Here is a 230,686-nt window from a genome sequence, read left to right on the forward strand (position 1 = left end):
ATTTTTCATCCATGTAATTCTTTTCTTTCTCCAGTCTCTATATAGAATATAAGCTCTATTATATTTGTTACATGATCAGCAATACGTTCTAAATAACGAGAGATCATTATTAATTGGATAATTTGTTGGGTAAGTATAGGATTTTTATAAATTTCACCTAACAATTCATCTGATGTTTCCTGATACTTTTGATTTACAAGGTTGTAGTATGTTGATAATCTTTCTAGTTTGTTTAAATCTGGCTTAGAATATGTTCTTATTGTCTCTCTTGTCATCTGCTCAACGAAAGAGGCTAAGGATATAATATCGGAAATAGGTAATTCAAAGGAATATTCAAGGAGACTTGAAACATATTTAGCAATATCAACAGAGTAATCACCAATTCTTTCTAAATCTTTTACAATTTTCATTGTAGAGGTTATAATTCTTAAATCTTTTGACACAGGTTGGTAATTAGATAGTATACTAATACATTGATTTTCTATGTCCCAGTTATAGTCATCTACCAATTTATCTTTTTCAATTACTTCTTGGGCTAATTTTAGATCTCTTCTTCTTATTGAATCAATAGTTTGATGGAGCATTTTCTCTACAATGCTCCCCATACGTATAAGTTTTTCTCTTAAGATTTCTATTTCTTTTGTTATGGTAGTCTTTTCCAAATTGAATTTCCTCTTTTAAAAAATTTATTGGTTTTTGATAGAGTAATTATATATTCATAGTTGATGGGATTCAATTAATGTTATTTTAAAATCTTCATGGTATAATTTATCTCATGAGTGTATGTGTTATATGTGGGAAAAGAAAAGGTAAAAGAAAATGTCCAGCTCTTAGCGCCTTTATATGTACTGAGTGCTGTGGCACAAAGCGTATAAAGGAGATAAATTGTACTCAAGATTGTATCTATTTAAAGGAAGCTCAAATACACACTATAGAGAGGGTTGAAGAAAAACCTGCTGATTTTACAAGACTCCAATGGGATTTATTTTTATTCTTAGAAGAGTTGGTGTATAAATTTTTATTAGAATTTCCTTCTTTTACTGATGAAGAGTTTTTAGAGGTTTTGAGTTTACTTGAGAAGGAATATCAAACCCGTAAAAAAAATTTATATCTTCCTAATCTTTACCCTAAATCTTCCCGCGGGACAAAGCTAAAGAGTATTTTACAAGAGGAATTAGCGAAATTAGAGAAGAGAGAAAATGAATTTGGTCTTCCCATATTTACCGTTGATGATTTTTTGAAGGTGATATCATTTGAGAGAGAAAGAATAGAAAAGTATATGAAAGAGAATAAAAATGTGGGAAACAATCTCTTTTTGCAAATATTGAAAAGTGAGGTAGAATTTATGGCTATGCAAAACACGAAAAAGAGATAAATTATGAGCAAAATTAGGGATATTAATCAATGGAAAAATGGAGAAAGAAAGGTTTATTGGGCAAAACAGTTTATGCCTGTAGTAAATCTTCTTGAAAAAAACTATTCTTCTACTCAAATTTTTAAAAATACTACTATCGGGATGTGTATTCATTTAGAGGCAAAAACTGCACGACTTGCTCTTTCTTTTAAAAATTGTGGAGCAAAGGTAGTATGTGCTGGAAGTAATCCTTTATCTACTCAAGATGATGTGGTAGCTTATCTGGTAAAAGAAGGAGTAGAAGTTTTTGCTTGGAGAGGAGAAACAGAAGAAGATTATATAAATAATCTGAGGGAAGTGTTAAATAAAGAACCTGATCTTTTAATTGATGATGGCTTTGATCTTACAACCCTTTTGTATAAGGAATTTTCACGTTTAAAAAGTAAAATATTAGGTGTGGGAGAAGAAACTACGACAGGTGTTATAAGAGCAAAGGCCCTTGAAAAAGAAAAGGGATTATTTTTTCCAATAGTAGCAGTAAATGATGCAAGGACAAAATTTTTATTTGATAATAGGTTTGGTACTGGTGAATCTGCTTTGTCTTCCTTTATGAGAAACACCAATTTGTTAGTTGCAGGAAAAATTTTCGTAATATCAGGATATGGATGGGTTGGAAAGGGTATAGCTCATAAAATCCAAGGATTAAAAGGAAGAGTTATTATAACTGAAGTTGATCCTATTAAGGCATTAGAAGCATATATGGAAGGTTTTGAAGTTATGCCAATTTCAAAGGCTGTAAAGTTAGGAGATGTGTTTATAACAGCAACGGGGAATTGTAAGGTGATAACTAAGGAGCACTTTTTGAATATGAAAGATGGAGCCATATTGGCTAATGCAGGACATTTTAATGTGGAGATAGATATGAAATCTTTAGAAGAATTAGCAATTAATAAAAAAGAGGTAAGAGAAAATATACATGAATATGTCCTTCCTAATAATAAGAGGCTTTATGTTATAGCAGAAGGAAGGCTTTTGAATTTAGCAGGGGGTGATGGTCACCCTGTCGAAATAATGGATCTTTCTTTTGGAGTTCAGTTTTTGGTGATGAAATGGTTGCTTGAGCATGGAAGAAATTTACCTAAGAGAGTGCTTCAAGTTCCTCGAGAAATAGAGGAAGAAGTTGCAGAATTAAAGCTCAAAAGCCTAAATATAGAAATTGATACTCTTACAGAAGAGCAGATTCGCTATCTTCAAAGTTGGAATTAGTTTTGATTTTTAAATTTTTTTTAGGGGAGGTTTTTAAAATGTTAGGTTTAATCATCTTAGGTATATTAATATTTTTGGCTCTGTTTGTTATAGTCATATATAACCGATTAGTAGTTTTGAGAAATAGGGTGGAGAATGCATGGGCTCAAATTGATGTACAACTAAAGAGAAGATATGACCTAATTCCAAACTTAGTAGAAGTGGTTAAAGGTTATGCATCTCATGAAAAAGAAATATTTGATAAAATTGCTCTTTATAGAGCGCAAATGATGAGTGCGAAGACCCCAGGAGAAATAGCTCAAGCAGATCAAGGACTTACTTCTACTTTAAAAACCCTTTTTGCCATAGTTGAGAATTATCCAGATTTAAAGGCAAATCAAAATTTTCTTATGTTGCAGGAAGAATTGAGTGGAATTGAAGAAAAAATTGCTTATGCAAGACAATTTTATAATGACATTGTTATGATTTATAATCAATCTTTGCAGGTTTTTCCAAATTCTGTAATCGCAAATATTTTTGGATTTAAGCCTAAAGAATATTTTGAAGTGGAAAATCCAGAGGAAAGAAAAGCTGTTAAAGTTAGCTTTTAATTTATGAAGAATACTTATACTTTTTATGAAGCTATAGAACAAAATAAGAGAAAAACATGGTTAATATTATTTCTTATATCTATTCTTCTTTTCTTTGTATGTTATTCTATAATCTATTTTTTCAATTTAGGAGAAATAGCTATATTCATAGCTTTGTTAATTACTTTAACAGTAAACTACTATGCGTATAAAAATAGTGATAAATTAATTCTATCTATAAGTGATGCATATGAGCCAAAAAAGGATGAATATCCTTATCTTATAAATATTGTGGAAGGTTTGAGCATAGCTGCAGGTATTCCTACACCTAAAATTTATGTAATAAATGATCCATCACCCAATGCTTTCGCTGCAGGAAAAGACCCAAAAAATAGTGCAATTGCTGTAACTACTGGCCTTTTAGAGAAGATGAATAGATTGGAGCTTGAGGGAGTAGTTGCTCATGAGATATCACATATAAAAAATTATGATGTAAGACTTCAAACTATAGCGGTTGTATTGGTAGGTTTAATTGTAATTCTTGGAGATAGTTTAAAAAGATCATTTTATTATGGATCTTTCTTTTCAGGAAAAAGAAAAACTAAAGACCAAGACTTTTTAGGTATTATATCTTTGATTGTTGCCTTAGTGGCTCCCTTAGTAGCAACAATTTTAAGATTTGCCTTGTCAAGACAGAGAGAGTATATGGCAGATGCTACTGCAGCTATGCTTACAAGATATCCTGAAGGTCTTGCCTCTGCACTGGAAAAGATAGCTAAGGATCCAAATCCTGTAAGGAGAGCGAATAATATCACTGCTCCTTTATATATTGCTGATCCCCTCAAAAAATATAATATAAATAATCTTTTTAGTACTCATCCGCCTATAGAAGAAAGAATAAAAAGATTGAGGATGATGGGAGAAAGATGGAAACTTATGGGGGTGAAATAAATGGATGTTTTTGAGGCTATAAATAAGAGAAGAAGTATAAGAGATTATTTAGATAAGGATATAGAGGAGGAAAAACTTCTAAGAATAATGGAGGCGGCAAGACATGCTCCTTCAGCAAGAAATAGGCAGGAATGGAGATTTATTATTGTGAGAGATAAAAATTTGAAGGAAAGATTGGTTAAAGAAGCTTCTCCTCATCAGCCTTTTATGTTAAAGGCTTCCATAATTATAGTGGCTTATGTTTTAGATAAGGATTATGTAATGAGGTGTGGAATACCTGCTCATTATATAGATGTTGCTATAGCTTTAACTCATATACATCTTCAAGCAGTAGAAGAAGGACTTGGAACTTGTTGGATAGGATCTTTTTATCAAGATAAAGTTAAAGAAGTATTAAATCTTCCTAAGGAAGCAGAGGTAATACAACTTATGACCTTAGGGTATCCAGCTGAAGATCCCCCAAAAAAACCAAGACTCCCGTTAGATGAAATAATACAGGTTTATTAGAAGAATATAAATTTTTTCTTTTTTATAAGCTTTATTAAGGAATCAAGCTTTTCTTCCATGGCTTTTTCACCTAAGACTATAATATCGGAAGCTTTATCAAAATCAAAAGTTCCAAAATTTTGTACCTCAGGGATGATAACTAAATCTGCATTTTTGAGATTCTGATTTTCTAATTCATAATTCATAATATCTATGGTCTGCATAAGGACCTCAAATAAGGATGGGTTTAATAATGGATTTAACCTCTGTTGAAATTCCTTAAGGAGCTTTATCTGAGACATTTTATATGTGATTTTTTCTGTTATATTGCTGGGTTGATAGGGGATATCTATCTGAATTTCTTTTTTAGGTTTCCAATTTGTTCTCTTATGCAAACTAACTCCTATGATGATATCTGGTTTATATATCTCTCTCAATTCTTTAACTGGAACAGGGGAAAGTACACCCCCATCTATTAGGAGTTTATCTTTCCAAGGATAAGGTTGAAATATCACAGGAATGGATATACTTGCTCTAATAGCTTCTGATACTTTTCCCTCATTTATAATTACTTTTTCTCCAGTAATAAGATCTACTGCTAAAGATATAAATGGTATTTTTAGGTTCGAAAATAATGTGCCTTCTAATATATTATCTAAATACTCTAATATTTTTTCACCTTTTATAATTCCTTGGAGAGATTTTGAAAAATCAAAAAGTTTATAAAATTCTTCTTTATTTTTTCCTATTTCTAAGGCTAGTTTCTCTAAATCTTTTGCAGAATATCCTTTTGCATATAATCCACCTATTAAAGCTCCTGCACTACTCCCACTTATATAAGAGACTTCTATTCCTTCCCTCTCCAGTACTTTTAATACTCCAATGTGGGAAAGACCTTTTGCTCCTCCGCTACCTAATGCAAGTCCTATCTTCTTCTTTTTCATGTTTATATTATATAACATTGCAACTGAATATATATCACTAGTTTTATATACCTTACTACTGTATATCAATAATTATTATCTTTAAAAACCTAAATGAATTGAGAAAATTTTAACAAATTAGTTTACCCCTATAGGTATGATTAAAAAAAATTTAAGATTATATCATATTTTATCTTTGTTGACAATGATATTAAAAATGTGTTTAAATTAAACCTGAAAATATTTTGAGGAGAGAGAAATGAATCTTAAGAAGGTAAAAGAAATATTAAAAGCTGAAGTTCTATGTTTAGAAGAGAAACTTGAAAATGAGGTTTTGTATGTAGGTGCAACAGATTTAATGAGTGATGCTCTTTGTCTCTTAGAGGCAAATTCGCTTCTCCTTACAGGTCTTGTTACGTTACAGGTTATAAGAACTGCTGAGATTTTAGATTTGGCTGGAGTCGTGTTTGTTAGAGGTAAAATACCCTATCAAGATGTAATAGAAGTAGCAAAGAAATCTGGTATTCCTCTTCTTACAACAAAATACCCTATGTATGAGGCATGTGGAAAATTATATGTAGCTGGGTTTCAAGGAAAGAAGGTTGATTTTGATATTTGAAGATACCTAAGGAATATTTAGAAAAAATAAAAGTAAAAGATATAATGAACACAGATATAGTAAGGTTAAAACCTTACCAAGATATGCGTTCAATTCAAGAAATTATGAGAATCAAAAGAATTGATGCAATTCCTATTGTAGATGATATAGATAGGCTTGTAGGTTTAGTCACTGTAGAGAATGTAATTGTGGCACTTGTTAATGGCGATTTAAACTCACCGTGTGGAAAGTATATGGTAAGAGATCCAAAATGTTTGTCTCCAGATAATACTTTGTATGAAGCTTTGATTAGATTCCGACAATTTAGGTATGGAAGATTTCCTGTAATAGATAATGAAAAAAAGGTTTTAGGAATGTTAAGTACTAAGGATGTAGTTTTGAATTTGGTAGATGTGGAAGATATAGAAGGAACTATTACTCAGGAGCCCAAAGAGGAAAATATATTAACTTTGGAGTTTCCTGTGTTAGGGGGAGATTTTGCTCTTGCTGGTATGGCGTCCAGTAATATAAAAAAAGCTTTGCAACAACTTGGAATAAGTGTAGATATACTTAGAAGGGTTGCGGTCGTCACTTATGAGGCTGAGATGAACATAGTTATTCACGCCTACAGGGGAGTTTTAAGAGTAAAAGTTACACCAGAGTATATTGAAATAATTGCTGAGGATGAAGGTCCAGGAATTCCTGATATAGAGCTTGCTATGCAACCAGGTTATTCAACAGCACCAGATAATATTAGGGAAATGGGATTTGGGGCAGGTATGGGACTTCCAAATATTAAGAATTCATCAGATGAATTAAAGATTGAGTCCGAAGTGGGAAAGGGTACAAAGGTGTACTCGAAAATATATTTAAAGAGGGAAAGACAATGAGTGAGAAATATATTCATTCAGTGGCTATTAATTTGCAGAGGTGTAAGGGGTGTATTCATTGTATAAGGCATTGCCCTACTGAAGCTATGAGGGTTCGTAATGGAAAATCCCTCATTCTTCCATATAGATGTATCGATTGTGGGGAATGCATTAGAGTTTGCCCATATCATGCACCTTTTGGATTTACTCACACCTATGATAGTATATCTTATTTAGATAATTTAGTTGTAGTAATATCTCCCGAGATATATTCCCAATTTACAACTAATTATTCTCCTTTTGAGATTCAAAGAGCAATTAAAAAGGTAACTAATGCGGTAGAAGTTTGGGATACTACCTGTGGTTTATTCCTTTTACAAGAAGCTCTTATGGACTATATTAATAGTTCTCGCAATCTTCCACTTATATCCACTTACTGTCCTGCTGTTGTAGAGTTAATACAAGTACGTTTTCCTACTTTGATTTCTAACTTATCACCCTTTAAAACACCTGTTGAGATAGCGGGGAGTATAATAAAAAAGTTATGGAAGAAGGAAGAAAGAGGAATACTTCATCTTGCTTATATTACTTCTTGTCCTGCCTTTGCTACATATTTAAAACAAAATAAGGAAGAAGGTTTTGAATTTGTTATAGGCATTGATAATATTTACTTAAAAATAAAAAAGGAACTTAAAGATGACAATAGAGAGGTAGAAGCAATAGATGGTGGGTTTTATGCAAAGGGAATTTTATCAGGAGCTCTTGGGGGAGAGGGAATGGTATTCAACGAAGAAGAAGTAATAAGTGTGGGAGGTATAGAAAAGGTAGCCAGAGTTCTTGAAGATTTAGAAAGAAATAAACTTCAGGATGTGAAGTTTTTGGAGCTTAGGGCTTGTGAGGAAGGTTGTGTTGGAGGGGTATTAAATCCTGAGAACTATTATCTTGCCAAGAAAAGAATTTTAGCCTTATACAAAAAACTTGATAAAGATTTTATAAAAAAATCTCTTTGTGAGGATATAAATCTATCAGAAGTATTAAGAACTTCTCCTATTTTACCAAGACCTATTTGGAAATTAGATGAAGATATAAATAGGGCTTTAAGAAAGATGGAGGATATGAGAAAAATAATGGAAATGCTTCCTGGACTTGATTGTGGTTCATGTGGATCTCCTACTTGCGCTGCTTTAGCAGAAGATATAGTGAGAGGAGATGCTCAAATCTATGATTGTATATTTCTTCTTAAGGAAAAGTTATGGAAAATGGCAAAAGAGATGGAAGAATTATCCAGAAGATCCTCTTCGGTTGTCTTAAAACGGAGGGAAGAAAAAGATGAAACTGAGTGAAATTGTTAGAAATTTGGAGTTAAATGTTATTTATATGGATGAGGATTATGAAATTAGGGGTGGAATTGTAAGTGATTTGCTTTCTTTTGTTATGGCTCATGCTCCCGAAGATTCGGTATGGGTTACTATTCAGACTCATGTAAATACTATAGCAGTTGCAGTACTTACTGGAATTAAAAGTATAATTTTTGTTTCAGGTCAAAATCCTGATGAAGAGACTATTAAAAAGGCAAAAGAAGAAAAAATTGCTTTATTAATTACTAAAGATAATGCCTTTAATGTGGTAGGTAAACTTTATAGTTTAGGAATAAAAGGAGTAGATAGGCTTCAATGAAGGCAAGAGAGATTGTAGAGTTGATTAATGGGAAGGTATTGGCAGGAGAAAATTTGTTAGATGAGGTAGATATTAAAAAGGCTTTTGCTGCAGATCTTATGAGTGATGTGTTAGCTATGGTAACTTCTAATGAAAAAGATGTGGTACTTATTACGGGGATCACAAATTCACAAATTGTTCGCACTGCTGAGATTCTTGATATACCAATGATAATTGTCTGCAGAGGAAAAGTAGTTCCTAAGGAAGTTGTTGAACTTTCTAAAGAAAAAGGAATTATTCTTATAAGTACTGATAAAATAGTTTTTGAGGTTAGTGGAATTCTATATAATAAAGGTATTGTGCCTACCTCTATTAATGATTCATAGTGAGGAGGAATTTTTTATTTGGCATGGGTAGGGATAGATTTGCATATACATTCGGTTCTTTCTCCTTGTGGAGATTGGAGTATGAGTCCTAAAAACATTATAGAGAGAGTAAAGAAAATGAATATAGGAGTTATAGCGATAACCGATCATCATATGGTAGAAAATTATCCTGCTATCTCTTTCTGGGGAGATAGAATGGGTGTTTTAGTAATACCAGGTATGGAAATTCAAACCAGTGAAGAAGTGCATATATTGGCTTTATTTGAAGATTATGATACAGCTTTAAAATTTCAAAAAGATATTTTTAACTATTTACCAGATACTAAAAATAGAGAAGAAATTTTTGGAGTACAAGTAGTGGTTAATGAGAATGATGAGGTAGAAAGAATAGAGGAAAGGTTATTAAATACCTCTATATCACTTAGGGTTACAGACACAGTTAAAAAAATAAAAGAATATGGCGGGATAATAATATTAGCCCATGTGGATAGGCCTTCCTTTAGTATAATATCAAATTTGGGTTTTATTCCGAAGGATTTATTTTTTGATTTTATAGAATTGTCTAACAAGATAAGCTATACTAAATTTATTAGCGAGCACCCAGAACTGAAAGATAAGAAATTTTTAATTTCTTCTGATGCTCACTATTTAGAGGATATAAAAGAACCAAAAACTTTTATATATTTAGAAGAATTTTCTAAAAAAGCAGTTTTTAAAAGCTTGAAAGAAAAAAATGTAAAAATACAGGAAATGGAGGTATAGAAATGGCAGTAGAATTAAAGTTTTCCGAATATGCTCAGAAAGAGGTAGAAAAGATTCTAGACCGTTTTGCAAACTCAAGGGGATCTTTGATTATGATCCTTCACGCAGTTCAGGAAAAGTTTGGATATCTACCTCGTGAAGCTTTAGAACTGATTTCTGAAAGATTAAAAGTACCATTAAGTGAGATTTACGGTGTAGTAACATTTTATTCCTTTTTCCGACTTGAGCCTCAAGGCAAGCATGTAATAAGACTTTGTATGGGAACGGCTTGTTATGTTAAAGGAGCTGAGGACTTACTCAGAACTCTTGAGCAGATGGGACTTAAAGAAGGTAAAGTAACAGAGGATGGGTTCTTTTCTTTGGATCTTGTAAGGTGTATTGGAGCTTGTAGTATGGCACCAGCTCTCATGATAGACGATGATGTTTATGGAAAACTTACTCCTGATAAGTTGAGAAAATTAATTGAAAACTTTAGAAAAGAACATCAATGAAAGAATTATCTCTTCATATTTTGGATCTTGTACAAAATTCTATAGAAGCTAATGCAAAAAATATTTACTTGGAGATTAGAAAAGATCTCCAAAGGGGAATTTTGTATATAATTATAAAAGATGATGGAAAAGGTATGCCAAAAGAAATATTAGAAGAGATTAAAAATCCATTTTTTACAAGTAGAACTACAAGGAAAGTTGGTCTTGGTATTCCTCTATTTTACGAGTTGATTAAAAATTGTGGGGGAGAGGTAAAGATTAACTCTGAGGTAGGAAAAGGCACAGAGATTTATGCAGAAGTTCCTTTTTTATGTGTAGATTTACCTCCTATGGGAAATCTTTCTGGGACTATATGGGGCTTGATAGCTACAAATCCAGATATAGATTTTGAGATTAAGATAGTTAAAAATGGTGATGAGATCAATATTTCTACAAAGGAAATAAAGGAGTCTATTAGAATACCTATTAATTCTCCAGAAGTAATTTCTTTTTTAAAAGAATTTTTAAATGAAAATTTGGGAGGTTGGTAAAATGAAAAAATTAACTTTAGAGGATCTTAAGAAGATTAAAGAAAAGACTCAAGCAGAACTTGAGATGAGGAGTCCTGAAGGTAAGGATAAGATAGTAGTACATATGGGGACATGTGGAATAGCAGCTGGCGCAAGGGAGACATTATTGGCTATTTTGGATGAGATAGAAAAAAGAGGTTTAAAAAATGTGGTTGTAACTCAGGCAGGATGTATTGGACTTTGTGAGTATGAGCCATTAATATCTGTTCAAAAGTTAGGAGGACATAAGGTTCTTTATAAACATGTAACCCCTGAAAAGGCAAGAAAGATAATTGCTCAACATGTGGTTAATGGTCAGGTTGTATCTGAGGATGTTCTTTCTACTGAATAAAGAATAAAACAATATAAGGAGGTTTAAAAATGCCAGAGAGAGCACATATTCTTTTATGTGCAGGTGCAGCATGCATTTCTGCAGGTGAAGAAACTTTCAAATTAGCCCTTGAAAGGGAATTAAAAGAAGCAGGTATTTACGATGAAGTAAAAATTATTGAAACTGGATGTTTTGGTACTTGTGATTTAGGGCCAGTTATGGCCATATATCCAGAGGGGACTTTTTATGTTAAATTAAAGCCACAGGATGCAAAAGAGATTGTATATGAACACCTTATTAAGGGTAGGATTGTGGAGAGGCTTCTTGTAAAAGAACCGGAGCAAAAACAATTTATACCAACCATTAACGATCTTCCATTTTTTAAAAATCAAGTAAGAATTGCTTTAAGAAATGTAGGGTTTATTGATCCTCTAAATATTGAGGAATATATTGCAAGAGATGGTTATTCTGCTATTGCAAAAGTTCTTACTCAAATGTCTCCAGAAGATGTAATTTCTGAAGTTAAAAAATCTGGTCTTCGTGGAAGGGGAGGAGCGGGTTTTCCTACTGGATTAAAATGGGAGCTTGGTAGAAAAGCTTCTGGATCGGAAAAGTATGTAGTTTGTAATGCAGATGAAGGGGATCCTGGAGCTTTTATGGATAGAAGTATTATGGAAGGTGATCCTCACTCTGTTATTGAAGGTATGTTAATTGGAGGTTATGCTATTGGAGCTAAGAAAGGATTTGTCTATATAAGAGCTGAATATCCTTTAGCTATTAAAAGACTTACTGCAGCTTTAGAACAAGCAAGAAATTATGGCCTTTTAGGAGACAATATATTGGGTACTGATTTTTCCTTTGATATTGAGATTAGAATTGGAGCAGGAGCTTTTGTTTGTGGAGAGGAGACAGCATTAATTGCATCTATAGAAGGTAAAAGAGGTATGCCAAGACCCCGTCCGCCTTTTCCAGTAAATTCTGGATTATGGGGAAAACCTACTGTGATAAATAATGTAGAAACGTGGGCTAATATTCCACCAATAATTATTAATGGTGCTGATTGGTTTGCAAGTTATGGAACAGAGAAGAGTAAAGGGACTAAGGTTTTTGCTTTAGCTGGGAAAATAAATATGACAGGACTTATAGAAGTACCTATGGGTATAACTTTGAGAGAGGTAGTTTACAATATTGGTGGTGGAATACCTAATGGAAAGAAGTTTAAAGCTGTCCAGATAGGAGGTCCAGCTGGGGGTTGTATACCAGCGGAATACTTAGATACACCTATAGATTATGAATCAATAACTGCCCTTGGAACCATCATGGGATCTGGTGGACTTATCGTTATGGATGAAGATAACTGTATGGTAGATGTTGCTAAATTTTTCTTGTCTTTTACGCAAGACGAATCTTGTGGAAAGTGTGTACCATGCAGAGTAGGTACTAAGAGAATGTTGGAAATTTTAGATAAAATAACAAAAGGTGAAGGGACGGAAGAGGATTTATTAGAGCTTGAACAATTGGCTTATACTGTGAGAAATACATCACTTTGTGGTCTTGGGAAAGGAGCTCCTAATCCTGTTTTAACAACATTAAAATACTTCAAGGATGAATACCTTGCCCATATTAGGGATAAAAAATGTCCTGCAAAAGTTTGTACTGCCTTGATTCATTATGAGGTAATAAGGGAAGAGTGTAGGAAATGTTCTATATGTTTTAGAAATTGTCCTGTAGGGGCGATCTATAAAGACGAAGATGGAACATATGTTATTGATCAGAGTAAATGTACTAAGTGTGGAATATGTTTCCAGGTATGTCCATTTAAAGCTATTAGAAAAGAATAATAGGGAGGAGTTTTACTCCTCCCTATAGTGAGAAAAGGGACAACTCTTAAAAGAAGAGTTTTATAAGGAAATATTATAAATTTTTTATGGTATCTTTATTTTTTTATTGACTAAAAAGAAAAACGTTTTTATAATCAAAGATAAAACTCCATAGGAAAGGTGAGGTGGAAAAAAGTGCTTTTAGGTATTGATGTGGGTACTTCTGGAACTAAAGCTTTGCTTATTGATGAGGAAGGAAAAGTATTAGGAAGTTCAACTTTTGAGTATCCTCTATATACTCCTTTTCCTTCTTGGTCTGAACAAGATCCAGAGGATTGGTGGAAGGCAACAAAGGATGCAATTATTAGTTTAATAAATAAAACTGGCGTATCACCAAAAGAGATAAAAGGTATAGGATTATCTGGGCAAATGCATGGTTCTGTTTTTCTTGACTCAAAAGGTAATGTAATTAGAAGAGCTATTCTTTGGAACGACCAAAGGACAGCTAAGCAATGCGACGAGATTGTAGAAAGGGTAGGAGGGGTTAAAAAACTTCTTGAACTTACTTTAAATCTTGCTCTTACAGGATTTACAGCCCCCAAAATCCTTTGGCTTAGAGAGAACGAGCAAGAGAATTATTCTAAGGTTGCTAAAGTATTATTACCAAAGGATTATGTAAGATTCAGATTAACAGGGGAGTATGCATCAGAAGTTTCTGATGCTTCTGGTACTTTGCTTTTTGATGTAAAAAAGAGAACTTGGTCTAAAGAGATGTTAAATCTTCTTGATATTCCAGAGGATTGGATGCCAAAAGTATATGAATCTCCTGAGATTACAGGAACCTTACTTCCAAAAGTTGCTGAAGAAATCGGTCTACCTGCAGGGATTCCTGTTGTAGGTGGTGGAGGTGACAATGCAGCGCAAGCAGTAGGTAGTGGGATTGTAAAAAGTGGGGTCTTATTTGTAAGTTTAGGAACTTCAGGAGTAATTTTTGCTCATCTGGATACTCCAGAAGGAGATCCTGAGGGAAGACTTCATACTTTTTGTCATGCAGTTCCCGGAAAGTGGCATACTATGGGAGTTATGTTATCAGCTGGTGGATCCTTTAGATGGTTTAGAGACTCTTTTGGGGAGATAGAAACAGAGCTTTCTAAATGGACAGGAAAAGATCCTTATGAGTTTTTAACCATGGAAGCTGGTAATGTTCCAGCTGGATCAGAGGGATTAATCTTTTTACCATATCTTACTGGTGAGAGAACTCCTCATGCCGATCCTATGGCAAAAGGGATTTTTGTGGGAATTAGTTTGAGGCATAATAAGCCTTACTTTGTAAGATCAGTGTTAGAAGGAGTGGCTTTTGGTTTAAGAGATTCTTTGGAACTTATGAAAGCTCTTGGAATAAATATGAGAGAAATAAGAGCTATAGCTGGAGGTGCAAGAAGTCCTCTTTGGAGACAAATTTTAGCTGATGTATTTAATACTCCTATCACTACTATAAATGTAACAGAAGGTGCCGCCTATGGCGCTGCTCTACTTGCGGGAGTTGGTGTTGGAGTTTACAAGAGTGTAGAGGATGCTTGTGATAAAGTAGTAAAAGTAGTAAGTAGAGAAGAACCAGATCAAGAAAGAGCAAAACTATATGAAGAATTATATGGTCTTTACAGAGAATTGTATCCTATAATGAAGGAATATTATAGAAAATTACATAATTTTATAGAGAGATATTACTCTAATAAGAAGTAATTTTTTAAACATACGTTTATAATAAAATAATATTGAGGGGAACTAAAATGTTCCCCTCTTTTTATTGCAATTTTAAGAAAAATGTATTACTTTTATTTAATATAAACTTTTTGTTGTAATATTAATTAACTTGTGATATTATTTTTTTGCTTATTTTCAACAAAAAAGTAAGAAGGAGGATAGGAAAGATGAGAAACATTGTAGTTGAAAAATTAAATTCATTACCAGTAGAAGAACATGGAGTAGAACTAGTTGAAAGAAAAGGTGTAGGACATCCTGACTCTATATGTGATGCAATCATGGACCAGATATCTGTAAATCTTTCCCAGGAGTATATAAGAAGGGTGGGAAATGTATTACACCATAATATTGATAAAAGTTTATTAGTAGCTGGAGAGGTTGAAAGAAGGCTTGGCATTGGTGGAGAAGTGAAAAAACCAATGCTTTTAGTAATAGGAGACAGAGCGACTTTTGAAGTTGATGGTATTAGAATTCCTGTAGAAGAGATAGCAATAGAAACTGCTAAAGAATGGTTTAGAAAAAACTTGAGATTTGTTGACCCTGATAAACATGTAATATATCAAGTGGAGCTTTATCCTGGCTCTCCAGAGCTTACTGATATTTTCAGAAGAAGAAAAGGTCTTCTTCCAGCTAACGATACTTCAGCTGCTGTAGGATATGCACCTTTAACATCCACTGAAAAAATAGTTTTAGAACTTGAAAGATATCTTAACTCCCCAGAATTTAAGAAAATTCATCCCGAAGTAGGAGAAGACATAAAAATAATGGCGTTTCGTCAAAAAAGAAATTTGCAAATTACTATAGCTATGCCTTTCATCGATAGATATGTTAATAGTGTGCAAGATTATTTTGAGAAAAAGGAAGTAATTAGAGGAATAGTTGAAAAGTTTGTACAAGAGAGAGCTCAAAATTTTGATCAGATAACAATAGATATTAACACATTGGATGATCCTGAAAGAGGCATGGATGGAATGTATATAAGTGTTCTTGGAACTTCTGCTGAAGATGCTGACTCGGGACAAGTGGGAAGAGGAAATAGAGTAAATGGTGTTATTGCACTAAATCGCCCTATGGGAACGGAGGCAGCTGCAGGTAAAAATCCTGTAAGCCATGTAGGAAAAATATACAATATTTTGACTCATAAAATAGCAAATGAAATTTATCAGAATGTTCCTGGTATAAAAGAGGTATATGTATGGCTTTGCAGTCAAATTGGAAGGCCAATTGATCAACCAAAAATTGCTACTGCTCAACTTATTTTAGAAAATGGTGTATCAATTTATGATATATCAAAATCAGTAGAAAACATTATTGATAATGAGCTTGCTAATATCGAAAAATTCTGCAATGAATTAGCAGAAGGGAAGTATTCTGTATGGTAAAAAAAGTCCCGCATTGGGCAGATATAGCAGCATCTGAAATAATTAAGTTAAAAGGTAATAAAAATGTGGTAGCAACTGGTATTACTCCCTCAGGTCCCATCCATCTTGGGAACCTGAGGGAGATTTTAACTGGTGATGCCCTTTCAAGAGCTTTAAGGGATCAAGGTTCAGAAGTAGATTTTATTTATATAGCTGATACATTTGACCCTTTAAGAAAAGTATATCCTTTCTTACCAGAATCTTATGCTGAACATGTAGGAAAGCCCATATCTGAAATTCCTGATCCTGAAGGATGTCATGAGAATTATGCAGAACACTTTTTAGAACCATTTTTAGAAGCAATAAAAGTATTAGGTATTGAACCAAAAGTAATAAAGGCTCACGAAAGTTATAAAAAGGGCTTGTATACTGAGATTATTGACTTAACTTTGGAAAATAATCAAAAAATAAAAGAGATTCTTAATGAAATAGCAGGGAGAAATTTAGAGAAAGATTTTGTTCCTCTCCTTCCAAAATGTGAAAAATGTGGAAGGTTAGCTACTACAAAAATAATTTCCTATGATACTAAAAAACATCAAGTGGAATATCAATGTAAATGCGGTCATCAAGGAGTATCAGATTATAGCAAAGGAGAAGCAAAACTTCCTTGGCGACTTGATTGGCCGGGTAGATGGAAGATTTTTGGAGTTACAGTAGAACCTTTTGGGAAAGATCATGCTACTACAGGTGGTTCTTATGATACAGGAAAGGTCATTACGAAAGAGATATTTGGATATGAGCCTCCTTATCCCTTTGTATATGAATGGATATATCTGAAAGGGAAAGGAGCTATGTCAAGCTCAAAAGGGATAGCTATTTCTATTAATGAAATATTAGAAATCCTCCCCCCTTCATGGGTAAGATATCTCATATTGAGATATAAACCAGATAAGCATATAGATTTTGATCCAGTAAATGGATATATTCTTTTAGCAGAGGATTATGAAAGATTGGAGAGAATTTATTACCGATTAGAAGGTACGGAAGAAGAGTGGGCTGAAATTGCGAGACTTTATGAACTTTCACAGGTAAGAGAGATTCCAAAAGAGATAGGGCCACAAGTACCACTCAGGCATATAATTACATTAACTCAAATATCCTTGGGAAATAATGAACTTCTAAAAGAGATGCTTATAAGAAGCGGTTATGAAAGTGAGCTTAGTAAGTTTGATGAGATATTAAAAAGGATTGAATATGTAAAAAATTGGCTTGAAAAATTTGCACCATCTCAGGTGAAATTTAAATTACAGGAAAAGACACCTGAAATAGTTAAAACCTTTCTTCCTAAGGAAAAGGAATTTTTAAGAATTTTGGCTAATAAAATAAAGGAAAAAGATTGGCAAGGTAATGAACTCCAAAACTTTATATATAACTTAGCGCAAGAACATGGAATAGAAGGAAAAAGAGCTTTTCAGCTTATATATCTTTCTTTTCTCAATCAAACATCAGGGCCAAGAGCTGGTTACTTCTTAATATCTTTGCCGAAAGATTTTGTTGTAAGTAGACTATTGGAAGCAGGAAGTTAGATTTTTAAAAAAGTCCATTAAAAAAAATTACTATAATTTTTTCAAACGGCAGAATGTTTTAATTATTAGGTCTTTTATCACTAATAGGTAAAGATAATTATCTTATATCTTCTTCATTTACAGAGTAGTGGGCATGTCTAACTATATTTTTTGCTACTTTAACGAGTATGTATCTTGCTCCATATAACTTTCTACTTTTCATTGAGGTTTTTCATAGTATTGACAGTCATCATTTAAAATTCCATTTTAATTCATCCTTTGTTTCAACAAAATCTGGATTATGTGCAATATAAACTAAAAGTATACTTGAGTTGAAAAATTCAACAAGTTTGAGAACAATATCTAATCCCTAAGTAATTTTACCTCCTACCTTTAAAAAGTAAAAGTTTGTAAAAAACTATATGGGCAAGTAATACTTCTATTGAATAAAACTTGCGCGTTTCAATGGGAAAAATATAAAACTTTCCACCAAGCAACAAAAAATATTTCTGGAAGATATGAAGATATTATATAAGAATCTTGTAACGGGAGGTGCTGGAGAATTAGTTACAACATTGTGATTTTTACAGGAGTAGTTCAAGGAAACACTATTATAAGGAATATAATGATATTGAGAATATAAGGGGATAGAAGTAATCTCTTATCCCCTTTTTATTTTAGTCCTCTGCTTCCTGGTTTTAATAAGGGAATTCCTGCCTTACAGAGGGGGCATTCTTCAGGTTTATAGGTATCAAGTTTTAATTGAATTAAAGAATAAAGAGGTTTGTCAAAAATATTCTTTCCTCCACTTCTGTCTACAATACAGGCAAAAGAAACTACCTCTCCTCCATTTTCTTTAATTAAATTTGCTACCTCTAACGCAGAACCACCTGTAGTAACTACATCTTCACAGATTAAGACTTTTTCTCCTGGTTTGATACTGAAGCCTCTTCTTAGTGTCATTTTACCTTCTTCTCTTTCTGCAAATATTCCTCTTACGTTTAACGCCCTTGCAAGCTCATAGGCAATTATAATTCCACCGAGAGCAGGACCAACTACTACATCAATCTTTAAGTACTCAGGTATTTTTTCTGCTATTTCTTTTGCGATCTTTTCTGATAAATCAGGATATTGGAGTATGAGGGCACATTGGAGATAATTTGGACTATGGAGACCTGAGGATAATAAAAAATGGCCTTCTAAAAAAGCTCCTTTTGCTTTAAATACATTAAGCCAATCCATATATGAATTTCCTTTCTCTTTTAATTTATTTTAACTATGTTAAAGATACTACACATAATTTATTTAGGTCAAGTGATTTTAGATATGTTTATTTAGGGTAAGTACAAATGTTGTATAGACATACTGCAAGATGTTGTGCTCAAATAGAATATAAAAAAATATGATTTTTTCTCCTTCTAAAGGTCAATTGCTTTTAATTTTTGAAAATTTACTAAATTTGAGTTATAATTTATTTTAAATATATAAATTTTAAATACTTTTTTAGATATTAATGGCATGACGAAAGTGAGGAGGGGTTTTTCTTCTTTAGAAATTTTGATTGTTATAAGTATCTTATTTATTTTAGTTTCTTTAGCATTACCTCTATATTTTAATACCATAGAAGAAGCGAAGAGAGATACCCAGCATAATAATATGCAATTGATAACTAAAGAAATTGAGATTTTTGCTATAAAATATGGAAGATATCCAAATCTCAACGAATTACAAGATCTTTTATCTAAATTTTTCGAATATCCTATTAGTCCTTATAATGATAAGCATTACACCTTTACATCAGATATAACTTATTTCAGAAATGCTTTTAAGAATGATAATTTTAAAAATGCCCACATAATTTTTTATGCTTATGAAGAAAAAGCATATACAATCTTTTACTATCCTCCCAAGTTCTATGTAGGTAATAAAGGAACAAAGAAATTTCATTATCCTTGGTGTTGGACTCTTCCTTCTCCTCAAAATCAAACTTTTTTAAAAACTCGAAATGAAGCTGTAGAGAATGGATATTCGCCTTGTGGAAATTGCTTACCTTAATTTACTTTTACTTTAATCTTTATATGTTTTTCTACAATGCGGACAGAGAATATTTTTCTTATAGATTGATGTTATAATACTTAAAAAAGGAGGGTTTAATAATGAAAATTATTTGGGATAAACCAATAGATGTTAGTTTACTTATAAATGAAAATATGGTTTTTTGGCCTAATGATCCTAAATTTCAAAGGGAATGGGTATCAAAAATATCGGAAGGAAGAAATGCAAATTTATCAAAGATAGTTATGGGTTCTCATACAGGTACTCATATTGATACACCTTATCATTTTCTTGAGGATGGGAAGACTCTTGATAGGATTGATATATATAAATTTTTGGGTTTAGCTAAAGTTTTTTTAATAAAAAATGAAGAGAAAATAATGTTAGATGACATCGTTTCTTTGCCTATTGCAGAAGGTGATATAATCCTTTTTAAAACTAAGAATTCATATCTGTTGAGAGAAAATAAATTTCATGATAATTATGTAGGATTATCTATTGAATCAGCTAAATATTTAGCAAGCAAAAGAATAAAGACGGTGGGAATCGATTATCTATCAATTGGACCAAGAGGAGATGAAGGGAGAGAGGTACATAGGACTCTTTTGAGGGAAGAAATAGGAATAATAGAAGGTTTAAACCTATTAAATGTGAGGGAAGGTCTATATTTTATTGTTTCTCTTCCTTTAAAGATTGAAGGAGGAGAAGGATCACCTGTAAGAGCCGTATTATTTCCTGTAGAAGTATAAAAGGTTTGAAAATGAAAGTAGCAATAGTTCATGATTGGATAGTTAATATAGGAGGGGCTGAAAAAGTATTAAAAGCCATCTTAGAGATTTTCCCTAATGCAGATATTTTTACCTTAGTGTATTCTGAGGAAACCTTGAAAAAACTGAATATAAAAAATAAGGTTTATGCTTCTTTTATAAAATATATGCCATTTGGCGAGAAAAAGTACTCTTTTTATCTTCCACTAATGCCTTTAGCTATAGAGCAATTGGATCTTGGCAAATATGAGTTAGTGATTTCCAGTAGCCATTGTGTGGCAAAAGGAGTAATAACTAAATCGCATCAGACACATGTTTGTTATTGCCATACTCCTATGAGATATATCTGGGATCTTTATTTTCCATATTTGAGAGATCATAAGGTAGATACTGGTATAAAGGGTTTGTTTGTTAAAGTAATTTTCCATTATTTAAGGATGTGGGATGTTTTAAGTTCAAATAGAGTGGATTATTATATTGCAAATTCAAAAAATGTGGCAAAGAGAATAAGGAAAATATATAAAAGAGAGTCCAAAGTTATATATCCTCCCGTAGATATTGATAAATTTACTCCTTCTAAAGATAAGGATGATTATTTTTTGGTTCTGTCACGTTTAGTTCCCTATAAGAAGGTAGATTTAGTGGTGGAAGTATTTAATGAGATAAAGTTACCTCTTGTTGTTATTGGGGATGGAGAGGAAATGTCAAAAATAAAAAAAATTGCTAAAGAAAATATTAGAATTTTAGGTTGGCAAGAAGATCATATTGTTAGGGATTATTTATCCAAAGCTCAAGCCTTAATTTTCCCAGCAGAAGAAGATTTTGGTATTGTTCCTGTCGAGTCTCAAGCAAGTGGAACTCCTGTAATTGCTTATGGAAAAGGAGGAGCTTTAGAGACTGTGATAGAGGGGGAAACTGGTATCTTTTTCTATGAGCAGAATGTGGAGTCTTTAAAGAAAGCTATTTTTAGGTTTATAAATGAAAGAGATAATTTCAAAACTGAAAATATAGTTAAAAATGCATATAGATTTTCAAAAGATAGATTTTTAAAAGAATTTAAAGAGTTTTTGGATGAGATATTAAATAATGCTTAATTTTTGTGATAAAATATTTACCGTTATGAGAAGATTCTGTTATAAGAAATTATTCGTATATTTTCTTATCATATTACTTCTTAGTACCCCCATTTTGGGGTGGGGAGGTAAAACTCATCAAAAGATAGCAAAGGAAGCATTTTATGCTTTGCCAAAGGAGTATCAAAAGAAACTATCACCATATTTTGATGAAATAATAGATGGAAGTACAGCCCCAGATAGAATTTATAGGGATTTTGATAGCCACATTTATCATGTATATGGAAGTAAAGGAAAAGGTTCTGAAAAGGTAAGAGAAAAATATTTAGAAATTATTAGATTAATTCAAGATAAAAAACCTTGGCGACTTATAGCTTTTCAACTGGGAGTTTTATCTCATTATATTGCTGATTTGAATCAACCTCTTCATACAGCAACAAGCAAAACAGAGAATCTCTTTCACAGTAAATATGAGAAAGATGCAGAAGTAATTGAACCTAAAAGACCAAAGTCTTTAAAATATATCTCTTACCCTATGAGTTATATTATAGAAAGAGCAAAAATTGCGTCTAAATATTATAGTGATATTGAAAGAGCTTATTTAAGAGGAAAAGGTTTCTCGGATGTTTCAAAAATTACCCAAAGGCAAATAGATGAAGCAACTTTTGATGTGGCAAGCTATTTTTATAGTGCTCTTGAGAGAGGTACAAGAGGAACTTCATTTATAGATCTTGTCAATGATCTTATAGATTATATAAAGGGTATTTTTTTCAGATTAAAAAGGGAGGTTACTAAATGAGAATAGCGATCATTGGGGGTACAGGTGTATATGATCCTGCCTTTTTGGAAAGTCCTCAAGAGATTATAATTTCTACCCCTTATGGGGATACCAAGATATTAAAGGGTATATATCAAGGAGAGGAAGTAGCTTTTTTAGCAAGACATGGAGCAGGTCATTCAGTTCCACCTCATAGGATAAATTACAAGGCTAACATGTGGGCTCTAAAAAGTCTTGGGGTAGAAAGGATTCTTTCAACTACTGCTGTGGGGAGTCTGAAGATGGATCTTATGCCAGGGGATCTTGTAATACTTGATCAATTTATTGATTTTACAAAGAAAAGAGATTATACATTTTTTAATGGAGATGATGGGAAAGTCTTTCATATAGATTTTACACAACCATATTGTCCAGAATTGAGAGAGATTTTATTTAAAACAGCAAAAGAATTAGGATTGAGAATCCATTATTATGGTACCTATATTTGCACAGAGGGACCTCGTTTTGAAACCCCAGCGGAGATAAAAATGTTTTCTTATTTTGGTGATGTAGTTGGGATGACCAATGTTCCTGAGGTTATATTAGCGAGGGAGCTTGAGATGTGTTATGCTTCGGTCTCCTTAGTAACTAATTATGCTGCAGGTATATCTCCCTCTCCTTTGACTCATCAGGAGGTTTTGGATGTTATGTCTGAGAATATAGAGAAAGTAAGAAAATTATTTGCAAGAGCGATACCTAAGATTCCTAAGGAAAGAAAATGTATATGTAAAGATGCATTAAAGGAGTATAAGGAGAAGGGGATATTATGAATATTATAGAGTGGAAAAATAATGTCCTATATATTCTTGACCAATCTAAACTCCCATTTAAAGAAGATTATATTTTGTGTTTTAAATATCAACAAGTGATTGATGCTATTAAGAAAATGAGAATAAGAGGAGCACCTGCTATTGGGGTTGCTACTGCTTATGGAATTGCTCTTGCTGCAATCAAGTACACAGGTTCCAATATTGTGGATTATTTAAATGAGGTAATGAGTGAATTTGCCATCTCTCGTCCAACTGCTGTAAATTTGTTTTTTGCTATAAATAGAATGGCAAATGTTTTAAATAATAATAAGAATTTATCACCTTCTGATATTAAGATCCTTCTTCTTGAAGAGGCTAAAAGAATAGAGAATGAGGAAAGAGAGAAATCCGAAGCTATATCTAATTATGGTGCTGAAATATTACCTGAAAAGGCAAGAATACTGACACATTGTAATACTGGAAGCTTGGCTACCATAGGTCCTGGGACTGCTCTTGGAGTTATTAAAGAGGCTTGGAAATGGGGAAAGTTAGAGCATGTATATTTTACTGAGACTCGTCCCCTTTTACAGGGAGCAAGACTTACTGGATGGGAACTTTATAAAGAGAAAATTCCTTCTACTTTAATTACTGATAATACGGTGGGTTATGTCATGTCTAAGGGTCTTGTAAATATTGTAATCGTAGGGGCTGATAGAATTACTTTAAGAGGAGATACAGCAAATAAAATTGGTACATACATGATAGCTATTCTTGCCAATTATCATAATATTCCCTTTTATATAGCTGCACCTTTTTCATCATTTGATCTTAGCATTGAAAATGGATCTGATATTCCTATAGAAGAAAGAGATTCTGAAGAAGTCCTTACGTGTATGGGTAAGAAAATTACCTCGGATGAGATAAAGGCTCTAAATCCTGCCTTTGATATAACACCTGCCGAACTTATTACAGGGATAATAACTGATAAGGGTGTTATTTATCCTCCCTTTAAAGAGAAAATTTTAAAAATAAAGGAGGAAATATTCAAATGAGAATTCTTATAGAGAATGTGGATATTCTTCAAGAAGATAGAGTAATATCAAATCAGAATATATTAATAGAAGAAGATAAGATTATGGAAATTTCTGATAAAAAAGATTTTGAAAATATTGATTATAAAATTGATGGGAAAAATAAAATTGCTATGCCAGGACTTGTAAATACACATACTCATCTTGCTATGACTCTTTTTAGGGGTTATGCAGATGATTTACCATTGAAAGAGTGGTTAGAGGAAAAAATATGGCCACAAGAGGCTAAACTTCAAGCTGATGATGTATATTGGGGAAGTTTGTTAGGACTTTGTGAGATGATAAAGTCTGGTACCATTGCTTTTGCAGATATGTATTTTTTTATGGATGAAGTTGCAAAAGCAGTTTCTGAGAGTGGAATAAAAGCCTCTCTTTCAGTCGGAATGATAGGTATTGCTGGGGATGAGGATGAGATTCTAAATAGAGGAGTAGAATTTGCAAGAAATTGGCATAATAAAGAGAATGGAAGGATAAAAGTAATGCTTGCACCTCATGCTCCTTATACCTGTCCACCTTCTTTTTTGGAAAAAGTAATAAATAAAGCTGTTGAGTTAAATGTTGGTATTCATACTCATCTTTCGGAGACAGTATTAGAAGTAGAGAATATTAAAAATATATATGGTTTAACTCCTGTCCGTTTGATGAATAGAATAGGTCTTTTTAATGTGCCAGTTCTTGCTGCTCATTGTGTTTTTGTAGATGATGAAGAGATAGAGATTCTTTCCCAAAAAGGTGTAGGTGTTGCTCATAACCCACAGAGTAATCTTAAACTTGCTTCTGGAATTGCTCCTGTGAAAAGAATGTTGGAGAAAAAAGTTAAGGTAGGTCTTGGTACTGATGGCCCCGCTAGTAATAATAATCTGGATATGTGGGAGGAAATAAGGCTTGTTGCAATATTACATAAAGGATATGAAAGAGACCCAGTAGCAATCCCAGCTAAGGATGCAATAACTATGGCTACAAAAAGTGGTATGGAGATTTTAGGCTGGCATGATTCTGGGGTAATAAAGGAAGGATATAAGGCAGATTTAATCCTTGTAGATATTAACAAACCACATTTTTATCCTCGTCATAATTTCTTATCTCATCTTGTATATTCTGCTGGGGCTTTTGATGTAGATACTGTTATTGTTGATGGTAGAATTTTAATGGAGAAGAGAGAATTGAAAACTCTTGATGAAGAGAAGATTATATATGAGGCTGAGAAAAGAGCTTTTGATTTAATTAAAAAAAATTAGGAGGATGAAGCTATGGCAGCTTCCTGGGTTTACATTGAAGATATTCCTAAGATACAAGAGGGAGAAATTGAAATAAGAGGGTGGTTATTTAATAAAAGATCAAGTGGTAAGGTTGTTTTTCTTATTATTAGAGATGGTACAGGTTATATACAAGGTGTAGCAACTTTGGATAATTTTAATCAAGAAGAGCTTGATTTTTTTGAGAAAATTCCAATTGAGTCATCCATAATTGTGATTGGAGATTTGAAAAAAGAACCAAGGGCTCCTGGTGGTTATGAGTTGATGTTGAAAAAAGTAAATGTGGTTTCCTATTCTGAAGAATATCCAATACAGAAGAAAGATCATTCTATAGATTTTCTTCTTGAAAGAAGACATTTGTGGATTAGATCAAGGAGGCAAAATGCTATTTTAAGAATAAGAAGTGAAGTAGTTAAAGCTATAAGAGATTTTCTTGATAGCAAGGGGTTTGTTTTAGTTGATGCCCCTATATTGACACCCTCCGCTTGTGAAGGAACAACCACATTATTTTCTCTTGATTATTTTGATCTTGGAAAAGCCTATCTTTCACAAAGTGGACAACTTTACATGGAAGCTGCATGCATGGCACTTGGTAAAGTTTATTGTTTTGGTCCAGCATTTAGAGCAGAAAAATCAAAGACAAGACGTCATCTTACAGAATTCTGGATGGTTGAACCAGAGATGGCGTATTGGGATTGGCAAGATAATATGAAATTACAAGAAGACTTGGTTAGTTATATAGTTCAGAGAGTTTTGGAAAAAAGAAAAAGAGAGCTTGAAATATTAGAGAGAGACACAAAACCTCTTGAAAATGTAGTACCACCTTTTCCAAGAATTACTTATAGAGAGGCTATAGAAATTCTTAAAAATAATGGTTTAAATGTGGAATATGGAGATGACTTTGGTGGTGATGAGGAGACAATAATTTCAAATCAATTTGATAAACCAGTATTTATTCATCATTATCCTGCTAAGATAAAACCATTTTATATGCAACCAGATCCATATAATCCCGATGAAGTTTTAAATAATGACCTTTTAGCTCCTGAAGGATACGGAGAAATTATTGGTGGAAGTCAGAGAATACATGATCTAAAATTATTAGAAGAGAAAATTAAAGAATATAATTTACCAAAGGGAGCTTTTGAATGGTATATAGATTTGAGGAGATATGGAAGTGTGCCTCATTCAGGTTTTGGACTTGGTATAGAAAGAACAGTAGCATGGATATGCGGTTTAAAACATGTAAGAGAAGCAATTCCATTCCCGAGGATGATATATAGAATTTATCCTTAGTTTGAAAATATACGGAGTTGACATTAAGCTAAAAATTTAGTTATACTTTTCAATACTTAGAACAGGGATGTTCTTTAGAGAATGTCCCTGTTTTTTTATAAATATACTTTAGGGAGGTGAAGAAATGAAGCGTTTTACAAAACTTTTCCTAATCTCTATGGTTTCAATTTTTCTTTTGGTAATACCCTTACAAGCAGCAGGAACAATAAGAATAGGAGCTATATTCCCAATTACTGGTCCATTGGCTACTTTTGGTACATCCTGCGCAAATGGAGCAAAAATGGCCATTGAAGAGGTTAATTTAAGAGGAGGAGTATTAGGAAGTAAGATTGAACTTCTAATTGAAGATGACCAGTACAAACCAGAAGAGGCAGCAAACGCTGCTAAAAAGCTTATTGAGAGAGATAAGGTTGTGGCTCTTATAGCAGAAGTAACAAGCTCTGTTACTTTAGTAGTAGCTCCTATTGCTCAACAATCTAAAATAGTACTTCTGACACCAACCGCAACAAATCCAAAAGTAACACAAGTAGGAGATTATATCTTTAGAGCATGCTTTATAGATGATTTCCAAGGGGAAGTAATGGCAAATTTTGTTTATAAAAATTTAAAATTAAAGACTGCAGCCATACTTACCGCTGTGACAAGTGACTATAGTAAAGGACTTGCCCAATTCTTTAAACAGAAATTTACCGCTCTTGGTGGTAAGATAGTGGCTGAAGAGTCATATTCTGAGGGAGACTCTGATTTTAGAGCTCAACTGACTAAAATCAAATCAGCAAAACCAGATTTTGTATATGTACCAGGATATTATGCCGATGTAGGGCCTATCCTTCTTCAAGCAAGAGAGCTTGGAATAACTGTTCCATTTGGTGGCGGAGATGGTTGGGATTCTCCTGTACTTCTTCAAACAGCAGGAAAAGCTGCTGAAGGATGTTTCTTCAGCAACCACTATAGTCCTGATTCAAAGGAAGTTGTAGTTCAAACCTTTGTAAAGAATTATCAAAAGAAGTATGGAACAACACCAGATGCTTTAGCTGCTCTTGCTTATGATGCAGCCAAACTATTGGTAGATGCTATTAAGAGAGCTGGTAGTACAGATTCTTCAAAGATAAGAGATGCTCTTGCAGCCACAAAGGGATTCAGAGGAGTGACAGGAGTAATAACTTTTGATGCAAATAGAAATCCAGTAAAAAGTGCAGTTATAATTGAGATTAAAGATGGAAAACAAGTTTATAGGACTACAGTGAAGCCATAACAAGTTTTTAATATAAGGGAGGTAGATTTATCTACCTCCCTTCTTGTATAATATAAAGGTTTTATCTTTAAAATGGAGCGTGGATAGATGGTTGATATATTACAGCAAATAATAAATGGAATATCCTTAGGTAGTATATACGCCTTAATTGCTTTAGGCTATACCATGGTATATGGTATATTAAGACTTATTAATTTTGCTCATGGAGACATATTTATGGTAGGAGCATTTATAGGTTATTTTGCTTTAGGTTCTTGGAATTTACCTTTTGCTTTAGGGCTTGTTGTAGCAATGATCGGTGCAAGTGTCATAGGTATGCTTATAGAAAGATTTGCTTATAGACCCTTAAGAATAGCTCCAAGGATCTCATTATTGATAACAGCTATAGGTGTTTCGTTTCTTTTAGAGAATTTGATGGTACTTATAGTAGGTGCGTCACCCCGATCTTTTCCCCAAAGTATTCCTGTAGATATATACAATATAGGTGGTCTTATTTTGACTAATCGTCAAATTATAATTTTATTAATATCTATTCTTCTTATGATACTCCTCCAATTTATTGTTATGAGAACAAAGATAGGGAAAGCAATGAGGGCTGTTTCTCAAGATAAAGAGATGGCGTTGATGCTTGGGATTAATATTGATAGTGTTATATCATTTACTTTTGCTCTTGGATCTGCTTTAGCAGCTGCAGGTGGCGTACTTGTAGGGCTATATTTTAATAAAATAGAACCTTATATGGGAGTTATGCCAGGTTTAAAAGCTTTTGTGGCAGCTGTTTTAGGGGGTATTGGAATAATACCAGGAGCTATGCTTGGTGGGTTTATTTTAGGTATTGCGGAAGTTTTAGTTTCTGCCTTTATATCATCTACTGTTAGAGATGCTGTTGCTTTTATAATTCTTATAATAATTCTTTTAGTTAGACCTTCAGGACTTTTAGGAAAATATATGAGGGAAAAGGTGTGATGAGAAGAAATCTTTTGACCTTATCAACTTTAATATTAATATTATTTCTTTCTGTATTAAGTAAGAATTTGGATCCTTATATATATCAAATTTTAGTATTTTTTGGGATAAATTCTATTCTTGCAGTAAGTTTAAATTTGATAAATGGTTTTACAGGACAATTCTCAATTGGGCATGCAGGGTTTATGGCAGCAGGAGGATATTTTAGTGCAGCCCTAAGTATCTATCAGGGAGAGAAACTATTAAATATGTTAAGTTTTCTTCCAAGAGATTTGGCTCAAGGTGTTATATTTTTAGCTTTTCTTATTATTGGAGGTTTGTTTGCTGCCCTGTTAGGACTAATGATAGGTATTCCTACTTTAAGACTTAAAGGGGATTATCTTGCCATAGCCACTTTAGGTTTTGGTGAAATCATCAGGGTTGCAATTTTAAATTTAGATGTGGTAGGAGGACCAAGAGGTTTTCCTGGTATACCAAAGCTAACCGATATAACTTGGGTTGCTCTTTGGGCTTTTATAGCTGTTGTGGTTATATACAGGGTCATAAATTCTTCTCATGGTAGGGCAATAATATCTATAAGAGAAGATGAAACTGCTTCTGAAAGCATGGGAATAAATACTACTTATTATAAAGTACTTGCCTTTTCTATAGGTGCCTTTTTTGCTGGAATCGCAGGAGGACTTTTTGCCCATTACTTAATGATGTTACATCCTAGTAGTTTTACTTTTATGAGATCTGTGGAAATATTACTCATGATTGTACTTGGAGGACTTGGAAGTATAACGGGATCTATTTTTGGAGCCTTTGTTTTAACTGTTCTTCCAGAGGTATTAAGGGGTTTTGCACACTTAAGATTAATTATTTATTCTTTAACTCTGATAATAATGATGCTTGTAAGACCTTCAGGACTTATGGGTAATAGAGAGATTTCCTTTTACAGATTATATAAATTCTTGAGAAGGAAAGGGATAGGCTAATGGCTATCTTAGAAGTGAAAAATCTATCTTGTGCCTTTGGGGGACTGATGGCAGTTTCAGATCTTTCTTTTGAAGTAGAAAAAAATGAGATTTTAGGAATAATTGGTCCTAATGGGGCTGGAAAAACGACTGTTTTTAATCTAATGACTGGTTTTTATCTACCTATTAAAGGAAGTATTATATTTAATGGAAAAAATTTATTAGGTATGAAACCCTATCAAATAACAAAGCTTGGAATAGCAAGAACATTTCAAAATCCAAGGTTATTTAAAAAACTAACAGTTTTAGAAAATGTGATGATAGCTATGCACAAAGTTTATAATGCATCCTTGTTTGATACATTAATTTCTAATCGTAAGTATATTCAACAAGAAAGTATTCAGAGGGACAAGGCTGAAGAATACTTAGATTTCTTCGGACTTTACAAAAGAAAAGATGAAATTGCAGAAAATCTTCCTTATGGAGAGCAGAGGAAACTTGAAATAGCAAGAGCAATGGCCACCGAGCCTTCCCTTTTACTTTTAGATGAACCTGCAGCTGGTATGAATCTAAATGAGTCTCTTGAGCTTGTAAATTTGATATCTACTATAAGAGAGAGATTCAATCTTACCATCTTACTTATTGAACATCATATGGAAGTAGTTATGAATATATGTGAGAGAATAATTGTATTGGATTTTGGTATGAAAATTGCAGAAGGAAAACCTGAAGAAGTTAAAAATAACCCAAGAGTTATTGAGGCATATTTGGGTAAGGAGGTAAAAGGTGTTATCCATTAAAGATCTGCATGTTTATTATGGTGGTATAAAAGCCTTACAAGGTATAAATCTTGATGTTAAAGAAGGAGAAGTAGTTGCTCTTATTGGAGCCAATGGTGCAGGTAAAACAACTACCCTTCGTTCTATATTTAGATTAACTCCAATAGTAAAAGGTGATATTTATTTTTACGAAATAAACCTTACCAAATTACCATCATATAAGATTGCTTCCCTTGGAATTGCACATGTTCCTGAGGGGAGAAGAGTATTTCCTAACATGACTGTAAAAGAGAATTTAGAAATGGGTGCTTATCTTGTTAAAGATAAAAAGGTAGTAGAAAAAAATTTAGAATTTGTGTATAATCTTTTTCCTCGTCTTAGAGAAAGACAAAAACAATTAGCTGGAACATTAAGTGGTGGAGAGCAACAAATGCTTGCCATAGGTAGAGCTTTAATGTCTAATGCGAGACTTCTTTTACTTGATGAGCCTTCTATGGGACTTGCTCCCTTACTTGTTCAAGAGATTTTTTCTGTATTAAAAAAGATAAATGAAGAAAAAATAACTCTCCTTCTTGTAGAACAAAATGCCAATATGGCTTTTTCCATTGCCCATAGGGTATATGTTATGGAAACAGGAAAAATTGTCCTTTCAGGTCCGACAGAGGAGATTGCTAATAATGAGGCCGTTAAGAAGGCCTACTTAGGAGGTTGATTTATTATGCTTGTTAGAATGCGAATGACCAAAAATCCTATAAGTGTATCTCCTGATACGTCTATTTTGGAAGCATGGAAGATAATGCAAGAATCCCAAGTAAGAAGATTACTTGTTATGGAAAAAGGAAAGCTTGTAGGTATTGTAACGGAAAGAGATTTAAGGTCTGTATCACCATCTCAAGCTACATCTTTAAGTATTTTTGAAATCAATTATCTTTTAGAAAAATTAAAAGTAAAAGATGCAATGACTTCCAATCCTATAACAGTAGATGCAGATGCTCCTATTGAGGAGGCTGCTTTAATCATGAGAGATAATAAGATAAGTGCTTTACCTGTTATAGAAAATGGAGAAGTTATTGGAATAATAACAGAAAGTGATATTTTTAAGGCTTTTATAGAGATGCTTGGAGATGGTAAAAAAGGTTTGAGATATACATTAAGAATAAAAAATACTCCTGGAGAAATAGCAAAAATTGTAAATCTTATTGCTGAAAAGGGAATAAATATTATGAGTATGGCTACCTTTCCAAGTGATTCTGAGGATTATGGTTTTTTAGTGCTCAGACTAGAGACAGAAGATCTTGCTTTGGTGAATGAGATATTTAGAAAGAATAATATTCCTGTTGAACATATAAGAAAAATTTAAAAAAAATATTAACATCTTTTGTAAATCTTGTGAAACATTCCTTGCTATAGTATAATTACGTGGATAAATTTCAAGGTAGAAAAGGAGGTAGCTATGAAAGTACTTGTTTTAAACTGTGGAAGTTCATCAGTGAAGTATCAGATTTTTGATATGAAGGATGAGAGTGTATTAGCAAAGGGGCTTGCTGAAAGGATAGGCCTTGATGGTTCAAGGATTGTATATCAAAGAGGCTTAGAATCTAAAAAAATTTATGAGGTACCTTTACCCACTCATAAGAAAGCAATAGAAGAGATATTTAAGTTGTTGGTAGATAAAAACGATGGAATATTGAGTTCTCTTAATGATATTGATGCTGTAGGACATAGGGTTGTACATGGTGGAGAAAGCTTTTTTGAGGCTACCTTAGTGACCCCAGAAACTTATAAGAAATTAAAGGAATGTGAAAATTTGGCTCCTCTTCATAATCCCTATAATATACAAGGTGTTGAAGCCTGTATGTCTTTAATACCAGAAGCCCCACAAGTTTTAGTATTTGATACTGCCTTTCATCAAACCATGCCAAAAGAAGCATACATTTATGCCCTTCCTTATGAATGGTATGAGAAATACAAGATTAGAAGATATGGTTTTCATGGTACTTCCCATTATTATGTCTCAAGAAGAGTTGCTCAATTAACTGGAAAACCATTGGAAGAATTAAAAATTATTTCTTGCCATCTTGGAAATGGAGCAAGTATTACAGCCATTAAAAATGGTAAATCAATAGATACTAGTATGGGATATACACCGTTAGAAGGACTGGTTATGGGGACAAGATGTGGTGATATTGATCCTGCGATCCCACTTATTATGATGGAAAAGGAAAATTTATCTCCAAAAGAAATGGATAACATTCTTAATAAGAAAAGTGGTATTTTAGGTATTTCCGGAGTAAGTAGTGATTTTAGAGATGTAGGAGAAGCTGCTGAAAAAGGTAATGAAAGAGCCTTGTTGGCTTTAAAGGTTTTTGCTTATAGAATTAAAAAATATATTGGTGCCTATTACGCTATATTAGGTGGACTCGATGTTTTGATATTCACTGCTGGTGTTGGTGAAAGAGGACCATTAGAGAGAAGTTTAATATGTGAGGGTTTAGAACATCTTGGTGTAAAGATTGATCCAGAGAAAAATAAAGTAAAAGGTGAAGAATTAAAGATAAGTACTCCCGATTCAAAGGTTGAGGTATGGGTAATACCAACTAATGAAGAGTTAATGATTGCAAGAGAAACAGTTAAAATTGTAGGGAATAAATAAAAAGAAGGTGATATTGTGGAAATTTATCTTGCTGATTTACATTCTGAGGTAGGAAAGGAGTTTATTTACGAGGAAGATTTTATTCCTCATTACGAAGATTTGCTTTTTTTAGAACCTGTTCATATAAGATTAAAGCTTATAAATTTAGGTAAAGAAGTATTAGTAAAAGGTAATATTAAGACAAAATTAAGTCTTGTATGCAGTAGATGTTTGAAAGATTTTCCTTATAATTTGGAAGCTAAGATTCAGGAAATATATTTATGGGATATTCCTATACAAAGAAACATAAGCCCTGGAGATATTATTGAGTTAAAAGATGAAGATTTTAAATTTGTACTTGAAAAAGAGAGTCTCTTTCTAGATCCTCTTCTTGAGGATAGTATAAGATTAAATATACCTGTAAAACCACTCTGCCGTCCCGATTGTAAAGGATTATGTCCTGTATGTGGGAAGGACCTTAATTTAGGTGAGTGTGAATGTTCAAAAGAAAGTAAGTTTGATCCAAGATGGGAGCCACTTAAAAAGTTTTTAGATAAAAAGGGAGGGAAATAGCAATGGGTCTTCCTAAGAAAAAACTATCTACTACAAGAAGAGATCGTAGATGGGTGAGGTATAAACTAAGTGGTGTTGCGTTAGTAGAATGTTCTCACTGTCATAAAATGATAAGACCTCATAGAATATGTCCATTTTGCGGTTATTATGAGGGTAGGGAAGTATTAAAGGTAAAGGAAGAGAAAGAAGAATAATATAAGGAGATTTAAAATGGGTGTAGGGATAATAGGGATTGGGACGGTAGTTCCCCCAAAAGTTTTAACGAATTATGATTTGGAGAAGATGGTAGATACTTCTGATGAATGGATTACTACACGTACAGGAATAAAAGAGAGACATATAGCTGATAGTAATGTAAATCCATCAGATCTTGGAGCAGAAGCTGCACTAAAAGCCTTGAAAATGGCTAAAGTAGAACCTGAGGAAATAGATCTTATTATTGTTACATCTGCTTCTTTAGAAATGATTTTTCCGTCTATGGCTGCAGTTATACAAAATAAAATTGGGGCAAAAAATGCAGGTGGTTTTGATTTACTTAGTGCTTGTACTGGTTTTGTATCTTCTTTAATTACAGGCGCCCAATTTATTAGATCAGGAGATGTTAAAACAGTTTTAGTTATAGGAACAGAAGTTCTTTCAAGATTTGTTGATTGGGAAGATAGAAATACTTGCGTTCTTTTTGGAGATGGTGCAGGAGCTGTTGTATTAAGAGAAGTAGGTGATGGTTATGGTTTACTCTCTTGGGATCTTAAATTAGATGGATCGGGAGCTGATTTGTTAGCAATTCCTGGAGGATGTGCAAAGAATCCATGTTCTGAAGAGGTATTAAAGAATAAGCTTCATTATATTAAAATGAATGGAAGAGAAGTTTTTAAATTTTCAGTAAAAGTTTTAGGTGAAACAACAGAAGAATCTCTAAAAAAGGCAGGACTAACCCCTGCTGATTTAGATTGGCTTATTCCACACCAAGCAAATATCAGGATTATTGAAACAGGAGCAGAGAGATTGGGTATTCCTATTGACAAAGTCGCTATTAACATACATAAATATGGTAATACTTCTACAGCTTCCATACCACTTGCTCTTGAAGAGCTTGTTTTAGAAGGTAAGATAAAAGACGGAGATATTTTGGCTTTAGTTGGTTTTGGAGCTGGACTTTCTTGGGGCTCTGCTGTATTAAGATGGAAGAATATTGAAAGTTAAAATGAAGTGTGAGGGGTTTAACCTATGAAGATATGTTTTGTCTTTCCAGGACAGGGATCTCAGTATGTGGGTATGTTTAGCCCATTTTTAGAGAAGTCTGAATATGAGTATTACTTTCAAGTTATGGAAGAGATTTTAGGTAAGGATTTTATTGATAAGGTTCAAAATGGTCCAGAAGAGGTTTTAAAGGATACGAGAATATCTCAACCAGCTATTTTTTCTGTAAGTGCTATGTTATCAGATTTTTTGAAAAAAGAAGGTTTTTGGGCAGAATATGGAATAGGGCATAGCTTGGGAGAATATTCTGCTTTTTATTATGCAGAGGTTTATAATTTTGAGGATGGTCTGAATCTAATTAAAAAGAGATCTGAAGTAATGAGTGAAGTGGCAGAAAAGGTTAAAGGTGGAATGTGGGCTATTCTTGGTGGAGATTTGGAGGAGATAGAAAATAGCGTAAAAGAATCTCAAAAAGAGGGTTTGAATATCTTTATTGCTAACTATAATTCTCCTGGACAAATTGTTCTTTCTGGAGAAAAAGAAGCTTTTGATTTATGGTATCAAAAGATGAAAGATAAGATAAAAAGGGTCGTACCTTTATCTGTTAGTGGTCCTTTTCATTCTCCTTTAATGAAAGAAGCTGAAGAGATTTTTAAGGATTATTTAAGTAATTTTAATTTTAAAAAACCCAAATATAATGTGCTTAGTAGTACTACATGTGATTTTGTAGAAAATAATGTTAAGGATATACTTATAAAACAATTTACAGGGTCAGTAAGATGGGTTGAAGCAATAAATAATATATATAACTTAGGAATAGATTGTTTTGTAGAGGTTGGTCCGGGAAAGGTGCTTCAAGGATTGATAAAAAAAATAATTCCAGAGGTCAAAGTTATAGGAATAGAAAAATCAGAAGATTTAGAAACTTTAAGGGGGGAACTGGGATGTTAAAGGATAAAGTTGCAGTTGTAACTGGTGGGGGTAGAGGGATTGGTAGAGCTATAGTTCTTGCTCTTGGAAGAGAGGGAATTAAAGTCCTCATCAATTATAGAGGTAAAAAAGAATCAGCATTGGAAACCTTAGAGGAATTGAAAAAGTTAGGTGGGGAGGGAGAAATTTATCAGGCTGACGTAAGTGTAGAGGAAGAAGTTGAAAAGATGTTCAATTTTGTTATTGAAAAATGGGGAAAATTGGATATATTAGTCAATAATGCAGGAATTACTAAAGATAATCTTCTAATAAGAATGAAAAGTGAAGAATGGGATCAAGTAATAAATACGAATTTAAGAGGTGTATTTCTTTGTACAAAATCTGCATTAAAGATTATGTTGAAACAAAGAAGTGGTAGAATTATTAATATTTCATCAGTGGTAGGACTGAAGGGTAATATTGGACAAGCTAATTATGCCTCAGCTAAGGCTGGTATTATAGGCTTTACAAAGGCTGTAGCAAGAGAGGTAGCATCAAGGGGTATTACAGTAAATGCAATTGCTCCTGGCTTTATAAAAACTGAAATGACAGATGTTCTTTCTGAAGAAATGAAAAAGAAAGTTTTAGATGAAATTCCCTTAGGCAGATTTGGAGATCCTGAAGATGTGGCAAATGCTGTAAAATTTTTGGTTTCAGACGAGGCTTCCTATATTACAGGAATAGTTCTTAATGTAGACGGAGGATTAGCAATCTAAAAAGGTGATATATAATTTCTCAAGAGGAAGGAGGTGAACTGTAAAATGGATGAGGCTACCATCTTTGAAAAAGTCAAAAAAATAATTGTAGATCAACTTAGAGTAGATGAGAATCTTGTTACTATGGATTCAAATATTCAAGAGGACTTAGGTGCGGATTCTTTGGATGCTGTAGAACTAATCATGGCATTAGAAGAAGAGTTTGGTATTGATGTTCAAGATGAGGAGGCAGAAAAATTTAAAACTGTAGGAGATGTGGTAAGGTATATTGAGAAAAGATTATAAGTATGGTAGAAAGGGTACTGGAAAAATCCAGTACCCTCATTTTTATTAAGGGGGTTTTGTGGATGAGACGAAGGGTTGTAGTAACTGGAATAGGTGTAATCTCACCTCTTGGGGTTGGTAAAGATAAGTTTTGGGAAGGAATTATAAATGGGAAATCTGGAATATCCTACATAACTAAATTTCCTGTAGATGATTTTCCAACAAAAATTGCAGGAGAAGTTAAAGATTTTAACCCAGAAGATTTTATAGATAGAAAGGAAGCTAGAAGATTAGATAGATTTTCTCAATTTGCTGTTGCTGCTACAAAACTTGCTATAGAGGATGCTAATTGGAATCCTACAGAAGAAGAAAAAGAAAATACTGCTGTGATTGTTACATCTGGAATAGGTGGTTTTGAAACTTTAGAAAATCAATTTAGAGTTTTATTTGAAAAGGGTGTAAATAGGGTAAGTCCTTTTTTAATACCTATGGTAATTATAAATATAGCTTCAGGTAACGTTTCTATTTTTTTTGGTTTCAGAGGTCCTAATTATTCTCCTGTTTCAGCTTGTGCATCTTCAGCCCATGCAATTGGTATAGGATACCGCTTAGTATCCTTTGGTGAGGCAGATTTTGCTATTGTTGGGGGATCAGAAGCCTCGATAACTCCTATGGGAATAGCTGGTTTTTGTGCTTTACAAGCTCTTTCTACTCAGAATGATCCTCCTGAGAAAGCAAGTAGACCTTTTGACGCTAAAAGGGATGGTTTTGTGATGGGAGAAGGTGCAGGAATATTAATACTTGAAGAAATGGAGCATGCTTTAAAAAGAGGAGCAAGAATTTATGCAGAAATAGTGGGTTTTGGGGCATCCGATGACGCGTATCATATAACAGCACCAGATCCAGAAGGATATGGGGCTGTTCTTTCTATGAAACGTGCAATAAAAGATGCTCAAATAGATCCAAGGGAAATAAATTATATAAATGCTCATGGTACTTCAACTAAATTGAATGATAAAATAGAAACATTAGCGATTAAAAAAGTCTTTGGGGATTATGCTTACAATATTCCAGTAAGTTCTACAAAATCTATGATTGGACATTTACTTGGTGCTGCTGGTGCTGTAGAATCTGTGGCTACAGTGTTGTCTATATACAACGGTATATTACATCCCACTATAAATTATGAGGAAAAAGATCCAGAATGTGATTTGGATTATGTACCTAACATAAGTAGAAAATGGAAAGTAAAATATGCCTTAAAGAATTCTTTCGGTTTTGGCGGACAAAATGCATCATTAATTTTTAAAAAATTTGAAGAATGAAAAAAGTTAAAATAGATATAGATAAAATCAGTCAAGAGATAGGTAAAAATATTGGAGTTTCATTCGATAATAAAAAGCTACTTATAGAAGCTCTTATTCATCCATCTTTTAAGCATGAAAATCCCGAATTTAAAATAGATAATCAAAGATTAGAATTTTTGGGTGATGCAGTATTAAATATGGTTATCACTGATCTTCTTTTTGATTATTATAAGCATGCAACAGAGGGTGTATTAACTCAGATGAGAATCTTTCTTGTAAAAGAAGAGATGTTATATAAAAAAGCAAAAGCTTTAGAATTAGATAGATTAATATTTTTAGGTACAGGAGAAGAAAAACAGGGAGGAAGAAATAAGCCATCAGTATTGTGTGATCTTTTTGAGGCCTTCATTGGAGCAATATATTTGGATAAAGGATATGATTTTGTAAAAGATTTTATTTGGAGAATTTTTGAGGAAGATATAAAAAATATAAATTTAGAAGTAGATTGGAAAAACCTATTAAGATCAATACTTCTTAAAGAAGGAAAAGAGCCTCAATATAGAGTAGTAAAAGAGGAAGGTCCAGAACATAATAAAACTTTTTATGTAGAACTTTGGGTAGATAGAGAAAAGTGGTCTGAAGGTACAGGTAAGAGTAAAAGGGAAGCAGAAATTATGGCTGCAAAAGAGGGGTTGAAGAAAATTAGAAATGATATATCTTAAAAGATTAGAACTTCACAATTTTAAATCTTTTATAGGATCAACCAAAATACCATTTTCTCAAAATTTTACTGTTATTACTGGCCCTAATGGTAGTGGTAAGAGTAATATTTTAGATGCTATAAGGTGGGTCTTAGGAGAGCAGAGAGTTAAAACCTTGAGGGCAGAAAAAGTAGACGAGGTAATTTTTGGGGGAAATAAATTTCATCCTCCCTCAAATTTTGCAGAGGTTGATTTGTGTTTGCAGTTAGATGATGAGGAAATAGAAATTTCAAGAAAAATATATAGGGAGGAAGAAAGCAATTACTATATTAATAATAAACTGGTCAGACTAAAAGATATTCAGATGTTTTTTTTAAATCTTGGTCTTGGTAGATATAGCTTTGCTTTTTTGAATCAGGGGGAGATAGATAATTTAGTAGTAAAAGAAAATGAAAGGTTAAGAGAAATCATTGAAAGTATAGCTGGAATATCCGGTTATCATGAGAAGGTAAAGGATATTTTGTTAAAGTTGGAAGTAGTTGAAAATGAATGGAATAAACTTGAAGAGAAAAGAAAAGAGATGGAAGCCAATTTAGATATTTTAAAAGAAGAAGCTAGGGTGGCCCAAAAATATGAAGAGATAAATAAAAAAATTGCTGACGTTCGGGAGTCTCTTAAATATTGTTTACGGCAAAAAGCCTTAAAAAATCTTGAAAAATATAAGAAGGAATTTGAGAATATAGATTTAAGGTTAAAAGAGCTTGAGAATGTTATAGATTCTATCATATTGAATAAGGAAGAGCTTCAAAGAGAAAAAGAAAATATAGATAAGATTTTGAAAGATAAAAAAGCATATTTGGAGAGTTTAGATAATGAACTTCAAAAATTGAGTATCGAAAAAAGTAGAAATGAAGAAAAGAGAAATCTTCTAACTGAAAGGTTGAAAAGTATAAGGGAAGAAAGGACTGATTTAGAAAAAGAGCTTTATCTTGTAGGAACACAAAGGAATGATATTGAGAAAAAATTAGAAAGTATTAATAGTGAAAATTATGATGAAATTTTTGATATTTTGAAAGATAGAGAAATTGCTTTACAAGAGAAAATTATAGAAAAAAGTAGGTTGGAACAAAAAATTAAGGAATTTTCTGAATTTTCTTTTTCCCATGAAGATGTAGAGATTATAGATAATAAAATTGAGAAAATTGATATAGTTATTAGAAATTGGGAAAAAAGATTATTTAATCTTAAAAATTATAGAGAGAGCTTGGAAAAAGATTATATTGAAAAAAATAAGATATTTAGAAAAAAAGAAGAAACTTTTGAGAAAAATATTGTGGAGATAAACAAATTAAAAAATCTTATAGGTGAATTAAAGGAAAGTTTAGTAGAAAATTATCCCCGTGGTGTAAGAGAAATTATCCATTACAAAAGAGAGAAAATACATGACATTTTTAAGAACATTATAGAGATACCCTTTGAGTATTTAGAGGCTTTATATAATCTTTTAGGAAATACTATATATGACATAATTGTGAATGATGAAAAAACAGCAAAAGAATTAATTAACTTTTTAAAAGAAAAAAGAGTTGGATGGGCTACTTTTAGACCATTAACCTTAAATAGATATGAAAAAATTAAAGATCTTCCTGAAAAGCTGAAAAATGTGGCGGTTAGAGCAATTGATATTGTGAAATATGATTGTCAATATGATAATTTAGTTAAAAATATTTTAGGTAATGTTATTATTTTTAATAATTTTGATTCTGCTGTTGAGAATAAAGACATTCTTAATGATGGATGGAGAATTGTTACACTTCAAGGGGAAGTATTCTTACCATCAGGAACCATAAGTGGTGGAATAAGATTCAATATTGAGGCTACACTTTTATCAGAAAAGTCTATTGTAGAAAATGAGGAAAAGATAAGAGATCTTATTGAAAGCAACCAATTTTTAAAAAGGGATTTAGATATATTGAGAAATGAAATTGATAAAATGAAAGATATAAGAGTAAAATTAGAGCCAATAATTATTAAACTTGAAAATCTAATTAAGAAGAAAAGAGAAGAAAAACAAAATCTATTGGAAAGAAGAAGAAAGTTAGAAATATACGAAAGAGAAGGACTTTTTTTAGAGGATAGATTAAAAGCTATCATAGATGAAATCAATAGTTTACAAAGGGATATAAAAATATGGAGAGATAAGTATGAAAATTGTAAGATCCAAAAAATAGCTTTAGAAAAAGAGCTTAATCTTTTACAGGAAAGATATAGTTATCTTGAAAAAAGGATGAAAAACATAGACCAAGAAATAATGAAAATTGACGATGATTTATCCAATTTAAGTAAAAACATTAATTATTTAGAAAATAGAATAAAGGAGCTATTAGAAGAAAAGAGAAGATTACTTGAAGAAAATAATGAGTTTTTTGAAAAACAGAGTCTTCTTACGACTCGTATTAAAGAATTAGAGAAGAAATGGCAAGAAAACAGAGAAGAAGAGATCGTTCTTTTGGAAAAAAAGAAAGATTTATTAAATCGTATAAGAGAGTTAGAAGTAGACATAGAGAATAATTACCAGGAGGATTGGGAATTAAAAATAGATCTTCCCGAGGAAAAACTAAGGATTTTGGAGAAAGATCTTGTTAAAGAGTTGGAAAAGTTAGGCCCTGTAAACTTTTTGGCAAAAACAAAATTGGAGGAAGGAGAGAAAAAATATAAAGAACTTATTATACAGATAGATGATGTGTATGGATCTATTAATTCTTTGAGAAAGATAATTAGGGAAACGAGGGAAGAGGCCGAAAAAAGATTTGTGGGTTGTTTCTTACAATTTAAGGATTTAGTAAATAAAAATTGGCAACTTTTTTTTCCTAATTCAAATCTTGAAATTTTCTTAGATAATGAAAGTGATCCATTGACCTCTGATATAAAACTTAGAATTTCATCTCAGAAGAAAAGTTGGAGAAATATTATTATGCTTTCTGGAGGAGAAAAAAGTTTGGTGGGTATATCTATTTTGCTTTCTGCGGTAGAACTTGCTCATATTAATTTTTGCTTTTGGGATGAAATTGATTCTGCTCTAGATAATCAAAATGCCATGATTTTAGGTAGGAAAATAAAGGAATTAAGTAAAGAGAATCAATTTATTCTTATATCTCATAATCCTGTTTTGATGCAATATGCTGATATAATATATGGTGTGACTTTAAATGATAAGGGTTCTTCGCAAGTATTTTTTTGGAAATTAGAAGAGGAGGTTGCAAATTGAGCTTTTGGAATAGGCTACCTAAATTACAAAAATTTGCAGAGAAATTACAGAACATTTTTAGCTTTTCTAAGATTGATGATGATCTTTTGGATGAATTGGAAATGGAACTTATTCAAAGTGATTTAGGTTTAGAATTAACAAATCAGTTAATTAATGAAGTTAAAAAGCAAAAAATCACATCCACTTCTGAACTTATAGAATTTATGTTTAATTTCTTTTTGAGTATTTTTAGTGGGATAAATTCTCAGCTTAATATTATTCCAGAAAAGATAAATGTTTTTATATATTTAGGTGTAAATGGTACAGGAAAAACAAGTGCAGTTGGTAAGATGGCCTATTACCTAAAAAATATGGGCTATTCTCCAATAATAGCTGCAGGAGATACTTTTAGGGCAGCAGCTATTGATCAAATTAAGCTTTGGGGAGAGAGGGTAGGAGTAGATGTTATAGCTCAAAAAGAAGGAGCGGACCCAGCATCGGTTGTTTATAATGCTATAGAAGCTGCTAAAGCAAGAAATAAAAATGTTTTATTGGTAGATACTGCTGGAAGAATGCACACAAAGAGTAATCTCTTAGAAGAGTTGAAGAAGATCGAAAGAGTTGTTGAAAAAACTTTAGGATATAAAGCTTCTGAAAATCTTATTGTGGTAGACGCTACCTTAGGTCAAAATGTTATAAAACAGGTAGAGACTTTTAGAAATGCTGTTGATCTTACCGGAGTAATATTAACTAAATTAGATGGTACTGCAAAAGGAGGTGTAATTTTTAATATTGTAAAGACCTTTAGAATACCTGTAAAGTTTGTAAGTATAGGTGAGGATAAAGATGATTTTGAACCCTTTGATCCTAAAGAATTTGTAGAATCTTTCTTACCGAGGGTAGAAGTATGATAAGAAAAGCAAAAATACAAGACGTACCTGAAATTCATAAACTAATTAATGAATATGCTGAAAAAGGTCTTCTTCTTCCGAGATCTTTAAGTGATCTTTATGAAAATATTAGGGATTTTTACATATTAGAGATAGAAAAAAAAATTATAGGTACTTGTGCTTTACATATTATTTGGGAAGACCTTGGAGAAGTGAGGTCAGTTATTGTTAAAAAAGAATACGAAGGAAGGGGTTATGGAAGAAAACTTGTATTTACTTGTCTAAATGAAGCAAAATTTCTTGGTTTAAAGAGAGTACTTGCCCTTACATATATTCCAGAGTATTTTAAAAAGTTGGGTTTTGTAGAGGTTGATAAAAGAACATTACCCTTTAAGGTTTGGAGTGATTGTGTTAGATGTCCGAAATTTCCAGACTGTGGTGAATTTGCCTTAATATATTATTTATGAAATACTGGATTATACTTATTCTTTTTTTAATAGATAGAATAACTAAAGAAATGGCCAATAGGCATTTTTTTGATGGAGTAAAATTGGATTTTGTAATTAGCTTTAATCTTGTGCATAATTATGGTGCTGCTTTAGGAATATATATTCCGAGATTCTTTCTTATATTTTTTAGTTTTTTAGCCCTTATAGTGCTCTTGATACTATATAAGAAATTTAGTTTTTTGGGTATAGCATTTATATTAGGAGGACTTTTAGGAAATTTGTATGATAGAGTTTTTTATGGTTATGTGATAGACTTTATTCATATGAAAAATTTTTTTGTTTTCAATTTGGCTGATGTTTTTATTACTTTGGGAGGATTTTTTCTATTTCTAAAACTAATAAAATAAAAGAAGGAGGTAGAGAGATAAAATGTACCCTAAATTGTTTACAATCCCCCAATTCCAATTTTTTAAGTATAAAATTGGACCTATTGTAATTTATTCATGGGGCACTTTAGTAGCTTTAGGCTTCCTTATAGGAATTCTATTAGCAATGAGATGGGCAAAAAGAGAGGATATTGATCCAGACCATGTATTGAATGTATCAGTATGGAGTATTATTTCAGGAATCTTAGGAGCGAGAATTGTTTATGTAATAAAATATTGGAATGCATATAAAGGTAATCTCATTTCAATATTGCAACTTTGGGATGGTGGATTAATATTCTTTGGTGGATTTTTTGCAGCAACAATTGTGGTATTGATTTATCTTTGGAGACACAAAATCTCTTATTGGAAGTTTTTAGATGTTATTACTCCAAGTATTGCTATAGGTAGTGCAATTGGAAGAATTGGCTGTTTTTTAAATGGTTGTTGTTATGGATATGAAACCCCATTACTTTGGGGAGTAAAATTCCCAAATATATATGGATATAGACATGCTACCGAACTTTATTATACAATTGCTTTCCTAATTGTTTTTGTATATTTACTAAGAGTTAAGAATAGAAAGACTTTTGATGGGGAGGTAGCTACTAATTTCTTTGTATATTATTCATTAGCTTTCTTCATTGTAGAAATATTTAGAGACAATCCAAGAAACTTTTTATACTTAACAGGATCCCAGACAGTATCTTTATTGCTTATTGCTTTTGGTATTTATGCTTATAGTAGGAGAAAGGCAGGATTACCACTTTTACCTCAAAGTTGCCCATTATATAGAAAAATTTCAGCTGAACCCAAAGTAAAAAAGAATAAGAGGTAATTAAATACTTCTTAAGGCAGATTTTATGAAGCTGTCAATAAGGTCTGGAAATTCTATTCCAAAAGCTTTGGCAGATTCGGGATATAAGCTTGTTTCTGTCATACCTGGAATAGTATTTACTTCTAAAACGTATATATTTTGTGTATCTTCTTCTACAATCATGTCAACTCTTGAAAGATGTCTACAACCAAGAGCTTGGTGAGCTAAAACACCAAGCTCTTGGGCTTTTTTGTAAGTTTCTTCAGAAAGTCTTGCGGGAATTATATGTTCACTTAATCCTGGGGTATATTTAGTTTGATAATCGTAAAAACCTGTTTTGGGAATAATTTCTATTAAAGGAAGGCAAATTGTATTATCTATGTCATAAATACTTGCTGTTATTTCTTTTCCTCTTATAAACTCTTCTATTAGAATATATTGATCAAATCTAAAGGCATATTCAAGGGCTTTTATTAATTCATCTTTATCATTTGCTATAGATAATCCTATTGTGGAACCTTGGTTTGAGGGCTTAACTATCCAGGGTTTCTTTAGTTTCTTTATGTTTTCAAGAATTTTTTCTAAATCTTTTGTTTCCATATCTTTTTTTGAAATTTCAATCCATTTAGGAGTAGGTATTTTATGATATAGAAATATTTTTTTAGCCATAACTTTATTTAAAGCTAATGCACTGGCAAGGACACCAGAGCCTACATAAGGTATACCAAGAAGCTCTAAGAGTCCCTGAATAGTTCCGTCTTCACCATATAAACCATGAGCAGAAATTATAGCCACATCAATTTTTTCCCTTTTTATATTTTCAACAATATTTTCATCAATAGGTATTTCACAATATTCATAACCCTTAATCTTCAAGGCAGAAATAATATTTTGGGCAGTTTTCATGGCAATTTCTTTTTCTGTAGATTTAACACCTATTAAAACTCCTATCTTCATTTTTCCACCTCTTAAAAGTATTATATATTTATAGATTTTACCCTTAAGAAGCTTTTTTTAAAAGAGATTCTCGTGATATTATTAATTATTATGAGAAATTTAGAAGATATTATTCAAGATTTAAAGAGAGAGGAAGATAAAGAAAAGGTAAGAGAAATTTATAAGGTGTTCCAAAGAGTGGGGCAAAAAGGAGGTATAAATCCAACAGGTTTTTTGTCTCTTACAGAACAATATTTATTTCAAAAAATCAGTTTTCTTTTTCAAAATACGTTATATACAAGGCTTGAAGGTGGTATAAGTGGAGCTGAAAGGAAAAGAGGTTTTATCTCTGATAAAATAGAATTGATAGAATATTTGGATTTAAATAAATATTTTGCAGGAATAAATCTGATTTCTTATGAAAAAATAAATTCTAATTTTATATTGGAATTTTTAAAAGAAAAGGGCATTTCATTAGATAAAATTGGGGATATATGGCTAACCCATGATGGTTGGAAAATTATCTTCGCTAATGAAATTAGAGATGATATAGAAGAAGTTTTTAATGACACTAATTTTGAATTTAAAATATTAAGCTTTTATGAATTACAAAGTTATACAAAGCCATCTAAAATATTACGTACTACAGAAGCATCTAGGCGGGTGGATGCTATAGGGAGCTTTGCACTTGGAATATCAAGAAGTAAAATGCAAACTTATATTAAAGGTGGTGGGGTAGAGGTCAATGGAAGGAAGATTCAGGATTCTTTTTATGAATTAAATATAGGAGATATAGTAACTGTTCATAATCTTGGTAGTTTTAGAGTTCTTGATATAAAGGTAACGTCAAGGGGTAAATTTCACATTGAAATTGAGAGAATGATTAAAAAGTGAAAATAAGAATATAGTAGGAAAATTATGTCAACCAATTTTCCTACCTTAATATTAAATTTTGACCATGTTTATACAAATCAGAATCAGCTTCTTTCTATAGGAAAGTTAATTTCTTTTAATAATATTTCCCAGGTCAAATATCTGTGTTCCTATGAGAAATTAGAAGAATTTAAAAAATTAATTCCTTTTGATTATAAAGGAATTAAATTTTTAGGAAAAAGTGATTTTCACTATTTAACCTATCTTTTTATAAGGAATATAAAATTACCTTTTGAGTTAGTAGTTATTGATCATCATTTGGATTTTATGGAAACCTTTGAGGGATATATAAGTTGTGGATCCTGGATAAGAGACGCAGTAAGATTACCCTTTATTGAAAAAGTGGTAGTGGTGACTGATAATGAAAACATTTCTTTTAAAGATAATTTATTCAGAAAATTGAAAATAATTAAAAATGATTTTGATATTTTAAAAAAATACATAAATTTTCCTGTCTATATAAGTATTGACAAAGATATACTTGATAAAAAATATATCTTTACAAATTGGGAACAAGGAATGATAGATTTAGATTCATTTTTTGATATTTTGAATATCCTTTCTCAATACAAGGTATTAGGTGTTGATGTCTGTGGTGAACCTGATTTTAATCTAATAGAAATAAAAAGAAGCGAAAAAATTAATCTAATGATACATGATATTTTTAAAATGTATATTCAAGAAAAAGTTACAGCATAATTGTTTTAGACCTAACAAATAATGTGGCTAAGAAAAGATTTATTAGAGGAAATGATATTTTTGAAGAAAATTACTGAAGCCATAAGAAATAATAATAAGGATAAAGACTCACATAAAAATTATTTATAAAATTTTTAAATCTTATAATCTTCCTAAGTGCTTTGGAAAAGATATTGATTAATGCAGCTTTTATTAAAACAAAAATAGTTATTAATAGATATAAATTATAAAAGGGGAACTTTTATATATTTTACGAAAACCACCTTAGAGTGGATCCTGAGAAGATGATAAGTTACGTATTCAAAGTATGAATATTCTTTAGTGAATTTAGGACTTGCCTTGCATTATATATACAAAATAGACGTATGGCTTCGAGAGAATACTATGATGAAAGAGAAGATATGATTTTAAGTTTAAAAATATCAGAAGAAGCAATAAATCATGATTAAGCCATACAAAAGATCCTGAAATAATTATATACAATGCTTGCTATTACTTTTCTTTGGTCTCAAAAGCGGTATTAAAGACAAAACCCTTCTGAAAGAGTTACTTGGAATGTAAGAAAAATATAGAGAAGAATACTCACATAGGATTATTCCTTTAATAATCAAAGTTATAGTGTTAACTATTATTTTTTCTCTTTTTTAAAAGACATCTTTTTTCCTTATTGAGACTATTACTGTTTTAAACATTGCAAAATTAAGAATAAAGAATCTGAAGAAAATTTCAATTTATATGGAATAGAGAAAGGTAGTTACAAATCTGAGGAATACAAATTTGAAGATAATAAGTATATATGGGGTTAAGGCAGAGAAAGCCTATGAGGGTGAAGTAAAGATAGTGAAAGAGATTATAGAGGGAAGTATAGAGCTAAAAGGAAAATATTTTATAGGAGAAAAACTATATGATTTTATAGGATTAACAAAGGAGATATAGAAAATAGGAATTAAGCCAGTTATAGAAGTTAAAAAGACATTCAGGTTTCTTTTAATTTGGCTTTTTGACGCAGCTTATTACAAGTTTTTTTATTTATATAGGAATTTTAAAAACATTTGCAAAAATATATTGATAAAAGTAATAGAAAATTAAAATGTGTTCTTGCTGAAGAACTTGGACACTACTTTACTGGTTCAACATACAATAACAAGAAGCAAGAAAATTATAGAGAAAAGATTGAGATTTCAAGAAAAGAATATAGAGCAAAAAAATGGCAAGTATTTTATCTTATCCCTGAAGAAAAATTTTTAGAGGCAGTAAGAAGGGGAATAACAGAAATTTGGGAACTTGCAGAATATTTTAATGTGGAAGAAGAAGTGATAAAATTTTATATAAAACTTACAAGGGTGAGAGAATTATTAAAGGGGGGATATTAAATGAATAAAAAATTAATTTTCCTTATCCTAATACTCTTTATTCTTCAATTAACCCTTGCCCAAAGCTTGGGATTTAAAGAAACAAAATTATTTACATTGAAAATGAAGAAAAAGGGATTGAAGGGCATGTTTATGAAAATGGTTCATGGTATTTGATTACTGAAAAAGAAGATGAACAGTCTCTAATAATAAATGGAAAAAGAGAAGGTTGGTTTGATAAAGTATATAATGTAACTTTTACAGATGATGGGAAAAGATTTGCATATATTGCAGGAAATGGCGGTAAGTGGGATGAAGGAATTTGGTATTATGGTGAGAAATGGTTTGTAGTTGTTGATGGGAAAAAGAGTAAACCTTATGATCAAGTTTATCATCTTTATTATCCAAAAGAAAAAGATACATTTTTAGTCTTAGCAATAGATGGTAAAGATATCTTATTAGTAGAATATACGAATAATAAATAAGAAGAAACATTACAAAAGTTTAAAAGATGTCAAAAAATAATTTTTAATTTAAACTTTGTTAAGGAGGGGGGTAAAAAATTTTTTAATACAAAAATGATGAGTCAGGCGAACTAAAATAAAAAAAGGAGGTGAATTTGACTCTCTAAAATAGAAACGGGTTTTAGAGGATATCTCCCAATTCTTGACAAATTCTCACTTATTAATATATTATATTTAAAAGTAAAAATTGGGGAGTCGTCTAGCTGGTAGGACGCCTGACTCTGGATCAGGTAGGGATGGTTCGAATCCATCCTCCCCAGCCATAAAATATAAAGTGGCCCTATCGTCTAGTGGACCAGGACGTTGGGTTCTCAACCCAAAAACCGGGGTTCGAATCCCCGTAGGGCCACCAAAAATGAAGATAAAAATTTAAGTAAAAGTTTTTTTATATCATAGTTTTAATCTAATTACTTATAATTTTTACTCCGAGTGCCTTTTAAGGATATGATCTTATTTCTAATTCTATTACTTGAGAATACAGCCATCTATCAATTGTATTTCTATTTTCTGAGAAATATTTTCTCAGAAGATTATTAAAAAATTAATTAAAAAAATATTAATATAGAAATGATGAAATTTGTTAACATATTTTAAAAGTAGGAGGGCTTTATGTAAGATTAATGGAAAAAATAGGTATTGGCGAGTTATTGGTGTATATAATAGCATTCTTTTAAAACCAGCAGAGATTATAAGGTAAGTAAGAGGCTTTACAAACCAGAAAGGCTTATAGAGGAGGTTTTAGAAGGGATAAAGTCTTTACTAAATATATTTTATAGTATAGTTCTGTAGTTAAGGATGAACTTATCGAGGTAAAAAAAAGATTATAGAAGGATACTCTAAATAAAACAAAAGCCCCCAAGAGAATCTTGGGGGCTTTTGTTTTCAATTAGTACTCAGGTGGTGGAGGTGGAGTTTGCTTTTCTTTTTCTGGTTTCTCAGCCACAAGACCTTCTGTAGTGAGTACTAATGCAGCTATACTTGCAGCATTTTGTAATGCAGATCTTGTTACTTTGCAAGGATCTACAATTCCAGCTTCAAACATATTTACAAATCTATCTTTTGCAGCATCATATCCCATTGGCCCATCCATCTCTTTGACTTTTTCTGCAATAATAGATCCTTCTTTACCAGCATTGGTAGCAATGAGCTTTAATGGTACATCAAGGGATCTTCTTACAATTTCTAATCCAATCCTTTCATCTTCATTTTCTACTTTTACATTATCAAGAACTTTAATAGTTCTTACAAGAGCCACACCACCGCCAGGTACGATTCCTTCTTCTACTGCAGCTCTTGTAGCAGATAAAGCATCTTCAATTCTATGTTTTTTCTCTTTAAGCTCTACCTCAGTAGCTGCTCCTACTTTAATTACAGCAACTCCACCAGCAAGTTTTGCAAGTCTTTCTTGTAATTTTTCTCTATCAAATTCAGAATCAGTCTCTTCTAATTGTTTCTTAATTTGAGCTATTCTTGCCTCAATATCTTTTCTGTTTCCTTTTCCTCCAATAATGGTAGTCTTGTCTTTATTGGCTCTTACTTTTTCTGCTCTTCCAAGCATATTTAATGTTACATTCTCAAGTTTTATTCCTGTTTCTTCAGAGATGAACTCTCCACCAGTTAAGATAGCGATATCTTGTAACATTGCTTTTCTTCTATCTCCAAATCCAGGAGCTTTTACAGCTAAGGATTGGAGAACGCCACGTAATTTATTGACTACAAGAGTAGCTAATGCTTCACCTTCTACATCCTCTGCAATTATTACTAATGGCTTTCCAGTTTGAACAACTTTCTCAAGTATTGGAAGAATATCACTTACTGCACTTATTTTTCTATCAGTTATGAGTATGTATGGTTCTTCTAATACTGCTTCCATTCTTTCAGGATCTGTAATCATATATGCAGAAAGGTAACCTCTATCAAATTGCATTCCCTCAACAAGTTCTAAGGTAGTTGTAATACCTTGAGATTCTTCTACAGTTATTACTCCGTCTTTTCCAACTTTATCCATTGCTTCAGCAATTAATTTTCCAATTTCTTCATCGTTATTAGCAGAAATGGCTGCAACATGGGCTATATCATCTTTTGTTTCTACAGGTTTTGCAATCTTTTTAAGTTCTTCTACTACTGCCTCTACTGCCTTTTCTATTCCTCTTCTTACATACATGGGGTTAGCTCCAGCTACTACATGCTTCATTCCTTCATGTACTAATGCTTGAGCAAGTACTGTAGCTGTGGTTGTACCGTCACCTGCTACATCATTAGTTTTGGAAGCTACTTCTTTTACAAGTTGAGCACCCATGTTTTCAAATGGATCCTCAAGGTCTATTTCTTTAGCAATGGTTACACCATCGTTAGTGATAACAGGTGCTCCAAATTTCTTTTCAAGTACTACGTTTCTTCCTTTAGGTCCTAAAGTAATTTTTACAGTATCTGCTACGATATCAAGTCCTCTTATAAGTGCTGTTCTTGCTTGCATGTCAAGGCTAACTAATTTGGCTGCCATATTCTCTCCCTCCTTTTTTAAATTTTTTTACTCTTCAATTACAGCTAAGATATCTCTCTCACTAAGGATGAGATATTCTTCACCTTCAATTTTTACTTCAGTACCAGCATATTTTGCAAAAATAACTCTATCTCCCTCTTTGATTTCTAATGGGACTTTTTGCCCATTATCAAGGATTCTGCCAGTACCTACTGCTATTACTTTTCCTTGCTGGGGTTTTTCTTTTGCAGTGTCAGGAAGAACAATACCTCCTTTTGTTTTTTCTTCTTGCTCAATAACCTTGACCACTACACGATCACCAATAGGACGCAATTTCACAAGTCTCGACCTCCTTTCATAATTTTATTAGCAATCTAAGTAGATGAGTGCTAAAACCAAAATAAATATATATTAACTTTAAATATCTATTCAACAGAAAAATACGCAAAAAAATGGCAAATATATGTCAAAAATTCTTATTTTTCTATAATTTTTTTATTTTTTTCTTTGTTTTTTATGATTTCTTTATATAATTCTTCCAATTTCTTTGCGCTTTCCATTATCGAAAACTGAGTAGCCTTCTTAATTGCATTGTTTTTCATATTATGTAGAAGTGATTCGTTATTAAGTAGATATAGAACTTTTTGATAGAAATCATTGTAATCTTCTTGCGCTAATAAACCCTCTTTACCATTTTCTACTAAGCTTATTGTGCCTGGGGCTTCTACTGCTACTACAGCACATCCTCCTGCCATAGCTTCTAAGGTAACTAAACCTTGGGTTTCTGTGGTGGATGCAAAAACAAATATATGGGCTATTTTATAATAATAAATTAGCTCTTCTCTTGGATGCCATCCTAAGAAAATAACCTTGTCTTTTATATCTAATTTTTCTGTAAGATTTTCCAGATTTTTTCTTTCTTCTCCATCACCAACAATTAAAAACACAATATCATCTCTTTCTTTTAATAATTTTGAAAGAGCTTGAATTAAAAATTCAAGATTTTTCTCTTTAGCAAGTCTTCCAGCATAAAGTAATATCTTTTTGTCTTTCCATGGAAATTTGTCTAAAAAATCTTTAGAAATAGGTTTTTCCCATAAAGAAAAATCTATACCTGTAGGTATGACTTCTATTCTTGTTTTTACACCAAAATTGATTATCATATCTTTAATTTCTTTTGTGGGAGCAATTACAAGATCTACTTGATTAGAGTATTTTACGCTTTCTTTTATGGCAATTTTGGAGGTTATGGTTTGGGGTATTAAGGGAATATAATGCACATATTTATGGTATTGAGTATGATGGGTAAAAACAATTGGTTTATTATACTTTTTAGCAAGTTTAAGAGCAGTTTTTCCTATTACAAACGGATGATGTGAATGGACAATATCAAAATCTTGTTTTCTAAAGTAATCTTCTACTAAGAAAGGGAAATATAGGGGTAACGGTTGAGGAGTTATAAATCTTAATGCAATAGACGGAAATCTTATTATATGTTTTTCATTGTCTTCTTTGTATTTAGGGAACCATGGTGGATATTTGGGAGCAAATACATGAACTTCATGACCAAGCTTCTCCAAAGCTTCTCTATAGCTTTCTACAGCTATGGCAGCTCCTCCTGTATTTGGTAAATAGTTATTTGTAAAGAATGCTATTTTCATGACAGATTTAATATTTCTTTATATACTTTTACAGTTTCATCGGCAACTCTTTCTATATTGTATTTCTCAGCAATTTTCAAGGCTTTTTTAGAGTATTCTTCTCTTAAGTTTTTGTTTTCGGCAAGAAGTTTTATATTTTCTTCAAATGTTTCTTCTGTACCTGATACATAATTGGGGGATAAAGGTTCTTTGTATTCTTTTAAATCTCTTAAAAGTAGAGGTAAGCCTACAGCTGATGCTTCAAGGACAGCAATACTAAAGTTTTCTTGTCTTGATGGGAAAAAGAAAATATCAGCCATGTTATAAAATTTGTTGAGTTCATCGTGAGGACATGGACCTGATAAGATTAGATTTTCTGGAGGATTTTTAATAATTTTCTTTATTTCAGAATATCCTCCACTTAAGAATGAGAAAGGAATACCGCCAACCCAAACAAATTTGTATTGAGGCAATCTTTCAGCCATTTTTGCAAAAGTATCAAAACCTTTTCTTTTTATCATGTGACCTACACTTAAAAGTACAATGTCATCGTCTTTTATATTAAATTCTTCTCTTGTCTTTCTTCTTAAATTTTCATCTTTCTTAAATAAACTTAAATCCACACCATTTGGTATAAAAACAATCTTAGTTTTTACTCCCATTTCCTTTAATTTTTCTACTTCTAACGGGGAGACAGCAATAACTACATCTGCCTGATTATAAAAGAGAAGAAGATATTGAGAAAAAAGACCTTTCCATTTTTCAGCTAATAAAGCACTACCTAACATGGTATCTGCTATTACATGAGCTGTAAATACAATTTTACTTTTGTTTTCTTTCTTTACGTATTTGAAGAAGACATCTCCAAAGGAATGGAAATGAAGGATATCGTAAGGTCCATCTTTGACAAGACCATTATAATAGACTTCTATATCATTTCTTTTTTTAAGAGCTTCATATAACATCTTACAAGCAGTTTGATCTCCACCACCTTTTGTTCTTGCAGAAGGTATACCTGGCTTAAATATTATGTTTACCTTTATTTTTGTATTCATCATTGAATAATCACCTCTTTTTTATATTTTTTCCTATTCTCAATTTTTGATCCCAAGGACATATATGAAGTCAAATGCACCTGCTAATAACGTGACATAATGGGTAAATGTTCGCCATAATATTATATAAATTCCCAAGATATACTTGGGTACAAAGGGGGCAAAGGCGAGGGAAAGAAGAATTTCAATGACTCCACTTCCTCCTGGTGTGGGAACATAGAACATTAAGAAAAAGATTGGAATTTGTACTAAAACTACGGAGATTATATTAACTTTCAAATGGAAACTCATCATAAGAACTGGTGCTATTAAAAAATAGGTAAACCAAGAAAGAAGATTGAAGAAGAAAAAGCCGAACATAGTAAGTTTTTTATCTTTTATGAAGAGCCAAAGAGTGCTATGAAAATCTTTTACAGTATTATTGACAACTCTTAATATTTTATAAGGATGTATTTTCGATAGGAAGGGCAGTTTCCTTAACTTGAGAAGAATATAAGCAATAAATCTTATAATAGGTCTTGGTTTGTACAGTGCAAATATAAAACCTAAAACAATTAAGAAAAAGAGTAAGGCGCTATATTGAACTAATCTTTTAATTATTTGCTGAGGAAAAAGATAAGAATAAAAATATATTACAATAGGTGAAGAAATAGCAAAAGTTAGAGAATTAATAACATATCTGAAAAGACTTAATGCTGTTGCTTGTCCAACTTTAATATTTTTCTTTGAAAGAAGGTATATTTCTAAGGGTTCGCCACCTGCTGATGTAGGGGTTATGCTTGATGCAAAATAATAAGCAAGGTGTATTTGTAAGGCCTCTATTAATTTTATATTTACCCCTTCCAAACCTTTTATAAGAATTTTGTATCTAATTGCTGCAAATATCCAGCTTAAAAAATTAAGGAGAAGAATATATAAGACATAATTCCATTTAAGAGTAAGTAGAGCATTCCAAGTTCTTGAATCTGTAGTAAAAAATAAGATAATTACAAAAATAATTGCACTTATTACTATGGAAAATTTTAACCCTGATTTGAGGGTACGGTTCAAATTATTCATTAACTACCTCCTAAGGGTAGATCTGGAATAGCTGATAAAGAAAGATCATTTACATATCCATTTTTATATAGGTGGTACCCTGCGGAAGCAACCATGGCTGCATTATCGGTACACAATTCTTTAGGGGGTAAATAGAGTTTTATCTTTTCCTCCACAGAGATTTTTTTGAACCTTTCTTGTAAATAACTATTTGCTATCACACCACCAGAAAGTACTAATGTATTAATTTTAAATTTTTTTACAGCAATTAGTGCTCTTTCTATTAATTCTTCCACTACTCTTTTCTGAAAAGAGGCAGCTATATCTGCTACTGGAATTTCTTTCCCTTCATTTTTTAAATCCCTTACAAGATACAATATAGCTGTTTTTAATCCGCTAAAGCTTATATCTAAATCTCTATCGCATTTTACCTTAGGGAGATTGAAAACTGGGTTTCCATTCTTTGCTACTTTTTCTATTTCTGGACCACCAGGATAACTTAATCCTAATATTCTTGCCACTTTATCAAAAGCTTCTCCAGCAGCATCATCCAAAGTTTGTCCTAATAATTTATACTTTCTTATTCCTTCCACTAAAAGATATTCTGTGTGTCCTCCTGATATTATAAGAGATATAAAGGGAAATGTAGGGGGATCTTCTCTTAAGAAGTTGGCAAAAATATGTCCCTCAAGATGATTTACTCCAACAATTGGTTTTTCCAATGCTAAGGATAAGGTTTTTCCTACCATTATTCCTACCCATAATGATCCAATTAGACCAGGACCATGGGTAACTGCTATTAAATCTATGTCTTTAAAACTTAAATTTGCTTTTTCTAAGGCCACATCAATAAGTTTATTTATAACCTCTACATGGAGCCTTGATGCAACTTCTGGGACTACACCCCCGTATATTTTATGAATGTCTATTTGTGATGAAACTATGTTGCTTAAAATCTTAGTTCCGTCCTCTACTAATGCTATACTTGTCTCATCACAAGAAGTTTCAATACCAATTGTTATCATTAGTTTCCCCTTAAAGAAAGAACTTTTTTACCATTACTAAGGCATCTTCTCCATCTTTATAATACCATTTTCTAACACCTATTTTTTGAAAGCCCTTTTTATAATATAGATTTTGGGCAATAGTATTGGATACTCTAACTTCTAAGATTATATTTCTAACTTGATTTTTAAGACAATAATCTATAACAAAATCCATTAATCTATCTCCGATTTTTCTTCCTCTATAATCAGGATGTACTGCTATTGTGGTTATTTGGGCTTCTTGAAATATAAGCCAAAGCCCTACAAAGCCGACAATTTTTTCGTTGTGTACAGCCACAAAATATCTTGCAATTTTATTAGATGTTAATTCTTTTTCAAAGCTCTCTCTACTCCAAGGATTAGAGAAAGATAACTTATTTATTTCATCAACAGAATCTATGTCTTCAAATTTCATTGGTCTTATTTCTATATTTATTTCAGTTTTTTGATTCTGTTCTTTCATGTCTTCTCTCCCAGTTAATTTCTGCACTTGATTTTTGTCTATAATCAGGAAGTAGAGTTGAATAGTCTTTAACATACCCATTTTGATATTTTTTCAATGTAATGTATATGAGGGTTTCTCCTCTGATTGAGTTTATAAATTCTGGGGTTAATATTATATTTTTAGGAAGTAATAATTTTAGATCTTCAGGTGTATCTCCAGTTACTATTGTATGATTGTCTTTACTAAATCTATTTAGCAGGCTTAGAAATGTATCGTATGGATAAACATCTTCAGGATAGATAGGATCTTCATCCACATAAAAACCTGCATGTATCTCTCCCTTTCTTGCAGACAAAATTGGTACTTTTAATCCTTTAAAAGCAATCTGAGAGGCTAAGGCTTCTAAATATGATATTCCAACAGTTGGTTTCTTATAGATTTGAGCTAAAGTTTTTATAGTAACTACTCCTATTCTTAGACCTGTAAATGATCCTGGTCCTGTGATTACGCTAAAAATATCCACATCTTTTAAATTCCATTTTGATTTTTTTAGAAGCTCTTGTAAATTACTCGTTAATGTCTCACCATATGTTCTGGAATTAGTAGAATAAAAAAGCTCATAAATTTCTCCGTCTTTCCACAAAACAATATTGCTCTTATTGGATGCTGTATTTATGCTTAAAATAAACATTCTTTAAGCTCCTCTATGAGATTTTTATATCTTTCTCCTTTAGGTTTAAATATTATTTTTCTTTCGTTATTACTCATATGAAGAAATTCAATTTCAAGTCTTTTATCAGGTAAGTAATTCAAAATTCTATCAGCCCATTCTATGGCAATAATGTAGTCATCCTTAAGATAATCTTCAAAACCAATATTAAAAAGTTCTATTTCAGGATTGTTTAGACGATATACATCTATATGAAGGAATGGATATTTACCTTTATATTCCTTTATTATCAGAAAAGAAGGAGAATTTATTGGATTTTTAATATCAAGGCCTTCAGCTAATCCTTTAACAAAGGTGGTTTTTCCACTTCCTAAATCTCCTATTAATGCTAAAATATCTCTTGGTTTTAACTTTTCTCCAATAGTTTTTCCGATTTTATATGTATGTTCTGAAGATTTACTTACTATTTCCATCTATAATTCCCAAGGATCTTTTACTATAATTATGTCGTTTCTTTCGGGTCCTGTTCCTATTATTTCGATTTTTGTATCTAATTCCTTTTCAATCATTTCTAAATATTTAATAGTATTTTGAGGTAATTTTGAGATATCTAATATTCCCAATAGATTTTCTTTCCATCCTGGTATCTCTTCAAAAATAGGTTCACAATCTTTTAATACATTTAAAGAAGAAGGAAATTCATCAATTAATTTTCCTTTATATCTGTATCCTACTACAATCTTCAATTTCTCAAGACCGCTCAATACGTCTAATTTAGTAATAGCAATGCTTGTAAAGTTATTTATTCTTTTTGCATATCGTAATGCTACAAGATCCAACCAACCTACACGGCGAGGTCTTCTAGTTACTGTACCATATTCTTGTCCTTTCTCTCTTATATATTCTGCTATAGAGTCGTGAATTTCACTTGGAAATGGTCCTTCTCCAACTCGTGATGTATATCCCTTTATTACACCTATTATTTTTTTAATTTTTTGAGGACCTATTCCAGCTCCTACGCATACTCCTCCTGCTATGGTAAATGAAGAGGTAACATAAGGATATGTACCATAATAAATATCAAGAAGAGTGCCTTGTGCAGCTTCAAATAATACCTTTTTTCCTGAATCAATCAGATCATTTATAAGCTTAGAGGTATCTGTAATTATTACACCTTTTTGTGATAATTTTTCTATAGCTTCTATTTGGGAATTATAAATTTCCTCTATTTTATATCCAAGAGATTCTTCAGATAATATTTTCGATTTAAAGTCATATATTTGAGTTATTCTTTCTCTAAAGTATTCTTTATCGAGTAGATCTCCTATTCTTAGACTATCTCTTGCAATGTAATCACTGTAAGCTGGTCCTATACCTCTTGCGGTTGTACCTATTTTGGATTTTTCTCTTTTTTCTTCAAAAAATTTATCCAATATAGGATGGTATGGCAAAACTAAAGGAGATCTATCACTAATGTAAAGATTTTTTATCTTTATACCGTTTTTCTCTAATTCTTCAATCTCTTCTACTAAAGCCGGTAGATTGACAATTACTCCTGTGGCAATTATATTAATTACCTTTTCGGAAACTATACCGGATGGGAGAAGTCTAAATTTAAAGGTTTTATTTTTAACTATCACTGTATGGCCAGCGTTATTTCCTCCATTGAATCTTACAACTGCATCAGCATTTTGTGAAATAATATCTATAATTTTTCCTTTTCCCTCATCTCCCCATTGAGATCCTATTACAACAATGGTATTAAATTCTTTATTCATCTTCTTCTCCTCCTAACATAATTTTCAATTCCTTCCTTATCTCTTCTTCTGTTTTAAACGTTCTCGCTACATTAGTACGTATGGCCGCTTTAGCAACCTCTTCCGCTACTTTTGGAACTACTCTTTTGTCAAGCGGGGAGGGTATTAAGTAGTCTTCTCTTGGTTCCTCGATTAAGGATGCAATGGCAAAAGAAGCAGAGAGTTTCATTTCTTGATTTATTTCTCTTGCTCTGACAAGTAAGGCTCCTCTAAATACACCTGGAAAAGCGAGGAGATTATTTATTTGGTTAGGATAATCAGATCTTCCAGTACCTATTATCCTTACACCCACTTTTTGGGCAACTTCAGGCATTATTTCTGGAACAGGATTGGCCATGGCAAAAATAATAGGGTCTTTTTTCATCAATTTTATATACTCTGGAGATAAAAGATTTGCCTGAGAAACACCAATGAACACGTGAGCATCTTTTAGGGCATCTTTTAATTCTCCCTTTTCTTTTTCAGGATTAATTATTGATGCTATTTTTTCTTTTTCAGGATTCATACCATCTTTTCTTCCTGGATATATGATACCATGACGATCAACTAATCTAATATTTTTTGCACCTTCAGAAATAAGAAATTTTGCTATAGCTATTCCTGCAGCTCCCGCCCCTAATATCACTATTTTTATTTCATTCAGTTTTAAATTCTTTAGTTTTAAGGCATTTATGAGAGCTGCGTAAGTTACTATTGCAGTACCATGTTGGTCATCATGAAATACAGGTATATCTAATAGTTCAATGAGTTTTTCTTCAATATAAAAACAGTTTGGTGCTGATATATCTTCAAGGTTAATCCCTCCAAATATAGGAGATATATTATAAACAATTTCTATTATTTTTTCTGGGTCTTGTGTATTTAAGCATATAGGAAAAGCATCTATATTGGCAAACTTCTTAAATAATATTGCCTTCCCTTCCATTACGGGTATAGCTCCTAAAGGACCGATGTTTCCAAGACCTAAAACTGCAGAACCATCGCTAACAACTGCTACGGTATTTGCTTTTATAGTGAAGTCATAAACTAAATCAGATTTTTTATGGATAGCTTGAGATACTCCTGCAACCCCAGGCGTATAAGCCAAAGAAAGATCGGTTTTATTCTCTAATGGTACTTTAGGCTTTATCTCCAATTTACCTTTTTTCTCTTTATGAAGCTCAATAGCTTTTTCATAGAAATTCATTTAATTCTCTCCTTCAGGTAGGACTACTTTAATATGTACTTCTTCTAATTGTTTTGGATCAACTTCTGAGGGAGCTCCTGTTAAAAGACAAGTCCCACTTTGAGTCTTTGGAAAAGCAATCACATCTCTTAAAGATGGGGAATTAGTAAGAATAGCAACTATTCTATCTATCCCTAACGCTATACCTCCATGGGGTGGAGCTCCATATTCAAAGGCTTCTAAAAGAAATCCAAATTTTTTCTTTGCATCTTCAGGAGAAATATTTAATATATTAAATATTTTTTCTTGAATTTCTCTTTGATGAATTCTTATACTTCCACTCCCTAATTCAGTACCATTTAATACTAAATCATAACACTGAGCTCTAACCTTCAATGGATTGGTGTCTAATAAGGGAAGATCTTCCTCTTTGGGAGAAGTAAATGGATGATGTTCAGCTACAATTCTTTTTTCTTCTTCATCATATTCGAAAAGAGGGAAGTCTGTAACCCAAAGGAAAAAAAGTCCTTCTTTTTTAGGAATATTAAATATTTGGGTAAGCTCTAATCTCACGATTCCAAGGATTTTTACTACCTCTTTCCACTCACCTGCAATGCTAAAAAAGGAATCTCCAGGTTTTAAATTTAATGTTTCAATGATTTTAGCCTTATCTTCGTCACTTAGATATTTGTTAATGGAAGATTTTAATTCACCATCCGCATAAGAGAACCACATTATTCCTTTACCTTTTAATTCTTTTACTTTGTTCTCTATGATGCTCCAATCTCTCCTTGTTGGTATTATTCCTCTCAACATTATTCCTTTTACCACACCATTGTTTGCGATAGTATTTTTTATAAACTCTAAGGAGAAATTTGAAAAAAGATCTGTTACGTCAGTTATTTTTAGATCGTATCTTAAGTCGGGTTTATCACTTCCATATGTGTTCATAGCTTCATCATAAGTTAATCTGATAAAGGGGATTTGGATTTCCATATCTAAAGTCTCTCTAAGAGTTATTTTAAATAACTCTTCTATAATATTAAATACATCTTCTTGATCTATAAAAGACATTTCCATATCGAGCTGGGTAAACTCAGGTTGTCTATCAGCTCTTAAATCCTCATCTCTAAAGCATCTCGCTATTTGAAAATATTTATCAAATCCTGATACCATAAGAATTTGTTTAAATAATTGAGGGGATTGGGGGAGAGCATAGAATTTTCCAGGCTGAAGTCGACTTGGTATTAAAAAATCACGTGCTCCTTCGGGAGTACTTACAATTAAATATGGGGTTTCGATTTCTATAAAACCTTTTTTAGATAAGAAATTTCTTATGGAAAGAATAAATTTATGCCTAAAGGTTATATTATATTGCATTTTTTCTCTTCTTAGATCTAAATACCTATATTTTAATCTAACTGTTTCATCAATCTCCTTATTGCTCCATAGGTTAAAGGGAAGGGGTTTAGCTGTATTTTCTACTTTTATTTTTCTTACTTCGATTTCAATTTCTCCTGTTGGTATTTTAAGATTTTCCATTCCTTCAGGTCTTTTTCTAACTTTGCCCTCTACTGTTATTACCCATTCATTACCTAAATTATCTGCAATGTCATAGCTTTCCTGAGAAATAGATGGATCAAATACTAATTGAATAATTCCACCTCTATCTCTAAGATCTACAAAGATAAGTCCACCATGATGCCTAATTCTATGTACCCATCCACTTAAAATTACTGTTTCACCTATATTTTTTGAGTTTATTTCTCCACAATAATAGTTCCTTTTCAAAATCTTTCCCACCTTTCCCTTGTGTGAAATTCTTTGTAATTATAGCATAGTCTCAATGTCTTCTAAGATAGTATTGAAGTTTAAATCTGTATATTTTTCTTCTCCTGTTTTAAAATTCTTTATCTTAAGTTTATTTTTTTCGATTTCTTCAGTTAAGAATATTACAATAAAACTCCCTAATTTATCTGCCCATTTTAATTGAGTTCTTAAATTTTCTTGGGGAGAACCTATATCAACTCTATATTTTGTTCTTAATATGTTCGCAAGTTTTATGCCTGTCTCCACATAATCTTCAGAAAGGGTAATAAATATAAGAGGGATATAAGGTAGAGATATATGGTTTTGCTGTTTTAAAAGAATAATAAGTCTTTCTATACCAAGAGCAAAACCAAGGCCAGGGATGGATGGACCACCGTAAGTTTCTACTAAATTATCATACCTTCCTCCCCCGACTACTGCATTCTGAGATCCAAGAGTTGTGGTGGTAATCTCAAATACGGTTCTTGTATAATAATCAAGTCCTCTTACCAGCTTTGGGTTTAATTTATATTTGATATTATCTAAACTTAAATATTTCTGTACTTTTTCAAAGTGAATTTTACATTCATCGCAAAGATAATCAATGGGTTGTGGAGCCTGATCTTTTAAAGCAATAAGTTTTTCATCTTTTGAGTCAAGTAATCTTAATGGATTTCTTTCTAATCTTTCTTTATCTATGGGGGAAAGTTGGTCTTCGTATTTTCTGAAATAGCTTATAAGAGCTTCTCTATAATTTGGTCTACATTTTATGCAACCTAACGAATTTATTTCCACTTCTAAATTTTCTAACTTAAGGTTTTTCAAAAGATCTACTGCTAATTTTATTACCTCAAAATCTATATATGGATCTTTTCTTCCTAAAACCTCTATTCCTAATTGATGAAATTGTCTATATCTTCCTGCTTGAGGTCTTTCGTATCTAAACATAGGACCAATGTAATATACTTTCCATACAGGTTTCTGATTATATATTTTGTTTGTGAGAAAGGCTCTTATAACTCCTGGAGTACCTTCTGGCCTTAGTGTGAGAGAACGCCCCTTTTTATCTGTAAAGGTATACATTTCTTTCATTACAATATCTGTAGTTTCGCCAGTGCCTTTTCTAAAAAGTTCTGTGTATTCAAATATGGGAGTCCTTATTTCTTCATAGTTATAAGATTCAAAAAGTTTTCTGGCTGTGTTTTCTACAAGTTGCCAATATGGGATATCTTCAGGAAGTATATCTTGTACTCCACGGGGAAGTTCCATGTTCATTCTTTAGCCCTCCTTGGTTTTTTAAGATCTTCGGTATCAATTATAATAGTTACTGGACCATCATTTATTAATTCAACTTCCATGTAAGCTTGAAATTCTCCTTCTTGTACTTTATCTATATGTGTTTTTATATATTCTATAAATTTTTTGTAGAGAAAATAGGCTTTTTCTTTTTCTGCAGCCCTTGTAAAATCGGGTCTTCTTCCTCTTCTACAATCAGCATATAAGGTAAATTGAGAGACTACAAGGATTTCTCCATTTATTTCTTTAATGCTTAAGTTCATTTTTCCCTCTTTATCTGAGAAAATTCTTAAGTTAATGATTTTGTCTGCTAACATTATAATATCTTCTTCTGTATCTTCTTGAGCTATTCCCAAGAGAATTAGAAGTCCTTGAGAAATTTTACCTATTACTTCTCCTTTTACTCTTACCTCTGCTCTCTTTACTCTTTGTATGACTGTTCTCATTTATATTCTCACAGCTCTTCTAACTGAAATGACATCAGATAATTTTTTTATCTCTTCCATAAGATAATTGAAGGTTAAAGGATTGTCAATCTCTACAACTACTTTTATTCTTGCTATGCCATCTTTTCCAACCTTTGTTCCTAAGTCCAATATATTTATTCTTGCCTGTGAGATTCTCTCTATTAGATCTTTCAATAAGCCTACTCTATCTATAGCATCTATCTCGATACCTGTTTTATATTTTCCTCCACCTTTGAGTTTTTGCCATTCAATAGTAATAACTCTTTCTGGGTATCTATTTTTAAGGTGTAAAAGATTAGGACAATCTTTTCTATGTACCACTATGCCCCTTCCTTTTGATACATAACCAATAACTTGGTCTCCTGGTATAGGGTTACAACATTCTGCAATTCTGATCATAATATTATCTAATCCAGATATTTCGAGACCTTCTACTAATTTGTTTTTTTCAGTTTCCCCCAAAGTCACGATAATTTCTTTTTTAAGCTCCTTCTTAAACCTCTCAATAAATTGTTGAGGGGTTATTTCTCCAGTACCTATGCTAAGTAAGAAAGACTCTATTTCTTTGAAACCATGTTCATTCAAGAAATTCTTACCAATGGAAGATTCTAACAAATCATTTATAGAAATCTCATCTTTATTTAACACTTCTTTTAGCCAATCTTCATTTTTCTTTATTTCATTCTCGATAGTTTCTTTGGCTTTTTGAAGTGTTTCTTCTCTTGCTAATTTTTTAAAGTATTGCTTTATCTTATTTTTAGCTTGACTTGTTCTTACAATATTAAGCCAGTCCCTACTTGGTTTTCCCTCTTCTTTACTTGTTATGATTTCGACAATATCTCCATTTTGAAGAACATAATTTAAAGGAACTATTTTACCGTTTACTTTAGCTCCTTTACATCTATGGCCCACTTCAGTATGTATAGCATAGGCAAAATCTAAAGGAGTTGATCCTTGAGGTAGAGCAATAATATCTCCTTTAGGAGTAAAAACATAGATCTCTCTTTCAAAAAGATCACTTCTTATAGAATCTAAGAATTCTTGATCATCCATCAATTCTTTTTGCCATTCAAGTAGTTGTCTTAACCATGATAATTTTTCTTCAAAAGAATCGGGCTTCTTTATCTCTTCTTTATAAAGCCAATGTGCAGCAACTCCGTATTCTGCTATTCTATGCATTTCCCATGTTCTAATCTGTACTTCAAGGGGTTTTCCATCCATAGCAATCACTGTAGTATGAAGTGATTGGTAGTTATTAGATTTTTTATTGGCAATATAATCTTTGAATCTTCCAGGAACTGGTCTCCATAAATTATGGGTAATTCCTAATACTTCATAACATTCTATCTCATTATTTACTATAATTCTTACTCCTAATAAATCATACATTTCTTCTATTTCAATTCCTCTACGAATCATTTTTTGATAAATGCTATAAAGGTGTTTTGCTCTTCCAGTGACTTCTGCCTCTATGTTAGCTTTTTTAAGTTCTTCTTTAATTATTTCAATGGCTTTCTCAATAAATTCTTCTCTCTTTTTTCTAGTTTCAGCTACTTTATTGGCTACGTAATGATATTTATCTGGTTCTAAATATCTAAAAGCTAAATCTTCTAATCTCCACTTTATGTCCCAAACACCTAATCTATGAGCAAGGGGTGCATAGATTTCTAAGGTTTCTTTTGCTATTCTTTTTCTTTTTTCTTCATCATGATATTGAAGAGTTTGCATATTATGTAATCTATCTGCAAGCTTGACTATTATTACTCTTATGTCTTTCGCCATAGCTATAAACATTTTTCTCAAATTTTGAGCTTTATAAGCTTCTGTGGGGTAAAAACTTAATCTTTCTAATTTTGTAATAGCATCTACCAAGGAAAGAACATCTTTTCCAAATTCTTTTTCCAATTCTAAAGGGGTGATATTTGTGTCTTCTAAAACATCGTGAAGCAAACCTGCTATTACTACAGTTTCATCCATTCCAAGATTCATGAGTATTTTGGCAACCTCAACAGGATGAGTTATGTATGGTTCTCCAGATTTTCTAAATTGATTTTTATGAGCCTTTTGTGCAAAGAGGAAGGCTTTCTTCAGGTTTTCTGAAGAATATTTATTATTTGATGCTTGTAATAATTCCTGAAGTAAGCCTTCCTCATCTTTCATAATTTTATTAATTATACTATGAAAATGTTAAAGAATAAAGATTAATCCTATAGCTGAAAGTATTCCTAAAAATCCTCCAAAAAGAAAAGGGGCAGATGGACCAAAATAACTCCATAAAAGACCTGCTAAAAAGGAGGCTGGGAATAATCCTATACCCACTAAGGTGGCGTGAAGACCAATTACCGTAGCCCTTAAATCTGGTGGTGCGAGATCTGCAATAAGGGCTTTTTCAACTCCTTCTGTAAAGGATATATAAAGTCCATAAAGTCCAAAAAGTAGCCATAAATAGGAAAATTTAGATACAAATCCAAAGCCTAAATATACTAAACCATAGAATAAATATCCTATGATCAAGATTTTTTGGCGTCCTATTTTATCTGATAAAGCGCCCGCAGGAAATGAAAATAATGTATAAACTAAGTTGTATAAAAGATAAAGATAAAGTGCATCAAGCATTGATGCACCTAAATTCTTTGATCTTAAAAATAGAAACTGGTTAGAGGAATTTCCGAGCGTAAATATAAAAGTAAATATTAGAAAAGCTTTCAATCTTTTATCCAGATCCTTCCATTTTATTTTTAAAGTTAATTTAGATGTTGAATTATGTTTCATGGTTTCTTTTGCAAGGAATAATATTAAGACACCAAGAAAGGCTGGGATTATGCTTATTAGTATTATCTTTTTAAAGGTAGGTATGTAAAGAGATAAATTAGAAGATGTTTCTTTGATTCCCAAAGAACTTATTATCCATATGGATATTAGAACCCCAAAAAAAGCCCCAAGAGTATCCATTGCTCTATGAAGTCCAAATGCTTTTCCTCGATTTTCTATAGAAGATTCCGCAATAAGTGCGTCTCGAGGAGCGGTCCTTATTCCTTTGCCAAATCTGTCAAGGAGTCTACCAATAAAAACTCCAATCCATGAACCTGCAAGATATAAAAAGATTTTACCAAAGGCTGAAAGAGCGTATCCTGCTATTGCAACGGGTTTTCTTTTTCTAATTTTATCTGAAATATAACCTGAATAAACTTTTAAAAGAGATGCTATACTTTCTGCAAAACCTTCTACTATTCCTAATATGGCAGGTCCAGCACCTAAGGCAAGAAGATAGAAAGATATTAAAGGATAGAACATTTCTGTGCTTATATCTGTAAGAAAGCTTGCTATACCAGTAATTATCACATTCCACATTTATTTTTTCACCTCCTTGTAAATAGTTTAGACATATATTATACTACTTTTTTACAGTGTATATTTATTTAGTGTATAATATGGAGGTGCTATAAATTGGATTTAAAGAGTAAAATAGAAATACTCTTATTGACTTTTGGAGCTATATTTTTAGCAGAGCTTGGTGATAAAACTCAACTTGCTGTTTTGAGTCTTTCTGTAAAAACAAAACAGCCTTTTTGGGTTTTTTTAGGTGCAGCTTTAGCTTTGTCTTTAATTTCTTTTTTAGGGGCTTATCTTGGTGGTTTATTGACAAGATATATTCCTAAGAGTATATTTGAAAAAGTTGTTGGTATATTATTTATTTTAATAGGAATTTTTACAGTGATAAAAAATTAAAGAAAAAAATCAGAAATAAGAAAAAGAAAGTAAAATAAACCCAAAAGTGAAACATATTTCCTAAATTTTTTAGGAATTTCTTTTTCTTTTTATATTTAAAATATAACCTCTCTATAGTATAATATAGTTTTGTCTAATTACAAAATAGGGAAAAGGAGATGAGGTATGAGGAAAAAGGATTATAATATTACTGTTTTTTGGGATGATGATAGACCTATTTTTCAAAATATTCCTGATCTTCTTAAAATTCAATATGACTCATTTAATTGGTTTTTAAAAGATGGTTTAAGAGAGGTTTTAAACGAAATTAGTCCTATTGAATCAACAAGACAGGGACTTTCTTTGGTATTTGTTACAACAGAAGATGGCATCAAAATCGATCCACCCCAAAAATCTCCTGATGAATGTTTAGAGAAGGGTCTTACTTATGAATCTTCCATATATGTTAGAGCAAGGCTTTACTTTAAGGATGAGAACAAAAACATAAAAGATATTAAAGAACAAATGGTATTTTTGGGAAATATTCCCCAAATGACAGAAAGAGCTACTTTTATTGTAAATGGGACAGAAAAAGTCATAGTAAACCAAATAACAAGATCTCCAGGTGTATTCTTCCAAGAAGAAGGACACAGTATTATAGCAACCCTTATTCCTACGAGAGGTGGATGGATAGAATTCGAACTTGATGGCAATGGAATGATTTTTATTCATCCCAATGGTATTAAAAAATTTCCAGTATCTCTTATCCTTAGGGCTTTGGGATATGAGCTTGATTTCTTTTCACAATATTTAGGAAAAGATGAATTAAGTTATCTTGAAACTACTTTTTCAAGAGATAACGTAAGTGATAGAACTCAGGCAATATTCGAAGCATGTAGTAGATTGAGACCAGGAGATGTTCCAAGCAAAGAGGACGAAGCCTTAAGAGTAATTAAGCAACAATTTTTTGATGTAAGAAAATATAATTTAGGAAAAGTTGGAAGATATAAACTTAATCAGAGGTTAGGTCTAAATATCCCTTTAGATAATTATGCTTTAACTGAAGAAGACTTTGTAGAAATTATCAAAAGAATCACTATGGTTAAAACAGGAAAGGACGATGTGGATGATATTGATCACTTAGGAAATAGGAGGATAAGATCTGTAGGAGAGCTTTTACAAGTTCAATTTAGGGCTGGACTCGCAAGAGTAGAGAAATTAATAAGGGAAAAAATGGCTTTAACTGATCCAGAACAAGCAAGTCCAATAAACTTAGTAAGTACGAGGCCATTGATGGCGGCAGTGAGGGAATTCTTCAATAGAAATCCATTATCCCAATTTATGGATCAAACAAATCCACTTTCAGAACTAGCCCATAAGAGAAGGATAAGTGCATTAGGACCTGGAGGATTAACTCGTGAAAGAGCTACCTTTGAAGTAAGAGATATACATCCATCTCATTATGGTAGAGTATGCCCTATTGAAACCCCAGAAGGTCCAAATGCAGGTTTGATAAACTATCTTTCTACGTTAGCGATAGTAGATGATTATGGTTTTATTAGAACACCATATTATAAGGTAAAAGATGGAAAAATAACTAACGAAATAGTATATCTTTCTGCTACTGACGAGGAGAAATATACCATTGCTTCTTTTGATGTTCATCTCAATGAGGATAAAGAAATAGTTGATGAATTAGTACACGCAAGAAGAAAGGGTAAATTTATTCTCTGTTCTCCTAAGGAAGTGGATTTTATTGGGATTTCTCCATATCAAACAGTGAGTATTTCTACGGCTTTAATACCTTTCCTTGAACACGATGATGCTAACCGTGCTCTTATGGGGGCTAACATGCAAAGGCAAGCTGTCCCCTTAATAAATACAGAGCCACCACTTGTTGGTACTGGTATAGAAGAGACAGTAGCAAGAAATACTGGAGTAATGGTGATCTCAGATGTGGATGGAGTGGTAAAAAGAGTAACTTCATCGGAAATAGTTATAGAGACAGATGATAAAAAGGAGAAAAAATATAACTTAATAAAGTATAGAAGAACAAATCAGGGAACTTGTTGGAATCAAAAACCAATTGTTGAAGTTGGCCAAAGAATTAGAAAGGGAGATATTCTTGCAGATGGTCCATCTACATCCAAAGGTAGACTTGCTCTTGGAAGAAATGTCCTTGTGGCCTTTATGCCTTGGGGTGGTTATAACTATGAGGACGCTATTATTATTAGCGAAAGATTAGTAAAAGAAGATATCTTTACATCTATCCATATTGAGGAATACGAGATAAAGGCAAGAGACACAAAATTGGGCCCTGAGGAAATTACAAGAGATATTCCTAATATAAGTGAAGATGCTATAAGGTACTTAGATAAGGATGGAATAATAATGATAGGTGCAGAAGTTGGTCCTAATGATATATTAGTTGGAAAAGTTACTCCAAAGGGAGAGACCGAGCTAACTCCAGAAGAAAGGTTACTCAGAGCAATTTTTGGAGAAAAATCAAGGGAGATAAAAGATACTTCTTTGAGAATGCCTCATGGTGAATGGGGTAAAGTAATAGATGTTAAGGTTCTTACAAGAGAAAATGATGATGAATTACCTCCAGGAGTAAATAAGATAGTTAAAGTAAGAGTTGCTCAAATTAGAAAGATTTCTGTAGGGGACAAATTGGCTGGAAGACATGGTAATAAAGGTGTAATTGCTACTATATTACCAGAAGAGGATATGCCTTTCTTAGAGGATGGTACTCCTGTAGATATAATATTAAATCCTTTAGGAGTACCTTCTAGAATGAATGTAGGACAGATTCTTGAAACTCATTTAGGATGGGCTGCTAATGAACTCGGTATTTATGCTATAGTACCACCCTTTGATGAGGTATTAGGAGAAAATAGATCTGCAAATCTTGTTAAGGAGATGTTAAGAAAAGCAGGTCTTCCAGAGGATGGACGTGTAACTCTTTATGATGGAAGAACAGGAGAACCTTTTGATCAAAAAATTACCGTGGGTTATATGTATATAATGAAGCTCATACATCTTGCTGATGATAAGATTCATGCAAGATCTGTTGGGCCTTATTCTCTTGTAACTCAACAACCATTAGGTGGTAGAGCTCAATTTGGAGGTCAAAGATTTGGAGAAATGGAAGTTTGGGCATTAGAGGCTTATGGAGCTGCCCATACTTTAGAGGAAATGTTAACCTATAAATCTGATGATGTGACTGGAAGAACTGAAGCTTATTCTGCTATTGTATCTGGAAATCTTATAAAAGAACCGGGTATTCCTGAATCCTTTAAGGTTCTTGTAAGGGAATTACAAGGATTAGGCATAAAAGTCTCAGCCTATATTGGTAACAAATTAGTAAATCTTTATAAGCTTGAGAATGAATCTTAAGGAAGGGGAGGATTAAACCTTGAGAATTAAAGATTTTGATAAATTAGTTTTTGGATTAGCTTCTCCAGAAGATATATTGAATTGGTCTTATGGAGAAGTTAAAAAGCCTGAAACAATAAATTATAGAACTTTTAAGCCTGAAAGGGATGGCCTTTTTTGTGAGAAAATATTTGGACCAGTCAAGGATTATGAGTGCCATTGTGGTAAATATAAAGGGCAAAGATATGAAGGTATAACTTGTGATAGATGTGGAGTTACGGTTACAAAAAGTGATGTTAGAAGAGAGAGAATGGGGCATATAAAATTGGCGGTACCTGTAGTTCATATATGGTATTTTAAAAATGTACCTAACTATATAGGATTACTTTTAAATATAAGCAGTAAGCAATTGGAAGAAGTTATTTATTACCATTCATATATAGTTTTATCTCCAGGAGATACACCATTACAAAAGATGCAGATTCTTACAGAGGAAGAATATGAAAAAGCTCTGAGCGAATTTGGTAATAGCTTTAAAGTAGGAATGGGTGCTGAAGCCATCAAAAAACTTCTTAAAGAAATAGATCTTGAGGAACTTTCTTATGATTTAAGAAAACAGATAAATGAATTACAAGGACAAAAAAAAGCAAAACTTATTAAAAGATTAGAGATTGTGGAAAGTTTTAGATTATCTGGAAATAAACCTGAGTGGATGATATTAGAGGTATTACCAGTCATACCACCAGATTTAAGACCTATGGTTCAACTTGAGGGAGGAAAATTTGCTACTTCAGATTTAAATGATCTTTATAGAAGAGTGATAAATAGAAATAACAGACTTGCAAAGCTTTTAGAAATAAATGCTCCCGAAATAATTGTAAGAAATGAAAAAAGAATGTTACAAGAAGCGGTAGATGCGCTTATAGATAATGGAAGAAGAGGAAAACCTGTTACTAATGCTAGTGGAAGACCTCTTAGATCCTTATCTGATATTTTAGAGGGTAAACAAGGTAGATTTAGGCAAAATTTATTGGGTAAGAGAGTTGATTTTTCGGGAAGAGCTGTTATTGTGGTAGGACCAGAATTGAAGTTACATCAATGCGGATTGCCTAAAAAAATGGCTTTGGAGCTTTTCAAACCATTTGTAATAAATAAATTAATAGAACATGGTTTTGCTACAAATGTTAAGAATGCAAGGAAAAAAATTGAAAGAGAAACTTCTGAAGTATGGGATGTACTAGATGAAATAATCAAAGAAAAACTTGTTCTTTTAAACAGAGCACCTACTTTACATAGGGTAAGTATTCAAGCATTTGAGCCTAAATTAATAGATGGAAATGCTATTCAGCTCCATCCTTTGGTATGTCCACCATATAACGCAGATTTTGATGGAGATCAAATGGCTGTTCATGTGCCTCTTTCCTTAGAGGCTCAAGCTGAAGCTCGTCTCCTTATGCTTTCTTCTAATAACCTTATTTCTCCAGCTCATGGAAAACCATTAACATTACCAACTCAGGATATAGTTATTGGACTTTATTATCTTACCTTAATGGTACCAGGAAGAGAAGTTGAAAATATAAGATTCTCAAGTCCTGAAGAAGTATTACTTGCTTTAGATGAAAGAAAAGTTGATTTACATTCTAAAGTGTATGTTTATAGAAAAAGCATGGAAGAAGTGTATGGAGTGGAATTTCCTGTTGAAAAAGTTTATATTGAGACTACCCCAGGTAGATTGATTTTAAATGAGGTTTTACCTGATAAATTAAGATATTATAATGGGGTTTTAACAAGAAAAGAAATCAGGAAAATTGTTGAAAAGTGCTTTAGTGAGTATGGTTGGGGAAGGACTGCAGAATTTTTGGATGAACTCAAGAAATTAGGCTTTATGTATGCTACAAAAGCTGGAGTTAGCTTCTCAATTGTGGATATAGAAATACCAAAAGAAGCAAAGGAAAAGGTTATTAAAAAGGCTGAAGAGGAGGCTTTAAACTTACAAAAAGCAGTAGAAAGTGGTCTTTATTCTGAAGAAGAAAGATATCATAGGGCTATTGAAATATGGACTAAAGCAACCGAAGAAGTAAAAGATATAATGCTTGCTAATTTTGATATGCTTAATTCAGTATTTATGATGGCCTTTTCGGGTGCAAGAGGTAATGTGGATCAAGTAAGACAACTTGCAGCAATGCGCGGATTAATGTCTGATCCTTCAGGTAGAATTATGGATATACCAATTAAGTCAAATTTCTATGAAGGACTTACTATGTCAGAGCATTTTATATCATCTTATGGTGCTCGTAAGGGAGTAGTAGATACAGCTTTGAGAACGTCAGATTCTGGATATTTAACAAGAAGATTAGTGGATGTTGCTCAAAGTCTTGTAATAAAAGAAGAAGATTGTGGAACAAATGATGGAATATATGTGGAACCATTAGAAGATGAAGGAAAGATTGTATTAACGCTCAAGGATAGAATTATAGGAAGATTTGTAGCGGAGGATGTCTATACAGATACAGGTGAGCTAATTGTAAGAAGAAATGAATATATAGATGTAGAAAAGGCTAAAAAAATAGAGGCTGCAGGTATAAAAAGAATTAAAATAAGATCTCCTATGACATGTAAAAGTGAAAAAGGTATCTGTCAAAAATGCTACGGTGAAGATTTAGCTATGCATAGAATAGTTAATATAGGTGAGTCTGTAGGTGTTATTGCTGCTCAGTCTATTGGAGAACCTGGTACACAGCTTACTATGAGAACTTTCCATACTGGTGGAGTAGCATTAACCTCTATAAGCCATCAAAATATTCAAGTTAGAGTAACTGGAAATGTAAAATTTGAAAATATTAAATTTAGAGAAAGATTTGAAGTGCTTGGAAAGAAAGAAAAAGTAGTGGTAAGTCCTAAGGCAAAAATAATAATTGAAGGTGTAAATGAAAAAGAAGAAATTTTATTACCGCCTGGTACTGTTTTGTCTGCATACGAAGGGGAAGTTGTAACCAAGGGGATGAGTTTGGGATATATAGAACCTAACTTAAGATATATCATGTCACCATATAATGGTAAGGTATTAAGTGTAAGGAAAGAAAATGGGGAAAATAGAAGATTTACATTTGTAGGGATTAAATATGATCGGGATAGAGGAAAAATTGATTATATATATAACGAAGAATCTCATTATTGGGTCTATACTTTAATAATTAGAGGCGATGATGGAAAAGAATATAATGTACCTTTGCCAGAAGGTGCTGGTTTTCTATTTAGGATAGGTGAGAGAATTGAGGCTGGAGAAACTATAGCTGAATATAGTAGAGAAACTGTCAAAATACAAGCATGTAAAGATGGTGAAGTGGTAGAGATTAATGAAGGTAATGGAGAGATTATAGATAATATTGTTGCAACAGGAGAGGCTTATATTATTATAAAAACATCAGATGGTGAAGAAATTTATAGGATTCCACGAGGGTTGAAGATACATGTAAAAGTTGGTTCAAAAGTTGAATTTGGCACAATCCTTGCTTACTTCCCATCCTATCAGCAGAGAACTGCAAAAACTGAAGATATTGTTCAAGGTCTTCCTCGTGTTGAAGAACTTTTTGAGGCACGAAAACCAAAAGGAAAATCAATTATAGCTGGTAAGAGTGGTCTTGTAAAGATTGTAAGAACGAAATCAGGAGAAAAAATTGTTATAGAAGGAGAAGATGGAAAGGATGAACACATTTTACCACCTAATGCTCAATTATTAGTAAAAGAGGGTGATTATGTAACAGTTGGACAAGAATTAACTAAGGGTTATAGAAACCCAGCAGATATTTTAGCTAATGAAGGACTTGCTGCCTTACAAAGATATATTGTGGATGAGGTACAAAAGGTATACACAAAACAAGGAGCAGAAATAAATGATAAACATATAGAAGTAATTGTGAGACAAATGACTAATAGGGTGAGAATAGAAGATCCAGGAGATAGTAACTTTTTGGTTGGTCAGTTAGTTAATAGAGTTACTTTTGAAAAGATCAGGCAGAAACTTGAAGAAGAAGGAAAAGTACCACCTATCGCAAAAGATGTTGTACTAGGTATAACAAAAGCAGCTCTTACAACTGATAGTGTTATTTCTGCAGCATCTTTCCAAGAAACAACAAGAGTTCTTGCAGAAGCAGCAGTAAAAGGTAAAGAGGATCCTTTGGAGGGATTAAAAGAAAATGTTATTATAGGTAGATTAATTCCAGCAGGTACAGGACTATTTAAGAGAATTATTCCTGCAAAATCTCAAGCTCAAAAAGCTGAAGTCTTAGAAAATGGAGGTGAACCAGAAGAAATCTCTTGACAAAATTAAGTATATAATGATAAACTTTTTCGCTTGCTTTTAGGGGCATACTTTTATAGTTGTTAATAAAAATTTCAAAAAGATATAGAGTAGGAGGTGTAATTTTGCCTACCATAAATCAATTAGTAAAAAAAGGAAGGAAGCCAAAAGAGAGAAAAAGTAAATCTCCAGCCCTTATGGGTAATCCCCAGAAAAGGGGAGTATGTATTCGTGTTACTACAATGACTCCCAAAAAGCCTAACTCTGCTTTAAGAAAGGTAGCAAGAGTAAGGCTTACTAATGGAGTTGAAGTGTGGGCATACATTCCTGGTATTGGCCATAATCTTCAAGAACACTCTGTAGTTCTTGTAAGAGGAGGACGTGTTAAGGATCTCCCAGGTGTACGATATCACATTATACGTGGTGCCTTAGATGCTGCTGGCGTTGAAGGCAGAAAACAAGGAAGATCAAAATATGGAACTAAGCGTCCAAAAGAGGGAGGTAAGAAATAATGCCTCGTAGAGGACCTGCTACTCCAAGAGATATTCCGCCTGATCCTGTTTATAATAGTGTACTTGTACAAAAGTTGATAAATAAGGTTATGTTGGATGGTAAAAAAAGTACTGCTGAAAAAATTGTATATGGAGCAATGGAAATAATTAGAGATAAAACAAAGCAAGATCCTTTAACTGTTTTAGAAAAAGCAGTACAAAATTTGACTCCACTTCTTGAAGTAAGACCAAGGAGAGTAGGAGGAGCTACTTATCAAGTACCTATAGAAGTTCCTCCACGAAGAGGCCTTTCTCTTGCTTTAAGGTGGCTTGTAAGAGCTGCAAGAGAAAGAAAGGGTATGCCTATGAGAGAGAGGCTCGCAGCTGAGATTTTAGATGCTCTCAATAATACAGGAGGGGCTATTAAGAAGAGAGAAGAAATGCATAGAATGGCAGAAGCTAATAAAGCTTTTGCTCATTATAGATGGTAATTAAAAAGGAGGAAGATAAAAGTGCCTAGATGTCCACTGGATAAATTAAGAAATATAGGAATAGCAGCTCATATAGATGCAGGTAAGACTACACTTACTGAGAGAATACTGTTTTATACAGGAAGAACTCATAAATTAGGCGAAGTACATGAAGGAACTGCTACTATGGACTGGATGGAGCAAGAAAGGGAAAGAGGAATAACCATAACAGCTGCTACTACAACTTGTCGCTGGAAGGATCATGTTATCAATATAATTGATACACCAGGACACGTAGACTTTACTGTTGAAGTTGAAAGATCAATGAGGGTTTTGGATGGCCTTATTGCTGTTTTCTGTGGGGTTGCTGGTGTACAACCTCAATCTGAAACTGTATGGAGACAGGCTACTAAATATAATGTGCCAAGAATCATATTTGTAAATAAGATGGATAGGGTGGGTGCTAACTTTTTCAGGGTTGTAGAAATGATTGAAGATAGATTAGGAGTCAATGTGGTGCCTGTTCAAATACCTATTGGTAGCGAGGACAATTTTAAGGGTGTTATAGATCTTTTAGAGAGAAAAGCAATTGTTTATTATGATGATCTTGGTATTAAGTGGGAAATTACAGAAATACCTGAAGAGTTAAAGGAACAAGCAGAAGAATACAGACATAAACTTGTTGAAAAAATTGTAGAGCTCGATGACGAGCTCTTAGAAAAATATTTAGAGGGAGAGGATATTCCTGTATCAGAACTAAAAAGGGTGTTAAGAAGAGCAACTATTGAGGGAATATTATATCCAGCATTGTGTGGATCTGCTTTTAAAAATAAGGGGGTTCAGCCCTTGCTTGATGCTGTTATTGACTACTTACCTTCTCCATTGGATTTGCCACCTGTTAAAGGTATAAATCCTATAACTGGAGAAGAAGAGATAAGAATAGTGAGCGAAGATGAATCTTTTGTTGCTCTTGCTTTTAAGGTTATGACTGATCCTTATGTAGGGAGGTTAACTTATTTTAGAGTATACTCAGGTAAATTAGAGAAAGGAAGCTACGTTTATAATTCTACGAAAGGTAAAAAAGAAAGAATTGGAAGGCTCCTTCAAATGCATGCAAATCATAGAGAAGATATTGATGTAGTATATGTGGGAGATATAGCTGCTGTAGTAGGCTTAAAATATACAACCACTGGAGATACTTTATGTGATGAGAATAGACCTATAATTCTGGAAGGAATGTCATTTCCAGAACCTGTTATTTCTGTTGCAATTGAACCTAAGAGTACTGAGGAACAAGATAAACTTAGTCTTGCTTTACAAAGACTTGCAGAAGAGGATCCTACTTTTAGGGTAACTTATGATGAAGAAACAGGTCAAACTCTTATTCATGGTATGGGAGAGTTACATTTGGAGATTATTGTTGATCGTTTGAAGAGAGAATTTAAGGTTAATGCTAATGTGGGTAAACCTCAGGTCTCCTATAGAGAAACTATAAGAAAACCAGTAAAGATAGAAGGAAAATACATTAGGCAGACTGGTGGTAGAGGTCAATATGGGCATGTATGGTTTGATTTGGAGCCTTTACCAAGAGGAAGCGGACTTGAATTTGTTAATAAGATAGTGGGGGGTGTTATACCACAGCAATTCATTCCTGCTGTTGAAGCAGGCGTGAGAGAGGCTGCAGATAGAGGTGTATTAGCAGGGTATCCCGTTACTGATATAAGAGTTACTCTTTTTGATGGGTCTTATCATGAAGTAGATTCTTCAGATATGGCATTTAAGATAGCAGCCTCACAGGCCTTTAAAGATGGTGTTTTAAAGGGTGATCCAGTTCTTCTTGAACCAATAATGAAGTTAGAAATAATTGTTCCTGAAGAATATATGGGTGATGTTATAGGAGATCTTAATAGCAGAAGAGGAAGAATAGAAAAAATTGAATTTATAAATAATTCAAGAGTTATAAAAGCCCTTGTTCCTCTTGCTGAGATCTTTGGCTACGCTACAACTCTCCGTTCGTTAACTCAGGGAAGAGGAATATTCTCAATGGAATTCTCTCATTATGAAGAAATGCCATTAAATATTCAGGAAAAAATCTTATCTTCAAATTTTAAAAAATAATGAATAGGAGGAGATAAAGGATGGCGAAGGAGAAATTTGTAAGGACGAAGCCACATGTAAACATAGGTACGATAGGTCACGTAGACCATGGTAAGACGACATTAACGTCGGCCATAACGATGGTATTAGCGGCGGAAGGGTTAGCGAAGCCATTGAAGTATGAAGACATAGATAAAGCGCCTGAGGAGAGGGCGAGAGGAGTGACGATAAACTTATATCATGCGGAATATGAGACACCAAACAGGCATTATGCGCACATAGATGCGCCGGGGCATGCTGACTATATAAAGAACATGATAACAGGGGCTGCACAGATGGATGGAGCGATCTTAGTAGTATCAGCGGCGGATGGGCCAATGCCGCAGACGAGGGAGCACATACTATTAGCGAGGCAAGTAAACGTGCCATACATAGTAGTATTTTTAAACAAGATAGACATGGTAGATGATCCAGAGATTGTGGACTTAGTTGAGATGGAAGTAAGGGACTTATTAACGAAGTATGGATATCCAGGGGATGAAGTACCAGTAATAAGGGGGTCAGCATTAAAAGCCGTAGAGGTAATGGGTCAGAATCCGAACACGAAGAGAGGGGAGGACAAGTGGGTAGATGCGATATGGGAATTAATGGATGCGGTAGACAGTTACATACCATTACCTGAGAGAGATGTAGACAAGCCATTTTTAATGCCAATAGAGGACATATTTAGCATAACTGGTAGAGGGACAGTAGTTACGGGGAGAGTAGAGAGAGGAAGAGTGAAGGTAGGGGATGAAGTAGAGATAGTAGGGTTAACAGATGAGATAAAGAAGAGTGTAGTAACAGGGGTAGAGATGTTCAGGAAGCAATTAGATGAAGCGATAGCTGGAGACAACATAGGGATATTATTAAGAGGGATAGACAAAGATGAAGTAGAGAGGGGACAAGTAGTAGCGGCGCCAGGGAGTATAAAGCCACATACGCATTTCAAGGCGCAAGTATACGTATTAAAGAAGGAAGAAGGGGGAAGGCACACGCCATTTTTCAGTGGATACAAGCCACAATTTTATTTCAGAACTACAGATGTAACAGGTGAGATAAGATTACCAGAGGGAGTACAGATGGTGATGCCAGGGGACAATATAGAGATGGAGATAAAGTTAATAAAGCCTGTAGCATTAGAGGAAGGTTTAAGATTTGCAATCAGAGAAGGTGGAAAGACTGTTGGTGCAGGTGTCGTAACTAAAATTATTGAATAATGGGGGCGATCAGTAGACATGAGTAGTTATTCAGATAGACAAAAAATAAGAATTAAATTAAAAGCATTTGATCACAGAGTTCTTGATCAATCAACTAAAAAGATTATAGAAACAGTAAGAGGAACTGGGGCTAAGATTTCTGGCCCTATTCCTCTTCCTACAAAGGTTACAAGATATTGGGTATTACGTTCTCCACACGTGAATAAAAACTCTGGAGAACATTTTGAAATAAGGATTCATAAAAGACTAATTGATATAGAAAATCCAACAGCAAAAACAGTGGAAGCTCTTATGAATTTAGAGCTTCCAGCTGGTGTTGAAGTTGAAATTAAAACATAGAGAGGGGTAAAGACTATGGCTGCTCCTACAACAAAAGCTATATTAGGTAGAAAAGTTGGAATGACCCAGATTTTTGGTGAAAATGGCGAGATTATACCAGTAACAGTAATAAAGAGTGGACCTTGCCTTATATTAAATGTGAGAACTAAAGAAAAAGATGGATATAATGCTATTCAATTAGGGTTTGAAAGGTGTAAGGAGAGTAAACTAAATAAGCCATTGTTAGGTATATTTAAAAAATTGGGATTTCCACCCTTTAAAGTTATAAAGGAGGTAAGAGTAGTTAATACTTCAGATTTTGTTCCTGGTCAAGAGATAAAAGTAGAAATATTTCAAGAAGGAGAATTGGTTGACGTAACTGGTAAGAGTAAAGGGCATGGATATACTGGACATATCAAATTGTGGAATTTTGCACGTGGTAGAATGTCTCATGGTTCTAAATTTCATAGAAGAAGAGCATCAATTGGTGCTGGTGGAGTTCAGCATGTAATGAAAGGTCAGAAAATGGCAGGAAGATGGGGCAATGAAACTATCACTGTTCAAAATCTAAAGATTGTAAAGGTAGATAAAGAAAAAGATTTAATTTTGGTTAAAGGTGCTGTTCCTGGTCCTGTAGGTAATTTATTAATTATCAGAAAGGCTGTTAAGGATATAAAGTAATAGGAAGGGGATAGAAAAATGATTCAAGTACCTGTATATAACCAAAAAGCAGAAAAGATTGGAGAGATTGAGTTAAAAGATGAATTATTTGGAATAGAGAAAAGACCTGACCTTTTCTACACATGTGTGGTCATGCATTTAGCTAATGGTAGACAGGGTACTCATTCTACCAAGAGGAGAGGAGAGGTAAATAGAAGTGGTAGAAAGGTTTGGCCTCAAAAAGGTACAGGTCACGCAAGACAGGGTGATAGAAAAGCTACTCATTGGGTAGGTGGAGGTAGACCTTTTGGTCCAAAACCTCGTGATTATTCTTATAAGATTCCTAAGAAGGTGAGAAGACTTGCAATAAGATCTGCATTATCTACTAAGCTTAAGGAAAATAACCTTTATATTTTGGATAAAATTGAATTATCACAACCCAAAACAAAAGAGTTGGTAAATATATTAAATAATTTTGGATTAAAAGAAGCAAAAGTACTTATAGGTATACCTCAAAAAGATGAAACATTAAAAAGAGCTGCTATGAATTTAGAGAATGTAAAAACGATGGTAGCATCTTGTCTTAATGTATATGATTTATTAAAATATGATTATTTGGTATTGACTGTTGATGCTATACCTGTAATAGAGGAGGCATTTTTGAAATGAGAGATCCATACACTGTTATTATAAAGCCTGTTCTTACTGAAAAAAGTTTAAATTTGGCTAAAGAAGGTAAGTATGTTTTTGAAGTGGCTAAGGATACAAATAAAATAGAAGTTGGAAAAGCAGTTGAGGAAATTTTTAAGGTAAAGGTTAAAAAGGTGGCTATAATAAATGAAAAACCAAAAAGACGTAGATTGGGTCTTTCTCAGGGATTTACTTCAACAAGAAAGAAAGCCATAGTAACTTTAGAACCAGGTTATAAAATAGAGCTTATTAGTGGAGTATAGGAGGTAGAAAAGAATGGGACTTAAAAAGTTTAAACCTATTACACCTGGATTAAGACATTTAATATTGCCTGATTTTTCAGAGATTACTAAAGAAGAACCTGAAAAATCTCTGCTAAAACCACTTAAGAAAAGTGGTGGAAGGAATAATTTTGGCCATGTTACTACAAGATTTAGAGGTGGCGGTCATAAGAGACTTTATAGAATAATTGATTTCAGGAGAGATAAAGATGGAATACCAGCTAAAGTAGCAAGTATAGAGTATGATCCAAATAGAACTGCCAGGATAGCGTTATTATATTATGCTGATGGAGAGAAAAGATACATTATAGCACCAGAAGGTTTAAAAGTTGGAGATATTATTATGTCTGGCGAAAATGTTGATATTAAAGTAGGGAATAATCTTCCTTTAAAGAATATTCCTGATGGAACATTGATTCATAATTTGGAGTTATATCCTGGAAGAGGCGGTCAACTTGTAAGGGCTGCTGGAACAGCTGCTCAAATCTTAGGTAAAGAAGGAAAATGGGCATACGTAAGGCTCCCATCGGGCGAAATAAGGTTGTTTGATTTAAATTGTAGAGCAACTATCGGTCAGGTAAGTAATGTGGATAATCAGAACATATCCTTAGGAAAAGCAGGGAGAAGCAGATGGCTTGGTAGAAGACCTCATGTAAGAGGTTCTGCTATGAATGCTGTAGATCATCCTCACGGAGGTGGTGAGGGTAAGGCACCTATAGGTCATCCAGGACCTCTTACTCCTTGGGGTAAACCAACTCTTGGGTACAAGACAAGGAAAAAGAGAAAGCCTTCTGATCGTTTCATAATTCAAAGAGCAAACGACAAAAAAGAAATGAAGTAAAGGGGAGGAGCTCATGGGTCGTTCATTAAAAAAGGGTCCATATGTAGATCCAAAACTTCTTAAAAAGATAAGAGAGTTAAATGAGAAAGGCGAAAAAAGAATTATTAAGACTTGGTCTAGGAGATCTGTTATTGTTCCAGAAATGGTAGGACATACTATTGCTGTATATAATGGAAGAAAGCATATTCCAGTGTATATTACAGAGAATATGATAGGGCACAGATTGGGAGAATTTGCTCCTACAAGAACATTTACAGGTCACAGAATACCTACTGCTCGTATTACAGCGATTAAGTAGGGAGGTTGAATTTAGATGATTGAAGTAAAGGCTGAAAGCAAATATATTAGAATATCTCCTTACAAGGCAAGAAGGGTTATTGATCTTGTAAGGGGTAAAATGGTTAGTGAGGCTGAGGCTATTTTAGAAAACCTTCCTCATAAAGCTGCACATTTTATACTAAAATGTTTGAGATCTGCTAAAGCAAATGCTGAACACAATTATGGACTTAGGGCTGAAAGATTATATGTATCAAAGGCTTTTGTAAATGAGGGTCCACGTTGGAAGAGGTTAAATCCACGTGCAAGAGGAAGGGCAGATATTATACAAATTAGAAATAGTCATATAGTAATCTATTTAAAAGAGAAGGAGGAAGAATAATATGGGGCAGAAGACACACCCTTATGGTTTTAGATTAGGTATAACAAAAGATTGGAAAAGTCATTGGTATGCTGAAAAATCTGATTATTCCTCCTTAATACATGAAGATTGGGCTATAAGAAATTATATTAAAAAGAACTACTACCAAGCAGGAATATCACGTGTTGAGATTGAGAGAAAAGCTATAAATAGAGTTGATATAACAATTCATACTGCAAGGCCTGGTGTACTCATTGGAAGAGGTGGAAGTGAAATTGAAAATATAAGGAAAAATCTTGTTAAATTAACTAATAAAAATGTTTTTGTTAATGTGATAGAAGTAAAAAATCCAGAACTTGATGCCCAACTTGTAGCTGAGAATATAGCAATGCAAATAGAAAAAAGAATAAGTTATAAGAGAGCAATGAAACAAGCAATAAATAGAGCTTTAAGGGCTGGAGCAAAGGGTATAAAAGTAATGTGTAGTGGAAGACTTAATGGTGCAGAAATTGCAAGATCAGAGTGGTTTAGAGAAGGCCGTATTCCTTTGCAGACTTTAACTGCTGATATTGATTATGGTTTTGCGGAGGCTTTCACTATATCAGGAGTAATAGGAGTAAAAGTTTGGATATATAAAGGAGATATTCCTGAACTTCATAAAGAACCTATTCGAGAGTTACCGGAAAAGGCTACACCTCAAAAGGTTATAGATGAAGATATGTATGAGAAAGATGAGGTGAATTACGATGTTGATGCCTAAAAGAGTTAAACATAGAAAACAACATCGTGGAAGATTAAAGGGAGTAGCTACGCGTGGTAATAGGGTAGTATTTGGTGATTATGGTATACAAGCTTTAGCTCCAGCATGGATAACGAGTGAACAAATAGAGGCTGTAAGAAGAACTCTTACAAGACATGCTGGGAAAAATGGAAGAATATGGATTAGGATTTTTCCAGACAAATCTGTAACAGCAAGGCCTGCAGAAAGTAGAATGGGTGGAGGCAAAGGTGATGTTAAAGGATGGGTAGCAGTAGTAAAGCCAGGTACAATACTTTTTGAAATTGGAGGAATCCCTAAGGAAGAAGCCATGGAAGCAGTAAGAATAGCTGGAAGTAAATTACCTATTAAGACAAGATTTGTAACAAGAGAATTGGGTGGTGATTAATATATGGGGAGAAGAGCTATGGAGTTAAGAGAAAAAACCAATGAAGAGTTAATGGAAGAATTAAAGAAATTGAGATCAGAGCTTTTTAATCTCCGAGTACAACAATCAACAGGTGGGTTAACTAATCCTCATAGATTGAAGGAAATAAGAAAAGATATTGCTCGAATTCTTACTATTCTGAGAGAGCGTGAACTTAAAAAATCTTAATTTAAGGAGAGAGATTAAATGAGTGGCAAGAGAAAAGAAATGATAGGAAAAGTTGTAAGTGCAAAAATGCAAAAAACTATTGTTGTTTTAGTAGAACAGACTTATACTCATCCATTATATAAGAAAACAGTAACAAGAAGGAAAAAGTATAAGGCTCATGATGAGCTTCAAGAAGCTCGTGAAGGTGATATTGTATTAATAAGGGAAACAAGACCACTATCAAAAGAAAAAAGATGGAGATTAGTAAAGATCTTGAAAAAAGCAGAATTAATACCTACCTTATCTGGGGAAAACGTGGAAGAGAATATTACTAATGACAGTATAAGGGAAGGTGATTTAAATGATAATGCCTCAAACTAGATTGGTAGTAGCAGACAATAGTGGAGCTAAAGAGATAATGTGCTTTAGAATTTTAGGAAAAAAGAGAGTAGCTCAGGTTGGAGATATTATAGTGGCCAGCGTAAAAGATGCTGTTCCAAGAGCTAATATCAAGAAGGGTGATGTAGTATATGCTGTGGTTATTAGAACAAGAAGAACTATAAGAAGGAAAGATGGATCTTATGTAAGGTTTGATGACAATGCGGCAGTAATAATTGATAAGGATGGTAATCCAAGAGGGACAAGAGTGTTTGGACCAGTAGCCAGAGAATTAAGGGAAAAGAATTTTATGAAAATTATCTCTTTAGCAACAGAAGTCATATAGAGGTGAAGAGAGATGGATATTAAAAAGGGTGATTTAGTTCTCGTAATATCAGGAAAAGATAAAGGAAAAAAAGGAAAGGTTATCTCTGTTCTTCCTGCTGAAGAGAAAATAGTTGTCGAAGGAGTTAATATTGTAAAAAAACATGTACGTCCTTCTGCTAAAATGAGGCAAGGTGGAATAGTTGAGAAACCGGCACCTTTATATAGGTGTAAAGTTATGCTTATATGTCCTCGTTGTAACCAACCTACGAGGATAAAGCATACATTTTTAGATGATGGAAAAAAAGTAAGAGTTTGCTCTAAATGTAAAGAGATTATTGATCGTGTTTAATAAGGGAGGAAGGTAATAATGGAAGTTTTAAAGCAAAAATATATTCAAGAAGTAATTCCTGCAATGATGAAGAAGTTCGGATATAAGAATCCAATGGCTGTACCTAAAATTGAAAAGATTGTAGTAAATATTGGAGTAAGTGAAGCAGTACAAAATCCAGGAGCAATTGAAGCTGCAGCTCGAGATCTCAGCATCATTACAGGGCAAAAACCCATAGTACGAAAAGCCCGTAAATCTATAGCAAACTTTCACTTAAGGAAAGGTATGCCTATAGGATTAAAGGTAACTTTAAGAGGAGAAAGAATGTATGCCTTCTTATACAAATTGATAAATCTTGCTTTGCCAAGAGTGAGAGATTTTTCAGGTGTTTCACCTAATTCTTTTGATGGTAGAGGTAATTACTCCTTAGGTCTTAAAGAACAATTAGTTTTTCCTGAAATAGAATATGACAAGATAGATAGAATAAGAGGGATGGATATTACCATTGTGACAACAGCAGAAACAGACGAAGAAGCTAAGGAGCTTCTTTCTCTTCTTGGAATGCCATTTAAAAAATAATTTGAAAAGCGAGGGAGGAAATTGTGGCTAAGAAATCGCAAATTGTAAAATGGCTTAAACCTAAGAAGTATAAGGTCAGAGAATATAATAGGTGTAGAATATGTGGAAGACCAAGAGGATATATAAGAAAGTTTGGTCTTTGCCGTTTATGTTTTAGGGAATTAGCTTTAAAAGGCGAATTACCAGGTGTTAGGAAAGCAAGTTGGTAAGGAGGGTTGCTATGAACGTAACAGATCCTATTGCTGATATGTTAGTTAGAATTAAAAATGCAAATATGAGACGACATCCTACTGTTGATATTCCTCATTCAAGAATTAAGGAAAAGCTTGCAGAAATTTTGCTTAAGGAAGGATATATAGCAAAATATGAGGTAATAGGAGAGATCCCACAAAAATATATTAGGATTTATCTAAAATATAAGGGAAAAACTCCCGTAATTCAGGAATTGAAAAGAGTGAGTAAACCCGGTAGGAGATATTATGTTAAGAGAGAAGAAATTCCAAGGGTTCTTGGAGGTTTGGGAATTGCTATCTTATCTACCTCTAAAGGAATTATGACAGATAAAGAGGCAAGACTTTTAGGGGTCGGTGGAGAGCTTATTTGTATGGTATGGTAGAAAAGGAGGAATAAAATATGTCACGAATAGGAAGAAAACCTATACCAATACCACAAAATGTACAAGTAGAAATAAGTGATGGAAATTTGGTAAAGGTAAAAGGTCCTTTAGGAGAGCTAGAAAGAACTTTCCATCCTCTTGTATCTGTAAAGAAAGTAGATGGCCAAATAGTAGTGGAGAGAGCTAATGACGAAAAATTTACTAAAGCCTTACATGGTTTAACAAGAGCTTTAATAAATAATATGGTAATAGGAGTAACACAAGGATTTGAGAAAAGATTGGAATTGCAGGGCACAGGATATAGAGCAAGAGTACAAGGTAATAAACTTGTGTTAGAATTGGGTTTTTCTCATCCCGTAGAGCTTGATATTCCTACAGGGCTTACAGTAACAGTACAAGATAATACTAAAATAAGTGTAAAGGGTATTGATAAAGAACTAGTGGGGCAGTTTGCAGCTATAATTAGAAGAATTAGACCTGCAGATCCATATAAAGGAAAAGGTGTAAGATACGAAGGCGAAAAGATTAGACAAAAAGCTGGTAAGGCTGGTAAGAAGTAGGAGGTTTGACATTATGATTATAAAAAGATCAAGAAAGGAACTTAGAAAAGTAAGGCATTTAAGAATAAGAAAAAAGATTTATGGAACTCCTGAAAGACCGAGATTAGCTGTTTTTAAAAGCTTGAGATATATATATGCTCAGATAATTGATGATACGAAAGGTCATACTTTAGTATCGGCTTCTTCCTTGGAAAAGGAATTGAGATCACAGTTAAAATCTACTAAAAATATAGAAGCTGCAAAATTAGTTGGTGAAGTGATAGCAAAAAGAGCTTTAGAAAAGGGAATTAAAAAAGTAGTTTTTGATAGAGGTGGATTTTTATATCATGGTAAAGTCAAGGCTCTTGCTGATAGTGCAAGGGCAGCTGGCCTTGAATTCTAAAAAAGGAGGGAACTTCTTTGAAAGAGTTAGAACCTGTCTTTAAAGAAAGAGTTATAGAGATAAGAAGAGTAGCTAAAGTGGTTGCTGGTGGTAAAAATTTGCGTTTTAGAGCCTTAGTTGTAGTGGGTGATGAGCAGGGTACTGTTGGGGTAGGTATAGCAAAAGCTGCTGAAGTGCCAGATGCTATTAGAAAAGCTGTAAGAAGGGCTAAGAAGAATGCGGTGAAGATATCAATAAGCAAAGGTACCATTCCGCATGAAGTATATGGAAAATTAGGAGCATCTAAAATACTTTTAAAGCCTGCTGCACCTGGAACAGGTGTTATAGCTGGTGGAGCTGCGAGAGCAGTCTTAGAGCTTGCAGGAATTAAAAATGTTTTGGCTAAAGCTTTGGGTTCTACTACAGCCATAAACCTTGCTCAAGCTACTTTTGAAGCTCTTAAAAAACTTAGATCTATTCCTGAAGTAGCTGAAATGAGAGATAAAAAGATAAGGGAGATAATAGATGTAAAACATAAGGAGGAGAATACCCAAAATAGGGAGGGAGAAAATTGAAATTATTTGAATTAAAGCCTAAATTAGGATCTCGTAAAAAACCTAAAAGATGGGGATGTGGATATGCTGCTTCTGGTAAATATGCAGGTAGAGGTATGAGTGGTCAGAACTCAAGAACTGGAGATGGCGTACGACCTGGTTTTGAGGGTGGTCAAACCCCATTAACTAGAAGATTACCCAAAATGGATGGTATTCCAAATCCTCCCCGCAGAAAATTTACTGTAATAAATCTTTCAGTTTTAGAGGAAAAGTTTAACGCAAATGAGATTGTTGATCCTAATATACTTTTGGAGAAAAAAATAGTAAAAGAAATTGGAAATGGTGTAAAAATTCTTGGCAATGGTGAATTAACTAAACCTCTTCTTGTAAAAGCTCATGCCTTTAGTGAAAAAGCCCGACAGAAGATAGAAAGTGTGGGCGGAAAAGCTGAGGTGATTGAATAGTGTTTGATACTTTAGCTAGGGCTTTTAGAGTACCAGATTTAAGGAAAAAGATACTTTTTACTCTTTTTATTTTTGCGGTATATAGATTAGGTGCTCATATACCTGTGCCTGGAGTAGATAGGGTTGCTCTATCAAATCTTTTTAAAGGCCAAGGGGCTTTAGGATTTTTAGATTTATTTACAGGAGGAGCGCTATCAAGATTTTCTATATTTTCTATGGGTATTATACCTTTTATTAATGCTTCCATCATGATGGAACTTTTAACTGCCGTATTTCCATCATTAGCTGAGTTAAAGAAGGAAGAAGATGGAAGGAAAAAGCTCACAAGATATGCTAGAAATCTTTCAGTTTTATTAGCAGCCATTGAAGCTTTTGGATTAACTATTTTTATGCATAATTATAAAGTTATTCCAAGTCTTACCCCATTATATGTGATAAGCAGTGTAATAACATTAACAGCGGGAAGTACTTTTATAATGTGGCTTGGTGAGCAGATTTCTCAATATGGAATAGGAAATGGTGTATCCTTAATCATATTAACATCTATAGTTGCAAGATTTCCAACTGATTTGGCAAGAACTTTTGCTTTGCTAAGTAGAGGAGAAATTGGAATTTTAAATGTAATTGCCTTCTTTGCTCTTTTAATATTAATTATTATAGGTGTGGTTTGGGAAGAGAGTGCAGAGAGAAGAATTCCTGTACAATATTCTCGTAGAATTGTAGGAAGAAGAGTTTATGGGGGGCAAAGTACCTATCTTCCTTTAAAATTAAATCAAGCTGGTGTGATACCAATCATTTTTGCAATTACAATTCTTATGGTTCCACAGAGTTTTATTCCGTTTGTAAAAATTGGTTGGCTAAAGAGTATCTTGAATATTTTTTCTCCAAGTTCCATTTTCTATCCTATTATTTATTTTTTACTTGTTCTTGGATTTACTTACTTTTATTCATCCATAGTATTTGATCCTGCAGATTTAGCTGAGAATTTTAAGAAATATGGTGGATTTATTCCAGGAGTAAGACCAGGAAAACCAACAGAGGAATATTTATCGAAAACTTTAAATAGATTAAACTTTTTTGGTGGTGTATTCTTAGGATTGATTGCTTTGTTGCCTACTTTTATTGAAAGAATTACTGGTGTTACAGAATTTCAACTTGGTGGAACAAGTATATTAATTATGGTTGGTGTGATATTAGAGACTATAAAGACTCTTGAAGCTCAAATGATAATGAAAAGTTATGAGGGGTTTTTAAAATGATGAAAGCAATTATATTTTTAGGTCCTCCAGGGGCTGGAAAAGGTACACATGCGAAAGAAATTAGTTATATCTTAAACATCCCCCATATTTCTACAGGGGATATATTTAGGGAAGCGATTAAGAATCAAACTGAACTTGGAATGAGGGTTAAAGAATTTCTTGATTCTGGTAAATTGGTGCCTGATGAACTTGTGTGGGAAGTAGTGAAAGATCGTTTAGATACAGAAGATTGCAAGGATGGTTTTATATTAGATGGTTTTCCCAGGACCATTTTGCAGGCAGAATTATTAGATAAATATTTAAATGAAAGGAATGCAGATTTAAAAGTTATATATTTGGATGCAAGTGATGATTTAGTAATAAAAAGACTTTCATCAAGAAGAGTTTGCAAAAATTGTGGAGCAATATATAATATAATTTCTATGCCTCCTAAAAAGGAGGGAATATGTGATATTTGTGGAGGAGAGTTATATCAACGAAGTGATGACTATCCCGAGGTTATTAAGAAAAGATTAGAAACTTATTATAAAGAGACCCAACCTCTTATTGATTATTATAAAAACAGAGGAGTAATGTATACAATAATTGCTGAAAAAGATAGAGAAGAAGTTTTGCAGGAGATATTAAAGGTGGTAAAAGATGGTAATTGAGTTAAAAACAAAAGATGAAATAGCAATTATGAGAGAAGGAGGAAGAATATTATCAAAAATTTTTAACGGGATAGAAAGAGTCCTAAAAAGTGGAATAACAACTTATGGTTTGGCAAGAAGAGCAGAAGAATTTATGAATAACTATAATGTTAAACCAGCTTTTAAAGGTTATAGGGGTTATCCTGAGGTAATATGTGTTTCAATAAATGAAGAAATAGTGCATGGAATTCCAAGCACAAAGAAACTAATAGAAGATGGAGATATTGTAAGTGTAGATATTGGTATAGAATATAAAGGATTCTTTTTAGATGCTGCAAAAACATATGCTATAGGAGATGTTTCTCCTTTAGCTCTAAAACTTATAAGAGTTACTGAAGAGGCTCTTTGGCGAGGAATAGAGAAGGCTAAAGTTGGGGCAAAACTTTCAGATATATCATGGGCAATTCAAGAATATGTTGAGAAGAATGGATTTAATGTTATAAGAGATTTTGTTGGGCATGGTATAGGAAGGAGATTGCACGAGCCCCCAAATGTTCTTAATTATGGACCTCCAGGAATGGGACCTGTATTACAAGAGGGGTTAGTTATTGCTATAGAACCAATGGTTGTTACAGGAAGTTATGAGGTTAAAATTTTGAATAATGGTTGGACAGCTGTTACAGTAGATGGTGGACTTTCTGCTCATTTTGAACATACAGTAGCAATTACTGAAAATGGTCCTCAGGTATTGACCATAGATTAGGGAGGGCCTATGACAAAAAAGGATAGAGAAGTTATTGAAGTTGTAGGAACGGTAAAAGAGGCATTGCCAAATGCTACATTTAAGGTACAATTAGATAATGGTCTTGAAATAATGGCTTATATATCTGGAAAAATGAGGATGAATTTTATAAGAGTAATGCCAGGTGATCGAGTAAAAGTAGAGCTTTCGATATATGATCTTACTAAAGGAAGAATAACATATAGATTCGTAAATAAGGAGGGTAATAAGGATGAAGGTTAGAGCTTCGGTGAAGAAAATATGTGAAAAATGTAAGATTGTAAAGAGAGGCGGGAGAGTTTTTGTTATCTGCGAAAATCCAAGACATAAACAGAAGCAAGGATAGGAGGTGTTTTATTTAAAATGGCACGTATTGCAGGAGTAGATTTACCAAACAATAAAAAAATAGAGATTGCTCTAACATATATATATGGAATAGGAAGAACTACAAGCAAAAAGATTTTACAAGCTACTGGTGTTGATCCTAATAAGAGAGTAAAAGATTTAACTGAAGAAGAAATAAGCAAATTAAGAGAGGAAATCGAAAATAATTATAAAGTAGAAGGTGATTTAAGGCAAGAGATAGCCTCTAATATAAGGCGTCTTATAGAAATAGGATGTTATCGTGGTATTAGACATAAGAGAGGATTACCTGTAAGAGGTCAAAGAACTCGTTGTAACGCACGTACAAGAAAAGGTCCAAGAAAAACTGTAGGTGCTAAGAGAAAGGAAAAATAATTTTTAGCTTTAAATAAAACTGATAAAATTTGTTAAAACAGGAGGGAAACTAAGTAAATGGCTAAAAAGAAGAGAACAAGAGGTCCTCGTAAAGAGAAAAAGATTGTTCCTGTAGGAGTTGCGCATATAAACTCAACATTTAATAATACAATTGTTACCATTACAGATCCTGAAGGAAACGTTCTTACCTGGGGTAGTGGTGGCACAGCTGGTTTTAAAGGTACAAAGAAAGGCACTCCTTTTGCTGCTCAACTTGCAGCTGAAATGGCAGCTAAAAAGGCTATTTCAGAGTATGGAATGAAGAAAGTAGATGTATTAGTTAAAGGTCCAGGACCTGGACGGGAGACTGCTATAAGAGCCTTGCAAGCTGCAGGCCTTGAGATCTCTCTTATAAAGGATGTTACACCAATACCTCATAACGGGTGTCGTCCACCCCGTAGAAGAAGAGTGTAAAATTTAAGGGAGGAGAGAAAATGGCAAGATATACAGGACCAGATTGTCGTTTGTGTAGAAGAGAAGGAATGAAATTATTTTTAAAGGGTACAAAATGTTTTTCTGAAAAATGTCCCTTTGATAGAAGATCTTATGCTCCAGGACAGCATGGCAGAGCTCAGAGAAAACTAACAGAATATGGATTGAGATTAAGAGAAAAACAAAGAGCTAAAAGAATATATGGTGTATTAGAGAGGCAGTTTAGAAGATATTTTGAGATAGCTTCTAAAGGAAGAGGGGTTACAGGTGAACGTCTTTTACAATTATTAGAAACAAGACTTGATAATGTGGTTTACAGACTTGGATGGGCACTTTCTCGTGATCAGGCAAGACAAATAGTTTCTCATGGTAAGATTGCTGTTAATGGAAGAAGAGTAAATATACCATCTTTTAATGTAAAACCAGGAGATATAATAGAACTTTTAGATAAAGATTTACTTCCAGTTCAAGAAGCTCTTTCTGTATTGGGAGGTAGGTCTGTTCCTCCTTGGTTAGAATTGGATAAAGATAATTTTAAAGGTAGAGTTTTGAGACTTCCTGCCAGAAATGAAATAGATACACCAGTACAAGAACAACTTATTGTAGAGTTCTACTCTAGATAGTTTTTGTGGCAGGATAAGGGAGGTAGATAATTTGCTAATAGAAGAAAATGTAAGGGTTATTATTGAAAAGAAAACTGATGATTATTGTCGTTTCATAGTAGAACCCTTAGAGAGGGGTTATGGTTGGACTATTGGAAATGCTTTGAGGAGAATACTTTTATCATCTATCGAGGGTGCAGCAGTTGTTTCTGTAAAGATTGAAGGAGTGAAACATGAGTTAGAAGTGCTTCCAGGTCTTAAAGAAGAGATTCTTGAAGTATTAATGAATTTGAAAAAGATGGTAGTAAAGATAGAAGATAATAATTCCCATATACTCCATCTTGATGTTATGGGTCCAAGAGTAATAAAGGCAGGAGATTTTGTAGTACCTGCTAATGTTAAAATAATAAATCCTGATTTACAAATTGCAACCTTAGTCGATAAAGTACCATTTAGAATGGAAGTAGAAGTTAAAAAAGGAAAGGGTTATGTTACTGCTGAAGAAAATAAAGAGCCTAACCAACCTATTGGAGTTTTAGTTTTAGATTCTATTTTTTCTCCTGTAAAGAAAGTTGGTTATGAGGTAGAAAAGACGAGGGTAGGTAGAAGGACAGATTTGGATAGACTTGTTTTAGATATATGGACTAACGGATCTATAACTCCAGAAGAAGCTTTTAGAGAAGCATCGAGAATTCTTATGGAATATTTTAAACTTTTAGCAGAGAAAGACTTTCAAATTTCTTATGAAGAAGTAACTGAGGAAATTACAACTTTAGAAGAAGAGAGCAAGAAGGGATTAACTCTTGAGGATTTAGGTCTTTCAACTCGCGCATATAATTCCTTAAGACATGCTGGTATACATACTATTGAGGATTTACTTACAAAAACAAGAGAAGATCTAATGAAGATTAAAAACTTTGGTTTAAAGTCTCTCCAAGAATTGGAGGAAAAGCTTAGAGAAAGAGGCTTGAGTTTAAGGGATACTGAAAACCCTGATTTAGAGAAAGGAGAGGACTTAGAATGAGACATCGAAAGGCATATAGAAAATTAAGTAAGCCAACACCTCAAAGAAAGGCTCTCTTAAAAGCTCTTTTAATTTCTTTATTTAAAAACGGAAAGATAGTTACAACTTTACCAAGAGCAAAAGAGGTAAGTAGATTAGCTGAGAAGCTTCTTACTATAGCCAAGGATGACTCTGTGCATCATAGAAGGTTAGTTTATGCATGGTTACAAGATAGAGAACTTGTAAGAAAGGTTTTTGTAGAAATAGCTCCAAAATATAAAGATAGAAATGGTGGATATACAAGAGTATTAAAAGCTGGTTTTAGAAGAGGGGATGCAGCAGAAGAGGCGGTAATTGAACTTGTATAATGATTCAATTGAGAAATGTTTCTTATGTCTATCATGAAGGTACGATTCAGGAGAAGGTAGCTCTAAAAGATATTAATATAGAGATACCTTCTCCTTCTTTTTTAGCTGTTATTGGGGCTAATGGTTCAGGTAAGTCAACTTTTGCAAGGCTTTTGAATGGCCTTTTAATTCCTACATATGGTGACGTGATCGTTGATGGTTTAAATTCTAAAAACTTTGAAAATTTGTGGGAAATAAGAAAAAGGGTAGGATTAGTTTTTCAAAACCCGGATAATCAAATAGTAGGAATGACTGTTGAGGAAGATGTAGCTTTTGGTTGTGAAAATCTTGGTTTGCCTCCCAAGGAGATTGAAGAAAGAATTGCTTTTGCTTTAAAATCTGTCGGGATGGAAGAATATAGAAAATATCCTCCTCATCTTCTTTCTGGTGGACAAAAACAAAGAATAGCAATAGCTGGAATATTGGCCATGTTACCTAAATATATAGTTTTAGATGAACCTACAACTATGTTGGACCCAAAAGGTAGAAAAGAGATAATGGAGGTTATAAAAAAATTATATAAAGAAGAGAAAACTTCTATTATACTTATTACTCATCATATGGAAGAGGTTGTATGGGCGGATAGAATAGCAGTCTTTAATAAAGGAGAGATAGTTTTAGAAGGTTCTCCAAAGGAGATATTTATGGAAGACGAAAAGTTAGAAAAATGGGGACTTTCTGTACCATTAGTTACAAAACTCTCTAAATGTTTAGTCGAAAGAGGTTTTGAAATACCTCATCCCATTCTTACCATTGAGGAACTTTCTGTATGGCTTTGATAAGCCTTAAGAATGTACAATACATATATTTAGAAAAGACCCCCTTAGAACGAGAAGCAATTAAAGATATTTCTCTGGATATAAGGGAAGGGGAAAGTATAGGAATAATAGGGAAAACAGGATCTGGTAAATCAACTTTGATTCAGTTGATTTCAGGTCTTCTTTATCCTACTCAAGGAGAAATTTTTATAAAAGACAGAGATATTAGAAAATGGAATTCTAAAGAACTTTGTAAGATTATAGGGATTGTTTTTCAATATCCAGAACATCAGTTTTTTGCTGAGACAGTTTTTGAAGAGGTAGCATTTGGTCCAAGGAATATAGGGATATCAGATAAAAAGTTAGAAAATTGTGTAAGAGAAGCCCTTATTACAGTTGGATTGCCATATGAAGAGATTAAAGATAGATCTCCATTTAATCTCTCTGGTGGAGAAAAAAGAAGATTGGCTATTGCAAGTATTCTTGCTATGAATCCAGAGGTACTTATATTGGATGAGCCTACTGCAAACATAGATCCTAAAGGTAAGATCGAAATAATGAACTATATTAATAGGTGGATACAAAGTAAAAATAAAACCTTAATCTTGGTTTCTCATGATTTGGATGAGATAATAAAAACCGTTAAGAGGATAATAGTTTTAAAAGAAGGAAAAATTATTTTTGATGGTCCTATTGAAAAATTGTTTTTAAATTACGAAAAAGTTGAAGAAGCAGAGTTGGAGCTTCCGGAAATTCTTAAATTAAGAAAGGTATTAGAAGATAAAGGCTATCCTTTAGAAGGAGCCTTTACTGTGCATGAAATTGTAGAGAGAATTGTAGCTTTTAAGGAGCATATTTCGATATGGAAATCTTAAAGACATTTCCGTTGGGACAATACATTCCGGGAAATTCTTTACTTCATGGAATTAGTGCTAAAGCTAAGATTATAGTATCTTTTTGGTTGATAATTATTATTTTCCTTCTTAAACTGAATTTCTATTCTTATTTACTTTTCTTTCTCTTAGTTTTACTTGGAATACTGTTATCTTCTTTATCAATAAACTATTTTATTAGAAGTCTAAAACCAGTTTATTTTTTGATATTATTCACGTTTGTAATTCATTTTTTCTTTGGAGAGGAAGGTGGAAAAGTATATTTTAGATATGGAATTATTCATATTACTGACAATGGTATCAAAATGGCTTTATTTATGTCTTTAAGACTCATATACTTAGTATTGATAACTTCCCTTCTTACTCTTACCACTTCAGTATTAGAGTTAGCCCAAGCTATTGAGGATCTATTAAAGCCATTAAATTTTGTTAAATTTCCTGTACATGAATTTTCCATGATGATGACTATAGCAATAAGATTTGTTCCTACTCTTTTAGAGGAAACAGATAAGATTATTAAAGCCCAGAAGGCGAGAGGAGCGGAATTTGGAAAAGGAAATTTAATATCTCAAGCCAAAAGTTTACTGCCTATAATTATTCCTTTATTTATAAATGCCTTTAGAAGAGCAAATGAGCTGGCTGAAGCTATGGAAGCTCGTTGTTATAGAGGAGCAAAGGGAAGAACAAGATATAGAATATCTCATTGGACTATAAAGGATTTAGTATTCTTGACTATTGGTATTTTATATCCAATTTTATTGCTGGTATTTTTTAGTTGATATGCCAAACTGGAAATTGGAGATATCTTATTTAGGAAGAGATTTTTATGGCTTTCAAAGATTAAAAGGTAAAAGAACAGTTCAAGGGGAGATGGAGAAAATATTGAGTTATATATTTAATGAGGAAATAAAAATTGTTGGAGCTGGAAGAACTGATGCTGGTGTCCATGCATTGGGACAGGTAATTAGTTTTAAATCTCAAAGAGAATGGGAGGAAGAAAAAATTAAATCTGTTTTGAATAAGTTACTTCCTACGGACATTGTAGTGAAAAAGGTTGAAAAGGTTGAAGACAATTTCCATGCAAGGTTTTCTGCTAAAAGAAGGTGGTATATGTATTTCATATATAATCATTCAGAGAAAAATATTTTTTTAAATGACTTTTCTTGGTGGATAAAAGGGCCTCTTGATAGGAATCTACTAATGAGAGCAGCATTTATTATAAAAGGTAAACATGATTTTGTGAATTTTGCAGTTAAAGAATCAGAAAAAAATACTATTATTGAAATTTTTGAATCATTTTGGTGTTTTAAAAAAAACTATCTTTTTTATTTCATATGTGCCCCCTACTTTCTAAGAAAAATGGTAAGGTTTTTGGTAGGTAGTATGGTAGAGATATCCTTAGGTAGAAAAAGTTTAGAGGATTTTGAGAGTTATTTAATAGAGGAATATAAAGATAGATTTTCAGCTCCTGCTCCCTCTAATGGTTTATATTTATATAAAATAGATTATTGACATATTTTACAAATTTATATTAAAATGCAACGGGAAAGGAGGAATATTTAAAAATGAAAACTTTTATGGCAAAAAAAGAAGAGGTAAAAAGAGAATGGTATGTGGTTGATGCTAAAGGAAAAGTTCTTGGAAGGCTTGCTTCAGAGATAGCTAAAATATTAAGGGGTAAGCATAAACCTATTTTTACACCTCATGTGGATACAGGGGATTTTGTGATTGTGATTAATGCTAAGGATGTAGTTCTTACAGGAGAAAAAGAAAATCAAAAAATCTATTTCTTTCATTCAGGATATCCAGGAGGGCATAGATTAATTCCTGCTAAGGAATTAAAAGCTAAGAAGCCAGAGATGTTAATATATCTGGCTGTTAAGGGAATGTTACCTAAGGGTCCATTAGGAAGAAAAATGTTAAAGAAATTAAAGATTTATCCTGGACCTGATCATCCACATCAAGCACAAAAGCCAAAAGAACTGAATATATAAAACGGGAGGGATAAATGTTGGAGTTTGCAAATCAGGAAGTAAAAGTAATTCATGAGGTAGGTGGCAGAAAGACAGCAAGAGCAAAGGTTTGGCTTAGATTTCCAGGAGAAGGTAAAATAATAGTTAATGATAAACCAATGGAAGAGTATTTTGGAGGGAGAATTTTTTTCCATAAAGTGGTACAAAAGCCTTTGGAACTTACTGGTATGAAAGATCAAGTGGATGTTTTAGCTCAAACGATTGGTGGAGGAGTTAGTGCTCAAGCTCAAGCTCTTGCTCATGGAATATCTAAGGCTCTTGTTGCCTTAAAAGCTGATTGGAGAACTCTTCTTAAGAAAGAGGGACTTTTAAAGAGAGATCCAAGAGAAAAAGAAAGAAAAAAGTATGGTTTAAAGAGAGCACGAAGAGCACCTCAATACTCAAAACGTTAATGTGGAAGAATTTATATGGATATTGGTTATCATATAGTCTCTTTGGCAAGGAAAGCTATTGAGACATACCTCAGGGAGGGGAGAGTAATTTCTCCTCCCTCGGATTTACCTCATGAACTTCTTAGAAGGAGATCAGGTGTATTTGTGTCTTTACATAAAAGACAAAATGGAGAGCTTAGAGGATGCATTGGTACTATTTTACCTACTACTCCCAATATAGCTGAGGAAATTATAAGGAATGCTATAAGTGCAGCTACTGAAGATCCTCGATTTCCTCCTGTGTCCTTAGATGAGTTAGATAATATAGAAATTTCTGTAGATATTCTTTCCCCTTTGGAAGAAGTTCAAAATATTACAGAACTTGATCCCAAAAGATATGGTATTGTAGTTCAGAAAGGATGGAGAAAAGGGGTATTACTTCCTGATTTAGAAGGTGTGGATACAGTGGAAGAACAGCTAAATATCGCTCTTGCTAAGGCTGGAATATATCCCGATGAGGATTTTAAAATATATAGGTTTTCTGTTCAAAGATTTAAGGAATGATTAATGAGAGAGGCTCTATTTTACCAAAAATTAGATCAAAAGAAAGTTCACTGTCTTTTATGTCCTCATAAATGTATAATTTATCCTAATAAAAGAGGAATATGTGGTGTTAGAGAAAATAGAGAAGGTACTCTTGTAACTCTTATATACGGAAAAGTAAGTTCTATTGCTTTAGATCCTATTGAAAAAAAACCTCTATACCATTTTTATCCAGGAAATTCGATTCTTTCTGTGGGCACAGCAGGTTGTAATTTTCAGTGTCCTTTTTGCCAAAACTGGAGTATTTCTCAAGTTTTACCAGAGGAAATTTACTTAGAAGAGATTTCTCCAGAAACTCTTGTTAATATTGCTTTGAAAAATAAATCCATAGGAATAGCTTATACATATAATGAGCCTTTTATATGGTACGAATTTGTTTTTGACGTTTCTAAACTCGCGAGAGAATATAACTTAAAAAATGTTTTTGTGACTAATGGATTTGTTGAGGAAGAACCTTTTTTAGAGATTGCTCCATTCATAGATGCTATGAATATAGATATTAAGTCAATTAATCCTGATTTTTATCGAAAACTTTGTAAAGGAGACTTAGAAAAGGTAAAAAGAATTATACTTTTGGCTTTTGAAAAAGAGATTCACATTGAGTTAACAAATTTAATTATAACAAATTATAATGATAAGAAGGAAGAAATAATCGGATTAATTGAATGGGTAGCGGAAATTAGTAAGGATATTCCTTTACATTTTACTAGATATTTTCCAGCATATAAATTTATAGAGCCTCCCACTCCTCTTGAAATAATTAATTTTGCATATGAAGAAGGAAGAAAAAGATTAAATTATGTATATACTGGAAATGTAAGGGATGTTAGGGGTAGTACTACATATTGTCCTTCTTGTGGTAGTGAATTAATTGTAAGAGAAGGATATTTTATAAGAAAAAATCTTTTACGACACAATAATAAATGTCCTTATTGTGGTTATGGACTTCCTATATATGTAGGGGGTAATTTGTCATGAAATTTTTTAAAAATAAAAGAATAAGAAATTTTTTAATTTTTTCATTTCTTTTATTATGTTTTATTGGTTATAGTTATTACGATTGGTTAAAAGACTCTCCATGGAGAGAGAAATGGAGAAATATAGAAAAATATATAGGGAAAGAAATAACCCTAAAAGGTGAGGCTACAAACCCTTATGGTATATGGGGAAGTATATATTCTGCCTATTCTCTTACTTTTGAAAACTTTCAGATTACTGTATTAAGTACTACTGGAATTCCTGCTGAAGGTGAAAAATTAATTGTAACTGGTGAGGTAAGAAAGAATTTTGAAGTGGTTGGTTTTTGGCAAGGTAAAGAGGTAAATGAAAAATATGATATTGTTATTTTGGAAAAGGAGAGGAGTGAAATTAAGTGAGAGAACTTTTTGGTACTGATGGCATTAGAGGTATTGTTAATAAAGCTTTAACTCCTGAGCTCGCGTATAAATTAGCTAGAGCTCTTTTAGGTTATTTTGAGAATTCTCGAGGCAAGAAGGTTATTATTGCTCAAGACACGAGAAGATCTTGTGATATGATAAAAAGTGCTTTGTCAGCAGGACTTACTTCAGGTGGTATAGATGTATTAGATGCTGGAATATTGCCAACATCATCTGTATCTTATTTAGTTAAAACTAATCCAGATATTTTATTGGGTATTGTAATTTCAGCCTCCCATAATCCTGTTAAATATAACGGTATAAAAATTTTTGCTAATGATGGATTTAAGTTACCTGATGAAGTAGAGGAAAAGATTGAAGAATACATGAAAGGAACTGATAATTATTACAGGGCAGACCCTTATGAAATAGGAAGAATATTTCAATTTAATGAAGGAAAAGAAATATATAAAAATTATCTTAAACAAGTAGTGAATGAAGACTTCACTGGTTTTAAAATTATGTTGGATTGTGCTAATGGATCTGCATCTAATGTGGCACCTGAAATTTATAGAGAATTAGGGGCAGAAGTGTATGCTTATAATATTGAATATAATGGTCTTAATATAAATGAAAATTGTGGGGCAGTATATCCAGAGATAGGTAAAGCTCTTTTTATAGAAAGTAAGGCTGATATAGGATTTACATATGATGGAGATGCGGATAGAGTTATAGTATTCTTTAAAGATCAAATTATCGATGGAGATAAAATTTTGGGTATTCTTGCAGAATATTTTAAAAGGCAAGGAATCCTAAGAAATAACAAAGTAGTTGGTACAATTATGACCAATTATGGGCTTGAGATGTATTTAGATAAAAAAGGTATAAAACTTATTAGGGCAAATGTTGGTGATAGGTATGTACTTGAGACTATACTAAAACATGATTTAAATTTAGGTGGAGAAACTTCTGGCCATATAATTCTTTTTGATTATTTACCTACAGGAGATGGAATTCTCACATCTCTTTTTTTAGTAAAAATTTTTAAGCATATGAAAGATGATTTTGTAAGAATGTTGGAAGAAATAAAACTTTTATCTCAAGTACATGATAAGATAAATATAAGTGGAATAAAACTTACAGAAGATGATGAGAAAAGAATAATGGATATTGCTAAGGAGGTGATAAAGGATAATAGTATAAGAATTATTATAAGAAGATCTGGCACAGAACCAGTTTTAAGAATCACATTAGAAGGAGATGTCCCTAAAAAGGAATTAGATTGTTTTCTAAAAGATATTAAAGAGAAAATTTTAAGTTATTTGAGTATCTAAGCGCCAGGACTTGCCTTTTAGGCAAGTTGACGAGGTGGAGGTTAATCGAGGTTTTCGGCGGATGCCTCCAGGCAGTAGCTACCTGCCTTAAGGGGACTCACAAAACTGGTGGGTGACTACCAGGACAAAAGGTCCCTAAGTAGCTATAGGGACATTCTCCTTCTCCCAGAAAAATTTAAGGAGGAGGAGAAAGATGTGTGGTATTTTTGGATATACAGGAAGTAATAATTCTTTGCCTTATATAATATCGGGTCTCGAGAAATTAGAGTATAGAGGTTATGATTCAGCTGGTATTGCTTATATAAAAAATGGAGAGATAGAAATTAAAAAAGTGGTAGGAAAAGTACAAGACCTTAAGAATAGTTTAGATTTTTCTACTATTTCAAATATTGGTATTGGTCATACAAGATGGGCTACTCATGGTGGTATTACTTACGAAAATGCACATCCTCATGTGGATTGTTTAAAAAATATTGCCTTAGTACATAATGGAATAATTGAAAACTACAAAGAGGTAAAAAAGTTTTTAGAGAATAAAAGTCATAAATTCTTAAGTCAAACAGATACTGAAGTTTCAGTTCATCTTTTAGAGTATCTTTTAGAAGAAGAAAAACTTAGCTTAGAGGAGGCTATTGAAGAAATCTTCAGAAGACTTGAAGGATCCTTTGCTTTTTTAGTTATGGATAAGAGAAGAAATAGAGAACTTTTTGCTATAAGAAGGCAAAGTCCACTGATTATAGGATATGGAAAAGGAGAGAATTTTATAGCTTCTGATATTCCTGCTTTAGGTATGTATACAGATACTTTTTATTTTTTAAAAGATAATGAATTTGCTAAGGTTTCTCCCGAAAAAGTAGAGATATTCCATGTGACAGGTGATAAGAGTAAATTAATTACAATTAATCCAATAAAAATACCCCAAGATAATATAAGGGCTGAGAAAGATGGTTACCCTCATTTTATGCTTAAAGAGATATTTGAACAACCTTCTGTTGCAAGAAGAATTATTTCTAATTTAGAAAGGTACGATAATGTTTTTGAAATTAAAGAGTTAAAGGAGAGTAATATTGAATGGGATAAAGTTCAACATACTTTCATAATTGCTTGTGGTACATCATATCATGCAGGCTATTTTGCAAAATTTCTATGGGAATCAGAGCTTCCTTTTTCTGTAGATATAGAACTCGCATCACAGATCTATTACAGATCGCTAAAGGTTCCTCAAAATACTCTTTTTATTGCTATAAGTCAGTCTGGTGAGACAGCAGATGTGATTACAGCAGTTAAAAATTTGAAAGAGAAAGGTTTTAAAGTTTTATCTTTAGTGAATAATACCCAAAGTACTATTGCAAGGGAAAGCGATTATGTAATAGGGCTTAAAGCTGGAGTTGAGATTGGGGTAGCGGCTACAAAAACTTTTATAGCTCAATTAATATGGTTAGGTCTATTAAAAGATTATATAAAAGCTAAAGTTTTAAAAGAAAATATTAATTTAGATAATTGGAATTTACTGCCCACTTATTTAGAAAACTATTTAGATAGTGTAAAGAATCTTGTAAAAAATATTTCGGATAAATATTATTTGAAAAGAAATTTTCTATATCTTGCTCGTGGTAAAAATTATCCATTAGCCTTGGAAGGTGCATTAAAGCTTAAAGAGATATCTTATATACATGCTGAGGCGGTTCCTGCAGGAGAAATGAAGCATGGTCCTATTGCCCTTTTAGATTCTGATACTCCTGTTTTTGGTTTGGTATATAAAGATGAGACCTATTCTAAAATGGTAAATAATTTAGAAGAAGCAAAGGCACGTAAAGCTCCAATTATAGCTATAGGTAATGAAAAGGATGAAAAATTATTAAATTTGGTAGACGATTTGATTCCTATGCCTAATATTGATCCTTTTTATTACCCATATTTAGCTGCTGTTGTTTTACAGCTTTTTGCCTATTATATGGCTAATAATTTAGGTAGAGAAATAGATCAGCCAAGAAATTTAGCAAAATCAGTTACGGTAGAATAGATAATATGGAGAACGTGATTATTGAGGTAGGTTTGGATATTGTTGAGATAGAAAGAATAAAGAAATTATGTGAAAAATATAAAAGATTTAAAGAAAGGATATATTCTTTAAGAGAGTTAGAGCAATTAAGTGGGAAAAAAGATTTATATCCCTCTTTGGCTGCGCGTTTTGCAGCCAAAGAGGCCTTTATAAAAGCCATTGGTGTGAGATATTCAGGTTGGGATTGGAAAGATGTGGAAATTCTTTACGGAATAAGTGGAAAGCCTGAGATTAATCTTAGGAATAAAGCTCTTGAATTTGCTCTTCAAAAAGGAGTTAAAGATATAAAGGTGAGTATTTCTCATACTCATAAATATGCAGTTGCAGTAGTTTTAATAACTATAAAAGGGGATAAATAATGAAAGAAAGTCCTCTAGAAAAATTGAGGGATAAATTAGAAGAGTTGAAGAAGATTTCTGGAAGACTTATAGTACCTGATTTTAAAGAAAGTGAGTCATATATTGAAAAATTTTTGACATTAAGACAAGAAGTAGAGGAATTGCTTATTGATCTGAAAAAATTAAATGTTACAATTGATCCAGAGCTTTCTCGATTGAGTGAAATAGATGGCGAATTAAAGAAGAATATAAATTCTTTGTATAAGATAATGAGAAAGAGTAATAGACTAAAGGACAAATCTAATCTTTATCCTAAAGAGTATTGGTGGTGGCACATAGTTGAAATAGTGGATGAAAAAAGGAGAAGAAAATTAAAAAGAATTTTTTTAGGAAGTGTTGTTGTTATTATGACTATCGGGCTAATTATTTTTATAGCTTTAAATTACAAGACACCTGCTGAAGAGATCTTAGAGACTATTGACCAAAGTTATAAGTTTATGGCAGCTAAAAAATATAGAGAGGCTGAAAAATTATTGAAAGAAAAAATCAAAAAATATAAAGACAAAGAGGAGTTATACATAGTTTTAGGTATTATTCAAGAAGAAGAAGGAAAAATAAAAGAAGCTGAAGAAACCTTTAAAAAGGGGCTTTTTATAAGTGGTGAGGAAAATAGGTTTTATTTACAGAGAGCATTAGAGTATAAAAGATTACGTAAATTTGATAAAGCTAAAAAAGACATCAAGGAAGTACTTAAAAGGAATAAAGATAATTCAAATGCTTTGTATATTTTAGCTACTATTTACGAAGAAGAAGACAATATCATTGATGCCATAAAAACTTATAAGATTATTGAAGAATTAGGTGATAAAGCTGATCCGCAGATTTTAGTTATGACGAAAGTTAGACTTTCAGTGCTACTTCAGAAAGTAACCTTACCACAAAAATAGGGTTGTAATTGAAATTTGTTTGGTTTTGTGGTATATTCAATTTAGAAAGCCCTGCTGTGTGCGTGGTGTATGCTGTGGTCCTGGCTCAACACCTTGTTTCAGGAGGCTGATCTCCTGACTTGGGATTGCGGCTCTTAAAGAGCTACATAACCAAGCAGGGTAGGCCTCAAAATTGTGGAACGGGGCACAAGGACTTCGGCATCACGGCACAGCGGGGCTTTTAATAATTGTTTAAAAAAATTCTTTCATTAGAGGGGTTGTAGAAATGAGAATAAGCCAACAAATAAGAGAGAAATTTACACAATATTTCGTTAGAAATGGCCATTTACATTTACCCAGTGCATCTTTAGTTCCTGCAGATGATCCCACATTACTTTTTACCACTGCTGGGATGGTTCCTTTTAAACCATATTTTTTAGGGCAAGGTATACCCCCTAAAAGGCGTATTACCACAATTCAAAAATGTTTTCGAACTACAGACATAGAAAAGGTCGGCCTTACCCCAAGGCACTTAACTTTTTTAGAGATGCTTGGTAATTTTTCTTTTGGTGATTATTTTAAGAAGGAAGCGATTGGTTTTGCTTATGAATTCTTGACGAAAGAATTAGAGATTCCTTTATCAAGAATTTGGATTTCTGTATACGAGGAAGATGATGAGGCTTTTGAAATTTGGAATAAAATTATGGGAATTCCAAAAGAAAGAATAGTAAGATTAGGAAAAGTGGATAATTTCTGGGGTCCTCCAGGACCCACGGGACCTTGTGGTCCATGTTCTGAGATATATTATGATTTTGGTCCCAAATCTAAGGAGGAAGAAAATTGCAAGCCAGGTGATCCTTGCGATCGTTTTATGGAGATATGGAATTTAGTATTTATGGCTTACTATATGGATGAAGAGGGAAAACTTTCTCCTTTACCTCAGAAAAATATAGATACAGGAATGGGGCTTGAGAGAATAGTAACAGTTGTTGAGAATGTTAGTAATGTTTTTGAAACAGATCTTTTTCAACCAATTATTCAAAAGGTAAAAGAAATTATTAAGGATTCTGATTTGGTTACAGAAAGAATGGTTTCAGATCATATTAGAGCTATAACTTTTCTTATGAGTGATGGTGTGGTTCCTACTAATGAGGGAAGAGGCTATGTTTTGAGAAGGTTAATAAGAAGAGCATTAAGAAGAGCTTATAAGTTAGGAGTGAAAGAGCCTTTTCTTTACAAAATTGTGCCTACTGTTGTAGAAGTAATGGAAGATGCTTATCCTGAATTGGAAGAAAAATCTGACTATATTATGAAAGTACTTATCAAAGAAGAGGAGCAATTTATAAGAACCTTAGAGCAAGGTCTTAATCTTTTGGAGGATTATTTTAGAAAATCTACAAGTAAAGTTGTTAATAGTGAATTTGCTTTCAAACTTTATGATACTTATGGTTTTCCTATTGAATTGACGCAGGAAATTGCAGAAGAGGTAGGATTTAAAGTTGATATTGAAGGATTTAATAAAGAAATGGAGAAACAAAGAGAGAAAGCAAGATTATCTACTCAAGAAAAACTTGAAAGTACATTCATATCATTATCCGATGATGAGGTATATCAATTAAGGGAGATTCCTAACACTGAATTTGTAGGATATGATACTCTTTCTTCTGAAAGCAACGTTCTTTTTTTCTTAGGAAATAAACATAATAAAGAAATAAAAGAAGAGGAAGAAGTATACTTTGTATTAGATAAAACACCATTTTATCCAGAAAGTGGAGGTCAAGTTGCAGATACTGGCAAGGTATTTAATGATAATGTGGAGGTAATAGTTTCTGATGTAAGAAAACTTGGAGATAAATTTATTCTTCATAAAGGAAAAGTAGTTAAAGGAATCTTTAAGGAAGGGATGAAGGTTAAGGCAGAAGTAGATAAAGAAAGAAGATATCATACTATGAGACATCATACTGCCACCCATTTATTACATTCAGCTCTTAGGAAGATTTTAGGTAATCATATTATGCAATCTGGATCTTTAGTTTCTCCAGAATTTTTAAGATTTGATTTTACTCACCATTCTCCTATAATAGATGAGGAATTGAGACTTATTGAGAGAGAGATAAATAAAAATATTTTATCAAATTTTAAAGTTGATAAATTCTGGACTACATTAGATGAAGCAAGAAAAATGGGAGCAATAGCTTTATTTACTGAAAAGTATCAGAAGGATGTTAGGGTCATTAAAATTGAGGATGTTAGTATGGAGCTTTGTGGTGGTACTCATGTAGATTATACGGGAGAGATAGGAAGTTTTTACATTTTCAGAGAAGAAGGAATTGGGAGTGGAATAAGAAGGATATTTGCAGTATGTGGAATTAAAGCTTGGGAATATCAGAAAGAAAAGGAAAGTATTCTTAAAAAGTCTATGGATTTATTAGGTGCAAATAATATGGAAGAAATACCTTTAAGAATTGAAAGATTAATTTCAGAGTTAAAAGAAAAAGATAAAAAGATAGAAAATCTAGAGGAAGAAATAATTAAAAAAGAATCCTCTAATTTACTAAATAAAATTGAGATGATTAGGGATATAGCTATACTTTGTGAAATTGTTGACATGGATAATGAGGCTATAAAAAGATTGGGAGATTATTTAAAGAGTAAAAAAGAAAATCTTGTTATAGTTTTTCTAAAAGAGATTGATGGACGTTTTACAGGTACAGTTATGATAAGTCCTAAGTTAGTAGATAGAAATATTCTTGCTAAAGATATAGTAAGAGTAATAACAGAAGAGTTTAAAGGAAGAGGTGGAGGAAGGGATACATTAGCACAGTTTAATATTCCTAAAATAGATATCACAAGAATTAAGGAATATTTGAAGGATTATTTTAAAAACAAATGAGTAGATATCTTGGAATAGATTGGGGAGAAAAATATATAGGTTTTGCTATTTCTGATCCGTTAGGGGTTATAGCTCAAGGATTAGATGTTATAGAGTTTAAAAACGAAAAATCCTTTTTCGACTATCTCAAAGGTATACTTCAAAGATATGATATTGAAGGGATAGTGATTGGCTATCCGATAAGCTTAAGAGGACATGAGAATGAGAAAACAGAAAAAATAAAAGAATTATCTAAGAAAATAGAAGAAAAATTTAAAATCAAAACCTATTTAGTAGATGAAAGATTCACTACTATGGAGGTAGAGAGGGTTTTAATAGAGGCTAATGTTAAAAGAAAGGATAGAAAGATTATTAAGAATAAGCAGTCAGCAATAATTATACTACAAAAGTTTTTGTCATCCATACAACTTGACATCGAAGAACAAGAAAAGGTATAATTTTGCATTGTAAGGGCGCGTAGCTCAGTGGGAGAGCACTATCTTGACGCGGTAGGGGTCGGTGGTTCAATCCCACCCGCGCCCACCATAAGAGAAAAGGCGAAGAAGAGGAAAGTAATCTATTTCAGATATACAGAGAGGAAGACGAGAAGCTGGAAGTCTTCCATATCTGAAATAGATGAAAACCACCTTGGAGCTTCCTGTTGAAATTCCATTAATGGAAAAGTAAGCAGTGACGGGTGATTCCGTTAAAGATCAAGAGTGGATCTTTTTTAGATCCATTAAGGTGGAACCACGGGAGCTCTCGTCCTTTAATGGGACGAGAGCTTTTTTATTTGTAGAATAAATAGTGAAAAATTAAACGGGAGGTCGGAATATTATGAGTTGGAAAATGGTATATAAAAATAAAAGTTGGGAGAAAAAAGGCAGTTTGCTGGATGCATTAAGGGAAGAAGGTTTAGAAGATATAATATTAGGAGCAAGGATTAATGGTATTTTAACTGATCTGAAGATAATTCCTCCTTTTGGTAGTGTAGTGGAAATTGTGGATTGGGATGATGCTGAGGGGAAAAGTATTTATTGGCATACTTCTTCTCATATTTTGGCTCATGCAGTAAAAGAATTGTTTCCAGAGGTTAAATTAGGAATTGGACCTGCTATAGAAGATGGGTTTTATTATGATTTTTATAAAGACACTCCTTTTACTCAGGAGGATTTAGAAAAAATAGAAGAAAGAATGAAGGAGATAATAAAGAAGGATATACCTATAGAAAGAATAGAGTTAACAAGGGATGAAGCAAGAAAATTATTAGAAGAATTAGAAGAGAATTTTAAATTAGAGCTTCTTGAGGAAATACCAGAAGGAGAAAAAATATCTTTTTATAGACAAGGTAATTTTATAGATCTTTGTAAGGGTCCTCATTTACCTTCTACGGGAAAAGTAAAAGCTATAAAGTTATTAAGTACTTCTGGTGCTTATTGGAAAGGAAATGAAAATAATCCTATGTTGCAACGAATTTATGGTATATCTTTTCCTTCTGAGAAAGAATTAAATGATTACCTAAAAGAAAGGGAGGAAGCATTAAAGAGGGATCATAGAAAAGTAGGAAGAGAACTTGGGATATTTAATACCTTTGAAGAAGCTGGTCCAGGCTTAATTTTTTATCCACCAAAAGGAGCTTTATTAAGACTGATTATTGAAGAATTTGAAAGAAAAGAACATTTAAAAAGAGGTTACTTACCAGTTATTACTCCCCATTTAATGCAAGCTGATTTGTGGAAAATATCAGGTCATTGGGATAATTATAGAGAAAATATGTTTTTTTTACAAGTAGACGAAAAAGATTATGCTGTAAAACCTATGAATTGTCCAGGACATGTTCTTATATATAGGTCTACTGTAAGAAGTTATAGGGATTTACCTCTTAGATTTTTTGAAATGGGAACTGTTTATAGATATGAAAGATCAGGAGTATTATATGGACTTGAGAGAGCCAGAGGTTTTACTCAGGATGATGCACATATTTTCTGTACAGAAGAACAATTGGAAGATGAGATTAAAAGAGTATTAGATTTTGTATTTTTTATGTTAAAAAGTTTTGGCTTAAATGAATATGAAATTACTCTTTCTACGAGACCCGAAAAATATATTGGATCTGATGAAATATGGGAAAAAGCAACAATAGCTCTTAAAAATGCTTTAGAGAGTGTAGGGGTTAGTTATCAAGTTGCTGAAGGTGAAGGTGCTTTTTATGGTCCTAAGATTGATTTAAAGTTAAGGGGGTTACTTGGAAAAAGATGGCAAGGTCCTACAATTCAAGTGGATTTTAATTTGCCAGAAAGATTTGATTTAACCTATGATGCTTCTGATGGAACAAAGAAAAGACCTGTTATGATACATAGAGCAATATTAGGTTCCTATGAAAGATTTATAGGTATTCTTATAGAACAATATGGTGGAAGATTTCCTTTATGGCTTGCACCTGTTCAAATTGCTATTCTTCCTATATCAGAAAAGCATGAAGATTATGCCTTAGAGATTGCTAAGATTTTAAAAGAAAATGACTTTAGGGTAGAAGTTGATTTAGATCAAGCCAAGTTGAATTATAAGCTTAGAAAGGCTATAAATAATAAAATACCCTATATCTTTATAGTAGGGGATAAGGAAAAGGCAGAAAGGAAGGTAAGTGTAAGGACCCATAATCAAGATTTAGGGGTTTTTGAACTTAATGTCATTATTAACAAGCTTTCAGACGAGATAAATACCAAAAAAAGCCTTATAGGAGGATAAATAAATGTTATTTAAGATTCTTTTTACTATCTGGTTTTTTTTGCTGGGGAGTGCTGTCGGTAGTTTCTTAAATGTTTTGATATATAGACTTCCTCGAAAAGAATCTATTTTATTTCCTTCTTCTCGTTGTCCTTCTTGTAATCATAAATTAGCACCGAAGGACCTTGTACCTATTTTCAGTTATATATTTCTTAAAGGGAAATGTAGATACTGTAGAGCAAAGATTTCTATAAGATATCCCTTGGTTGAGACCCTTACTGCAATATTTTTTGCCCTATCTTTTTGGGTATATGGATGGTCTTTTCACTGTTTTAAAATATTAATACTTTTCTCATTCCTTTTGCCAATCTTTTTTATAGATATCGAACATATGTTGATTCCTGACGTTTTATCTTTTGCTGGTTTAGGAATAGGTTTTTTTCTCTCTTTATTAGAAGGTAAGATTTACCAAAGCATTTTAGGAAGCATTGTTTTTGGGGGAATATTACTTTTAATATATTTAGGTGCTCTTTTAATATTAAAAGAAGAAGGCATGGGACAGGGAGATATAAAGTTGGGATTTTTTTTGGGAAGTTTTCTTGGATTAAAACTATCCTTATTAGCTTTATTTTTGAGTTACATTTTAGGAGGTGTTATATCCGTCTTTATTTTGCTATTTAAAAATAAAGACTTAAAAACTGCTATACCTTTTGGTCCTTTTCTAATCTCGGGATCATTTATATCTTTATTTTGGGGAGAGTCTATAATAAGTCTTTATATTTCTTTTTTTATTAAATGACAAATTTAAACGGATATACACTGATAGAACTTTTAATAACTGTTATTATTATTGGAATTTTATCCTATATTTCTTTCCATGTTACAATTGCAAGCTTAGATAGAGCTAATCTGAATAGTTGTGCTATATTAATATTAAAAGAGCTTGTAGAACTTAGAGATAGTGCATATTCTTGTGATGAGGGTACTCCAAACATTTTATTTTTCTTTCCTTCTATAGACAAGATTGTTTTAAAATGTTATGATAAAAAAAGTAATTTTTATAAAATTACGAAAATAATTGATCTGAGAGAAGAAAATATAGATCTTGTTTCTTCAGTTTTTGGAGTAAATGAGTATGTTTACTTTAATAGGCTGGGAATTCCTTCTTCAGGGGGAACTGTTGTAATAAGGTATAAAAATATGAGAAAATATGTAGTAGTAACTCCTGCTACAGGGAGGATATATATAAGTGATAAAATGCCAGAAGATTAGTAAATATAGTGGTTTTAGTGTATTAGAGGCATTGATAGCTGGAGCGGTACTTTTAATAGCAATCGTAGGAATTTTACAAATGTATTTTGTAACTTTTTATAATGCTCCGAAGGTAGAGAACCTTATTAATGCTAACTATATCCTTTCAAAAGAGGCAGAGTTAATTTTTTCAAAAAGTTATACTATTTTAGATAGCTATATAACTTCTAATTATCCTAAGGTTGTAAAGGATAAAAACATGGTATATACTATTACATGTACAATAGATAATACTCTTACATGGGGAAGATTCATAAGATTAGAAGCATCTTGGATTGAAGGTAAAGAAAATAAAGAATTTAGAATTGAATTTTTTAGGGCTAAATTATGAAAAAGGGCTTTACTTTAATTGAACTTTTAATTGGTGTTTCCATATCCCTTATAATAGTTGCTCTTGTGGTGAGTTTCTTAACCACAGGTTCCTTAGGATATCAGTTTATAAATAAAAAGATACAATATCAAAGAAATGCAAGATTAGTGGCAGAGAGACTTATTAGGGAAGTTAAAAAAGCATCTATTATTGATAGTACTTCAGATGGTGGTAATTTAATATTTAGTTATACTTATTATGACTTTAGTACTAATCCTATTTCGTCTACATTATCTACTATAAGATATTATATAGATAATAATGGTATTCTCAGAAGACAAGTAAAACAGGGGAACTTATGGGTAGGTAATAATCCCCTAACAGAAAGTGATTTCAAGGTTATACCTCCTATATTTTTTTATTATGATGATTCTGGGAATATTGTTTCTCCAAGGAATGCTCAAATTGTTCAAGTGGTACTTAAATTTGACGGAAATAAAGATAATGTTGTTGATTATACCTTGACTTTTTCAATATTTCTCCCTATAAAAAACACTTATTACTTAAAATAGGGGGAAGAAAAAAATGTTTTCTAATAATAAAGAAAAGGGACAATTAGTGATATTAATGAGTATCGTTATCTTTATATTTGTATTGGGGTTAATTATTGTTCAACTTATACCCTCAGAAAATGTTATTACAAGAAGGACTCTTGAGAGTAATCAAGCCTTTTATTTAGCTCAATCAGGTCTTCAACAGGCTTTTTATATAATAAATTCTAACCCAGATTTAGCATTTTTGACCCTTACTTTAAGAAGAATAGACAACAGTAGTAATCTATTATCCTATACAATGACTTATACTAACGGAGATTTATTTAAATTTAGCTATAATATAGGTTCTATATCTGTTGGTGAATATAATGTTACTGTTTCATATACCTTTTCAAAATTAAATTCAGGAGGAGTTTTAATCGATTATCCCATATATAAGATAAGATGTGAAGGCTATGTACCATCCATAGATAATTATAGGGTTATTAGGAAACTTGAAGTATATGGGAATAATACTGAAATAACTCTTGATCCATTTAAATTTGCAGTCTTTGCAGGAACTTCTGTTAATTTTTCTGGAAAAGCTGCAGTTATTGAAGGAGAGAGATTGCCTGATGGGACTTTTGATACTGCAATATATTCTAATGGTCCTGTAGATTTAAGTAATCCTCCACTTATAAATGGTTCTTATTCTCCTGTATTAGGAATAGACGTTATTGCAAATGATAATTCCCTTTCTATGCCAACCTTAAATGAGGATTATCTTAAAGGGGTAGCTATGTCACAAGGTCTTTACAGATCTGGGGGAATAGTAGATTTAAAGAATTTAGTTGATTATGCAAAGAGTAATCCTAATTGGTACAATTCTGCCACTAATACTTGGTTGACATGGACGTTGGTGATATATATAGATGGTAATGCTAGGATGGCTGGGAATGTTGAGTTTCAAGGGATGGTTATTGTAAAAGGAGATGTAAAGATTACAGGTACTGGGAATAAAATAAGGGGGATATTATATGCAGCAAAAGTTGACTCTGTTACAGATGATCTTTCTATATTTGGAGATCCTATTATAGAAGGTACCAGTATAGGTGAGGCTGTAAGAATTGGAGGTAATAGTACTATAAAACACAATAGAAGTTATATCGAAAATATCATGCAATCTCATGGCATAACAAATGTAGTAAAAGCTACAAAGACAAAATTAAAGATTCTTTCATGGAATGAATTTTAAAAGAGTTGTCTATTTATATCTTTTGTATTAAAATAAAATCTTATTCAGGGAGAGGTTGAAAGGAAGGGAAAGATGGGGATTTTTAATTTATTTTCTTCAGAAGAGCCTATTTTGAGTATTGAATTAGGAAATCCTGTAAGATTAGTATATGGGGGGAGGAGAAAAGATAAGAAGATTGTAATTAAAAATGCAGTTTCTTTTCTTTTTTCACCTGACATTTTTCAAGGGGGTCAATCCTTAGATATTTCCAAAATAGTAGAAACTCTCAAAAAGGACTTAAAAGTATTGAAAGTAAAGAACCCAAAAACATATATAGCTATACCATCTTTAAATGTGGTGGTAAGATTTTTTAATTTTACTTATATGCCAGAAGAAGAACTTAGAGAGGCCATAAAATGGGAGCTTGATAGGTATATTCCATTTTCTGAGGAAGATATAGTGTACGATTTAGAGATTATTGATGTAATAGAGAGGGAAGGAAGTAAAGAATGTAAAGTAATGCTGGTTGCAGTACCAAAAGAAGTCATAAATCCATATTTGGAGATAGTAAAATCCTTAGGGCTAAATTTAGAGGTAGTAGATATAAGTATTTTTTCGGCTGTAAGATCAGTAGTATTTAATAGAAAAGAGCTTCCTAAGGGTAATACCTTGTTCTTGTATACTCACGATAATATTGCAGAATTTGTTGTGCTAAAGGATAATCAACCCATATTTTTTAGAAGCACTATTATGGAAGAATGGAATCCACATGAAGAAGGAGTAGATGAGCTTACAAAGTCTTTTATTTTGGAAGATTTTGTAAGAAAAATTCAAGAATCTATTAATTTTTTCTTTCTACAGTTTCCAGAGGAACATATAGATCAAGCTATAGTTATGGGAAGCAATGCTAAAAATAAAGATTTTGTGGATCTTTTAGAGGCTCTCTTAAATGTACCATCAGAAGTAGCCCCATTGACTCTTAGCTCTGACGTAATAGTAAATGCAAAAAAGCAAGATAAATCATTTTTAGAAGATCTTTCTTCTTGGGTAGTACCTATAGGACTATTTTTCTGGGGAAGGATGTAGGAATATGTTTAAGATTAACCTTTTACCGAAGGAAGCTAAGAAAAAAGAGGCAATAAGAATTCCCTTTTTAGGTATTCTTATTACTGTGATTGGGATATTACTTCTATTTGGAGAGATTGTTCTTTATTTTAATCTTTCATCTGAAGTTAATAATTTAAGAAACGAAAATACTTCTCTTGAAGCCCAAATAAATGATCTTAAAATAAGAATAAAAGAATTACAAAAATTGCAAGACATAAAAAAACAATATGAAGAAAAGATAAATTTATTAAATGAGATTTCTTCTAAAGAGATATCTTGGGTTGATATTTTTGAGACTATAAATGGAATTACTCCTAAAAATCTTTGGATTAAAAGTTTTAGCTTAGATTCTTCAGATAATGTAAATATCGAGGGATTTGCTGTAAGCTACAAAGATATAGCAATTTTTTTAGATCAATTAGAAAAAACCAATCTTATGGATAAAATTACCTTGGGTTTTGCTCAGAAGGTTGGACAGCCTCCAGTTATTGCTATTAATTTTAGGATAGCTGCTCAGTATAAGAGGGGTGAAAGATGAAACCAAATATAAATATATGGATAATTATAGGTATTTTTTTATTTGTTATTGTTGTTGGATTTTACTTTCTTGTATATAAATCTTTAGAGAATGAAAAAAACACATTAGTGGAAAGCATTGATAATAATCGTCAGATGCTTCTTAAGTATCAGCTGAATTACAAAAAGAGCTTAGAAGAGTGGGAGAAATTTAAAGAATCTTTGCAGAAATTTGCTGAATTACAACAGAAGTTACCTACAAAAGAAGATCTTCCTCATCTTTTAGCTTTTGTAGAGACTATATGTAAAGAATCAAAGCTTTCTGTAAATAGTTTTAAGCCAATTCAAGTACAAGAACAACCTCAGCCTACCTCACAAGAGGGGAAAAAAGAGGCTCCAAAACCTCTTTATGAAGAAAGAAATTATAGTGTGGACTTACAAGGTGGTTATGGTGGATTTCTCTTATTTTTAGCTAAGCTAAAGACAGCACCTCGTATTATTCTTTTAAAGGATTTAAAAATTGATCCTGTAGATACAACTGCTAAAGAACTAAAATTTTCCTTCATATTGTCTACATTTATAATTAAATAGGTGGGGAAATATGGATATTAAAAGTATATTTAATGATCCAAAACAAAGATTAATAGTCCTTATAAGTCTTTTTATTATTGTAGGTGCGATTGGAGGATACTATATTGTGGCAAATTATGTATTAACTCCCCAAGAGGAACCTGTTATAACAACACCTAAGGCAAAAACTACAACAGGTACTTATACTTTTGCTGAAATATTAGAAACTCTTACTGAACAAATAGGAGTAGTCTTTACTTATTCAAATGTTGCTTTAGGAAGAAGTAATCCTTTTTTACCTGTTATTGACTTAAATCCAAAACCACAGCCTAAGATATCGTCTTTACCTCAAGCAACTACGAGAATTTCTATAGTACCACAGTCTTCTTCTGTTACTAAAACTTGGTATAGCAATTTTAAGCTTACAGGAATAATAAGAAGTTGGGATAAAAGTTATGCGATTATAGAAGAAGGTGATAGGGGCTATATCATAAGAGAAGGAGAATTGTTTAGGGGGGATATATACCTGGAAAAGATCTTGGAAAATTCGGTAATTTTAAGGAAAGGAAAAGAAACAACTACTATTAAACTGGGAGGTGAATAGTTTGTCTCACATAAGAAAATTAATTTCTTTGATTCTGTTTATAAACTTTTTGTTAATTGGGGGGATATTTGCTCAAAATAGTTTAAAAAGTTTAGTGGGAATTCAAGTAGAAGATGGTAGTGGTGGTACCATAAATATAAATATTTATTTTTCAACTACTTCGGTACCAAAATATGATATTAAACAATCTGCCTCAAAAATTGTGGTAACTTTTTATGATACTCAGATAAAAACTGTATCAAAAAATGTTGAAATAAATAAAGGATTTTTGACTAATTTAGAACTCTCTCAAAATAAAAATAATACTATACTTGTAATAAATTTTATAGGATCCTTACCTAAGTATTCAGTTACTTCTACTTCTGGAATTTTAAAAATTACACTAAGTCCTTCAGGTGCTTATTCCAAAGAAGAAACTTCATCTATTAAACAGATTTCTTCAATAGAAAATACTCTTTTGAATATAAAGATTGATAAGAATTATAAGCCCAATCTTATAGTGTTAGAGTTTTCTAATAAAGCCCCAGATTTTAAAAGCTCGCTCCTTAAAAATCCTTTAAGATTTGTTATTGATTTAAATGATACGATAAACAAACTTGGCTCTAAGGTTATACCTGTAAATTCCAGTCCTATTATTTCAATTAGAACTTCTCAATTTAGTACTAAACCGTTTGTTACAAGGATAGTAATTGACTTGAAGACTTCTTTTCCTGCAATATCTGCAAAATCAGCTGATAATAAAATATATATAGGGACAGAAGATGTTTTAGCCAAAGTTGTTCCAACAACCACAAAGATTGTGAGTCAGAAGACTATAGAAGCACCAGAAAAGGAAGAGACTCCAAAGATAACTGAGATAAAAACTAGAGAAGTACAAGAAGAACAAAAAGTAGAAACCAAATTGGAACATCCTAAGCCTGTAGAGGTAAAAGATAAATTCCAGCAAAAGATTTCAGTTTCTTTTGATAGGGCTGAAATAAGAGATGTTTTAAAGGCAATGGGGCAGTTGGCGGGACTTAATATAATAACGGATATTGGTGTCCAAGGAAGAATAAGTGTCTATTTAAAAGATATTCCATTTAGAGATGCTTTTTACGCCTTACTTGCATCATCGGATCTTGGATATGTGGAACAAGGAGAAGTAATTATTGTAGCGAACCTTGATAAGCTTCAAAAAATTGAAAGTAGAGATTTAGTTACAAAGGTATATCAACTTAGATATTTTGAAAGCCAAAAGGCTAAGGAAATTCTATCCAAAACATCTAAAACTGCAATTTTTGATTCTGATGATACGAGAAATTGGCTAATAGTTTCAGCTCCATCAACAGAATTTCCGAAGATAGAGAATGCCATCAAAATTTTAGATATACCATCTGAAAAAGTTGCCGAGACAAAGGGAGTAGGTAAGGTTCAAGTTGAAAGGTTTGAAGATACATATCTTGTTTCTCTTAATGCGAAGGGAGAAGATATTAAAGATATTCTTCAAGAAATAGCACAAAAAACGGGTAGGAATATAATATTTTCAAAAGATATTTCTGGAGGTTTATATCTTACCTTAAACAAAGTTTCCTTAGATAGAGCTATAGATCTTATTATTAGAAGTTTAGGATACACATATGAGATAAGAGAAGGAGGTTTTATAATAGTAAGTGTACCTAAGGGTGAAGCTCCTTCAATACCTATTTTAGAGATAAAAGAACTTGTTAAGATAGATAAAATTAGTGATGTTTATTATGTTACCGCAGATCTTAGAAAATCTGATATAAGAGATATACTCCAAGAGATAGCAAAGAAAACAGAGTTTAATTTTGTAATAGATCCAAAGATTTCAGGAAGTGTAGATCTATTTGTAAATAAAGTACCACTGGATGAAGTTCTTACTATTTTACAAAGGCTTGCCAATTTTGATATGGAAAAAGTAGGGAAGACCTATTATGTTAAACCTAAGGAAATACAAACAGCCCCTACAGTGGTTCAGCCTATATTAACTAAATTATATGTTCTTAAATATATTGATTTACAAGATATTTTGAGAGTAGGAGGGGCATTAGTAAAGAACATAAGCTTAAGTTATGATAGTAAGACGAGGTTATTAATAGCCCAAGGAAAGGAAGAGGACTTGAAGGTACTTGATGATCTAATAAGCAGGATAGATGTAGAGAGGAAAGGGGAAGAGGTAGTAGTAGCGAAGGAGTTATTAAGTGTAGAGAAAGAAGAAGGGAAGATATATGTAAGCTGTGATTTGAAGAAGGCAGATATAAGGGAAGTATTAAGGGAGCTTGGTAAGAAAGCAGATATTAACTTTGTGATAGATCCAAAGGTAGTAGGAGAAGTAGATCTCTATCTAAACAGGGTAGAGTTATCGGAGGTATTGAACATACTCCAGAAGGCAGCGAAGATAAGCATAACGAGGGATGATAAAGTGACCTATGTGAAGATGCAAGAGGAGAAGGTAGCGGTACCAGTAGAGACAGCGAAGACGAAGATATATGTATTGAAATATATAGACATATCAGACATAGAGAGAGTAGGAGGGGCATTAGTAAAGAACATAAGCTTAAGTTATGATAGTAAGACGAGGTTATTAATAGCCCAAGGAAAGGAAGAGGACTTGAAGGTACTTGATGATCTAATAAGCAGGATAGATGTGGAGAGGAAAGGGGAAGAGGTAGTAGTAGCGAAGGAGTTATTAAGTGTAGAGAAAGAAGAAGGGAAGATATATGTAAGCTGTGATTTGAAGAAGGCAGATATAAGGGAAGTATTAAGGGAGCTTGGTAAGAAAGCAGATATTAACTTTGTGATAGATCCAAAGGTAGTAGGAGAAGTAGATCTCTATCTAAACAGGGTAGAGTTATCGGAGGTATTGAACATACTCCAGAAGGCAGCGAAGATAAGCATAACGAGGGATGATAAAGTGACCTATGTGAAGATGCAAGAGGAGAAGGTAGCGGTACCAGTAGAGACAGCGAAGACGAAGATATATGTATTGAAATATATAGACATATCAGACATAGAGAGAGTAGGAGGGGCATTAGTAAAGAACATAAGCTTAAGTTATGATAGTAAGACGAGGTTATTAATAGCCCAAGGAAAGGAAGAGGACTTGAAGGTACTTGATGATCTAATAAGCAGGATAGATGTGGAGAGGAAAGGGGAAGAGGTAGTAGTAGCGAAGGAGTTATTAAGTGTAGAGAAAGAAGAAGGGAAGATATATGTAAGCTGTGATTTGAAGAAGGCAGATATAAGGGAAGTATTAAGGGAGCTTGGTAAGAAAGCAGATATTAACTTTGTGATAGATCCAAAGGTAGTAGGAGAAGTAGATCTCTATCTAAACAGGGTAGAGTTATCGGAGGTATTGAACATACTCCAGAAGGCAGCGAAGATAAGCATAACGAGGGATGATAAAGTGACCTATGTGAAGATGCAAGAGGAGAAGGTAGCGGTACCAGTAGAGACAGCGAAGACGAAGATATATGTATTGAAATATATAGACATATCAGACATAGAGAGAGTAGGAGGGGCATTAGTAAAGAACATAAGCTTAAGTTATGATAGTAAGACGAGGTTATTAATAGCCCAAGGAAAGGAAGAGGACTTGAAGGTACTTGATGATCTAATAAGCAGGATAGATGTGGAGAGGAAAGGGGAAGAGGTAGTAGTAGCGAAGGAGTTATTAAGTGTAGAGAAAGAAGAAGGGAAGATATATGTAAGCTGTGATTTGAAGAAGGCAGATATAAGGGAAGTATTAAGGGAGCTTGGTAAGAAAGCAGATATTAACTTTGTGATAGATCCAAAGGTAGTAGGAGAAGTAGATCTCTATCTAAACAGGGTAGAGTTACAAGATACTATTGATATATTGAGTAGAATAGGAAATATAACCTTTGAAAAAGTGGGTGTTGTGACATATGTTAGACCTTATGTGCCACCAGTTATAACAGCTAAAGAGGGAGTACAAACTATTACAAAAGAGTATAAGCTAAAATATATATCCTTAGATACATTAAAATCTGTAGTTTCAGGTCTTGCCAAAGATGTATCCTTCTATTATGATCAAACCTCAGGATTTTTGTTGGTTCAAGGTCCTGTAGACCAAGTTACAGCTGTGGAAAATATGATAGCAAAACTTGATAAGCCAACCCCACAAGTAAAAGTAGATGTTCAAATAGTAGAGGTATCAAGAGAAAATGTAAAGGATATAGGTATAGCGTGGGGTACACAAAATATAGGTACAGGTATTAAAATAGAAGCTAATGTTGGTTGGCAAGATCTGAAGTTAAGTATTATAAATCCTGAAAGTGTGCTTGCTACTATAAAGGCCTTAGAGACCCAAAATAAAGCTAAAATACTTGCTCAACCAAGTATGACAACTATAAGTGGTAAAGCTACAAGAATTATGATAGGTGATAGGGTACCATTGGTATCTTATGATGCTCAAGGTAATAGATCAATTACATATATAGATGTGGGAATAATACTTGATGTAACACCTACTATAAATCCTGATGGTACTATTACTGCAAATATTAAGCCTCAGGTTAGCACAATAAGTGGTTATGCAGGAAAGGATGGAGATGTACCTATAATATCGACCAGAGAAGCTCAAACCATAGTTAACTTGAAGAATGGTGAAACTCTTGCCTTAGGTGGTTTGTTAAGACAAGAAGAAATTGAAAGTATGTCTAAGGTACCACTCTTAGGAGATATCCCAATTCTTGGAGAACTCTTTAAAGCAAGGAAGACTCAAAATGTTCAGAAGGAGCTTATTATACTTATAACTCCTAAGACAATAGAATAAGATAAAAATGAGGATAAATATTTTATGAATACAAGACTTAGAGAAATACAAAATAAACTAAATAAAGAAAAAATAGATGGGATTGTTATTAGTAGTATAGTGAATATTAGATACCTTACAGGATTTACGGGCTCAACAGCTGAACTTGTGCTTCTGAAGGAGGGGGGTTACATATTAGTTGATTCAAGGTATTGGGAACAAGTACACCAGGAAGTTGATATGGTGGAGCCTGTTCTTATTAATGGTGATGTGAATTTATTCTCCTTCTTAAAGGATCTTTCAAAAAAAGAAGATTTTAAGAGAATAGCTTTTGAGGGACAATCATTCAATTATTTTAAGTATAAAAAATTGATTGAAAGTTTATTGAATATTGAGTTGATTCCAGTAGAAAATTGGGTAGAGGAGATGAGAATGGTTAAGGATGATAATGAAATAGAGAAAATAAAAACAGCTTTAAAAATTGCAGAAGAGGCTTTTGAAGAAGTATTAGAAATTATAAAGCCAGGTATATCTGAAAGAGATTTAGCAATAGAATTAGAGTATCAAATGGCAAAAAAAGGTAGTGAGAAAATAGCTTTTGATACAATTGTGGCATCAGGACCAAGAGCTGCACTTCCTCATGGAAAGGCGAGCAATAAAAAGATATATGGAAATGAGTTTATTGTATTTGATTTTGGGGCTGTTTATAAGGGATATCATTCGGATATTACAAGAACCGTGTATATCGGAAACCCAACTGAAGAAGAACTATTAATATACAATATTGTTCTTGAAGCACAGAAAAGGGCAGAAGAAGTAATAGAAGAAGGTATAGAAAGTAGTTTTGTAGATAAAGTTTCTCGTGATATAATTCAAGAAAATGGTTATGGAAATTATTTTGGTCATGGCCTTGGGCATGGTATAGGACTTGAAATACATGAATTACCAAGGTTATCCCCAAAAGGAAATTGGGTTCTAAAGAAAAATATGGTAGTTACTGTTGAACCTGGTATTTATATTCCTGGAAGGTTTGGGGTAAGAATTGAAGATATGGTAGTTGTTGAAGAGGAAAAGGCAACTATATTAAATAGTTTTACTAACGAACTTATAATAATATAGGGAAAGGGAGGTAATAAAAAAGATGATTTCAGTAAATGATTTTTATCCTGGTCTTACTATTGAATTAGATGGAGAAATATATATAGTACTTGAATACCAACATGTACATATGGCTCAGGGTCAGGCAACAGTCAAAGTAAAATTAAAGAACTTGAAAACAGGAAATGTATTGAGAAAAACATTTAAATCAGATGAATATGTTCCTCAAGCTTTTATTAATAAAAGAGAAGCAGAATTTCTTTACAAACAAGGAGATGAGTATTATTTTATTGATCATGAAACCTATGAACAACATATGCTCACTGAGGAGCAATTAGGAGATGCAATTAAATACTTAAAAGAAGGAACTATCGTTAGTGTGCTTTTTTATGAAGGAAATCCTATTGGTATAGAGCTTCCTACTACAGTTGTTTTAGAGGTTATAGAAACTGATCCAGGTCTTAGAGGAGATACAGTTTCGGGTGGATCAAAACCTGCAAAATTAGAAACGGGATTAGTAATACAGGTCCCTTTATTTATACAAATTGGAGATAAAGTTGTAGTGGATACTCGTTATGCAAAATATGTTGAAAGAGCATAGATTTTAATAATGAGTTTTAATAAAAAGGAGTATTACTATGAAAGAATGGTCTTTAGAAGAGTTAAAAGAGTTAATATGTCTATTTAACAAGAGTAATCTTTCAGAATTGATAATAGAAAATGGAGAAAATAAATTGATTTTAAGAAGAGGTGATCATGTTGTTTCTATTTCATCACCTCAGGTAGAATCTCAAGTTGAAAAATTACAAGCCATAAAAGAGGTTGCTGAGGAAGGTGTATATATTACTGCTCCTTTGGTTGGAGTTTTTTATCGTTCCCCCGCTCCAGGCGCCCCTCCTTTTGTTGAAGAAGGTGATTTGGTAGAGCCAGGACAAACAGTATGTATAATTGAAGCCATGAAATTAATGAATGAGATAAAGAGTCATGTAAGAGGAAGAGTTAAAAAAATATTAGTTGAAAATGGTCAGGCAGTGGAATTTGGACAAAAACTTTTTCTAATAGATACAGAGAGCAATGTTTAAGAAAGTTCTTATTGCAAATAGAGGCGAAATTGCTGTTAGAGTTATAAGGGCTTGTAAAGAATTAGGCATTAAAACAGTAGCTGTATATTCTGAAGCAGATAAAGAATCTCTTCATGTATATATGGCAGATGAGGCAATCTGTATAGGCCCACCTCCTGCCTCACAAAGCTACTTAAATATTCCAAACATTATTAGTGCCGCTTTAATATCAAATGCTGATGCTATCCATCCAGGATATGGTTTTTTAGCAGAATCATCAAGATTTGCTGAAATTTGTCAAGACCACGGTATAGTGTTTATAGGTCCTAAAAAGGAAGTTATTGAAAGTTTAGGGGACAAGGCCAGAGCCAAAAAAATAATGAAAGAAGCAGGTGTTCCTTTGTTACCTGGGTCTGAAGGACTTGTTGAGGATGAAAAACAAGCAGTAAAAATTGCTAAAGAGATAGGTTTTCCTGTTCTTATAAAGGCTACTGCTGGTGGTGGCGGTAAAGGAATGAGGATTTCATACAGTCCTGAGGAATTGGTAAAAAATATAAGACTTGCTAAATTGGAAGCTGAGAAAAATTTTGGAAATCCTGGCGTGTACATTGAAAAGTTTATAGAAGAACCAAGACATGTGGAGATACAGATAATGGGAGATGCTTATGGTAATATTGTTTCTCTTGGTGAAAGAGATTGTACTATTCAAAGAAGATATCAAAAATTAATTGAGGAATCTCCTTCCCCAGTGGTAGATAGAAGATTGAGAGAGGCTATGAGTAGAGCTGCAATTCGAGGGGCGTATAAGGTTGGGTATGTGGGTCCTGGAACCTTTGAATTTCTTTTGGACAAAGATGGGAGATTTTATTTTATGGAAGTAAATACGAGAATTCAGGTAGAACATACTGTAACAGAAATGGTAACTGGTATTGATCTTGTAAAATGGCAAATACTAATTGCAGCTGGAGAGAAATTAGATTTTAAAGAAGTAACATTAAGAGGACATGCTATAGAGTGTAGAATTAATGCTGAGGATCCTGATAATAATTTTGCTCCATCTGCTGGAAAAATAGATAAATATATACCTCCAGGAGGCCCTTTTGTAAGAATTGATACTCATCTTTATGAAGGTTATGAAATGGTACCTTTTTATGATTCTTTACTGGCAAAGATTATAACTTGGGGAAAAGATAGAAATGAGGCTATAATAAGGATGAAAAGGGCTTTGGAGGAATTTGTTTTGAGAGGAATTAAAACGACAATCCCTCTTCATTTAAAAGTACTAAATAACAGTTCATTTATAAAAGGAGACTATTCTACTAACTTTTTATCAAGAAGGGTGTTAGTAGAGGATTAATTTTTGATAAAATAGAGAGTGGTGATAAGCTATGAAAGAAGAACTTTCATATGGAACGGTAAATATATCAAAAGGGGTTATCTCTGTAATAGCGGGTATTGCTGCTCAAGAGGTAGAAGGTGTCGCTCAAGTAGGAGAGCCTTCTTCTTCATTTATGAAACTTGTATCGGGTATACCTCTTGGAAGGGGCATAAAAATTGATCTATATGAAAAAGATGTATACATAATGATACCTATTTATGTAAAACAAAATGTTTTTTTTCCTGAAGTTGCAAGAGAAGTTCAATCCCATGTTAAGGAAGTGATAGAAAGTATGACAGGATTAAATGTAAGGGAAGTGAATGTTATTATAAAAGGAGTATTGATAGGTAAAAAAGATAAGGAGGAGAAGAAATGAAACTTAATAGATATGAAATTATTATTTACTCTATAATTTTGTTAATTTTCTCTTTTATTGATCTTATTTTAATCCTTGGACTTTTTAAATGGGAATTAGCATTAAGTATAATAAATTGGGCTAAGGGACCTGGTTTTTTGTTTTCTGCTATTTTGTTTATAATTCTTTTTGTTCTTGCTTTTTCATCAAGTTTTGCTTTAATTATAAATAGAGAGAAAACTTCTGTTGTTATAGGAAATAGAACAGGTTTAGGTGATGTAATGATTTCTGTTAATGGTATTAAAAGTTCTATCAGAGAGATAGCTGGATATTTTTCAGAAATTCAAGATATAAGACCTGAGATTGAAATTATAAAAGATAAAATATATATTACTTTGAGGATAAAAATTCCTGCTAGTGCAGATATAACAAGAATTGTTAATGAGATGCAACAAAGATTAAAAGTTTATTTTGAAAGTGTTTTACCTTTGAACTTAGAAAAAATAAACGTAATAATTGATGATGTGGTTCCTTCAAAAAGGGGTAAGTAGATGAATCTTGAAAGGATAAAAAATTATAAATATAGATTTATTTTCTCATTAGTATTTTTAATATTAGGAATCCTTATTCTTACTATTGGTTTTTGGAGAACCTTATTTCTAATCATTATGTTACTTTTAGGGTATTTAATTGGTAATATAATTGATAAGAATCTATTGTTTCTTTTTATAGAAAAAATTAAAGAGATATTTATGATAGGAAGGTAAAAATGAGCAAAGAAAGAACAAGATGTAGAGAAAAGGTTTTGATGTATTTATTCCAGCAAGAATTGGGTCAAAATGTTGAGGTAGATTTTGATGATTTTTCACTACAAGCTCAAGCTTTTGCTCACAAACTCTATGAAAGTACTCTTTATTTTAGAAATGTTGCTGATGCTATTATAAGTAAATTTAGTAAGAATTGGAGATTAGATAGAATAGGAGGCTTGGAGAGAAACATTTTAAGAATGGCAATAGCTGAAATGTTTGCTTTTGAAGATATTCCACCTGGTGTTACTGTTAATGAAGCTGTTGAGTTGGCTAAAAAATATGTCAGTCCAGAAGCTGGTAGATTTGTTAATGGTATTTTAAGGAATATAGTTAGGAATTGGGATGAGATTTTAAAAATTAGAGAGGAATATTTAAATGTTGTTAGAGAGAATTAATTCTCCGAATGATTTAAAATCTCTATCTGTAGAAGAGCTAAGGAATTTAGCTGAAGAAATTAGGAGAGTAATTATTAATACAGTAGAGAATAATGGTGGTCATTTAGCATCTAATTTAGGAACTGTTGAATTAACTTTAGCTCTTCATTATGTTTTTGATACACCAAAGGATAAGATAATTTGGGATGTAGGGCATCAGGCATATACTCATAAATTAGTAACTGGAAGAGCCAAAGATTTTCATACATTGAGACAATATGGTGGAATCAGTGGATATATTGCTCCTTGGGAAAGTGAATATGACCATTTTGCTGTAGGACATGCTGGTACATCCTTATCTGCTGCCTTAGGATTCGCTAAAGCAAGGGATATTAAAGGGAAAAAATATAAAGTTGTAGCAGTGATAGGTGATGGTGCCTTGACTTCTGGAATGGCATGGGAGGCATTGAACCAAATTGGCTTCTTAAATACAGATCTTATTGTTATATTAAATGATAATGAACATTCTATTTCACCGAATGTAGGAGCTTTGGCAGTTTATTTGGCTAAATTAAGGAAACATCCTCTTTATAGATTTTTTAAGCAGACAACCCAGAATTTTTTGAAGAATTTACCTTTAGGAAAGACCTTATTATCCTTGGATCTAAAATTGGAGAGAAGTTTAAAGAGTCTCCTTTTGGAAAATCCCATATTTGAAGATTTAGGTTTTAAGTATTTTGGCCCCTTTGATGGACATGATATACCCCTTTTAATTTCTGTATTTAAGGGTATAAAAGATAATCTATCTTGTCCAGTTTTGATACATGTCACAACAAAAAAAGGAATTGGCCATAAAGATGCAGAAGCTGTACCTTCCAAGTTCCATAGTGTGGGATCAAGGAAAGAACGCGAAAAAAAGGTACCTACCTACACAGAGATTTTTGGTAAGACATTGGTAGAATTAGGGGAAAAATATGAAAAGATTGTAGCCATTACAGCTGCAATGCCAGATGGTACTGGACTTTCCTATTTTGCAGAAAGATTTCCAGAAAGATTTTTTGATGTTGGAATAGCAGAACAGCATGCAGTGACCTTTGCAGCAGGACTTGCTATGAATGGATTAAAACCTGTAGTTGCTATATATTCTACTTTTCTCCAGAGATCCTTTGACCAGATCATTCACGATGTTTGTTTACAGAAGCTTCCTGTAGTATTTGTATTAGATAGGGCTGGCCTTGTTAGTGATGATGGACCTACTCATCAAGGAATTTTTGATCTCTCTTATTTGAGGCTTATCCCCAATATAGTTGTTTCTTCTCCAAAGGATGAATCTGAACTTAGAGATTTATTATATACAGCAGTTAATTATCCTGGTCCATTTGCAATAAGATATCCCAAAGGAAAAGGATACGGAGTAAAACTTCCTTCTAATCCTAGTAAGATTGAGATAGGTAAAGCTGAGATATTAGAAGAAGGTGAGGATGTTCTTTTTTTGGCTATAGGTTCCATGGTCTATACTGCTTTGGAAGCCCATAATATTTTGAAGGAGAAGGGAATATATGCTAAAGTAGTCAATTTAAGATTTTTAAAACCTTTAGATATTCCATTGCTTGAAGAATTATTCTCTAAGTTTAAATATATCTTTACATTAGAGGAAAACATTGTAACAGGAGGACTTTTTGGTGCAATTTCTGAATTTGTTTCTAAGTTTCATTTTAACGTAAATGTATATCCCATAGCACTTCCAGAAAAATTCATAGAGCATGGAAATGTGGAAATCTTAAAAGAAATATACGGTTTAAAAGAATATCATGTGGTAAAAGAAGTAATAAGGGTTCTTGATAAAACAAGGGTGGAAGGTTGAAAGAAAAAACTCCTAAGGAAAGACTCGATACTCTATTAGTTAAGAAAGGATTTTTTGAAAGTAGAGAAAAAGCTAAGTCTGCTATTATTGCTGGACTGGTTAAAGTAGACGGCAAGGTAGCAGATAAACCTGATATAAAATTTTCACCTTTTGTTTCCATTGAAATTCAACAATCTCTTCCCTATGTTAGTAAGGGTGGATTTAAGCTAAAAAAGGCTTTAAATGAATTTAAGATAAATGTTACAGGATTTATAGCTATTGATGTAGGTGCAAGTACTGGTGGGTTTACTGACTGTTTATTACAAGAAGGTGTAAAGAAAATTTATGCTGTTGATGTGGGAAAGGGCGTTTTACACGAAAAATTAAGAAAGGATACAAGAGTAGTAGTAATGGAAGGGATAAATGCGAGATATTTAAAAGAAGGTGATATTCCCGATAAGGTTGATATTATAACTATAGATATATCCTTTATATCAATATTAAAGATTTTTCCTGTTATAAAATCTTTTTTAAAAGAAGAAGGAATGGTTATTTCATTGATAAAACCTCAATTTGAAGCATCACCAAAGGATGTTAATAAGGGGGGTATAGTAAAGAATATTGACGTCCATTTAAAAGTAATAGAAAATATTAAAAATAATTTAAAAGATCTTGGATTTTATTTAAAAAATATTACGTATTTTTATAGCAAGGAAGGAAAAGGAAATATAGAATATCCAACATTGTTTGTTTTGCAAGAAAAGGATGAGTTGTCTATGGATAAGATAAAAGAGATAGTAAGGGAGGCTTTTACAAATTGGAAATTACTTTCCAAAAAATAGGTATATTTTACAACCCTAAAAAAAGAGATGCGAAAAAGGGAATAGAAATAATAAAAGAGTGGGCAATAAAGAAGAATTATAAGGTTTTAATAGATGATACTGATGTGGATTTGGGAATAGCAATTGGTGGGGATGGTACTGTTTTGTATGCCTTACAGAGGTTGGCATCTAAGGGTATACCTATAGCAGGAATAAATACGGGTAGACTTGGATTCTTAACTACTGTTGAGTTTAAAGATATAGGTAAATTTTTATTTTCTTTAGATGAAAAGAAGTATTTCATAGAACAGCATCCTGTAATCAAATTAAAAATTGATGATAATATTTATTATGCCTTTAATGAGGTTGTATTTTTGAAATCTGAGAATACTCCATTGATATCTTTAAATCTATTAATAAATGGGGCTTTGTTAAATACACAACCTGCAGATGGAGTAATTATTGCTACCTCTGCTGGTTCTACAGCTTATGCTTTATCTGCTGGTGGTCCTATAATTTTTCCTGATCTTGAAGCTTTTGAATTTTTGCCCATATGTGCCCATTCTCTTATATCTAAACCTGTTGTTTTTCCAATTAATTCGGAAATTCAGATCAGTTTTTCAAAAAGGTCATTACAAGTGCAAGTTTGGGTTGATGGTAAAAAAGTAGATCTTGTTGGAAATAGACAAAAAGTTATTATAACTAAAGCGGAATTTTATGGAAAACTTATTTTCCTTCCAGGTTGGGATTTTATTAATAGATTAAAAAAGAAATTACATTGGAGGTAGATAAGAAATGCTTTTTGCTCTTAGAGTTAAGGATTTTGCAATAATAGATGAGCTAACTCTGGATTTTCATGATGGTTTAAACGTAATCACTGGAGAAACAGGTGCTGGTAAATCTCTGCTTGTGGATGCTTTAGCCTTTTTGCTTGGAGAAAGAGCATCAACAGACATTATTAGAACAGGAAGTAATAGAAGTTTAGTAGAAGCTATGTTTGCTATGAATGAAGAAGCAGAAAGACTATTGGATGAATGGGAGATTCCAAAAGAGAAGGATGGAACATTACTTGTATCAAGAGAATTAAATAAAAATGGAAGAAGTAAATGTAGGGTAAATGGTGAACTTGTTACAGTAGGAATGTTAGAGCGTTTACTCTCGAATATTCTTGAAATACATGGACAACACGAACATCAGAAAATTCTTCATAAGGATTTTCAGTTGGAAGTATTCGATCTCTTAGGTGGAGATTCATTGATAAAACAAAAAGGAAAGGTTAAAGAATTGTTTTCTAGATTAAAAGGTCTTTATTCCGAAAGGGAAGAAATTTATGCAAAGGAAAAAGAGAGACAGCAAAGAATAGATCTTTTATCTTTTCAGATAGAAGAAATTGAAAAGGCAAATTTGAGAATAGGAGAAGAGGGGGAACTATTAGAGCAACGGCAAAAGCTACAAAATTTTGAAAAAATAAGATATGGAATTGAGGATGCTATAAAATATCTGTATGAAAATAACGAAGGATATTCTGCTTTTGAATTAATTGGAGAAGGATTAAATAGTATAAAAGCTCTTTCTTCTATAGATGAAAATATTTCTGGAATATTAGAACTATTGGAAAATGCTAAATTATATCTTAGTGAAGCAGTTGATAATTTAATGAGATATAAAGATAATTTAGAGATAGATCCTAATGATCTTGAATATATAGAAGAAAGACTTTATAGAATCTCTCAATTAAAAAGGAAATATGGTAAAAATATTGAGGAAATCTTAGATTATAAAGAAAAAGCTAAAGAAGAACTTAACACTTTATCTAATATGGAAGCCCATTTAGAGAACATAGAAAAGGAGATAAAGGAATTAGAGGAAAAGCTATTATACGAAAGTGAAGTTCTTTCTCAAATGAGGAAAGAGATTGTTGATAATTTTGTAAGAAAGGTAGAAAATGAGTTAAAGGATTTAGGAATGGAACATGCAAGATTTTCGGTTGATTTTCAAGAACCAACAGGAGGATTTATATTTATTAATGGGGTAAAAGTGGGAGAAAAAGGAAGAGAAGTTGTAGAGTTTATGCTTTCTCCAAATCCTGGAGAGGCTTTTAAACCCTTGAGACATATAGCATCTGGAGGAGAACTCTCAAGAATAATGCTTGCCTTAAAAACTATACTTAACGAAGTGGATAATACACCTGTTTTGGTATTTGATGAAATAGACACAGGTATTGGAGGGGAAACGGCTTATCTACTTGCTCAAAAATTATGGAATATATCTAAGAAGAGACAAGTTTTCTGTGTGACACATTTACCTCAGATAGCAGCGTGGGCTGATTATCATTTCCATGTGGAGAAGAAGATTATAAATGATCAAACAAGAATAAGGGTTTCTATGTTAGAGGATAAAATCAGAGTGATGGAAATATCAAGAATGTTAGGAGGTAGTATAGTTTCTGAAGTAAGTCAACAGCATGCTAAAGAGCTTTTAGTAAAAGCGTCAGAACTTAAAAATAGAGAAAAATTGAGAGAAATAGGAGGTGGGATGAAAGTTGAATGAGAAAGTAATAAATGAAAGGGAAATTTATAAAGGAAGAATAATTACAGTAAAAGAGTACGATGTAGTACTTGAAAATGGAAAATTAGCTAAGAGGGAAGTAGTACATCATCCGGGTGCAGTAGCTATATTACCAATAGCAAGGGATGGATCTGTATTTTTTGTAGAGCAATATCGACTTCCAGCTAAAAAAGTCTTATTAGAAATTCCAGCCGGAAAACTTGATTTTGGAGAAGAACCAATAAATTGTGCTAAAAGAGAACTGGAAGAAGAAATAGGGTATATTCCAAAAAATTTAAAGTTAATTCATGTTTTTTACCCATCACCTGGAATAAGTGATGAGGTGTTATATCTATATGAAGCTACAGATCTTGAGAAGACAAATACAAATCCTGATGATGATGAGTTTTTAAAAATAATTTCTTTAACAGCAGATGAGATAATAAAAGCTTTAGAAAGTGGTAAGTTTGAGGATTCTAAAACCTTAATTGCTATTTATTATTTCTTAAGATCAAAGAAGATATAAGACAACAAGGAGGCTTAAGAGAGATATGATTATAGGTGTTCCTAAGGAGATTAAACCTGAAGAAAATCGTGTTGCTATTGTTCCTGGTGGAGTACAAACATTGGTCAAAAAAGGACATAAAGTACATATTGAAAAAGGTGCAGGATTAGGAAGTGGTTTTACAGATGAAGAATATGAAAAGGCAGGAGCAATAATATTAGAAAAACATGAGGATGTGTTTTATGAGGCAGAATTAATTTTAAAAGTAAAAGAACCCTTACCTGAAGAGTACTCTCTTCTTTCTGAAGGAAAAATTTTATTTACTTACTTGCATTTAGCAGCATCTGAAGAACTTACAAAAAATCTTATTAAAAGTAAAGCAATATGCATTGCTTATGAAACTGTACAAACAGAGGATGGTTTTTTACCACTTCTTGCTCCTATGAGTGAGATAGCAGGAAGAATGGCTCCCCAAGAAGGTGCTAAATATTTAGAGAAACCTTTTGGTGGAAGAGGAATTTTATTAGGTGGAGTTCCAGGAGTTCCTTCTGCCAATGTGGTTATAATAGGTGCAGGAACTGTTGGTTTTAACTCTGCAAGAATAGCTTATGGAATGGGTGCATCTGTAACTTTATTGGATATAAATCCAAGAAAATTAAGATTTGTAGACGATTATTTCCAAGGAAAGGTGAATACGATGATAGCTGATGAATACAATATTAGGATGGCTGTAGAATACGCAGATCTACTTATTGGAGCAGTATTAGTACCAGGGGCAAAAGCCCCCAAAATAATTACGAGGGATCTTTTAAAGAGAATGAAAACAGGTGCTGTTATTGTTGATGTAGCTATTGATCAAGGTGGCTGTGCTGAGACATCACGACCAACAACCCATTTAAATCCTATTTATGAGGAGGAAGGAGTAATACATTATAGTGTGGCTAATATGCCTGGAGCTGTTCCAAGAACAGCAACAAGAGCTTTAACTCTAAATACTCTTCCTTATGTAATTGAGATTGCTGATAAAGGTTGGGAAAGAGCTGTGAAAGAGAACAAAAGTCTTGCCAAAGGTGTAAATATAGTAAAAGGGGAAATTACTTGTGAGGCAGTTGCTAACGCTTTTAACCTGCCTTACACTCCTTTAGAAAACGTACTAAGTTAATGAGTTAATGTATAAAAAACCCCTGGTTTTTCCAGGGGTTTTTTAAGTTTTGTTTTTAAGTTCAAGAATAATTTTTTCTATATCATGTTTTTGAAAAATATATTTCTTACCACAAAACTCACATTTCACTTCTATGTCTTCTTTTCTTTTTTGTAGTTCTTCTAATTCCTTTAATCCTAAAGCTATGAGAGTATTCTCAGCTCTTTCTCGACTACACCTACATGCATATTTCAATTCTTCTCTATTAAACATGTCGAAATCAAATCCTTCAAATATTTTATTAATTATATCTTCTGGATTTAGTCCATTTAATATCATTTGACTTGGTGGTTTTAATCTATTAATATTTTCTTCTAACTTACTTACAATATCTTCCTCTGAATCTGGTAATATCTGTACAATATAACCTCCAGCCGCAATTACTTTTCCTTCTTTATTGACATAAACCCCTGCAGCAACAGCTGATGGTTGTTGCTCAGAGGAAGCAAAATAATAAGCTAAGTCTTTTGCTATTCCTCCAGAAACAAGTGGTGTCATTCCTTGATATGGCTTTTTAAGTCCAAAATCTCTTATGACACTTAGTACTCCTTCTTTTCCTATTGCAGAAGCTACATCAAGCTTTCCTTCTGGGGTAGGTGGCAAATCTATGTAAGGTTTTTTAATATACCCTCTTACATTTCCATTAGCATCAGCATCAGCAAAAACATTTCCTAAGGGGCCATTCCCTACAATTTGCAAACTAATTCTTTCATCTTTTTTCTTAAGCATTTTCCCCATAATAGCTGTTAGGGTAAGAGTTCTTCCTAAAACTGCTATTGCAGTAGGAGAGGCATTATGTATAATCCTGGCCTGTTCTACCAGTTCTGTTGTTTTAGCAACATAAGCAATAATTTTTTTGTCTTTAGAGATTCCTCTTATTAGGTAATCCATAATTTTTCACCTCCACTTCATATATTATACTTGACTTTTATGAATATCTATTCTTATACTTTTAAAAATTTCAAAAAGGAGGAAAATTTATGCGAAAACTATGGTTAATATTATTCCTATTAATATTTGTTTTAAGTTTACCAACATTTGGAGCTTCTGCTTTAGAGAGGATTAAGAAAGCAGGTATTCTTAAAGTTGGTAGTGATGTGGCTTATGCACCTTTCGAGTTTATGGAAGGTGATAAGCCTGTAGGTTTTGATATAGATATAGCTAATGAAATTGCAAAAGCCTTAGGAGTGAGATTACAAGTTATAAATACTTCTTTTGATGGAATAATAGCTGCATTAAAAGCGAAGAAGTTTGATATGATTATTTCTGCAATGACAATTACAGAGGAAAGAAAAAAAGAAATATCCTTTTCTATCCCTTATTATGATTCAGGACAAATTATAGTTGTAAGGAGTGATAATAAAGATATAAGAAGTGAGAAGGATTTAAAGGGTAAAATAGTTGGAGTACAGTTAGGTACTACAGGAGAAATAAGTGCTAAAAAGTTAAAGGATCAGGTAGGGATTAAAGAGATAAGGAGCTATGAAACAATTCCAGAAGCATTTATGGATCTTGAACTTGGAAGACTTGACGCAGTTATAAATGATCTTCCTGTATCCCTTTATTATTCAAAGAATAACCCAAAGTTAAAATGTGTAGGAAAACCCTTTACTAAGGAACAGTATGGTATTGCTGTGAGGAAAGAAGATACTGATCTTTTGAAGAAAATAAACGAAATTTTAGTTAATTTAAAGAAAACTGGTAAATATAAAGAAATATATAAAAAGTGGTTTGGTACAGAGCCAATAGAGTAGAGGTGATATTTTGGATTTTAATATAAATATCTTCATAGAAAGTATCCCATATCTATTGAGAGGCGCATTAGTGACTTTGCGCCTCTCGATTATATCTGTAGGTATTGGTGTAGTTTTGGGGTTATTTATTGGGCTTGCAAGAATTTCAAAAAAATATATTTTTAGGATACCAGCCACATTATATGTAGAAGTTATAAGGGGTACACCCTTATTAATGCAACTTCTTATCATATATTATGCTTTACCGTCCTTTGGTATAAATTTAGGAGCTATTACTGCTGCTATTGTCGGTCTATCGATTAATAGTGCTGCATATACAGGAGAAATTTTTAGAGGGGGAATTCAATCTATAGAGAAAGGACAAATGGAAGCTGCGAGATCCTTAGGTATGTCCTATTTTCAAGCCATGAGATATGTAATTTTGCCGCAAGCTTTTAAAAGAATTCTTCCTCCTTTGACGAATGAATTTGTTTCTATGTTAAAGGAAAGTTCATTAGCTTCTACTTTAGCTGTTACTGAGCTTTTAAGGGCTGGTAGAGAGATAGTTGCTTGGAAAGCAAATGTTTTTAGTCCCTTTTTAGGAGTTACGCTTATTTATCTTCTTATGACTTTACCTTTAACCCGTTTATCAATGTGGATGGAAAAGAGGTTGAAAAAAGGTGATTAAAGTTGTAAATCTTCATAAGAAATTTAAAAATCTTCATGTATTAAAGGGCGTAAATCTCGAAGTAAAAAAAGGAGAAGTTTTAGTTATTATTGGTCCAAGTGGAGGAGGTAAAAGCACACTTTTAAGATGTATAAATAGGTTGGAAGAACCTACCGAAGGAGAAATATATATAGATGGAGTAAAAATCACGGATCCTAAGGTAGATATAAATAAAATAAGACAAAGAGTAGGTATGGTTTTTCAATTATTTAATTTGTTCCCTCATCTTACAGCTCTTGAAAATATAACTTTAGCTCCAATAAAAGTTAAAAAGATAGATCCTAAAATAGCTAAAGAGAAGGCATATGAACTCTTGAAAAGAGTAGGGCTTCAGGATAAAGCTAATAGTTATCCATCTCAACTTTCTGGGGGGCAACAGCAAAGAATAGCAATTGCTAGAGCATTAGCCATGGAACCAGAAGTAATGCTTTTTGATGAACCAACTTCTGCTATAGATCCTGAAATGACAAAAGAGGTTTTAGATGTAATAAGGGAACTTGCTTATGGTGGCATGACTATGATGATTGCTACTCATGAAATGGGTTTTGCTAGGGATGTGGCTCATCGAGTTATATTTTTAGATCAAGGACAGATAGTAGAAGAAGGTAATCCTAAGGAATTTTTTGAAAACCCTAAGGAGGAGAGAACCATTGAATTTCTAAGTAAAATCCTTTCTGTTTGACAAAATACGCTTTTTTTGGTAAATTATCCTTTAACTAAAAAGCTCAAAGGGGAGAAAATAGTGGAAAGAGGGGTGAATTATTTTCTTTGATTTCCTCATCGACAAGATTATTAGGACTTATTGGATACCCATTAGGGCATTCTATATCTTTTTATATACACAATGCCTCTTTTCAGGCATCAGGTATTGATGCTATTTACTTAAATATACCCATTTTACCCGAGAATTTTAACCAAGCATTTTTAGGATTAAAGTATTTACCTATTTGGGGACTTAATGTAACTGTACCTTTCAAAGAGAAGGTTATAGAATTCTTAGATGATCTTTCACCCACATCCAAAATGCTAGGGGCAGTGAATACTATCTATAGAGATAAAAGAAATTGTTGGTTGGGTGATAATACAGATTTACCAGGTTTTTTATATACATTAAGGGAATTAAATCTTCCTCAGGACATAATTTATTTAGTATTAGGAGCAGGAGGAGCATGTAGAGCAGTTTTATATGCATTAGTTGAGTATGGAGTAAGGGAGATTTTTTTAACAAATAGAACTTATGAAAGGGCAGAAAAATTAGCAGAAGAAATATGGAATAATAAGGGTATTGCTATTAAATTATTACCTTGGGAAGAGAAGGAGAAAGTTAAAGATAAATTTGTACTTATAAATACTACATCATTAGGACTTGATAGTAAGAGTAATCCTTGGGATTCATCTTTAGATAAGGCTGTTTTTGTTTATGATCTTATATATAACCCACCTTTGACGCCTCTTTTGATGATGGCAAAAGAAAATAATATTCCTTATAAAAATGGTCTTGATATGCTCATATATCAGGCGGCATTTTCTTGGGAGAGATGGTTTGGATTTATGGGACCTGTGAATATTATGAGGGAGGAGGCAGAAAAAATAATATGCGCTTCTTAACAGCTGGTGAGTCTCACGGAAAGGGTTTATTAGTAATAATAGAAGGAGTTCCTGCAGGGATTAAGATAAACAAAGAAGATATAGATAAGGAGCTTCATAGAAGGCAAAAAGGATATGGAAGAGGAAAGAGGATGGAAATCGAAAAAGATATGGTGGAAATCATTTCAGGAATAAGAGGTGGATATACCTTAGGGTCACCTATAGGGTTTTTAATAAAGAATAAGGACTGGGAAAATTGGAAAAATGTTATGGATCCTGAAGAAATTTACGATTATGTTCCTGTAACAAAACCAAGGGCAGGCCATGCCGATTTTGCTGGAGTTGTAAAGTATCATTTTGATGATATAAGGAATATTTTAGAAAGGGCAAGTGCAAGGGAAACATCTGCAAGGGTTGCAGTAGGAGCTGTAGCTAAATGTATATTGAGAGAATTTGATATAGATATAATAAGTTTTGTTGAAGGGATAGGTAATATTGAAAGTAGATTTGATATTAATAACTTTTCTTGGGATTATATTAAAAATAAAGTAGAAAACTCAGAGCTTAGAATGATTGACGATGAATTAGAAGAACAAGCAAGAAAGTTAATAGATGAAGCAAAGGAAACGGGAGATACTCTTGGTGGAAGATTTATTTTACTTGCAAAAAATGTCCCTATTGGGATAGGAAGTCATGTTCATTGGGATAGAAGACTTGATGCATTGTTGGCATATGCAGTTATGAGCATTCCCTCAGTGAAGGGAGTAGAAATTGGAGAGGCCTTTTTATCAAGTAGAGAAAAGGGTTCTAGAGTTCATGATGAATTTATTAATGAAAGTACAAAGTTGAGAAAAACAAATTATGCAGGGGGAATAGAAGGTGGTATGTCAAACGGAGAAATAATAATGATTAGAGCTGCAGTAAAACCAATACCAACTTTGAGAAAACCATTAAAAACTTTTGATATAAAAGAAAAGAGGATAACGGAAGGATACTATGAAAGAAGTGATGTTTGTGTAGTTACATCTGCAGGAGTTGTAGGTGAAGCAATGATGGCTTGGATAATTGCAGATGAACTCCTTAAGAAATTTTCTGGAGATCATATAGAGGAGATTAAATTGTCTTATGAAAATTATAAAAATTATGTATATAAGAGGTTGGGATGGAAGAGTTAAGGATTTATTTGCCAGATAAAAGAGAATATCCAATATATATTGGTGATGATATATTAAAGGAAAAGATTAATGAATTAATTTTGCCATACTCCTCATATTTTGTTATATCTCATAAATTTTTAATTAATTATTACAAAAATGATTTCGTAAATATAAAGGAAGATTCATATATATTTGTTCCTGAAGGAGAAAAAAGTAAATCCTTTAAAGAAGTAATTAGAATTGTTAGAAATATGGCTAATTTAGGTGCTGACAGAAAGAGTGTTTTATTAGCTTTTGGTGGTGGTGTTATTGGGGATTTAACAGGATTTGTATCTTCCATTTATATGAGAGGTATTGATTATATACAAATACCTACTACTTTACTTGCACAAGTTGACAGCTCCATAGGAGGGAAGACAGGGATAAATATACCAGAAGGAAAGAATTTAGTGGGTACCTTCTATCATCCAAGAGCTGTTGTTATTGATGTTAAAACCTTAGAAACCCTTCCACAAAGGGAATATATAAGTGGTATAGCAGAGATTGTTAAATATGGATTAGTTATGGATTATGAGCTTTTTGAATATTTGGAGAGAAATTATTTAGATATTAAAAATCGAAATAAAGAAAAATTAATATGGATTATAAAGAAAAGTCTTGAATGTAAAAAATACGTGGTTGAAAGGGACGAAAAAGAATCATCTTTAAGAATGATCTTAAACTTTGGACATACATTTGGCCATGCAATTGAGGCAAAAAGTAAATATAAAAAGTATTTGCATGGAGAAGCAGTAGCTATTGGTATGATATTAGCAACCCAGTTGGCGTATAAACTGAAGATGTGTGATTTCTCAGTGTATGAAAGGTTAAAAAGACTTTTATTAAATTTTGGGTTTGTAGTGAATAACCCCTATAAATTTGAAGAACTTATTCCATTTATACAGCGAGATAAGAAAGCTTTCAAAGGCAAATTAAGATTTATATTACCTGAAAAGATCGGAGAGGTAAAGATCATAGATTATTTAAAAGAAGAAGATATACTAAGGGTTATGAAAGAGGGTGATAGTTATGGAATCTGAGTTTTATGAGTTTAAGAACTTATCTTTTTTATATTAAATTATAATCTTGTTAAAGGAGGAAAGGTAATAAAATGATAATTGTATTAAAAGCAGAAGCTTCTGATGAAGATATCCAAAGAGTTGTTGAAAAATTAAAAGAATTTAATTATGGTGCCCACATTTCAAGAGGTGAAAATAGAGTTGTTATTGGTGCGATAGGGGAGAAGAGAATGGAAGAGAAAATTTTGATAATGGAACAGATAAGTTCATTACCATTTGTTGAGCAGGTAATTCCTATATTATCTCCATATAAATTAGTGACAAGAGAATTTAATCCTTCAGGAACAAAAATAAGAATTTCTCCTGATGTGGAAATAGGAAATGATCAAATAGTAATTATGGCAGGTCCTTGTGCCGTGGAAAGCAAAGAACAGCTATTTGAGATTGCAGAATTTGTAAAAGGTGTAGGAGCTAAGGTTTTAAGAGGAGGTGCTTTTAAGCCTCGCACATCTCCTTATAGTTTCCAGGGTCTTGGAATAGAAGGATTAAAGCTACTTTATGAAGCAAAGCAAAAATATGGATTGCCAGTAATAACAGAAGTAATGGATCCAAGAGATTTAGAAATAGTAGCAGAGTACGCAGATATAATTCAGATAGGTGCTAGAAATATGCAGAATTTTACCTTACTTAAAGAAGTGGGTAAATTAAGAAAACCTGTTCTATTAAAAAGAGGTATTTCTGCTACTTTAGAAGAATTTCTTTTTGCAGCTGAATATATAATGGTAGGTGGAAATTCGGAGGTTATCTTATGCGAGAGAGGAATTAGAACCTTTTCGGATTATTCAAGAAATACTTTAGATTTAACTATTGTGCCAGCTTTAAAGTATAAAACCCATCTTCCTGTATTTGTAGATCCAAGTCATGGGACTGGAAACTTTAGATATGTTCCAAGTATGGCAAAGGCAGCTATAGCTGCAGGAGCTGATGGATTAATAATTGAAGTTCATCCGCATCCAGAAAGAGCTCTTTCAGACGGTCCTCAATCTTTAACCTTCTCTGATTTCAGAAGACTTATGGATGAATTAAAAAGCATAGCTAATGCTATAGGTAGAAGATTATGAAGATAGGAATAATAGGATTAGGATTAATTGGTACATCTATAGCAATGGCAATTAAAAAAGAAAATAGAGATATAGAGATATGGGGAATTGATACAAATCGTGATACATTAAATTTTCTGAAGGATAAAGACATTTTTAGCCATATCTCTATCGATATATCTGAAATTGAAAAAGAAATATATAATACGGATATAATATTTATATCAGTATATCCTTCAGGGGTTAGGGATGTGCTTTTAGAGCTTAAGAATTATATACCAGAAAGAAGTATCATAAGTGATACCAGTAGTACTAAGGGAAAAATTATGACTTTTGTAAATAATGATAAATTATTATGTAAAGTTTTTATAGGGGGACATCCCTTAGCAGGAAGAGAGATTTCAGGAGCATATGGGGCTATTTCTGATTTATTCAAGGGCAAGATTTATTTTCTTTCCCCTGCTAAGGGGGTAGAAAAAGATAAAATAGAGACTTTGATGAATTTTATCGAAAATATAGGAGCCTTACCAGTTTTGATTGATCCATATGAACATGATAGGATTCTTGCATACTCAAGTCATTTACCACAGATTGTTGCTTATTTGTTGGCTTATACGTCAATAAGAAATTCAACTAATTTTTTTGGAACAGGATTTAAGGATACAACAAGAATAGCAAAGAGTGATACTAAACTTTGGATGGATATTATAAAGGAAAACTATGATGAAATATTGAATGTATTTTGTGAGTTTAAAAATAATATAGATTTTTTTATTAACTATTTAAGGGATAAAAATTTCGAAAAAATAGAAGAAATATTTAGAAGAGCAAGAGAAAAAAGAATGAAAATTGAGGGGTAAAATATGAAAAAAATTGTTATTAAGAAGAGTGTATCTTTAAGAGGAGAGATTTTAGTACCAGGAGATAAATCTATTTCCCATAGAGCTTTAATTTTTTCTGCTCTATCAGAGGGAGAAGCTAAGATAGAAAATTTTTTGTTTTCTCAAGATTGTCTTTCCACATTGAATTGTTTGAAAAGCTTAGGAGTAAACATAGAGATTATTGGAAAAGTAATAAAAGTGAAAGGAGTAGGAATTAAAGGTTTTAAAGAGCCAGAGGATGTTTTAGATGCAGGTAATTCTGGAACTACAATTAGGCTTCTTACGGGACTTTTGAGCAGTATACCAAACATGTTTTCAGTTATAACAGGGGATAATTCTCTAAGAAGGAGACCGATGAGAAGAGTTATAGATCCATTGGTAAATATGGGTGCAATGATCTGGGGAAGAAATGATAACAATAATCCCCCATTAGCTATAAAAGGTAACCAACTTAAAGGTTTCAAACATATATTAAAAGTAGCAAGTGCTCAGGTCAAATCAGCTCTTCTTATAGCTGGTTTATTGGCTGAAGGTGAGACATGGGTTACTGAACCTGCATTATCAAGAGATCATACAGAAAGAATATTTGAATATTTAGGATTACCATTGGAAAGAGACGGTTTGACACTAAAGACTCACAAAATAGAGGGTTATGAGGCAAAGGATTTTTATATTCCAGGGGACATATCTTCTGCTGCATTTTTGATTGGAGCAGGGCTAATCTCTGAAGGATCGAGTATAGTTATTAAACGTGTAGGATTAAATCAAACGCGGATAGGTATGTTGGAGGTATTAAAAAAATCAGGAGCAAAAATTGAAATATTAAAGGAATGGGAGGCTGGAAAAGAACCTGTTGGTGATATCAAAGTGGAATTTTCAGAGATAGAACCAATAGAAGTTATGGGGGACATTGTACCAAGGCTTATTGATGAAGTCCCGATTTTGGCTATTATTGCAACACAGGCAAAAGGTAAAAGTGTTTTTAAGGATGTGGAAGAACTGAAGGTGAAAGAATCTGATAGAATAAAAGCTATAGTTAATGGAATAAATAAAATGGGGGGTAAGGCAGAAGAAATTGATGGAGGATTTGTAGTATATGGTCCTTCTAAACTTATAGGATCGGAGATTTATACTTTTAATGATCATAGAATTGCCATGGCATTTGCTATTGCGGGTTTAGTAGCAGAAGGAGAAACGATAGTAGAAAGTGAAAGTATTAGTATTTCTTTTCCTAATTTTGTTGAGGTTGTTTCTCAGTTAGGGGGTAATGTTATTGAGTTATCAGCCTAAGTGGGTAGTTGATGATGTAAAATTTTTGGTGAAAGCAATTCTTTCTTTAAAAAATGAAGAAGAAGTATTAAGATTCCTTGAAGATATATGTACTATTAATGAAATTCAAGAGTTATCTCAAAGGCTTAAAGTCGCAAAAATGCTTTATGAGGGAAAATCTTATGAAGAGATCGAAAAAGAGACAGGAGCAAGCTCTGCTACTATTAGTAGAGTGAAAAAATTTCTATATTATGGAGCAGATGGTTACAAAACTATATTAGATAGATTGATAAAAAAAGAAGGGTAGGATTTAATCCTACCCTTCTTTATATAACCAGCATTTCACACAATGATCTTTTGCAATATTAATTTCCTTTGGTTCTTCCTTCTTACATATTTCCATGACAAAAGAACATCTTGGATGAAAACGACAGCCCTCTGGTGGATTTATAAGATTTGGAGGTTCTCCAGGTGGTGCTTCTCTTAGTTTAAACCTATTTGTGGGATCTGGATCTGGTATAGCTGAAAGAAGGGCTTTTGTATATGGATGTAAAGGATTATTTAGTAATTCGTCAGTTTTCGCTCTTTCTACTAAGTTTCCAGCATACATAATGAAAATCCAATCTGAGAATGATCTTACAGTAGCAAGATCATGAGTTATATAAATTAAACTCATATTATGGTTCCTTTGTATGTCTCTTAGAAGATCTAAAATCTCAATTCTTACAGATGCGTCTAACATAGATACAGGCTCATCAGCTATTATTAGCTTAGGTTTCATAATTAGAGCTCTTGCAATAACAACTCTTTGCATTTGTCCACCGGAAAGCATGTGGGGATACTTATTTATAAAATCCGAAACTGGTGTTAATTTTACTTCTTCCAGTGCCTTTATAATCATTTCTTTTCTTGATTCTGGTGTTCCTATCTTATTAATAATTAAAGGCTCTTCTAAGATTCTATAAACAGTAAAATGGGGAGCTAATGCTCCAAAAGGATCTTGTTGTACAAATCCTGTTTCTCTTCTGTACCAATTTAGTTCCTTAAAAGGTAAATTTGTAATATCTTTATCCTCAAAGAAAATTTTACCATCAGTAGGTTCATAAAGCCTCAGAATTGTTCTTCCAAGAGTAGTTTTTCCAGATCCACTTTCTCCTACTAAAGATATGGTTTCTCCTTTCTTTAACTCAAAGTTTACCCCATCTACAGCTTTTACGTATAGAGGCTGTGATATTATTGTTTTCCTGATTTCAAACCAAACCTTTAAATTTTCAACTCTAAGTAAGATTTCATTATTATTCATGGCTCTCACCTATATAACATTTAGCATAATGTTCTTCACCTTTTTTAAACATGGGAGGTTCCTTTTCTCTGCATATATCCATAACATATTGGCATCTTGGATGAAATCTACATCCTTTTGGTGGAGATATAAGACTTGGTGGAGATCCTGGAATAGACTTTAACTTTTTTATTGTCTTTAAAGTTGGTACACTGTTTAGAAGCATCATGGTATAACCATGGGCTGGTAAATTATAAAAGTTCTCAGAAGGGCTTAATTCTACAATTTCACCAGCATACATTACTGCTACTTTATCTGCCAGTTCACTTGTAGTTGCTATATCGTGGGTTATAAAAATATATGTAAGGTTGAGTTCTTTTTTCAAAATTTTTAATAAGTTTAAAATGTTGGCTTGCGTAATAACATCTAAAGCGGATGTTGGTTCATCTAATAGCACTATCTTAGGATGTGTAACTAATGCCATTGCAATAACAACTCTTTGTTTCATACCCCCAGATAATTCAAAAGGATATCTTTCTGCGAAGGATTCAGAAATACCTACGAAACTTAGCATCTCTTTTGCTCTATTAAAGGCTGAATTCTTATCCATTCCCATATGTACTATTAATGGTTCTGCAACTTGATAGATGACTTTTAATACTGGGTTAAGAGAGTTCATGGCTCCTTGAAAAACCATAGAGATTTTACTCCATAGTACGTTTTTACGGAAAATATCTTCTTTTAAAGATAAAATATCTTCACCATCAAGATATATTTTTCCACTTGCTTTTTCCAGATTTCTTGGAAAAAGTCTTAGGATACCTCTTGCAAGAGAACTCTTTCCACAACCTGATTCTCCAACAATAGCTAAAGTTTCCCCCTCTTTTAATTCAAAACTTACATTTCTTACTGCCTCTAAACTTCCTTTTTGAGTTTTATAAGATACTGAAAAATTATCAAGCTTAAGTACTACATCTGCCATTTTCTTCACTCCTATATCTCTTTTAGTCTTGGATTTACTATCTTATCAATTACAAATCCAAGCAATGCAAAGGAAATAGCCATAAGAATGATTATGATGGATGGTTCTATTACCCAATAGTAGAATCCTTTATATAAGGCTCCATTTTGAAATGCCTCTTCAATAATTCTTCCAAGAGTTGGTTCTGTTGGATCTAATACTCCAAATAAGGATAAGATAGCCTCTAAAAATATATATGAAGGTATACTTATTATTAAACCAGGAATTACAGGTGGTAGGATTTTAGGAATAATATATAAAAACACTATTCTCATGTTACTTGCCCCATAAGTTCTTGCAGCTTCTATATATGGTAAGGTTTTGACTTGTAATACCATAGCTCTTTGTGTTTTTATACCTGACCCAAAAAGACTTAATATTATTAATACAACGAGTAGTTTCCATATGGTTAATTTATAGAATAAAGAAATCATGATCATGAGGGGTAGAAATGGAAGAAGCATATATATTTCTGTAAGTCTTTGAATTAGGTTATCCACAATACCACCATACCAACCACTTATTGTTGCAAGAATTAGATGAATAATAGTAATACTTAAAGAAGCACCTAAACCGAAGGCAAGGTCTATAGGCATCCCCCACAATATTCCTAATTCTAAGGGTCTTCTTAAGTGGTCAGTTCCAGCTATACCATAGACCTTTCCATATATTATAGGTTCTATCTCAATGGTATCTGATTTATCTGAAAATTGCACTTCAATTATAAAAGAATAGGATCCCTTGGCAATAGATTGGTTCTCATTAGGTTCAATAAAAAGTCCTTTCATTGTAGTTACAGGAAAAGGAGGATAATATCCCAACTTGTCTTGAATATATTTAGTTAAATTTTCTTCAATAGATGATTCATTTGCTAAATAAAAAGTATCTGTTTCTGATCTTTGTTGTTTTTCTAAAAGAAAAATTTTATCTCCTTTTGAATTTATCCAATAAAATCTTAAAATTGGTGGGGTGTCTTTATAACTGCTTTTAAGGAATATATTAAATTCACTGGGAAAATCATCATAAAAATAAGAAAAACTATACTCGTATTTAAGAATCTTAGGATTATCTGATATAGTCTCAATCTTAGGTTCTTTAAGATTTATGTTTTTGGGAAGATTTTTCCTTGTAAATAAAGCCCACCAGGAGGGTATTGCATTTCTCGGATATTTAAGCCATACCTGACTATCATTCCATAAAGTCTTAACCTCATTATAAGGCATGCTCAAATATGCATACATAGAGAGTACAATTAATATAAAAAATATAATTAGGGAAAATAAACCAGCCTTACTCTTAATAACTTCTTTTATTATTCCTTTTAAACTATAAGATGATGTAAATTCCATATTATCCATACTTTTCACCTCATATTCTAACTCTTGGATCAATTAGAGCATAAATAAAGTCTAAGAGTAAAACAGTAGCTCCTAAAAGGTATGCATATATTACAGTTATTCCTACTATCACTGGAGCATCAAAAGATCCTATAGCTCGAGAAAGAACCATACCTAATCCTGGCCAGTTAAAAATACTTTCTGTAACTATTGCTCCCATCCATGAAGATATAAGGGCTAAAGCAAAAGAGGTCACTATAGGTGGAAGGGCAGGCTTTAATATATATTTTCTTTCAATAACTTTATCAGGAAGTCCTTTAGCCTTAGCAACTTCTACATAATCTTCTGTGGAATATATGAGGAAAAAGTTTCTTTGGCTGTATGTTCCCAAGAAAAGATAACTTAAAAGCCATGAAAAAACAGGAAGAATCATATGCTTTAAAACACTTAATACTTTTCCTAAAATATCGTTGGGGGGTGGAAAATCCATAAATCCACCTGGGGGTAATATATGAAGCCATGAATAGAAAATCATTATAAGAAAAATTCCATAAAACCATCCTGGAATGGTAGAAAGGGGTGACAAATATACTATTAATTTATCAAAAAAGGAACCATATTTTCTTGAAAGTTTTAGACCAAGATATAAAGTTACTAAAAATTCTAAAAGGGTAATAGTTGTAAAAAGTAATACAGATAAAGGAATTCTCTCTAAGATAATGTTTTTTACAAGCATTGATCCACTATCACTGGTCATGGTAGTAGCAGTACCCAGGTCCAAGAGTAATGCTCTCTTCAAATGATAGATACTTCTTATTAAAAAGGGTTGGTCAAGGCCTCTTCTTTTTAATTCATTTCTTACTCTACTTTCAATGATCTTTTGTTTCTGTTCATCAGTATATCCTCGTACTGTGGGATCATTTCTTAAATTCATTGCGACATTCATTCTTATTTCATCTTCAACAATTTTATCTACATATCCACCTGCATTTGCTATTACTATTGTTAAATAAATAGCGATAGCAACGGTAATAAAAATTGCTACTGCTCTTTTAAGAAAATATAGAAGTACTTTTTTAAGCTCTTTTATCTTCATCAACCTCCTTTTTATAAAAGTTCAAAAAAAAAAACCCAGGGGATTTTTTCCCCTGGGTTTATATTATACTATATTTTACTTCAAAAATTTAGTATTCTTTAAGAGAACTGTATGGGCAACAGTATCTGCTTTTTCAAGATAGTATGGACCATTACTTACCCAGAAATGTTTAAATCTATTATACCAGTTAGCAAGAGCGTTATATCTTTCTTTGATCTCTCCTTCTTTTACATATTTTCCTACGAAATTCTTAAATGGTAGGTAGTTATCTTTTTGTGATTTATCAAGCATTTCTTTAAGTACTCCTAAGCTTGGTCCGCCAATGTAGTTCATCCATTCTACCTTTTGGGACTCAGCTTTATCAGCAGAGAAGGCAAGTTTACCTTCTTCTTCTGCTCTTATTCCAATTGCAAGGGCATGCCATGGGAATAATACAGAGGTAGTTGGCCAGAGAGCTGTCAATTCTGCATCGAGTTCAGCATAGTTAGTATAGTATTCGATGATAAGTGGATTTTCTTTTACAATTTTCCAAGCCACAAAACTTTCTCTCCATGAATTGAAGTAGTCCACAAAACTTTCATCGTAAAGTTTGCTATCTTTACTTGCTCTTTCAAAGCCTACAATAAAGTCTACTAAATAATCTGCAATACTTTGAACTGTTCCGTCATGATATTTATCCTTACCAATAACATCTCCATAGTTAATTACTACTTTTACTTTAGCTTCTTTTACACCAGCTTCTTTTACAGTAACCATAGTTTGTTTCTTTACATCCCAACCATACCATGCATCATCTGGGACAGTAACAATCTTAACTTTCTTAAATTTCAACCAGCTTTCTGAGCCTTTATTGGGGAATGTAGGAACATCGGCTGTAACAGTAAGATCTGCACTCTTGATTCCAAAGAGTATAGGAAGACCTGTATATGGATGGTAGATCCAGTTTCTTCCAAAAGTTGCTTCCCAGAAAATAGTATCATAAACCCAGTTAGATCCAGCTATTGGGTTCCATGGGTCAATTATTACTTCAGCCATTCCTGCTTTAACACTTCCGCCTTCTTTTCCAACAATCCTCAATGTGTATGGCCATGCTCTTGATGAATTTCCACCTGCGTAATCTACTGCAATATCAATATTCTTTCTTCTTGCCCATGCAGCCTTTTGGTCTATCAAAAAGACTCTTACTGAATCTTTCAAGCAAAGTTCTAAGGCTTTTCTCATTAAGTAGTTTCTTTCAGCTATAGATTTAAAGGTTCTTTGAGCAAGTTTGTTGGCTATATCTCTAAATTCTTTATCTGGTTTATAAGCTCTCCAAAGTGGAGAATAGGACATTTCAGAATCTGGTGTATAGAAGAATCTGAAGTTATCTGCCATATCTCTTGAAAGGACAGTTGTTATCCAGCCGCCTGTATAGACATCCCATTGGCCATCTTCAGGATTGCCTCTTACCCAGAGTGGAGATGCTTCTCTTGATGTTTTATACATTCTCTCTACTGTAAATCCTAATTTTTCAAGCTGTGTTGATACATAATCTCCTATTTGTTTTCTTCTATCCTCAGTTCTGATGATAAATTTTATTACTACAGGATTTCCTTTATAGTACCATTTTCCACCTTTTAATTCTGCTCCCATCTTTCTCATTTCTTCATCAATGATCTTTTTGCCTTTTGCAAAATCATATTTATAGAGTTTCTCCAAACCTGCTATAGTGTCTTTATATCTTTCATATTCTGGAAAACCTTTATTGAGAGGTAAAAGCTTTACTTCTGCAAGTCCTCCCATGATTTCATCCACTATATATTGTCTATCTACTACTATGTTCATTGCTTCTCTAATTCTCTTATTACTAAATGGATTTAATCTTTCCATCTTTATAGGTTGGTCCTACTGGGTTAAAGGTAAGTTCATAATAAAGTCCAAAAGATGTTCCATAGGTTAAATTTGGATCTTCTTTGACTCTCTTGAAAAGTTGTGGGTCACTTATTTCGTTGAAATATATGTCAATATCTCCTTTGGACATCATTTCTACAGCCTTTGCCATATCCTTTTCAGGAATGAAGGCTACTTGGTCAAGCCATCCATTTGGATTCACATTAACGGTTTGTGCTTGAGAAGATAAGAGGAATAGGCCTAAAAGAAATACTACTAATAAAAGAACCCTAATACCTCTCTTTGGCATCTTAACACCTCCCGATGAAGATAATTTTAATTCTTATAATAATAAGAAAATAAATTATTGTCAACCAAAATAATTATTTTAATTGATTCTTGACAAAATTTAAAAAAGAATTTATTCTCTATTAAGAAATGAGTTGATTTTATACTTGGGAAGGCGGGTGTAGCTCAGAGGTAGAGCATCGGCTTCCCAAGCCGAGGGTCGCGGGTTCAAATCCCGTCGCCCGCTCCAAAAATTGTTTAGAATTTGTGGCGGCATCGCCAAGCGGCTAAGGCAGGAGATTGCAAATCTCCCATTCCCCGGTTCGAGTCCGGGTGCCGCCTCCAATTTGAAAAATCTTGGTGGGGCTGTAGCGCAGAGGGAGCGCGCTTCCATGGCACGGAAGAGGTCGGGGGTTCAAGTCCCCCCAGCTCCACCAATTTTTATTGATATTCTTTCAGAAGAGAAAATATGTTTATAAAAAAACTCTTTCCACTTTTTATCATGATTCTATTTGGACTTCTTACCATATCTGAAGGTAAGAATGATGATGTATTATTAAAGATAGCAAAAGACCAAGAAGATAGATTTTGGAAGAATCCTGATAATAGTTATGTGGCTTGGAATATTGCAGTAGATTATTATACTAAGCTGTATCAAACGGCAAATTATTTAGAGCTTCAGGAAAACTTGGTTAGGTTGCACATTGAAGGTGTTAGGATTAATGCTAAAAATCTTAATTTTTTTAACCTTCATTATGGTTATGCTATAAATTATCCTCTAAAAGTTTCTGTTCTTAATCTTAAGAATTATCCTAAATTTGATTATTATTTATATGATAAAACATTACCACTCTTTGTAAGTATATACAATAATGGGACGAGGGAATTAGATTTAAGTAAAGCAATTTTTGTGTTAGAAAATGTTTCTCGTAGCGAAGAAAAATTATTAAACAATGATGATATTTTTAGAAAACTTTTAGGTGATTCTTTGATATATATTCCAATAAATAAGATTCTAAAAACTAAAGAATCATTTTCTTTTATCCTTCTTTTTACTTATAGCAACTTACCCAAATCATTTAAAATAACGATAGAAGAGATTAATGTAAATGTTATGTTTTTTGAAAATTTTCCTCTTATAGAATCGCCTCCTCCAAAAGCATAATATACCCATTTGGGTTTACTTGTTTATCCTTTGATGCTATACTTTTTCTCAAAAAAAAGGAGGGGTTAATTCTTGTTTGAAATATTGGACAAGAAAATATTAGCTCCAGGAGTTAAGTTAATTAAAGTTAAAGCTTCTTTAATTTCTCAGAAGGCATTAGCAGGGCAATTCGTTGTAATAAGAGTTTATGAGAAAGGTGAAAGAATTCCTTTAACTATAGCAGATAAAGATGAAAAAGAAGGAAGTATTACAATAGTTTTTCAAGAAGTAGGGAAAACTACAAAACTTCTTGGAAAATTAGAAAGGAGTGAATATATACTTGATGTGGTTGGCCCCCTGGGCAAACCAAGTGAAATAGATAAATACGGAGTAGTAATTGGTGTGGGAGGAGGAGTAGGAATAGCAGCACTTTTTCCTATATTAAAATCTCTAAAATCTTATGGAAATTATGTAATAAGTATTATAGGTGGAAGAAGTAAAGATTATGTAATTTATAGAGATGAAATTGAAAATTTAGTAGATGAAGCTTATATTACAACAGATGATGGTACCTTGGGTAGAAAAGGGCTTGTTACTGATGTACTTAAGGAATTATTAGAAAATAGGAAAATAGATAGAATATGGGCTGTAGGTCCTACTATTATGATGAAGGTAGTTTCTGAGGTTACGAGACCATATAATGTGCCAACTATAGTAAGTCTTAATCCTATAATGGTGGATGGTACTGGTATGTGTGGGGGATGTAGAGTTACTGTGGGTGGTGAGATAAAGTTTACCTGTGTGGATGGTCCAGAGTTTGATGGGCATTTGGTTGATTTTGACGAACTTTTATTAAGGTTAAAGACTTATAAGGAAGAAGAGATGCTCGCTCTAAAGATTCTTGAAGAAAGCGAGGCGAATAGAATTGAAAGTTCTAAAGACTAAAACTTCGATGCCTGAACAACCAGTAAAAGAAAGGATTAAGAATTTTGATGAGGTGGCATTAGGCTATACTGAGGAGCAAGCTTTAATTGAGGCAAGTAGATGTTTGCAATGTAAGGGTGCTCCTTGTATAAAAGGATGTCCTGTAAATATTGATATTCCCAGTTTTATTAGACTTATAAGAGAAAGAAGATATGATGAGGCTATTAAAAAAATTAAGGAGACTAATAATCTTCCAGCTACAACAGGAAGAGTATGTCCTCAGGAGAACCAATGTGAAGCACTATGTACTTTAAAAAAAGTTGGAGAACCAGTAGCAATTGGTAGATTAGAAAGATTTGTTGCAGATCTCGAATTAAAAGAAGGTATAGAAATTCCCAAAATAGAGAAAAGGTATGATAAAAAAGTAGCGGTAATTGGTTCTGGCCCTGCAGGGCTTACAGTAGCAGGAGATTTAGCGAAGAAGGGAATTAATGTAAGTATCTTTGAAGCTTTCCATGAACCTGGAGGAGTCTTAATTTATGGAATACCTGAGTTTAGACTTCCTAAAAGAATAGTTAGAGCAGAAATAGAATATGTTAAAAATTTAGGGGTTAATATTTACACAAATATAGTTGTTGGAAGGACTATAACCATAGATGAGCTTTTGAAGGAATACAATGCAGTATTCATAGGTACGGGAGCTGGTGCTCCTCAGTTTTTGAATATACCTGGGGAAAATCTTGTGGGTATATATTCTGCTAATGAATTTTTAACGAGGGTCAATCTTATGAAAGCATACAGATTTCCTGAATATGACACACCGATAAAAATAGGAAAAAGAGTGGGTGTAATAGGAGGAGGAAATGTAGCTATGGATGCTGCAAGAACAGCTCTAAGATTAGGTGCAGAAGAAGTTCATGTCTTATATAGACGTACTGAGGAAGAGATGCCTGCAAGATATGAAGAGATCATCCATGCAAAGGAAGAAGGAATTAGATTTAATTTCTTAGTTGCTCCTGTTAAGTTTATTGGTGATGAACATGGTGGAGTAATAGGTGTAGAACTTCAAAGAATGATATTGGGAGAACCAGATAGTAGTGGGAGGAGAAGACCAATTCCTGTTCCCCATTCAAACTTCTTTTTCCCTTTAGATATGATAATAGTAGCTATAGGAACCGTACCAAATCCACTAATAAGTATGACTACTCCAGGTTTAGCTATAAGCAAACGTGGAACTATAATAATCGATGAAACAACAGGAAAAACATCTAAAGAAAGGGTTTATGCAGGAGGAGATATTGCAAGCGGTGCAGCTACGGTAATAAACGCTATGGGTGCAGGAAAAATAGCAGCAAGGAGTATTATTAAACATTTATTGGAGGAGAATTAAACATTGGATAAGAAAGATTATCTTGTGGCTTTAAGAAGAATAGAAGGGCAGGTTAGAGGACTTCAAAGAATGATAGAGGAAGATAGGGACTGTAAAGAGATTATTTCTCAAATTGCTGCGGTGAGATCTGCCTTAAAGAGAGTAGGAGTATTGTTAGTAGAAAATTATGCAAAAAAATGTCTTGCTGAAGGAGATAAAGATTTAGAAAACGAGATAAGTGAATTATTAAGAGATCTTCAATCACTGTTCTAATAAATAAGAGTCATTAACTTTCTTGACTTATTAAAAAAAAACATTTTATAATCAATCTAGAAGAGTGCGCCCGTAGCTCAACAGGATAGAGCGGCGGACTACGAATCCGTAGGTTAGAGGTTCAAGTCCTCTCGGGCGCACCATATATATGAGGGGAGAGGTATATGCCACTTACTGGTAATTTAAAAGAATTCGATTTAGTCTCTTTGATACAGATACTATCTGGAAAATTTTCTACTGGTAAACTCATCGTTAATAAACCTTTTAAGAAAGGAATTCTTTATTTTAAAGACGGAAGAGTAATCAATGGCGAGGTTGGTAAACTTAAAGGAATGTCGGCTTTCCTTGAGCTATTTACTTGGGATGATGGAAATTTTGAGTTTGTGGAAGAAACAAATATAGATGTTCCTGTTGCTATATCTATGTCTCCTGAAGCTTTAGTTTTAGAAGCAGCAAGAATTATGGATGAGTGGCAAGAAAAAACAAAAAAATTAGGATCCCTTACAGTCGTTCCTTTCTTTCCTAATCCATCTCTTGCTATACCATCAAATGTTCAAATACTTCTTTTAAGAAAAGATCCAGAGAATATGACACCCGAAGAGAAGGAAAGGTTCATTTTATCAAATATAGATGGTAGGAGAGATTTTGCTACAATTGCAAGAATAAGTGGATTAGGCACATTATTGGCTATAGATGTAGTATTAAATAATTTAGAATCAGGGAGGCTTGCATTAAGAGATCTTGTAAATTTGCGGTATGTGGTGCCTGAGAAGGTGGGTAACGTTTCATCTAATGATCCTGCAGTCCAAAAGGTGCTGAAGATTATGGATGGAAAGATGAATATGGAAAAAATCCTCTTGGAAATTGAAGAAGAAAGAGGTAAAATTATACCGGAACTTGTAAAATTAGTTAAAGGTGGTAGAGTGAGATTGAAAGAAGGTCTTGAATATCTGCCAAGATTATCACAGGAGAATTTGTATCCAGTATGAAGTATGATGTAATTATAGTTGGTGGCGGACCAGCAGGTATATTCAGTGCCATTTCTTTAGTAAGGGGTAATAAGCCCCTTAAAATTTTGCTGGTAGAAAAAGGAGATATTACCAGTAGAAGGATATGTCCAGCTATTGTAAATAGACAAGGATGTGTTTTATGCCCGAGGTGTAATATTGTATCTGGATGGGGTGGAGCTGGTGCTTTTAGTGATGGTAAACTTACTTTTTCAACTGAGGTTGGTGGTTGGTTAAAGGATTATATTGGCGAGCAAAAGCTAATAAAATTGATGGATGATGTAAACGAAATTTATACCGAATTTGGAGCAGATCAACCTATTGTAAAACCAGATCCTGATAAGTTTGCGTATTTTCATAAAAAAGCAATAGCAGCAGATTTAAGATTAGTCTACTATGCTATTAGACATCTCGGTACTGAAAAGTGTGCACCTATATTACTCAACATGTATGAATATCTAAAGGATAAAATAGATGTTATTTTGAATAGGCAAGTTATTAGAATTATTGTTGAGGAAAATAAAGTTAAGGGTGTAGAATTAGAGGATGGAAAAATTTATTATGCTGATTTTGTGATTGTTGCTCCTGGTAGAGAGGGATCTAAATGGTTTTCTGAAGAAGGTAAAAGAATTGGGCTTTCTTGGGTCATAAATCCTGTAGATATAGGAGTGAGGGTGGAAATTCCTGCAGCAGTTATGAAGGAACTTACAGATGAATTATATGAAGCAAAATTTATATATTACACAAAAACTTTTGATGATAAGGTAAGAACATTTTGTATGAATCCATATGGTGAGGTAGTAATGGAACAAAATGAAGGAATAATCTCGGTAAATGGACATAGTTTTGCTGAAAAGAAAACTGAAAACACAAATTTTGCTATTCTTGTTTCAAAGAATTTTACCGAACCTTTTAAAGACCCAATTGCATATGGTAGAGCAATAGGTAGTCTTGCCAATCTATTAAGTAATGGGGTTATATTACAAAGGTTAGGAGATTTATTAGCGGGAAGAAGATCCACATGGGATAGATTACAAAAAGGAATGGTTGTTCCTACTTTAAAAGATGCAGTTCCAGGAGATCTAAGTTTGGTATTACCTTATAGATATTTAGTGGATATCATTGAGATGATTCAAGCTTTAGATAAAGTTACTCCAGGAGTTTATTCTCGACATACTCTTCTTTACGGTGTAGAGGTTAAGTTTTATTCAGCAAGAGTAAAATTAAGCTCTTCACTTGAAACAGAAATTAAAAATTTATTTGCTATAGGAGATGGTGCAGGAATTACAAGAGGTCTTATGCAAGCATCGGTTTCAGGTTTAGTAGTTGGACAAGAAATTCTTAGGAGGCTTACTTCTTATTCATTAAAATCGTAAGAAGGATTTTTATATACAAATCTTCCTCTACAGATGGTTGCTAAGACTTTTATGTCCAAAATATCTTTTGTGTCTATATCTAACGGATCTCTATCCAATATTACTAAATCAGCAAGTTTATTTTTTTCAATAGAGCCTTTTTCATTATTCAAAAAACCAATGTAAGCACTATTAAAAGTAAACATTTTAATAGCATCTTTTATAGATATACTTTCCTCTCGATTTGGATGATTGACTGCAGAATAAATACCCAAAAATGGATCTATAGGAGTTACTGAACTATCAGATCCACCTCCAGCAATTATATTATTCTCTATAATACTTTTTAATGGTATTATTCTTTTACTTCTCTCTTTTCCTAAAAATTCCTCATATAATTTCCCCTCTCCTCCCCAAAAGTATAAAAAGCTTGGTTGCATAGATAACATTAATTCTGAATCTGCTACCATTTTTATATGTTCATTTTTAGGTAATTCAAAATGTTCTATCCTATGTCTGTGATCTTTTTTAGGGTAATCTTTTAATACCTTCTTATAAGCTTTGAGGAGAAGATCAATTCCTCTGTCTCCTACAGCATGGAAGGCTATTTGTAAGTTTTCGTTATGGGCAGATCTGATAAAGTTTATTAAGGAGTCTAAATCCCAGTATAAGACGCCATAATTTTCGTTATCTACATTATATGGTTCCGACAAAGCTGCAGTCATACTGCTAATAGAACCATCTACAAGAAGACATCCCCCAATTTGATTTAAGCCAAGTTCTTTTACCTTTTTTATAGAGGTTGTTTGGTAATATATGAGTACATCTATTGGAAAATATTGCCTTAATCCCAATAAAAGTTGAGGAATATTGGGAGGGGATGTGTATCCGCCCTCTAAGGCATGTATTGTTGTGACACCTTTTTCTGCTGATTTTTTTAATATCTTTAAAATACCTTTTACCAATAAAGAAGGTTCAATATTTTGATAAACCTTTCCAACCACTATCTGATGATCTCTTCCTGTTAATATTTCGCCTTCTGAGTATGATAAATCTAAGTTTAGAACTTTTTCTCCTATTGTATTTATAATACTTGAATGTGCGTCTTTTCTTATTATTAAAACTGGATGTTTTGGAAAATATTTATCTAAATCTTCTTTTGTAATATTTGTTTTTTCCTCCATATTTTCAGGATCAAATTCCTTTGCAATAATCCATTCACCTTCTGGCATTGAATCTCTTAATGCTTCTAAAGCTTTAATTATTTCCTTTAGAGATGAAAAATTACTTAAATCCAATAAAATATCACTGATAGCAGTGGATGAAAGATGAACATGAGAATCAATAAATCCTGGTAATATATAGCCTTCTTCAAAATTATATATGGGTATATTAGTTTCAGAAGGTAAGGATTCGTTTCCTAAATCTATAATTTTGTTATTTTCTATTAAAATCCAAGAATAAATGTTAAAATAAGGGTCAAATGAATATATTTTTTGAGCTTTAAGAAAATATTTTTTCATATATCTTCCTTATTGATTTTTATTTTGAAATATTATATCACAAAAAATAGATTATTTTGACAAAATAATAATTATAATCTAAACTTTAATATGGAAAGGAGATGAAAAAAGCTATGCAACGAGAAACAAGACAAAGGAAATTAGTCTCGGAGATTTTAATGGAGAGTATGGATCATCCAGATGCTCTTACTGTTTTTAGAAGAGCAGAGGGAAGAGGAGCAAAAATAAGTTTGGGTACTGTTTATAGAACTTTAGAGCTTTTAGTGAATGAGGGTAAGGCTCTAAAATTTTATGATAGAAGTGCAGTCGCCCGATATGATGCAAAGATAGTACCTCATCATCATTTAATTTGTAAGATCTGTGGGAAGGTTGAAGATTGGGAGGGAGAAAATTTAAATAGTGAAATGATTAGGAAAGAAATAGAGAAAAGTACTTCTTTTAAAGATGTAGATTTTCATATGATTATTTATGGTATTTGTGAAGGATGTGCAAAAAGGAGTAGATAATATTTTAAGTAAAAGAGAAAGATTAGAAAAAATCAAAATTATTTTAAAACAAAATTATATAGGTACCCAAAAAGAGTTAATGGAAGCCTTAAAAAAAGAAGGCATTAATGTGGTACAGGCTACTTTATCTCGAGATCTTAAAGAATTAGGAGTCATAAGACAAAATACTGAGTTTGGAAAAAGATATATTATTCCGGAGAATAATTTCAATTTACTATCCTTAAAAGACCTATTCAAAAGGGTCGTGATAAACATTGATTATGCAGAAAATCTTATTTTGGTGAAAACTTTACCTGGTAATGCACAGGCTGTCGCCTTTATGTTAGATAATTTTATGAAAGATTGGGATTATTTTGTAGGTAGTGTAGCAGGAGATGATACGATATTAATAGTTTTGAGAACTAAGGAGAAAATACAAGTAGCATTATCTAAACTTCAAAATTTACAGGAGTAAATGCTTAATAATAAAAAAGATACCATATATCTTTTTGAAGAATTTAAAGACTATTTACCCTATTTATATCTGATTTCTGATTTATTAGGAGCAGATCTTTACTTATATCAACCTATCTGGGATTTATCTGCTGTTGTTTTAATATCGGAGGCTCATCCTAAGGTAGTACCTCCAATTTCTTTGAGGCAAGAAGTGGGAAAGCTTATATTTTTTGAAGATGAGCCAGAGATATTTAAGCTAATATACTCCGATAAATCAAAGATAAGAAAAACTGATATTGTAATAGGAGGATTTCCGGTAGAAGAGGAGTTTTATTCTATTAAAAAATCAGGAAAGATTATAGGAATTCTTAAGATACAGAGAAATCTTTTAATACATAATGAATTTCCTTATAATTCAAGGGTATTCAAAGAAACATCCCATTGGTTAATAAAATCTTTTATTAAGCAAGAACTAAGTTGGAAAGGATATGTGGACCCACTATTAGATAATGAAGGGGTTTTAATCCTTGATAAAGATGGTATAGTGCTTTTTGCTAATATGGCTGGAATGAGACTATTTAGAACTCTTGGAGAAGTGGGAAATATCTTGGGAAAAAAAATTAAAGATCCTTTCTTCTATAAATTCGTAGATGCTTATAAAGAAATGGGTACTGTTAAGGCATATGGGGAAGAACTCTTTGAAGAATATGGCGAAGAAACAAGAAGTTTTTATAAGAGAATACTTCCAGTTTCAAAAGGGGATAATTCTCTATGGAGAATATTTTATTTAATAAAAGAGACAACTGAGCTTCGTCAAAAGGAAAGGGAATTAAATTTTAAATCAGTACTTATCAAGGAAATTCATCATAGGGTAAAAAATAACTTGCAAACTATAGCAAGTCTTTTAAGGATACAAATGAGGCGACTTGACTCTGAGAGTGCCAAGATAGCACTACAAGAAAGTATTAATCGAATAAATAGTATTGCATTAGTACATGAATCTTTATCTAAATTTGAAGAAGATAGAGTTGATATCATAGAGGTGGCTGAAAAATTACTTAATGCATTTAAGCAGACTTATCAGCAGCTTCCTTGTAATTTTAAATTTGAAAAAAACAAAAAAAATATTTTCTTATCATCTAAGAAAGCCACATCAGTAAGTTTAATTATGAATGAGCTGTTACAAAATGCAGTAAAGCATGGCACTTCTGAAGATATAGTTACAGAAATTATCCTTTCCATAAATCAGGATGATAAGTATATAATATTAGAGGTGACAAATACTCTTTTAGATAAAGAAACAAAAAGTTCAGAGCTTCTTTCATCTAAAGGAAGTTTAGGTTTTCAATTGGTTCAAATGTTAGTAGATGAAATTAGAGGTAAAATAGATATTGATAAAGTAGATGATACATTAAAAATTAAGTTGATCTTTTCAAGAGGAGACGAATAATATGCCTAAGTATCATATAATTACCTATGGTTGCCAAATGAACAAATCAGATTCGGAGAAAGTGGCAGGTATACTTGAAAAATTAGGTTTTCTTCCTACTGATAGGGAAGAAGATGCGGATCTTATACTTTTGAATACCTGTTCTGTAAGGGAAAGAGCGGAAGAGAAGGTATTTGGTAAATTGGGAGAACTCAAAAAGTTAAAAAAGAGAAATCCAGAATTAAAAATTGGAGTTTTTGGATGTATGGCTCAAAGGATGAAAGATGAACTTGCAGAAAAATTTTCTCATGTGGATTTTGTTTTAGGAAGTTATAAATTTATAAGACTTCCCGAAATATTAGAAGAACTAAAAGATAATAAAAAAGTTATATTATTTGATGACGAGCCTTATCCAGAGGACCTGGATTGGAAAATTATAAAGAGAGATAGTAAATTTCAAGCTTGGATACCTATTATTTATGGATGTAATAATTTCTGCACGTATTGTATAGTACCTTATCTTAGAGGAAGAGAAAGGAGTAGAAAATTAGAAGATATTGTAGAGGAAGCAAAATATTTGGCGGAACAAGGTGTTGTAGAAGTAACTCTTCTTGGACAAAATGTGGATTCTTATGGTAAAGATCTTGGTGATGTTGATTTAGCGGATCTATTGGAAGAGATTCATAAGATCTCTAATATTAAGAGAATAAGATTTCTTACTTCCCATCCAAGAGATGTAACTGATAAGCTCATTAAAAAAGTGGCAAAACTTCCTAAAGTTTGTCCGCATTGGCATCTACCATTACAAGCTGGATCTGATAGGGTTTTGAAAAGAATGGGTAGAGGATATACTTACCAAGAGTATAAGGATTTAATATATAAAATAAGATCTGAAATCAAGGATTCGTCTTTTTCAACCGACATTATAGTAGGATTTCCTGGAGAAACAGAAGAAGATTTTCAAGCTACAAGAAGAGCTTTAGAAGAGCTAAGATTTGATACTGTGAATTTAGCTATTTACTCCCCAAGGCCTGGAACTCCAGCAGCTAATTTTGAAGATCCAATTCCTTTTGAAACCAAAAAGAAATGGTTTGAAGAATTAGAAAATCTTCAAAGAAAGATAATATATGAAAAAAACTTAAGTATGATAGGAAAGGAAGAAGAAGTACTTGCTGAAGAAATTAATCCTAAAAATCCAGAAGAAATAAGCGGTAGGACAAAAAATTTTCGTCTTGTATTTTTCCCAGGTAATAGATCCCTTCTTGGAAAATTATTAGTGGTAAAAATAAAAGAAGCTAGATTATGGTCTCTAAAAGGCGAAGTTGTAAGAGAGGTGAATGATTAAATATTTTATGGAAAATATGACTCCTCTTTATAAACAATATAAGAGTATAAAAGATCAATTTTCAGATGCAATCCTCCTTTTTAGACTTGGAGATTTTTATGAGGCTTTTGAGGACGATGCAAAGATTATATCTCAAGAATTAGATATCGTGCTTACTTCAAAAGAGGTTGGAAAAGGAAAAAGAATTCCAATGGCAGGTGTGCCCTATCATGCTTTAGATAGCTATCTTTCAAAATTGGTACAAAAAAAATACAAGGTTGCAATTTGTGAGCAAGTTGAAAATCCTGCTTTAGCTAAAGGACTTGTAAAAAGGGAAGTAGTAAGAGTTATTACTCCTGGAACTCTTGTTGAGGATACTCTTTTGGAAGATAGAAATAATAATTTTCTATCATCAATCTATATATTAAATAAAGAATATATAGGTATAGCTACTATTGATGTTTCAACTGGAGAATTCTTCGGAACCGAGTGGATGGGTAAAGATGCTGAGGAAATAATCTACTCTGAATTTGTGCGATTAAAACCTAAGGAGATTATTCTACCTTTTTCAGCAAAGGATATTTTGGTGGATATATTAACTGATTTAAAGAGGGATATAGATCCTAAAATTACTCTCGTACCTGAGGAATATTTCGAAGAGGTAGAACATAGTTTGGAATTTTCCGAACCAAAAGAGAATTATCCCTTAGCCTTAAAGGCTTCTTATGGTATTTTAAATTATATAAAAGACGTAATGTTTACGATACCTACTCATATAGATAGGTTAGAGTTTTATAAACCCCATCAATATTTAATCCTTGATAGTACTGCTATAAAGCATTTAGAATTATTAGAAACTGTTAGAGAGGGACAGAGAAGAGGAAGCCTTATATGGGTGATTGATAAAACTTTAACCTCAATGGGAGCAAGACTTCTAAAGAAATGGCTTTTGCAGCCTCTTCTTAATGTCAACATTATCAGAAAAAGACAGGAAGCTATCAAGGAATTATTAGAAAAAGAAGTATTAAGAAGAGAGTTTGAAGAACTATTAAAGAACATACCAGATCTTGAAAGAATAAATTCTCGCGTAAATTATAATACTGCTACTCCGAAGGAACTTATATATCTCATGCAAGCTTTATCCTTCTCGCCTTCCTTAAGAAAGGTCTTTGAGAAAGTAGAATCTTCAAAATTAATTGAGTTAAAGGAAAATATACCAAATTTGGAACCTCTTTATGAGGAGTTAAATAGAGCTTTAGTTGATTCTCCTCCATCCCATATAAAAGAAGGTGGCTTTATTAGAGATGGTTATAATGAGGAGCTTGATGAGTTAAGAGCACTTCTTAGAGATAGTAAGAATTGGCTTATTGATCTTGAGAATAGGGAGAGAGAAAGAACAGGTATAAAGTCTCTCAAAATTGGATTTAATCAGGTTTTTGGATATTACATAGAGGTTACTAAGGCAAACTTGAACCTTGTTCCACCCGAATATATAAGAAAACAGACATTAGTAAATGCAGAAAGATTTATTACACCCGAGCTAAAAGAATGGGAAAATAAGATTCTCCATGCTGAAGAAAATATTAAAAGAATAGAAGAAAATTTATTCCAAGAGTTGAGAAAAAAAGTTGTAGAAAGGTCTAAGGATATAGAAACTTTTGCTCAGGTTGTTGCAGAATTGGATGTCTATATATCTCTCGCTAAAACTGCTAAAGATTATGGATATGTTTGTCCACAAGTTACAAATGATTATGAAATAATAATAAGACAGGGTAGACATCCTGTAATTGAAAGAATGTTACCTCCTGGTACCTTTGTTCCCAACGATACCTATTTAAGTAAGGATAAATTTATAAAACTTATTACGGGACCAAATATGGCAGGTAAATCAACATATATAAGGCAAGTTGCTCTTATTGTTATTCTTGCTCAAATGGGGTCCTTTATTCCAGCTGAGGAGGCAAAAATAGGGGTTGTAGATAGGATATTTACAAGAATTGGAGCATGGGATGATATCTCATCTGGCGAAAGTACATTTTTGGTAGAGATGAAAGAAGTTGGAAATATACTTTCTCATGCTACAGAGAGAAGTCTACTTATTTTGGATGAGGTAGGAAGGGGAACTAGTACCTATGACGGAATAAGTATTGCGTGGGCGGTGTTAGAATATATCCATAATAAACTTAAGGCCAAAACCCTATTTGCAACCCATTATCACGAGCTTACTGAACTTGAAAAAGAGCTTAAGAATCTGCAAAATTTAAGTGTTGCTGTGCAAGAAAGAGGGAAGGATATAATATTTCTTCATAAAATAGTTGAAAAACCAGCAGATAAAAGTTATGGAATATATGTAGCCCAACTTGCCGAATTACCAAAAGAGGTAATTGAAAGAGCTGAGAAAATACTCGTAGAATTGGAAAAGGGGAGAGAAATTCAAAAGAAAGAAATTATTCAACTCCCACTTTTTTCAGAGGTTACAGATATGCGATTTGAGAAATTAAAAAAGGAGATATTATCTCTTAATACTAACGAATTAACACCTATTCAGGCCCTTTTAAAAATCCATGAGTGGAAGGAAATTATAAAAGAATGGGAAAAGTAATAATACTTCCGGAAGAGATTAGAAATAAAATAGCAGCAGGAGAAGTTGTAGAAAGGCCAGTTTCTGTAGTTAAGGAACTGGTGGAAAATTCAATAGATGCAGGAGCAAAGAGAATAATAATTGAAATTATTAATGCAGGAGAAAATTTAATTTCAGTTACCGATAATGGAGAAGGTATGTCTAAGGATGATGCTATTCTTGCACTTAATAGGTTTGCTACTTCAAAAATAAAAAAAATTGATGATCTATTTAAGATAAAAACATTAGGTTTTAGGGGGGAGGCATTAGCAAGTATAGCCAGTGTTTCAAGAATGGAAATAAGAACAAAGACTGAAAAAGATAAGGGGGTTTTTATAAGAGTAGAAGGTGGAAATATGTTGGATGTATTACCATGGGAAGGAAGTGTGGGAACAAGTATTAGGGTTAAAGATCTTTTTTATAATGTGCCAGCAAGAAAGAAATTTTTAAAGACTAAGATCACAGAAAGTAATCTTATAGTAGATTTTGTAAAAAAGATTGCATTGGCTTATCCTGATATATCTTTTCAGTATATTGATGATGGAAAGACTAAATTTACCACTTTAGGGAGTGGAAAAATAGAGGATGTAATAATTGAAGTGTTTAAAAATATAAATTTGGATGATTTTATAGAATTTGAGAATACACATGGTGATTATTCTATTTGGGGATTACTAAGTAAACCTGGGAAGTTAGTTTCCATAAAGCCTCAAGATTTCTTTTATGTTAACAAAAGATGGGTAAGGAATCTTAGTATTTTTCAAGCACTAAAGGAAGGATATAAAGGCAGAATATTGGAGGGTTATTATCCTTTTGCAATTTTATTTTTAAAGGTACCTTATGATGAAGTAGATGTAAACGTACATCCCACAAAAAGGGAAGTAAAATTTGAAAAGGAAAAAGAGATTTTTAGTTTTATAGAAAATTCTATAAGAAAGGCTTTAGAGAATTATGAAAAGACATTTAGAAGAGTGGACTTAGATCAGAACATAAAAGTTAATGGGGAAAATTATGAAACTGATAAAAAAATTATCCAAGAAAATATTCAATTACCCTTAACATCAATTGAGAAGACTTATATTTCTGAAAAGACCGAGAAATATTTACCCAAAACCAAAAAAAGTTTTAGTTTTAGAATAGTTGGACAGATATTTAATAATTATGTAATAGTAGAAACTGGAGATAAGGTATTTATCATAGATCAACATGCTGCCCATGAAAGGATTAGATATGAAAGGTTAAAAGAAGAATTAAATTTAGGTCTTCTTCAAAATGTAGAGATTATTTTACCTATTATAATTGATGTTTCCTTAGAAGAAAAAAAGCAGTTAGAAGAAAAAAGAGAAATTTTAGAAAAATTTGCTTTTTCATGGGAAGATTTTGGCCCTAATAGGATAAGGCTTATAAAGGTACCATATGAGTTTTTGAATTTTGAGCCTGTATCCATTGAAAGTCTTTTTAAAGAAATAATTTCTGAGATAAATGAAAAAGATTTAGAAGTTTTAGAAGATAAAATTGTAAAAAGTATGGCTTGTCATGGAGCTATAAGAAGTGGGGATATTTTAATAAAGGAGGAGATGGAAGCTCTTATACAAATGGTTTTTGATAATCAAATCCCTATTACATGTCCTCATGGAAGACCTTATATATGGGAAATAAAAAAAGAAGAGTTAGAGAAATACTTTCATAGAAAATGAAGATACCAATTGCAGTCATTTTGGGTCCAACAGGTACAGGTAAAACGGCACTTTCTCTTGAACTTGCTAATCTTCTTCCAATAGAAATTATATCTGTTGATTCTATGCAAGTTTATAAAGATATGGACATTGGTACCGCAAAGCCTTCTGAAGAGGATAGGAAAAAAGTACCTCATCATATGATAGATATTGTTTCTCCTGATTATCCCTTTACAGTGGCAGAGTTTAAAGAAAGGGTAGAAAAAATTATACCAGAAATATATGAAAGAGGTAGATATCCTCTACTTGTAGGTGGTACTCCCCTTTACTATAAAGTCTTATTTGGTGAATTTCATATTCCCCATGTTCCACCCGATTATAAGTTTAGAGAAGAAATGAAAAAAAGAATAGAGAAGGAAGGTATTGGAAAGATATATGAAGAATTGAAAAAAGTTGATCCTAAAACAGCATCTAAAATCCATTTTAATGATTATAAAAGGATTATTAGAGCATTAGAAGTTTACTATAAGGTAGGAAAACCTATCAGTGAGTTAGCTGGTACTAAAATTGAAGATAAATATTTAGTTTCAAAAGTTGGACTTTTTTTACCAAAAGAATTACATTATGAGATTCTTGATAAAAGGGTTGATAGGATGATAGAAATGGGTTTAGTTGATGAGGTTAGAAGGCTTTACGAAAATGGAATAGATGAAGATAAGGTTTCAATGCAAGGTATAGGTTATAAAGAAATATTACAGTATATAAAAGGAAAGATAAGTTTGGATGAAAGTATAAAATTAATTAAGAAAAGAACAAGAATATTTGTAAAAAGACAGTATACATGGTTTAAAAAGGACAAAAATATTCATTGGTTTGATGTTTCTTTATATGATCTTCACCAATTGGCAATATTAGTTTATAATACCATAATCAAAGATTGGGAATTATTAGGATATAAATTCAAAGAAAGGGAAGGTGAAAGTTTTAATGATTAAAAAGGCTAAAAGAATAGAGAGTTTACCCCCTTATCTTTTTGCAAGAATTGATCAATTAAAAGAAGAGGCAATAAAAAGAGGTATAGATATAATAAGTTTAGGAATAGGAGATCCAGATCAACCTACTCCAATGCCAGTAATTCAGAAATTATGTGAAGAAGCATTAAATCCTGCAAATCATAGGTATCCATCTTATGAAGGAATGTTAGAATTTAGAAAGGCAGTAGCAGATTGGTATAAGTATAGGTTTAATGTAGACCTAGATCCTAAAAAAGAAGTTTTAACTCTTATTGGTTCAAAAGAAGGATTAGTGCATATTATTTGGGGACTTGTGGATAAGGAAGATATAGTTTTATGTCCTGATCCAGGATATCCAGTTTATAAAATAGCAACACTTCTTGCAGAAGGTATCCCTTATCCCATACCTTTAAAGAAAGAAAATAAATTCCTTCCTAAATGGGAGGATATTCCATCGGATATAGCTAAAAAGAGTAAAGTAATGTTTCTTAACTATCCAAGTAATCCAACAGGGGCTGTGATAGATAAGCATGGCTTAGAAGAAGCTGTATCATTTGCAAGAGAAAATGATATAGTGATTTTATACGATAATGCTTATTCAGAGATAACCTTTGATGGGTTTATTGCTCCAAGTATTTTAGAAGTTAAAGGAGCAAAAGATATAGCTTTAGAGTTTGGTTCGTTTTCTAAGACTTTTAATATGACTGGTTGGCGTATTGGTTATGCTGTAGGAAATAGTGATCTAATATCTATTCTTTCTACTGTTAAAACCAATGTGGACTCAGGAGTTTTTCAGGCTATTCAATATGCAGGGATAGAGGCTTTATATAATCTTAGGGATTTTCCAAAGGAAAGTAGTAAGATTTATCAAAATAGAAGAGATATGGTATTAGATGCTTTCAAAGATTTAGGAGTTGAAATTCTTCCTCCTAAGGGAACTTTTTATGTGTGGGTACCAGTGCCCGAAGGTTTTACGTCTACTGATTTTGCTGCCTTTTTATTAGAAGAAATAGGAGTATTAGTAGTACCTGGAATTGGATATGGAGATTATGGAGAAGGTTATATAAGGATTTCTACTACTGTAGAGGAGAATAAACTTAAAGAAGCTTTAAGAAGGATAAAGGAATTTTTCAGTAAGGGGGATTGGAAATCGAAAAAGCCATCCTTGTTGCTAAAATAGAAAATTTAGATGATTTAGAAGAATTAAAACTATTAGCAAAAACTGCAGGGGTATTAGTAAAGGATGTTTTAGTTTTTGGAGGTGAACCAGATCCTTCCTCATTTTTAAGAATTGGAAAATTAAATGAGCTGAAGGATCTGGTTCTTAGAAATCAAATTGATGTGGTAATTTTTAATAATGAACTTACTCCTGTACAACTGAGAAATATAGAGAGAGAAATACCAGTTAAGATTGTAGATAGAACCATGCTTATTTTAGATATTTTTGCGCAACACGCTATGACGAAGGAAGGTAAGATTCAAGTTGAGCTTGCCCAACTTCAATATCTTCTACCAAGGCTTGTGGGAAGAGGAGAAGCTCTTTCCAGATTAGGAGGAGGAATTGGTACTCGAGGACCTGGTGAAACAAAGTTAGAGATAGATAGAAGAAAAATTAGAAGAAGAGTTCATACCTTGAAGAATGAATTAGAAGAGTTAAGGAAAGAAAGGGAAGTACAAAGGAAAAAAAGATTAGATATTCCGCAAATTGCTCTTGTAGGTTATACAAATGCTGGAAAATCAACTTTGTTTAATGTACTTACAGGAGAGAATGCTAAGGCAGAAGATCTACTTTTTGCAACTTTGGATCCAATGGTAAGAAGGGTGAAATTTGAGAATGGTTGGGAATTTCTAATTTCAGATACAGTTGGCTTTATTAGAAATCTTCCCGAAGAGTTGCTTACAGCTTTTAGAGCAACATTAGAAGAGATATATTATGTAGATGTTATATTACATGTCATTGATGTATCTAACAAAAATTTTGAGATGCATATAGAAACTGTTGAATCTTTATTAGAAGAAATGGGAATTGAAGATAAACCTATAATAAGGGTATATAATAAAATTGATTTGTTAACTAAAGCTGAGTTAGCTTATCTGAGAAAAGAGTTATTTTATAGGCCTTCGGTTTTTATCTCAGCTTATCATAAAATAGGAATTAAGAAATTAAAAGGTGCAATTGTAAAAGAATTGCTAAAAGGTGTTAGAACATATAAATTTAAAATACCATATGAGAGATGGGGTACATTTCAAAAAATTAAAAGTAGAATTTATATCGAAGAAGAAAAATATCAGGATAATTTTGTAGAGATTAAAGCAAAGGTTCCAAAAGAGTACAAGAAGGTTTTGGATTCTTTAAGACTTTAAGAGTTCCCACATAGTGATTCCATTTTCTAACATATAATCATTATTAAAGAATAAATATATTTTTTTAGAATTTAATTTTTTGACTTCTTCAGCGTATTTTATAATTTCACTGTCTTTGTAATAATATGAATACCATTTTTCTTTTCCATGAAACCTCATATATACTTGAGAGTATAAATTTAGTATCATTTTATCTGGTAATTTAGGAGCACTTACTGACACTATAGTTATTCCATAGTTTTTTATTATATTAATAATCTTGTCATCAAACCATTCTATATTTCTTGGTTCAAAGGCAAACCTCTCTTTTAATTTGGTAAAATCATAAAATTTAATAATTTTTTCTAAATAGTTTATTTTTATACTTGGAGGAATTTGAAAAAGATAAAAATCAATAAAGGGATCTAAATCTAAGAAAACTTCATAAAATTTATTCCATTCTTCCATTGCTTTATCGTTAAATCTATGTAGGTGGGTGATTGAACGATTCACTTTGATGACAAATCTTAATTTCTCTGCAAAGGACAACCATTTTTTAGTTGTTTGTTTTTTAGGAATATGATAAAAGGTACTATTAACTTCTATAGCATTGAAAGGAGTATTTTCAATGTACCAATCTAAGCTTCTTTTTGGATTCCAACTATAATTCCATCCCGATGTTCCAATATAAATATCCACTTTTATTTACCCCTTAAATATTATATAATAGAATCATAAAAAATTATAAATTTTTAAAATTTTGTGTTTCCTTTGTTGACTATTTTTTACTTTTGTTCTATACTACCATGAACTTTCAAGAATGTACCTTATCTATTTTATTACTTGTATTTTTTTACATCCATAAAAAAATTTCCTTACAAGAGGAGGTTTGAGGAATGCCTTATGAGGATTTAGCAATAAAAACAAGAGCAGAATTAGCAGAAATAGCAAGAGAATTGAAAATCCCTGGGTACTATCGTATGACAAAAGAAGAAATGATAGAAGCAATAAGTAGGAAATTAGAAGAGGGGGGAGAAATTTTAATTGAGGAAAAAGGTGAAGAGATGAAAACCAAAGTAGAGCCAGATGTTTTAATTGAAAGTAAAGGAGAGACGGAGATAAAGATCGAGGAAAAGCAAGAACAAAAGGATAAGGTTATTATTGATGGTTTTGAATGTGTTTTTAGAGAGGGTTATTTAGAGATTCAGGAAGAGGGATATGGTTTTATAAGGAAAAACTTTAAGCCAAGTGATGAAGATGTATATATATCTGCATCCCAAATTAAAAAATTTGGACTTAGGTATGGTGATTTAATTGGAGGAATGGTAAGACCACCAAAAGAGAATGAGAGATGGTATGCTATATTAAGGATAGATACGGTTAATGGAAGAGACTTAATGCATTCTCGCCAAAGGCCCAAATTTGATGATCTTATTCCGTACCATCCTACAGAAAGACTAAAATTAGAAACAACCCCAGAAGAAGTAGACACAAGACTCATTGATCTTTTAGCTCCTATTGGAAAGGGACAAAGAGGTTTAATTGTTTCTCCACCAAAAGCTGGTAAAACAACTCTTTTAAAGAAAATAGCAAATGGAATTTCTGCTAATCATAAAGAAGTTAAATTATTTATTCTACTAATTGATGAGAGACCTGAAGAGGTAACCGATTTTAGAAGATCTGTTCAAGGTGAAGTAATTGGATCTACTTTTGATGAACCACCAGAAAGGCATATACAAGTTGCTAAGTTAGTTCTTGAAAGAGCAAAAAGATTGGTGGAATATGGTGAACATGTGGTTATTCTCTTAGATAGTATAACAAGGCTTGCCAGGGCATATAACTGGGCAGTACCATCAAGTGGTAGAACTCTTTCAGGTGGAGTTGAGCTTGCAGCTTTACATCATGCTAAAGAATTTTTTGGGGCTGCCCGAAATATAGAGGGTGGAGGAAGCTTGACTATTCTTGCTACAGCTCTTATTGAGACTGGTAGTCGTATGGATGATGTAATTTTTGAGGAATTTAAAGGTACTGGAAATATGGAGCTTGTTTTAGACAGAAAATTGGCAGATAGAAGAATATTCCCAGCTATAAGTATTTCAAGATCTGGTACAAGAAAAGAAGAACTTTTATATCCTGAGGATCAGTTAAAGAAAATCTGGTTCTTGAGAAGAACTTTGATAGGGCAAGAAGAGGGAGAAGCTATTGAGGGTTTAAAGAGAATGTTAAGAGAAACAAGAAATAATGAGGAATTTCTGAAATTTATTGATGGGATTATAAAGAAAGGAAATACTGTAAGAAGGTAGGTTAAGGTGAGAAAAATAATATTAATTATTTTATTTATATCTCTAATAATAGTGACTTTGGCTTTTCTTCTTACTAAAGAAGATATTTCTATAAGGTTATATATTTACAATCCTCAAAAACAGGCCTTAGAAAGCAAGGATATAAATATTAAGTTAACCAGACTTGAAAAATATTTTATAAAGGAAAAAATATATAAAGAAGCAATCAATAATCTTATTTCTTATTCTGACAATAATATATATCATCTACCTATACCAAAAGGGACAAAAATCCTTAATATATCTGTCAAAAACAATATAGCTTATATAGATTTTTCCGATGAATTAAGGAAGAACCATCCTGGTGGTAGTTTGGGAGAGATGTTAACTGTTTATAGCATTGTAGATACGCTTACAGAATTTCCAGAAATTAAAAAGGTTCAAATTTTAATAAGTGGTGCTGTGGTAGAGACCTTAGTGGGACATATGGATTTAACCTCTCCTTTAGAAAGAGATCTTTCATTGGTTAAATAAAAATGAAAATTGGGATTATTTCAGATATTCATGCTAATTTGCCTGCATTAGAAAAGGTCTACAGTGAACTTGAGAAAGAAGTAGATGAGATATATTTTTTGGGAGACATAGTAGGCTATGGCCCATATCCTAATGAGTGTATGGAATATCTGAATAAATTTGGTTATTCTGTATTAGGTAATCATGATGCTGCAGTAGTTGATTTGAGAACCTATGATGATTTTAATCCTTATGCTCAATTTGCAATAGATTGGACTAAAGAAAGATTAAGTTGGGAGAATATTGAAAAATTGAAAAAGCTTCCTCTTATTATTGAAAATAATAATTTTTGTTTAGTTCATGGAAGCATCAGAGAACCTCTTGATGAATATTTAATAAATTATTATTCAGTATTGGCCAATTTTGAGATTATGGATGAGAATATTTGTTTCTTTGGACATTCTCATTTAGCTGGGGTTTTTGTATATTCGGATAAAGAAATATACTATGTAAATTTTAGCGAAGGAGGAGAATTAAAGTTACAGAAAAATAGTAAATATTTAATAAATCCTGGTAGTGTAGGTCAACCTCGAGATGGTAATTGGAAAGCAAGCTTTGTTATATATGATGTTGATAAAAAGATTTTAAAATTTAAGAGAGTTGAATATGATGTAGGAAAAATACAAAATTATATGAAACTTTTGGGTTTTCCTAAACAGCTTTGGGAAAGGCTCCAATATGGGAGGTGATTAATTTGAAAGTACTTATTATGAGTGATACTCATGGTGATACAAGTTTTTGGGAATATATAAATGATTTTTTGTCCGAAGCAAATTTCGTTATACATGCTGGAGATGTTCTTTATCATGGTCCAAGAAATCCACTACCTGCAGGATATAATCCTAGCAAGCTTGCTGAACTTATAAATAACTCAAAACCTTTCTTTATTTCAAAGGGTAATTGTGATGCTGATGTGGATCAATTAGTTATAAAATTTCCTATTTCTTCTCCTTATCTTCTGTTATATGTGAATTCTTTGAAGATTTTTGTTACTCATGGAGAAAATAGAAATGAAGATGATTTTTTTAATCTTGCAGAACTTTTTGATGTAGATCTTTTAATATTTGGACATATCCATATCCCAGTTCTTAAAGAAAGAAATAAAAGAATAATACTTAATCCTGGAAGTCCTGCTTTACCAAAGACAGAATATAAATCTGTAGCTTTTCTTGATGAAAATAAAGTTTCAATTATAGAAATAATAAGCAAAAAAGAAATTTTTAGTTTGGAATTGACTAAGTGATAATATAATTACATGGTAACTCTTGACTTTAGAGACAATTTTTTATAATATTTATTTAGCAATCGGGGCATGGCGCAGTTGGTTTAGCGCGCCTGGTTTGGGACCAGGAGGTCGCTGGTTCAAGTCCAGCTGCCCCGACCATATAATAAAAGAGCGGGAGTAGCTCAGGGGTAGAGCATCAGCCTTCCAAGCTGAGGGCCGCGGGTTCAAATCCCGTCTCCCGCTCCACTTTTGATGGGCATTTGCGCCCATAGCTCAGGTGGACAGAGCGGCAGACTTCGAATCTGCGGGTCGGGGGTTCAAGTCCTCCTGGGCGCGCCAGTAAGAGTAGGTTAAAAAATTTGGAGGATGGTGAACGTAGCTCAGGATGGTAGAGCGCTGGGTTGTGGCCCCAGTGGTCGCGGGTTCAAGTCCCGCCGTTCACCCCATAATACATAAAAAGCGCCCGTAGCTCAGTAGGACAGAGCAACGGACTTCTAATCCGTGGGTCGGGGGTTCGATTCCCTCCGGGCGCGCCATTCACGGGCCGTTAGCTCAACTGGCAGAGCACCTGACTCTTAATCAGGGGGTTGCAGGTTCGACTCCTGCACGGCTCACCAGTTGTGCGAGGGTGGCGGAATGGCAGACGCGCTAGACTTAGGATCTAGTGGGATTTCCCGTGTGGGTTCAAATCCCACCCCTCGCACCAAAGAGATAAATTGATGAGCGGGAGTAGCTCAGGGGTAGAGCGTCTCCTTGCCAAGGAGAAGGCCGCGGGTTCAAATCCCGTCTCCCGCTCCAAATTTTTAATAATATACCCCATGCAATCATTTTTTACACAAATTTGATAAACTCTTTTCTATTTTTCTTCTTTAATAGTATTTTTTATGATGATATAATATAGCTTTGGTATTTAATATAAAAAATGCTATTTTAACAGATAGGAGGTAATGTAATGACAATTAATGAGACCAACATTAAATATGATGTAGAAAAGCTTGAGGGAAGTAGAGTAAAAGTGAATGTAGAGATAGATCAATCAGAGAGGGAGAAAAGTCTTGAGAAGGCATATAAATCTTTGGTAAAAAGAATTCAAGTGCCTGGTTTTAGAAAAGGTTATACTCCTCGTCCTATTTTGGAAAGATACCTTGGAAATGAGACCTTTGAAAGTGAAGCAATAAAAATAGTTGCGAGAGAAACCTTGGAATGGTTTTTAAATAAAGGAAATGTTACACCTCTTCAGGATCCTTATTTTGATATTCCTGATTCTTGGAAAGAAGGTGAAAATTTAAAATTCTCTTTTGTGCTGGAAGTGCCACCAGAATTTAAGCTTGGAGATTATAAAGGTTTAAATATTAGAAAAGAAAAAGTAGAAGTTACTGAGGAAGAAATTAATAGGGTTATAGAACAGATAGAATTACAACTTAGTAAATTAAATCCTGTAGAAGAAGGACAAGTTGAGAAAGGTGATGTGGTCTATTTAGAAAGAGTTAAAGAAGATGGTACCCAGCTTCCCCCGATGTGGTTTACATTAAATGGAAAGGTGTTTCAAGAATTGGAAGATAAGATATTGGGAATGAAACCAGGAGAAGAAAAGGAATTTGAGATAACTTTTCCTGAAGGTTTTTATGAAAAAGATTTATCAGGTCAAACTTTAAAATTAAAATGGAAGGTTAATAAGATTTGGAGATATGAGAAGCCTGATCAAGAAACTTTTCTTCAAAAGGTTGGTGCACATTCTTTTGAAGAGTTTAGAGAGAAAGTGAGAGAAAGCATAAAGGAAGAAAGAGAAAGAAGATCTGAGGACAAAGCTTTTTCTGAAATTATGAGCAAAATATTGGAGAATACAGAACTTGACCCTCCTTTAAGTTATGTACAGTATCTTGCAGAAAATATTTTTAGAGAATTCGTTAATGATCTTACAAAAAGAGGAATGAGCTTAGATAATTATCTTAATGAGAAGGGGATAACAAAAGATGAGTTTATTAGAAATGTCATAGAAGATGCAAAGAATAGAATACGGATGGAGATGATTCTTGAAAAGATAGCGGAAGTTGAAAATATTTCTGTTTCTGATCAAGAGATAGAAGATGCTATAAGAGAAATCGCTGATAGCGAAGGTAGAGATTACGAAGAGATTAAGAAAGAAATTGAGAAAGAAGATTTAATAAATACTCTAAGAAGAAATCTTATTAGAGAAAAAGTTAAGAAATTTTTATTAGAACAAAACTTAATAGAGGAGGAATAGATCTATTATGACATTAGTACCTATTGTTATAGAGCAGACCCCAAGAGGGGAAAGAGCATATGATATTTATTCAAGGCTTTTGAAAAGTAGGATTGTTTTTTTAGGTACAGCCATAAATGATGATGTGGCAAATCTTATAATTGCGCAACTTTTGTTTTTGGAGTCTGAAGATCCTGAAAAGGATATTTATCTTTATATAAATTCCCCTGGTGGTGAAGTTTCAGCAGGACTTGCTATTTATGATACTATGAGACATATAAAGCCTAAAATAGCCACTGTATGTGTAGGTCAGGCAGCAAGCATGGCTGCTATTCTTTTAAGTGCAGGAGACAAAGGTAAAAGATATGCTTTACCTCATTCAAGAGTAATGATACATCAACCACTGGGTAGTGCATATGGCCCTGCTGCAGATATAGAAATTCATACAAGAGAAATCCTTAAAATAAAGAGGATATTAAATGAAATATTGTCATATCATACAGGACAGCCTATAGAGAAGATCGAAAAAGATACCGACAGAGATTTTTTCATGTCTGCTTATGAGGCAAAAGAGTATGGTATTGTTGATGAAGTATTAGAAAGTAAAAAAGGCTAAATCATAGATAAAGGAGATATCAATTTATGGGAAATAGAGAGCTTCATTGTTCTTTTTGTGGAAAAAGTCAAAAAGAGGTTAAAAAACTTATTGCAGGACCAGGAGTTTATATTTGTGATGAATGTATATCAATAGCTTATAAAATATTGGAAGAAGAGAATAAAAAAGACGATACTTATGATAATTTTGAACTGCCAAAACCATCCGATATTAAATCTTTCTTAGATCAATATGTTATAGGGCAAGAGAAAGCAAAAAAAATATTATCAGTAGCAGTTTATAATCATTATAAGAGAATATTTATGAGAGATAAATTAAAAGAGGATGTAGAAATTCAGAAAAGTAATATACTTCTAATTGGACCAACTGGTGTAGGTAAGACTCTTCTTGCAGAAACTCTCGCAAAATTCTTAAAGGTACCTTTTGCTATAGCAGATGCTACCACACTTACTGAGGCTGGCTATGTGGGGGAAGATGTGGAGAATATTCTTTTAAGACTCATTCAAAATGCAGATTGGGATGTTAAAAGGGCAGAAAAAGGAATAGTTTACATTGATGAGATAGATAAGATATCGAGAAAGTCTGAAAATCCATCTATTACAAGAGATGTTTCTGGGGAGGGAGTTCAACAAGCTTTATTAAGAATTGTTGAGGGAACTATAGCTAATGTACCCCCTCAAGGTGGGAGAAAACATCCTTATCAGGAGTTTATTCAGATAAACACAAAAGATATTTTGTTTATTGCTGGTGGTTCTTTTGAAGGAATAGAAAAAATAGTAGAAAAAAGACTTGATGTATCAAGTATCGGATTTGGTGCACAAATAGAACCTAAAAATAGAAAAAGTTTAAGTCAGATCCTCTCAAATATCATTCCAGAAGATCTTATAAAATTCGGAATGATTCCTGAATTTGTTGGAAGATTTCCTGTTGTAGCGGTTTTAGAACCTCTTAATGAGGAAGCTCTTATGAAGATATTAGTAGAACCTAAAAATGCTCTTGTTAAACAATATAAGGCATTATTGGCTTTAGAAGGGGTAGAATTAGATTTTACAGAGGATACATTAAGAGCTATAGTCAAAGAAGCACAAGAAAAGGCTACAGGTGCAAGAGGATTAAGAGCTGTAATGGAAGAACTTATGTTAGAACTTATGTATGAGCTACCGTCCTTAGGAATCAAAAAATTTGTCATCACACCAGAATTAGTTTATAATCGTGGAAAATTATCTATAGAAAAATTAAAAAAGATGGCAGGTTAGGGGGTTTATTTTATGAAAGAGGAGATGGCTTCTGTTTATTCCTTTTTGGATGTGGAGAAAAAATGGTATGATTATTGGCTAAATAAGGATTATTTTCATGCAGAAGTGGATGACTCAAAAAAACCCTTCTGTATAGTATTGCCACCCCCAAATATTACAGGTTCTTTACATTTAGGCCATGCTTTAAACGCGACTATTCAGGATATCTTGATTAGATGGAGAAGAATGCAAGGTTATAATGCATTATGGATTCCAGGCACTGATCATGCAGGCATTGCAACCCAAATGGTAGTAGAAAGAGAACTTTTAAAAGAGGGAAAAAGCAGATGGGATTTAGGCAGAGAAAAATTTTTGGAAAAGGTATGGGACTGGAAGGAAAAATATGGAAATACTATTGTAGAGCAGTTAAAGAAACTTGGGGTTTCATGTGATTGGAAAAGATTTAGATTTACCATGGATGAAGTATATTCAAAAGCTGTAATTAAGGCTTTTGTTGAGCTTTATAAAAAGGGATATATATATAGAGGAGAAAGAATAATAAATTGGTGTCCCCGTTGTAGAACAGCGATCTCTGATTTGGAAGTCAGATATATAGAAGAGTCCTCCTATTTATGGTACATAAAATATCCTTTCTATGATGAAGAAGGTTATATAGTTATAGCAACTGCAAGACCTGAAACCATGTTAGGTGATACTGCTGTAGCTGTTAATCCGGAAGATGAGAGATATAAAAATCTTATTGGGAAAAAAGTTATTCTACCATTAGTCGGGAGAGTAATTCCTATTATTGGCGATGAGACAGTAGATCCTAATTTTGGCACCGGTGCTTTAAAGGTTACTCCAGCTCATGATGCTGATGATTTTGAGATAGGTAAAAAACATAATTTGGATTTCATATCTGTGATTGATGAAAAAGGATTTATGAATGAGAATGCTGGTAAATATAAAGGACTTAGTGTTTTAGAATGTAGAAAGAAAATAGAGGAAGATTTAGAAAAAGAAGGATTTCTTTTAAAGAAAGAAGTATATGTTCATGATATTGCCACTTGTGATAGATGTGGTACTCCCATAGAACCTATGATATCTAAACAATGGTTTATGAAAATGGATAATTTAGCAAATCCTGCCATATTAGCAGTTGAGGAAAGTAAAGTGAAATTTATTCCTGATAGATGGAAGAAGGTTTACTTCGATTGGATGTATAACATTAGAGATTGGTGTTTATCAAGACAGTTATGGTGGGGGCATAGAATTCCCGCTTGGTATTGTAATGATTGTGGCTATATAAATGTGGCTGAAAAATCTCCTGATAAATGTGAGAATTGTGGTTCATCTAATCTAAAACAAGATGATGATGTATTAGATACATGGTTTAGTTCTGCTTTATGGCCTCTTGGTACTTTAGGATGGCCAGAAGATACAAAAGATCTTAAATATTTCTATCCTACCTCTGTATTAAGTACAGCAAGAGATATTATTAATCTTTGGGTTGCCCGAATGATTATGATGGGGCTTGAGTTTAAAAAGGATGTGCCTTTCTACCATGTATATGTTCATCCAACAGTACTCACAAGAGAAGGAAAACGTATGAGTAAATCGAAGGGAACAGGTGTAGATCCCTTAGATTTAATAAATAAATATGGTGCAGATGTTACAAGATTTGGCCTTGCTATTCAGTGTACTGAAATGCAAGATTTGAGGTTTCATGAAGAGAATTTTGAAAACACAAGAAATTTTACTAATAAAATATGGAATGCTTCCAGATTTGTAATATCAAATTTGGAAGATAGAAAATATTCAGAAGTAAAATTAGAATACCATCTCTTATCTTTATCAGATAAATGGATATTGAGCAGGCTTCAAAAAGAGATTAAAGAGGTAACAGATCATTTAGAGAATTATAGATTTAGTGAATATGTAAAAACTATATATAATTTCTTTTGGAATGAATTTTGTGACTGGTATATTGAGATGGTAAAACCCAGATTATCTCAAAAAGAGGATCCAGAGAGTAGGTTAGTTTCTCAAACTATTCTTTGGAAGGTGTTAAGTGATAATCTGAAACTTCTTCATCCTGTAATGCCTTTTATTACTGAAGAGATTTGGCATAAACTGCCAGAAAACAGCGAGAGTATAATGATCTCATCTTGGCCTATCTCTGAGGATACCTTTATTGATGAAAAAGCAGAAAAGGATATGGAATTTATTATGGAGTCAATCAGAACAATTCGAGCAATTAGATCTGAATTCAATATCTCTCCCTCTGATGTTATAAAAGTAGATTTTTACACCCTTGATAAAGATAAGGAGATTTTACTTCTCGGTAATTCTGGTTATTTTGCTACGCTTGCAAAAGCAGAAATTAATAAAGTTGACGAAAAGAAAGATATTAAAAATGTAGTACATAAAGTCTTAGAAGGTGTTGATTTATATGTAAATCTAAAGGGTTTAATTGATATAACAAAAGAAAAAGAGAGAATAAAGAAAGAATTAGAGGAAGCATTAAATATAAAGAAGAAAATTGAAGAAAGACTTTCCAACGAGGAGTTTCTAAGAAAAGCCCCAGAAAATGTGGTAGAAAAGGAGAAAGAGAAATTAGAAAGTATTAATAGAAAGATAAGGAGCTTAGAAGAAAGTTTTAATACATTAGAGTAGTTAAGTAGTTTAAAAATTAAACAGGGAGGTCATTATGAAAATATATGGCTTTAAAGGTGGTGTACATCCCCCTGAAAAAAAGGAATTATCAAAAGATGTACCAATAACAAAAATTCCTCTCCCTGAAAGATTACTTATTCTTACAATTCAGCATACAGGAGCTCCTACAATCCCTCTTGTTAAAGCTAAGGACCATGTATTTAAAGGACAAAAAATTGGAGATGCGCAGGCTTTTGTTACGGCTCCTATTCATGCTCCAACTTCAGGAACTGTAAAAAGAATTGCACTTTTTCCTCATCCCAATGGAAGAAATGTTTTGGGTATTGAGATAGAGCCAGATGGCAAAGAAGAGATTTTTCCAGATATTCCCAGAGATTTATCATGGCAAAATCTTTCACCTGACGAGATTAAAAAGAGAATTAGAGAGGCTGGTATTGTTGGACTCGGAGGTGCTGCTTTTCCTACCCATGTGAAGATATCACCTCCACCAGAGAAAAAGATAGATACGGTTATTCTCAATGGAGCAGAGTGTGAGCCGTACTTGACTATAGACTATAGGCTTATGTTAGAGAAACCTCAACTAATTATAGAAGGGTTGAGGATATTGATGTATGCATTAGGAGTTAAGAAGGGAATTATTGGTATTGAGAATAACAAGAAGGATGCAGCGGAAGTTTTGAGAAAATATATAGATAGGGATATAGAAATTGCTATTTTACCCACGAAATATCCTCAAGGTTCTGAAAAGCATCTCATAAAGGCTATTTTAGATAGAGAAGTTCCCTCTGGAGGTCTTCCTTTAGATGTAGGGGTAGTTGTTAATAATGTGGGAACAGCAGTAGCTATTGCTGAACATTTTAAAACAGGCCTTCCTTTAATTTCTCGTGGAGTAACAGTTACAGGTGAGAATATTAATTCTCCTAAAAATTTAGAGGTTTTGATAGGTACTCCTGTATCAAAACTTATTGAGGCTGCAGGAGGATTCAGAGAAAAGCCAGGAAAGATTATATTTGGTGGACCTATGATGGGTATAGCTATTTATGATATGGATACACCAGTTATTAAAGGTACATCAGGTGTGGTTGTTTTTTCTGAGAAGGAAACAAAATATTATGAACCTGTGGAATGTGTAAGATGTGGAAGATGTATTGATGTTTGTCCTATGGGATTAATGCCTACCATATTAGCTAAATATGTAAGAAGAGGTAAACTAATAGAGGCGGAGGAGTTAGGAATATTAGATTGTGTAGAATGTGGTTCTTGTAATTATATATGTCCTTCCAGAAGACCCCTTCTTCAATGGATAAGAGTAGGTAAAACGGATATCTTAGCAAAGAAAAGAAAGTAAAGGGAGGCATAACCAGTTATGAAGTCAGAGATGGATAAATTAATAGTTTCTTCATCGCCTCATATTTTTGTTAAAGAAGATGTTTCATATGCGATGAGGCAAGTAATTTATGCACTAATACCTGCTACTCTTGCAGGTGTTTATTTTTTTGGTTTGTATTCTTTATTGGTTATATTAGTAAGTATAATTTCAGCAGTTTTATGGGAAGCTTTTGCTCTTATTTTGAGGAAAAAGCCATTAAATATACTTTTAGATTTTAGTGCTGTAGTTACAGGGCTTCTTCTTGCCCTTACTTTACCTCCTAAGGTTCCATTATGGATTCCTATAGTGGGATCTGGTGCAGCTATTCTTCTTGGAAAGCAGGTTTTTGGAGGATTGGGTGATAATTTTTTAAATCCTGCCTTAGTTGGAAGAGCCTTTCTCCTCTCTTCCTATCCTCAAATAATGACCTCATGGATGAAACCTATTCATAAAATTGGAGGCATGGTTTCACAAGCATCTCCCCTTACTTCTACTGCCACCCCTCTTGCTATAGAAAAACTTAAACTTACTGGTTATCAAATACCCTCATATTTTCATCTTTTTATTGGTGATATTCCAGGATGTATAGGAGAAACTTCTGCCTTATTATTGCTTTTAGGTGGTCTCTACCTTATTTATAAAGAAATAGTGGATTGGAGAATACCACTTTCATATATTTCAACGGTTATTATAATTTCCCTTTTATTCGGGAAAGACCCTATTTTTCAAATATTAGCTGGAGGACTTTTTTTAGGTGCTTTCTTTATGGCTACTGATTGGGTAACAACCCCTCTTACAACAAAAGGTAAAATTATTTTTGGAATAGGAGCAGGTTTCTTTACAATGGTTATAAGATTATTTGGTATTTATCCAGAAGGAGTATCTTATGGAATTCTTGTTATGAATGCTTTGACTCCTCTTATAGATAGAACCTTAAAACCTCGCAAATTTGGAGAGGTGAGAAAATGAAACAGATATTAAGATATGGATTAATCCTTTTTTTGGTATGTAGTATATCAGCTGGTGTTTTAGCCTTTACATATGAAAACACTCAGAGAGTAATTGAGAGCAATAGAAAAAAAGAAAAAGAAAGAATTTTAAAGGAAATAATTCCAGAGGCAACAGATTTCAAAAAAGTCGAGAATCCTCCAAAATCTGATAGTAATTTAGTAAAAATAACCGAAGTATATATTGCTTATAAAGGAAATGAAAAAACTGGAACTGTTTGGGAAGTGACATCAAAGGGGTATAGTAGTGATATTTTGATGATCATTGGTACAAATAAGGAAGGTAAAATTTCCCACATAACTATACTTTCTCAACAAGAAACACCAGGCCTTGGGACTGAAATTGTTAAGGATAGTTTTTTAAATCAGTTTATAGGAAGAGATACCCCAAATTTAGAAGTAAAAAAGAATGTTACTCCTGTATCAGGAGCAACTATCTCCTCTTCTGCAATTGTGAGAGCTGTAAATGAGGTTCTGAAACACGAAAACTTTTAGGGGGGAAGAAAAATGAAAAAGCTATGGATATATATAAGAAATGGTATTTTTAAAGAGAATCCTGTTTTGATATTAATGATAGGTCTGTGTTCTGTACTTGCTGTTTCTGTTAGTGTACAAAATGCAATTGGAATGGGACTTGCTTTTACCTTTGTTATGGTTTTTTCTAATTTGTTTGTATCTCTTTTAAGAAAATTTACACCTCACGACATAAGAATACCTATTTTTATTGTAGTTATTGGTACTTTTACTACCATTGTTGATCTTGTTATATCTGCTTATTTTCCAGAACTTTATAAGGCTTTAGGTATTTTTATTCCATTAATTGTGGTAAATTGCATAATAATTGGTAGGGCTGAGGCTTTTGCTTATAAACATTCAGTAATGGAATCTATTGCTGATGGGATAGGAATAAGTATAGGTTATATATGGGCTATAGTAGCCTTAGGAGCCATAAGAGAATTTTTGGGATCAGGAACTCTTTTGAATACAAATTTTTTTCAAAATTTTCAGCCTGCTAAAGTTTTTGTAATGCCTCCTGGAGCTTTTTGGGGAATAGGATTGTTGATAGGAATATTGAAATGGGTAGATAGTAAAATTAGGAGGTAATAACATGGGATATGTTGGAAAACTATTTCTTCTTTTTCTATCTGCTTCTCTTATCGATAATATTGTTTTTATGAGATTTTTAGCTTTATGTCCTTTTGTAGGTATGAGTTCTTTTCTTGAAACATCTATTGGTATGGGTGTTGCTGTAGCTTTTGTTATGACCATGGCATCGGTGGTAACATTCTTTATCTATTATTATATTCTTATTCCACTTAATTTAATTTTTTTAAGAACCATATCTTTTATATTAGTGATTGCAGTTTTAGTACAACTTGTGGAGATGTTTATAAGAAAGACTTCTCCATCTCTTTATAAGGCTATGGGTATTTACTTACCATTAATAACTACAAATTGTGCTATATTAGGTGTTACGCTTTTAAATATAAACTATCAGCATGATCTTATTGAATCTATTATTTATTCATTGGGTGTCTCTCTTGGCTTTACTATTGCCTTAGTACTTCTTGCAACCATAAGAGAGAGGTTTTCTTTTTCAGATATACCTAAATTTTGGCAAGGATATCCTATTGTTTTTATAACCGCTGGCCTATTGGCATTAATTTTTCTTGGATTTCAAGGACTTGCTCATTAAAAAGGAGGAAATGATATGGAATTAATAATAATATCAATCTTAGTATTAGGAGGGATTGGTTTTCTTTTTGGCTTAGGTTTAGCAGTAGCAGGTGAGAAATTTAAGGTAGAGCTTGATCCTCGTATTTCTCAGATTATGTCGGTTTTACCGGGGGGAAATTGTGGTGCGTGTGGCTATACAGGGTGTGAGGCTTGTGCTATAGCGATTTTAGAGGGTAGAGCACCTATTACTGCTTGTATTGTAGGAGGAGATAAAGTAGCGAAAGAAATTGCAAAGATTATGGGAGCTAATGAAGAAGTTAGTCTTGTGAAACAGGTATCTTTCCTTACATGTCAAGGAGGCAAAGGAATTGCTCAGGAAAGGTTTATATATAAGGGAGTAGAAAAATGTAAAGCAGCAAATTTGGTTCAAGGAGGTTATAAAGGTTGTCCTACTGGATGTTTAGGATATGGTGATTGTGTTAGAGCTTGTCCTTTTGATGCTATACATATGGGAGACGATGGTCTACCTAAAATTGATGTGAATAAATGTACTGGATGTGGTTTGTGTGTGAAAGCATGTCCAAGGGGTATTTTAACTTTATTACCTGTTAATATCCCTTTACTACTTTGTTGTAAAACAGAACTTCCAGGACCTGATGCAAGAAAGGTATGTTCTCATGCATGTATTGGATGTGGTATTTGTGAAAAGGTATGCCCTAAAGGAGCAATTAAGATAGAGGGTAGATTTCCAGTTATAAATTATGACCTTTGTGATGGTTGTGGAATCTGTGTAGAAAAATGTCCAACAAAGGCGCTTATATTATTAAAGCGTTAATTATATTGTCTATATTGATTTTCTTTATTTTCTTGATTAGAAGTTATCAAGGGAATAGGGAAGCTTCTCATATTGGTATTTTAATGGATACTTTTGTTGATATAAGAATCTGGGGGAAAGACAGTTATAGAGCTCTTAATGAATCTTGGGCTTTAATAGAAAATTTGAGTAAAAAAATTGACAGGTTCAACCCATATAGTGAAATAAGTAAGATCAATAAAAATGCTGGAAATTATGTTGAAATTTCTTATGACATTGTAGACATTATAAAAAAGGCTAAATATTTTGCTCAGATTACAAACGGTTATTTTGATCCAACAATAGCTCCTCTCATGAGGATTTGGGGATTTTATGATAAAAATTACAGAGTTCCTTACAAAAAAGAGATTGAAGATAAACTTCAATATGTGAATTATAGAAAAATTCATATAAAAGGAAACAAAGTTATGATAGAAAAGGGAATGGAAATAGATTTGGGGGGTATTGCTAAAGGATATTTAATGGATAAAATATTTGAAGTTTTGAGAAAATATTCTATAGATAGGGCTGTTTTGAATTTTGGAGGACAAGTTGGAGTTTATGGAAGAACTCAGAAAGGAACTCTTTGGGAAGTAAGTATCAAGCATCCCCGTAAAGATCAAGGTTTTATTGGAAAAGTATGCATAAAAGAAGGTTCTGTTTCTACGTCGGGAGATTATGAAAGATTTTTTATTAAAGACAATGAGAGATATTGTCATATAATTAATCCTAAAAATGGATATCCATCAAACTCCGTTATAAGTGTTAGTGTGATAAGTAAAAGTGGAACAGAAGCTGATGCTTTATCAACAGCTTTTTTTGTTTTAGGTAAAGATGCCATATCTTTGTGGAAAGAAAAATTTTCTTACTTAGGCTTAGTTATTGTTTTTCCAAATTTAAATGTATGGTATTCTCCTAATCTGGAATTTAAAGTGGAGAGTAAAAAGTGAAAAGGATAAAGGAAAATAAAGTTGTTTATATTACTACCTTAGGTTTAATGATATCCTTAGCTTGTGTTCTCTATTATTTTGAAAGTATTTTTATCTCTCCCTTTCTTTTTCTACCAGGTGGAAAAGTTGGAATTGCAAATTTAGTTCCCTTAGTTGCTATTTATACCGTAGGTATAAAAGAGGCTATAATTATAACTGTACTTAGAGTTATAATAGTTAATATAATTATGGGAAGATTTTTAGATATCTCTTTTTATTTAGGGTTTTTTGGTGGATTGATAAGTAATCTTTTTATGGGTTTTTTTTCAAAAACCTCAATAAGTGTTATAAATAATAGCATTATAGGAGCGATTATTCATAATATGACCCAACTTTTTATAGTTGCCTTTTTCATTTTTCATAAGGGTATTTTTTACTATGCTCCATTCCTTATCATTTTTGGGTTTTTAGCAGGTCTTTTTAATGGAATAGTGGGGGGGTATCTAATAAAATATATTAAAAACTATTTAGGGGGTGACCTATGAGAAGAAGTAAAATGTCTACAAAACTTCTAATCTTTCTTATTGTTCTGGGACTAATTGTGGGTGGAGTTATTGCTGAGGCATTTGGAGATAAGTTAGAATTTTTAAAGAAGGGATTAAATATTGGCTTTTCCCCAGTTACTCTTAACATGTATTTTTTTACTTTCACATTAGGATTTGATTTAAAAATTAATTTGGGTGGAGCCTTAGGAGTATTAATTGTGTTGCTTTTTTGTAATATTTAGAGTTATAATTTAACTATGGGTAGTAGAGATTTTATAGAGGGGTTAAAAAACAAAGGTTTTTTCGTCTTTATAGGGTTTTTTATACTCTATATACTTTTATTGTTTTTGATTGTTTTTATTACTTCTATGAATGGATCTCTAAATCTTTGGGCAGAGAAGATAAAAATTTATGCTTTTGTAAATCCAAAAACTTCTGATTCTGATATAGTTAAATTATTGATAGATTTAAAATCTAATTTTCATTTCAAGGAAGCAACTTATATAACCCAGAAGGAGGCCTGGGAGAAGCTAAAGGAAGTTGTAGGAAGAGAGAATGATATTTTTGCTTGGGGATCACCTGATTCTTTGCCTAAAACTATCGAAATAACCCCATCTTTATTAGAAAATATACATGATATTATAAGGTATCTTCTTAATTATAACTTTGTTGAAGAGGTAAGATATCCTGAGGAAATGGTTACTCAATGGTATAATTTGCAGGGCTTAGTAGAGATCATTAAGAAGATTTTTACATACTTAGGTAGTTTGTCTTTTCTTTTATTGTCTGTTGAATTACTTACTCATACTCATCTTGCTTATCCCATACTTTCAGTACCATCTCAAATAATGGAGAATGTAATAATAACAACAATATCCTTTTTTTCTGCATTGGCTTCCATATATTTCTTGGGGAACATTTTTAAAGATCATATATCAACAATACTTCCTTATTTCTCTTATGTATTTGATTTAAAACACATCTTGATATGGATTTTTTATTTTGTAATATCCAACGTAATTATTAGTTTCACTTCTGCCTTAATAAGCTTTCAGAGGCTTAGATGAAAAGGATAATTACAGTAACAGTTGTTCTATCACTATTGTTAGTACCCATATTTACATGGGGTAACGTAGATTATACCATACTTCAAAAACAAAAAGAATTGCAGAAAAAAAGAGAGCAAATAAATAGTTTAAAGATGCAAGTTAAAAATTTAGAAAAGAAGGAATTGAATATTGTTCAAGAAATAAGCAAAATTGATATGGATCTTGATAAAGCAGAAAGAGATCTTAGTATGGCGGAAACGAAACTTAGAGAAGCTCAAGCAAAATTGGTGGTATTATCAACACAATTAAGTATAATGCAAAGAAATTTAAGATATAGAAGTTTAAACTACAAAGAATCCTTAGGTGATATTTTTAAAACTATACAACCTAAGATATATTTAGATATTATCTTTACACAGAATACATTTGCTTCTATTGCTGTTCCATATTATTTGAAGATATTAATGAAGAAAGAAGTAAATAGACTACAAAGTATTGATAAACAATGTAAAGATATAGATAAGAAGAAAAAAGAATGGGAGGCTGAAAAAAGGAAGGTTGAACTTTTAGTGAAGGATATATCAGAAAGAAAAGGATATATAGAAGCAAAGAAGAAAGAAAGAAAAGCCTTTCTTCAGAAAATTAGGGAGCAAAAAAGGTATCAGCAACAAGTTATTGCAACCTTAGAGCGAGAGTCAAAGGAGATTGAGAATTTTATAAAGAGATTGGCATCTTCTAAAATTCAAAAAGCTAAAAAAGGATACCTCTCTTGGCCTGTTATTGGGAGTGTTACTTCTGGATTTGGTATGAGGAGACATCCTATACTTGGAGGAGCTCCTCTTTTCCATACTGGTATAGATATTTCAGCAGATTATGGAACACCTATAAGAGCAGTAGCTTCTGGCAGAGTTATTTTTGCTGGATGGTATGGTGGATATGGAAATATGATAATAATAGATCATGGAGGTAATATATCTACTGTTTATGGACATCTGTCAAGGATAGCTGTAAGATCTGGAGAAGAAGTTTCTGAGGGTGATATAATTGGATATGTAGGAAGTACAGGTTTAAGTACAGGTCCCCACTTACATTTTGAGGTGAGAGTAAATGGTGAACCTGTAGATCCAATAAATTGGTTAAAATGATAGAAGGAGGAAAGAATGAGATTTAAAAAGAGAATTTTAATAATTGTTTTCATTGCTTTAATAACTGTATTTTTAATCTCAAAATTAAATATAGCTAAGGATTCTATTGATGACATTATTACAAGTGTTAGGGTTTTTATTGAAACTGTTTATTATGTAAGAAATGCGTATATTGAGAAAAATTTAGACAATAAGAAATTAGAGTATGAAGCAATAAGAGGATATTTAAAGGCTTTAGACGATCCATATACCGAATTTTTTGATCCAAAAGCTTTTAGGACCTTTACAGAGGATATGCAGGGTTCTTTTGGTGGGGTTGGAATGAGGCTTGAGTCTAAGGACGGTAAAATTTTAGTTGTATCACCTATAGAAGGAACACCAGCTTTCAAGGCAGGTATAAAACCTGGGGATCAGATAGTGGAAGTGGATGGACAAAGTGTGGTTGATAAACCTTTAGATCTTGTGGTTTCTATGATTAGAGGGGAGGTAGGTAAAGAGGTAAAAATAAAAATATATAGAGAATCAGAGAAGAAATATTATGAGTTTGTTTTAAAGAGAGCGCTTATAGAAGTGCCTGTTGTGGAATATAAGGTTTTAGATAATAATATTGGTTATATAAGATTTTATGAATTTACTCAAAACTCACCTCAAAAATTATCTGATGCATTTAGAGCATTGGAGAAGAAAGTAAGCGGAGTAATATTAGATCTTAGAAATAACCCAGGGGGAGATTTAAAAGCTGCAGTTACTATAGCAAGTTTCTTTATTTCCGAAAATGATCAAGTAAAAACTATTATTAAAGATAATAATACATCTAAAACATTTGATACAAAAGGTATAATTGTTTATAGACAGGATAGGGATAAAAGATTATATGGAGAGAAAGTAGTAAAAGGAACATATAAATGGAATAAGCCTTTAATAGTTCTTGTTAATAGGTATTCTGCAAGTGCATCTGAGATTTTGTCAGGAGCTATAAATGACTATAATAAAGGTATATTAGTAGGAGAGAAAACTTTTGGTAAAGGAGTAGTTCAAACAATTTTCACTCTTTCAGATGGATCAGCTGTTAAAATAACTACAGAAAAATATTTACTTCCATCAGGTAGAGATATAAATAAAGAAGGTATAGTTCCAGAGGTATTAGTAGAGATGGCCCCAGAGAGTGTGGGTAGGGATAATGATATTCAGCTAAATAGAGCTATAGAAATATTGAAAAAGAATATCTCTCTTTTGAGGGATAAAACTAAATTATTATTAAGAAAATAGATGTTTGATAAAAAAGAAAAAATAATTATCATAATTTTTGTATGTTTAGTTATTGTTTTTACTGTATTTAACTTATTTGGAAAGGAACAAAAAATATTAGAAGAGGATGTAAATAGTTTTATAGTAGTACATGTGGCAGGAGAAGTTAAGATTCCTGGGGTGTATAAATTACGAGATGGAGCAAGGGTTATTGATGCTATAAATGTGGCAGGTGGTCCCTTACCCTCTGCTGATTTAGATAAGCTTAACCTTGCAGATTATTTGAAAGACGCATCAAAAATAAACGTTCCTTCCAAAGTCCAGTACTTAAATTCAGTCATATCTTCTAAAGAAGAATTAAGAACTTCGGTTGGTATTTCAACTAATGATAAGATTAATATAAATACTGCTTCCAAACAACAACTTGAAACTTTACCTGGAATTGGAACTACCCTTGCTCAAAGAATAATTGATTATAGAAATGAACACGGATTATTTACTTCTTATGATGATCTATTAAATGTTAAGGGAATAGGAGAAAAGAAACTTGAAAAAATAAAAGATAAAATTACTTGGTGACTTTTGGGAATACCTTATTCATTTATTTTTTTAATAAGTTATGTGGTAGGAATAATTATATCCAAATATCATTTTAGTTTTGGAGTACCCTTTTTTATTCTTGCTTCTTTCATCTTTTTAAGGAAAAGATTTTTACTTATTTTCTTATCTTTGTCTTTTTTCTTTCTTGGATCTTTGTTATATAAGGTATCATCACCTCAATATGAACTTTTTCATAAAAAATATCATGAGATTTATGCAGAGGTAAAAGATGTGAGATTTTCCCAAAAATATATACAATATGTTATAAAAGCAGATATTAGTAAGGAAGAATTTATTATGTCTGTTGGTAAAAGTGTCAGATATGAAGTGGGAGATGTACTTCTTTTAAGAGGAGTAGAATATTATCCATTAGAAAATAATAATATTTGGAGTGAAAGTATTATATATAAAATAAAGGTTAAGGAGATGCAATTAGTCGGACATAGATACCAAAATAGATTTAAGCTTTTAAGGTTAAAATTTAAAAAATATGTTGATCACATTTTGGGTTTTTATAGTGATGATAAAAAAGAATTTATCAAGGCTATTACAATTGGAGAGAAATTAGGACTAAATAAAGATATAAAAGAGATATTTTCTGAAACTGGTACTTCTCATTTGTTAGCAATTTCAGGTTTACATGTTTCTTTGTTAATAGGAATTTTTATTAACTTTTTACCTTTTAGGAAAGTATTGAGCAGAATTATTTTTCTTCCCATACTTATTTTTTATGGTTATATTATTGGAGATAATCCACCTATATGGAGAGTTATAGGGGAATATATCTTTCTACTTTTAGCTTTTCTTTTTAGACGTGAAGAAGATACTTTGAACGCAGTTTTCTGGGTTGCATTGATTAATCTTATAATATTTCCGTTAAAGCTTTTTAATTTAAGCTTTCAACTTTCTTATCTTTCCATGTTAGGTCTTCTGTATAAGCCTCAATTTCCTAAGTTTTTACCAAAATTTTTTCAGGAAATTTGGGAAAGCTCTTTTTGGTTAATGATATTTTTATCTCCTCTTTACCTTTACTATTTTAAGAAAATTTGTTTTATCTCAATTCTTTCAAATATTTTTTCAATTCCCATATTCTATATTATTTTAATTTTTAGTTTTTTATTATTTTTTATTAATATTTATCCAATTAATCATATTTTGGTAAAACTATTATCTATTTTGATTGACATTCTGCTAAATGGTTTGCAATTCATTCTTTCTCATTATAAAATTAGTCTTGTAATTTCCTTATTTCTTATCTTTTTACCAATAATTATGAGGAAAAGAGAGGATTATGAATTACTGGGAGTTTAGGCACTCATTAAAAGAAAAGAAGTTTTCTCCTGTTTACCTTTTTATAGGTGAAGAAAAATTTTTAATGGAAGAAGCTTTATTGGAACTTAAGAAAGTGAGATTTAAAGAATTTAACTATGTGGCCTTTTTTGGAGATGAAATAAATTGGAATGATCTTCTCCCATATTTAGAATCACCTCCGCTTTTAGGGAATCAATTTATTGTAGTCAGGCATGCCCAAGATCTTAAAGATCAAAATATTCCAAAAAAATTAGAGATTTTATTTAGAAGAATGACTAATACTTGTTTAGTTTTTATGGCTAATGCTGAAGAAGAAAAACCCAAAAAGATTTCTTTTTCAAAGATGATACCCCCAGAAGGAGTTGTAGAGTTTACTAAATTTAGGACTGATGCCTTGAGAAAGTGGATAAAAGAAAAATTCCAAGAGAAGGGTAAAAATATTGATGATGAAAGTATATATTTTCTATCATCTTATTATTCAGAAAATATAGGATTACTTATTCAAGAGATTGAGAAAGTGTGTATTTTTGCTATAGATAAAAAGGATATTACAATTGATGTTTTTAAGGGATTACTCTCTCCTGTGGAGATAGCCTTTTATACTTTTTTAGATGCTATTTTGAGGAGAGATTTCTATCTTGCTTTGTCTGGAATTGATACTTTATTTAATGAAGGAACATATCCTCAAGTTATATTGGAAATCCTTATTAGACAAATGAGACAACTTCTAAGAGCAAATGCGTTGTTTAAAGATGGGTATTCAAGTGAAGAGATTAGGGAAAAACTTGGTTTACATCCCTTTGTAGTAAAAAAGCTTTTAGATGCATTAACAAAATACTCTGCCGCAGAAATTTTTGAGATATATCTTCTTCTGCGGCAGACTGATTTGGAGTTTAAGACTACAGCTAAAGATCCAAGAGTACTTTTGGAAAAAGTACTGCTAAAAATTGGGGCTAAGATTTGACAGCAAGTTTTTCGTTAAGAAGCTTCATGAGTTTTGATTTCTTTCTTGCTGCAGTATTTTTATGAAGAGTTCCTTTTTGTGCTGCTTTGTCTATTGCACTTATTACTTCTGGAAGAATTTTTTTAGCTTCTTCTATTTTATTTTCTTTGAGGAGATTAAGAAACTGTTTTGTATAAAATTTAATTTTTCCAAGTCTTACACGATTTCTAATTCTGTTTCTTTCACTTATCTTTATTCTTTTAATTGCAGATTTTGTATTTGCCATATTCCTTTTCCCTCTCCTTTGTAAAAATTTTTGATTTAACAGTGTGAATTATACCATAAAATTAAAATAGTTCAAAAGATTTTACAAAATGTTATATAATCAAAAATATGGCAAAGATTGGGAGGAGGATTTATGCGAGATATAACTAAGATAAGAAATTTTAGCATTATTGCACATGTAGATCATGGTAAATCTACATTAGCAGACAGACTTTTAGAGTTTACAGGAGCTATTGATAAGAGAAAGATGAGAGATCAATTATTAGATACTCTAGAAATTGAGAGAGAAAGGGGAATCACGGTAAAAGCTCAAGCGGTAAGGTTTTTTTATAAGGCCAAAGATAAAGAAACCTATGAATTCAATTTAATTGACACACCTGGTCATGTGGACTTTACTTATGAAGTATCAAGGAGTTTGGCGGCTTGTGAAGGTGCAATTTTAGTTGTAGATGCCTCTCAAGGAATAGAAGCCCAAACGATAAATAATCTTCTTTTAGCCCTTGAGAATAATCTGGCCATAATTCCTGTTATAAATAAGATAGATCTTCTAAATACAGAACCTCAAAAGGTAGCTGAAGAGATCAAGGAACTTCTTGGGAGGGATTATATAGGAGAAACTTTTTTTGTAAGTGCTAAGGAAGGCTGGGGAATTGAGGAATTATTGGAGGGTATTGTTAAATATATACCACATCCAAAGGGAGATATTAATGCTCCCTTAAAAGCATTGATTTTTGATGCTAAATATGATCCATATAGAGGTGTTGTAGTCTATGTAAGAGTCTTTAGCGGAATGGTAAAGGTAGGTGATAAAATAAAATTCATGTCTAATAACGTGGAATATGAGGTGCAAGAAGTAGGAGTATTTACTCCTGATATGGTAAAGGTGGAAAGTCTTCTTTCAGGAGAAGTTGGATATATTATTGCTAATGTAAAGAATATTTCAGAGGCCAGAGTAGGAGATACAATTACAAAAACTGATAATCCAGCAAATTTACCTTTGCCTGGTTATAGAAAATTACAACCTATGGTTTTTTGTGGGGTCTATCCAATTGAGAATGAAGATTATGAGAAATTAAGGGATGCCTTACAAAAACTAAGTCTAAATGATGCTTCTTTATATTATGAACCTGAAAGTTCGCCTGCTCTTGGTTTTGGTTTTAGATGTGGTTTTTTAGGACTTTTACATTTGGAAATTATACAGGAAAGATTAGAAAGAGAGTTTGATTTAAATATAATTACTACTGTACCTTCTGTAGCTTATGAAGTAATTACGAAAAAAGGAGAGAAAAAAATTATTCAGAATCCTTTGGATTTACCTCCTTCATATGAAATCTCTGAGTTTAGAGAACCATTTGTAATAGCAAGCATTGTAACACCTAATGAATATGTTGGGTCAGTTATGGAATTGATTGATAGAAGAAGAGGAGAATTTAAGGGTATGGAATATCTTACTATTAATCGTGTGTTAATTACTGCTGAGATCCCTCTTTCTGAGATTATAACTGACTTTTTCAATATATTAAAATCTGTTACCCGTGGGTATGGATCATTAAGTTATGAGCTGATTGGATATAAAAATAGTGAGTTAGTAAAATTAGATGTATATATCAATGGGAAACCAGTAGATGCACTTTCTCTTATCGCACATAAAGGAAAGGCTTATGAAGAAGCAAGAAAATTGGCACAGAAGTTGAGAGAAGTTATACCACGTCAACTTTTTGAGGTAGTAATACAAGTGGGTATTGGGAGTAAGATTATAGCTCGTGAAGAGATAAAGCCTTTAAGAAAAAATGTTCTTCAAAAATGTTACGGTGGAGATGTAACAAGAAAAAAGAAACTTTTAGAAAAGCAAAAGGAAGGTAAAAAGAGAATGAAGAAAATAGGTCATATAGAAATACCTCAAGAAGCTTTTTGGACTGTATTAAAGAGGGATTAGGAATTATGGAAAGCTTAAGAATACTTATAACAAATGATGATGGAATAAATTCACCTGCTTTAGAAATTATGAGCAAAAGACTAAAAGATATAGGAGAGGTTTATATTATTGTACCTGAAAGAGAGAGAAGTGGAGGAAGTCATGCTATTACTCTTCATAAGCCTTTAAGAGTTAATGAGGTAACATGGAAAATTACAAATATTAAGTGCTGGACTACTAATGGTAATCCTGCAGATTGTATTCTTTTAGGGCTTTATGCTTTACTTCCTGACTTCCCTTCCGTTGTTATATCTGGGATAAATAAGGGATATAACTTAGGAACTGATATTATTTATTCTGGTACAGTTTCTGGGGCAAGGGAAGCATCTCTTAATGGTATACCTGCTATTTCCATTTCTGTATCTCATGAAGGAGAAGAGGAAGATTATGAAAAGGCTGTAGAGTTCTTAATGAAATATATACACTTATTTTTAGGGATATTACCTAAGGATGTTTTCTTGAATATAAATGTACCACCTAAAGCTGATATTTCAAATATTTTTGTAACTTACCAGGGTAAGTTTCATTATAGGAATAGAGTAGAAAAAAGATATGACCCCAGAAATAAAGAGTATTATTGGCTTCATGGCGAAATAGAAAAGCAAGCAGAAGAAGGTTCTGATATCTGGGCAATCAATCATGGGATGATTTCTATCACTCCTCTTCACTCTAACATGACTTATTTTCCATTAATAGAAATAATTAAAAAGCTTATAACTGAATAAATATTTATGAAAACTATAGGAGTATATATTCATTATCCTTTTTGTGTGAAAAAGTGTCCTTATTGTGATTTTACCTCTTTTGTTTATTCTATTAAGGAAGAAGAAAGATATCTGGAATATATTTCTAAAGAGATACAACTTAAGGCTGAAGGAGAGATTGTAGATACGATATATTTCGGTGGTGGAACGCCATCTTTAATGTCTCTAAAGGTATTGAATTCGATTTTTGAGAGTATTAATAAAAATTATAGGATAAGAAAAGATGCAGAGATAACAATAGAAGTCAATCCTGGTACTATAGACAAGAAGAAATTAAGTTTTTGGAAGAATATAGGAATTAATAGAATAAGTATAGGAGCTCAATCATTCATAGATGAAGAATTATTCATTTTAGGAAGGATTCATACTGTTTCAGATACGTTAAAAACATTTTTTTTATTGAGAGAATATGGTTTTGATAATATAAATTTTGATCTTATTTACTCTATACCTTTTCAGAACCCTAATAACTTTTATAAGTCCTTAGATTTTACCCTTTCACTAAATCCCGAGCATATCTCTATATATAATCTTATAATAGAGGAAGGTACATTATTTTATGAAGGATATATAAAGGGGGAATTTACTTTACCTGATAATGATGAAGAAGCCAATATGTATGCGTATGCAATGAATCTATTAGAAGAAGTAGGTTTTATCCATTATGAGATCTCTAATTTTGCACGAAACATTAATCTAAAATGTAGACATAATTTGAAGTATTGGAATCAAGATGAATATCATGGATATGGTGTATCAGCTTATTCTTTTACTAATCACATAAGGTATGGAAATTACAAAAATCTTTTTGTATACTATGAGAAAATAAATAATGGTGAATTGCCGATTGAAAATATAGAAATTTTAAATGATGAAACTTATCCTAAGGATTATCTTTTTGTAAAGCTAAGGCTTATGGAAGGAATTTCTGAAAAGGAGTTTTTTGAAAAATTTGGAAAAAAAATATCAGATTATATTCCAAATCTCTCTCTTTTTTTGAAGAAAGGCCTTATAAAGAGAAAAAATGATAGAATATGTCTGACTAAAAAAGGAGTATTACTTGCAAATGAAATATTCAAAGATATACTTTGAGGAGGTTGCTGATACATATGAAAAAGCCTATAAGAGTATTAATAGCAGAAGATGAACCTATAGTTAAAATGGATATAAAAGAGATTTTAGAAGGACAGGGTTATGAAGTGGTAGGAGAAGCTTCAGACGGTCAGCTAGCTGTAGAACTTGCAAGAAAATTGAAGCCAGATGTGATAATTATGGATATTAGAATGCCTAATTTAGATGGTATTGAGGCAGCTAAGATATTAACTCAAGAGGAAATTGCTCCCATAATTTTTCTTACTGCCTATTCAGATAAAGAATTAGTAGAAAAAGCAAAAGAGGTTGGAGTTATATCTTATATTGTAAAACCTTTTAAAGAATCTGATCTTTTTCCAGCTATTGAAATAGCTATTGCAAGATTTAAAGAATTTCAACTTTTAAGAAAGGAAGTAGAAGACCTAAAAGATGCTCTTGAGACAAGAAAGCTTGTAGATAGAGCAAAAGGATTGCTTATGGATAGAGAAGGTTTAAAAGAGCATGAAGCTTTTAGATTAATTCAGAAAGCCAGTATGGACAAAAGAAAACCTATGAAAGAGATAGCTCAAGCTATTATATTAGCCTACGAATTAAAAGATAAGAAGGAAAAATGAACATATTAATATCTTTTACTTTATCTTTAATTATTTCTTTAATAGTTACACCTTGGATAAGAAGGAAAGCCTTTATAATAGGTGGAATAGATATTCCTACAGATAGAAAAGTTCATAATAAACCTATTCCAAGAATTGGTGGTGTTTCATTTTTCTTAGGAGTTTTAATAGTAAACATTCTTTTTAATAGGTCTCTTATTGTAGAGAGGATATTAATGGGGGGAACATTAGTATTTTTAGTAGGATTATTAGATGATTTTGTGGAATTAAAACCAGCTCCCAAATTTTCTCTTACATTTATAGCTATACTTATGGCAGTTATATTGGGAGTTAGAGTAGATTTGTGGAGGATTCCTTATACAGGAATAATAATAAAGGGTTTTTGGGCTCATTTAATATCATTTATATGGCTTTTAGGTATTGCAAATGCCATGAATTTTATAGATGGTCTTGATGGTCTTGCTGGAGGAGTATCAGCAATATCTTCTTTCTCTTTACTCATTATTTCTTTACTTTTGGGAAGATTGGAGATGGCATTTTTATTGGCAAGTATTTTGGGAGGTGTATTAGGATTCTTATTTTTCAATTTTCCACCTGCTTCTATTATTATGGGAGATTCAGGGGCAATGTTTTTAGGTTTTATATTAGGAGCCATATCTATAGTGGGAGTCTTAAAAATAAGTACAATTATTAATTTGTTTATTCCAATTCTTGTTATGGGATTTCCAGTTCTTGACACAGCTTTTTCTATTGTGAGAAGACTAATTGAAGGTAGGGCACCTTGGAAGTTTGATAAGGATCATATACATCATAGGTTTTTGAAGATTGGTATGACAACAGAGCAAAGTATTGCTTTTATTTATTTATTTACCATTTGTATGTCTTTAGTGGCGATACTAATTTCTTTAATCCAGGATCCTTATATATCAGCTCTTCTTGTGTTTGGAACTTTATTTTTAATATTATTTATACTGAAAAAGTTAGGAGTTTTAGAGATAAGGAGAAATGGCGATGGAAAAGTATGATGTCATTGTAGTAGGTGGTGGTCATGCAGGATGTGAGGCTGCCTATGCAGCCTCTCGTCTTGGTGTTAAAACTCTTTTGATTACTATGAATTATGATACCTTGGGATGGCTTCCTTGCAATCCAGCTATGGGGGGTCCTGGGAAGGGTCACCTAATATTGGAAATAGATGCTTTGGGTGGTGCCATAGGAAGAATAACAAATAGAAGTATGATTCAAGTAAAATGGCTAAATACTTCTAAGGGTCCAGCAGTAAGGGCTCTTAGGGCACAGGTAGATAAATGGCTTTATCCTATAAAGATGAGAGAATTTCTTGAAAAGCAGAAAAATTTAGATGTCTATCAAGGAGAAGTTATAGATCTAATTGTAGAAAATGATGAAGTAAAAGGTGTAGTTTTATCAACTAAAAAAGAGTTTTATGCTGAAAGAGTTGTTATTACCCCTGGTACTTTTATGAATGGTGTTATCCATATAAGTACCTGGTCTAAGCCAGCAGGAAGAATGGGAGAATTTCCCTCTATAGGTCTTTCTGATGCTCTTAGGAGATTAGGCTTAGAAGTAGGAAGATTTAATACAGGCACTACTCCTCGAGTAGATAAAAGAACTATTGATTTTAGTAAGACCATACCTCAACCAGGAGATGAAGAACTTCATTCTTTTTCTTTCTGGGAAGAGCCAGAACCAAGAGAGCAAGTTTTATCATATTTAACTAGAACCACCCAAAAGACGAAAGAAATAGTACTTAATAATATTCATCTAACAGCCTCTCGAATTGGGGGGATGGTAAAAAAAGGACCGAGATACTGTCCATCTATAGAGGAAAAATATGTGTGGTTTCCTCATCATGAAACTCACCAAGTTTTTCTTGAGCCAGAAGGAAAAAACTCGGTAGAGATTTATGTACAAGGAATATATACAAGTTTGCCAGAGGAAATTCAAATCCAAATTTTAAGAAGTATTCCAGGCTTAGAGGAGGTTGAACTTATAAGGCCTGGATATGCTATAGCTTATGATTTTGTATATCCTCAACAGTTAAAGATTACTCTTGAAACAAAGAAAATAAAAGGTTTATATTTGGCGGGTCAAATAAATGGTACTACTGGCTATGAAGAAGCTGCCGCACAAGGATTAATTGCAGGAGCTAATGCTGCGTTAAGTCTATTAGGAAGAGAACCACTTATTGTAAGAAGAGACGAAGGATATATAGGGGTACTTATAGATGATCTTGTAATAAAGGGTGTGGATGAGCCATATAGAATTTTAACATCAAGAGCAGAATATAGATTACTCTTAAGATCTGATAATGCAGATCAAAGACTTACTCCCAAGGCTTACAAGTTAGGTCTAATAGATGAAGATATGTGGAAAATGTTTCAAGAAAAAATGGAAAAATTAAGGCTTGAAAGGAAGAGACTTGAAAAAACATCGGTAGATCCTAATGAAATTAATGACTTATTAATAGAAAAGGGTACTAATCCTATAGAACAGTCGATTCCTCTTATCCAGATATTGAAAAGACCTGAAATAACCTATGATGATTTGGAAAAAATAGGTCTTTCTGGAGATTTACCAAAAAAGTGGAGAAGCATAATAGAAATAGATATTAAATATGAAGGATACATACAAAAAGAACTCCAAAAGATTAGAGAATTTCAGGAATATGAAGATTTAGTGATTCCTCCTGATATAAATTATGACGAAATACCGCATCTTTCTCGAGAAGGAAAAGAAAAGCTTGAAAAAGTAAGACCAACTACTTTTGGACAAGCTCAGAGAATTACAGGAGTAAACGCTGGTGATCTTACTATACTTTTGTATTATTTAAGGCAGAAATATGCAAGAAGGTAAAGATTGGAGAGATCAATATTTTGGTAGAGATTATTATCAATATCTTGCTAAACATCTAACTCCAGAGCGTACAAAAAGGGAAGTGGATTTTTTAGAATCTGTACTAAGCTTAAAAAGGGGATCTTTAATATTAGATCTTGGTTGCGGATTTGGAAGACATACTTTAGAACTTGGCAAAAGAGGATACAGAACAATTGGAATAGATCGTTCATCTGAACTTATTGAGATAGCAAAAGAAAATGCTAAAAAAGAAAAAGTTTTTAATGTGGAATTTTATGTGATGGAATACAAAGATATTGATAAGCTTGACTATAAATTTGACATCGTATTTTCTCTTTATACCAGTTTTGGACTCTCCACATATGAGGAAGATAAAGAGACTCTTAATAAGGTATATCAAGTGTTAAAAAGGGATGGTAGATTTCTTATAGATATTGAAAATAGAGATGCCCTTCTTAAATATTTTATTCCATACTCTTGGGATCTTTTTGGGGAGGATTATGTTTTACTTACAGAACATTTTTTTGAGCCGGATACGGGATTTTATATATCAAACAGAATAGTTATTGATTTGAAAAACAATATTAGAAAGGAATTTGTAAGAAGAATATATCTTTATTCTCCTTCAGAGATTATACATCTTTTTAAAGAGAGCGGATTTCATGTAGATAGGCTTATGGGAGATTATGAAGGTCGTAAATTTCATATTGGATCAAGAAGATTAATAATATTGGCAATTAAAAAATAAAGGGGGAGAAATTATTCTTCCCCCTTACTATCACTAGATTTTTCGCTAGAATTAGAAGATTTTTTCTTATAATCTGTAGTATAAAATCCTGATCCTTTAAAGACAATTCCTACAGGTGAAAAGATTTTTCTTAAGTTGCCACCACATTTTATACAAGTTTTTGGGGGTTCTTCTCCAAGGTTTGTCATAATCTCGTATCTTTCATGACATCTTTCGCATTCATATTCATAGATAGGCATTACTTTCACCTCCTTAGTATAATTATTTAAACTTTCTTTTTAAGGTTCACCATTTCATATTTTTAAATCTTAAGATATTTATTGTCAAGAAGTCTTATTTTAATGTAAAATGTATTAGTGTGAAACTTTTTAATTTAGTTTAAATTTAAAGGAGTGGCTTAATTATGAAAAAGGTTATTTTTTGTTTTTTAATATTTACTATATTAATAATTAGCGGTTGTATAAAACCCGTAAATATATCCCCTCAAATTACATCCAAAGGGGGAGTAGAAGCACGCGTTGATATTATTAGGGATTCAAGATGGTATAATCTTTCAGAGGATATTTTGGTTATAAACCTGGAAATAGTGAATAACTCTTCAGAAAATATTTGGGTTTATCCACTAGGAAAATCTGTGATTATAGATCAAACCGGAAAACAATTTTCACCAATAAGAGAGATATATTATCAACCCTCCACAACCCCAAAAGTATCTTTTGAAGTTTCATTTGGGACAAACCAACCTCCGACTTTTTCTTTCAGTATAAGTTCTTCTAATAAAGAAAAATCTTTGGAAGAAATTATAAAAAGTTATGAACTTTTAAAGTTTAAGGATGGGAGAATTTTTGCAGGTGCAAGAGTAAGTGGTTTGATAGCTTTTCATTTACCTTATTGTAAATTCCCCGCAAGATTTATCATTCCTGATGTTCTTTTTGAAACAACAATGAGGAAAATAAATTTTGAATTTATATTAGTAAGATAAAGGAGGTTGAAGATGCGAAAAGCTATAGGTGTTGATTTAGGTGGTACTAAAATAAATGTACTTCTGGTTAATGAAAAGGGTAAGATAATCTCAAGAGATAAACAACCCACTGAGTCTGAAAAAGGAAGAGACTATGTAATTCGAAAGATTAAAAACATGATAAATAAAGTACTTGTTGAAGCAAATATTAAAATTAGTGATATGGAGGGTATAGGTGTAGGGTTTCCAGGTATTATGGATAGAGAAAAGAAAACAACCTTATATGCTCCTAATTTAGGTGAAGAATGGAAAAGGGAAGTACCTCTAGGAGAAGAGCTGGAGAATTATTTTAAGGTGCCTGTATTTTTGGAAAATGATGTAAATTTAGTGGCTTGGGCAGAATGGCTTGTGGGGGCAGGAAGAGGGACTAAAACAATGATATCTATCGCGATTGGAACAGGGATTGGTTCTGGTATAGTGTTAAATGGTAAATTATGGATTGGAGCACATGGAATGGCTGGTGAATTTGGGCATACTACGGTAATTCCCGATGGGCCTATTTGTGGTTGTGGAAATAAAGGGTGTATTGAAGCAATTGCCTCGGGAAGTGGTATAGAAAGATATGCAAAATCTATTATTCCAGATAATAAGGATAGTCTTATATGGAATTTAGTAAATGGAGATGTAGATAAAGTAACTGTAAGGGTAATATACCAAGCTGCAGAAAAAGGAGATAAGTTAGCTATAGACATTTTCAATAGAGCAGGATATTATCTTGGTATAGCCTTGGCGAATTATGTTCACGTAATTGATCCTGAGAAAATAGTTGTAGGCGGTGGTGTTGCTAATGTAAGAGATTATATTGGAAAGCCTATGAGAGATGAGTTTTATAAAAGAGTTTTACCAAGCTTAAGGGATAAGATATCCTTTGCATGGGCAGAGTTAGGTGAAGATGCAGGAGGCATTGGAGCAGCTTTATTTGTGTTATATAGGTGAGATTAACATGTTTACTATTCCTAATTTATTGACCTTTATAAGATTTATTATTGTACCTTTTTATTTTTATTTTTTAGTTTCTAATCGTTACATGACAGCAGCAGTTCTTTATGGACTTGCTGCTGTCAGTGATATATTGGATGGATATTTGGCAAGAAGATTGAATCAAGGTTCTGAGTTAGGGAAAATAATAGATCCAATAGCTGATAAGTTAATTGTAGGAGTAACTCTTATATTTTTTTCATTCAAAAGAATTTTTCCGCCAGTTCTGGTTATCATATTTGTATTAAAAGAGTTATTGATGCTTTTGGTGGGTTTGTGGTTTTTATTAAAAGGGATAAAGATAATATCTTCAAGAATGTATGGAAAGATTGCAATGGTGTTAACGTCTATATCTATATTAATGGCATTACTTCAAATACCCTTATCTGTATCGGTTTTTGCTATTGGACTTTTCTTTTCCATATTTGCAGGCTTAGATTATTTAAACTATTACTTAAAGGTTTTGAGAAAATAATTTTTTATTTAAAATTTAAGCTATCAATGAGAAGGTTTCCAAAGATTTTATTGTTTAATCCAACTAAATAGATGCTAGCTAATCTAATAGGAATTTTGGGAGTATTTTTATTTATAGATATTAAAGGTCTTATTTCTGTGAGATCTTTATTAATAGTTGTCCATTTATTAAAGTTATATTGTAGTGTTGTTGTTAGATCCATTACCCATGGGGTTCCATCGTCATCATAAAATAATAACCTAATCCAGCCATTTCCTTGCCCTTTTAGTGCAATAGAGAGGGAAATTTTATCAGGAGGAATTGATATATTTAAATCAACATAGATAAAAGAATTTTCTTCTTTTGAATCATAAACTAACATAAAAGAACTTTTTCCTGTGTATGCATCTGATGTAAGTTTGTAAAATGTACTATCAGGATTATAATTTTTTCCCCTTATATTCCATTTCTTGTCTTCTTCAAAATCTTCTATTGTATTTGGCACAATTTCTATTGTATAAGTCGCAGAAAGATTACTGAATGTATACGTTATGGTTGTAATTCCTGGGTTAATAGCAGTTAATCCCTTTCCATTTCTCCTGAAATAATTAGGGTCAAATTTTAATCCGTCTAATGAAAGAATCTTTTCCCTTTGAAGATTATCTATAGCATATATTTTAGGGAGAATACTATCCCCCAAGTATACTTTATCCTCATCAATCTCTATTTTTAATGCTACATAGTCCCATACATATATTTTTTTAGAAGCCTCCAAATTGGATAAATAAATTGTTAGACTTGATTCTCCTAATTCCCTTCCTTCTACCTCTAATATTGAGGGATTAAAGTTTATATTATCATTGGCTATGGTCCATGTTAACATTGTATATGTAATAGAATAGGGATGATAATTTTCATCTTGAAGTAATAGCTCCAATTTTAATTTTTCTCCTTTTCTTATATAGATATCGTCCTTTTCTTTAAAGCTTAGATATGTAGGATTTTTGTAAGGATAGTTATTTTTAACTCCTATTCCTACTGGAACACTTCTTTCTGATACTTGGTTGATTAAATTTCCCCAAATTATTTTTTGACTTGATCCTCCCCCATCAAGATTAATAGCATCTCTAATACCCATATTTTTTACAAGTTCACATGTTTCTGGAATAGAAAGACCTGAGGAATTATTATTTCTCCCTTCTATCACTATAAAGAAAATTTTATCATCTGTAATTCCTACAACAGTACGAGGATGTCTTGAGTTGATGATATTTGAGTTGAAAGGAATTTCTCCTGTTTTATCTAATACGATTTCACCATTTTTTATAAGAATAGGTCCTCCACATACTGCTTCTTTTAACCTTATAGGAGGATTACTTTCAACTATTATTTCTATTTTTTTATTTAAACTAAAGAAAGGAAGATATTTTAAGGCAGTACCTCCTAAAGATATAATACAAGAATTATCTTTAATAATAGATTTTTTTACCCCATAATATATGTTAGAAATTTTGCCTGAGGTTGTACCTAAGGATGGAATTTTATCATCTAAACTTACTTCTATATCAACTCCGGCTACTGCATTATCTAATATTTTGGTCTCTTTTCCAAAGAATTTAGTGAAAATTGTGATTTGGTCTGCCCCACGAGGAGAGTTTAAGTTATTAATTGGTATTATTGTATTGTCAATTTTTAATTTTATGTTGATATTAAAAATATCTATAATAGCTTTATTGTCTGAGGTTATTCCAAAGACCCCCCTTTTTATAGGTAAATGTAACAGTTCATAATTCTTAACTACAAGTCCAACAGGCTCTTTACTATTAGGATCAAAGAAGTTTGCGTTAATAATAATATCGTAGTTCTTTTCTTTTAATACATCTGAAAGTTTTGTGTTTGTTACCACTGTTTCTATGTCTAATAAAGAATCGAATTGATTTATTGAAGTAATGTGATATACTAAACCATCTGATGTAACCTTTTTATACTCTATAGAAGGAGCTATATAAAAGCTTTCTGCTCCTAATATATAGGATACTAAAAGTAGGATAAAAATTAGGGGTTGTATAAATTTAATTGCCTTACTCATATTTAATATTATATCTTATGAGCTTTCTCTTGACAAAAAATATATTTTTAAATATAATCTTTATTGCTTTAATAATTTAAAGTGATAAATAAATGAAGAGTATAAACATAGAAAATATAATTAGAAAAGAGTTAGAACTTTGGGGGTATACAGAGATTAGAATCCCTATAGTTTCAGAAAATTTATGGGGAAATGAAAACCTATTATTTTTTGAAAAAAATGGTAAATTGTTATCTCTTCGTCCAGAAATGACCTCTGAAATATTAAGAAATATAAAAAGGGAAAACTTCCCTATTAGACTTTTTTATATGGGACCTGTCTTTAGCCTTAACGGATATAGTATAGAAGAAAAATTTCAAATCGGTTGGGAACTTATATATTCACCTTCTCTTTGGAGAGATTTAGAGATATTATTAACCATTAAAAATATATTTAAAAAAATAGGCATAGAAAATTATATTATTGAAATAAGTAACACAAACATTTGGAATTTTTTAAGAAAATATATTAAAGAAGAGGAGATTAAGAGTTTAAAAAATCTTTTACTAATAAAAGATTATGTATCTCTAATGGAATATTTAGAGAAACTTTCTTTATCAACAAATGTTTTAAATGATATTAAAAAACTCCTATTTTTTGAAGATAGTTATTCCTTTTATGATAAAGATTTAAATGATGAACTTAAGTCATTAAACTCTTTTAAAAGAGAGTTGATAAACTTAGGATATTCATCGGAATCTATATTAATAAATCCAGCTTTTATTAGACCTTTTGAATACTATAACGGACTAATATTTGAGGTTTATTTGGAGGATATGAAGCAAGCCTTAGGAGGGGGAGGAAGTTATGTGGCCACGAATAAAAATGGGGAAAAAATTTTTGGTACAGGTTTTGCTTTTGTAGAAGAAGATTTGTTAAAAAATATAAATGATCATAACCAGAAAATTAATAAAAAATATTATGTTTGTTCTGAAAAGGATTTTCATAAAATTCAGAAATTGATTGAGGAAGAAAGAAGGAAGGGTAATATTGCTGTTTTTGTACCTAAGGAATTAGAAGGTTTAAATATAAAAGAATTAGAAAAGGATGGTGAGATCATATTAATAGAGAACCTTTAATAAGAATAGCTCTTCCTACGGGGAGAATGTTAGAACAAGCATTAAATTTCTTAAAGATTTTAGATCCATCATTAGAGGATGATGTTTCAAACAGGAAATTGAAGTTCAAAGGAGAAAGGTTTGAAATCTTTTTGGCTAAACCATGGGATCTCCCATTATATGTGGAGGAGAGAGTTGCTGATTTGGGAATTATAGGTAGGGACATAATAATAGAACAAGAAAGGAAAGTGGTCTCATTGATTAAACTTCCTTTTGGATATTGTAAAATGGTACTTGCAGGCTTTCCTGAAGATAAGAATTTGGAAGAAGTGAAAATTGCGTCTAAGTATGTAAATATTACAAGGAGATATCTCAATAATCGTTGGAATAGAATAAAAATAATAAAACTTAACGGATCTGTTGAATTGGGTCCTATTTTAAATATATCAGATTATATTGTGGATTTAGTAGAAACAGGTCGAACATTAAAAGAAAATGGGCTTGTTGTTAAAGAAATTCTTTTTGAATCTTCTGCATGTTTAATAGCTAATATATCCAGTTATGTATGGAAAAGAAAGGAGATATCAGATATTCTGAAAGAGGTGGAGAACATTTATGAAAATAATTAAAGGTTATGAATTTAATCCTTTTCTTTTAGCAGAAGATAAGGAAAAAGAGATCGATAAAATTGAAAAAGATGTGGAAGAAATAATAAGATTAGTTAAAGAAAAGGGGGATGAAGCTTTATATGAGTTTTCATTAAGATTTGATAATTTTGATATAAAGAAAAATGGATTAAAAATCTCTGTACCTGATAAGGTTGAGGTTTCATCAGATTTTGCAGAAGCTATAGATATAATGATAAAAAGGGTTCAGAATTTTTATAGCCATGAATATAAAAATTCTTGGTTTTATACTGAAAATGGAAGCTTATTAGGGCAACTATTAGTACCAATGGAGAAGGTTTTATTATATGTTCCAGGAGGTAGAGCATCCTATCCGTCTACTGTTGTTATGGGTACTATCCCTGCTAAAATAGCTGGAGTAAAAGATATTTATATAACTACTCCTCCAAGCAAAAAAGATGATAAAAATCTTCTTTATACTCTTAATAAACTTGGTATAAAGGAGTTGTATCTATTAGGTGGAGCTCATGCCATAGCTGCTTTTTCTTATGGTACTTACTCTGTTCCTAAAGTAGATATGATTATTGGACCTGGAAATTTATATGTGGCTATTGCTAAAAAGAAGGTTTTTGGAGATGTGGGAATAGATGGTATATTTGGTCCCAGTGAGGTTTGTGTATGGTTGAAATCAGAAGATATAGATATAAATATAGTGGTGTGTGATTTTTTAGCCCAGTTAGAACATTCACCTTTTGATCGTGGCTGGTTAATATTAGACGAAAAAAGACTTAATCTTGTAGTTGAGAAAATAGAAGAAGAAATAAATAAGTCATCAAGAAGAGATATCTTAGAAAAATCCATTAAAAATGCTTATATTATAGTGGAAGAAAGGGAAGAAAAAGCCATAGAGATTATAAATACTATAGCTCCAGAACATTTAGAGGTTGTGGATCCTAATGGAGAAAGATTTTTACCTTACATAAAGAATGCAGGGGTTATTTTTATAAATCAGTCTTCTATTTTTGGGGATTTTATTGCAGGGCCAAATCATATTCTTCCTACTGGTGGTTCTGCAAGATTTTCTTCAGGTTTAAATGTTAATATGTTTTTAAAAAGAATAAGTTTTGTAAAATTAACTGATGAAGATAAAGAAAGATTATCATATTTTGGAAGTATAATGGCAAGAGAAGAGGGTTTTGATATGCATGAAAAGAGTCTAAAAAACTACTTTAAGAAAGGAGATTAGGTAATTGGGTTGGAAAGATATTATTAAAAGTGATTATAAGGGTTATAAGGTAAATATTCCTGATCTTCCTATAAAACTCTCAAGAAATGAAAATCCTTATGATATACCATTATACATTAAGGAAGAAATTTTAAAAAAGTTAGCTGAAACCCCATGGAATAGATATCCAGATGGTAGTGCTAAAAACCTTAAAAATAAGCTTTCAGATTTTTTAGGGGTAAGTCCTGAGAATTTACTTTTAGGTACAGGCTCAGGAGAGGTTATACAAATCATTTTTAATGGGCTGTTGATAGAAGGAGATAAAGTTGTTCTTCCTATTCCTACTTTTCCTTTATATGAAAAATTGCTTCAGCAAAAAAATGTTAGGATTATAAAAACATATCTTAATGAAAAAGATTTTTCATTAGATTTTGAAAAGCTAAGAGAAACCTTTAAGAATAGTCCAAAGCTTTTAATTTTGACAAATCCCAACAATCCTACTGGTAATTTTCTTATAAAAGAAAAGGATTTAGAAAAAATCTCTGATTTCTCTGGTTTTGTATTGATAGATGAAGCTTATTTTGAATTCTCTGGTTTAACTTTTCTTCCTTATATTAATCAATTACCAAATCTTTTAATTTTAAGAACTTTTTCTAAAGCCTTTTCTTCTGCAGGAATAAGATTAGGATACCTTATCGCTAACTCAAGGGTAATAGAATATTTGGATAATTTTAGACTGCCATATAATTTAAACATTTTTTCTCAGATTGCAGGGGAAATTCTTCTTTCTTATTGGGACTATTTAAAAGATAAGATTGATATAATTAAAAAGGAAAAGGAAAGAGTTTATAAAGAGATGAAAACTATGGAGGGAATAATTGTATATCCTTCTGTTACCAATTTTATACTCTTTAGATCTGATAAGAAGGATGAAATCTTGAAACGATGTCAAGAAAATGGTATCTCTTTAAGGGATTTTAGTAAAGAACCACTTTTAGAAAATTGTTTAAGGGTATCAATAGGAGATAGAAAAGAGAATGATCTTTTCTTAAAAATATTAAGTGAGGTGCTTTCATGAGAAAAGCCAGCATTGAAAGAGAGACAAAGGAAACATATATAAAGATAGATATAAATCTAGATGGAACAGGAAACTTTGATGGAGAATATCCTATTCCTTATTTTAAACATCTTTTAACTGCCCTTTCTTTTTATGCGCAATGGGATGTAAATATTATAGCCAAAGGAGATATAGAGGTAGATCCTCATCACTTAATAGAAGATACAGGAATAGTTTTAGGGGAGGCTTTTATTACTGCAATAAAAGATTCCAATTTTAATAGATTTTCACAGAGAATTATTCCTATGGATGATGCTCTTGTGATGGTAGTAATAGATATTAGTGGAAGGCCTTATTTTTCTTTTAGGGATGATGGAGAACTTCTAAAAGGTGGACTTGTAAAAGAGTTTCTAAGAGCTTTTGTAAATAAGGCAGGTATTACACTGCATATTTGGATTCTTTCAGGGGAAAATACACATCATATTGAAGAGGCAATTTTTAAGGGTTTAGGTCTTGCTATTAAAGATGCAAGTCAAATTATAGATAGTTTAAGATCTACAAAGGGAAGGATATTATGAAAGTTGTAATTATAGACTATTTGAGTGGTAATCTTTTTAGTATTTTGAAGGCTTTAAAATATATAGGAGTAGAGACCATAGTAAGTAAAGATCCTGAAGATTGGTTTAGAGGAGATGCAGTTGTATTTCCAGGCCAAGGAAATTTTGCTCAAGCTATATCGGAGCTAAAAAAAGATTCGAGAGATGAAGCATTAAAAGAGATTCTTAAAAATAAATATTTTTTAGGTATCTGTTTAGGACTTCAGATTTTATTTGAAGAAAGTGAAGAATCTAAATTGGAAAAAGGATTAGGTGTTTTCAAGGGAAAAGTGAAAAAATTACCTGCCAAAAAAATTCCTCATCTTGGATGGAATAATGTAGAATTTGAAAAGCATGGTAGACTTCTAAATGGAATTCCAAATAACTCATTCTTCTATTTTGTTCATTCTTATTATGTTAATCCTAAGGAAGATATTGTAATTGGTTTAACAGAATATTCAATAAAATTTCCATCCTACATAGAAAAAGAAAATATTTTTGGAGTCCAATTTCATCCTGAAAAAAGTAGTAGTTATGGAATAAAGCTATTAGAAAATTTTATTAAGGAGTGTAAAAAATGATTGTCATTCCTGCTATTGATATTTTCGGAATGAAAGCTGTTAGGATGGAAATGGGTAAAAAGGAAAAGATTGTTTTAGAGTTTGATAATCCTATTGAACTTGCAAAATATTGGTATTTAAAAGGAGCAAAGGCTCTACATGTTATAGATTTACAATCTGCCATAGATAACAATGATGAGAATAAGGAAATTATAAAGAGAATAATAGAGGAAATAGATATTCCTGTTGAGGTAGGAGGGGGATTTAGAAGTTATGAAAAAATAAAAAACGCATTAGATTGGGGTGTTTGGAGAGTTATTGTGAGTAGTATTTTAGTGGAGGACATAAATTTACTTAAAAGGATATTCGATGAATTTCCAGAGAAAATTATACCAAGTTTAGATTGGAAAGAAGGAAAGATTGGAATAAAAGGGTGGAAAAATTTTATTGAATGGGATGATATTAAAGAAAAATTTGAAACGTTAAATATTAAAGAAGTTATCTTTACTGATATATCGCGTGACGGTACATTGAAAGGTATAAACATATCTCATATTAATAACTTTTTGAATTTAAACAATTGGGATATTTGGGTTGCAGGAGGGATCTCCTCTATAGAAGATGTCATAAAGATCAAGGAATTAGCAAAGGTAACAGGGAGAATAAAAGGCATAATTGTGGGAAGAGCTCTTCTTGAAGGAAGGTTAGATTGGGAGGAGGTTAATCAAATTATAAATGCTGGCTAAGAGAATAATTCCGTGTTTAGATACTATTGGAAAACAGGTCGTTAAAGGAACAAGTTTTAGAAATATTAGAGTTGTAGGAGATGCTAAGGAATTTGCTCATCGGTACGAGAGAGAAGGTGCGGATGAGTTGGTTTTATTAGATATAACAGCCAGTGAGGAAAACAGGAAAACTTTTATTGAGGTAGTTTCAGAAGTAGCAGAAGAACTTTTTGTTCCTTTGACAGTAGGAGGAGGTATAAGAGATATAGAAGACGTAAGAAATCTTCTTAAGGCTGGAGCTGACAAAGTTTCTATTAATACTTCTGCTGTCAAAAATCCTGATCTTATAAATAAAATAGTAGAAGAATTTGGAAGTCAATGTTTGGTTGTAGCTATAGATGTAAAGAGAAGAAATAATAGAGAGTGGGAAGTTTATGTTAAAGGGGGTAAAGAGCCGACAGGTATAAATTTTAAGGATTGGATACAGGAAGTAGAAAAAAGAGGGGCTGGTGAAATTCTTTTAACAAGTATTGATGCAGATGGACATCAGGCTGGATATGATTTTGAACTTTTAGAGTTGGCTTTAAATTACTGTAATCTTCCTCTTATTGCTTCAGGTGGTGCAGGTAATTTGGAGGATTTATATAAAGCCCTTTATATTGGAGTTGATGCGGTACTTGCTGCTTCTATTTTTCATTTTGGAACATATAGTATTAGGGAAGTAAAAGAATACTTAAAAGAAAGGGGTATATGGATAAGATTATGAATATAGATGATCTTATTAAAGATTTAAAATATGATGAGAAAGGATTAATACCAGTTATTGTACAAGATTATAAAACAGGGAAAGTTTTGATGTTAGCATACATGAATGAAGAAGCACTAAAGAGAACAATTGAGACAGGCGAAGCATGGTATTTTAGTAGAAGTAGAAATGCCCTTTGGCATAAAGGGGAAACCTCAGGACATTTTCAGAAGGTTATAGATATAGCAGTTGATTGTGATAAGGATACTATTCTTTTATTAGTAGAGCAAATAGGAGTAGCTTGTCATACAGGTAATTTTTCCTGTTTTTACAGAGCAAAAAATTCAGGAGATAGTTTTCTCTTTTATCTTGAGAAATTTTTGAGAGATCGAAAGGAAAAACTTCCAGGAGAGTCTTATTCTGCAAAACTGTTTAAAGAAGGGAAAGACAGAATTCTTCAGAAGTTAGGAGAAGAGACAGTTGAGACTATAATAGCAGGGATGAAGAACAATAGAAATGATTTTATCTATGAAAGTTCTGATCTTTTATTTCACCTTTTATTAGTACTTGTAGAAGAGAATATAGGGTTAAAGGATATCATTGAGGAATTAATTAGAAGGCATAGAGCTTAAGTTGGTTTTTATGGAGTATTTGTTTGATTAGAGGTTTCTGTGACAGGTACAGAATATTCTATTAAGAAATCAAAATCTCTTGGAGGAATATCTTTAAGAGCATTACTCATAAATTCTTTCCATGACATAGCTGGGAGTAGCCCGCCAGGTACTTTATTTGTAGGGGTGTAATCATCGTTACCCATCCAGACCCCAGTGCAAAGATCTGGAGTAAAACCTATAAACCAAGCATCTCTATAATCATCTGTTGTTCCTGTCTTTCCTGCTGCAGGTCTGCCAATATTTGCTCTTTTTCCTGTACCTTTTGTTATTACTTGTTTCATCATTTTGACAAGTGTTGATATTACATCTCTTTCAATAACAGGTGTGGTTTCAGGAATTGCATTATATATTATATTTCCATTATTGTCTTCTACTCTCAAGATCGCTATAGGAGTAATTCTGTTTCCTCCGTTTGCAAAACTAGAATAAGCTCTTACCATTTCGTATAAGGTTACACCTGAAGTACCAAGAGCAAGTGCTAAACTTGGTTCTAAAGGACTCTCTATTCCAAGTTTTCTTGCATTTTTAATTACGTCACCTACGCCTATTTCCTCTAATAGGAGTATGGTTGCTATATTATATGAATTTTCTAATGCTTCTTGAAGTGTAACGGTACCATGTATTTTTCCATCATAGTTTTTGGGTTTCCATTCCTTTTTATTAAAAGTATAGGTTAATTCTTTTTCTTCAATCAAATCCCATGGTCTAAAACCTTTTTGAAGAGCAGTCAAGTATACGAATGGTTTAAATGCTGACCCAGGTTGTCTTACAGCCATATAGACTCTATCAAATTGACTTTTACTATAATCTAAACCACCCACCCATGCTTTGATGTATCCAGTATTGGGATCTAAGCAAAACAAAGCTCCCTGGGTTACGTTATATTTTTTCCCATATTCATTTATAATTTTTAAAAGTGCTTTTTCAGCCATATCTTGAATTTTTGTGTCTATAGTTGTGTAGACTTTAAGTCCGCCTTCATATACCATATCTTTTCCAAATCTTTTAATGAGGTCTTTTAATACAAAATCAAAAAAATAAGGAGCTATATAACCAGAGCTTGGATTATTTCTTTTCACAATGCCAAGAGGTGCTTTTATAGCTTTTTTATAGTCTTCTTCTGATATATACCCAAGATTGTACATTTTCTCTATAACAATGTTTCTTAGCTTTAGAGCTAAATCAGGATTTCTATAGGGAGAATTAATTTCAGGTGCAGGAATAATACCAGCAAGAAGTGCTGATTCAGGTATATTTAAGTCTATAGCGCTTTTTCCAAAATAAAATTGAGCTGCAGTTTCTGCTCCGTAAACTCCATGACCCCAATAAATAAGGTTTAAATACATTTCTAATATTTGTTGTTTTGTAAAATATCTTTCAAGTTGTAAAGCTATATATATTTTCTTTATCTTTTTCTTTATTGTTCTTTCTGGATTTAAAAATAATAATTCTGCTAATTGTTGAGTTATAGTGCTTCCCCCTTGTTTTTTCTCTAAATGTAATAGATCAATAAGAGCTGCTCTTATAAGTCCCCTTAAGCTCACACCACTGTGATTATAAAATTCTTTATCTTCAGAGGCTACTACAGCTTGTTGCAAATAGGGAGAAATTTTATATAGAGGTACGTAAATTCTATTTTCCTTATATATTTTTCCAAGTGTTTTATTATCAGAAGAGTATATTATAGTTGTTTGACTTGGTTTTATTTCCATCCATTTATCAATAGGTGGTACTTCTCTTATCACTAAAAAAACATATATTGCTAAGGATAAGCCCAATAGTAAAATTAAACTAATAATAGCAATTAATATATATAAAAGATTTTTTTTCCATCTTTTTCCTTTTTTTATTGCGACTTCTTCTATGTATTTTTTAGTCATTTTTCCTCTTTGTACCTCCTTAAAACATATGGTATTATGTATTATATAAAATCAGGGAAGGTTTTAACAATATGAAAGCAAAAACAGATAACTTTAGTCTTTACATTATTACAGGACTTTCAGGGGGAGGAAAGTCGCAAACATTACGTATATTAGAAGATTTAGGATTTTTCTGTGTGGATAATATACCTCCCAAGCTTGTTCCTACTCTTATAGAACTTTGTTTTTCTACTGATGGCAAAATATCAAGAATTGCTTTAGTTATAGATATAAGAAGTGAAAATTTCTTAGAAGATTTTAGAGAAATGGTAGATAATATTAAAAAATTAAATGTTTACTATAAAATTTTATTTTTAGAAGCTGAGGATGAGGTTATAGTAAGAAGATATAATGAAACCCGACGTAGACATCCATTAGATAAAGAGGGTATAGGAATTTTCGAAAGTATAAAACTGGAAAGACAGAAATTATCAGAGATAAAAGAAATGGCAACCCATATAATTGATACTTCTAATATGAGTACTAAAAAGCTTAAAGATAAGATACTTGAAATTGTATCCGAAGATATTTCCAATGTTAAATTAAGATTCATGGTAGGAATTACTTCCTTTGGTTTTAAATATGGGGTACCTATTGATGCACATCTTGTTTTTGATGTGAGGTTTTTACCCAATCCATTCTATATTTTAGAGTTAAGACCTTTATCTGGTGAAAATGAAAAAATAAGAAATTATGTATTAGAAACTAAAGAAGCAAAAGAATTTTTAGATTACTTAAAAAGACTTTTAGATTTTTTAATTCCCCTTTATCAAGAGGAAGGAAGAACAAATCTTAATATTGCAATAGGGTGTACAGGTGGAAGACATAGGGCAGTAGTTATAGCAAATGAAATAGGGAATTATTTATCAGATAGGTATAATGTGAAAATTTTCCATAGAGATATAGATAAAGATATAAAAATATGAATAAAATAAGAAATGTAACAGCTATTGGTGGGGGAACAGGTTTATCTAATATATTAAGAGGGTTAAAATATTATCCTCTTAATATAAGTGCTATTGTAACTGTTAGTGATGATGGTGGAAGTTCAGGAAGACTTAGTGAAGAACTAGGTGTTTTACCTCCTGGAGATATACGTAATTGTCTTGTTGCTTTGGCAGATGAAGAATCGTTGATGGCAAAGCTATTTCAATATAGATTTAAAGAAGGAGGATTAAAAGAGCATTCTTTTGGGAACTTATTTTTAGTTGCTATGTCAGATATCTTAGGTGATTTCTTATTAGGTATAAAAGAAACAAGCAAAGTATTGGCCATAAGAGGTAAGGTATTGCCATCCACATTAAATCGTGTAAGGTTGAAAGCAATTTTTGAGGATGACACTCAAATTATTGGAGAGACGGCTATTTCAAATTATAAAAAAAGCAGAATTAAGAAGATTGAATTGATACCAGTAAAAGATGGGGAAAAGATATGTGCAACCCCTGAAGCTATTTATGCATTAAAAAAATCAGATATTATAATTGTTGGTCCTGGAAGTTTATATACAAGTATAATTCCAAATCTTATTCTTGATGAAATCAAAGGAACCTTGAAAAATATTTACTTAAATGATAAAGCTAAAATTATTTATATTTGTAATGTCATGACTCAGCCAGGAGAGACAACAGGATATAAGGCTTCTGATCATTTAAAAGCTATCATTGAGCATATTGGTTTTAATATTTTTCATTATATAATTTTAAATAATAAAAAGCCAAAGGATGATATACTTAAAAAATATCAAGAAAGTGGAGCTGATTTTGTTCATCCTGATATAGAAAATATTAGGGCTTTGAATGTGGAGATAATCTCTGGTGATTTTATTTCTGAAACAAACGTAGTAAGACACGATCCTTATAAAGTTTCCAATTTCCTTGTTAAAAATTTTATAGAATAAAATAGTTTTATAAATTGACAAAAGATTGTAAAATTCTATAATATAAAGTTAATAAAGGGAGGAGGATTTTCTATGCCGAAAAAGACCATTTTAGATTTGAAGGATGAGGAGCTTAAGGGAAAGCGTGTATTTGTAAGGGTTGATTTTAATGTACCTATTAAAAATGGAATTATAACTGATGATAGAAGAATAAGAGAAGCTTTACCAACTATTAAATACTTAATAGAAAAAGGAGCAAAAGTTATTCTTGTATCTCACCTCGGTAGACCAAAAGGTTTTCAAGATGACTTAAGATTAGATCCTGTTGCTAAAAGATTAAGTGAATTACTCGGAAAACCTGTTAAGAAATTAAATGATTGTATTGGAGAAGAGGTAGAAAGAGAAGTTGCTAATATGAATCCTGGAGATGTGGTTCTTTTAGAAAATATTAGATTCTATAAAGAAGAGGAAGCAAATGATCCTGAGTTTGCCAAGAAATTAGCAAAACTTGCTGATTTATATGTAAATGATGCCTTTGGTACTGCTCATAGAGCACATGCATCAACAGCAGGTGTTGCTAATTATATTCCTGGTGTAGCTGGTTTGTTGATGAAAAAAGAGATTGAAATTATGGGTAAAGCCCTAGAGAATCCCGATAGACCTTTTATTTGTATTTTGGGTGGAGCAAAGGTTTCTGATAAAATTGGTGTAATCCAAAATCTTGTGAATAAAGTGGATGTTTTGTTAATTGGTGGAGGAATGATGTTCACTTTCCTTAAGGCATTGGGTTATGAGATAGGTAAATCTATTGTTGAAGAAGATAAACTTGATCTTGCAAAAGATTTGATGAATCTTGCCAAAGAAAAAGGAGTAAAATTTATTCTTCCTGTAGATGCTGTAGTTGTTAAAGAGATTAAGGAGGATGCTCCTACTACTATTAAAGATGTGGATAAGTTTGATAAAGATGATATTGGAGTAGATATAGGACCAAAAACTATAGAACTATTTAGAGAGGAAATAATGAAAGCAAAGACAATTATATGGAATGGTCCTATGGGAATATTTGAAATACCTGCTTTTGCAAATGGAACAAAGAAAGTAGCTGAAGCTATCACAGAAAATAAAAATTGTGTAAGTATTGTGGGAGGAGGAGATACTGCAGCTGCCGTACAACTCTTTGGTTTAGAAGATAAATTTACTCATATCTCTACTGGGGGTGGAGCCTCTTTAGAGTTCTTGGAAGGAAAAGTTCTGCCGGGGGTGGCAGTTCTTCAAGATAAATAATTAAAAAGAGGGGGATAAATTGGCAACTATAAGAGAGACACTTGAAGAAATATCAAGATTAGATGGTGTGCAAGTTACGGTTTTGGTTAGTGACGATGGTTTAGTTATCGAAAGTGTAGGTAGAAATGGTTCAAATGCGGAACCGCTTGCGGCTGTTGCATCAGGAAGTTTAAGGGCATCAGAAATGATAGGGACAGAACTCGCAAAAGGAAGTACAAGAGAAATGGTTATTATATTTGAAGATGGAGCAGTATTCATAGTTCCAGTAGAAGGGAAACCTGCCATTCTCGTTGTAGTATCGAATAAAAGTGCTAATTTAGGTAAGATTAGAATAGGAATTAAAAAAGGAGTATTTCAATTGGCAAGAATAATATAATTTTTAATTATATTGAATTAGGAGGGAACAATCTTGAGAAAAAAGATTATTGCGGCTAACTGGAAGATGTACAAAACTTGTACAGAGACAGAAAGTTTTATTGCTGAATTTAAAAATTTAGCAGGAAATTATGAAGAAAAGGAAGTAGTTATTTGTCCACCTTTTACTTCATTGTTTGTTGCCCAAAACTTACTTAAGGATACACCATTTAAACTTGGGGCCCAAAATATGTTTTGGGAAAAAGAAGGTGCATATACAGGGGAAATATCTCCGGTAATGTTGAAGGATTTAAATTGTGAATATGTTATAATAGGTCATTCTGAGAGAAGGCAATATTTTTGTGAAACCAATGAAAATATAAATAAGAAAATAAAAACTGCTTTTAATTGGGGACTTACACCCATATTTTGTGTTGGTGAAAAATGGGAAGAGAGAGAAAAAGGTAAAACTGAAGACGTAATAAGAGAACAAGTAACTAAAGGATTAGAAGGACTTCCAATGGAAAATGTTGAAAAGATAGTTATTGCTTACGAACCAGTATGGGCAATTGGTACTGGTCATTCTGCAAAAGGAGAAGATGCAAATGAGGTTGCAAAATTGATAAGGGATATTATATCAACCCTATATAATAGTGACATTGCTAATAAAGTTAGAATACAATATGGGGGAAGCGTGAATCCTCAAAACATAGTAGAGTTTTTAAGCCAGTCTGAAATTGATGGAGCCCTCGTTGGAGGAGCAAGCTTAAAACCTCAATCTTTTTGGGAAATTGTAAAATCATAGGAGAGGTGTAATAAAAATGCAAGTATTATTGTATATAATTCACTTTTTAGTATCTTTGGGAATGATAGTAGTAATTCTTTTCCAATCAGAAGTTGGAGAAGGACTTGGCTTTATAGGGGGAGGAGAAACTACTTTTTATAAGGCCAAGCGTAAGATGGAGAAAGGATTAAAACAAGCGACTGTAGTTTTAGCTCTATTGTTTATGGTAACATCTGTTCTTATTTTTGTTCTCCATTAAATAAATACATGGGAGGTGCTCTAAAATGAGGAAAATTTTTTGGTTCTTTTTGTTAGTTTTTTTAATTTTTTCCATGATAGGTTTATCTGTAGCCCAAACACCACAATATGGTGGTGTTCTTAAGAGAAGTTTAGTAAATGATCCACCAACTCTTGATCCGGCGATGATAACTGATACTGCCTCAGATGAGGTGGCAAGGCAAATTTTTGATGGATTAGTAGAATATGATCCCAATGGAAAAGTTGTTGGTTCAATTGCAAAAAGATGGACTATATCAAAAGATGGAACAGTTTACACTTTCTATTTAAACAACAACGTATATTTCCATAACGGAAGAAATGTAACTGCTGAAGATTTTGTGTATTCCATAAAGAGAGTGATGGATCCAAAGACAGCATCCCCAAGAGCAAGTTTTGCAGAGCCAATCAAAGATGTAGTAGCAAAAGATAAATATACTTTAGTAATAACCCTCAAAAGACCCTTTGCTCCTTTCCTTTCTACGTTGACTTATTCATGTTTTTGGGTTGTCCCTAAGGAAGAAGTTGAAAAACTTGGAAAAGATTTTGCTACAAAACCAATTGGTACTGGGGCTTTTATGTTTGATGAGTGGAAGCATGATGTGAAGATTAGATTAAAGGCTAACCCCAATTATTTCCGTGGGCGTCCATATGTGGATGCTATAGAGTGGGTAATAATTCCAGATGAAAATGTTGACTTCATGAATTTTGAAAAAGGACAGCTTGATATTACTGGAATACCTGATCCAGAATGGGATAGGGTAAGTAATGATCCCAAGTATAAACCATATATTCTAGAAAAACCAATAATTGGTATATATTATTTAGGATTTAATGTACAAAAGAAACCCCTTGATAATAAATATCTCAGACAAGCAATTGCAAGAGCTATTAATAAAGAAGGTATAGTAAAAGTTATAAGAAGAGGAAGAGCACAAGTTGCTTATACTATTCTTCCTCCATCTATGCCAGGTTTTAGTAAAGAAAATTATAATTGGGCAAAAGAGAAGCTAAGTTATAATGTAGAAGAAGCCAAAAAACTACTTGCAAAGGCTGGATACCCTAATGGAAAAGGGCTTCCAGAGATAACGATTTATTACAATACAAGCGTTTCACATAAGAGGATTATGGAAGCAATACAAGCAGATCTTCAAAAGATAGGAATAAATGCAAAATTACAAAATTATGATTGGGCAGTATATTTAGATCTCCTTGACAAGGGTGAGCTTCCTGTATATAGACTTGGATGGGTAGCGGATTATATTGATCCTGACAATTTCTTATGGGTTCTTTTCAATTCAAGTAATTTTGGGCCTGAAGGTAACCATAGTTTTTATAAAAATTATAAGGTTGATGAATATACCAACAAGGCAAGAATCGAAACTTTATGGAGTGTGAGAGTAAAATATTATAACATGGCAGAAAGAATAATATTAGAGGATTGTCCAATTGTTCCAATTTATTATTATGTATCTCAAGTAATATATCAACCATGGGTCCATGGATTATACTTAGATCCTCTAACAGGTCTTTCTGGAGTAAGATATAGGGTAGTGTGGATGGATAAGAAATAAGTAGAATTTAAAGAGGAAGAGGGTTCTGCTCCTCTTCCTCTTTTTTCAAGAAAGGAGGAAAGAAGTGCTAAGATACATAATAAGAAGACTTCTACAAGCAATACCAGTTTTTATAGGAGTTACACTTATTACTTTTATTTTGTTTTTTATTGCACCTGGCGATCCAGCACGATTAATTGCAGGGCAAAGAGCTGATACTGAGACATTAGCTAGAATACGTTCCACATGGGGGCTTGATAAGCCTCTGCCTATTCAATATTTACTTTTTTTGGGAAGAATTGTAAGGTTTGATTTTGGTCGATCGTTTAAAACAAATATTCCTGTTATAGTATCTATTGGAGAAAGATTACAAGCAACTGCAATTCTTGCTCTTTTTGCCTTTCTTATAGCAATTTTAATAGGAGTCACTGCTGGTATTATTTCTGCTGTAAAACAATATTCTATTTTTGATTATTCTGCAATGGTTATTGCTCTCTTGGGAGTTTCAGCTCCAGTTTATTGGGTGGGAATAATTCTTCTATTAATATTTGGTTTTAACTTAGGATGGTTGCCTTTAGGAGGATATGTAACAGAATATGGATTGAAGGCTGTTATTCTTCCTGCAATAACTCTTGGAACAAGACCCGCGGCTTACTTTGCTCGTCTTTCTAGATCTTCCATGTTAGAAGTAATTAGACAGGAATATATATTAACTGCAAGAGCAAAGGGAGTTTCTGAAAGAAAGATAATTTTTAAACATGCATTAAGAAATGCCCTTATTCCTGTTGTTACGTATGCAGGAATGGTGGTTGGCGATCTCCTTACAGGAGCAGTTTTAACAGAGACAATTTTTGCTTGGCCTGGAATAGGAAGATTAGTTGTTCAATCAATTTTTGATAGGGATTTACCAGTTTTGCAGGGTGGTGTTATTGTCATAGCTTTTATATACATTCTTGCTAACCTTGTAGTTGATCTTTCCTATGCACTTATAGATCCAAGAATTAGATATGAGTAATGATATTTATTGGGGGTAAAAAGTATTATGACAATGAAAACAGAAAATTTGTTGCAAAGTAGAAAGCCAAGAAGCTTATGGAGAATTGCTTGGAAAAGGCTTGCAAAGAATAAATTAGCTCTTTTAGGGCTTGGAATAGTTATTTTTTTTGTAATTGTAGCTGTTTTGGCTCCTTATATTGCTCCATACCCATGGAATGAAGTGGATTTATCGAGAGCTCTTCAACCTCCAAGCTGGAGACATCTCTTAGGGACAGACGAATTTGGAAGAGATATATTCAGCCGGATTATATATGGTACACGTGTATCATTACAGTTTGCATTTTTTGCTCAGTTAATATCCATATCTATAGGCACAGTATTAGGACTTATTGCAGGCTTTTATGGGGGTTGGGTTGATGATCTTATAATGAGAATAGTGGAAATTCTTTTTGCTTTTCCATTTTTATTATTTGTTATTGCAGTAGTATCAACCTTAGGACCTGGAATACAAAATCTTTATTTAGCAGTAGCATTAATTGGTTGGGCTGGTGTTTCCCGTATAATTAGGGGGCAAGTTTTGAGTTTAAGGGAGAGGGATTTTATAGCCGGTGCTATAGCTATTGGTGCTTCTACTTGGAGAATATTGTTTAGACACATATTGCCTAACGCACTTTCTCCACTTATAATAGAAGCTACCTTAGGGATGGGTGGAATGATTATGTTAGAGGCTGGTTTGTCTTTTTTGGGTCTTGGTGTACAAGCTCCAACTCCGAGCTGGGGTTCTATGGTACAAGCAGGACTTGCATATCTAAGGAGTTGTTGGTGGTATCCTATAGCTCCCGGTGTTGTCATAATGATAGTAGTTTTTGGATTTAATCTATTAGGGGATGGTTTGAGAGATGCGTTGGATCCAAGACTTTATATCTAAAAAAGAAAAAAATAAGCAAAAATATTATACAGAAATAGGGTGGATCGAAGTTTCACCAAATGCCATAGCTTCTATTGCAAGTATGGCAACTATACAAAGTTATGGTGTAGTAGGTATGGCTGCAAGAAATATAGCAGATGGAATTTCTGAATTATTAAGATTGGAAGAGGTTAATAGGGGTGTCGATGTTGAGATTGATGAGAATGGAATAAAAATAAATCTTTATATTATTGTAGCATATGGTGTCAGGATTCCTGAGGTTGCCCATAATATTATGGAAAGAGTTAAATGGAATCTTGAAAAGGTAACTGGTTTATCAGTTAAAGAAATAAATGTTAATGTGTGGGGAATAAGACTTCAAGAAGAAAAGGAGCCATTTCCTTGGGAAGAGATATGATGAGAGTAGAAAATATTGATTCAGATCTTTTGATAAAGCTTTTTGAATACGCAACTTACGAATTAAAGAAACATAGAGAAGAGATAGATTTACTTAATGTTTTTCCAGTACCCGATGGTGATACAGGTACAAATATGTTATATACTCTTCAATCTACTTTAGATGAAATTAGAAAAGTTAAAAATAAAACTATAAGGACAATAGCAGAAGCTGCAATAAAAGGTTCATTAATGGGAGCTCGTGGGAATTCTGGGGTTATTCTTTCACAAATAATAAGAGGCTTCTGTGAGGTAATGAGAGAAAATGAGTATATTGATGCAAAAGTATGGATTAAAAGTTGGCAAAATGCCACAAGAGTCGCATATAGAGCAGTAATAAAACCAACAGAAGGAACTATATTGACAGTATTAAGAGAAGGGGTAAAAGAAGGGGTAATTGCTTCAAGAGAAACGAATGACATTACATTAATTATGGAAAGAATGTTAAATAAAGCTAAAGAATCTTTAGCAAACACTCCTAATCTTCTTCCTATTTTGAAGGAAGCAAAAGTTGTAGATGCTGGAGGACAGGGACTTGTATGGATATGGACAGGATTCTATGAGGTTCTTAGGGGGATAGAAATTTTCATAGAAAAACCGATGAAGGAGAAAGAGGAAAAGATAGAAGTAAAGGAAAGACCGGAAAAAGAGGTTCTTGAAAGTTATGTAATTACTTATCAATATTGTACAGAATTTATAATAAATTCTTCTGAAAATACAGATTTCAGTGGTTTCAAGAAATGGTTAGAGAGTCAAGGTGATAGTATTGTTACTTCTGAGGCTCCTGGACTTTTGAAGATTCATATTCATACTAATCATCCTGGTCTTGTTTTAGAAAAAGCCTTGGAATTAGGTTCGCTTTCGAGAATAAAGATCGACAATATGGCAGAACAACATGAAGAAAGATTAAAAGAAGAGATAAATAGAGATAGTATAACTCCATTAAAAGAGATAGGATTTGTTGCAGTTTCTTGGGGCGAAGGGATTAATGAAATATTTAAAGGATTAGGAGTAGATATTATTGTAAATGGAGGTCAGACTTTAAATCCTAGCGTAGAAGTACTTTCAAATGCAGTAGAAAAAGTAAGAGCCAAAAAAGTATTTGTTTTACCAAATAATAAAAATGTTATATTAGCAGCAAAACAGCTGGAAAATATACATAAAGAAAGAGTTGTAATTATTCTCACAAAGCACGTTTTAGAAGGAATAAGAGCTCTTTATGAATATAACCCAAGAGATACATGGGAAATTCTAAAAGAGAAAATGGAAAAAAGTATTGAAAAAATTAAAATTGGAGAAATAACAAGGGCTGTAAAAGATTCATCTTATAATGGATTAAAGATTGAAGAAGGAGATATTATTGGATTAACGAATGATGAGGTAAAAGTAGCTGGTAAAAATATAGAGACTGTATGTTTAGATCTTCTTTCGCTTCTTGTTGATGGAGACTCAGAGGTTATTTCTGTTTTTTATGGAAAAGATGTATCTAAGGAAGAAGCAGAGAAATTAGTTAATAAATTAAATAACCAATATCCTTCATTATCAATTGAACTCCTTTATGGTGGTCAACCCTATTATTTTTATTATTTAGGTGTTGAATAGTTGGTAATGCAAGAAAAAGTGAAGATTATTAAAGGACTAAAATCGGTCCTTGAAAAAGAAATTTCTTCAGGATATTCAAATAAAGCTATTAAATATGGCTTAGAGAAGACTGTAAGTGTGGCTATTAATCAATTTCCTATCTGGAATGGTTTCTGGACTCAAAAGGTATTAGATTTAGTGAAATATTATGATATAAAACCTTTGGATGAAAGAAAGATAGTGGTGGATAAAGTATATGAAATAATTGATAAAGCTATAGTATTCTACTCATCTGAAGATTTTTGGAATAGATCGATACAATATATAAAAGGTATTGGTCCTAAAAAAGCAAAATTGTTTGAGAAACTTGAAATTAAAACTCTTCATGATCTTATAACTTATTATCCCAGAGACTATGATGATAGATCTAAGTTAAAAAAGATTTCAGAATTAAAACAGAACGAAAAGGTTACTGTTAAAGTTAAAATAATCGAATATGAGGAAGGAAAAACACTATATAAGAAAATCCCTATTGTAAAGGCAAGAGTGGTAGATAACTCAGGAGTAGCTTTTGCTGTCTGGTATAATCAAAAATATATTAAACAAGTTTTACCACCTGGGACTCAAGTTCTTTTATCTGGAATACCAGAAAGGGTTTTGGGTCATTGGGAATTTGAAAATCCGGAATATGAGATATTGGAAGAAGAAGAAAAAGAATTGATTCATGTGGGAAGAATTGTTCCCATATATTCATCAACTGCTGGACTTTCTCAAAAAGTAATTAGAAAAATAATTTATGACGCTTTAACAGAATATACAATGTTTATAGAAGATCCTATACCTCAAAGTTTAAAACAGAAATATAATCTTTTAGATAAGCCAGTAAGTGTTTGGGAAAAACATTTTCCAACTTCCTTTCTTACCTTGGGAAGTGCTACAAAAAGGCTTCTTTTTGAAGAACTTTTCTTTATGCAGTTATTATTAATTAGGAAAAAGCAAGAGATAGAACAACTTAAGGCTCCTATCTTTAAAACGGAAAACACTTTAGTTGAGAAATTTATCTCTAAATTACCCTTTGAACTTACAAATGCACAAAAAAGAGTTTGGGAGGAGATTAAAAATGATCTTTCATCTGGAAGACCAATGCATAGATTGTTACAAGGAGATGTGGGTTCTGGAAAAACTATTATAGCAGTCCTTTCTATAATATGTGCCTATGAAAACGGATATCAGTCTGCTTTTATGGTTCCTACAGAAATTTTGGCAGAGCAACATTACAATAGATTGAGGGAATATCTTGAACCTTTAGAAATTAGAGTTGGTCTTCTTACAAGTAGTGTATCTAAAAAGGAAAAAAATAGAATTTATACCGATCTTGCTGAAGGTCGATTATTTGTAGTTGTAGGTACTCACGCATTAATTGAGGAGGATGTTAAATTTAGTAAATTGGGATTAGTAATTATAGATGAACAACATAGATTTGGAGTAACTCAAAGATCTATACTTTGGAAAAAAGGAGAAAATCCTCATCTTTTAGTTATGACCGCAACTCCTATTCCGAGAACTTTAGCTATTGTTTTATACGGAGAGCTTGACGTTTCAGTAATTGATGAATTACCTCCTGGTAGGAAACCTGTAATAACATATCTTGTTTCTAAGAGAGATAGAAAAAAGATCTATGATTTTGTAGCTAAGGAAATAATGCAGGGTAAACAGGCATTTGTTGTATGTCCTTTGATAGAGGAATCGGAAAAATTAGAGGTGGAATCTGCAAAAAAGTTATTTGAAGAGCTTCAAAAGTATTACTCTCATATTCCTATGGGACTTATCCATGGTTTAGTTCCTAGGGATGAAAGAAATATGATAATGGAAAAATTCAGAAAAGGAGAAATAAAAATGTTGGTAGCAACAACAGTGATAGAGGTGGGTGTAGATGTACCAAATGCTTCTATAATGGTTATCGAAGATGCTCATAGGTTTGGTCTTGCCCAACTCCACCAATTGCGAGGTAGGGTTGGTAGAGGATCAGTGCAGTCTTATTGTTTTTTAATAGCTAATACTAATACTGAAGAGGCCAAAAGAAGATTAAAAGTAATGGTAGAGACAAATGATGGTTTTAAGATAGCAAGTGAGGATCTTAATATTAGGGGTCCTGGTGAATTTTTTGGAGTAAGACAACATGGAGCACCTTCAATGAAAATTTTAAATGTGAATCTATCAGATTTATCTCAAAATATGAGACTTTTAGAAATAGCAAGAGAAGAGGCTATTTCTGTTATAAAAAATGAAATCGAAGTGAAAGATAATGAAAAACTAATTCTTGAAAAACATCTTTCAGTGAATATTCCTTATAAGGAGAAGGGAATTGTCCTCTGAAGTAAGAATTTCTGGTGGATATTTGAAGGGTCAGACCATAAAGACTCTTAAAAAGGGGAATTATAGAATTACAATGGAACAAGTGAGGAGTTCTATTTTTAATATTTTAGATGAAAAAATAAAAGATTGTAGCTTTTTGGATTTATTTGCTGGATCGGGAATTGTGGGAATAGAAGCCTTAAGTTATGGGGCGAAAAAAGTAGTATTTGTTGAAAAACATCTACCTGCTGTAAGATTAATGAGAGAAAATTTAAAAAAATTCGGATTAGAGAATAGGACAGAAGTTCATCTTGATGATGTTTTTACATTTCTTAGAAAAAATCCTCATGAAACTTTTGATATTATTTTTGCAGATCCACCTTACGAATTAGGAGAAAAGATGAAAGATGTGGTAAAATACATAGGAGATAATAAATGGCTTAAAAAGGATGGCATGTTAATAATAGAACATCACAAAAAAACAGAACTTTTAAAAGAATATAGTAGTTTGGTATTAATTTTTAATAAAAATTATGGAGAAACAGTATTATCCTTTTACGGTTGTAAAGGAGTAAATACATGATTAGAGCAGTATATCCAGGAAGTTTCGATCCTGTTACCAATGGTCATATAGATATAATACAGAGAGGGGCTAAGATATATGATGAGGTTATTGTTTTAGTGGCTGAAAATATATCTAAGATACCTCTTTTTACTTTAGAAGAAAGATTAAGCATGCTGAGAGAAAGTCTACAACATATTCCTAATGTTAAAGTAGACTCTTTTAAAGGTTTGTTAGTGGATTATATTAAAAAAATAGATGTGAGGATAATAATAAGAGGGTTGAGGGCTGTTTCAGATTTTGAATATGAATTTCAACAAGCATTGACCAACAAAAAACTTTATCCTGAATGTGAGACGGTATTTTTAATTAGTGATATTAAATATACTTTTTTAAGTTCAAGTATGGTAAAAGAAATAGCCAAATTTGGTGGGTGTGTGGAGGATTTGGTTCCAGAATGTGTGGCTAAAAAACTTTGTGAAAAATTTAATGTAAAAAGATAAGTATGGATATTGATAAATTATTGGAAAACTTAGAAAAACTTAAAAGTATCTTAGAAAATTCACCTACTGTTCCTGTCTGGGATAAAGTTATTCTTGATAAAGAGAAGCTTTTAGAACTTATTAGTGATCTTGAGAAAAGTATACCTGCCGAATTTTCAGAAGCCAAAAAAATAGTAGAAGAAAGGGATAAAATTCTCAAAAGAGCTTATGAGGATGCAGAAGATATTATAAGAAACGCAAAGGAAAAGGCTAAGCTTCTTGTCAGTAGCAATAATATTACCATAGAAGCTCAAAAAGAAGCTGAGAAAATTATAAATAATGCTAAGAAAGAGGCAACTGAAATTAAAAAGGAGATGGAAGGTTATATTAATAATCTTTTGAATAAGGTTGAAAATTTACTGGAAAGAGAAATAGAGTTAATAAGAAAGTGCAAATCAGAACTATAATTATACTACTCTTATTTATAGTTTTTATCTTAGAAATAGTATCCCAATTTTACGTTTACTTTTATGATGGTTTTTGTATGAATATAAAAGAGATTTTAGAAAATCTGCCTCAACATTTTCCTGATAATTTTTATGTAATACTCTTAAAGGAAGAAAAACCTCATTTTTATAATTTTATCTTTCTCTTTTTAAAGGGTCATTTGTATTTAAAGGACAATCTAACCAATGTGAAAATGAAAAGCTTTCATGGATATAAAACAAGAAAAGATATATACATATATGGAAAATCTTCTGATATTATTTTAAATCTTGCTTTCTGGAGTTTTGAGAAAAAATTGAGTTTTCCAAAAAACCTAAAGATTTCAGGAACAGGAGAGATTTCTAATAATGGAGAGATCAATCCTGTACTTGGGTTAGATTTAAAATTAAAGGTAGCTAAGAGAAACGGAATCAATGTTATGTTTTTACCTTTTTCTCAAAGAAAAGATAGAGGTTATGATGGAATTTTGTATATATATCCTAAGGATTATGATGATGCAAAAAGAAACTTATTGATGTTTGTATTACCTAAGGTTGGCATAACTGAATAATTTATGTTAAAATATAACTAACCTATAGTGATGGGTTACCATTGCTATAGGCGATTTTTTGAAATAAAAAAGGAGGTAAAAAATGGCTTTAACAAAAGAAGAAAAAAGAAAAATTATTGAAAAATTTAGATTGAATGAGAATGATTCTGGTTCACCAGAGGTACAAATTGCTTTGCTTACTGAAAGGATAAAGAGGCTTACTGAACATTTGAAGGTTCATAAAAAGGATTACCATTCTCGTGTTGGTCTTTTAAAGATGATAGGAAGAAGAAGAAAATTATTAAAATATCTTCAAGAGAAAGATTTTGAAAGATATAAGAAACTAATACAAGAATTAGGTTTGAGAAAGTAAGGTTATGCGGCAAGTTTATACATTTACTAAAGAATATGCAGGAAAACCTTTAAAAATAGAAGTTGGTAAGGTTGCTTGGCAAGCGACAGGAGCAGTTCTTGTACAATATGGAGAAACCACTGTTTTAGTTACTGTTGTAGCTTCAGAAGAAAGTAAAGAAGATGTTGATTTCTTTCCACTAACAGTTGAGTATGTAGAAAGATTATATGCTGCAGGCAAAATTCCAGGAGGTTTTTTCAAGAGGGAAGGTAAGCCTACAGAGCCGGAAATTCTTTTTGCTCGTTTGATAGATCGTCCTTTAAGACCCTTATTTGCTAAAGATTTTAGAAATGAAGTACAAGTTATAGTAACTGTACTTTCTTATGATAACGAAAATTCTACAGATATACCATCAATCATTGGTGCTTCTTCCGCAATAATACTCTCAGGACTTCCATTTAAGGGTCCAGTAGGAGCGGTTAGAATTGGTTGGGATGGTAATAATTGGTATATAAATCCATCTATTTCTTTATCAAAGGATTTGCTTTTAGATTTAGTTGTGGCTGGCACTAAAGATGCTGTTCTTATGATAGAAGGAGGTGGCAAGGAAGTACCTGAAGAGATTTTCTTAGAAGCTATAGTTAAAGCTCATGAAGCATTACAAGATTCTATAAGCTTTCAAGAAGAAATTATCTCTACAGTAAATCCTAATCCCTTTTCTTATAATCCATTTGTAGTCGATGAAAGACTAAAGCAA

246 protein-coding genes, 15 tRNA genes, 1 pseudogene and 1 other annotated feature (1 of these 263 running past the window's edge) are annotated in these 230,686 nt (G+C 32.4%); of the genes and pseudogenes, 229 read left to right on the forward strand and 33 right to left on the reverse strand.

The window, feature by feature from the left end; translation table 11 throughout:
* Window positions 1-5: 5 nt before the first annotated feature.
* Window positions 6-662: a phosphate signaling complex protein PhoU gene (phoU, locus tag ACY3JM_RS04855; RefSeq protein ID WP_463082318.1), complete on the reverse strand. Its 657-nt coding sequence runs from the start codon at window positions 660-662 to the stop codon at window positions 6-8.
* A 113-nt stretch (window positions 663-775) separates the two neighbouring features.
* Here phoU and ACY3JM_RS04860 point away from each other — a divergent pair, with 113 nt between their 5' ends.
* Genes ACY3JM_RS04860 through ACY3JM_RS04880 form a run of 5 tightly spaced genes read left to right on the forward strand, consistent with a single transcriptional unit; the run spans window position 776 to window position 4,647 of the window.
* On the forward strand, window positions 776-1,375 hold the full coding sequence (locus ACY3JM_RS04860) for a hypothetical protein (protein WP_463082317.1): 600 nt from the start codon (window positions 776-778) through the stop codon (window positions 1,373-1,375).
* 3 nt (window positions 1,376-1,378) lie between these two features.
* Window positions 1,379-2,620, forward strand: coding sequence for an adenosylhomocysteinase (locus ACY3JM_RS04865; RefSeq protein ID WP_463082316.1), 1,242 nt, complete (start codon window positions 1,379-1,381; stop codon window positions 2,618-2,620).
* A gap of 38 nt (window positions 2,621-2,658) precedes the next feature.
* The gene (locus tag ACY3JM_RS04870; protein ID WP_463082315.1) at window positions 2,659-3,210 is read left to right on the forward strand and encodes a LemA family protein; all 552 of its coding nucleotides are present in this window, start codon (window positions 2,659-2,661) and stop codon (window positions 3,208-3,210) included.
* Between the two features lie 3 nt (window positions 3,211-3,213).
* Window positions 3,214-4,140 carry a zinc metalloprotease HtpX gene (gene htpX, locus ACY3JM_RS04875; RefSeq protein WP_463082314.1) on the forward strand — a complete coding sequence of 309 codons (927 nt, stop codon included), beginning with the start codon at window positions 3,214-3,216 and terminating at the stop codon, window positions 4,138-4,140.
* Window positions 4,141-4,647: a nitroreductase family protein gene (locus tag ACY3JM_RS04880; RefSeq protein WP_463082313.1), complete on the forward strand. Its 507-nt coding sequence runs from the start codon at window positions 4,141-4,143 to the stop codon at window positions 4,645-4,647. It abuts the gene before it with no gap.
* Here ACY3JM_RS04880 and ACY3JM_RS04885 read toward each other — a convergent pair.
* Complete coding sequence (locus tag ACY3JM_RS04885) at window positions 4,644-5,570, reverse strand: patatin-like phospholipase family protein (protein WP_463082312.1); 927 nt, start codon at window positions 5,568-5,570, stop codon at window positions 4,644-4,646. The genes ACY3JM_RS04880 and ACY3JM_RS04885 overlap by 4 nt on opposite strands.
* A 238-nt stretch (window positions 5,571-5,808) precedes the next feature.
* Between ACY3JM_RS04885 and ACY3JM_RS04890 the strand changes: the two genes are divergently transcribed.
* The 13 genes from ACY3JM_RS04890 to lysS all read left to right on the forward strand — a co-directional run bounded on the left by ACY3JM_RS04890 (window position 5,809) and on the right by lysS (window position 17,721).
* The gene (locus tag ACY3JM_RS04890) at window positions 5,809-6,168 is read left to right on the forward strand and encodes a DRTGG domain-containing protein (protein ID WP_463082311.1); all 360 of its coding nucleotides are present in this window, start codon (window positions 5,809-5,811) and stop codon (window positions 6,166-6,168) included.
* Entirely contained in the window at window positions 6,165-7,037 is an 873-nt protein-coding gene (locus ACY3JM_RS04895) for a CBS domain-containing protein (protein ID WP_463082310.1), read from the forward strand. The genes ACY3JM_RS04890 and ACY3JM_RS04895 overlap by 4 nt, the downstream gene beginning before the upstream one ends.
* The gene (locus ACY3JM_RS04900; RefSeq protein WP_463111093.1) at window positions 7,034-8,359 is read left to right on the forward strand and encodes a [Fe-Fe] hydrogenase large subunit C-terminal domain-containing protein; all 1,326 of its coding nucleotides are present in this window, start codon (window positions 7,034-7,036) and stop codon (window positions 8,357-8,359) included. The genes ACY3JM_RS04895 and ACY3JM_RS04900 overlap by 4 nt, the downstream gene beginning before the upstream one ends.
* Complete coding sequence (locus tag ACY3JM_RS04905; RefSeq protein WP_463082308.1) at window positions 8,346-8,693, forward strand: serine kinase; 348 nt, start codon at window positions 8,346-8,348, stop codon at window positions 8,691-8,693. Before ACY3JM_RS04900 ends, ACY3JM_RS04905 begins: the two co-directional genes overlap by 14 nt.
* Window positions 8,690-9,058 (forward strand): DRTGG domain-containing protein, encoded by a 369-nt coding sequence (locus ACY3JM_RS04910; protein ID WP_463082307.1) that lies wholly within the window; start codon window positions 8,690-8,692, stop codon window positions 9,056-9,058. The genes ACY3JM_RS04905 and ACY3JM_RS04910 overlap by 4 nt, the downstream gene beginning before the upstream one ends.
* 18 nt (window positions 9,059-9,076) lie before the next feature.
* Window positions 9,077-9,820, forward strand: coding sequence for a PHP domain-containing protein (locus ACY3JM_RS04915; protein WP_463082306.1), 744 nt, complete (start codon window positions 9,077-9,079; stop codon window positions 9,818-9,820).
* 2 nt (window positions 9,821-9,822) lie between these two features.
* On the forward strand, window positions 9,823-10,311 hold the full coding sequence (gene nuoE / locus ACY3JM_RS04920) for an NADH-quinone oxidoreductase subunit NuoE (RefSeq protein WP_463082305.1): 489 nt from the start codon (window positions 9,823-9,825) through the stop codon (window positions 10,309-10,311).
* Window positions 10,308-10,841: an ATP-binding protein gene (locus tag ACY3JM_RS04925; RefSeq protein WP_463082304.1), complete on the forward strand. Its 534-nt coding sequence runs from the start codon at window positions 10,308-10,310 to the stop codon at window positions 10,839-10,841. Before nuoE ends, ACY3JM_RS04925 begins: the two co-directional genes overlap by 4 nt.
* Before the next feature lies 1 nt (window position 10,842).
* Window positions 10,843-11,211, forward strand: coding sequence for a (2Fe-2S) ferredoxin domain-containing protein (locus ACY3JM_RS04930; RefSeq protein WP_463082303.1), 369 nt, complete (start codon window positions 10,843-10,845; stop codon window positions 11,209-11,211).
* A 29-nt stretch (window positions 11,212-11,240) separates the two neighbouring features.
* Entirely contained in the window at window positions 11,241-13,031 is a 1,791-nt protein-coding gene (gene nuoF, locus ACY3JM_RS04935; protein ID WP_463111094.1) for an NADH-quinone oxidoreductase subunit NuoF, read from the forward strand.
* Window positions 13,032-13,205: 174 nt separating this feature from the next.
* Window positions 13,206-14,753: a xylulokinase gene (gene xylB / locus ACY3JM_RS04940; RefSeq protein WP_463082301.1), complete on the forward strand. Its 1,548-nt coding sequence runs from the start codon at window positions 13,206-13,208 to the stop codon at window positions 14,751-14,753.
* Between the two features lie 188 nt (window positions 14,754-14,941).
* Entirely contained in the window at window positions 14,942-16,156 is a 1,215-nt protein-coding gene (locus ACY3JM_RS04945) for a methionine adenosyltransferase (RefSeq protein WP_463082300.1), read from the forward strand.
* The gene (lysS, locus tag ACY3JM_RS04950) at window positions 16,150-17,721 is read left to right on the forward strand and encodes a lysine--tRNA ligase (protein ID WP_463082299.1); all 1,572 of its coding nucleotides are present in this window, start codon (window positions 16,150-16,152) and stop codon (window positions 17,719-17,721) included. The genes ACY3JM_RS04945 and lysS overlap by 7 nt, the downstream gene beginning before the upstream one ends.
* 651 nt (window positions 17,722-18,372) lie before the next feature.
* On the opposite strand, the gene pyrE is transcribed toward lysS, so the two are convergent.
* Complete coding sequence (gene pyrE / locus ACY3JM_RS04955) at window positions 18,373-18,942, reverse strand: orotate phosphoribosyltransferase (protein WP_463082298.1); 570 nt, start codon at window positions 18,940-18,942, stop codon at window positions 18,373-18,375.
* Between the two features lie 276 nt (window positions 18,943-19,218).
* On the opposite strand from pyrE, the gene ACY3JM_RS04960 reads away from it, so the two are divergent.
* From ACY3JM_RS04960 to lgt, 28 genes are all read left to right on the forward strand, one after another.
* On the forward strand, window positions 19,219-19,755 hold the full coding sequence (locus tag ACY3JM_RS04960; RefSeq protein ID WP_463082297.1) for a type II secretion system protein: 537 nt from the start codon (window positions 19,219-19,221) through the stop codon (window positions 19,753-19,755).
* Between the two features lie 101 nt (window positions 19,756-19,856).
* On the forward strand, window positions 19,857-20,504 hold the full coding sequence (locus ACY3JM_RS04965) for a cyclase family protein (protein ID WP_463082296.1): 648 nt from the start codon (window positions 19,857-19,859) through the stop codon (window positions 20,502-20,504).
* 11 nt (window positions 20,505-20,515) lie between these two features.
* Entirely contained in the window at window positions 20,516-21,616 is a 1,101-nt protein-coding gene (locus tag ACY3JM_RS04970) for a glycosyltransferase family 4 protein (protein ID WP_463091066.1), read from the forward strand.
* A gap of 25 nt (window positions 21,617-21,641) precedes the next feature.
* Window positions 21,642-22,394: a zinc dependent phospholipase C family protein gene (locus ACY3JM_RS04975; RefSeq protein ID WP_463111095.1), complete on the forward strand. Its 753-nt coding sequence runs from the start codon at window positions 21,642-21,644 to the stop codon at window positions 22,392-22,394.
* Window positions 22,391-23,182 (forward strand): S-methyl-5'-thioadenosine phosphorylase, encoded by a 792-nt coding sequence (mtnP, locus tag ACY3JM_RS04980; protein ID WP_463082293.1) that lies wholly within the window; start codon window positions 22,391-22,393, stop codon window positions 23,180-23,182. Before ACY3JM_RS04975 ends, mtnP begins: the two co-directional genes overlap by 4 nt.
* Window positions 23,179-24,213 (forward strand): S-methyl-5-thioribose-1-phosphate isomerase, encoded by a 1,035-nt coding sequence (gene mtnA / locus ACY3JM_RS04985; protein ID WP_463082292.1) that lies wholly within the window; start codon window positions 23,179-23,181, stop codon window positions 24,211-24,213. Before mtnP ends, mtnA begins: the two co-directional genes overlap by 4 nt.
* Complete coding sequence (locus tag ACY3JM_RS04990; RefSeq protein ID WP_463082291.1) at window positions 24,210-25,490, forward strand: amidohydrolase; 1,281 nt, start codon at window positions 24,210-24,212, stop codon at window positions 25,488-25,490. The genes mtnA and ACY3JM_RS04990 overlap by 4 nt, the downstream gene beginning before the upstream one ends.
* Before the next feature lie 12 nt (window positions 25,491-25,502).
* Entirely contained in the window at window positions 25,503-26,804 is a 1,302-nt protein-coding gene (gene asnS / locus ACY3JM_RS04995) for an asparagine--tRNA ligase (RefSeq protein WP_463082290.1), read from the forward strand.
* 124 nt (window positions 26,805-26,928) lie between these two features.
* Window positions 26,929-28,059 carry an ABC transporter substrate-binding protein gene (locus ACY3JM_RS05000; RefSeq protein ID WP_463082289.1) on the forward strand — a complete coding sequence of 377 codons (1,131 nt, stop codon included), beginning with the start codon at window positions 26,929-26,931 and terminating at the stop codon, window positions 28,057-28,059.
* An 87-nt stretch (window positions 28,060-28,146) separates the two neighbouring features.
* Window positions 28,147-29,025 (forward strand): branched-chain amino acid ABC transporter permease, encoded by an 879-nt coding sequence (locus ACY3JM_RS05005; RefSeq protein ID WP_463082288.1) that lies wholly within the window; start codon window positions 28,147-28,149, stop codon window positions 29,023-29,025.
* Window positions 29,025-30,002, forward strand: coding sequence for a branched-chain amino acid ABC transporter permease (locus tag ACY3JM_RS05010; protein ID WP_463082287.1), 978 nt, complete (start codon window positions 29,025-29,027; stop codon window positions 30,000-30,002). Before ACY3JM_RS05005 ends, ACY3JM_RS05010 begins: the two co-directional genes overlap by 1 nt.
* Window positions 30,002-30,781, forward strand: a complete 780-nt coding sequence (locus ACY3JM_RS05015) for an ABC transporter ATP-binding protein (protein ID WP_463082286.1) — start codon at window positions 30,002-30,004, stop codon at window positions 30,779-30,781. The genes ACY3JM_RS05010 and ACY3JM_RS05015 overlap by 1 nt, the downstream gene beginning before the upstream one ends.
* Window positions 30,768-31,472: an ABC transporter ATP-binding protein gene (locus ACY3JM_RS05020; protein ID WP_463082285.1), complete on the forward strand. Its 705-nt coding sequence runs from the start codon at window positions 30,768-30,770 to the stop codon at window positions 31,470-31,472. Before ACY3JM_RS05015 ends, ACY3JM_RS05020 begins: the two co-directional genes overlap by 14 nt.
* Window positions 31,473-31,478: 6 nt before the next feature.
* Complete coding sequence (locus ACY3JM_RS05025; RefSeq protein ID WP_463082284.1) at window positions 31,479-32,120, forward strand: CBS and ACT domain-containing protein; 642 nt, start codon at window positions 31,479-31,481, stop codon at window positions 32,118-32,120.
* A gap of 93 nt (window positions 32,121-32,213) precedes the next feature.
* Window positions 32,214-33,413, forward strand: a complete 1,200-nt coding sequence (locus ACY3JM_RS05030; RefSeq protein WP_463082283.1) for an acetate/propionate family kinase — start codon at window positions 32,214-32,216, stop codon at window positions 33,411-33,413.
* A 15-nt stretch (window positions 33,414-33,428) separates the two neighbouring features.
* The gene (locus tag ACY3JM_RS05035; protein WP_463111096.1) at window positions 33,429-33,965 is read left to right on the forward strand and encodes a YceD family protein; all 537 of its coding nucleotides are present in this window, start codon (window positions 33,429-33,431) and stop codon (window positions 33,963-33,965) included.
* Window positions 33,966-33,967: 2 nt separating this feature from the next.
* Window positions 33,968-34,159, forward strand: a complete 192-nt coding sequence (gene rpmF / locus ACY3JM_RS05040) for a 50S ribosomal protein L32 (RefSeq protein ID WP_463091080.1) — start codon at window positions 33,968-33,970, stop codon at window positions 34,157-34,159.
* A gap of 16 nt (window positions 34,160-34,175) precedes the next feature.
* Window positions 34,176-35,168, forward strand: a complete 993-nt coding sequence (locus tag ACY3JM_RS05045; protein ID WP_463082280.1) for a beta-ketoacyl-ACP synthase III — start codon at window positions 34,176-34,178, stop codon at window positions 35,166-35,168.
* A gap of 24 nt (window positions 35,169-35,192) precedes the next feature.
* On the forward strand, window positions 35,193-36,116 hold the full coding sequence (fabD, locus tag ACY3JM_RS05050; RefSeq protein WP_463082279.1) for an ACP S-malonyltransferase: 924 nt from the start codon (window positions 35,193-35,195) through the stop codon (window positions 36,114-36,116).
* On the forward strand, window positions 36,110-36,850 hold the full coding sequence (fabG, locus tag ACY3JM_RS05055) for a 3-oxoacyl-[acyl-carrier-protein] reductase (RefSeq protein WP_463111097.1): 741 nt from the start codon (window positions 36,110-36,112) through the stop codon (window positions 36,848-36,850). Before fabD ends, fabG begins: the two co-directional genes overlap by 7 nt.
* Before the next feature lie 45 nt (window positions 36,851-36,895).
* Window positions 36,896-37,135, forward strand: coding sequence for an acyl carrier protein (gene acpP, locus ACY3JM_RS05060; RefSeq protein WP_148805450.1), 240 nt, complete (start codon window positions 36,896-36,898; stop codon window positions 37,133-37,135).
* 62 nt (window positions 37,136-37,197) lie between these two features.
* Window positions 37,198-38,439 carry a beta-ketoacyl-ACP synthase II gene (gene fabF / locus ACY3JM_RS05065; protein WP_463082277.1) on the forward strand — a complete coding sequence of 414 codons (1,242 nt, stop codon included), beginning with the start codon at window positions 37,198-37,200 and terminating at the stop codon, window positions 38,437-38,439.
* Window positions 38,436-39,143 carry a ribonuclease III gene (gene rnc, locus ACY3JM_RS05070; protein ID WP_463111098.1) on the forward strand — a complete coding sequence of 236 codons (708 nt, stop codon included), beginning with the start codon at window positions 38,436-38,438 and terminating at the stop codon, window positions 39,141-39,143. The genes fabF and rnc overlap by 4 nt, the downstream gene beginning before the upstream one ends.
* Window positions 39,130-42,390 carry an AAA family ATPase gene (locus ACY3JM_RS05075; protein WP_463111099.1) on the forward strand — a complete coding sequence of 1,087 codons (3,261 nt, stop codon included), beginning with the start codon at window positions 39,130-39,132 and terminating at the stop codon, window positions 42,388-42,390. Before rnc ends, ACY3JM_RS05075 begins: the two co-directional genes overlap by 14 nt.
* Window positions 42,387-43,280, forward strand: coding sequence for a signal recognition particle-docking protein FtsY (ftsY, locus tag ACY3JM_RS05080; RefSeq protein ID WP_463111100.1), 894 nt, complete (start codon window positions 42,387-42,389; stop codon window positions 43,278-43,280). The genes ACY3JM_RS05075 and ftsY overlap by 4 nt, the downstream gene beginning before the upstream one ends.
* The gene (locus ACY3JM_RS05085) at window positions 43,277-43,726 is read left to right on the forward strand and encodes an N-acetyltransferase (RefSeq protein WP_463082273.1); all 450 of its coding nucleotides are present in this window, start codon (window positions 43,277-43,279) and stop codon (window positions 43,724-43,726) included. The genes ftsY and ACY3JM_RS05085 overlap by 4 nt, the downstream gene beginning before the upstream one ends.
* A complete protein-coding gene (locus tag ACY3JM_RS05090) occupies window positions 43,723-44,115 on the forward strand; it encodes a signal peptidase II (RefSeq protein WP_463082272.1) in 393 nt (130 codons plus the stop codon). Before ACY3JM_RS05085 ends, ACY3JM_RS05090 begins: the two co-directional genes overlap by 4 nt.
* Window positions 44,116-44,137: 22 nt before the next feature.
* Window positions 44,138-44,971, forward strand: coding sequence for a prolipoprotein diacylglyceryl transferase (lgt, locus tag ACY3JM_RS05095; RefSeq protein ID WP_463082271.1), 834 nt, complete (start codon window positions 44,138-44,140; stop codon window positions 44,969-44,971).
* On the opposite strand, the gene ACY3JM_RS05100 is transcribed toward lgt, so the two are convergent.
* The gene (locus ACY3JM_RS05100) at window positions 44,972-45,907 is read right to left on the reverse strand and encodes a D-alanine--D-alanine ligase family protein (protein ID WP_463082270.1); all 936 of its coding nucleotides are present in this window, start codon (window positions 45,905-45,907) and stop codon (window positions 44,972-44,974) included.
* Between the two features lie 90 nt (window positions 45,908-45,997).
* Between ACY3JM_RS05100 and ACY3JM_RS05105 the strand changes: the two genes are divergently transcribed.
* The 8 genes from ACY3JM_RS05105 to ACY3JM_RS05140 all read left to right on the forward strand — a co-directional run bounded on the left by ACY3JM_RS05105 (window position 45,998) and on the right by ACY3JM_RS05140 (window position 49,746).
* Window positions 45,998-46,780 carry a S4 domain-containing protein gene (locus ACY3JM_RS05105; protein WP_463111101.1) on the forward strand — a complete coding sequence of 261 codons (783 nt, stop codon included), beginning with the start codon at window positions 45,998-46,000 and terminating at the stop codon, window positions 46,778-46,780.
* 24 nt (window positions 46,781-46,804) lie between these two features.
* Window positions 46,805-47,518, forward strand: coding sequence for a hypothetical protein (locus ACY3JM_RS05110; RefSeq protein ID WP_463082268.1), 714 nt, complete (start codon window positions 46,805-46,807; stop codon window positions 47,516-47,518).
* 777 nt (window positions 47,519-48,295) lie between these two features.
* On the forward strand, window positions 48,296-48,454 hold the full coding sequence (locus ACY3JM_RS05115) for a hypothetical protein (RefSeq protein ID WP_463082267.1): 159 nt from the start codon (window positions 48,296-48,298) through the stop codon (window positions 48,452-48,454).
* A 116-nt stretch (window positions 48,455-48,570) separates the two neighbouring features.
* Entirely contained in the window at window positions 48,571-48,891 is a 321-nt protein-coding gene (locus tag ACY3JM_RS05120; protein ID WP_463111102.1) for an ImmA/IrrE family metallo-endopeptidase, read from the forward strand.
* The gene (locus ACY3JM_RS05125; protein WP_463111103.1) at window positions 48,892-49,047 is read left to right on the forward strand and encodes a hypothetical protein; all 156 of its coding nucleotides are present in this window, start codon (window positions 48,892-48,894) and stop codon (window positions 49,045-49,047) included.
* Window positions 49,044-49,355 carry a hypothetical protein gene (locus tag ACY3JM_RS05130; protein WP_463111104.1) on the forward strand — a complete coding sequence of 104 codons (312 nt, stop codon included), beginning with the start codon at window positions 49,044-49,046 and terminating at the stop codon, window positions 49,353-49,355. Before ACY3JM_RS05125 ends, ACY3JM_RS05130 begins: the two co-directional genes overlap by 4 nt.
* Before the next feature lie 227 nt (window positions 49,356-49,582).
* Window positions 49,583-49,657: transfer RNA gene (locus tag ACY3JM_RS05135), tRNA-Gln, on the forward strand.
* A 13-nt stretch (window positions 49,658-49,670) separates the two neighbouring features.
* Window positions 49,671-49,746: transfer RNA gene (locus tag ACY3JM_RS05140), tRNA-Glu, on the forward strand.
* Window positions 49,747-50,280: 534 nt separating this feature from the next.
* Here the strand turns inward: ACY3JM_RS05140 and groL are convergent.
* From groL to ACY3JM_RS05220, 16 genes are all read right to left on the reverse strand, one after another.
* Complete coding sequence (gene groL / locus ACY3JM_RS05145) at window positions 50,281-51,897, reverse strand: chaperonin GroEL (RefSeq protein ID WP_463082261.1); 1,617 nt, start codon at window positions 51,895-51,897, stop codon at window positions 50,281-50,283.
* 27 nt (window positions 51,898-51,924) lie between these two features.
* Complete coding sequence (groES, locus tag ACY3JM_RS05150; RefSeq protein WP_148805409.1) at window positions 51,925-52,215, reverse strand: co-chaperone GroES; 291 nt, start codon at window positions 52,213-52,215, stop codon at window positions 51,925-51,927.
* A gap of 137 nt (window positions 52,216-52,352) precedes the next feature.
* Window positions 52,353-53,537 carry a glycosyltransferase family 4 protein gene (locus tag ACY3JM_RS05155; RefSeq protein ID WP_463111105.1) on the reverse strand — a complete coding sequence of 395 codons (1,185 nt, stop codon included), beginning with the start codon at window positions 53,535-53,537 and terminating at the stop codon, window positions 52,353-52,355.
* On the reverse strand, window positions 53,534-54,574 hold the full coding sequence (locus tag ACY3JM_RS05160) for a glycosyltransferase family 4 protein (RefSeq protein WP_463082259.1): 1,041 nt from the start codon (window positions 54,572-54,574) through the stop codon (window positions 53,534-53,536). The genes ACY3JM_RS05155 and ACY3JM_RS05160 overlap by 4 nt, the downstream gene beginning before the upstream one ends.
* A 36-nt stretch (window positions 54,575-54,610) precedes the next feature.
* Window positions 54,611-55,630, reverse strand: coding sequence for a lysylphosphatidylglycerol synthase transmembrane domain-containing protein (locus tag ACY3JM_RS05165; RefSeq protein ID WP_463082258.1), 1,020 nt, complete (start codon window positions 55,628-55,630; stop codon window positions 54,611-54,613).
* Entirely contained in the window at window positions 55,630-56,634 is a 1,005-nt protein-coding gene (gene tsaD / locus ACY3JM_RS05170; RefSeq protein WP_463082257.1) for a tRNA (adenosine(37)-N6)-threonylcarbamoyltransferase complex transferase subunit TsaD, read from the reverse strand. The genes ACY3JM_RS05165 and tsaD overlap by 1 nt, the downstream gene beginning before the upstream one ends.
* A gap of 10 nt (window positions 56,635-56,644) precedes the next feature.
* Complete coding sequence (gene rimI, locus ACY3JM_RS05175) at window positions 56,645-57,118, reverse strand: ribosomal protein S18-alanine N-acetyltransferase (RefSeq protein ID WP_463111106.1); 474 nt, start codon at window positions 57,116-57,118, stop codon at window positions 56,645-56,647.
* Window positions 57,093-57,791, reverse strand: coding sequence for a tRNA (adenosine(37)-N6)-threonylcarbamoyltransferase complex dimerization subunit type 1 TsaB (gene tsaB, locus ACY3JM_RS05180; RefSeq protein WP_463082255.1), 699 nt, complete (start codon window positions 57,789-57,791; stop codon window positions 57,093-57,095). The genes rimI and tsaB overlap by 26 nt, the downstream gene beginning before the upstream one ends.
* Window positions 57,779-58,243: a tRNA (adenosine(37)-N6)-threonylcarbamoyltransferase complex ATPase subunit type 1 TsaE gene (gene tsaE / locus ACY3JM_RS05185; protein WP_463111107.1), complete on the reverse strand. Its 465-nt coding sequence runs from the start codon at window positions 58,241-58,243 to the stop codon at window positions 57,779-57,781. The genes tsaB and tsaE overlap by 13 nt, the downstream gene beginning before the upstream one ends.
* The gene (locus ACY3JM_RS05190; RefSeq protein ID WP_463082253.1) at window positions 58,244-59,548 is read right to left on the reverse strand and encodes an adenylosuccinate synthase; all 1,305 of its coding nucleotides are present in this window, start codon (window positions 59,546-59,548) and stop codon (window positions 58,244-58,246) included.
* Window positions 59,541-60,773, reverse strand: a complete 1,233-nt coding sequence (locus ACY3JM_RS05195) for an NAD(P)-dependent malic enzyme (RefSeq protein ID WP_463082252.1) — start codon at window positions 60,771-60,773, stop codon at window positions 59,541-59,543. Before ACY3JM_RS05195 ends, ACY3JM_RS05190 begins: the two co-directional genes overlap by 8 nt.
* Complete coding sequence (gene aspS / locus ACY3JM_RS05200; protein WP_463082251.1) at window positions 60,774-62,543, reverse strand: aspartate--tRNA ligase; 1,770 nt, start codon at window positions 62,541-62,543, stop codon at window positions 60,774-60,776.
* A gap of 39 nt (window positions 62,544-62,582) precedes the next feature.
* Window positions 62,583-63,836 (reverse strand): histidine--tRNA ligase, encoded by a 1,254-nt coding sequence (gene hisS / locus ACY3JM_RS05205; protein WP_463111108.1) that lies wholly within the window; start codon window positions 63,834-63,836, stop codon window positions 62,583-62,585.
* Window positions 63,833-64,303: a D-aminoacyl-tRNA deacylase gene (gene dtd, locus ACY3JM_RS05210; protein ID WP_463082249.1), complete on the reverse strand. Its 471-nt coding sequence runs from the start codon at window positions 64,301-64,303 to the stop codon at window positions 63,833-63,835. Before dtd ends, hisS begins: the two co-directional genes overlap by 4 nt.
* Window positions 64,304-66,484 (reverse strand): RelA/SpoT family protein, encoded by a 2,181-nt coding sequence (locus ACY3JM_RS05215; RefSeq protein WP_463111109.1) that lies wholly within the window; start codon window positions 66,482-66,484, stop codon window positions 64,304-64,306. It lies immediately after the preceding gene.
* Window positions 66,485-66,511: 27 nt separating this feature from the next.
* Window positions 66,512-67,675, reverse strand: coding sequence for an MFS transporter (locus ACY3JM_RS05220; RefSeq protein ID WP_463111110.1), 1,164 nt, complete (start codon window positions 67,673-67,675; stop codon window positions 66,512-66,514).
* A 96-nt stretch (window positions 67,676-67,771) separates the two neighbouring features.
* Here ACY3JM_RS05220 and ACY3JM_RS05225 point away from each other — a divergent pair, with 96 nt between their 5' ends.
* The 78 genes and pseudogenes from ACY3JM_RS05225 (at window position 67,772) to ald (ending at window position 134,068) form a co-directional block, all read left to right on the forward strand.
* Window positions 67,772-68,053, forward strand: a complete 282-nt coding sequence (locus ACY3JM_RS05225; RefSeq protein ID WP_463111111.1) for a TMEM165/GDT1 family protein — start codon at window positions 67,772-67,774, stop codon at window positions 68,051-68,053.
* A 165-nt stretch (window positions 68,054-68,218) separates the two neighbouring features.
* The gene (gene rpoB, locus ACY3JM_RS05230; protein WP_463111112.1) at window positions 68,219-71,431 is read left to right on the forward strand and encodes a DNA-directed RNA polymerase subunit beta; all 3,213 of its coding nucleotides are present in this window, start codon (window positions 68,219-68,221) and stop codon (window positions 71,429-71,431) included.
* Window positions 71,432-71,450: 19 nt separating this feature from the next.
* Entirely contained in the window at window positions 71,451-75,731 is a 4,281-nt protein-coding gene (gene rpoC / locus ACY3JM_RS05235) for a DNA-directed RNA polymerase subunit beta' (RefSeq protein WP_463111113.1), read from the forward strand.
* Between the two features lie 104 nt (window positions 75,732-75,835).
* On the forward strand, window positions 75,836-76,222 hold the full coding sequence (gene rpsL / locus ACY3JM_RS05240; RefSeq protein ID WP_148805443.1) for a 30S ribosomal protein S12: 387 nt from the start codon (window positions 75,836-75,838) through the stop codon (window positions 76,220-76,222).
* Window positions 76,222-76,692, forward strand: a complete 471-nt coding sequence (gene rpsG, locus ACY3JM_RS05245) for a 30S ribosomal protein S7 (RefSeq protein ID WP_463082243.1) — start codon at window positions 76,222-76,224, stop codon at window positions 76,690-76,692. The genes rpsL and rpsG overlap by 1 nt, the downstream gene beginning before the upstream one ends.
* 21 nt (window positions 76,693-76,713) lie before the next feature.
* On the forward strand, window positions 76,714-78,789 hold the full coding sequence (gene fusA / locus ACY3JM_RS05250) for an elongation factor G (RefSeq protein ID WP_463082242.1): 2,076 nt from the start codon (window positions 76,714-76,716) through the stop codon (window positions 78,787-78,789).
* Window positions 78,790-78,809: 20 nt separating this feature from the next.
* Window positions 78,810-80,027 carry an elongation factor Tu gene (gene tuf, locus ACY3JM_RS05255; protein ID WP_463081859.1) on the forward strand — a complete coding sequence of 406 codons (1,218 nt, stop codon included), beginning with the start codon at window positions 78,810-78,812 and terminating at the stop codon, window positions 80,025-80,027.
* An 18-nt stretch (window positions 80,028-80,045) separates the two neighbouring features.
* Complete coding sequence (gene rpsJ, locus ACY3JM_RS05260) at window positions 80,046-80,366, forward strand: 30S ribosomal protein S10 (protein ID WP_148805460.1); 321 nt, start codon at window positions 80,046-80,048, stop codon at window positions 80,364-80,366.
* A gap of 15 nt (window positions 80,367-80,381) precedes the next feature.
* Window positions 80,382-81,026, forward strand: coding sequence for a 50S ribosomal protein L3 (rplC, locus tag ACY3JM_RS05265; RefSeq protein WP_463082241.1), 645 nt, complete (start codon window positions 80,382-80,384; stop codon window positions 81,024-81,026).
* An 18-nt stretch (window positions 81,027-81,044) separates the two neighbouring features.
* Entirely contained in the window at window positions 81,045-81,674 is a 630-nt protein-coding gene (rplD, locus tag ACY3JM_RS05270; protein ID WP_463082240.1) for a 50S ribosomal protein L4, read from the forward strand.
* Window positions 81,671-81,958 carry a 50S ribosomal protein L23 gene (gene rplW, locus ACY3JM_RS05275; RefSeq protein WP_463082239.1) on the forward strand — a complete coding sequence of 96 codons (288 nt, stop codon included), beginning with the start codon at window positions 81,671-81,673 and terminating at the stop codon, window positions 81,956-81,958. The genes rplD and rplW overlap by 4 nt, the downstream gene beginning before the upstream one ends.
* Window positions 81,959-81,971: 13 nt before the next feature.
* Window positions 81,972-82,817 carry a 50S ribosomal protein L2 gene (gene rplB, locus ACY3JM_RS05280; RefSeq protein WP_463082238.1) on the forward strand — a complete coding sequence of 282 codons (846 nt, stop codon included), beginning with the start codon at window positions 81,972-81,974 and terminating at the stop codon, window positions 82,815-82,817.
* Between the two features lie 13 nt (window positions 82,818-82,830).
* Complete coding sequence (rpsS, locus tag ACY3JM_RS05285) at window positions 82,831-83,115, forward strand: 30S ribosomal protein S19 (RefSeq protein WP_012547998.1); 285 nt, start codon at window positions 82,831-82,833, stop codon at window positions 83,113-83,115.
* Window positions 83,116-83,130: 15 nt separating this feature from the next.
* Window positions 83,131-83,475, forward strand: coding sequence for a 50S ribosomal protein L22 (rplV, locus tag ACY3JM_RS05290; RefSeq protein ID WP_148805470.1), 345 nt, complete (start codon window positions 83,131-83,133; stop codon window positions 83,473-83,475).
* Window position 83,476: 1 nt separating this feature from the next.
* The gene (gene rpsC, locus ACY3JM_RS05295) at window positions 83,477-84,214 is read left to right on the forward strand and encodes a 30S ribosomal protein S3 (RefSeq protein ID WP_463082236.1); all 738 of its coding nucleotides are present in this window, start codon (window positions 83,477-83,479) and stop codon (window positions 84,212-84,214) included.
* Window positions 84,201-84,620, forward strand: a complete 420-nt coding sequence (rplP, locus tag ACY3JM_RS05300) for a 50S ribosomal protein L16 (RefSeq protein ID WP_463082235.1) — start codon at window positions 84,201-84,203, stop codon at window positions 84,618-84,620. Before rpsC ends, rplP begins: the two co-directional genes overlap by 14 nt.
* Window positions 84,621-84,623: 3 nt before the next feature.
* Complete coding sequence (gene rpmC / locus ACY3JM_RS05305) at window positions 84,624-84,827, forward strand: 50S ribosomal protein L29 (protein ID WP_463082234.1); 204 nt, start codon at window positions 84,624-84,626, stop codon at window positions 84,825-84,827.
* An 18-nt stretch (window positions 84,828-84,845) separates the two neighbouring features.
* Window positions 84,846-85,094 (forward strand): annotated as a pseudogene (gene rpsQ, locus ACY3JM_RS05310) (30S ribosomal protein S17); the annotation flags it as partial.
* A 73-nt stretch (window positions 85,095-85,167) separates the two neighbouring features.
* A complete protein-coding gene (rplN, locus tag ACY3JM_RS05315; RefSeq protein WP_463082233.1) occupies window positions 85,168-85,530 on the forward strand; it encodes a 50S ribosomal protein L14 in 363 nt (120 codons plus the stop codon).
* Window positions 85,531-85,542: 12 nt separating this feature from the next.
* A complete protein-coding gene (gene rplX, locus ACY3JM_RS05320; protein WP_463082232.1) occupies window positions 85,543-85,860 on the forward strand; it encodes a 50S ribosomal protein L24 in 318 nt (105 codons plus the stop codon).
* An 18-nt stretch (window positions 85,861-85,878) separates the two neighbouring features.
* Entirely contained in the window at window positions 85,879-86,418 is a 540-nt protein-coding gene (gene rplE / locus ACY3JM_RS05325) for a 50S ribosomal protein L5 (protein WP_463082231.1), read from the forward strand.
* 23 nt (window positions 86,419-86,441) lie between these two features.
* Window positions 86,442-86,627: a type Z 30S ribosomal protein S14 gene (locus tag ACY3JM_RS05330; protein WP_012548533.1), complete on the forward strand. Its 186-nt coding sequence runs from the start codon at window positions 86,442-86,444 to the stop codon at window positions 86,625-86,627.
* An 11-nt stretch (window positions 86,628-86,638) separates the two neighbouring features.
* Window positions 86,639-87,034 carry a 30S ribosomal protein S8 gene (rpsH, locus tag ACY3JM_RS05335; protein WP_463082230.1) on the forward strand — a complete coding sequence of 132 codons (396 nt, stop codon included), beginning with the start codon at window positions 86,639-86,641 and terminating at the stop codon, window positions 87,032-87,034.
* A gap of 17 nt (window positions 87,035-87,051) precedes the next feature.
* A complete protein-coding gene (gene rplF / locus ACY3JM_RS05340) occupies window positions 87,052-87,594 on the forward strand; it encodes a 50S ribosomal protein L6 (protein ID WP_463082229.1) in 543 nt (180 codons plus the stop codon).
* A gap of 13 nt (window positions 87,595-87,607) precedes the next feature.
* A complete protein-coding gene (gene rplR / locus ACY3JM_RS05345) occupies window positions 87,608-87,976 on the forward strand; it encodes a 50S ribosomal protein L18 (RefSeq protein ID WP_463082228.1) in 369 nt (122 codons plus the stop codon).
* Between the two features lie 17 nt (window positions 87,977-87,993).
* Window positions 87,994-88,530, forward strand: a complete 537-nt coding sequence (gene rpsE / locus ACY3JM_RS05350; protein WP_463082227.1) for a 30S ribosomal protein S5 — start codon at window positions 87,994-87,996, stop codon at window positions 88,528-88,530.
* Window positions 88,527-88,973: a 50S ribosomal protein L15 gene (gene rplO / locus ACY3JM_RS05355; RefSeq protein ID WP_463082226.1), complete on the forward strand. Its 447-nt coding sequence runs from the start codon at window positions 88,527-88,529 to the stop codon at window positions 88,971-88,973. Before rpsE ends, rplO begins: the two co-directional genes overlap by 4 nt.
* Window positions 88,973-90,232 carry a preprotein translocase subunit SecY gene (gene secY / locus ACY3JM_RS05360; protein ID WP_463082225.1) on the forward strand — a complete coding sequence of 420 codons (1,260 nt, stop codon included), beginning with the start codon at window positions 88,973-88,975 and terminating at the stop codon, window positions 90,230-90,232. Before rplO ends, secY begins: the two co-directional genes overlap by 1 nt.
* Window positions 90,229-90,882: an adenylate kinase gene (locus ACY3JM_RS05365; protein ID WP_463082224.1), complete on the forward strand. Its 654-nt coding sequence runs from the start codon at window positions 90,229-90,231 to the stop codon at window positions 90,880-90,882. The genes secY and ACY3JM_RS05365 overlap by 4 nt, the downstream gene beginning before the upstream one ends.
* Window positions 90,872-91,624 (forward strand): type I methionyl aminopeptidase, encoded by a 753-nt coding sequence (gene map, locus ACY3JM_RS05370; protein WP_463082223.1) that lies wholly within the window; start codon window positions 90,872-90,874, stop codon window positions 91,622-91,624. The genes ACY3JM_RS05365 and map overlap by 11 nt, the downstream gene beginning before the upstream one ends.
* Before the next feature lie 9 nt (window positions 91,625-91,633).
* Entirely contained in the window at window positions 91,634-91,885 is a 252-nt protein-coding gene (infA, locus tag ACY3JM_RS05375; protein ID WP_463082222.1) for a translation initiation factor IF-1, read from the forward strand.
* The gene (gene rpmJ, locus ACY3JM_RS05380; protein ID WP_463082221.1) at window positions 91,875-91,988 is read left to right on the forward strand and encodes a 50S ribosomal protein L36; all 114 of its coding nucleotides are present in this window, start codon (window positions 91,875-91,877) and stop codon (window positions 91,986-91,988) included. The genes infA and rpmJ overlap by 11 nt, the downstream gene beginning before the upstream one ends.
* A gap of 17 nt (window positions 91,989-92,005) precedes the next feature.
* Window positions 92,006-92,380: a 30S ribosomal protein S13 gene (gene rpsM / locus ACY3JM_RS05385; RefSeq protein WP_463082220.1), complete on the forward strand. Its 375-nt coding sequence runs from the start codon at window positions 92,006-92,008 to the stop codon at window positions 92,378-92,380.
* Between the two features lie 57 nt (window positions 92,381-92,437).
* Window positions 92,438-92,833 carry a 30S ribosomal protein S11 gene (gene rpsK, locus ACY3JM_RS05390; protein ID WP_463082219.1) on the forward strand — a complete coding sequence of 132 codons (396 nt, stop codon included), beginning with the start codon at window positions 92,438-92,440 and terminating at the stop codon, window positions 92,831-92,833.
* A 20-nt stretch (window positions 92,834-92,853) separates the two neighbouring features.
* Window positions 92,854-93,474, forward strand: coding sequence for a 30S ribosomal protein S4 (rpsD, locus tag ACY3JM_RS05395; protein ID WP_463082218.1), 621 nt, complete (start codon window positions 92,854-92,856; stop codon window positions 93,472-93,474).
* Window positions 93,475-93,505: 31 nt separating this feature from the next.
* Window positions 93,506-94,477 (forward strand): DNA-directed RNA polymerase subunit alpha, encoded by a 972-nt coding sequence (locus ACY3JM_RS05400; RefSeq protein WP_463082217.1) that lies wholly within the window; start codon window positions 93,506-93,508, stop codon window positions 94,475-94,477.
* Window positions 94,474-94,824, forward strand: coding sequence for a 50S ribosomal protein L17 (gene rplQ, locus ACY3JM_RS05405; RefSeq protein ID WP_463082216.1), 351 nt, complete (start codon window positions 94,474-94,476; stop codon window positions 94,822-94,824). Before ACY3JM_RS05400 ends, rplQ begins: the two co-directional genes overlap by 4 nt.
* Window positions 94,824-95,642, forward strand: coding sequence for an energy-coupling factor transporter ATPase (locus ACY3JM_RS05410; protein ID WP_463111114.1), 819 nt, complete (start codon window positions 94,824-94,826; stop codon window positions 95,640-95,642). Before rplQ ends, ACY3JM_RS05410 begins: the two co-directional genes overlap by 1 nt.
* Window positions 95,633-96,496, forward strand: coding sequence for an energy-coupling factor transporter ATPase (locus ACY3JM_RS05415; protein WP_463082214.1), 864 nt, complete (start codon window positions 95,633-95,635; stop codon window positions 96,494-96,496). The genes ACY3JM_RS05410 and ACY3JM_RS05415 overlap by 10 nt, the downstream gene beginning before the upstream one ends.
* Window positions 96,484-97,293: an energy-coupling factor transporter transmembrane component T family protein gene (locus tag ACY3JM_RS05420; protein ID WP_463082213.1), complete on the forward strand. Its 810-nt coding sequence runs from the start codon at window positions 96,484-96,486 to the stop codon at window positions 97,291-97,293. Before ACY3JM_RS05415 ends, ACY3JM_RS05420 begins: the two co-directional genes overlap by 13 nt.
* A gap of 1 nt (window position 97,294) precedes the next feature.
* The gene (truA, locus tag ACY3JM_RS05425; RefSeq protein WP_463082212.1) at window positions 97,295-98,026 is read left to right on the forward strand and encodes a tRNA pseudouridine(38-40) synthase TruA; all 732 of its coding nucleotides are present in this window, start codon (window positions 97,295-97,297) and stop codon (window positions 98,024-98,026) included.
* A 53-nt stretch (window positions 98,027-98,079) separates the two neighbouring features.
* Complete coding sequence (gene rplM, locus ACY3JM_RS05430) at window positions 98,080-98,508, forward strand: 50S ribosomal protein L13 (RefSeq protein WP_463082211.1); 429 nt, start codon at window positions 98,080-98,082, stop codon at window positions 98,506-98,508.
* 14 nt (window positions 98,509-98,522) lie between these two features.
* Entirely contained in the window at window positions 98,523-98,939 is a 417-nt protein-coding gene (rpsI, locus tag ACY3JM_RS05435) for a 30S ribosomal protein S9 (protein ID WP_463082210.1), read from the forward strand.
* 15 nt (window positions 98,940-98,954) lie between these two features.
* Complete coding sequence (amrA, locus tag ACY3JM_RS05440; RefSeq protein WP_463082209.1) at window positions 98,955-99,482, forward strand: AmmeMemoRadiSam system protein A; 528 nt, start codon at window positions 98,955-98,957, stop codon at window positions 99,480-99,482.
* A gap of 3 nt (window positions 99,483-99,485) precedes the next feature.
* Window positions 99,486-100,499: an AmmeMemoRadiSam system radical SAM enzyme gene (amrS, locus tag ACY3JM_RS05445; protein ID WP_463082208.1), complete on the forward strand. Its 1,014-nt coding sequence runs from the start codon at window positions 99,486-99,488 to the stop codon at window positions 100,497-100,499.
* Window positions 100,496-100,897 carry a hypothetical protein gene (locus tag ACY3JM_RS05450; RefSeq protein WP_463082207.1) on the forward strand — a complete coding sequence of 134 codons (402 nt, stop codon included), beginning with the start codon at window positions 100,496-100,498 and terminating at the stop codon, window positions 100,895-100,897. Before amrS ends, ACY3JM_RS05450 begins: the two co-directional genes overlap by 4 nt.
* Complete coding sequence (locus ACY3JM_RS05455) at window positions 100,894-102,231, forward strand: phosphohexomutase domain-containing protein (protein ID WP_463082206.1); 1,338 nt, start codon at window positions 100,894-100,896, stop codon at window positions 102,229-102,231. Before ACY3JM_RS05450 ends, ACY3JM_RS05455 begins: the two co-directional genes overlap by 4 nt.
* A gap of 193 nt (window positions 102,232-102,424) precedes the next feature.
* On the forward strand, window positions 102,425-104,254 hold the full coding sequence (gene glmS, locus ACY3JM_RS05460; RefSeq protein ID WP_463082205.1) for a glutamine--fructose-6-phosphate transaminase (isomerizing): 1,830 nt from the start codon (window positions 102,425-102,427) through the stop codon (window positions 104,252-104,254).
* A 5-nt stretch (window positions 104,255-104,259) separates the two neighbouring features.
* Complete coding sequence (acpS, locus tag ACY3JM_RS05465) at window positions 104,260-104,652, forward strand: holo-ACP synthase (protein WP_463082204.1); 393 nt, start codon at window positions 104,260-104,262, stop codon at window positions 104,650-104,652.
* Complete coding sequence (locus ACY3JM_RS05470) at window positions 104,652-105,578, forward strand: tetratricopeptide repeat protein (protein ID WP_463082203.1); 927 nt, start codon at window positions 104,652-104,654, stop codon at window positions 105,576-105,578. The genes acpS and ACY3JM_RS05470 overlap by 1 nt, the downstream gene beginning before the upstream one ends.
* 265 nt (window positions 105,579-105,843) lie before the next feature.
* Window positions 105,844-108,450: an alanine--tRNA ligase gene (gene alaS / locus ACY3JM_RS05475; RefSeq protein WP_463082202.1), complete on the forward strand. Its 2,607-nt coding sequence runs from the start codon at window positions 105,844-105,846 to the stop codon at window positions 108,448-108,450.
* On the forward strand, window positions 108,447-108,887 hold the full coding sequence (gene ruvX / locus ACY3JM_RS05480; RefSeq protein ID WP_463082201.1) for a Holliday junction resolvase RuvX: 441 nt from the start codon (window positions 108,447-108,449) through the stop codon (window positions 108,885-108,887). The genes alaS and ruvX overlap by 4 nt, the downstream gene beginning before the upstream one ends.
* Before the next feature lie 13 nt (window positions 108,888-108,900).
* Window positions 108,901-108,975, forward strand: a tRNA-Val gene (locus ACY3JM_RS05485).
* A 5-nt stretch (window positions 108,976-108,980) separates the two neighbouring features.
* Window positions 108,981-109,202, forward strand: a binding site (T-box leader).
* A gap of 64 nt (window positions 109,203-109,266) precedes the next feature.
* Window positions 109,267-111,177: a threonine--tRNA ligase gene (gene thrS / locus ACY3JM_RS05490; protein ID WP_463111115.1), complete on the forward strand. Its 1,911-nt coding sequence runs from the start codon at window positions 109,267-109,269 to the stop codon at window positions 111,175-111,177.
* Between the two features lie 4 nt (window positions 111,178-111,181).
* On the forward strand, window positions 111,182-111,955 hold the full coding sequence (locus ACY3JM_RS05495) for a prepilin peptidase (protein WP_463111116.1): 774 nt from the start codon (window positions 111,182-111,184) through the stop codon (window positions 111,953-111,955).
* A complete protein-coding gene (locus ACY3JM_RS05500; RefSeq protein WP_463082198.1) occupies window positions 111,952-112,428 on the forward strand; it encodes a type II secretion system protein in 477 nt (158 codons plus the stop codon). The genes ACY3JM_RS05495 and ACY3JM_RS05500 overlap by 4 nt, the downstream gene beginning before the upstream one ends.
* The gene (locus tag ACY3JM_RS05505) at window positions 112,406-112,798 is read left to right on the forward strand and encodes a type IV pilus modification PilV family protein (protein WP_463082197.1); all 393 of its coding nucleotides are present in this window, start codon (window positions 112,406-112,408) and stop codon (window positions 112,796-112,798) included. Before ACY3JM_RS05500 ends, ACY3JM_RS05505 begins: the two co-directional genes overlap by 23 nt.
* On the forward strand, window positions 112,795-113,349 hold the full coding sequence (locus tag ACY3JM_RS05510) for a PilW family protein (protein WP_463082196.1): 555 nt from the start codon (window positions 112,795-112,797) through the stop codon (window positions 113,347-113,349). The genes ACY3JM_RS05505 and ACY3JM_RS05510 overlap by 4 nt, the downstream gene beginning before the upstream one ends.
* Before the next feature lie 13 nt (window positions 113,350-113,362).
* Entirely contained in the window at window positions 113,363-114,565 is a 1,203-nt protein-coding gene (locus tag ACY3JM_RS05515) for a hypothetical protein (RefSeq protein ID WP_463082195.1), read from the forward strand.
* A 72-nt stretch (window positions 114,566-114,637) separates the two neighbouring features.
* Complete coding sequence (pilM, locus tag ACY3JM_RS05520) at window positions 114,638-115,630, forward strand: type IV pilus biogenesis protein PilM (protein WP_463082194.1); 993 nt, start codon at window positions 114,638-114,640, stop codon at window positions 115,628-115,630.
* 4 nt (window positions 115,631-115,634) lie between these two features.
* The gene (locus ACY3JM_RS05525) at window positions 115,635-116,189 is read left to right on the forward strand and encodes a PilN domain-containing protein (protein ID WP_463082193.1); all 555 of its coding nucleotides are present in this window, start codon (window positions 115,635-115,637) and stop codon (window positions 116,187-116,189) included.
* A complete protein-coding gene (locus ACY3JM_RS05530; protein WP_463082192.1) occupies window positions 116,186-116,758 on the forward strand; it encodes a type IV pilus inner membrane component PilO in 573 nt (190 codons plus the stop codon). The genes ACY3JM_RS05525 and ACY3JM_RS05530 overlap by 4 nt, the downstream gene beginning before the upstream one ends.
* A 10-nt stretch (window positions 116,759-116,768) precedes the next feature.
* On the forward strand, window positions 116,769-117,341 hold the full coding sequence (locus ACY3JM_RS05535; protein WP_463082191.1) for a hypothetical protein: 573 nt from the start codon (window positions 116,769-116,771) through the stop codon (window positions 117,339-117,341).
* A 1-nt stretch (window position 117,342) separates the two neighbouring features.
* A complete protein-coding gene (locus ACY3JM_RS05540; RefSeq protein ID WP_463111117.1) occupies window positions 117,343-122,136 on the forward strand; it encodes a secretin N-terminal domain-containing protein in 4,794 nt (1,597 codons plus the stop codon).
* Between the two features lie 24 nt (window positions 122,137-122,160).
* Complete coding sequence (locus ACY3JM_RS05545; RefSeq protein WP_463082189.1) at window positions 122,161-123,234, forward strand: M24 family metallopeptidase; 1,074 nt, start codon at window positions 122,161-122,163, stop codon at window positions 123,232-123,234.
* A 22-nt stretch (window positions 123,235-123,256) separates the two neighbouring features.
* A complete protein-coding gene (efp, locus tag ACY3JM_RS05550) occupies window positions 123,257-123,814 on the forward strand; it encodes an elongation factor P (RefSeq protein ID WP_463082188.1) in 558 nt (185 codons plus the stop codon).
* A 37-nt stretch (window positions 123,815-123,851) separates the two neighbouring features.
* A complete protein-coding gene (accB, locus tag ACY3JM_RS05555) occupies window positions 123,852-124,295 on the forward strand; it encodes an acetyl-CoA carboxylase biotin carboxyl carrier protein (RefSeq protein ID WP_463082187.1) in 444 nt (147 codons plus the stop codon).
* A complete protein-coding gene (gene accC / locus ACY3JM_RS05560) occupies window positions 124,288-125,631 on the forward strand; it encodes an acetyl-CoA carboxylase biotin carboxylase subunit (RefSeq protein ID WP_463082186.1) in 1,344 nt (447 codons plus the stop codon). The genes accB and accC overlap by 8 nt, the downstream gene beginning before the upstream one ends.
* A 31-nt stretch (window positions 125,632-125,662) precedes the next feature.
* Complete coding sequence (locus ACY3JM_RS05565) at window positions 125,663-126,028, forward strand: Asp23/Gls24 family envelope stress response protein (protein ID WP_463082185.1); 366 nt, start codon at window positions 125,663-125,665, stop codon at window positions 126,026-126,028.
* The gene (locus ACY3JM_RS05570) at window positions 126,025-126,558 is read left to right on the forward strand and encodes an Asp23/Gls24 family envelope stress response protein (RefSeq protein WP_463082184.1); all 534 of its coding nucleotides are present in this window, start codon (window positions 126,025-126,027) and stop codon (window positions 126,556-126,558) included. Before ACY3JM_RS05565 ends, ACY3JM_RS05570 begins: the two co-directional genes overlap by 4 nt.
* Window positions 126,559-126,774: a DUF2273 domain-containing protein gene (locus ACY3JM_RS05575; RefSeq protein WP_463082183.1), complete on the forward strand. Its 216-nt coding sequence runs from the start codon at window positions 126,559-126,561 to the stop codon at window positions 126,772-126,774.
* 2 nt (window positions 126,775-126,776) lie between these two features.
* Window positions 126,777-127,211: a transcription antitermination factor NusB gene (nusB, locus tag ACY3JM_RS05580; RefSeq protein WP_463082182.1), complete on the forward strand. Its 435-nt coding sequence runs from the start codon at window positions 126,777-126,779 to the stop codon at window positions 127,209-127,211.
* Window positions 127,192-129,054: a 1-deoxy-D-xylulose-5-phosphate synthase gene (dxs, locus tag ACY3JM_RS05585; RefSeq protein WP_463082181.1), complete on the forward strand. Its 1,863-nt coding sequence runs from the start codon at window positions 127,192-127,194 to the stop codon at window positions 129,052-129,054. Before nusB ends, dxs begins: the two co-directional genes overlap by 20 nt.
* The gene (locus ACY3JM_RS05590; protein WP_463082180.1) at window positions 129,051-129,875 is read left to right on the forward strand and encodes a TlyA family RNA methyltransferase; all 825 of its coding nucleotides are present in this window, start codon (window positions 129,051-129,053) and stop codon (window positions 129,873-129,875) included. The genes dxs and ACY3JM_RS05590 overlap by 4 nt, the downstream gene beginning before the upstream one ends.
* Window positions 129,851-130,642: an NAD(+)/NADH kinase gene (locus ACY3JM_RS05595; protein WP_463082179.1), complete on the forward strand. Its 792-nt coding sequence runs from the start codon at window positions 129,851-129,853 to the stop codon at window positions 130,640-130,642. Before ACY3JM_RS05590 ends, ACY3JM_RS05595 begins: the two co-directional genes overlap by 25 nt.
* 7 nt (window positions 130,643-130,649) lie before the next feature.
* Window positions 130,650-132,404, forward strand: a complete 1,755-nt coding sequence (gene recN / locus ACY3JM_RS05600; protein ID WP_463082178.1) for a DNA repair protein RecN — start codon at window positions 130,650-130,652, stop codon at window positions 132,402-132,404.
* Complete coding sequence (locus tag ACY3JM_RS05605) at window positions 132,397-132,927, forward strand: NUDIX hydrolase (RefSeq protein WP_463082177.1); 531 nt, start codon at window positions 132,397-132,399, stop codon at window positions 132,925-132,927. The genes recN and ACY3JM_RS05605 overlap by 8 nt, the downstream gene beginning before the upstream one ends.
* 25 nt (window positions 132,928-132,952) lie before the next feature.
* Window positions 132,953-134,068 carry an alanine dehydrogenase gene (gene ald, locus ACY3JM_RS05610; RefSeq protein WP_463082176.1) on the forward strand — a complete coding sequence of 372 codons (1,116 nt, stop codon included), beginning with the start codon at window positions 132,953-132,955 and terminating at the stop codon, window positions 134,066-134,068.
* 42 nt (window positions 134,069-134,110) lie between these two features.
* Here the strand turns inward: ald and hslO are convergent, their stop codons facing one another.
* Entirely contained in the window at window positions 134,111-134,998 is an 888-nt protein-coding gene (gene hslO, locus ACY3JM_RS05615; RefSeq protein ID WP_463082175.1) for an Hsp33 family molecular chaperone HslO, read from the reverse strand.
* An 89-nt stretch (window positions 134,999-135,087) separates the two neighbouring features.
* Between hslO and ACY3JM_RS05620 the strand changes: the two genes are divergently transcribed.
* The 10 genes from ACY3JM_RS05620 (at window position 135,088) to ACY3JM_RS05665 (ending at window position 143,926) form a co-directional block, all read left to right on the forward strand.
* On the forward strand, window positions 135,088-135,861 hold the full coding sequence (locus ACY3JM_RS05620; protein WP_463082174.1) for a basic amino acid ABC transporter substrate-binding protein: 774 nt from the start codon (window positions 135,088-135,090) through the stop codon (window positions 135,859-135,861).
* 10 nt (window positions 135,862-135,871) lie between these two features.
* Window positions 135,872-136,528 (forward strand): amino acid ABC transporter permease, encoded by a 657-nt coding sequence (locus ACY3JM_RS05625; protein WP_463082173.1) that lies wholly within the window; start codon window positions 135,872-135,874, stop codon window positions 136,526-136,528.
* Complete coding sequence (locus ACY3JM_RS05630; RefSeq protein ID WP_463082172.1) at window positions 136,521-137,249, forward strand: amino acid ABC transporter ATP-binding protein; 729 nt, start codon at window positions 136,521-136,523, stop codon at window positions 137,247-137,249. The genes ACY3JM_RS05625 and ACY3JM_RS05630 overlap by 8 nt, the downstream gene beginning before the upstream one ends.
* Before the next feature lie 86 nt (window positions 137,250-137,335).
* A complete protein-coding gene (gene aroE / locus ACY3JM_RS05635) occupies window positions 137,336-138,175 on the forward strand; it encodes a shikimate dehydrogenase (protein WP_463082171.1) in 840 nt (279 codons plus the stop codon).
* On the forward strand, window positions 138,163-139,329 hold the full coding sequence (gene aroC, locus ACY3JM_RS05640) for a chorismate synthase (RefSeq protein ID WP_463082170.1): 1,167 nt from the start codon (window positions 138,163-138,165) through the stop codon (window positions 139,327-139,329). Before aroE ends, aroC begins: the two co-directional genes overlap by 13 nt.
* On the forward strand, window positions 139,317-140,390 hold the full coding sequence (gene aroB / locus ACY3JM_RS05645) for a 3-dehydroquinate synthase (RefSeq protein ID WP_463082169.1): 1,074 nt from the start codon (window positions 139,317-139,319) through the stop codon (window positions 140,388-140,390). Before aroC ends, aroB begins: the two co-directional genes overlap by 13 nt.
* Before the next feature lie 71 nt (window positions 140,391-140,461).
* Window positions 140,462-141,490: a 3-deoxy-7-phosphoheptulonate synthase gene (aroF, locus tag ACY3JM_RS05650; RefSeq protein ID WP_463082168.1), complete on the forward strand. Its 1,029-nt coding sequence runs from the start codon at window positions 140,462-140,464 to the stop codon at window positions 141,488-141,490.
* Complete coding sequence (locus ACY3JM_RS05655) at window positions 141,487-142,329, forward strand: prephenate dehydrogenase (RefSeq protein WP_463082167.1); 843 nt, start codon at window positions 141,487-141,489, stop codon at window positions 142,327-142,329. Before aroF ends, ACY3JM_RS05655 begins: the two co-directional genes overlap by 4 nt.
* Before the next feature lie 3 nt (window positions 142,330-142,332).
* Entirely contained in the window at window positions 142,333-143,640 is a 1,308-nt protein-coding gene (gene aroA, locus ACY3JM_RS05660) for a 3-phosphoshikimate 1-carboxyvinyltransferase (protein ID WP_463082166.1), read from the forward strand.
* Window positions 143,618-143,926 carry a YerC/YecD family TrpR-related protein gene (locus ACY3JM_RS05665; RefSeq protein ID WP_463082165.1) on the forward strand — a complete coding sequence of 103 codons (309 nt, stop codon included), beginning with the start codon at window positions 143,618-143,620 and terminating at the stop codon, window positions 143,924-143,926. The genes aroA and ACY3JM_RS05665 overlap by 23 nt, the downstream gene beginning before the upstream one ends.
* 9 nt (window positions 143,927-143,935) lie before the next feature.
* Here ACY3JM_RS05665 and ACY3JM_RS05670 read toward each other — a convergent pair whose 3' ends face one another.
* The 6 genes from ACY3JM_RS05670 to ACY3JM_RS05695 all read right to left on the reverse strand — a co-directional run bounded on the left by ACY3JM_RS05670 (window position 143,936) and on the right by ACY3JM_RS05695 (window position 150,534).
* Window positions 143,936-144,922 carry an ABC transporter ATP-binding protein gene (locus ACY3JM_RS05670; protein WP_463082164.1) on the reverse strand — a complete coding sequence of 329 codons (987 nt, stop codon included), beginning with the start codon at window positions 144,920-144,922 and terminating at the stop codon, window positions 143,936-143,938.
* Entirely contained in the window at window positions 144,915-145,883 is a 969-nt protein-coding gene (locus ACY3JM_RS05675; RefSeq protein WP_463111118.1) for an ABC transporter ATP-binding protein, read from the reverse strand. Before ACY3JM_RS05675 ends, ACY3JM_RS05670 begins: the two co-directional genes overlap by 8 nt.
* 11 nt (window positions 145,884-145,894) lie before the next feature.
* On the reverse strand, window positions 145,895-147,280 hold the full coding sequence (locus tag ACY3JM_RS05680; protein WP_463082162.1) for an ABC transporter permease: 1,386 nt from the start codon (window positions 147,278-147,280) through the stop codon (window positions 145,895-145,897).
* A 10-nt stretch (window positions 147,281-147,290) separates the two neighbouring features.
* The gene (locus tag ACY3JM_RS05685) at window positions 147,291-148,355 is read right to left on the reverse strand and encodes an ABC transporter permease (RefSeq protein ID WP_463082161.1); all 1,065 of its coding nucleotides are present in this window, start codon (window positions 148,353-148,355) and stop codon (window positions 147,291-147,293) included.
* Window positions 148,356-148,430: 75 nt separating this feature from the next.
* Window positions 148,431-150,224 carry an ABC transporter substrate-binding protein gene (locus ACY3JM_RS05690; RefSeq protein WP_463111119.1) on the reverse strand — a complete coding sequence of 598 codons (1,794 nt, stop codon included), beginning with the start codon at window positions 150,222-150,224 and terminating at the stop codon, window positions 148,431-148,433.
* A complete protein-coding gene (locus ACY3JM_RS05695; protein WP_463111120.1) occupies window positions 150,202-150,534 on the reverse strand; it encodes a hypothetical protein in 333 nt (110 codons plus the stop codon). Before ACY3JM_RS05695 ends, ACY3JM_RS05690 begins: the two co-directional genes overlap by 23 nt.
* A gap of 153 nt (window positions 150,535-150,687) precedes the next feature.
* Here ACY3JM_RS05695 and ACY3JM_RS05700 point away from each other — a divergent pair.
* From ACY3JM_RS05700 to ACY3JM_RS05745, 10 genes are all read left to right on the forward strand, one after another.
* Window positions 150,688-150,762 (forward strand) — tRNA-Gly (locus ACY3JM_RS05700).
* A gap of 19 nt (window positions 150,763-150,781) precedes the next feature.
* Window positions 150,782-150,857, forward strand: a tRNA-Cys gene (locus ACY3JM_RS05705).
* Between the two features lie 17 nt (window positions 150,858-150,874).
* Window positions 150,875-150,949, forward strand: a tRNA-Ala gene (locus ACY3JM_RS05710).
* A 32-nt stretch (window positions 150,950-150,981) separates the two neighbouring features.
* Window positions 150,982-151,677 (forward strand): hypothetical protein, encoded by a 696-nt coding sequence (locus ACY3JM_RS05715; RefSeq protein ID WP_463082159.1) that lies wholly within the window; start codon window positions 150,982-150,984, stop codon window positions 151,675-151,677.
* Between the two features lie 72 nt (window positions 151,678-151,749).
* The gene (locus ACY3JM_RS05720; RefSeq protein WP_463082158.1) at window positions 151,750-152,601 is read left to right on the forward strand and encodes a sulfide/dihydroorotate dehydrogenase-like FAD/NAD-binding protein; all 852 of its coding nucleotides are present in this window, start codon (window positions 151,750-151,752) and stop codon (window positions 152,599-152,601) included.
* Complete coding sequence (gene gltA, locus ACY3JM_RS05725) at window positions 152,576-153,970, forward strand: NADPH-dependent glutamate synthase (RefSeq protein ID WP_463111803.1); 1,395 nt, start codon at window positions 152,576-152,578, stop codon at window positions 153,968-153,970. The genes ACY3JM_RS05720 and gltA overlap by 26 nt, the downstream gene beginning before the upstream one ends.
* Window positions 153,971-153,973: 3 nt before the next feature.
* Window positions 153,974-154,222, forward strand: coding sequence for a metal-sensitive transcriptional regulator (locus ACY3JM_RS05730; RefSeq protein ID WP_463082157.1), 249 nt, complete (start codon window positions 153,974-153,976; stop codon window positions 154,220-154,222).
* A 66-nt stretch (window positions 154,223-154,288) separates the two neighbouring features.
* Window positions 154,289-154,365: transfer RNA gene (locus ACY3JM_RS05735), tRNA-Arg, on the forward strand.
* Window positions 154,366-154,386: 21 nt separating this feature from the next.
* Complete coding sequence (locus tag ACY3JM_RS05740; protein ID WP_463111121.1) at window positions 154,387-155,211, forward strand: DUF4388 domain-containing protein; 825 nt, start codon at window positions 154,387-154,389, stop codon at window positions 155,209-155,211.
* On the forward strand, window positions 155,208-156,605 hold the full coding sequence (locus ACY3JM_RS05745; RefSeq protein ID WP_463082155.1) for an NAD(P)/FAD-dependent oxidoreductase: 1,398 nt from the start codon (window positions 155,208-155,210) through the stop codon (window positions 156,603-156,605). The genes ACY3JM_RS05740 and ACY3JM_RS05745 overlap by 4 nt, the downstream gene beginning before the upstream one ends.
* On the opposite strand, the gene ACY3JM_RS05750 is transcribed toward ACY3JM_RS05745, so the two are convergent.
* Entirely contained in the window at window positions 156,587-158,107 is a 1,521-nt protein-coding gene (locus ACY3JM_RS05750; RefSeq protein WP_463082154.1) for an amidohydrolase, read from the reverse strand. The two genes, ACY3JM_RS05745 and ACY3JM_RS05750, sit on opposite strands and share 19 nt — an antisense overlap.
* Window positions 158,108-158,220: 113 nt before the next feature.
* On the opposite strand from ACY3JM_RS05750, the gene ACY3JM_RS05755 reads away from it, so the two are divergent.
* Genes ACY3JM_RS05755 through hflX form a run of 9 tightly spaced genes read left to right on the forward strand, consistent with a single transcriptional unit; the run spans window position 158,221 to window position 169,474 of the window.
* The gene (locus tag ACY3JM_RS05755; protein ID WP_463082153.1) at window positions 158,221-158,613 is read left to right on the forward strand and encodes a Fur family transcriptional regulator; all 393 of its coding nucleotides are present in this window, start codon (window positions 158,221-158,223) and stop codon (window positions 158,611-158,613) included.
* Window positions 158,576-159,067, forward strand: coding sequence for an arginine repressor (gene argR / locus ACY3JM_RS05760; protein WP_463082152.1), 492 nt, complete (start codon window positions 158,576-158,578; stop codon window positions 159,065-159,067). Before ACY3JM_RS05755 ends, argR begins: the two co-directional genes overlap by 38 nt.
* Entirely contained in the window at window positions 159,068-160,498 is a 1,431-nt protein-coding gene (locus ACY3JM_RS05765; protein WP_463082151.1) for a histidine kinase N-terminal domain-containing protein, read from the forward strand.
* 1 nt (window position 160,499) lies between these two features.
* A complete protein-coding gene (miaB, locus tag ACY3JM_RS05770) occupies window positions 160,500-161,822 on the forward strand; it encodes a tRNA (N6-isopentenyl adenosine(37)-C2)-methylthiotransferase MiaB (protein WP_463082150.1) in 1,323 nt (440 codons plus the stop codon).
* A 7-nt stretch (window positions 161,823-161,829) separates the two neighbouring features.
* Window positions 161,830-164,403, forward strand: coding sequence for a DNA mismatch repair protein MutS (gene mutS / locus ACY3JM_RS05775; protein WP_463111122.1), 2,574 nt, complete (start codon window positions 161,830-161,832; stop codon window positions 164,401-164,403).
* The gene (gene mutL, locus ACY3JM_RS05780; protein WP_463111123.1) at window positions 164,391-166,118 is read left to right on the forward strand and encodes a DNA mismatch repair endonuclease MutL; all 1,728 of its coding nucleotides are present in this window, start codon (window positions 164,391-164,393) and stop codon (window positions 166,116-166,118) included. Before mutS ends, mutL begins: the two co-directional genes overlap by 13 nt.
* Window positions 166,115-167,092 (forward strand): tRNA (adenosine(37)-N6)-dimethylallyltransferase MiaA, encoded by a 978-nt coding sequence (gene miaA, locus ACY3JM_RS05785; protein WP_463082147.1) that lies wholly within the window; start codon window positions 166,115-166,117, stop codon window positions 167,090-167,092. Before mutL ends, miaA begins: the two co-directional genes overlap by 4 nt.
* Window positions 167,085-168,290, forward strand: a complete 1,206-nt coding sequence (locus ACY3JM_RS05790; RefSeq protein WP_463082146.1) for an LL-diaminopimelate aminotransferase — start codon at window positions 167,085-167,087, stop codon at window positions 168,288-168,290. Before miaA ends, ACY3JM_RS05790 begins: the two co-directional genes overlap by 8 nt.
* Complete coding sequence (gene hflX, locus ACY3JM_RS05795; RefSeq protein WP_463111124.1) at window positions 168,254-169,474, forward strand: GTPase HflX; 1,221 nt, start codon at window positions 168,254-168,256, stop codon at window positions 169,472-169,474. The genes ACY3JM_RS05790 and hflX overlap by 37 nt, the downstream gene beginning before the upstream one ends.
* Here the strand turns inward: hflX and ACY3JM_RS05800 are convergent.
* Window positions 169,463-170,152: a DUF72 domain-containing protein gene (locus ACY3JM_RS05800; RefSeq protein ID WP_463082144.1), complete on the reverse strand. Its 690-nt coding sequence runs from the start codon at window positions 170,150-170,152 to the stop codon at window positions 169,463-169,465. The two genes, hflX and ACY3JM_RS05800, sit on opposite strands and share 12 nt — an antisense overlap.
* Before the next feature lie 197 nt (window positions 170,153-170,349).
* Between ACY3JM_RS05800 and rho the strand changes: the two genes are divergently transcribed.
* The 31 genes from rho to holA all read left to right on the forward strand — a co-directional run bounded on the left by rho (window position 170,350) and on the right by holA (window position 192,981).
* The gene (gene rho / locus ACY3JM_RS05805) at window positions 170,350-171,756 is read left to right on the forward strand and encodes a transcription termination factor Rho (RefSeq protein ID WP_463082143.1); all 1,407 of its coding nucleotides are present in this window, start codon (window positions 170,350-170,352) and stop codon (window positions 171,754-171,756) included.
* 6 nt (window positions 171,757-171,762) lie between these two features.
* Complete coding sequence (locus tag ACY3JM_RS05810; protein ID WP_463082142.1) at window positions 171,763-172,269, forward strand: GerMN domain-containing protein; 507 nt, start codon at window positions 171,763-171,765, stop codon at window positions 172,267-172,269.
* A 2-nt stretch (window positions 172,270-172,271) separates the two neighbouring features.
* Entirely contained in the window at window positions 172,272-172,997 is a 726-nt protein-coding gene (locus tag ACY3JM_RS05815) for a metallophosphoesterase family protein (RefSeq protein WP_463082141.1), read from the forward strand.
* Window positions 172,998-173,002: 5 nt separating this feature from the next.
* Window positions 173,003-173,551 carry a phosphodiesterase gene (gene yfcE, locus ACY3JM_RS05820; protein ID WP_463082140.1) on the forward strand — a complete coding sequence of 183 codons (549 nt, stop codon included), beginning with the start codon at window positions 173,003-173,005 and terminating at the stop codon, window positions 173,549-173,551.
* A gap of 63 nt (window positions 173,552-173,614) precedes the next feature.
* Window positions 173,615-173,692 (forward strand) — tRNA-Pro (locus tag ACY3JM_RS05825).
* A 12-nt stretch (window positions 173,693-173,704) separates the two neighbouring features.
* Window positions 173,705-173,779, forward strand: a tRNA-Gly gene (locus ACY3JM_RS05830).
* Window positions 173,780-173,795: 16 nt separating this feature from the next.
* Window positions 173,796-173,872, forward strand: a tRNA-Arg gene (locus tag ACY3JM_RS05835).
* Between the two features lie 30 nt (window positions 173,873-173,902).
* Window positions 173,903-173,979, forward strand: a tRNA-His gene (locus tag ACY3JM_RS05840).
* 13 nt (window positions 173,980-173,992) lie between these two features.
* Window positions 173,993-174,069 (forward strand) — tRNA-Arg (locus tag ACY3JM_RS05845).
* Between the two features lie 5 nt (window positions 174,070-174,074).
* Window positions 174,075-174,150 (forward strand) — tRNA-Lys (locus ACY3JM_RS05850).
* Between the two features lie 5 nt (window positions 174,151-174,155).
* Window positions 174,156-174,239 (forward strand) — tRNA-Leu (locus tag ACY3JM_RS05855).
* Window positions 174,240-174,256: 17 nt separating this feature from the next.
* Window positions 174,257-174,331: transfer RNA gene (locus ACY3JM_RS05860), tRNA-Gly, on the forward strand.
* 154 nt (window positions 174,332-174,485) lie between these two features.
* Window positions 174,486-175,778 carry a trigger factor gene (gene tig / locus ACY3JM_RS05865; RefSeq protein ID WP_463082139.1) on the forward strand — a complete coding sequence of 431 codons (1,293 nt, stop codon included), beginning with the start codon at window positions 174,486-174,488 and terminating at the stop codon, window positions 175,776-175,778.
* A 7-nt stretch (window positions 175,779-175,785) separates the two neighbouring features.
* On the forward strand, window positions 175,786-176,373 hold the full coding sequence (gene clpP / locus ACY3JM_RS05870) for an ATP-dependent Clp endopeptidase proteolytic subunit ClpP (RefSeq protein WP_463082138.1): 588 nt from the start codon (window positions 175,786-175,788) through the stop codon (window positions 176,371-176,373).
* Between the two features lie 26 nt (window positions 176,374-176,399).
* Entirely contained in the window at window positions 176,400-177,629 is a 1,230-nt protein-coding gene (clpX, locus tag ACY3JM_RS05875) for an ATP-dependent Clp protease ATP-binding subunit ClpX (RefSeq protein ID WP_463111125.1), read from the forward strand.
* Between the two features lie 12 nt (window positions 177,630-177,641).
* On the forward strand, window positions 177,642-180,284 hold the full coding sequence (locus ACY3JM_RS05880) for a valine--tRNA ligase (RefSeq protein WP_463111126.1): 2,643 nt from the start codon (window positions 177,642-177,644) through the stop codon (window positions 180,282-180,284).
* Between the two features lie 34 nt (window positions 180,285-180,318).
* Window positions 180,319-181,632: an electron transport complex subunit RsxC gene (gene rsxC, locus ACY3JM_RS05885; RefSeq protein ID WP_463111127.1), complete on the forward strand. Its 1,314-nt coding sequence runs from the start codon at window positions 180,319-180,321 to the stop codon at window positions 181,630-181,632.
* Window positions 181,633-181,650: 18 nt separating this feature from the next.
* Window positions 181,651-182,622 (forward strand): RnfABCDGE type electron transport complex subunit D, encoded by a 972-nt coding sequence (locus ACY3JM_RS05890; RefSeq protein ID WP_463111128.1) that lies wholly within the window; start codon window positions 181,651-181,653, stop codon window positions 182,620-182,622.
* Complete coding sequence (locus tag ACY3JM_RS05895; protein WP_463111129.1) at window positions 182,619-183,155, forward strand: RnfABCDGE type electron transport complex subunit G; 537 nt, start codon at window positions 182,619-182,621, stop codon at window positions 183,153-183,155. The genes ACY3JM_RS05890 and ACY3JM_RS05895 overlap by 4 nt, the downstream gene beginning before the upstream one ends.
* A 12-nt stretch (window positions 183,156-183,167) precedes the next feature.
* A complete protein-coding gene (gene rsxE / locus ACY3JM_RS05900) occupies window positions 183,168-183,764 on the forward strand; it encodes an electron transport complex subunit RsxE (RefSeq protein WP_463111130.1) in 597 nt (198 codons plus the stop codon).
* Window positions 183,765-183,768: 4 nt separating this feature from the next.
* Window positions 183,769-184,356: an electron transport complex subunit RsxA gene (gene rsxA, locus ACY3JM_RS05905; protein WP_463082131.1), complete on the forward strand. Its 588-nt coding sequence runs from the start codon at window positions 183,769-183,771 to the stop codon at window positions 184,354-184,356.
* A gap of 15 nt (window positions 184,357-184,371) precedes the next feature.
* Window positions 184,372-185,172 (forward strand): RnfABCDGE type electron transport complex subunit B, encoded by an 801-nt coding sequence (locus tag ACY3JM_RS05910; RefSeq protein ID WP_463082130.1) that lies wholly within the window; start codon window positions 184,372-184,374, stop codon window positions 185,170-185,172.
* Window positions 185,136-186,140, forward strand: coding sequence for an FAD:protein FMN transferase (locus ACY3JM_RS05915; RefSeq protein ID WP_463111131.1), 1,005 nt, complete (start codon window positions 185,136-185,138; stop codon window positions 186,138-186,140). The genes ACY3JM_RS05910 and ACY3JM_RS05915 overlap by 37 nt, the downstream gene beginning before the upstream one ends.
* Window positions 186,137-186,664, forward strand: coding sequence for a Gx transporter family protein (locus ACY3JM_RS05920; protein WP_463082128.1), 528 nt, complete (start codon window positions 186,137-186,139; stop codon window positions 186,662-186,664). Before ACY3JM_RS05915 ends, ACY3JM_RS05920 begins: the two co-directional genes overlap by 4 nt.
* Window positions 186,661-186,906, forward strand: coding sequence for a DUF4321 domain-containing protein (locus ACY3JM_RS05925; RefSeq protein WP_463082127.1), 246 nt, complete (start codon window positions 186,661-186,663; stop codon window positions 186,904-186,906). The genes ACY3JM_RS05920 and ACY3JM_RS05925 overlap by 4 nt, the downstream gene beginning before the upstream one ends.
* Window positions 186,907-186,921: 15 nt before the next feature.
* Window positions 186,922-187,731 carry a permease-like cell division protein FtsX gene (locus ACY3JM_RS05930; RefSeq protein WP_463082126.1) on the forward strand — a complete coding sequence of 270 codons (810 nt, stop codon included), beginning with the start codon at window positions 186,922-186,924 and terminating at the stop codon, window positions 187,729-187,731.
* Window positions 187,728-188,858 carry a murein hydrolase activator EnvC family protein gene (locus ACY3JM_RS05935; RefSeq protein WP_463082125.1) on the forward strand — a complete coding sequence of 377 codons (1,131 nt, stop codon included), beginning with the start codon at window positions 187,728-187,730 and terminating at the stop codon, window positions 188,856-188,858. Before ACY3JM_RS05930 ends, ACY3JM_RS05935 begins: the two co-directional genes overlap by 4 nt.
* 15 nt (window positions 188,859-188,873) lie before the next feature.
* Window positions 188,874-190,127: a S41 family peptidase gene (locus tag ACY3JM_RS05940; protein ID WP_463082124.1), complete on the forward strand. Its 1,254-nt coding sequence runs from the start codon at window positions 188,874-188,876 to the stop codon at window positions 190,125-190,127.
* Window positions 190,128-190,685: a helix-hairpin-helix domain-containing protein gene (locus ACY3JM_RS05945; RefSeq protein WP_463082123.1), complete on the forward strand. Its 558-nt coding sequence runs from the start codon at window positions 190,128-190,130 to the stop codon at window positions 190,683-190,685.
* Between the two features lie 3 nt (window positions 190,686-190,688).
* Complete coding sequence (locus ACY3JM_RS05950) at window positions 190,689-192,017, forward strand: ComEC/Rec2 family competence protein (protein ID WP_463082122.1); 1,329 nt, start codon at window positions 190,689-190,691, stop codon at window positions 192,015-192,017.
* Complete coding sequence (gene holA, locus ACY3JM_RS05955) at window positions 191,998-192,981, forward strand: DNA polymerase III subunit delta (RefSeq protein ID WP_463082121.1); 984 nt, start codon at window positions 191,998-192,000, stop codon at window positions 192,979-192,981. Before ACY3JM_RS05950 ends, holA begins: the two co-directional genes overlap by 20 nt.
* Here the strand turns inward: holA and rpsT are convergent.
* Entirely contained in the window at window positions 192,971-193,246 is a 276-nt protein-coding gene (rpsT, locus tag ACY3JM_RS05960; RefSeq protein ID WP_463084138.1) for a 30S ribosomal protein S20, read from the reverse strand. The genes holA and rpsT overlap by 11 nt on opposite strands.
* 132 nt (window positions 193,247-193,378) lie before the next feature.
* Between rpsT and lepA the strand changes: the two genes are divergently transcribed.
* Genes lepA through ACY3JM_RS05995 form a run of 7 tightly spaced genes read left to right on the forward strand, consistent with a single transcriptional unit; the run spans window position 193,379 to window position 201,309 of the window.
* Window positions 193,379-195,181: a translation elongation factor 4 gene (lepA, locus tag ACY3JM_RS05965; RefSeq protein ID WP_463111132.1), complete on the forward strand. Its 1,803-nt coding sequence runs from the start codon at window positions 193,379-193,381 to the stop codon at window positions 195,179-195,181.
* Between the two features lie 5 nt (window positions 195,182-195,186).
* Complete coding sequence (gene surE, locus ACY3JM_RS05970) at window positions 195,187-195,945, forward strand: 5'/3'-nucleotidase SurE (RefSeq protein WP_463082118.1); 759 nt, start codon at window positions 195,187-195,189, stop codon at window positions 195,943-195,945.
* A 6-nt stretch (window positions 195,946-195,951) separates the two neighbouring features.
* Window positions 195,952-197,076: a radical SAM family heme chaperone HemW gene (gene hemW / locus ACY3JM_RS05975; RefSeq protein WP_463082117.1), complete on the forward strand. Its 1,125-nt coding sequence runs from the start codon at window positions 195,952-195,954 to the stop codon at window positions 197,074-197,076.
* A gap of 17 nt (window positions 197,077-197,093) precedes the next feature.
* Window positions 197,094-197,690: an ANTAR domain-containing response regulator gene (locus ACY3JM_RS05980; RefSeq protein ID WP_463082116.1), complete on the forward strand. Its 597-nt coding sequence runs from the start codon at window positions 197,094-197,096 to the stop codon at window positions 197,688-197,690.
* Complete coding sequence (locus ACY3JM_RS05985) at window positions 197,687-198,715, forward strand: glycosyltransferase family 4 protein (protein WP_463082115.1); 1,029 nt, start codon at window positions 197,687-197,689, stop codon at window positions 198,713-198,715. The genes ACY3JM_RS05980 and ACY3JM_RS05985 overlap by 4 nt, the downstream gene beginning before the upstream one ends.
* Window positions 198,702-200,561 (forward strand): tRNA uridine-5-carboxymethylaminomethyl(34) synthesis enzyme MnmG, encoded by a 1,860-nt coding sequence (gene mnmG / locus ACY3JM_RS05990; RefSeq protein ID WP_463082114.1) that lies wholly within the window; start codon window positions 198,702-198,704, stop codon window positions 200,559-200,561. Before ACY3JM_RS05985 ends, mnmG begins: the two co-directional genes overlap by 14 nt.
* Entirely contained in the window at window positions 200,548-201,309 is a 762-nt protein-coding gene (locus ACY3JM_RS05995) for a class I SAM-dependent methyltransferase (RefSeq protein ID WP_463082113.1), read from the forward strand. The genes mnmG and ACY3JM_RS05995 overlap by 14 nt, the downstream gene beginning before the upstream one ends.
* Before the next feature lie 11 nt (window positions 201,310-201,320).
* On the opposite strand, the gene ACY3JM_RS06000 is transcribed toward ACY3JM_RS05995, so the two are convergent.
* Window positions 201,321-201,548, reverse strand: a complete 228-nt coding sequence (locus ACY3JM_RS06000; protein WP_463082112.1) for an FmdB family zinc ribbon protein — start codon at window positions 201,546-201,548, stop codon at window positions 201,321-201,323.
* Between the two features lie 164 nt (window positions 201,549-201,712).
* Between ACY3JM_RS06000 and ACY3JM_RS06005 the strand changes: the two genes are divergently transcribed.
* The 3 genes from ACY3JM_RS06005 to ACY3JM_RS06015 are packed head-to-tail and all read left to right on the forward strand — an operon-like array spanning window position 201,713 to window position 203,783.
* A complete protein-coding gene (locus ACY3JM_RS06005) occupies window positions 201,713-202,291 on the forward strand; it encodes a hypothetical protein (protein WP_463082111.1) in 579 nt (192 codons plus the stop codon).
* A 12-nt stretch (window positions 202,292-202,303) separates the two neighbouring features.
* Window positions 202,304-203,266, forward strand: coding sequence for an ROK family protein (locus ACY3JM_RS06010; RefSeq protein WP_463111133.1), 963 nt, complete (start codon window positions 202,304-202,306; stop codon window positions 203,264-203,266).
* The gene (locus tag ACY3JM_RS06015; RefSeq protein ID WP_463111134.1) at window positions 203,235-203,783 is read left to right on the forward strand and encodes a CDP-alcohol phosphatidyltransferase family protein; all 549 of its coding nucleotides are present in this window, start codon (window positions 203,235-203,237) and stop codon (window positions 203,781-203,783) included. Before ACY3JM_RS06010 ends, ACY3JM_RS06015 begins: the two co-directional genes overlap by 32 nt.
* Window positions 203,784-203,787: 4 nt before the next feature.
* Here ACY3JM_RS06015 and ACY3JM_RS06020 read toward each other — a convergent pair whose 3' ends face one another.
* The gene (locus tag ACY3JM_RS06020) at window positions 203,788-205,851 is read right to left on the reverse strand and encodes a phosphodiester glycosidase family protein (protein WP_463111135.1); all 2,064 of its coding nucleotides are present in this window, start codon (window positions 205,849-205,851) and stop codon (window positions 203,788-203,790) included.
* 92 nt (window positions 205,852-205,943) lie between these two features.
* On the opposite strand from ACY3JM_RS06020, the gene ACY3JM_RS06025 reads away from it, so the two are divergent.
* The 9 genes from ACY3JM_RS06025 to hisIE are packed head-to-tail and all read left to right on the forward strand — an operon-like array spanning window position 205,944 to window position 213,114.
* A complete protein-coding gene (locus ACY3JM_RS06025) occupies window positions 205,944-206,969 on the forward strand; it encodes an ATP phosphoribosyltransferase regulatory subunit (RefSeq protein WP_463082107.1) in 1,026 nt (341 codons plus the stop codon).
* Complete coding sequence (gene hisG / locus ACY3JM_RS06030; RefSeq protein WP_463083634.1) at window positions 206,951-207,577, forward strand: ATP phosphoribosyltransferase; 627 nt, start codon at window positions 206,951-206,953, stop codon at window positions 207,575-207,577. Before ACY3JM_RS06025 ends, hisG begins: the two co-directional genes overlap by 19 nt.
* Window positions 207,564-208,820 carry a histidinol dehydrogenase gene (gene hisD / locus ACY3JM_RS06035; RefSeq protein ID WP_463082106.1) on the forward strand — a complete coding sequence of 419 codons (1,257 nt, stop codon included), beginning with the start codon at window positions 207,564-207,566 and terminating at the stop codon, window positions 208,818-208,820. The genes hisG and hisD overlap by 14 nt, the downstream gene beginning before the upstream one ends.
* A gap of 4 nt (window positions 208,821-208,824) precedes the next feature.
* Window positions 208,825-209,877: a histidinol-phosphate transaminase gene (hisC, locus tag ACY3JM_RS06040; protein ID WP_463111136.1), complete on the forward strand. Its 1,053-nt coding sequence runs from the start codon at window positions 208,825-208,827 to the stop codon at window positions 209,875-209,877.
* Entirely contained in the window at window positions 209,874-210,434 is a 561-nt protein-coding gene (gene hisB, locus ACY3JM_RS06045) for an imidazoleglycerol-phosphate dehydratase HisB (RefSeq protein WP_463082104.1), read from the forward strand. Before hisC ends, hisB begins: the two co-directional genes overlap by 4 nt.
* Complete coding sequence (gene hisH / locus ACY3JM_RS06050; RefSeq protein WP_463082103.1) at window positions 210,431-211,033, forward strand: imidazole glycerol phosphate synthase subunit HisH; 603 nt, start codon at window positions 210,431-210,433, stop codon at window positions 211,031-211,033. The genes hisB and hisH overlap by 4 nt, the downstream gene beginning before the upstream one ends.
* Window positions 211,030-211,758: a 1-(5-phosphoribosyl)-5-[(5-phosphoribosylamino)methylideneamino] imidazole-4-carboxamide isomerase gene (locus ACY3JM_RS06055; RefSeq protein WP_463082102.1), complete on the forward strand. Its 729-nt coding sequence runs from the start codon at window positions 211,030-211,032 to the stop codon at window positions 211,756-211,758. Before hisH ends, ACY3JM_RS06055 begins: the two co-directional genes overlap by 4 nt.
* Window positions 211,748-212,503, forward strand: coding sequence for an imidazole glycerol phosphate synthase subunit HisF (gene hisF, locus ACY3JM_RS06060; protein WP_463082101.1), 756 nt, complete (start codon window positions 211,748-211,750; stop codon window positions 212,501-212,503). Before ACY3JM_RS06055 ends, hisF begins: the two co-directional genes overlap by 11 nt.
* Window positions 212,488-213,114 carry a bifunctional phosphoribosyl-AMP cyclohydrolase/phosphoribosyl-ATP diphosphatase HisIE gene (gene hisIE / locus ACY3JM_RS06065; protein WP_463082100.1) on the forward strand — a complete coding sequence of 209 codons (627 nt, stop codon included), beginning with the start codon at window positions 212,488-212,490 and terminating at the stop codon, window positions 213,112-213,114. The genes hisF and hisIE overlap by 16 nt, the downstream gene beginning before the upstream one ends.
* Window positions 213,115-213,122: 8 nt before the next feature.
* Here the strand turns inward: hisIE and ACY3JM_RS06070 are convergent, their stop codons facing one another.
* Window positions 213,123-215,036: a transglycosylase domain-containing protein gene (locus ACY3JM_RS06070; protein ID WP_463082099.1), complete on the reverse strand. Its 1,914-nt coding sequence runs from the start codon at window positions 215,034-215,036 to the stop codon at window positions 213,123-213,125.
* A gap of 71 nt (window positions 215,037-215,107) precedes the next feature.
* On the opposite strand from ACY3JM_RS06070, the gene rapZ reads away from it, so the two are divergent.
* From rapZ to ACY3JM_RS06160, 18 genes are all read left to right on the forward strand, one after another.
* Window positions 215,108-216,001, forward strand: coding sequence for an RNase adapter RapZ (gene rapZ / locus ACY3JM_RS06075; protein ID WP_463111137.1), 894 nt, complete (start codon window positions 215,108-215,110; stop codon window positions 215,999-216,001).
* The gene (locus tag ACY3JM_RS06080) at window positions 215,998-216,972 is read left to right on the forward strand and encodes a gluconeogenesis factor YvcK family protein (RefSeq protein WP_463111138.1); all 975 of its coding nucleotides are present in this window, start codon (window positions 215,998-216,000) and stop codon (window positions 216,970-216,972) included. The genes rapZ and ACY3JM_RS06080 overlap by 4 nt, the downstream gene beginning before the upstream one ends.
* A gap of 72 nt (window positions 216,973-217,044) precedes the next feature.
* Window positions 217,045-218,235, forward strand: coding sequence for a phosphoglycerate kinase (locus ACY3JM_RS06085; protein WP_463111139.1), 1,191 nt, complete (start codon window positions 217,045-217,047; stop codon window positions 218,233-218,235).
* Window positions 218,236-218,254: 19 nt separating this feature from the next.
* Window positions 218,255-218,611: a roadblock/LC7 domain-containing protein gene (locus ACY3JM_RS06090; protein WP_463082095.1), complete on the forward strand. Its 357-nt coding sequence runs from the start codon at window positions 218,255-218,257 to the stop codon at window positions 218,609-218,611.
* A gap of 33 nt (window positions 218,612-218,644) precedes the next feature.
* The gene (gene tpiA, locus ACY3JM_RS06095) at window positions 218,645-219,394 is read left to right on the forward strand and encodes a triose-phosphate isomerase (RefSeq protein ID WP_463082094.1); all 750 of its coding nucleotides are present in this window, start codon (window positions 218,645-218,647) and stop codon (window positions 219,392-219,394) included.
* 16 nt (window positions 219,395-219,410) lie between these two features.
* Window positions 219,411-219,632, forward strand: a complete 222-nt coding sequence (gene secG, locus ACY3JM_RS06100) for a preprotein translocase subunit SecG (protein ID WP_463082093.1) — start codon at window positions 219,411-219,413, stop codon at window positions 219,630-219,632.
* Between the two features lie 25 nt (window positions 219,633-219,657).
* Window positions 219,658-221,223 carry an ABC transporter substrate-binding protein gene (locus ACY3JM_RS06105; protein WP_463082092.1) on the forward strand — a complete coding sequence of 522 codons (1,566 nt, stop codon included), beginning with the start codon at window positions 219,658-219,660 and terminating at the stop codon, window positions 221,221-221,223.
* 64 nt (window positions 221,224-221,287) lie between these two features.
* The gene (locus ACY3JM_RS06110) at window positions 221,288-222,217 is read left to right on the forward strand and encodes an ABC transporter permease (protein ID WP_463082091.1); all 930 of its coding nucleotides are present in this window, start codon (window positions 221,288-221,290) and stop codon (window positions 222,215-222,217) included.
* Window positions 222,218-222,244: 27 nt separating this feature from the next.
* On the forward strand, window positions 222,245-223,126 hold the full coding sequence (locus tag ACY3JM_RS06115; RefSeq protein ID WP_463082090.1) for an ABC transporter permease: 882 nt from the start codon (window positions 222,245-222,247) through the stop codon (window positions 223,124-223,126).
* Complete coding sequence (locus tag ACY3JM_RS06120) at window positions 223,098-223,523, forward strand: Asp23/Gls24 family envelope stress response protein (RefSeq protein WP_463082089.1); 426 nt, start codon at window positions 223,098-223,100, stop codon at window positions 223,521-223,523. Before ACY3JM_RS06115 ends, ACY3JM_RS06120 begins: the two co-directional genes overlap by 29 nt.
* A complete protein-coding gene (locus ACY3JM_RS06125; protein WP_463082088.1) occupies window positions 223,520-225,163 on the forward strand; it encodes a DAK2 domain-containing protein in 1,644 nt (547 codons plus the stop codon). The genes ACY3JM_RS06120 and ACY3JM_RS06125 overlap by 4 nt, the downstream gene beginning before the upstream one ends.
* A gap of 6 nt (window positions 225,164-225,169) precedes the next feature.
* On the forward strand, window positions 225,170-227,518 hold the full coding sequence (gene recG / locus ACY3JM_RS06130) for an ATP-dependent DNA helicase RecG (RefSeq protein WP_463111140.1): 2,349 nt from the start codon (window positions 225,170-225,172) through the stop codon (window positions 227,516-227,518).
* The gene (gene rsmD / locus ACY3JM_RS06135) at window positions 227,508-228,080 is read left to right on the forward strand and encodes a 16S rRNA (guanine(966)-N(2))-methyltransferase RsmD (protein WP_463082086.1); all 573 of its coding nucleotides are present in this window, start codon (window positions 227,508-227,510) and stop codon (window positions 228,078-228,080) included. Before recG ends, rsmD begins: the two co-directional genes overlap by 11 nt.
* Entirely contained in the window at window positions 228,077-228,562 is a 486-nt protein-coding gene (gene coaD, locus ACY3JM_RS06140) for a pantetheine-phosphate adenylyltransferase (protein WP_463111141.1), read from the forward strand. Before rsmD ends, coaD begins: the two co-directional genes overlap by 4 nt.
* Window positions 228,563-228,564: 2 nt before the next feature.
* A complete protein-coding gene (locus ACY3JM_RS06145) occupies window positions 228,565-229,008 on the forward strand; it encodes an ATPase (protein WP_463082084.1) in 444 nt (147 codons plus the stop codon).
* Window positions 229,009-229,085: 77 nt separating this feature from the next.
* Window positions 229,086-229,598: a S16 family serine protease gene (locus tag ACY3JM_RS06150; RefSeq protein WP_463111142.1), complete on the forward strand. Its 513-nt coding sequence runs from the start codon at window positions 229,086-229,088 to the stop codon at window positions 229,596-229,598.
* Between the two features lie 82 nt (window positions 229,599-229,680).
* Entirely contained in the window at window positions 229,681-229,950 is a 270-nt protein-coding gene (rpsO, locus tag ACY3JM_RS06155) for a 30S ribosomal protein S15 (protein WP_463082082.1), read from the forward strand.
* 4 nt (window positions 229,951-229,954) lie between these two features.
* On the forward strand, window positions 229,955-230,686 hold the 5' end (the start) of the coding sequence (locus ACY3JM_RS06160; protein ID WP_463082081.1) for a polyribonucleotide nucleotidyltransferase. 1,350 nt of this gene lie beyond the right edge of the window; 732 of the gene's 2,082 nt are visible here — the first part of the coding sequence; its start codon is at window positions 229,955-229,957; its stop codon lies off the right edge, out of view.

It is taken from the genome of Dictyoglomus sp. SSW, assembly GCF_055181335.1.

Bases quoted from the DNA above. Each gene is read 5' to 3' on its own strand.
- lgt (WP_463082271.1), top strand. From the start codon at position 44,138: ATGTACCCTAAATTGTTTACAATCCCCCAATTCCAATTTTTTAAGTAT.
- acpS (WP_463082204.1), top strand. From the start codon at position 104,260: ATGGAGAACGTGATTATTGAGGTAGGTTTGGATATTGTTGAGATAGAA.
- rho (WP_463082143.1), top strand. From the start codon at position 170,350: ATGCCTTATGAGGATTTAGCAATAAAAACAAGAGCAGAATTAGCAGAA.
- ACY3JM_RS05575 (WP_463082183.1), top strand. From the start codon at position 126,559: ATGAATCTTGAAAGGATAAAAAATTATAAATATAGATTTATTTTCTCA.
- ACY3JM_RS06145 (WP_463082084.1), top strand. From the start codon at position 228,565: ATGGATATTGATAAATTATTGGAAAACTTAGAAAAACTTAAAAGTATC.
- ACY3JM_RS04970 (WP_463091066.1), top strand. From the start codon at position 20,516: ATGAAAGTAGCAATAGTTCATGATTGGATAGTTAATATAGGAGGGGCT.
- ACY3JM_RS05470 (WP_463082203.1), top strand. From the start codon at position 104,652: ATGAAAGAAAGTCCTCTAGAAAAATTGAGGGATAAATTAGAAGAGTTG.
- glmS (WP_463082205.1), top strand. From the start codon at position 102,425: ATGTGTGGTATTTTTGGATATACAGGAAGTAATAATTCTTTGCCTTAT.
- mutS (WP_463111122.1), top strand. From the start codon at position 161,830: ATGGAAAATATGACTCCTCTTTATAAACAATATAAGAGTATAAAAGAT.
- ACY3JM_RS04860 (WP_463082317.1), top strand. From the start codon at position 776: ATGAGTGTATGTGTTATATGTGGGAAAAGAAAAGGTAAAAGAAAATGT.
- rpoB (WP_463111112.1), top strand. From the start codon at position 68,219: ATGAGGAAAAAGGATTATAATATTACTGTTTTTTGGGATGATGATAGA.
- rnc (WP_463111098.1), top strand. From the start codon at position 38,436: ATGAAAAAAGTTAAAATAGATATAGATAAAATCAGTCAAGAGATAGGT.
- tsaE (WP_463111107.1), bottom strand. From the start codon at position 58,243: ATGGAAATAGTAAGTAAATCTTCAGAACATACATATAAAATCGGAAAA.
- ACY3JM_RS06080 (WP_463111138.1), top strand. From the start codon at position 215,998: ATGAATAAAATAAGAAATGTAACAGCTATTGGTGGGGGAACAGGTTTA.
- ACY3JM_RS05985 (WP_463082115.1), top strand. From the start codon at position 197,687: ATGAACATATTAATATCTTTTACTTTATCTTTAATTATTTCTTTAATA.
- ACY3JM_RS05680 (WP_463082162.1), bottom strand. From the start codon at position 147,280: ATGGATAATATGGAATTTACATCATCTTATAGTTTAAAAGGAATAATA.
- rpsD (WP_463082218.1), top strand. From the start codon at position 92,854: ATGGCAAGATATACAGGACCAGATTGTCGTTTGTGTAGAAGAGAAGGA.
- ald (WP_463082176.1), top strand. From the start codon at position 132,953: ATGATTATAGGTGTTCCTAAGGAGATTAAACCTGAAGAAAATCGTGTT.
- rpmC (WP_463082234.1), top strand. From the start codon at position 84,624: ATGGGGAGAAGAGCTATGGAGTTAAGAGAAAAAACCAATGAAGAGTTA.
- rpsS (WP_012547998.1), top strand. From the start codon at position 82,831: ATGGGTCGTTCATTAAAAAAGGGTCCATATGTAGATCCAAAACTTCTT.
- lepA (WP_463111132.1), top strand. From the start codon at position 193,379: ATGCGAGATATAACTAAGATAAGAAATTTTAGCATTATTGCACATGTA.
- ACY3JM_RS05750 (WP_463082154.1), bottom strand. From the start codon at position 158,107: ATGAAAAAATATTTTCTTAAAGCTCAAAAAATATATTCATTTGACCCT.
- ACY3JM_RS04870 (WP_463082315.1), top strand. From the start codon at position 2,659: ATGTTAGGTTTAATCATCTTAGGTATATTAATATTTTTGGCTCTGTTT.
- ACY3JM_RS06055 (WP_463082102.1), top strand. From the start codon at position 211,030: ATGATTGTCATTCCTGCTATTGATATTTTCGGAATGAAAGCTGTTAGG.
- ACY3JM_RS04960 (WP_463082297.1), top strand. From the start codon at position 19,219: ATGACGAAAGTGAGGAGGGGTTTTTCTTCTTTAGAAATTTTGATTGTT.
- aroB (WP_463082169.1), top strand. From the start codon at position 139,317: ATGGAAGAGTTAAGGATTTATTTGCCAGATAAAAGAGAATATCCAATA.
- ACY3JM_RS04905 (WP_463082308.1), top strand. From the start codon at position 8,346: ATGAAACTGAGTGAAATTGTTAGAAATTTGGAGTTAAATGTTATTTAT.
- recN (WP_463082178.1), top strand. From the start codon at position 130,650: ATGCTTTTTGCTCTTAGAGTTAAGGATTTTGCAATAATAGATGAGCTA.
- ACY3JM_RS05000 (WP_463082289.1), top strand. From the start codon at position 26,929: ATGAAGCGTTTTACAAAACTTTTCCTAATCTCTATGGTTTCAATTTTT.
- ACY3JM_RS06150 (WP_463111142.1), top strand. From the start codon at position 229,086: ATGAATATAAAAGAGATTTTAGAAAATCTGCCTCAACATTTTCCTGAT.
- tig (WP_463082139.1), top strand. From the start codon at position 174,486: ATGACAATTAATGAGACCAACATTAAATATGATGTAGAAAAGCTTGAG.
- fabG (WP_463111097.1), top strand. From the start codon at position 36,110: ATGTTAAAGGATAAAGTTGCAGTTGTAACTGGTGGGGGTAGAGGGATT.
- mutL (WP_463111123.1), top strand. From the start codon at position 164,391: ATGGGAAAAGTAATAATACTTCCGGAAGAGATTAGAAATAAAATAGCA.
- rpsH (WP_463082230.1), top strand. From the start codon at position 86,639: ATGAACGTAACAGATCCTATTGCTGATATGTTAGTTAGAATTAAAAAT.
- recG (WP_463111140.1), top strand. From the start codon at position 225,170: ATGCAAGAAAAAGTGAAGATTATTAAAGGACTAAAATCGGTCCTTGAA.
- rplV (WP_148805470.1), top strand. From the start codon at position 83,131: ATGATTGAAGTAAAGGCTGAAAGCAAATATATTAGAATATCTCCTTAC.
- argR (WP_463082152.1), top strand. From the start codon at position 158,576: ATGGTATTTGTGAAGGATGTGCAAAAAGGAGTAGATAATATTTTAAGT.
- nuoE (WP_463082305.1), top strand. From the start codon at position 9,823: ATGGCAGTAGAATTAAAGTTTTCCGAATATGCTCAGAAAGAGGTAGAA.
- ACY3JM_RS06005 (WP_463082111.1), top strand. From the start codon at position 201,713: ATGAAAAAGGTTATTTTTTGTTTTTTAATATTTACTATATTAATAATT.
- ACY3JM_RS05100 (WP_463082270.1), bottom strand. From the start codon at position 45,907: ATGAAGATAGGAGTTTTAATAGGTGTTAAATCTACAGAAAAAGAAATT.
- clpP (WP_463082138.1), top strand. From the start codon at position 175,786: ATGACATTAGTACCTATTGTTATAGAGCAGACCCCAAGAGGGGAAAGA.
- rimI (WP_463111106.1), bottom strand. From the start codon at position 57,118: ATGAAAGAACAGAATCAAAAAACTGAAATAAATATAGAAATAAGACCA.
- ACY3JM_RS06010 (WP_463111133.1), top strand. From the start codon at position 202,304: ATGCGAAAAGCTATAGGTGTTGATTTAGGTGGTACTAAAATAAATGTA.
- ACY3JM_RS04900 (WP_463111093.1), top strand. From the start codon at position 7,034: ATGAGTGAGAAATATATTCATTCAGTGGCTATTAATTTGCAGAGGTGT.
- rplE (WP_463082231.1), top strand. From the start codon at position 85,879: ATGGAAGTTTTAAAGCAAAAATATATTCAAGAAGTAATTCCTGCAATG.
- aroF (WP_463082168.1), top strand. From the start codon at position 140,462: ATGATAATTGTATTAAAAGCAGAAGCTTCTGATGAAGATATCCAAAGA.
- tsaD (WP_463082257.1), bottom strand. From the start codon at position 56,634: ATGATAACAATTGGTATTGAAACTTCTTGTGATGAGACAAGTATAGCA.
- ACY3JM_RS06025 (WP_463082107.1), top strand. From the start codon at position 205,944: ATGAAGAGTATAAACATAGAAAATATAATTAGAAAAGAGTTAGAACTT.
- amrA (WP_463082209.1), top strand. From the start codon at position 98,955: ATGGATATTGGTTATCATATAGTCTCTTTGGCAAGGAAAGCTATTGAG.
- ACY3JM_RS05535 (WP_463082191.1), top strand. From the start codon at position 116,769: ATGGATATTAAAAGTATATTTAATGATCCAAAACAAAGATTAATAGTC.
- rplP (WP_463082235.1), top strand. From the start codon at position 84,201: ATGTTGATGCCTAAAAGAGTTAAACATAGAAAACAACATCGTGGAAGA.
- ACY3JM_RS05010 (WP_463082287.1), top strand. From the start codon at position 29,025: ATGAGAAGAAATCTTTTGACCTTATCAACTTTAATATTAATATTATTT.
- surE (WP_463082118.1), top strand. From the start codon at position 195,187: ATGGAAAGCTTAAGAATACTTATAACAAATGATGATGGAATAAATTCA.
- ACY3JM_RS05450 (WP_463082207.1), top strand. From the start codon at position 100,496: ATGAAATTTTTTAAAAATAAAAGAATAAGAAATTTTTTAATTTTTTCA.
- rplF (WP_463082229.1), top strand. From the start codon at position 87,052: ATGTCACGAATAGGAAGAAAACCTATACCAATACCACAAAATGTACAA.
- ACY3JM_RS05220 (WP_463111110.1), bottom strand. From the start codon at position 67,675: ATGTGGAATGTGATAATTACTGGTATAGCAAGCTTTCTTACAGATATA.
- ACY3JM_RS05410 (WP_463111114.1), top strand. From the start codon at position 94,824: ATGATTCAATTGAGAAATGTTTCTTATGTCTATCATGAAGGTACGATT.
- rplR (WP_463082228.1), top strand. From the start codon at position 87,608: ATGATTATAAAAAGATCAAGAAAGGAACTTAGAAAAGTAAGGCATTTA.
- ACY3JM_RS05025 (WP_463082284.1), top strand. From the start codon at position 31,479: ATGCTTGTTAGAATGCGAATGACCAAAAATCCTATAAGTGTATCTCCT.
- ACY3JM_RS05165 (WP_463082258.1), bottom strand. From the start codon at position 55,630: ATGAATAATTTGAACCGTACCCTCAAATCAGGGTTAAAATTTTCCATA.
- ACY3JM_RS04910 (WP_463082307.1), top strand. From the start codon at position 8,690: ATGAAGGCAAGAGAGATTGTAGAGTTGATTAATGGGAAGGTATTGGCA.
- rpsI (WP_463082210.1), top strand. From the start codon at position 98,523: ATGTTGGAGTTTGCAAATCAGGAAGTAAAAGTAATTCATGAGGTAGGT.
- accB (WP_463082187.1), top strand. From the start codon at position 123,852: ATGAAAGAATGGTCTTTAGAAGAGTTAAAAGAGTTAATATGTCTATTT.
- ACY3JM_RS04990 (WP_463082291.1), top strand. From the start codon at position 24,210: ATGAGAATTCTTATAGAGAATGTGGATATTCTTCAAGAAGATAGAGTA.
- ACY3JM_RS04880 (WP_463082313.1), top strand. From the start codon at position 4,141: ATGGATGTTTTTGAGGCTATAAATAAGAGAAGAAGTATAAGAGATTAT.
- hisB (WP_463082104.1), top strand. From the start codon at position 209,874: ATGAGAAAAGCCAGCATTGAAAGAGAGACAAAGGAAACATATATAAAG.
- holA (WP_463082121.1), top strand. From the start codon at position 191,998: ATGAATTACTGGGAGTTTAGGCACTCATTAAAAGAAAAGAAGTTTTCT.
- ACY3JM_RS04945 (WP_463082300.1), top strand. From the start codon at position 14,942: ATGAGAAACATTGTAGTTGAAAAATTAAATTCATTACCAGTAGAAGAA.
- mtnP (WP_463082293.1), top strand. From the start codon at position 22,391: ATGAGAATAGCGATCATTGGGGGTACAGGTGTATATGATCCTGCCTTT.
- map (WP_463082223.1), top strand. From the start codon at position 90,872: ATGGTAATTGAGTTAAAAACAAAAGATGAAATAGCAATTATGAGAGAA.
- ACY3JM_RS05935 (WP_463082125.1), top strand. From the start codon at position 187,728: ATGAAAAGGATAATTACAGTAACAGTTGTTCTATCACTATTGTTAGTA.
- nusB (WP_463082182.1), top strand. From the start codon at position 126,777: ATGAGCAAAGAAAGAACAAGATGTAGAGAAAAGGTTTTGATGTATTTA.
- aroC (WP_463082170.1), top strand. From the start codon at position 138,163: ATGCGCTTCTTAACAGCTGGTGAGTCTCACGGAAAGGGTTTATTAGTA.
- ACY3JM_RS05215 (WP_463111109.1), bottom strand. From the start codon at position 66,484: ATGAAAGATGAGGAAGGCTTACTTCAGGAATTATTACAAGCATCAAAT.
- ACY3JM_RS05365 (WP_463082224.1), top strand. From the start codon at position 90,229: ATGATGAAAGCAATTATATTTTTAGGTCCTCCAGGGGCTGGAAAAGGT.
- rpsM (WP_463082220.1), top strand. From the start codon at position 92,006: ATGGCACGTATTGCAGGAGTAGATTTACCAAACAATAAAAAAATAGAG.
- ACY3JM_RS04965 (WP_463082296.1), top strand. From the start codon at position 19,857: ATGAAAATTATTTGGGATAAACCAATAGATGTTAGTTTACTTATAAAT.
- ACY3JM_RS06125 (WP_463082088.1), top strand. From the start codon at position 223,520: ATGATGAGAGTAGAAAATATTGATTCAGATCTTTTGATAAAGCTTTTT.
- ACY3JM_RS05005 (WP_463082288.1), top strand. From the start codon at position 28,147: ATGGTTGATATATTACAGCAAATAATAAATGGAATATCCTTAGGTAGT.
- ACY3JM_RS05125 (WP_463111103.1), top strand. From the start codon at position 48,892: ATGAATAAAAAATTAATTTTCCTTATCCTAATACTCTTTATTCTTCAA.
- rplM (WP_463082211.1), top strand. From the start codon at position 98,080: ATGAAAACTTTTATGGCAAAAAAAGAAGAGGTAAAAAGAGAATGGTAT.
- ACY3JM_RS04925 (WP_463082304.1), top strand. From the start codon at position 10,308: ATGAAAGAATTATCTCTTCATATTTTGGATCTTGTACAAAATTCTATA.
- truA (WP_463082212.1), top strand. From the start codon at position 97,295: ATGCCAAACTGGAAATTGGAGATATCTTATTTAGGAAGAGATTTTTAT.
- rpsK (WP_463082219.1), top strand. From the start codon at position 92,438: ATGGCTAAAAAGAAGAGAACAAGAGGTCCTCGTAAAGAGAAAAAGATT.
- ACY3JM_RS06000 (WP_463082112.1), bottom strand. From the start codon at position 201,548: ATGCCTATCTATGAATATGAATGCGAAAGATGTCATGAAAGATACGAG.
- ACY3JM_RS05105 (WP_463111101.1), top strand. From the start codon at position 45,998: ATGAGAAATTTAGAAGATATTATTCAAGATTTAAAGAGAGAGGAAGAT.
- rpmJ (WP_463082221.1), top strand. From the start codon at position 91,875: ATGAAGGTTAGAGCTTCGGTGAAGAAAATATGTGAAAAATGTAAGATT.
- rpmF (WP_463091080.1), top strand. From the start codon at position 33,968: ATGGGTCTTCCTAAGAAAAAACTATCTACTACAAGAAGAGATCGTAGA.
- ACY3JM_RS05510 (WP_463082196.1), top strand. From the start codon at position 112,795: ATGAAAAAGGGCTTTACTTTAATTGAACTTTTAATTGGTGTTTCCATA.
- nuoF (WP_463111094.1), top strand. From the start codon at position 11,241: ATGCCAGAGAGAGCACATATTCTTTTATGTGCAGGTGCAGCATGCATT.
- mnmG (WP_463082114.1), top strand. From the start codon at position 198,702: ATGGAAAAGTATGATGTCATTGTAGTAGGTGGTGGTCATGCAGGATGT.
- ACY3JM_RS05515 (WP_463082195.1), top strand. From the start codon at position 113,363: ATGTTTTCTAATAATAAAGAAAAGGGACAATTAGTGATATTAATGAGT.
- ACY3JM_RS05980 (WP_463082116.1), top strand. From the start codon at position 197,094: ATGAAAAAGCCTATAAGAGTATTAATAGCAGAAGATGAACCTATAGTT.
- miaA (WP_463082147.1), top strand. From the start codon at position 166,115: ATGAAGATACCAATTGCAGTCATTTTGGGTCCAACAGGTACAGGTAAA.
- ACY3JM_RS05015 (WP_463082286.1), top strand. From the start codon at position 30,002: ATGGCTATCTTAGAAGTGAAAAATCTATCTTGTGCCTTTGGGGGACTG.
- hisD (WP_463082106.1), top strand. From the start codon at position 207,564: ATGAAAATAATTAAAGGTTATGAATTTAATCCTTTTCTTTTAGCAGAA.
- htpX (WP_463082314.1), top strand. From the start codon at position 3,214: ATGAAGAATACTTATACTTTTTATGAAGCTATAGAACAAAATAAGAGA.
- ACY3JM_RS06020 (WP_463111135.1), bottom strand. From the start codon at position 205,851: ATGAGTAAGGCAATTAAATTTATACAACCCCTAATTTTTATCCTACTT.
- ACY3JM_RS05415 (WP_463082214.1), top strand. From the start codon at position 95,633: ATGGCTTTGATAAGCCTTAAGAATGTACAATACATATATTTAGAAAAG.
- dxs (WP_463082181.1), top strand. From the start codon at position 127,192: ATGTTGTTAGAGAGAATTAATTCTCCGAATGATTTAAAATCTCTATCT.
- ACY3JM_RS05740 (WP_463111121.1), top strand. From the start codon at position 154,387: ATGCCACTTACTGGTAATTTAAAAGAATTCGATTTAGTCTCTTTGATA.
- aroA (WP_463082166.1), top strand. From the start codon at position 142,333: ATGAAAAAAATTGTTATTAAGAAGAGTGTATCTTTAAGAGGAGAGATT.
- ACY3JM_RS05880 (WP_463111126.1), top strand. From the start codon at position 177,642: ATGAAAGAGGAGATGGCTTCTGTTTATTCCTTTTTGGATGTGGAGAAA.
- miaB (WP_463082150.1), top strand. From the start codon at position 160,500: ATGCCTAAGTATCATATAATTACCTATGGTTGCCAAATGAACAAATCA.
- ACY3JM_RS05045 (WP_463082280.1), top strand. From the start codon at position 34,176: ATGGGTGTAGGGATAATAGGGATTGGGACGGTAGTTCCCCCAAAAGTT.
- ACY3JM_RS05075 (WP_463111099.1), top strand. From the start codon at position 39,130: ATGATATATCTTAAAAGATTAGAACTTCACAATTTTAAATCTTTTATA.
- amrS (WP_463082208.1), top strand. From the start codon at position 99,486: ATGAGAGAGGCTCTATTTTACCAAAAATTAGATCAAAAGAAAGTTCAC.
- ACY3JM_RS05685 (WP_463082161.1), bottom strand. From the start codon at position 148,355: ATGAAGATAAAAGAGCTTAAAAAAGTACTTCTATATTTTCTTAAAAGA.
- ACY3JM_RS05715 (WP_463082159.1), top strand. From the start codon at position 150,982: ATGTTTATAAAAAAACTCTTTCCACTTTTTATCATGATTCTATTTGGA.
- ACY3JM_RS05195 (WP_463082252.1), bottom strand. From the start codon at position 60,773: ATGAATTTCTATGAAAAAGCTATTGAGCTTCATAAAGAGAAAAAAGGT.
- alaS (WP_463082202.1), top strand. From the start codon at position 105,844: ATGAGAATAAGCCAACAAATAAGAGAGAAATTTACACAATATTTCGTT.
- rplB (WP_463082238.1), top strand. From the start codon at position 81,972: ATGGGACTTAAAAAGTTTAAACCTATTACACCTGGATTAAGACATTTA.
- ACY3JM_RS05945 (WP_463082123.1), top strand. From the start codon at position 190,128: ATGTTTGATAAAAAAGAAAAAATAATTATCATAATTTTTGTATGTTTA.
- ACY3JM_RS04975 (WP_463111095.1), top strand. From the start codon at position 21,642: ATGAGAAGATTCTGTTATAAGAAATTATTCGTATATTTTCTTATCATA.
- rpsG (WP_463082243.1), top strand. From the start codon at position 76,222: ATGCCTCGTAGAGGACCTGCTACTCCAAGAGATATTCCGCCTGATCCT.
- ACY3JM_RS05790 (WP_463082146.1), top strand. From the start codon at position 167,085: ATGATTAAAAAGGCTAAAAGAATAGAGAGTTTACCCCCTTATCTTTTT.
- ACY3JM_RS06115 (WP_463082090.1), top strand. From the start codon at position 222,245: ATGACAATGAAAACAGAAAATTTGTTGCAAAGTAGAAAGCCAAGAAGC.
- rpsT (WP_463084138.1), bottom strand. From the start codon at position 193,246: ATGGCAAATACAAAATCTGCAATTAAAAGAATAAAGATAAGTGAAAGA.
- tsaB (WP_463082255.1), bottom strand. From the start codon at position 57,791: ATGTTTATTTTAAGCATAAATACAGCATCCAATAAGAGCAATATTGTT.
- ACY3JM_RS04865 (WP_463082316.1), top strand. From the start codon at position 1,379: ATGAGCAAAATTAGGGATATTAATCAATGGAAAAATGGAGAAAGAAAG.
- rplN (WP_463082233.1), top strand. From the start codon at position 85,168: ATGATAATGCCTCAAACTAGATTGGTAGTAGCAGACAATAGTGGAGCT.
- ACY3JM_RS04885 (WP_463082312.1), bottom strand. From the start codon at position 5,570: ATGAAAAAGAAGAAGATAGGACTTGCATTAGGTAGCGGAGGAGCAAAA.
- ACY3JM_RS05890 (WP_463111128.1), top strand. From the start codon at position 181,651: ATGAAGTCAGAGATGGATAAATTAATAGTTTCTTCATCGCCTCATATT.
- ACY3JM_RS05695 (WP_463111120.1), bottom strand. From the start codon at position 150,534: ATGCCAAAGAGAGGTATTAGGGTTCTTTTATTAGTAGTATTTCTTTTA.
- ACY3JM_RS05495 (WP_463111116.1), top strand. From the start codon at position 111,182: ATGTTATTTAAGATTCTTTTTACTATCTGGTTTTTTTTGCTGGGGAGT.
- ACY3JM_RS05665 (WP_463082165.1), top strand. From the start codon at position 143,618: ATGTTATTGAGTTATCAGCCTAAGTGGGTAGTTGATGATGTAAAATTT.
- pilM (WP_463082194.1), top strand. From the start codon at position 114,638: ATGGGGATTTTTAATTTATTTTCTTCAGAAGAGCCTATTTTGAGTATT.
- rplD (WP_463082240.1), top strand. From the start codon at position 81,045: ATGATTCAAGTACCTGTATATAACCAAAAAGCAGAAAAGATTGGAGAG.
- ACY3JM_RS04890 (WP_463082311.1), top strand. From the start codon at position 5,809: ATGAATCTTAAGAAGGTAAAAGAAATATTAAAAGCTGAAGTTCTATGT.
- thrS (WP_463111115.1), top strand. From the start codon at position 109,267: ATGAGTTGGAAAATGGTATATAAAAATAAAAGTTGGGAGAAAAAAGGC.
- rsxC (WP_463111127.1), top strand. From the start codon at position 180,319: ATGAAAATATATGGCTTTAAAGGTGGTGTACATCCCCCTGAAAAAAAG.
- secG (WP_463082093.1), top strand. From the start codon at position 219,411: ATGCAAGTATTATTGTATATAATTCACTTTTTAGTATCTTTGGGAATG.
- mtnA (WP_463082292.1), top strand. From the start codon at position 23,179: ATGAATATTATAGAGTGGAAAAATAATGTCCTATATATTCTTGACCAA.
- ACY3JM_RS05190 (WP_463082253.1), bottom strand. From the start codon at position 59,548: ATGAATAAAGAATTTAATACCATTGTTGTAATAGGATCTCAATGGGGA.
- ACY3JM_RS05500 (WP_463082198.1), top strand. From the start codon at position 111,952: ATGACAAATTTAAACGGATATACACTGATAGAACTTTTAATAACTGTT.
- ACY3JM_RS05420 (WP_463082213.1), top strand. From the start codon at position 96,484: ATGGAAATCTTAAAGACATTTCCGTTGGGACAATACATTCCGGGAAAT.
- rpsO (WP_463082082.1), top strand. From the start codon at position 229,681: ATGGCTTTAACAAAAGAAGAAAAAAGAAAAATTATTGAAAAATTTAGA.
- ACY3JM_RS05530 (WP_463082192.1), top strand. From the start codon at position 116,186: ATGAAACCAAATATAAATATATGGATAATTATAGGTATTTTTTTATTT.
- ACY3JM_RS05155 (WP_463111105.1), bottom strand. From the start codon at position 53,537: ATGAAAATAGCATTCTTTACAAATAACTATTTACCAAATACAGGAGGA.
- ACY3JM_RS05815 (WP_463082141.1), top strand. From the start codon at position 172,272: ATGAAAATTGGGATTATTTCAGATATTCATGCTAATTTGCCTGCATTA.
- rplX (WP_463082232.1), top strand. From the start codon at position 85,543: ATGGATATTAAAAAGGGTGATTTAGTTCTCGTAATATCAGGAAAAGAT.
- ACY3JM_RS05925 (WP_463082127.1), top strand. From the start codon at position 186,661: ATGAGAAGAAGTAAAATGTCTACAAAACTTCTAATCTTTCTTATTGTT.
- ACY3JM_RS05915 (WP_463111131.1), top strand. From the start codon at position 185,136: ATGTCCAACAAAGGCGCTTATATTATTAAAGCGTTAATTATATTGTCT.
- ACY3JM_RS05620 (WP_463082174.1), top strand. From the start codon at position 135,088: ATGCGAAAACTATGGTTAATATTATTCCTATTAATATTTGTTTTAAGT.
- ACY3JM_RS06105 (WP_463082092.1), top strand. From the start codon at position 219,658: ATGAGGAAAATTTTTTGGTTCTTTTTGTTAGTTTTTTTAATTTTTTCC.
- ACY3JM_RS06120 (WP_463082089.1), top strand. From the start codon at position 223,098: ATGCGTTGGATCCAAGACTTTATATCTAAAAAAGAAAAAAATAAGCAA.
- ACY3JM_RS05690 (WP_463111119.1), bottom strand. From the start codon at position 150,224: ATGGAAAGATTAAATCCATTTAGTAATAAGAGAATTAGAGAAGCAATG.
- ACY3JM_RS05995 (WP_463082113.1), top strand. From the start codon at position 200,548: ATGCAAGAAGGTAAAGATTGGAGAGATCAATATTTTGGTAGAGATTAT.
- accC (WP_463082186.1), top strand. From the start codon at position 124,288: ATGTTTAAGAAAGTTCTTATTGCAAATAGAGGCGAAATTGCTGTTAGA.
- fabF (WP_463082277.1), top strand. From the start codon at position 37,198: ATGAGACGAAGGGTTGTAGTAACTGGAATAGGTGTAATCTCACCTCTT.
- ACY3JM_RS05755 (WP_463082153.1), top strand. From the start codon at position 158,221: ATGCAACGAGAAACAAGACAAAGGAAATTAGTCTCGGAGATTTTAATG.
- ACY3JM_RS05030 (WP_463082283.1), top strand. From the start codon at position 32,214: ATGAAAGTACTTGTTTTAAACTGTGGAAGTTCATCAGTGAAGTATCAG.
- asnS (WP_463082290.1), top strand. From the start codon at position 25,503: ATGGCAGCTTCCTGGGTTTACATTGAAGATATTCCTAAGATACAAGAG.
- efp (WP_463082188.1), top strand. From the start codon at position 123,257: ATGATTTCAGTAAATGATTTTTATCCTGGTCTTACTATTGAATTAGAT.
- ruvX (WP_463082201.1), top strand. From the start codon at position 108,447: ATGAGTAGATATCTTGGAATAGATTGGGGAGAAAAATATATAGGTTTT.
- hemW (WP_463082117.1), top strand. From the start codon at position 195,952: ATGAAAACTATAGGAGTATATATTCATTATCCTTTTTGTGTGAAAAAG.
- ACY3JM_RS05895 (WP_463111129.1), top strand. From the start codon at position 182,619: ATGAAACAGATATTAAGATATGGATTAATCCTTTTTTTGGTATGTAGT.
- ACY3JM_RS05085 (WP_463082273.1), top strand. From the start codon at position 43,277: ATGATAAGAAAAGCAAAAATACAAGACGTACCTGAAATTCATAAACTA.
- ACY3JM_RS05745 (WP_463082155.1), top strand. From the start codon at position 155,208: ATGAAGTATGATGTAATTATAGTTGGTGGCGGACCAGCAGGTATATTC.
- rapZ (WP_463111137.1), top strand. From the start codon at position 215,108: ATGAAAGCAAAAACAGATAACTTTAGTCTTTACATTATTACAGGACTT.
- coaD (WP_463111141.1), top strand. From the start codon at position 228,077: ATGATTAGAGCAGTATATCCAGGAAGTTTCGATCCTGTTACCAATGGT.
- dtd (WP_463082249.1), bottom strand. From the start codon at position 64,303: ATGAGAACAGTCATACAAAGAGTAAAGAGAGCAGAGGTAAGAGTAAAA.
- hisS (WP_463111108.1), bottom strand. From the start codon at position 63,836: ATGAACATGGAACTTCCCCGTGGAGTACAAGATATACTTCCTGAAGAT.
- ACY3JM_RS05525 (WP_463082193.1), top strand. From the start codon at position 115,635: ATGTTTAAGATTAACCTTTTACCGAAGGAAGCTAAGAAAAAAGAGGCA.
- clpX (WP_463111125.1), top strand. From the start codon at position 176,400: ATGGGAAATAGAGAGCTTCATTGTTCTTTTTGTGGAAAAAGTCAAAAA.
- ACY3JM_RS05765 (WP_463082151.1), top strand. From the start codon at position 159,068: ATGCTTAATAATAAAAAAGATACCATATATCTTTTTGAAGAATTTAAA.
- ACY3JM_RS05090 (WP_463082272.1), top strand. From the start codon at position 43,723: ATGAAATACTGGATTATACTTATTCTTTTTTTAATAGATAGAATAACT.
- infA (WP_463082222.1), top strand. From the start codon at position 91,634: ATGACAAAAAAGGATAGAGAAGTTATTGAAGTTGTAGGAACGGTAAAA.
- ACY3JM_RS05910 (WP_463082130.1), top strand. From the start codon at position 184,372: ATGGAATTAATAATAATATCAATCTTAGTATTAGGAGGGATTGGTTTT.
- ACY3JM_RS05655 (WP_463082167.1), top strand. From the start codon at position 141,487: ATGAAGATAGGAATAATAGGATTAGGATTAATTGGTACATCTATAGCA.
- ACY3JM_RS05570 (WP_463082184.1), top strand. From the start codon at position 126,025: ATGAAACTTAATAGATATGAAATTATTATTTACTCTATAATTTTGTTA.
- ACY3JM_RS06085 (WP_463111139.1), top strand. From the start codon at position 217,045: ATGCCGAAAAAGACCATTTTAGATTTGAAGGATGAGGAGCTTAAGGGA.
- ACY3JM_RS05940 (WP_463082124.1), top strand. From the start codon at position 188,874: ATGAGATTTAAAAAGAGAATTTTAATAATTGTTTTCATTGCTTTAATA.
- ACY3JM_RS04930 (WP_463082303.1), top strand. From the start codon at position 10,843: ATGAAAAAATTAACTTTAGAGGATCTTAAGAAGATTAAAGAAAAGACT.
- ACY3JM_RS05160 (WP_463082259.1), bottom strand. From the start codon at position 54,574: ATGATGAATACAAAAATAAAGGTAAACATAATATTTAAGCCAGGTATA.
- ACY3JM_RS06070 (WP_463082099.1), bottom strand. From the start codon at position 215,036: ATGACTAAAAAATACATAGAAGAAGTCGCAATAAAAAAAGGAAAAAGA.
- rsxA (WP_463082131.1), top strand. From the start codon at position 183,769: ATGGGATATGTTGGAAAACTATTTCTTCTTTTTCTATCTGCTTCTCTT.
- fabD (WP_463082279.1), top strand. From the start codon at position 35,193: ATGAAGATATGTTTTGTCTTTCCAGGACAGGGATCTCAGTATGTGGGT.
- hslO (WP_463082175.1), bottom strand. From the start codon at position 134,998: ATGGATTACCTAATAAGAGGAATCTCTAAAGACAAAAAAATTATTGCT.
- rplC (WP_463082241.1), top strand. From the start codon at position 80,382: ATGGCTGCTCCTACAACAAAAGCTATATTAGGTAGAAAAGTTGGAATG.
- ACY3JM_RS05675 (WP_463111118.1), bottom strand. From the start codon at position 145,883: ATGGCAGATGTAGTACTTAAGCTTGATAATTTTTCAGTATCTTATAAA.
- pyrE (WP_463082298.1), bottom strand. From the start codon at position 18,942: ATGGATTGGCTTAATGTATTTAAAGCAAAAGGAGCTTTTTTAGAAGGC.
- hisF (WP_463082101.1), top strand. From the start codon at position 211,748: ATGCTGGCTAAGAGAATAATTCCGTGTTTAGATACTATTGGAAAACAG.
- ACY3JM_RS05565 (WP_463082185.1), top strand. From the start codon at position 125,663: ATGAAAGAAGAACTTTCATATGGAACGGTAAATATATCAAAAGGGGTT.
- lysS (WP_463082299.1), top strand. From the start codon at position 16,150: ATGGTAAAAAAAGTCCCGCATTGGGCAGATATAGCAGCATCTGAAATA.
- groL (WP_463082261.1), bottom strand. From the start codon at position 51,897: ATGGCAGCCAAATTAGTTAGCCTTGACATGCAAGCAAGAACAGCACTT.
- tuf (WP_463081859.1), top strand. From the start codon at position 78,810: ATGGCGAAGGAGAAATTTGTAAGGACGAAGCCACATGTAAACATAGGT.
- ACY3JM_RS05110 (WP_463082268.1), top strand. From the start codon at position 46,805: ATGTCAACCAATTTTCCTACCTTAATATTAAATTTTGACCATGTTTAT.
- rplQ (WP_463082216.1), top strand. From the start codon at position 94,474: ATGAGACATCGAAAGGCATATAGAAAATTAAGTAAGCCAACACCTCAA.
- ACY3JM_RS05545 (WP_463082189.1), top strand. From the start codon at position 122,161: ATGAATACAAGACTTAGAGAAATACAAAATAAACTAAATAAAGAAAAA.
- ACY3JM_RS05670 (WP_463082164.1), bottom strand. From the start codon at position 144,922: ATGAATAATAATGAAATCTTACTTAGAGTTGAAAATTTAAAGGTTTGG.
- hisH (WP_463082103.1), top strand. From the start codon at position 210,431: ATGAAAGTTGTAATTATAGACTATTTGAGTGGTAATCTTTTTAGTATT.
- ACY3JM_RS05930 (WP_463082126.1), top strand. From the start codon at position 186,922: ATGGGTAGTAGAGATTTTATAGAGGGGTTAAAAAACAAAGGTTTTTTC.
- rpsC (WP_463082236.1), top strand. From the start codon at position 83,477: ATGGGGCAGAAGACACACCCTTATGGTTTTAGATTAGGTATAACAAAA.
- rpsJ (WP_148805460.1), top strand. From the start codon at position 80,046: ATGAGTAGTTATTCAGATAGACAAAAAATAAGAATTAAATTAAAAGCA.
- acpP (WP_148805450.1), top strand. From the start codon at position 36,896: ATGGATGAGGCTACCATCTTTGAAAAAGTCAAAAAAATAATTGTAGAT.
- rplW (WP_463082239.1), top strand. From the start codon at position 81,671: ATGAGAGATCCATACACTGTTATTATAAAGCCTGTTCTTACTGAAAAA.
- hisIE (WP_463082100.1), top strand. From the start codon at position 212,488: ATGGATAAGATTATGAATATAGATGATCTTATTAAAGATTTAAAATAT.
- rsxE (WP_463111130.1), top strand. From the start codon at position 183,168: ATGAAAAAGCTATGGATATATATAAGAAATGGTATTTTTAAAGAGAAT.